General features: G+C 54.0%; 239 protein-coding genes, 1 tRNA gene, 2 pseudogenes and 1 riboswitch (2 of these 243 cut by a window edge). Of the genes and pseudogenes, 155 read left to right on the forward strand and 87 right to left on the reverse strand.

Going from position 1 to position 229,133, the window contains the following annotated elements:
- Window positions 1-2,346, reverse strand: partial view of an MMPL family transporter gene (locus KW808_RS05010; RefSeq protein WP_003859086.1) — the 5' portion only. 30 nt of this gene lie to the left of the window's left edge; the window shows 2,346 of its 2,376 coding nt (coding positions 1-2,346); it begins with the start codon at window positions 2,344-2,346; the stop codon falls past the left edge of the window.
- Between the two features lie 246 nt (window positions 2,347-2,592).
- Here KW808_RS05010 and rraA point away from each other — a divergent pair, with 246 nt between their 5' ends.
- Entirely contained in the window at window positions 2,593-3,099 is a 507-nt protein-coding gene (gene rraA / locus KW808_RS05015; protein ID WP_003858525.1) for a ribonuclease E activity regulator RraA, read from the forward strand.
- Window positions 3,100-3,278: 179 nt separating this feature from the next.
- Window positions 3,279-3,911, forward strand: a complete 633-nt coding sequence (locus KW808_RS05020; protein ID WP_011013979.1) for a hypothetical protein — start codon at window positions 3,279-3,281, stop codon at window positions 3,909-3,911.
- Here the strand turns inward: KW808_RS05020 and KW808_RS05025 are convergent, their stop codons facing one another.
- Window positions 3,912-4,427, reverse strand: coding sequence for a DUF2199 domain-containing protein (locus tag KW808_RS05025; RefSeq protein ID WP_003859079.1), 516 nt, complete (start codon window positions 4,425-4,427; stop codon window positions 3,912-3,914).
- Window positions 4,428-4,717: 290 nt separating this feature from the next.
- Here KW808_RS05025 and KW808_RS05030 point away from each other — a divergent pair, with 290 nt between their 5' ends.
- Together KW808_RS05030 and KW808_RS05035 are read left to right on the forward strand one after the other, a co-directional pair.
- Window positions 4,718-5,485, forward strand: a complete 768-nt coding sequence (locus KW808_RS05030) for a hypothetical protein (RefSeq protein WP_499652761.1) — start codon at window positions 4,718-4,720, stop codon at window positions 5,483-5,485.
- Window positions 5,461-6,276, forward strand: coding sequence for an HNH endonuclease signature motif containing protein (locus tag KW808_RS05035; RefSeq protein WP_499652764.1), 816 nt, complete (start codon window positions 5,461-5,463; stop codon window positions 6,274-6,276). The genes KW808_RS05030 and KW808_RS05035 overlap by 25 nt, the downstream gene beginning before the upstream one ends.
- A 209-nt stretch (window positions 6,277-6,485) precedes the next feature.
- Here the strand turns inward: KW808_RS05035 and KW808_RS05040 are convergent, their stop codons facing one another.
- Entirely contained in the window at window positions 6,486-8,135 is a 1,650-nt protein-coding gene (locus KW808_RS05040; RefSeq protein WP_003860041.1) for a peptide chain release factor 3, read from the reverse strand.
- A gap of 228 nt (window positions 8,136-8,363) precedes the next feature.
- Between KW808_RS05040 and urtA the strand changes: the two genes are divergently transcribed.
- Genes urtA through urtE form a run of 5 tightly spaced genes read left to right on the forward strand, consistent with a single transcriptional unit; the run spans window position 8,364 to window position 13,051 of the window.
- Complete coding sequence (gene urtA / locus KW808_RS05045; protein ID WP_003860043.1) at window positions 8,364-9,635, forward strand: urea ABC transporter substrate-binding protein; 1,272 nt, start codon at window positions 8,364-8,366, stop codon at window positions 9,633-9,635.
- 12 nt (window positions 9,636-9,647) lie between these two features.
- A complete protein-coding gene (urtB, locus tag KW808_RS05050) occupies window positions 9,648-10,532 on the forward strand; it encodes an urea ABC transporter permease subunit UrtB (protein ID WP_003856680.1) in 885 nt (294 codons plus the stop codon).
- A complete protein-coding gene (gene urtC, locus KW808_RS05055; protein ID WP_003856682.1) occupies window positions 10,529-11,617 on the forward strand; it encodes an urea ABC transporter permease subunit UrtC in 1,089 nt (362 codons plus the stop codon). Before urtB ends, urtC begins: the two co-directional genes overlap by 4 nt.
- A complete protein-coding gene (gene urtD, locus KW808_RS05060; protein WP_003860046.1) occupies window positions 11,614-12,342 on the forward strand; it encodes an urea ABC transporter ATP-binding protein UrtD in 729 nt (242 codons plus the stop codon). Before urtC ends, urtD begins: the two co-directional genes overlap by 4 nt.
- A gap of 7 nt (window positions 12,343-12,349) precedes the next feature.
- The gene (gene urtE, locus KW808_RS05065) at window positions 12,350-13,051 is read left to right on the forward strand and encodes an urea ABC transporter ATP-binding subunit UrtE (RefSeq protein WP_003860048.1); all 702 of its coding nucleotides are present in this window, start codon (window positions 12,350-12,352) and stop codon (window positions 13,049-13,051) included.
- Here the strand turns inward: urtE and pth (KW808_RS05070) are convergent.
- Window positions 13,048-13,662, reverse strand: a complete 615-nt coding sequence (pth, locus tag KW808_RS05070; protein WP_034983638.1) for an aminoacyl-tRNA hydrolase — start codon at window positions 13,660-13,662, stop codon at window positions 13,048-13,050. The genes urtE and pth (KW808_RS05070) overlap by 4 nt on opposite strands.
- Before the next feature lie 29 nt (window positions 13,663-13,691).
- Here pth (KW808_RS05070) and KW808_RS05075 point away from each other — a divergent pair, with 29 nt between their 5' ends.
- The 3 genes from KW808_RS05075 to KW808_RS05085 all read left to right on the forward strand — a co-directional run bounded on the left by KW808_RS05075 (window position 13,692) and on the right by KW808_RS05085 (window position 16,475).
- Entirely contained in the window at window positions 13,692-14,717 is a 1,026-nt protein-coding gene (locus KW808_RS05075; protein ID WP_003860051.1) for a nitronate monooxygenase, read from the forward strand.
- A gap of 90 nt (window positions 14,718-14,807) precedes the next feature.
- Window positions 14,808-16,250, forward strand: a complete 1,443-nt coding sequence (locus KW808_RS05080; protein WP_003860052.1) for a glyceraldehyde-3-phosphate dehydrogenase — start codon at window positions 14,808-14,810, stop codon at window positions 16,248-16,250.
- A 33-nt stretch (window positions 16,251-16,283) separates the two neighbouring features.
- Window positions 16,284-16,475, forward strand: coding sequence for a hypothetical protein (locus KW808_RS05085; RefSeq protein WP_011265654.1), 192 nt, complete (start codon window positions 16,284-16,286; stop codon window positions 16,473-16,475).
- Here the strand turns inward: KW808_RS05085 and pth (KW808_RS05090) are convergent, their stop codons facing one another.
- Together pth (KW808_RS05090) and KW808_RS05095 are read right to left on the reverse strand one after the other, a co-directional pair.
- On the reverse strand, window positions 16,476-17,009 hold the full coding sequence (gene pth, locus KW808_RS05090) for an aminoacyl-tRNA hydrolase (RefSeq protein WP_170844359.1): 534 nt from the start codon (window positions 17,007-17,009) through the stop codon (window positions 16,476-16,478).
- Window positions 17,010-17,157: 148 nt separating this feature from the next.
- Complete coding sequence (locus KW808_RS05095; RefSeq protein WP_003860057.1) at window positions 17,158-17,766, reverse strand: 50S ribosomal protein L25/general stress protein Ctc; 609 nt, start codon at window positions 17,764-17,766, stop codon at window positions 17,158-17,160.
- A 327-nt stretch (window positions 17,767-18,093) separates the two neighbouring features.
- Between KW808_RS05095 and KW808_RS05100 the strand changes: the two genes are divergently transcribed.
- Entirely contained in the window at window positions 18,094-18,474 is a 381-nt protein-coding gene (locus KW808_RS05100; RefSeq protein WP_003860058.1) for a VOC family protein, read from the forward strand.
- Here KW808_RS05100 and KW808_RS05105 read toward each other — a convergent pair.
- From KW808_RS05105 to KW808_RS05120, 4 genes are all read right to left on the reverse strand, one after another.
- Window positions 18,471-19,097, reverse strand: coding sequence for a DNA alkylation repair protein (locus KW808_RS05105; protein WP_003856698.1), 627 nt, complete (start codon window positions 19,095-19,097; stop codon window positions 18,471-18,473). The two genes, KW808_RS05100 and KW808_RS05105, sit on opposite strands and share 4 nt — an antisense overlap.
- Before the next feature lie 6 nt (window positions 19,098-19,103).
- Entirely contained in the window at window positions 19,104-20,081 is a 978-nt protein-coding gene (locus KW808_RS05110; protein ID WP_003860060.1) for a ribose-phosphate diphosphokinase, read from the reverse strand.
- 11 nt (window positions 20,082-20,092) lie between these two features.
- Window positions 20,093-21,550: a bifunctional UDP-N-acetylglucosamine diphosphorylase/glucosamine-1-phosphate N-acetyltransferase GlmU gene (gene glmU / locus KW808_RS05115; protein WP_003860062.1), complete on the reverse strand. Its 1,458-nt coding sequence runs from the start codon at window positions 21,548-21,550 to the stop codon at window positions 20,093-20,095.
- A 103-nt stretch (window positions 21,551-21,653) separates the two neighbouring features.
- Window positions 21,654-22,883, reverse strand: coding sequence for an MFS transporter (locus tag KW808_RS05120; RefSeq protein WP_003860063.1), 1,230 nt, complete (start codon window positions 22,881-22,883; stop codon window positions 21,654-21,656).
- Between the two features lie 83 nt (window positions 22,884-22,966).
- Between KW808_RS05120 and KW808_RS05125 the strand changes: the two genes are divergently transcribed.
- From KW808_RS05125 to KW808_RS05145, 5 genes are all read left to right on the forward strand, one after another.
- A complete protein-coding gene (locus KW808_RS05125; RefSeq protein WP_003860065.1) occupies window positions 22,967-24,514 on the forward strand; it encodes a multicopper oxidase family protein in 1,548 nt (515 codons plus the stop codon).
- Window positions 24,515-24,659: 145 nt separating this feature from the next.
- Window positions 24,660-25,580: an ABC transporter ATP-binding protein gene (locus KW808_RS05130; protein WP_003860068.1), complete on the forward strand. Its 921-nt coding sequence runs from the start codon at window positions 24,660-24,662 to the stop codon at window positions 25,578-25,580.
- 19 nt (window positions 25,581-25,599) lie between these two features.
- Window positions 25,600-26,433: an ABC transporter permease gene (locus KW808_RS05135; protein WP_003860070.1), complete on the forward strand. Its 834-nt coding sequence runs from the start codon at window positions 25,600-25,602 to the stop codon at window positions 26,431-26,433.
- 42 nt (window positions 26,434-26,475) lie between these two features.
- Window positions 26,476-27,747 carry a sensor histidine kinase gene (locus KW808_RS05140; RefSeq protein WP_003860072.1) on the forward strand — a complete coding sequence of 424 codons (1,272 nt, stop codon included), beginning with the start codon at window positions 26,476-26,478 and terminating at the stop codon, window positions 27,745-27,747.
- Window positions 27,748-28,359 (forward strand): response regulator transcription factor, encoded by a 612-nt coding sequence (locus KW808_RS05145; RefSeq protein WP_003860075.1) that lies wholly within the window; start codon window positions 27,748-27,750, stop codon window positions 28,357-28,359.
- 30 nt (window positions 28,360-28,389) lie between these two features.
- On the opposite strand, the gene KW808_RS05150 is transcribed toward KW808_RS05145, so the two are convergent.
- Entirely contained in the window at window positions 28,390-28,524 is a 135-nt protein-coding gene (locus tag KW808_RS05150; protein ID WP_003856716.1) for a hypothetical protein, read from the reverse strand.
- Window positions 28,525-28,707: 183 nt separating this feature from the next.
- Here KW808_RS05150 and KW808_RS05155 point away from each other — a divergent pair, with 183 nt between their 5' ends.
- From KW808_RS05155 to KW808_RS05170, 4 genes are all read left to right on the forward strand, one after another.
- Window positions 28,708-29,814, forward strand: coding sequence for a YihY/virulence factor BrkB family protein (locus tag KW808_RS05155; RefSeq protein WP_003860078.1), 1,107 nt, complete (start codon window positions 28,708-28,710; stop codon window positions 29,812-29,814).
- 103 nt (window positions 29,815-29,917) lie between these two features.
- Complete coding sequence (locus KW808_RS05160; protein ID WP_003856720.1) at window positions 29,918-30,193, forward strand: hypothetical protein; 276 nt, start codon at window positions 29,918-29,920, stop codon at window positions 30,191-30,193.
- A 129-nt stretch (window positions 30,194-30,322) separates the two neighbouring features.
- The gene (locus tag KW808_RS05165) at window positions 30,323-31,723 is read left to right on the forward strand and encodes an ABC transporter transmembrane domain-containing protein (protein ID WP_003860080.1); all 1,401 of its coding nucleotides are present in this window, start codon (window positions 30,323-30,325) and stop codon (window positions 31,721-31,723) included.
- Window positions 31,716-33,452 (forward strand): ABC transporter ATP-binding protein, encoded by a 1,737-nt coding sequence (locus KW808_RS05170; protein ID WP_003860081.1) that lies wholly within the window; start codon window positions 31,716-31,718, stop codon window positions 33,450-33,452. Before KW808_RS05165 ends, KW808_RS05170 begins: the two co-directional genes overlap by 8 nt.
- Here KW808_RS05170 and ggt read toward each other — a convergent pair whose 3' ends face one another.
- Complete coding sequence (gene ggt / locus KW808_RS05175) at window positions 33,453-35,423, reverse strand: gamma-glutamyltransferase (protein WP_003860083.1); 1,971 nt, start codon at window positions 35,421-35,423, stop codon at window positions 33,453-33,455. It abuts the gene before it with no gap.
- A 248-nt stretch (window positions 35,424-35,671) separates the two neighbouring features.
- Here ggt and KW808_RS05180 point away from each other — a divergent pair, with 248 nt between their 5' ends.
- Complete coding sequence (locus tag KW808_RS05180; RefSeq protein WP_003860084.1) at window positions 35,672-35,923, forward strand: hypothetical protein; 252 nt, start codon at window positions 35,672-35,674, stop codon at window positions 35,921-35,923.
- A gap of 72 nt (window positions 35,924-35,995) precedes the next feature.
- On the opposite strand, the gene KW808_RS05185 is transcribed toward KW808_RS05180, so the two are convergent.
- From KW808_RS05185 to KW808_RS05220, 8 genes are all read right to left on the reverse strand, one after another.
- A complete protein-coding gene (locus tag KW808_RS05185) occupies window positions 35,996-36,469 on the reverse strand; it encodes an excalibur calcium-binding domain-containing protein (RefSeq protein WP_003860086.1) in 474 nt (157 codons plus the stop codon).
- Window positions 36,470-36,790: 321 nt separating this feature from the next.
- On the reverse strand, window positions 36,791-37,297 hold the full coding sequence (locus tag KW808_RS05190; RefSeq protein WP_003860088.1) for a hypothetical protein: 507 nt from the start codon (window positions 37,295-37,297) through the stop codon (window positions 36,791-36,793).
- Entirely contained in the window at window positions 37,287-38,276 is a 990-nt protein-coding gene (locus tag KW808_RS05195) for a hypothetical protein (protein WP_144290619.1), read from the reverse strand. The genes KW808_RS05190 and KW808_RS05195 overlap by 11 nt, the downstream gene beginning before the upstream one ends.
- 158 nt (window positions 38,277-38,434) lie before the next feature.
- A complete protein-coding gene (locus tag KW808_RS05200) occupies window positions 38,435-38,602 on the reverse strand; it encodes a hypothetical protein (protein WP_003860094.1) in 168 nt (55 codons plus the stop codon).
- Window positions 38,603-38,710: 108 nt separating this feature from the next.
- Window positions 38,711-39,856, reverse strand: a complete 1,146-nt coding sequence (locus tag KW808_RS05205) for a site-specific integrase (protein WP_003860097.1) — start codon at window positions 39,854-39,856, stop codon at window positions 38,711-38,713.
- 101 nt (window positions 39,857-39,957) lie between these two features.
- Window positions 39,958-41,532 (reverse strand): hypothetical protein, encoded by a 1,575-nt coding sequence (locus tag KW808_RS05210; RefSeq protein ID WP_003860098.1) that lies wholly within the window; start codon window positions 41,530-41,532, stop codon window positions 39,958-39,960.
- Window positions 41,533-41,563: 31 nt separating this feature from the next.
- Window positions 41,564-41,962, reverse strand: a complete 399-nt coding sequence (locus KW808_RS05215) for an ImmA/IrrE family metallo-endopeptidase (RefSeq protein ID WP_003860100.1) — start codon at window positions 41,960-41,962, stop codon at window positions 41,564-41,566.
- Window positions 41,952-42,461 carry a helix-turn-helix domain-containing protein gene (locus tag KW808_RS05220; RefSeq protein ID WP_003860102.1) on the reverse strand — a complete coding sequence of 170 codons (510 nt, stop codon included), beginning with the start codon at window positions 42,459-42,461 and terminating at the stop codon, window positions 41,952-41,954. The genes KW808_RS05215 and KW808_RS05220 overlap by 11 nt, the downstream gene beginning before the upstream one ends.
- Before the next feature lie 145 nt (window positions 42,462-42,606).
- Between KW808_RS05220 and KW808_RS05225 the strand changes: the two genes are divergently transcribed.
- The 3 genes from KW808_RS05225 (at window position 42,607) to KW808_RS05235 (ending at window position 43,796) form a co-directional block, all read left to right on the forward strand.
- Window positions 42,607-42,861 (forward strand): hypothetical protein, encoded by a 255-nt coding sequence (locus tag KW808_RS05225; RefSeq protein ID WP_003860104.1) that lies wholly within the window; start codon window positions 42,607-42,609, stop codon window positions 42,859-42,861.
- A gap of 24 nt (window positions 42,862-42,885) precedes the next feature.
- On the forward strand, window positions 42,886-43,053 hold the full coding sequence (locus tag KW808_RS05230; protein ID WP_003860106.1) for a hypothetical protein: 168 nt from the start codon (window positions 42,886-42,888) through the stop codon (window positions 43,051-43,053).
- Window positions 43,054-43,226: 173 nt separating this feature from the next.
- Window positions 43,227-43,796: a hypothetical protein gene (locus KW808_RS05235; RefSeq protein ID WP_003860109.1), complete on the forward strand. Its 570-nt coding sequence runs from the start codon at window positions 43,227-43,229 to the stop codon at window positions 43,794-43,796.
- Between the two features lie 32 nt (window positions 43,797-43,828).
- Here KW808_RS05235 and KW808_RS05240 read toward each other — a convergent pair whose 3' ends face one another.
- Entirely contained in the window at window positions 43,829-44,179 is a 351-nt protein-coding gene (locus KW808_RS05240) for a hypothetical protein (protein ID WP_074495795.1), read from the reverse strand.
- 157 nt (window positions 44,180-44,336) lie between these two features.
- Here KW808_RS05240 and KW808_RS05245 point away from each other — a divergent pair, with 157 nt between their 5' ends.
- The 38 genes from KW808_RS05245 (at window position 44,337) to KW808_RS05430 (ending at window position 74,219) form a co-directional block, all read left to right on the forward strand.
- Window positions 44,337-44,582, forward strand: a complete 246-nt coding sequence (locus tag KW808_RS05245; RefSeq protein WP_003860112.1) for a helix-turn-helix domain-containing protein — start codon at window positions 44,337-44,339, stop codon at window positions 44,580-44,582.
- The gene (locus KW808_RS05250) at window positions 44,582-44,830 is read left to right on the forward strand and encodes a hypothetical protein (RefSeq protein ID WP_003860113.1); all 249 of its coding nucleotides are present in this window, start codon (window positions 44,582-44,584) and stop codon (window positions 44,828-44,830) included. Before KW808_RS05245 ends, KW808_RS05250 begins: the two co-directional genes overlap by 1 nt.
- The gene (locus KW808_RS05255) at window positions 44,830-45,063 is read left to right on the forward strand and encodes a hypothetical protein (RefSeq protein ID WP_003860114.1); all 234 of its coding nucleotides are present in this window, start codon (window positions 44,830-44,832) and stop codon (window positions 45,061-45,063) included. The genes KW808_RS05250 and KW808_RS05255 overlap by 1 nt, the downstream gene beginning before the upstream one ends.
- Window positions 45,060-45,368 carry a hypothetical protein gene (locus tag KW808_RS05260; protein WP_003860115.1) on the forward strand — a complete coding sequence of 103 codons (309 nt, stop codon included), beginning with the start codon at window positions 45,060-45,062 and terminating at the stop codon, window positions 45,366-45,368. Before KW808_RS05255 ends, KW808_RS05260 begins: the two co-directional genes overlap by 4 nt.
- Before the next feature lie 121 nt (window positions 45,369-45,489).
- Complete coding sequence (locus KW808_RS05265; RefSeq protein WP_003860116.1) at window positions 45,490-46,119, forward strand: hypothetical protein; 630 nt, start codon at window positions 45,490-45,492, stop codon at window positions 46,117-46,119.
- 3 nt (window positions 46,120-46,122) lie between these two features.
- Complete coding sequence (locus tag KW808_RS05270; protein WP_003860117.1) at window positions 46,123-46,419, forward strand: hypothetical protein; 297 nt, start codon at window positions 46,123-46,125, stop codon at window positions 46,417-46,419.
- Entirely contained in the window at window positions 46,394-46,621 is a 228-nt protein-coding gene (locus KW808_RS05275; protein ID WP_003860118.1) for a hypothetical protein, read from the forward strand. Before KW808_RS05270 ends, KW808_RS05275 begins: the two co-directional genes overlap by 26 nt.
- A gap of 12 nt (window positions 46,622-46,633) precedes the next feature.
- Window positions 46,634-46,969 (forward strand): hypothetical protein, encoded by a 336-nt coding sequence (locus KW808_RS05280; RefSeq protein WP_003860119.1) that lies wholly within the window; start codon window positions 46,634-46,636, stop codon window positions 46,967-46,969.
- A 157-nt stretch (window positions 46,970-47,126) separates the two neighbouring features.
- Complete coding sequence (locus tag KW808_RS05285) at window positions 47,127-47,981, forward strand: hypothetical protein (protein ID WP_003860121.1); 855 nt, start codon at window positions 47,127-47,129, stop codon at window positions 47,979-47,981.
- Window positions 47,982-48,430: 449 nt separating this feature from the next.
- Complete coding sequence (locus tag KW808_RS05290; protein ID WP_003860125.1) at window positions 48,431-48,772, forward strand: hypothetical protein; 342 nt, start codon at window positions 48,431-48,433, stop codon at window positions 48,770-48,772.
- A 499-nt stretch (window positions 48,773-49,271) separates the two neighbouring features.
- A complete protein-coding gene (locus KW808_RS05295; protein ID WP_003860128.1) occupies window positions 49,272-50,306 on the forward strand; it encodes a hypothetical protein in 1,035 nt (344 codons plus the stop codon).
- A 333-nt stretch (window positions 50,307-50,639) separates the two neighbouring features.
- Complete coding sequence (locus tag KW808_RS05300; RefSeq protein WP_144290617.1) at window positions 50,640-51,251, forward strand: hypothetical protein; 612 nt, start codon at window positions 50,640-50,642, stop codon at window positions 51,249-51,251.
- A gap of 82 nt (window positions 51,252-51,333) precedes the next feature.
- Window positions 51,334-52,563, forward strand: a complete 1,230-nt coding sequence (locus tag KW808_RS05305) for an AAA family ATPase (protein WP_230622914.1) — start codon at window positions 51,334-51,336, stop codon at window positions 52,561-52,563.
- Between the two features lie 127 nt (window positions 52,564-52,690).
- Window positions 52,691-53,110: a hypothetical protein gene (locus tag KW808_RS05310; protein WP_003860134.1), complete on the forward strand. Its 420-nt coding sequence runs from the start codon at window positions 52,691-52,693 to the stop codon at window positions 53,108-53,110.
- Window positions 53,031-54,656 (forward strand): terminase large subunit domain-containing protein, encoded by a 1,626-nt coding sequence (locus tag KW808_RS05315; protein WP_230622915.1) that lies wholly within the window; start codon window positions 53,031-53,033, stop codon window positions 54,654-54,656. The genes KW808_RS05310 and KW808_RS05315 overlap by 80 nt, the downstream gene beginning before the upstream one ends.
- Before the next feature lie 14 nt (window positions 54,657-54,670).
- The gene (locus KW808_RS05320; protein ID WP_003860137.1) at window positions 54,671-55,969 is read left to right on the forward strand and encodes a phage portal protein family protein; all 1,299 of its coding nucleotides are present in this window, start codon (window positions 54,671-54,673) and stop codon (window positions 55,967-55,969) included.
- Window positions 55,962-57,248, forward strand: a complete 1,287-nt coding sequence (locus KW808_RS05325) for a hypothetical protein (protein ID WP_003860139.1) — start codon at window positions 55,962-55,964, stop codon at window positions 57,246-57,248. Before KW808_RS05320 ends, KW808_RS05325 begins: the two co-directional genes overlap by 8 nt.
- A gap of 2 nt (window positions 57,249-57,250) precedes the next feature.
- Complete coding sequence (locus KW808_RS05330) at window positions 57,251-57,643, forward strand: hypothetical protein (RefSeq protein WP_003860140.1); 393 nt, start codon at window positions 57,251-57,253, stop codon at window positions 57,641-57,643.
- 9 nt (window positions 57,644-57,652) lie between these two features.
- Window positions 57,653-58,582: a phage major capsid protein gene (locus tag KW808_RS05335; RefSeq protein ID WP_003860142.1), complete on the forward strand. Its 930-nt coding sequence runs from the start codon at window positions 57,653-57,655 to the stop codon at window positions 58,580-58,582.
- Window positions 58,582-58,992 (forward strand): hypothetical protein, encoded by a 411-nt coding sequence (locus KW808_RS05340; RefSeq protein WP_003860143.1) that lies wholly within the window; start codon window positions 58,582-58,584, stop codon window positions 58,990-58,992. The genes KW808_RS05335 and KW808_RS05340 overlap by 1 nt, the downstream gene beginning before the upstream one ends.
- Before the next feature lie 10 nt (window positions 58,993-59,002).
- Window positions 59,003-59,437, forward strand: a complete 435-nt coding sequence (locus KW808_RS05345) for a Gp19/Gp15/Gp42 family protein (RefSeq protein ID WP_003860145.1) — start codon at window positions 59,003-59,005, stop codon at window positions 59,435-59,437.
- 18 nt (window positions 59,438-59,455) lie between these two features.
- On the forward strand, window positions 59,456-59,683 hold the full coding sequence (locus KW808_RS05350) for a hypothetical protein (RefSeq protein WP_003860147.1): 228 nt from the start codon (window positions 59,456-59,458) through the stop codon (window positions 59,681-59,683).
- Between the two features lie 13 nt (window positions 59,684-59,696).
- Window positions 59,697-60,020 (forward strand): hypothetical protein, encoded by a 324-nt coding sequence (locus KW808_RS05355; RefSeq protein ID WP_003860149.1) that lies wholly within the window; start codon window positions 59,697-59,699, stop codon window positions 60,018-60,020.
- The gene (locus tag KW808_RS05360; protein WP_003860150.1) at window positions 60,017-60,298 is read left to right on the forward strand and encodes a hypothetical protein; all 282 of its coding nucleotides are present in this window, start codon (window positions 60,017-60,019) and stop codon (window positions 60,296-60,298) included. Before KW808_RS05355 ends, KW808_RS05360 begins: the two co-directional genes overlap by 4 nt.
- Complete coding sequence (locus KW808_RS05365) at window positions 60,291-60,704, forward strand: hypothetical protein (protein ID WP_003860153.1); 414 nt, start codon at window positions 60,291-60,293, stop codon at window positions 60,702-60,704. Before KW808_RS05360 ends, KW808_RS05365 begins: the two co-directional genes overlap by 8 nt.
- Window positions 60,697-61,305: a hypothetical protein gene (locus KW808_RS05370; protein WP_003860155.1), complete on the forward strand. Its 609-nt coding sequence runs from the start codon at window positions 60,697-60,699 to the stop codon at window positions 61,303-61,305. Before KW808_RS05365 ends, KW808_RS05370 begins: the two co-directional genes overlap by 8 nt.
- A 76-nt stretch (window positions 61,306-61,381) precedes the next feature.
- Complete coding sequence (locus KW808_RS05375; protein WP_144290615.1) at window positions 61,382-61,654, forward strand: hypothetical protein; 273 nt, start codon at window positions 61,382-61,384, stop codon at window positions 61,652-61,654.
- 10 nt (window positions 61,655-61,664) lie between these two features.
- Window positions 61,665-61,985 (forward strand): hypothetical protein, encoded by a 321-nt coding sequence (locus KW808_RS05380; RefSeq protein ID WP_003860159.1) that lies wholly within the window; start codon window positions 61,665-61,667, stop codon window positions 61,983-61,985.
- Window positions 61,952-62,335 (forward strand): hypothetical protein, encoded by a 384-nt coding sequence (locus KW808_RS05385; RefSeq protein WP_003860162.1) that lies wholly within the window; start codon window positions 61,952-61,954, stop codon window positions 62,333-62,335. Before KW808_RS05380 ends, KW808_RS05385 begins: the two co-directional genes overlap by 34 nt.
- Before the next feature lie 9 nt (window positions 62,336-62,344).
- Entirely contained in the window at window positions 62,345-67,594 is a 5,250-nt protein-coding gene (locus KW808_RS05390) for a hypothetical protein (protein WP_052747657.1), read from the forward strand.
- Window positions 67,595-67,606: 12 nt separating this feature from the next.
- Window positions 67,607-68,407, forward strand: a complete 801-nt coding sequence (locus KW808_RS05395) for a hypothetical protein (protein WP_003863645.1) — start codon at window positions 67,607-67,609, stop codon at window positions 68,405-68,407.
- A gap of 14 nt (window positions 68,408-68,421) precedes the next feature.
- On the forward strand, window positions 68,422-70,026 hold the full coding sequence (locus KW808_RS05400; protein ID WP_003863646.1) for a Gp37-like protein: 1,605 nt from the start codon (window positions 68,422-68,424) through the stop codon (window positions 70,024-70,026).
- Window positions 70,026-70,595, forward strand: a complete 570-nt coding sequence (locus KW808_RS05405) for a hypothetical protein (RefSeq protein ID WP_003863647.1) — start codon at window positions 70,026-70,028, stop codon at window positions 70,593-70,595. The genes KW808_RS05400 and KW808_RS05405 overlap by 1 nt, the downstream gene beginning before the upstream one ends.
- Complete coding sequence (locus KW808_RS05410; protein WP_231107898.1) at window positions 70,592-72,460, forward strand: hypothetical protein; 1,869 nt, start codon at window positions 70,592-70,594, stop codon at window positions 72,458-72,460. The genes KW808_RS05405 and KW808_RS05410 overlap by 4 nt, the downstream gene beginning before the upstream one ends.
- Before the next feature lie 12 nt (window positions 72,461-72,472).
- On the forward strand, window positions 72,473-72,832 hold the full coding sequence (locus KW808_RS05415) for a hypothetical protein (protein WP_034983651.1): 360 nt from the start codon (window positions 72,473-72,475) through the stop codon (window positions 72,830-72,832).
- Entirely contained in the window at window positions 72,825-73,013 is a 189-nt protein-coding gene (locus tag KW808_RS05420; RefSeq protein WP_003863650.1) for a hypothetical protein, read from the forward strand. Before KW808_RS05415 ends, KW808_RS05420 begins: the two co-directional genes overlap by 8 nt.
- 411 nt (window positions 73,014-73,424) lie before the next feature.
- A complete protein-coding gene (locus KW808_RS05425; protein WP_003863651.1) occupies window positions 73,425-73,799 on the forward strand; it encodes a hypothetical protein in 375 nt (124 codons plus the stop codon).
- 21 nt (window positions 73,800-73,820) lie between these two features.
- On the forward strand, window positions 73,821-74,219 hold the full coding sequence (locus KW808_RS05430; RefSeq protein ID WP_003863652.1) for a hypothetical protein: 399 nt from the start codon (window positions 73,821-73,823) through the stop codon (window positions 74,217-74,219).
- Window positions 74,220-74,262: 43 nt separating this feature from the next.
- Here KW808_RS05430 and KW808_RS05435 read toward each other — a convergent pair whose 3' ends face one another.
- The gene (locus KW808_RS05435) at window positions 74,263-74,454 is read right to left on the reverse strand and encodes a hypothetical protein (RefSeq protein ID WP_003863653.1); all 192 of its coding nucleotides are present in this window, start codon (window positions 74,452-74,454) and stop codon (window positions 74,263-74,265) included.
- A gap of 96 nt (window positions 74,455-74,550) precedes the next feature.
- Between KW808_RS05435 and KW808_RS05440 the strand changes: the two genes are divergently transcribed.
- The 6 genes from KW808_RS05440 (at window position 74,551) to mfd (ending at window position 81,296) form a co-directional block, all read left to right on the forward strand.
- Window positions 74,551-74,880, forward strand: a complete 330-nt coding sequence (locus KW808_RS05440) for a hypothetical protein (protein WP_003863654.1) — start codon at window positions 74,551-74,553, stop codon at window positions 74,878-74,880.
- 63 nt (window positions 74,881-74,943) lie between these two features.
- Complete coding sequence (locus tag KW808_RS05445; RefSeq protein WP_003863655.1) at window positions 74,944-75,915, forward strand: hypothetical protein; 972 nt, start codon at window positions 74,944-74,946, stop codon at window positions 75,913-75,915.
- On the forward strand, window positions 75,905-76,135 hold the full coding sequence (locus KW808_RS05450) for a holin (RefSeq protein WP_003863656.1): 231 nt from the start codon (window positions 75,905-75,907) through the stop codon (window positions 76,133-76,135). Before KW808_RS05445 ends, KW808_RS05450 begins: the two co-directional genes overlap by 11 nt.
- Before the next feature lie 3 nt (window positions 76,136-76,138).
- A complete protein-coding gene (locus KW808_RS05455) occupies window positions 76,139-76,633 on the forward strand; it encodes a hypothetical protein (RefSeq protein ID WP_003863657.1) in 495 nt (164 codons plus the stop codon).
- Between the two features lie 359 nt (window positions 76,634-76,992).
- Window positions 76,993-77,646 carry a TetR/AcrR family transcriptional regulator gene (locus KW808_RS05460; RefSeq protein WP_011896982.1) on the forward strand — a complete coding sequence of 218 codons (654 nt, stop codon included), beginning with the start codon at window positions 76,993-76,995 and terminating at the stop codon, window positions 77,644-77,646.
- 5 nt (window positions 77,647-77,651) lie between these two features.
- Window positions 77,652-81,296 (forward strand): transcription-repair coupling factor, encoded by a 3,645-nt coding sequence (gene mfd / locus KW808_RS05465; protein WP_003863658.1) that lies wholly within the window; start codon window positions 77,652-77,654, stop codon window positions 81,294-81,296.
- Here mfd and KW808_RS05470 read toward each other — a convergent pair.
- The 5 genes from KW808_RS05470 to KW808_RS05490 form a co-directional block, all read right to left on the reverse strand.
- Window positions 81,273-83,243, reverse strand: a complete 1,971-nt coding sequence (locus KW808_RS05470; protein WP_003863659.1) for an ABC transporter ATP-binding protein — start codon at window positions 83,241-83,243, stop codon at window positions 81,273-81,275. The genes mfd and KW808_RS05470 overlap by 24 nt on opposite strands.
- Window positions 83,240-84,973 carry an ABC transporter ATP-binding protein gene (locus tag KW808_RS05475; protein WP_003863660.1) on the reverse strand — a complete coding sequence of 578 codons (1,734 nt, stop codon included), beginning with the start codon at window positions 84,971-84,973 and terminating at the stop codon, window positions 83,240-83,242. The genes KW808_RS05470 and KW808_RS05475 overlap by 4 nt, the downstream gene beginning before the upstream one ends.
- Before the next feature lie 105 nt (window positions 84,974-85,078).
- Window positions 85,079-87,577 carry a bifunctional lysylphosphatidylglycerol flippase/synthetase MprF gene (locus KW808_RS05480; protein WP_034983652.1) on the reverse strand — a complete coding sequence of 833 codons (2,499 nt, stop codon included), beginning with the start codon at window positions 87,575-87,577 and terminating at the stop codon, window positions 85,079-85,081.
- A gap of 2 nt (window positions 87,578-87,579) precedes the next feature.
- Window positions 87,580-88,860: an alpha/beta hydrolase gene (locus KW808_RS05485; RefSeq protein WP_003863662.1), complete on the reverse strand. Its 1,281-nt coding sequence runs from the start codon at window positions 88,858-88,860 to the stop codon at window positions 87,580-87,582.
- A 95-nt stretch (window positions 88,861-88,955) separates the two neighbouring features.
- Complete coding sequence (locus KW808_RS05490; RefSeq protein ID WP_003863663.1) at window positions 88,956-90,461, reverse strand: amino acid permease; 1,506 nt, start codon at window positions 90,459-90,461, stop codon at window positions 88,956-88,958.
- 100 nt (window positions 90,462-90,561) lie between these two features.
- Between KW808_RS05490 and KW808_RS05495 the strand changes: the two genes are divergently transcribed.
- From KW808_RS05495 to KW808_RS05505, 3 genes are read left to right on the forward strand one after another with little or no spacing between them, the layout of a single operon-like run.
- Window positions 90,562-90,801 carry an antitoxin gene (locus KW808_RS05495; RefSeq protein ID WP_003863664.1) on the forward strand — a complete coding sequence of 80 codons (240 nt, stop codon included), beginning with the start codon at window positions 90,562-90,564 and terminating at the stop codon, window positions 90,799-90,801.
- A 52-nt stretch (window positions 90,802-90,853) separates the two neighbouring features.
- The gene (locus tag KW808_RS05500) at window positions 90,854-91,888 is read left to right on the forward strand and encodes an IS630 family transposase (protein WP_034983405.1); all 1,035 of its coding nucleotides are present in this window, start codon (window positions 90,854-90,856) and stop codon (window positions 91,886-91,888) included.
- Window positions 91,889-91,936: 48 nt separating this feature from the next.
- Window positions 91,937-92,524 carry a MazG nucleotide pyrophosphohydrolase domain-containing protein gene (locus tag KW808_RS05505; protein WP_004568179.1) on the forward strand — a complete coding sequence of 196 codons (588 nt, stop codon included), beginning with the start codon at window positions 91,937-91,939 and terminating at the stop codon, window positions 92,522-92,524.
- Here the strand turns inward: KW808_RS05505 and KW808_RS05510 are convergent.
- Window positions 92,498-92,869, reverse strand: coding sequence for a hypothetical protein (locus tag KW808_RS05510; protein WP_004568177.1), 372 nt, complete (start codon window positions 92,867-92,869; stop codon window positions 92,498-92,500). The two genes, KW808_RS05505 and KW808_RS05510, sit on opposite strands and share 27 nt — an antisense overlap.
- 137 nt (window positions 92,870-93,006) lie before the next feature.
- Complete coding sequence (locus KW808_RS05515) at window positions 93,007-93,387, reverse strand: porin (RefSeq protein WP_004568176.1); 381 nt, start codon at window positions 93,385-93,387, stop codon at window positions 93,007-93,009.
- 330 nt (window positions 93,388-93,717) lie between these two features.
- Between KW808_RS05515 and KW808_RS05520 the strand changes: the two genes are divergently transcribed.
- The 9 genes from KW808_RS05520 to KW808_RS05560 all read left to right on the forward strand — a co-directional run bounded on the left by KW808_RS05520 (window position 93,718) and on the right by KW808_RS05560 (window position 101,152).
- Window positions 93,718-94,482 (forward strand): lytic transglycosylase domain-containing protein, encoded by a 765-nt coding sequence (locus KW808_RS05520; protein ID WP_004568175.1) that lies wholly within the window; start codon window positions 93,718-93,720, stop codon window positions 94,480-94,482.
- Window positions 94,483-94,688: 206 nt separating this feature from the next.
- Window positions 94,689-95,966 carry a phosphopyruvate hydratase gene (gene eno / locus KW808_RS05525; protein WP_003856756.1) on the forward strand — a complete coding sequence of 426 codons (1,278 nt, stop codon included), beginning with the start codon at window positions 94,689-94,691 and terminating at the stop codon, window positions 95,964-95,966.
- Window positions 95,967-96,055: 89 nt separating this feature from the next.
- Entirely contained in the window at window positions 96,056-96,598 is a 543-nt protein-coding gene (locus tag KW808_RS05530; RefSeq protein ID WP_004568171.1) for an FtsB family cell division protein, read from the forward strand.
- 35 nt (window positions 96,599-96,633) lie between these two features.
- Window positions 96,634-97,188, forward strand: a complete 555-nt coding sequence (locus KW808_RS05535; protein ID WP_034983655.1) for a DUF501 domain-containing protein — start codon at window positions 96,634-96,636, stop codon at window positions 97,186-97,188.
- The gene (gene ppx2, locus KW808_RS05540; protein WP_004568167.1) at window positions 97,188-98,153 is read left to right on the forward strand and encodes an exopolyphosphatase Ppx2; all 966 of its coding nucleotides are present in this window, start codon (window positions 97,188-97,190) and stop codon (window positions 98,151-98,153) included. Before KW808_RS05535 ends, ppx2 begins: the two co-directional genes overlap by 1 nt.
- A 99-nt stretch (window positions 98,154-98,252) precedes the next feature.
- Window positions 98,253-98,326, forward strand: a tRNA-Leu gene (locus KW808_RS05545).
- Window positions 98,327-98,739: 413 nt separating this feature from the next.
- Complete coding sequence (locus KW808_RS05550; RefSeq protein WP_004568164.1) at window positions 98,740-99,072, forward strand: dihydrofolate reductase family protein; 333 nt, start codon at window positions 98,740-98,742, stop codon at window positions 99,070-99,072.
- A 158-nt stretch (window positions 99,073-99,230) separates the two neighbouring features.
- Window positions 99,231-100,226, forward strand: coding sequence for an AraC family transcriptional regulator (locus KW808_RS05555; RefSeq protein ID WP_004568162.1), 996 nt, complete (start codon window positions 99,231-99,233; stop codon window positions 100,224-100,226).
- Window positions 100,227-100,333: 107 nt separating this feature from the next.
- A complete protein-coding gene (locus KW808_RS05560; RefSeq protein WP_004568157.1) occupies window positions 100,334-101,152 on the forward strand; it encodes a Bax inhibitor-1/YccA family protein in 819 nt (272 codons plus the stop codon).
- A 449-nt stretch (window positions 101,153-101,601) separates the two neighbouring features.
- On the opposite strand, the gene KW808_RS05565 is transcribed toward KW808_RS05560, so the two are convergent.
- The 3 genes from KW808_RS05565 to KW808_RS05575 all read right to left on the reverse strand — a co-directional run bounded on the left by KW808_RS05565 (window position 101,602) and on the right by KW808_RS05575 (window position 103,266).
- Window positions 101,602-102,054 (reverse strand): hypothetical protein, encoded by a 453-nt coding sequence (locus KW808_RS05565; RefSeq protein ID WP_004568155.1) that lies wholly within the window; start codon window positions 102,052-102,054, stop codon window positions 101,602-101,604.
- Between the two features lie 23 nt (window positions 102,055-102,077).
- Window positions 102,078-102,602: a transcription elongation factor GreA gene (greA, locus tag KW808_RS05570; RefSeq protein WP_003856772.1), complete on the reverse strand. Its 525-nt coding sequence runs from the start codon at window positions 102,600-102,602 to the stop codon at window positions 102,078-102,080.
- A 178-nt stretch (window positions 102,603-102,780) separates the two neighbouring features.
- Window positions 102,781-103,266, reverse strand: a complete 486-nt coding sequence (locus KW808_RS05575; RefSeq protein WP_003856773.1) for a DUF4307 domain-containing protein — start codon at window positions 103,264-103,266, stop codon at window positions 102,781-102,783.
- A 198-nt stretch (window positions 103,267-103,464) separates the two neighbouring features.
- Between KW808_RS05575 and mca the strand changes: the two genes are divergently transcribed.
- The 9 genes from mca to KW808_RS05620 all read left to right on the forward strand — a co-directional run bounded on the left by mca (window position 103,465) and on the right by KW808_RS05620 (window position 109,626).
- Window positions 103,465-104,340 carry a mycothiol conjugate amidase Mca gene (mca, locus tag KW808_RS05580; RefSeq protein ID WP_034983949.1) on the forward strand — a complete coding sequence of 292 codons (876 nt, stop codon included), beginning with the start codon at window positions 103,465-103,467 and terminating at the stop codon, window positions 104,338-104,340.
- Window positions 104,341-104,379: 39 nt separating this feature from the next.
- Window positions 104,380-104,700, forward strand: coding sequence for a hypothetical protein (locus KW808_RS05585; RefSeq protein ID WP_004568151.1), 321 nt, complete (start codon window positions 104,380-104,382; stop codon window positions 104,698-104,700).
- A gap of 216 nt (window positions 104,701-104,916) precedes the next feature.
- Entirely contained in the window at window positions 104,917-106,017 is a 1,101-nt protein-coding gene (locus tag KW808_RS05590) for a 3-deoxy-7-phosphoheptulonate synthase (protein ID WP_004568150.1), read from the forward strand.
- 23 nt (window positions 106,018-106,040) lie between these two features.
- Window positions 106,041-106,811: an isoprenyl transferase gene (locus KW808_RS05595; protein WP_003856785.1), complete on the forward strand. Its 771-nt coding sequence runs from the start codon at window positions 106,041-106,043 to the stop codon at window positions 106,809-106,811.
- Between the two features lie 20 nt (window positions 106,812-106,831).
- Window positions 106,832-107,350 carry a flavodoxin domain-containing protein gene (locus KW808_RS05600; RefSeq protein WP_004568149.1) on the forward strand — a complete coding sequence of 173 codons (519 nt, stop codon included), beginning with the start codon at window positions 106,832-106,834 and terminating at the stop codon, window positions 107,348-107,350.
- A gap of 284 nt (window positions 107,351-107,634) precedes the next feature.
- Window positions 107,635-108,444 carry a hypothetical protein gene (locus tag KW808_RS05605; RefSeq protein ID WP_034983451.1) on the forward strand — a complete coding sequence of 270 codons (810 nt, stop codon included), beginning with the start codon at window positions 107,635-107,637 and terminating at the stop codon, window positions 108,442-108,444.
- Between the two features lie 2 nt (window positions 108,445-108,446).
- A complete protein-coding gene (locus tag KW808_RS05610) occupies window positions 108,447-108,662 on the forward strand; it encodes a hypothetical protein (protein WP_499651905.1) in 216 nt (71 codons plus the stop codon).
- Window positions 108,629-109,216 carry a DDE-type integrase/transposase/recombinase gene (locus tag KW808_RS05615; RefSeq protein WP_499651892.1) on the forward strand — a complete coding sequence of 196 codons (588 nt, stop codon included), beginning with the start codon at window positions 108,629-108,631 and terminating at the stop codon, window positions 109,214-109,216. The genes KW808_RS05610 and KW808_RS05615 overlap by 34 nt, the downstream gene beginning before the upstream one ends.
- Window positions 109,210-109,626, forward strand: a complete 417-nt coding sequence (locus KW808_RS05620; RefSeq protein WP_499651894.1) for an integrase core domain-containing protein — start codon at window positions 109,210-109,212, stop codon at window positions 109,624-109,626. The genes KW808_RS05615 and KW808_RS05620 overlap by 7 nt, the downstream gene beginning before the upstream one ends.
- Before the next feature lie 214 nt (window positions 109,627-109,840).
- On the opposite strand, the gene coaA is transcribed toward KW808_RS05620, so the two are convergent.
- Entirely contained in the window at window positions 109,841-110,812 is a 972-nt protein-coding gene (gene coaA, locus KW808_RS05625) for a type I pantothenate kinase (RefSeq protein WP_003856789.1), read from the reverse strand.
- Between the two features lie 228 nt (window positions 110,813-111,040).
- On the opposite strand from coaA, the gene glyA reads away from it, so the two are divergent.
- From glyA to KW808_RS05640, 3 genes are all read left to right on the forward strand, one after another.
- Window positions 111,041-112,345 (forward strand): serine hydroxymethyltransferase, encoded by a 1,305-nt coding sequence (gene glyA / locus KW808_RS05630; RefSeq protein ID WP_003856790.1) that lies wholly within the window; start codon window positions 111,041-111,043, stop codon window positions 112,343-112,345.
- Between the two features lie 92 nt (window positions 112,346-112,437).
- Entirely contained in the window at window positions 112,438-114,300 is a 1,863-nt protein-coding gene (gene pabB, locus KW808_RS05635) for an aminodeoxychorismate synthase component I (protein WP_004568147.1), read from the forward strand.
- Window positions 114,297-115,022: an aminotransferase class IV gene (locus KW808_RS05640; protein WP_004568141.1), complete on the forward strand. Its 726-nt coding sequence runs from the start codon at window positions 114,297-114,299 to the stop codon at window positions 115,020-115,022. Before pabB ends, KW808_RS05640 begins: the two co-directional genes overlap by 4 nt.
- Window positions 115,023-115,053: 31 nt before the next feature.
- On the opposite strand, the gene KW808_RS05645 is transcribed toward KW808_RS05640, so the two are convergent.
- Window positions 115,054-115,449, reverse strand: coding sequence for a DUF5997 family protein (locus KW808_RS05645; RefSeq protein ID WP_003856795.1), 396 nt, complete (start codon window positions 115,447-115,449; stop codon window positions 115,054-115,056).
- 18 nt (window positions 115,450-115,467) lie between these two features.
- Between KW808_RS05645 and KW808_RS05650 the strand changes: the two genes are divergently transcribed.
- Complete coding sequence (locus KW808_RS05650) at window positions 115,468-116,142, forward strand: LysR family transcriptional regulator substrate-binding protein (protein WP_004568136.1); 675 nt, start codon at window positions 115,468-115,470, stop codon at window positions 116,140-116,142.
- Window positions 116,143-116,199: 57 nt separating this feature from the next.
- Window positions 116,200-116,739 (forward strand): GNAT family N-acetyltransferase, encoded by a 540-nt coding sequence (locus tag KW808_RS05655; RefSeq protein ID WP_004568125.1) that lies wholly within the window; start codon window positions 116,200-116,202, stop codon window positions 116,737-116,739.
- On the opposite strand, the gene KW808_RS05660 is transcribed toward KW808_RS05655, so the two are convergent.
- The 4 genes and pseudogenes from KW808_RS05660 to KW808_RS05675 all read right to left on the reverse strand — a co-directional run bounded on the left by KW808_RS05660 (window position 116,736) and on the right by KW808_RS05675 (window position 120,348).
- Entirely contained in the window at window positions 116,736-117,617 is an 882-nt protein-coding gene (locus KW808_RS05660) for a 5-oxoprolinase subunit C family protein (protein ID WP_004568119.1), read from the reverse strand. The genes KW808_RS05655 and KW808_RS05660 overlap by 4 nt on opposite strands.
- Window positions 117,614-118,267, reverse strand: a complete 654-nt coding sequence (locus KW808_RS05665; protein ID WP_004568117.1) for a 5-oxoprolinase subunit B family protein — start codon at window positions 118,265-118,267, stop codon at window positions 117,614-117,616. The genes KW808_RS05660 and KW808_RS05665 overlap by 4 nt, the downstream gene beginning before the upstream one ends.
- A complete protein-coding gene (locus KW808_RS05670) occupies window positions 118,257-119,015 on the reverse strand; it encodes a 5-oxoprolinase subunit PxpA (RefSeq protein WP_003856803.1) in 759 nt (252 codons plus the stop codon). Before KW808_RS05670 ends, KW808_RS05665 begins: the two co-directional genes overlap by 11 nt.
- A 22-nt stretch (window positions 119,016-119,037) precedes the next feature.
- Window positions 119,038-120,348 (reverse strand): annotated as a pseudogene (locus KW808_RS05675) (NRAMP family divalent metal transporter).
- A gap of 210 nt (window positions 120,349-120,558) precedes the next feature.
- Here KW808_RS05675 and KW808_RS05680 point away from each other — a divergent pair.
- Together KW808_RS05680 and KW808_RS05685 are read left to right on the forward strand one after the other, a co-directional pair.
- Complete coding sequence (locus KW808_RS05680) at window positions 120,559-121,212, forward strand: GntR family transcriptional regulator (RefSeq protein ID WP_004568114.1); 654 nt, start codon at window positions 120,559-120,561, stop codon at window positions 121,210-121,212.
- Between the two features lie 109 nt (window positions 121,213-121,321).
- Window positions 121,322-122,566 (forward strand): hypothetical protein, encoded by a 1,245-nt coding sequence (locus tag KW808_RS05685; RefSeq protein ID WP_004568112.1) that lies wholly within the window; start codon window positions 121,322-121,324, stop codon window positions 122,564-122,566.
- Between the two features lie 58 nt (window positions 122,567-122,624).
- Here the strand turns inward: KW808_RS05685 and KW808_RS05690 are convergent, their stop codons facing one another.
- Window positions 122,625-124,034, reverse strand: a complete 1,410-nt coding sequence (locus KW808_RS05690; RefSeq protein WP_003856814.1) for a class II fumarate hydratase — start codon at window positions 124,032-124,034, stop codon at window positions 122,625-122,627.
- Between the two features lie 317 nt (window positions 124,035-124,351).
- Here KW808_RS05690 and KW808_RS05695 point away from each other — a divergent pair, with 317 nt between their 5' ends.
- Window positions 124,352-124,843 (forward strand): flavin reductase family protein, encoded by a 492-nt coding sequence (locus tag KW808_RS05695; protein ID WP_004568110.1) that lies wholly within the window; start codon window positions 124,352-124,354, stop codon window positions 124,841-124,843.
- Between the two features lie 46 nt (window positions 124,844-124,889).
- Here the strand turns inward: KW808_RS05695 and KW808_RS05700 are convergent, their stop codons facing one another.
- Together KW808_RS05700 and KW808_RS05705 are read right to left on the reverse strand one after the other, a co-directional pair.
- Window positions 124,890-125,603 carry a hypothetical protein gene (locus KW808_RS05700; RefSeq protein ID WP_230622920.1) on the reverse strand — a complete coding sequence of 238 codons (714 nt, stop codon included), beginning with the start codon at window positions 125,601-125,603 and terminating at the stop codon, window positions 124,890-124,892.
- A 113-nt stretch (window positions 125,604-125,716) separates the two neighbouring features.
- Entirely contained in the window at window positions 125,717-126,283 is a 567-nt protein-coding gene (locus KW808_RS05705) for an NADPH-dependent FMN reductase (protein ID WP_003856821.1), read from the reverse strand.
- Between the two features lie 242 nt (window positions 126,284-126,525).
- Here KW808_RS05705 and KW808_RS05710 point away from each other — a divergent pair, with 242 nt between their 5' ends.
- From KW808_RS05710 to KW808_RS05725, 4 genes are all read left to right on the forward strand, one after another.
- Window positions 126,526-127,989 (forward strand): LLM class flavin-dependent oxidoreductase, encoded by a 1,464-nt coding sequence (locus KW808_RS05710; protein WP_004568109.1) that lies wholly within the window; start codon window positions 126,526-126,528, stop codon window positions 127,987-127,989.
- Window positions 127,986-129,173 (forward strand): acyl-CoA dehydrogenase family protein, encoded by a 1,188-nt coding sequence (locus KW808_RS05715; RefSeq protein WP_004568108.1) that lies wholly within the window; start codon window positions 127,986-127,988, stop codon window positions 129,171-129,173. The genes KW808_RS05710 and KW808_RS05715 overlap by 4 nt, the downstream gene beginning before the upstream one ends.
- The gene (locus KW808_RS05720; RefSeq protein WP_004568107.1) at window positions 129,170-130,369 is read left to right on the forward strand and encodes an acyl-CoA dehydrogenase family protein; all 1,200 of its coding nucleotides are present in this window, start codon (window positions 129,170-129,172) and stop codon (window positions 130,367-130,369) included. Before KW808_RS05715 ends, KW808_RS05720 begins: the two co-directional genes overlap by 4 nt.
- Before the next feature lie 110 nt (window positions 130,370-130,479).
- Complete coding sequence (locus KW808_RS05725; protein WP_004568099.1) at window positions 130,480-131,658, forward strand: LLM class flavin-dependent oxidoreductase; 1,179 nt, start codon at window positions 130,480-130,482, stop codon at window positions 131,656-131,658.
- A gap of 338 nt (window positions 131,659-131,996) precedes the next feature.
- Here the strand turns inward: KW808_RS05725 and glpX are convergent, their stop codons facing one another.
- Window positions 131,997-133,004 carry a class II fructose-bisphosphatase gene (gene glpX / locus KW808_RS05730; protein ID WP_004568098.1) on the reverse strand — a complete coding sequence of 336 codons (1,008 nt, stop codon included), beginning with the start codon at window positions 133,002-133,004 and terminating at the stop codon, window positions 131,997-131,999.
- Window positions 133,005-133,196: 192 nt separating this feature from the next.
- Between glpX and KW808_RS05735 the strand changes: the two genes are divergently transcribed.
- The gene (locus tag KW808_RS05735; RefSeq protein ID WP_011897004.1) at window positions 133,197-133,769 is read left to right on the forward strand and encodes a DUF4245 domain-containing protein; all 573 of its coding nucleotides are present in this window, start codon (window positions 133,197-133,199) and stop codon (window positions 133,767-133,769) included.
- A gap of 85 nt (window positions 133,770-133,854) precedes the next feature.
- On the opposite strand, the gene KW808_RS05740 is transcribed toward KW808_RS05735, so the two are convergent.
- Window positions 133,855-135,081, reverse strand: a complete 1,227-nt coding sequence (locus KW808_RS05740) for an MFS transporter (protein WP_004568097.1) — start codon at window positions 135,079-135,081, stop codon at window positions 133,855-133,857.
- A gap of 75 nt (window positions 135,082-135,156) precedes the next feature.
- On the opposite strand from KW808_RS05740, the gene KW808_RS05745 reads away from it, so the two are divergent.
- Window positions 135,157-135,636 (forward strand): MarR family winged helix-turn-helix transcriptional regulator, encoded by a 480-nt coding sequence (locus KW808_RS05745; protein WP_004568096.1) that lies wholly within the window; start codon window positions 135,157-135,159, stop codon window positions 135,634-135,636.
- A gap of 19 nt (window positions 135,637-135,655) precedes the next feature.
- Here the strand turns inward: KW808_RS05745 and KW808_RS05750 are convergent, their stop codons facing one another.
- Together KW808_RS05750 and xseA are read right to left on the reverse strand one after the other, a co-directional pair.
- Entirely contained in the window at window positions 135,656-135,901 is a 246-nt protein-coding gene (locus KW808_RS05750) for an exodeoxyribonuclease VII small subunit (RefSeq protein ID WP_003856839.1), read from the reverse strand.
- A gap of 20 nt (window positions 135,902-135,921) precedes the next feature.
- Window positions 135,922-137,175 (reverse strand): exodeoxyribonuclease VII large subunit, encoded by a 1,254-nt coding sequence (gene xseA, locus KW808_RS05755; protein WP_004568095.1) that lies wholly within the window; start codon window positions 137,173-137,175, stop codon window positions 135,922-135,924.
- Between the two features lie 113 nt (window positions 137,176-137,288).
- Between xseA and KW808_RS05760 the strand changes: the two genes are divergently transcribed.
- A complete protein-coding gene (locus KW808_RS05760; RefSeq protein WP_004568094.1) occupies window positions 137,289-138,266 on the forward strand; it encodes a 4-hydroxy-3-methylbut-2-enyl diphosphate reductase in 978 nt (325 codons plus the stop codon).
- A 41-nt stretch (window positions 138,267-138,307) separates the two neighbouring features.
- Here KW808_RS05760 and KW808_RS05765 read toward each other — a convergent pair whose 3' ends face one another.
- The 5 genes from KW808_RS05765 to mytD all read right to left on the reverse strand — a co-directional run bounded on the left by KW808_RS05765 (window position 138,308) and on the right by mytD (window position 144,160).
- Window positions 138,308-139,138 carry a DUF6542 domain-containing protein gene (locus tag KW808_RS05765; RefSeq protein WP_329955345.1) on the reverse strand — a complete coding sequence of 277 codons (831 nt, stop codon included), beginning with the start codon at window positions 139,136-139,138 and terminating at the stop codon, window positions 138,308-138,310.
- 71 nt (window positions 139,139-139,209) lie between these two features.
- Entirely contained in the window at window positions 139,210-140,679 is a 1,470-nt protein-coding gene (locus tag KW808_RS05770) for an AI-2E family transporter (RefSeq protein ID WP_004568092.1), read from the reverse strand.
- 92 nt (window positions 140,680-140,771) lie between these two features.
- Window positions 140,772-140,954, reverse strand: a complete 183-nt coding sequence (gene metS / locus KW808_RS05775; protein WP_003856848.1) for a methionine/alanine import NSS transporter subunit MetS — start codon at window positions 140,952-140,954, stop codon at window positions 140,772-140,774.
- A gap of 3 nt (window positions 140,955-140,957) precedes the next feature.
- Entirely contained in the window at window positions 140,958-142,649 is a 1,692-nt protein-coding gene (locus tag KW808_RS05780) for a sodium-dependent transporter (RefSeq protein ID WP_462574509.1), read from the reverse strand.
- 287 nt (window positions 142,650-142,936) lie between these two features.
- Window positions 142,937-144,160, reverse strand: coding sequence for a mycoloyltransferase MytD (mytD, locus tag KW808_RS05785; protein WP_004568082.1), 1,224 nt, complete (start codon window positions 144,158-144,160; stop codon window positions 142,937-142,939).
- A 195-nt stretch (window positions 144,161-144,355) separates the two neighbouring features.
- Here mytD and ychF point away from each other — a divergent pair, with 195 nt between their 5' ends.
- The 6 genes from ychF (at window position 144,356) to KW808_RS05815 (ending at window position 149,378) form a co-directional block, all read left to right on the forward strand.
- On the forward strand, window positions 144,356-145,441 hold the full coding sequence (gene ychF, locus KW808_RS05790; RefSeq protein WP_004568081.1) for a redox-regulated ATPase YchF: 1,086 nt from the start codon (window positions 144,356-144,358) through the stop codon (window positions 145,439-145,441).
- A gap of 601 nt (window positions 145,442-146,042) precedes the next feature.
- Window positions 146,043-146,483: a YtoQ family protein gene (locus KW808_RS05795; RefSeq protein ID WP_004568078.1), complete on the forward strand. Its 441-nt coding sequence runs from the start codon at window positions 146,043-146,045 to the stop codon at window positions 146,481-146,483.
- A 267-nt stretch (window positions 146,484-146,750) separates the two neighbouring features.
- Window positions 146,751-146,825 carry a ribbon-helix-helix domain-containing protein gene (locus KW808_RS05800; RefSeq protein WP_230622924.1) on the forward strand — a complete coding sequence of 25 codons (75 nt, stop codon included), beginning with the start codon at window positions 146,751-146,753 and terminating at the stop codon, window positions 146,823-146,825.
- An 849-nt stretch (window positions 146,826-147,674) separates the two neighbouring features.
- Window positions 147,675-148,175 carry a 2'-5' RNA ligase family protein gene (locus tag KW808_RS05805; RefSeq protein WP_034983959.1) on the forward strand — a complete coding sequence of 167 codons (501 nt, stop codon included), beginning with the start codon at window positions 147,675-147,677 and terminating at the stop codon, window positions 148,173-148,175.
- A 62-nt stretch (window positions 148,176-148,237) separates the two neighbouring features.
- Window positions 148,238-149,041, forward strand: a complete 804-nt coding sequence (locus KW808_RS05810) for an aldo/keto reductase (protein WP_004568074.1) — start codon at window positions 148,238-148,240, stop codon at window positions 149,039-149,041.
- Window positions 149,042-149,054: 13 nt separating this feature from the next.
- Complete coding sequence (locus KW808_RS05815; protein WP_004568072.1) at window positions 149,055-149,378, forward strand: carboxymuconolactone decarboxylase family protein; 324 nt, start codon at window positions 149,055-149,057, stop codon at window positions 149,376-149,378.
- An 80-nt stretch (window positions 149,379-149,458) separates the two neighbouring features.
- On the opposite strand, the gene KW808_RS05820 is transcribed toward KW808_RS05815, so the two are convergent.
- Window positions 149,459-150,214, reverse strand: coding sequence for an SDR family oxidoreductase (locus KW808_RS05820; protein ID WP_004568071.1), 756 nt, complete (start codon window positions 150,212-150,214; stop codon window positions 149,459-149,461).
- Between the two features lie 190 nt (window positions 150,215-150,404).
- Between KW808_RS05820 and KW808_RS05825 the strand changes: the two genes are divergently transcribed.
- The 3 genes from KW808_RS05825 (at window position 150,405) to KW808_RS05835 (ending at window position 153,965) form a co-directional block, all read left to right on the forward strand.
- The gene (locus KW808_RS05825) at window positions 150,405-152,102 is read left to right on the forward strand and encodes a SulP family inorganic anion transporter (protein WP_004568069.1); all 1,698 of its coding nucleotides are present in this window, start codon (window positions 150,405-150,407) and stop codon (window positions 152,100-152,102) included.
- 499 nt (window positions 152,103-152,601) lie between these two features.
- Complete coding sequence (locus tag KW808_RS05830; protein WP_231107899.1) at window positions 152,602-153,633, forward strand: ATP-binding protein; 1,032 nt, start codon at window positions 152,602-152,604, stop codon at window positions 153,631-153,633.
- Window positions 153,630-153,965 (forward strand): hypothetical protein, encoded by a 336-nt coding sequence (locus tag KW808_RS05835; RefSeq protein WP_004568064.1) that lies wholly within the window; start codon window positions 153,630-153,632, stop codon window positions 153,963-153,965. Before KW808_RS05830 ends, KW808_RS05835 begins: the two co-directional genes overlap by 4 nt.
- Window positions 153,966-154,138: 173 nt before the next feature.
- Here the strand turns inward: KW808_RS05835 and KW808_RS05840 are convergent, their stop codons facing one another.
- From KW808_RS05840 to KW808_RS05850, 3 genes are read right to left on the reverse strand one after another with little or no spacing between them, the layout of a single operon-like run.
- On the reverse strand, window positions 154,139-154,495 hold the full coding sequence (locus KW808_RS05840) for a DUF4386 family protein (protein WP_329955346.1): 357 nt from the start codon (window positions 154,493-154,495) through the stop codon (window positions 154,139-154,141).
- A gap of 34 nt (window positions 154,496-154,529) precedes the next feature.
- Window positions 154,530-156,488 (reverse strand): VWA domain-containing protein, encoded by a 1,959-nt coding sequence (locus KW808_RS05845; protein WP_004568061.1) that lies wholly within the window; start codon window positions 156,486-156,488, stop codon window positions 154,530-154,532.
- Between the two features lie 24 nt (window positions 156,489-156,512).
- The gene (locus KW808_RS05850) at window positions 156,513-157,877 is read right to left on the reverse strand and encodes an AAA family ATPase (RefSeq protein ID WP_230622922.1); all 1,365 of its coding nucleotides are present in this window, start codon (window positions 157,875-157,877) and stop codon (window positions 156,513-156,515) included.
- A gap of 55 nt (window positions 157,878-157,932) precedes the next feature.
- Here KW808_RS05850 and KW808_RS05855 point away from each other — a divergent pair, with 55 nt between their 5' ends.
- The 4 genes from KW808_RS05855 to KW808_RS05870 all read left to right on the forward strand — a co-directional run bounded on the left by KW808_RS05855 (window position 157,933) and on the right by KW808_RS05870 (window position 161,865).
- Window positions 157,933-158,634: a histidine phosphatase family protein gene (locus KW808_RS05855; RefSeq protein WP_004568057.1), complete on the forward strand. Its 702-nt coding sequence runs from the start codon at window positions 157,933-157,935 to the stop codon at window positions 158,632-158,634.
- Complete coding sequence (locus KW808_RS05860; protein WP_003856910.1) at window positions 158,631-159,338, forward strand: SCO1664 family protein; 708 nt, start codon at window positions 158,631-158,633, stop codon at window positions 159,336-159,338. The genes KW808_RS05855 and KW808_RS05860 overlap by 4 nt, the downstream gene beginning before the upstream one ends.
- 84 nt (window positions 159,339-159,422) lie before the next feature.
- On the forward strand, window positions 159,423-160,187 hold the full coding sequence (locus KW808_RS05865) for an isocitrate lyase/PEP mutase family protein (RefSeq protein WP_004568056.1): 765 nt from the start codon (window positions 159,423-159,425) through the stop codon (window positions 160,185-160,187).
- 34 nt (window positions 160,188-160,221) lie between these two features.
- Window positions 160,222-161,865, forward strand: a complete 1,644-nt coding sequence (locus tag KW808_RS05870) for an ABC-F family ATP-binding cassette domain-containing protein (RefSeq protein WP_004568055.1) — start codon at window positions 160,222-160,224, stop codon at window positions 161,863-161,865.
- On the opposite strand, the gene KW808_RS05875 is transcribed toward KW808_RS05870, so the two are convergent.
- Complete coding sequence (locus tag KW808_RS05875; RefSeq protein WP_004568054.1) at window positions 161,852-162,250, reverse strand: OsmC family protein; 399 nt, start codon at window positions 162,248-162,250, stop codon at window positions 161,852-161,854. The two genes, KW808_RS05870 and KW808_RS05875, sit on opposite strands and share 14 nt — an antisense overlap.
- Before the next feature lie 68 nt (window positions 162,251-162,318).
- On the opposite strand from KW808_RS05875, the gene KW808_RS05880 reads away from it, so the two are divergent.
- Window positions 162,319-162,663, forward strand: coding sequence for a zinc ribbon domain-containing protein YjdM (locus KW808_RS05880; protein ID WP_003856918.1), 345 nt, complete (start codon window positions 162,319-162,321; stop codon window positions 162,661-162,663).
- A gap of 247 nt (window positions 162,664-162,910) precedes the next feature.
- Here the strand turns inward: KW808_RS05880 and KW808_RS05885 are convergent, their stop codons facing one another.
- Window positions 162,911-163,387 carry a MarR family winged helix-turn-helix transcriptional regulator gene (locus KW808_RS05885; protein WP_004568053.1) on the reverse strand — a complete coding sequence of 159 codons (477 nt, stop codon included), beginning with the start codon at window positions 163,385-163,387 and terminating at the stop codon, window positions 162,911-162,913.
- A 144-nt stretch (window positions 163,388-163,531) separates the two neighbouring features.
- Here KW808_RS05885 and KW808_RS05890 point away from each other — a divergent pair, with 144 nt between their 5' ends.
- Complete coding sequence (locus KW808_RS05890; RefSeq protein ID WP_004568051.1) at window positions 163,532-164,752, forward strand: MFS transporter; 1,221 nt, start codon at window positions 163,532-163,534, stop codon at window positions 164,750-164,752.
- Between the two features lie 45 nt (window positions 164,753-164,797).
- On the opposite strand, the gene KW808_RS05895 is transcribed toward KW808_RS05890, so the two are convergent.
- From KW808_RS05895 to KW808_RS05910, 4 genes are read right to left on the reverse strand one after another with little or no spacing between them, the layout of a single operon-like run.
- A complete protein-coding gene (locus tag KW808_RS05895; protein WP_004568050.1) occupies window positions 164,798-165,874 on the reverse strand; it encodes a cysteine desulfurase family protein in 1,077 nt (358 codons plus the stop codon).
- Window positions 165,874-166,713 (reverse strand): carboxylating nicotinate-nucleotide diphosphorylase, encoded by an 840-nt coding sequence (gene nadC, locus KW808_RS05900; protein WP_004568049.1) that lies wholly within the window; start codon window positions 166,711-166,713, stop codon window positions 165,874-165,876. The genes KW808_RS05895 and nadC overlap by 1 nt, the downstream gene beginning before the upstream one ends.
- 3 nt (window positions 166,714-166,716) lie before the next feature.
- On the reverse strand, window positions 166,717-168,003 hold the full coding sequence (gene nadA / locus KW808_RS05905; RefSeq protein ID WP_004568048.1) for a quinolinate synthase NadA: 1,287 nt from the start codon (window positions 168,001-168,003) through the stop codon (window positions 166,717-166,719).
- 48 nt (window positions 168,004-168,051) lie between these two features.
- Entirely contained in the window at window positions 168,052-168,696 is a 645-nt protein-coding gene (locus KW808_RS05910) for an NUDIX hydrolase (protein WP_004568047.1), read from the reverse strand.
- Window positions 168,697-168,852: 156 nt separating this feature from the next.
- On the opposite strand from KW808_RS05910, the gene KW808_RS05915 reads away from it, so the two are divergent.
- Entirely contained in the window at window positions 168,853-169,776 is a 924-nt protein-coding gene (locus KW808_RS05915; RefSeq protein ID WP_004568046.1) for a DMT family transporter, read from the forward strand.
- A gap of 22 nt (window positions 169,777-169,798) precedes the next feature.
- Here KW808_RS05915 and KW808_RS05920 read toward each other — a convergent pair whose 3' ends face one another.
- Genes KW808_RS05920 through lplB form a run of 3 tightly spaced genes read right to left on the reverse strand, consistent with a single transcriptional unit; the run spans window position 169,799 to window position 171,842 of the window.
- The gene (locus KW808_RS05920; protein WP_004568045.1) at window positions 169,799-170,401 is read right to left on the reverse strand and encodes an MBL fold metallo-hydrolase; all 603 of its coding nucleotides are present in this window, start codon (window positions 170,399-170,401) and stop codon (window positions 169,799-169,801) included.
- Window positions 170,402-170,433: 32 nt separating this feature from the next.
- Window positions 170,434-170,778, reverse strand: a complete 345-nt coding sequence (locus KW808_RS05925) for an MmcQ/YjbR family DNA-binding protein (protein ID WP_004568043.1) — start codon at window positions 170,776-170,778, stop codon at window positions 170,434-170,436.
- Window positions 170,779-170,783: 5 nt separating this feature from the next.
- Window positions 170,784-171,842, reverse strand: a complete 1,059-nt coding sequence (gene lplB, locus KW808_RS05930) for a lipoate-protein ligase small subunit (RefSeq protein WP_004568041.1) — start codon at window positions 171,840-171,842, stop codon at window positions 170,784-170,786.
- A gap of 190 nt (window positions 171,843-172,032) precedes the next feature.
- Between lplB and KW808_RS05935 the strand changes: the two genes are divergently transcribed.
- The gene (locus KW808_RS05935; protein WP_004568039.1) at window positions 172,033-172,446 is read left to right on the forward strand and encodes a VOC family protein; all 414 of its coding nucleotides are present in this window, start codon (window positions 172,033-172,035) and stop codon (window positions 172,444-172,446) included.
- A gap of 69 nt (window positions 172,447-172,515) precedes the next feature.
- Here KW808_RS05935 and KW808_RS05940 read toward each other — a convergent pair whose 3' ends face one another.
- Window positions 172,516-173,811: an MFS transporter gene (locus KW808_RS05940; protein WP_003862126.1), complete on the reverse strand. Its 1,296-nt coding sequence runs from the start codon at window positions 173,809-173,811 to the stop codon at window positions 172,516-172,518.
- A gap of 6 nt (window positions 173,812-173,817) precedes the next feature.
- Window positions 173,818-175,005, reverse strand: coding sequence for a 4-hydroxybenzoate 3-monooxygenase (locus KW808_RS05945; protein WP_003858582.1), 1,188 nt, complete (start codon window positions 175,003-175,005; stop codon window positions 173,818-173,820).
- A gap of 285 nt (window positions 175,006-175,290) precedes the next feature.
- A riboswitch (TPP riboswitch) is annotated at window positions 175,291-175,400 on the forward strand.
- Here KW808_RS05945 and KW808_RS05950 point away from each other — a divergent pair.
- The 6 genes and pseudogenes from KW808_RS05950 (at window position 175,392) to KW808_RS05975 (ending at window position 180,417) form a co-directional block, all read left to right on the forward strand.
- Window positions 175,392-175,997 carry an ECF transporter S component gene (locus KW808_RS05950; protein WP_003858584.1) on the forward strand — a complete coding sequence of 202 codons (606 nt, stop codon included), beginning with the start codon at window positions 175,392-175,394 and terminating at the stop codon, window positions 175,995-175,997. (Overlaps the previous riboswitch by 9 nt.)
- A complete protein-coding gene (locus KW808_RS05955; protein WP_003862124.1) occupies window positions 175,998-177,338 on the forward strand; it encodes an ABC transporter ATP-binding protein in 1,341 nt (446 codons plus the stop codon). It begins immediately after the preceding gene.
- Complete coding sequence (locus KW808_RS05960; RefSeq protein ID WP_003862122.1) at window positions 177,335-178,090, forward strand: energy-coupling factor transporter transmembrane component T family protein; 756 nt, start codon at window positions 177,335-177,337, stop codon at window positions 178,088-178,090. Before KW808_RS05955 ends, KW808_RS05960 begins: the two co-directional genes overlap by 4 nt.
- Complete coding sequence (locus KW808_RS05965; RefSeq protein WP_003862121.1) at window positions 178,087-178,620, forward strand: nucleoside/nucleotide kinase family protein; 534 nt, start codon at window positions 178,087-178,089, stop codon at window positions 178,618-178,620. The genes KW808_RS05960 and KW808_RS05965 overlap by 4 nt, the downstream gene beginning before the upstream one ends.
- Window positions 178,621-178,639: 19 nt before the next feature.
- Window positions 178,640-179,692 (forward strand): calcium:cation antiporter, encoded by a 1,053-nt coding sequence (locus KW808_RS05970; RefSeq protein WP_003862119.1) that lies wholly within the window; start codon window positions 178,640-178,642, stop codon window positions 179,690-179,692.
- 70 nt (window positions 179,693-179,762) lie between these two features.
- Window positions 179,763-180,417: pseudogene (locus tag KW808_RS05975) on the forward strand (PIG-L deacetylase family protein).
- Here the strand turns inward: KW808_RS05975 and KW808_RS05980 are convergent.
- Window positions 180,384-181,109, reverse strand: coding sequence for a YwaF family protein (locus KW808_RS05980; protein ID WP_003862117.1), 726 nt, complete (start codon window positions 181,107-181,109; stop codon window positions 180,384-180,386). The pseudogene KW808_RS05975 and the gene KW808_RS05980 overlap by 34 nt on opposite strands.
- A 6-nt stretch (window positions 181,110-181,115) precedes the next feature.
- Window positions 181,116-183,458 carry an ATP-binding cassette domain-containing protein gene (locus tag KW808_RS05985; RefSeq protein ID WP_003862115.1) on the reverse strand — a complete coding sequence of 781 codons (2,343 nt, stop codon included), beginning with the start codon at window positions 183,456-183,458 and terminating at the stop codon, window positions 181,116-181,118.
- 88 nt (window positions 183,459-183,546) lie between these two features.
- Between KW808_RS05985 and tpx the strand changes: the two genes are divergently transcribed.
- On the forward strand, window positions 183,547-184,044 hold the full coding sequence (tpx, locus tag KW808_RS05990; protein WP_003858595.1) for a thiol peroxidase: 498 nt from the start codon (window positions 183,547-183,549) through the stop codon (window positions 184,042-184,044).
- Here tpx and KW808_RS05995 read toward each other — a convergent pair.
- Both KW808_RS05995 and KW808_RS06000 read right to left on the reverse strand, forming a co-directional pair.
- The gene (locus tag KW808_RS05995) at window positions 184,041-185,819 is read right to left on the reverse strand and encodes a hypothetical protein (protein ID WP_034983665.1); all 1,779 of its coding nucleotides are present in this window, start codon (window positions 185,817-185,819) and stop codon (window positions 184,041-184,043) included. The two genes, tpx and KW808_RS05995, sit on opposite strands and share 4 nt — an antisense overlap.
- Before the next feature lie 101 nt (window positions 185,820-185,920).
- Window positions 185,921-186,877, reverse strand: a complete 957-nt coding sequence (locus KW808_RS06000; RefSeq protein ID WP_003862112.1) for a DUF808 domain-containing protein — start codon at window positions 186,875-186,877, stop codon at window positions 185,921-185,923.
- Between the two features lie 68 nt (window positions 186,878-186,945).
- On the opposite strand from KW808_RS06000, the gene KW808_RS06005 reads away from it, so the two are divergent.
- From KW808_RS06005 to KW808_RS06015, 3 genes are read left to right on the forward strand one after another with little or no spacing between them, the layout of a single operon-like run.
- Window positions 186,946-187,848 carry a 2-dehydropantoate 2-reductase gene (locus KW808_RS06005; protein ID WP_003862110.1) on the forward strand — a complete coding sequence of 301 codons (903 nt, stop codon included), beginning with the start codon at window positions 186,946-186,948 and terminating at the stop codon, window positions 187,846-187,848.
- Between the two features lie 17 nt (window positions 187,849-187,865).
- Window positions 187,866-188,234 (forward strand): DUF2218 domain-containing protein, encoded by a 369-nt coding sequence (locus KW808_RS06010; protein WP_003858604.1) that lies wholly within the window; start codon window positions 187,866-187,868, stop codon window positions 188,232-188,234.
- Window positions 188,221-188,610, forward strand: coding sequence for an NUDIX hydrolase (locus KW808_RS06015; protein WP_231107903.1), 390 nt, complete (start codon window positions 188,221-188,223; stop codon window positions 188,608-188,610). Before KW808_RS06010 ends, KW808_RS06015 begins: the two co-directional genes overlap by 14 nt.
- Before the next feature lie 11 nt (window positions 188,611-188,621).
- Here KW808_RS06015 and KW808_RS06020 read toward each other — a convergent pair whose 3' ends face one another.
- The 3 genes from KW808_RS06020 to arsC are packed head-to-tail and all read right to left on the reverse strand — an operon-like array spanning window position 188,622 to window position 190,235.
- Entirely contained in the window at window positions 188,622-189,011 is a 390-nt protein-coding gene (locus KW808_RS06020; RefSeq protein ID WP_003862106.1) for a DUF3592 domain-containing protein, read from the reverse strand.
- A 3-nt stretch (window positions 189,012-189,014) separates the two neighbouring features.
- The gene (locus KW808_RS06025) at window positions 189,015-189,851 is read right to left on the reverse strand and encodes a S1 family peptidase (RefSeq protein ID WP_003862104.1); all 837 of its coding nucleotides are present in this window, start codon (window positions 189,849-189,851) and stop codon (window positions 189,015-189,017) included.
- A gap of 36 nt (window positions 189,852-189,887) precedes the next feature.
- On the reverse strand, window positions 189,888-190,235 hold the full coding sequence (gene arsC / locus KW808_RS06030; protein WP_003862103.1) for an arsenate reductase (glutaredoxin): 348 nt from the start codon (window positions 190,233-190,235) through the stop codon (window positions 189,888-189,890).
- Between the two features lie 27 nt (window positions 190,236-190,262).
- Between arsC and KW808_RS06035 the strand changes: the two genes are divergently transcribed.
- Window positions 190,263-191,465 carry a YkvI family membrane protein gene (locus KW808_RS06035; RefSeq protein ID WP_003862101.1) on the forward strand — a complete coding sequence of 401 codons (1,203 nt, stop codon included), beginning with the start codon at window positions 190,263-190,265 and terminating at the stop codon, window positions 191,463-191,465.
- Here KW808_RS06035 and KW808_RS06040 read toward each other — a convergent pair whose 3' ends face one another.
- Window positions 191,466-192,005 carry a ribonuclease FAU-1 family protein gene (locus tag KW808_RS06040; RefSeq protein WP_003858618.1) on the reverse strand — a complete coding sequence of 180 codons (540 nt, stop codon included), beginning with the start codon at window positions 192,003-192,005 and terminating at the stop codon, window positions 191,466-191,468.
- 7 nt (window positions 192,006-192,012) lie between these two features.
- The gene (locus KW808_RS06045) at window positions 192,013-192,729 is read right to left on the reverse strand and encodes an Rv1157c family protein (protein ID WP_003858620.1); all 717 of its coding nucleotides are present in this window, start codon (window positions 192,727-192,729) and stop codon (window positions 192,013-192,015) included.
- Between the two features lie 378 nt (window positions 192,730-193,107).
- Between KW808_RS06045 and typA the strand changes: the two genes are divergently transcribed.
- The 8 genes from typA (at window position 193,108) to KW808_RS06085 (ending at window position 201,363) form a co-directional block, all read left to right on the forward strand.
- A complete protein-coding gene (typA, locus tag KW808_RS06050; RefSeq protein ID WP_003858622.1) occupies window positions 193,108-195,021 on the forward strand; it encodes a translational GTPase TypA in 1,914 nt (637 codons plus the stop codon).
- A gap of 122 nt (window positions 195,022-195,143) precedes the next feature.
- Window positions 195,144-196,595: an ABC transporter family substrate-binding protein gene (locus tag KW808_RS06055; protein WP_003862094.1), complete on the forward strand. Its 1,452-nt coding sequence runs from the start codon at window positions 195,144-195,146 to the stop codon at window positions 196,593-196,595.
- Window positions 196,582-197,454, forward strand: a complete 873-nt coding sequence (mshB, locus tag KW808_RS06060; RefSeq protein WP_003858626.1) for an N-acetyl-1-D-myo-inositol-2-amino-2-deoxy-alpha-D-glucopyranoside deacetylase — start codon at window positions 196,582-196,584, stop codon at window positions 197,452-197,454. Before KW808_RS06055 ends, mshB begins: the two co-directional genes overlap by 14 nt.
- Window positions 197,455-197,461: 7 nt before the next feature.
- A complete protein-coding gene (locus tag KW808_RS06065; protein WP_034983670.1) occupies window positions 197,462-197,875 on the forward strand; it encodes a hypothetical protein in 414 nt (137 codons plus the stop codon).
- Between the two features lie 67 nt (window positions 197,876-197,942).
- A complete protein-coding gene (gene fdxA, locus KW808_RS06070) occupies window positions 197,943-198,260 on the forward strand; it encodes a ferredoxin (RefSeq protein ID WP_003858631.1) in 318 nt (105 codons plus the stop codon).
- An 8-nt stretch (window positions 198,261-198,268) separates the two neighbouring features.
- Window positions 198,269-199,372 carry a succinyldiaminopimelate transaminase gene (dapC, locus tag KW808_RS06075; protein WP_003862086.1) on the forward strand — a complete coding sequence of 368 codons (1,104 nt, stop codon included), beginning with the start codon at window positions 198,269-198,271 and terminating at the stop codon, window positions 199,370-199,372.
- A gap of 58 nt (window positions 199,373-199,430) precedes the next feature.
- Window positions 199,431-200,021, forward strand: coding sequence for a GtrA family protein (locus KW808_RS06080; RefSeq protein ID WP_003858634.1), 591 nt, complete (start codon window positions 199,431-199,433; stop codon window positions 200,019-200,021).
- Between the two features lie 175 nt (window positions 200,022-200,196).
- Complete coding sequence (locus tag KW808_RS06085) at window positions 200,197-201,363, forward strand: HNH endonuclease signature motif containing protein (protein WP_499652180.1); 1,167 nt, start codon at window positions 200,197-200,199, stop codon at window positions 201,361-201,363.
- Here KW808_RS06085 and dapD read toward each other — a convergent pair.
- From dapD to KW808_RS06100, 3 genes are read right to left on the reverse strand one after another with little or no spacing between them, the layout of a single operon-like run.
- Window positions 201,360-202,253 (reverse strand): 2,3,4,5-tetrahydropyridine-2,6-dicarboxylate N-succinyltransferase, encoded by an 894-nt coding sequence (gene dapD, locus KW808_RS06090; RefSeq protein WP_003863790.1) that lies wholly within the window; start codon window positions 202,251-202,253, stop codon window positions 201,360-201,362. The two genes, KW808_RS06085 and dapD, sit on opposite strands and share 4 nt — an antisense overlap.
- A 28-nt stretch (window positions 202,254-202,281) precedes the next feature.
- Window positions 202,282-203,673, reverse strand: a complete 1,392-nt coding sequence (aroP, locus tag KW808_RS06095; RefSeq protein WP_003863791.1) for an aromatic amino acid transport protein AroP — start codon at window positions 203,671-203,673, stop codon at window positions 202,282-202,284.
- 42 nt (window positions 203,674-203,715) lie between these two features.
- Window positions 203,716-204,666 carry a DapH/DapD/GlmU-related protein gene (locus tag KW808_RS06100; RefSeq protein WP_003863792.1) on the reverse strand — a complete coding sequence of 317 codons (951 nt, stop codon included), beginning with the start codon at window positions 204,664-204,666 and terminating at the stop codon, window positions 203,716-203,718.
- A gap of 54 nt (window positions 204,667-204,720) precedes the next feature.
- On the opposite strand from KW808_RS06100, the gene dapE reads away from it, so the two are divergent.
- The 7 genes from dapE (at window position 204,721) to KW808_RS06135 (ending at window position 209,721) form a co-directional block, all read left to right on the forward strand.
- Entirely contained in the window at window positions 204,721-205,830 is a 1,110-nt protein-coding gene (gene dapE / locus KW808_RS06105) for a succinyl-diaminopimelate desuccinylase (RefSeq protein WP_003863793.1), read from the forward strand.
- A 61-nt stretch (window positions 205,831-205,891) separates the two neighbouring features.
- Window positions 205,892-206,662 (forward strand): LOG family protein, encoded by a 771-nt coding sequence (locus KW808_RS06110; protein ID WP_003863794.1) that lies wholly within the window; start codon window positions 205,892-205,894, stop codon window positions 206,660-206,662.
- Window positions 206,663-206,683: 21 nt separating this feature from the next.
- Window positions 206,684-207,517: a dihydropteroate synthase gene (gene folP / locus KW808_RS06115; RefSeq protein WP_003855021.1), complete on the forward strand. Its 834-nt coding sequence runs from the start codon at window positions 206,684-206,686 to the stop codon at window positions 207,515-207,517.
- 11 nt (window positions 207,518-207,528) lie between these two features.
- Window positions 207,529-208,245, forward strand: a complete 717-nt coding sequence (locus KW808_RS06120; RefSeq protein ID WP_003863795.1) for a glucosyl-3-phosphoglycerate synthase — start codon at window positions 207,529-207,531, stop codon at window positions 208,243-208,245.
- Between the two features lie 11 nt (window positions 208,246-208,256).
- On the forward strand, window positions 208,257-208,565 hold the full coding sequence (locus KW808_RS06125) for a hypothetical protein (protein WP_003863796.1): 309 nt from the start codon (window positions 208,257-208,259) through the stop codon (window positions 208,563-208,565).
- A 59-nt stretch (window positions 208,566-208,624) separates the two neighbouring features.
- Complete coding sequence (locus tag KW808_RS06130) at window positions 208,625-208,792, forward strand: DUF3117 domain-containing protein (protein ID WP_003855015.1); 168 nt, start codon at window positions 208,625-208,627, stop codon at window positions 208,790-208,792.
- Between the two features lie 62 nt (window positions 208,793-208,854).
- Window positions 208,855-209,721 carry a methyltransferase domain-containing protein gene (locus KW808_RS06135; RefSeq protein ID WP_003855010.1) on the forward strand — a complete coding sequence of 289 codons (867 nt, stop codon included), beginning with the start codon at window positions 208,855-208,857 and terminating at the stop codon, window positions 209,719-209,721.
- 3 nt (window positions 209,722-209,724) lie between these two features.
- On the opposite strand, the gene KW808_RS06140 is transcribed toward KW808_RS06135, so the two are convergent.
- A complete protein-coding gene (locus tag KW808_RS06140; protein WP_003863797.1) occupies window positions 209,725-211,221 on the reverse strand; it encodes a glycoside hydrolase family 32 protein in 1,497 nt (498 codons plus the stop codon).
- A gap of 144 nt (window positions 211,222-211,365) precedes the next feature.
- The gene (gene glgA, locus KW808_RS06145; protein WP_003863798.1) at window positions 211,366-212,538 is read right to left on the reverse strand and encodes a glycogen synthase; all 1,173 of its coding nucleotides are present in this window, start codon (window positions 212,536-212,538) and stop codon (window positions 211,366-211,368) included.
- 142 nt (window positions 212,539-212,680) lie between these two features.
- On the opposite strand from glgA, the gene glgC reads away from it, so the two are divergent.
- Window positions 212,681-213,910, forward strand: coding sequence for a glucose-1-phosphate adenylyltransferase (gene glgC, locus KW808_RS06150; RefSeq protein ID WP_003863799.1), 1,230 nt, complete (start codon window positions 212,681-212,683; stop codon window positions 213,908-213,910).
- A gap of 51 nt (window positions 213,911-213,961) precedes the next feature.
- On the opposite strand, the gene KW808_RS06155 is transcribed toward glgC, so the two are convergent.
- Complete coding sequence (locus tag KW808_RS06155; RefSeq protein WP_003863800.1) at window positions 213,962-214,603, reverse strand: O-methyltransferase; 642 nt, start codon at window positions 214,601-214,603, stop codon at window positions 213,962-213,964.
- Between the two features lie 133 nt (window positions 214,604-214,736).
- Here KW808_RS06155 and sigE point away from each other — a divergent pair, with 133 nt between their 5' ends.
- From sigE to tatB, 3 genes are all read left to right on the forward strand, one after another.
- Window positions 214,737-215,378: an RNA polymerase sigma factor SigE gene (sigE, locus tag KW808_RS06160; RefSeq protein WP_003855001.1), complete on the forward strand. Its 642-nt coding sequence runs from the start codon at window positions 214,737-214,739 to the stop codon at window positions 215,376-215,378.
- 188 nt (window positions 215,379-215,566) lie between these two features.
- Complete coding sequence (locus KW808_RS06165) at window positions 215,567-216,061, forward strand: hypothetical protein (RefSeq protein WP_003863801.1); 495 nt, start codon at window positions 215,567-215,569, stop codon at window positions 216,059-216,061.
- 51 nt (window positions 216,062-216,112) lie between these two features.
- Entirely contained in the window at window positions 216,113-216,583 is a 471-nt protein-coding gene (tatB, locus tag KW808_RS06170) for a Sec-independent protein translocase subunit TatB (RefSeq protein ID WP_003854998.1), read from the forward strand.
- A gap of 3 nt (window positions 216,584-216,586) precedes the next feature.
- On the opposite strand, the gene KW808_RS06175 is transcribed toward tatB, so the two are convergent.
- Genes KW808_RS06175 through KW808_RS06185 form a run of 3 tightly spaced genes read right to left on the reverse strand, consistent with a single transcriptional unit; the run spans window position 216,587 to window position 219,613 of the window.
- Entirely contained in the window at window positions 216,587-217,711 is a 1,125-nt protein-coding gene (locus KW808_RS06175; protein WP_003854996.1) for an Mrp/NBP35 family ATP-binding protein, read from the reverse strand.
- A gap of 35 nt (window positions 217,712-217,746) precedes the next feature.
- Window positions 217,747-218,328, reverse strand: coding sequence for a DUF1003 domain-containing protein (locus KW808_RS06180; RefSeq protein WP_003854995.1), 582 nt, complete (start codon window positions 218,326-218,328; stop codon window positions 217,747-217,749).
- Window positions 218,321-219,613, reverse strand: a complete 1,293-nt coding sequence (locus KW808_RS06185) for a magnesium transporter MgtE N-terminal domain-containing protein (RefSeq protein ID WP_003863802.1) — start codon at window positions 219,611-219,613, stop codon at window positions 218,321-218,323. The genes KW808_RS06180 and KW808_RS06185 overlap by 8 nt, the downstream gene beginning before the upstream one ends.
- Window positions 219,614-219,695: 82 nt before the next feature.
- Here KW808_RS06185 and KW808_RS06190 point away from each other — a divergent pair, with 82 nt between their 5' ends.
- On the forward strand, window positions 219,696-220,193 hold the full coding sequence (locus tag KW808_RS06190; RefSeq protein ID WP_003854990.1) for a YflT domain-containing protein: 498 nt from the start codon (window positions 219,696-219,698) through the stop codon (window positions 220,191-220,193).
- A gap of 15 nt (window positions 220,194-220,208) precedes the next feature.
- Window positions 220,209-220,877, forward strand: a complete 669-nt coding sequence (locus KW808_RS06195; RefSeq protein ID WP_003863803.1) for a type 2 periplasmic-binding domain-containing protein — start codon at window positions 220,209-220,211, stop codon at window positions 220,875-220,877.
- Here the strand turns inward: KW808_RS06195 and KW808_RS06200 are convergent.
- The 4 genes from KW808_RS06200 to KW808_RS06215 form a co-directional block, all read right to left on the reverse strand.
- Window positions 220,869-221,402 (reverse strand): CueP family metal-binding protein, encoded by a 534-nt coding sequence (locus KW808_RS06200; protein ID WP_003863804.1) that lies wholly within the window; start codon window positions 221,400-221,402, stop codon window positions 220,869-220,871. The two genes, KW808_RS06195 and KW808_RS06200, sit on opposite strands and share 9 nt — an antisense overlap.
- A gap of 98 nt (window positions 221,403-221,500) precedes the next feature.
- Complete coding sequence (locus tag KW808_RS06205) at window positions 221,501-225,166, reverse strand: multifunctional oxoglutarate decarboxylase/oxoglutarate dehydrogenase thiamine pyrophosphate-binding subunit/dihydrolipoyllysine-residue succinyltransferase subunit (RefSeq protein WP_003863805.1); 3,666 nt, start codon at window positions 225,164-225,166, stop codon at window positions 221,501-221,503.
- Between the two features lie 141 nt (window positions 225,167-225,307).
- Complete coding sequence (locus KW808_RS06210; RefSeq protein WP_499652862.1) at window positions 225,308-229,051, reverse strand: ABC transporter ATP-binding protein; 3,744 nt, start codon at window positions 229,049-229,051, stop codon at window positions 225,308-225,310.
- Window positions 229,052-229,120: 69 nt separating this feature from the next.
- Window positions 229,121-229,133, reverse strand: the 3' end of a protein-coding gene (locus tag KW808_RS06215) for a hypothetical protein (RefSeq protein ID WP_003854977.1). 707 nt of this gene lie beyond the right edge of the window; 13 of the gene's 720 nt are visible here — the last part of the coding sequence; the start codon falls outside the window, past its right edge — the gene reads right to left on this strand; its stop codon occupies window positions 229,121-229,123.

The following is a 229,133-nucleotide window of genomic DNA, read 5'->3' on the forward strand; positions in this document are numbered from 1 at the left end:
TTCCTCGGTGCGAGCCTCATGTAGTTCACTAAGACCCTCACCTTCAACATCAACGTTGGGAAGAATCTTATCCAACCACTTAGGTAGCCACCAAGCCTTGTCATCAAGCAGGAACATTGTTGCAGGGATAATCATCATGCGAACAACGAAGGCATCGAAGAACACAGCAACGGCCAGAGCAAAGCCCATGGTCTTAATAAACGCCATGTCCTGCGCTATGAATGCCGCGAACACAGACACCATGATCAGCGCCGCAGCAGTGACCACGCGGGCACCGTGCTTGAAACCATTCGACGTTGCGTTGCCCGCAGTCTTGCCCTTGGTGAAGCCCTCACGCATACGAGTAACGAGGAAGATCTGGTAATCCATGGCCAGACCAAATACCAGGCCGATGAGCATGATCGGCAAGAAGGACAGCAGTGGCTGAGGATCGTCGATGATGCCGAAAGCACCTTCTTGGAAGATCGCCACGGTAGCACCAAAGGTAGCCAGAACTGACAAGCCAAAGCCCAGAGCCGCGATCAATGGAACCCAAATGGACCGGAACACGAGCAACAGCACGAGGAACGCTAGAACCAAAACGATCAGAACGTAAGGAACCAGGACGTCGCCGAGGCGAGCAGAGATGTCATCGTAAATTGGGGTGACGCCAGTAATGCCATACGTCGCGCCGGTGTCATCAGCGAAGGTCTCAGCATCTGCACGAAGAGTTGCGAGAGTTTCAGAGGTGCGCTCATCGATCGCATCAAATTCTGGGGTAATCAGGATCTGCGCGGTATCGAAATTCTCCGTGGTCTGAGTGATCTGAGCATTCTTCACACCATCAGTGTTCAAGAATTGCTCCACCGCCTGTCCAAACACCAATGGGCGTTCTTCCTCAGGGACGTCGGTTGCGTCGATAAGCGCAATCATGGGCGCGTTGCGGCCCGGGCCGAACGCATCTGCCGTCATGTCATACGCCGTGCGCGGCGCGGTGCCCAGCGTGGAGGTGCCATCAGTCGGCATGGCCAGGCGCATATTGGTCGCAGGAATTGCGATTGCACCAAGCAAAACGACGCCAACCAGCAGGTAAGCCACCGGCATCTTGCGCACAAGGCGGACCCACTTCAGACCCATCGTTGGCTTCTCGTCCTCAGGATCCGGAACCTTAGGTCCAGGCACGCGTGCTGCGAAGATGCGAGTGCCAAGCAGGCCAAGCAGAGCTGGGAGGAAGGACAGAGCAACCAGAACTGCGATGGCAACGGTGATTGCAGCAGCAATGGCCATCACGGTTAGGAATGGAATATTAATGATCGACAGAGCAACCAGAGCGATCAGCACCGTGGTACCCGCGAATACAACCGCAGAACCCGCAGTGCCCACAGCCATTCCCATCGCATGCGCACGAGCAGCCAACGGCATGGTGCGCAGACGCTCAGCCAATTCCTTTGGCTCGAGATCATTAGCGCCAGTCTGAGAAATCAACTCATTGCGGAAACGGGACACGATGAACAGCGCGTAGTCGATACCGACAGCCAGACCAATCATCGACGCCAGGGTAGGAGTCATGTCATTGACCGAATCAGTAAACGCCGTGGCTAACTGAATGCCCATGATGCCGATTCCGACACCAATGATTGCAGAGATCAGCGGCATACCGGCAGCGATGAACGAACCGAAGGTCACGATAAGAACGACCGCAGCCACCAGCAGGCCGATGAGCTCAGAGGTCATGTCCAAGCTGGTTGCAGCTGCGCCAAACACGTTGCCGTTGTAGACAACAGTCAGATCGCCGTCATCGTATTCATTAAGAATATTGGTGACCTTCTCACGATCCTCTGCGGATACATCCATGGCGGAATCTGCATCAAAAGTCATCGAGATGATGCCGGTAGTCTCATCTGCACTCAGTGGACTAATCGACTCAATATCTGCGGCGATCTTCTCCGCTGGTACACCCTGAGCCTCCAGGGCTGGGGTCATCTGAGCAGCCACACCCTGCGCAGCCAACACAGGATCCACAACGGAATCAGCATCCTTCAGCACACCAGTCGCCCGAACCTCATCAAGCATCTGGTTTATTTCAGCCTCAACCTCAGGATCAGTGAGGGTCTTGCCTTCCGGTGCCTGAATGACGACAGAACCAGTGGGAGCCGATGTTGCATCATCCGAACCAGGGAAACGCTCCTGCATCTTCTCCATGGTCGTGACAGAATCAAGACCAGGGATAGAGAAGCTACTCGACGTTGGCTTGGCATACAGCCCCGCCAGCGCCGTGATACCTATGAGAATCACGAGCCAGACCGCAAGAAACGGCCATTTCTTTTGATAGGCCGTGGAGCCTAACTTATACAGGAATTTCGCCACGATTATCCTTTAATCTAGGAGTTGACTGTTCTTCTGGGCTTTCCAATTATTCGGACGGAGTCCCTTTAGGAATCTTTCAGCCTGAATGTAATTTTGCACAACGAGTGCAAGTTTAGCTTTGGGTGTGGTGTTGATTAAAGTTCGAAGACTAATTTGTGGGCAATCTGGTTTTTTCATAATTATGTGGGATGAATCTCTTAAAAACTCACATTTAGCAGGACAAGCATACTGTTTTAGTTCTATGCTGTGGGCATGACTCAAAGTGCTCCAGAATTCATTGCCACCGCAGACCTCGTAGACATCATCGGCGACAACGCGCAATCATGCGACACTCAGTTTCAAAACCTTGGAGGTGCCACAGAATTCCACGGAACAATAACCACCGTGAAATGCTTCCAAGACAACGCCCTCCTGAAATCCATCCTGAGCGAGGATAATCCTGGGGGAGTGCTGGTTATCGACGGCGACGCATCCGTGCACACCGCGCTAGTTGGCGACATCATTGCAGGACTTGGAAAAGATCATGGTTGGTCCGGAGTAATTGTCAACGGAGCAATTCGAGACTCCGCAGTCATCGGCACCATGACCTTTGGTTGTAAAGCCCTTGGAACCAACCCGCGGAAATCCACTAAAACTGGTTCCGGCGAACGAGACGTAGTGGTATCGATTGGTGGCATTGACTTCATTCCTGGCCATTACGTCTACGCGGACTCTGACGGAATTATCGTCACCGAGGCGCCAATTAAGCAGTAACTTGTTTTGACGGTGTTTGTTTTGACGGCGCAGTAACGCAATCGGGGATTGTGGTCGATTCTTTAAGCAAGGGTAATGTCGAAACATCTAGGCAACCCGACTTTTATGTCCCTGCTTGAGTTGAAAACTGCTGTCGATCAAAGGTGTCCCAATTGTTTCATGCCGTGAGTTTTGCATTAATGGACTCCGTAAATGTCCTGCTCATTGGCATAATCGTCGCTATTGCTGCTTTGCTGCCTCGCAAGGGTAAATATGGGCCAATCGCCACGCTACTGGTTGCCGGCGATTGGCTTGGCGTTTTCCTCCTCAGTATTTTGGTGATGCTCGTTTTTGATGGACTAGAGGATTTAGTTCAGGGCTTTTTGGATTCAATCTGGTTCGGAGTCATCCTTCTTGTAACTGGCATCGTTTCCTTCGTTGCGACACTGGTTTCTAAAACCGACAGCACTAGAAAGCTTGATGGATTCCTAGCGCCAGTAAAAACTCCTAGTTGGAAAACTGTTGGAGCCGGATTGATCCTTGGAATCGTTCAGTCAGCGACATCTGTACCTTTTTATGCAGGGCTTGGATATTTGAGCGTTGGCAATTTCAGTCCAGAAATTAGGTATGGCGGACTTGTGGTCTATGCGACCTTGGCTCTGAGTCTGCCGATTATCGTGGCAATTCTCGTTGGAATGGTTCGCAAATACCCTGAAAGTCCTGTTGGTAGGTTGTTTGAACTGATTGGTCAAAATAAAGAGAGAGTCACCAAATGGTCGGGCTATCTCGTGTCACTGGTTCTGTGCATAATGGGCATTACTTCGATCCTGTAACTAGCGCATGTACTCATGAGTCACTAGTAGCCAACTATTGATTCGAAGGTCAGCTTCCCTCGAGGAAATTCCTTTGTGGAAGTCTTGGTACATGCTCGAGGATTCTTCGAGTGGCTGGAAATGCGGGTAATAGTCTTCATGCTTCACAGTTAAAAGAACTGGCGTCCCATAAGAGTCTTCGAGGCCTGGGAATTTGCTTGCCAAGAATCCTGGGATGCGAACCTTTTTCATCACATTGCGATAATTCAGATATGTCATGAGGTCAGAGTGTTCCACCTCAACCCAACCTCCATAATCGAGCTTCTTCTTACCTCCATCGATGGGGATTTCGATGTTTGATTTGATGAAATGACGCTTCGGTTTCGGGTTCAAAATTTGGCACACCGATGATCCTGTAGAAACTCGATGTCCGCGCGATTGAGCCTCTATAACGGGGTCGGGGAGCTTGAGGTTAAGTGCAGGTGCTCCGAAGTGTGCAACGCCGCAGTGTTCGCAGTAGAAATGGCCAGGTTTCATGATTTCTCCTTAAATTTAGAGTGTGAGACACCCATAGGCTAGGAGGGAATGGGGGAGAGTGGCGCTTTGAGGTGCCTGCCGTTGTGGATAACTATTTTGAGGTACGCGTTACCTGTGGATAACTCTCTTTGACCTGGAAGATTGGAGAGATTTAGGGAAGGATTGGGCGTAACTCTAGTGCGATCAGATTTTGAATAAGTGTTTGAATATCACCCTTGCGTTCGAAAGTGTGAGCGGGTATGGTGGTTGGTATTAGCACGGGGAACTAAACGGGAAAGGGGGAAGACACCATGAGCATCACCACACACGTCCAAGCACTGACCACAGCACTCAACGCCATCGACAACCATTTGGCCAGCATGCTTGACCATGGTGTCACCCCAGACCAATACAAGGCCATTGAGCCCGACCTCATCGCCCTAGAACACACCATCAACCACCACGCCACCATCGCCGCCCAAACCACAGCCCTCGCCGAACGCACCAACGCCGCCCACACCATTGGCTCCACCCACCTCATCGACTACCTCACCACCACCTTCGGCCTATCCAAAGCACGCGCCCACCACCGCATCAATCTCGCCCACTCCCTCTACCCCATACCGAAGCCAAACTCTGGATCTGGCAACGGCGGTAATGGTGGCAATCCCGACGCCGGTCCTGACGGCGGACCGGGTGATGACGACTCCGGCGACGATGACCCCGACCCTGAACCGAACCCTGACGATGGGAAAGGCAAGCCCGATGATGATGGTGATAAGCCTCGTGGGCCACGGATCAGCGCGGAAAAACACGCCATCATCACCGACGAACTCGCCCGCCTCAACCCGAATACCACACCCAGCGCCGAGGAGCTACGCACCCAAGCCCTGAGTCAAGCGATCTGGCGCACCCCAGAAGACCTCCGCACGTGGCTACGCCACCACGTCACCACCGCCAATAAAAACAACCCCAACCCCATCACCGCCATGAAAAGGCGCTACCTCTCGGTAGGTAAACCCGATGCCGACAACATGGTCCGCATCAGCGCCTCGTGCCTGCTGCCACTGCAGCGCTGATCACCGCGAATACCGCACCACTAGCAAAACGCGGCAACCTCGTCGATACCCCAGCAGCAGAAGATATGCGCACCCGCGGGCAACGCCATGCGGATGCGTTGCATCACATCATGGAGATCTACAACCACGGTATTGTCACCCCAGCTCGTGGTGGAACAGCCAGCATCATCATCTCCATGACCACCGATGATCTTGACGAGATCAACCACGGTGATCATGGCGATGGGAGCATATTGAATAAGCTGTACCCCACGAACACAGGCTATTCGTTGAACCTGGCGGAGATCATGAATCTCATCGCCGCGAAATACGACTTTGCCGTGTTGTTGGATGGAGCCACCGGGCAGCCGCTCAATGTCAATAGGATGCAACGCTCAGCCAACCTCACCCAACGCATCGCGTTGTTTGCTTCTGAGTTGGTGTGCTCGGCCCCGAATTGTGATCGCCCGCAGTTAGAGTGCGAGGTTCATCATTTAGATCCCTGGATTCGGGGTGGGTTGACCAACCTCGTCAACCTCACACATCAGTGTTTTAATCACCACCCCCGCAACGATGACACTCGCAGTGGGGTCAATGGTAAAGGGTTTATGGACCGCGATCCCGTTACTGGCAGAGTAGGTCACTACCCAGTGGGTGGTGAGGGGCCGGTGTTTAACCGGTCGGCTGCTGCTGATCGTTCCGGTGGTGCGTGGGCGAGGCGTAAGCATCATGGCCCGCCACCGGAACCGCCGGGCCCGCCGGATCCACCTGGTCCTGAGCCGGATCCTGGTGATGAGGGCCGGTTGTTCTAGCTCTTGTTATTGCTGAGTTGTTGTCATGTTGTTGTGCCTGTTGTCAGTCGCCCCAGTGTGTCTGATACCGGGCACACACCCATGCCCTGCATCAACATACCGACAAGCCAGCACACCCCGAACTGGCCAGCCGGGCCCGGGCCACCTGCAACCTGACGTCGACAAGCAAAAATCCCAAGCAGCCCAAGCCACCAAAGCCGCCCAGTTAATTACTCAGCTACCAGCGACTCCAGCACGAAATCAGGGTGCTCCTTCTCGATGAAGGATAGGCGCCACTTGTCGCTGAACAGGGCGATCAGTTCGCCGTCGGTGCGGGTGAAGATTTCCACGCCGCGCTGCTTCGCCAGTTCCGGTGCGGTTTCGGCGGTGGTGCGGCGGGCGACGGAGTATGGAATCGGATCGGCGACGGTTTCGACGTTGTATTCGACTTCCATGCGGGCTTGCATCACTTCGAACTGCATTGGGCCGACGGCGGCCATGACTGGGTTGGCGTCGCCACGCAGGTCGTTCTTGAGGATCTGGACGACACCTTCGGAGTCCAGCTGCTCGAGGGCTTTGCGGAACTGTTTGTATTTGCCGAGTGATTTGGCGCGCAGGATGCGGAAGTGTTCTGGCGCGAATTTTGGCATTGGTGGGTATTGGATTTTTCGGCCTTCGAAGATGGTGTCGCCTGGTGCGAGGGCGCCGGCGTTGACGAGGCCGACGATGTCGCCGGGGAAGGCGGTTTCGACGGTAGAGCGGGTGCGGCCGAAGACGGTGAGGGCGTATTTGGTGGAGAAGCTGCGGCCGGATTGGGAGTGGGTGACTTGCATGCCGCGGTCGAATTCGCCGGAGACGACGCGCATGAAGGCGAGGGTATCGCGGTGGTTTTTGTCCATGCCGGCTTGGACTTTGAAGACGATGCCGGAGAAGTCGTCGGTGGTGTCGCGGTGGTCGTCCATTGCGGAGGTGGCGGCTTCGAGGGCTTTGGGGTCTGCGTCGCGGCCGGCGGGGGATGGTGCGAGTTGGCAGAGGGTGTCCAGGATTTGGTGGACGCCGAAGTTGAGCATCGCGGAGGCGAAGATCAGTGGGGAGGTGGTGCAGTTGAGGAAGAGTTCCTGGTCGTGGACGGCGCCGTCGGCTGCGAGGAGTTCTGCTTCTTCGGTGGCGTTTTCCCAGACGTCGCCTTCGCGTTCGATGGCTTCTTCTGGGGTGTAGAAGTCTTCGGGGGCAATGGTGGAGCCGCCGGCGGTGCGGGTGAAGTGGATGTATTCTTCGGCTTCGCCGTCGTTGTTGATGCGGGCTAGGCCGCGGAAGTCGCCGGCTTCACCAACTGGCCAGAACAGTGGGGTCGGTTGGAGTTCGATTTCTTTGACGATTTCGTCGACGAGCTCGAGTGGGGTGCGGCCGACGCGGTCCCATTTGTTGATCACGGTGATGATTGGCAGGCCGCGGGCTTTGCAGACGCGGAAGAGCTGGAGGGTTTGGGGTTCGAGGCCTTTGGCGGCGTCGATAAGCATGACTGCTGCGTCGACGGCCATGAGGACGCGGTAGGTGTCTTCGGAGAAGTCGGCGTGGCCTGGGGTGTCCACGAGGTTGATCATGAAGGGCTCGCCTTCGTGGCCTTCTGGTGCGTACTCGAATTGGAGTGCGGAGGAGGCGATGGAGATGCCGCGGTCTTTTTCCATTTCCATCCAGTCGGAAACGGTGGCTTTGCGGCCTGCTTTGCCGTGGGTGGCGCCGGCTTCGGAGATGATGTGTGCATGCAGCGCCAATGCCTCGGTGAGGGTGGATTTACCGGCGTCGGGGTGTGCGATTACGGCGAATGTTCTGCGGCGATGTGCCTCGGCGGCGGTGGTGTCGGGATTGGCGTTGCTCATGGGTATTAAGAATAGCGGGTTGTGGGCGCTGGGCCATAGTCGCCCCAGCTCAGCGAAGTTGTACGCCGGCGTTGCCTGCTTGTCGACGTTTTTTGCCACTTCCCTTAATTCGGGGGTGGCTGAAATGTAAGACACGTCACTACATTTAAGCTCAAAAACCACTACCTATAGGCTGACAGAAACTCTAAAAACTATAGAGCTATAGAAACCTTAACTTCGGAGGTATTCATGTCCCGTCCAATCGTTAAACAAGCATTCACCGTCACCGCAGTCACCGCGATGGCTTTTGCCCTGGCATCATGCACCCGCGCAGTGGATGCAACCTCCGCAGATGGAACCGCGAGCAACACCGCAGCTTCCTGTGTGGATACATCCGGCGACTCCATCAAAATCGGCTTCATCAACTCCCTGTCCGGCACGATGGCTATCTCTGAAACCACGGTGAACCAATCCCTGCACATGGCAGCCGATGAAATCAACGCAGCCGGCGGCGTTTTGGGCAAGCAGTTGGAGATCTCTGAAGAAGACGGCGCCAGCGAACCCGCCACCTTCGCCGAGCGCTCCCAACGCCTCATCCAGCAGGAATGCGTTGCAGCCGTGTTTGGTGGATGGACCTCCGCCTCCCGCAAAGCAATGCTCCCCGTCTTTGAGGGCAACAACTCCCTGCTGTTCTACCCGGTGCAGTACGAGGGCATGGAATCCTCGCCGAATATTTTCTACACCGGCGCCACCACCAACCAGCAGATCATCCCGGCTCTTGATTACCTGCGTGAAAACGGCCTGAACCGCCTTTTCCTTGTCGGTTCCGATTATGTTTTCCCACGCACTGCAAATTCCATCATCAAGGACTACGCCGAAGCCAATGGTATGGAAATCGTCGGCGAAGACTACGCGCCGTTGGGATCCACCGACTTCACCACCATCGCCAACCGCATGCGTGACTCCAACGCAGATGCCGTGTTCAACACTTTGAATGGCGATTCCAACGTGGCGTTCTTCCGCCAGTACAACAGTCTCGGCTTCAATGCAGACACCCTTCCGGTGATGTCAGTATCCATTGCGGAAGAAGAAGTCGGAGGCATCGGCACCGCAAATATTGAGGGCCAGCTGGTGGCGTGGGACTACTACCAAACCATCGACACCCCAGAAAACGAGACCTTCGTGGAGAATTTCAAGGACCTCTACGGCCAGGACAAAGTGACCTCTGACCCGATGGAAGCTGCTTACACTAGCCTCTACCTCTGGAAAGAAATGGTAGAGAAGGCCGATTCCTTTGATGTCGCCGCAATTCAAGCAGCCGCCGACGGAACCACTTTTGATGCACCAGAAGGAACCGTGGTGGTTGACGGCGATAACCACCACATCTCCAAAACACCGCGCATCGGCCGAATCCGCCCGGATGGATTGATCGACACCATTTGGGAAACCGATTCCCCAGTTGATCCGGACCCATACCTGTCTTCCTATGACTGGGCCAAGACCACCGCTGCGACTTCCTAAGAGATAAAAATCATGGACATTTTACTCAATCAGCTCGTAGCCGGGCTTTCAGTTGGATCGGTCCTTCTATTGGTCGCAGTGGGATTGTCACTGACCTTTGGACAGATGGGCGTTATTAATATGGCGCACGGAGAGTTCATCATGGTCGGCGCATACACCGCATATGTGGTGCAGCTGGTCGTCGGTTCTGCCGGTTTATCCCTACTGATCAGCATTCCGCTGGCCTTTATTATCGGTGGGCTTTTCGGAGTTCTCCTCGAACAATTCCTGCTGAAGTATCTTTATCACAGGCCACTAGACACGCTGCTGGCCACATTCGGCGTCGGTTTGATCCTTCAGCAGCTGGCCCGAAACATTTTCGGAGCTCCCGCAGTGGATGTCAGGGCACCGGAATTTCTCCGCGGAAACGTCGAAGTTCTAGGCGTCTTGGTGCCGACCGCGCGACTATTCATCCTGGCGCTGGCCATCGCATCAGTGACTGCACTAGCTGTGTTCCTAAATCGCACTGCCTGGGGCCGACGCATCCGCGCCGTGGTTCTGAACCGCGACCTCGCGGAAACCGCAGGTATTGATACCCGAGCTACTGACCGAATGACGTTCTTTGTGGGCTCCGGTCTTGCCGGAATCGCCGGGGTAGCTATCACATTGATTGGCGCGACCGGCCCCACCATCGGTCAGAACTACATCGTGGATGCCTTCCTTGTTGTTGCCGCCGGTGGCATCGGCCGGGTGAAGGGCGCTGTGATCATGGCTTTTGTGCTGGGAATTACTCAAGCATTCGTGGAATATACGACAGGTGCGAGCATCGCGAAGTTCATCGTGCTCATCGCTGTTGTTGCCTTCCTGCAGTTTAGGCCTCAAGGACTCTTCCAAACCCAAACTAGGAGCCTCGTATGAGCACTCAACTCAAGCTGAAGAAGCCCGCAAAGAAGAAAACTACGCCGAAACTTAGCGTCGTAAATGCTCCCACGCTGCGCACTGCGGCGTTGGGCCTGGCCGCGCTCGCTGCGGTATTGCTGTGCGCCCCGCTCTTTTTATCCACATTCCAGCTGACGTTGATGTCGCGCTTGGTGTGTTATGCGATCGTCGCAGTCGGCATCGGGCTGGCGTGGGGCAGAGGCGGCATGCTCACGCTGGGGCAGGGCGTGTTCTTTGGCATCGGCGCGTACATCATGGCCATGCACATGCTGTACAGCGATTCGCAGATTTTTGGGACCACAGTTCCGCAATGGTGGTCCATTTTTGCCAACCCGGCAGTCGCACTCATCGCAGTTGTGGCGCTTCCCGGCATCGTGGCTTTTGTGCTCGGCTTCTCCATTTTCAAACGACGCATCAAAGGCGCCTACTTTGCCATCGTGAACCAAGCGCTCGCCGCAGCTGTCGTGGTGTTGCTGGTCGGACAACAAGATTCCCTTGGAGGTTCCAATGGTCTTTCCGGATTTCGATCGTTCATGGGTTTTGCCGTCTACGACCCCATTAACCGCATCATGTTTTACTTCACCGCAGTGGGAGTTCTCTTGGCTTTGGTGGCTATCTCATATTGGCTCATGCGCAGCCGCTATGGAGAACTGCTCGTGGCCACCAGAGATGCAGAAGAACGCGTCCGATTCCTAGGATATGATCCCGCATTGATCAAAACCGCCGCATATGTCATTGCTGCGATGATTGCCGGAATCGCCGGAGCGCTGTTCGTGCCGATCGTGGGCATCATTTCACCCGCAGAAATCGGCGTGGTGCCATCAATCGTGTTCGTGATCGCCGTCGCCGCTGGTGGCAGGGCATCCCTATTCGGTCCCGTAGTTGGCGCGCTGGTACTGGGCTGGGTGGAATCCACACTTGCTCAAACTTTCCCCAGCATGTGGTCCTATTTCCAGGGCGCAATCCTGGTTCTCGTGATCGTGTTGCTGCCGGGCGGAATTGCTTCAATTAAACTTTCCGCGCTCAAAAACAAGGCCAGGAAGGCCAGAAAGGCCACCTCATGAGCCTTAAAATCACCAACCTCAAAGTCGCTTTCGGGTCGTTCATCGCCGTGAATGAGATTAGTTTTCAGGTGCTGCCCGGTCACGTCCACTTCCTCATCGGTGCCAACGGTGCAGGTAAAACCACCTGCATTGACGCGATCAGCGGGTTGGCGCCGGGGCAGGGATCAGTGCAGTTGGATGGCACTGAGATTCTAGGAACCCCTGTGCACCGCATTGCTCGGATGGGTGTGGGGCGAACGTTTCAGACCGCCAGCGTGTTTGAAGAATTGTCTGTGTTGCAGAATCTGGATATTGCGTGCGGGATTCATCGTCCGTTGCGGGCGCTTCTCGGGGTGCGTCATCGGGTTGATTCCCGAATTGAACACGCCCTGGAGGTCACGGGTCTTGCGGATCTGGTGAATGCTCAGGCGGGAACCTTGTCGCATGGGCAGAAGCAGTGGCTGGAAATTGCGATGTTGCTGGTGCAGGATGCGCAGGTGCTCATGCTGGATGAGCCGGTGGCGGGCATGAGTGAGGAGGAGCGTGTCGCAACGGGTGAGCTTTTGCAGAGGGTTGCGCGGGGACGGGTGGTGTTGGTGGTGGAGCACGATATGGAGTTCATGCGTCGTTTTGCCACTCGCGTCACTGTGATGAATCGCGGCACGATCTTGTGTGAGGGGTCGGTCGATGAGATTCAGGCGAATCCGGATGTGCAGTCTATTTATTTAGGTACGGCAGGGAAGTGAGTTAGTCATGTTGGAAATCACTAATTTGTGTGCAGGTTATGGCCGCACGCAGGTACTTCATTCTCTTTCAATCTCCACGAGCAGCAACGGCATCCTGTCGATCCTTGGCCACAATGGCGCTGGTAAATCTACATTGCTGCGAACCGCAGTGGGCCTGATTAAGCCGACTTCGGGAACGGTCAAACTTTTTGGACAGGATGTCACCTCGTTGTCCACGCATGAGCGAGTAAAGCGCGGGATGGCTTATGTGCCGCAGGGTCAGCAGTCTTTTACGCAGCTTAGTTGCATGGAAAATTTGCAGGTGGTGGCGGATCTGCAGGGTCGTGTGGGCAAGGCACGCATCGCGGAGGCGCTTGATCGCTTTCCGGCGCTGACCCAGGTGCTGGACCGCCAAGCCGGCCTGTTGTCGGGTGGTCAGCGTCAGCAGCTCGCCATCGCCCGCGCGCTGATCACGGCGCCAAAGCTTTTGCTTCTCGACGAACCCACCGAGGGTATTCAGCCTTCGGTGGTCGCTGAAATTCAGCAGACCATCATCGATTTGGCTAAGGACGGCATGAGCATTGTCCTGGTGGAGCAAAACATTGGTTTTGCATTGGATGCTGCAACAAGCTACGCCATTGTGGCGCGTGGTCAGGTCGTGGAATCGGGACAAGGCGCTGAAACCACCGCAGAGAAGCAGACTAAAGTGCGGGAATCTCTAGCAATCTAGCGGCTGTGGATACCGTTTTGCGCAGCAGATAATCCCTGGGCCAGCAGCAAATCCACTGCCTCGGCGGCCAGCTCAATGCCTGGTTGGTCGTGATCGACTGGTTCCAAAACGTAGTCGGGCACGGCCATTCCTGCTGGTGGTCGTGAAATGCCGATGCGGACGCGCAGGTAGTCTCTGGTGCCGAGTTCTTCCGTGAGGGATTTCAGGCCGTTGTGACCGTTTTCGTTTCCTCCTTTTTTCAGGCGTACTTTTCCAGCGGGCAGATCGAGCTCGTCGTGGATCACGATGATGCGCTCTGCTGGGATACCCAACGCTGCGGCGATGGGTGCGACACCTTGGCCGGAGTGGTTCATAAAAGTGGTGGATCGAACGGCGAGCACCTCTGGCGCGAGCTGCGTTGTTAGGGCCTTGTAGCCCGTGGCGGGGGTGAGGGGCTGCTGCTGGTGGGCGTCGATAAGCATGTCTTGGCACATGTAACCGACGTTGTGCCGGGTGGATTCGTACTTGGCGCCGGGGTTGCCCAGGCCCACGACCAGCCATTTGGCGGCGGGAAGTTCAGGCTTGGGGGCAAACAGTGCTTGGATTTTAGACAAAAAACTCACGGAAGTCATCCTATGGCAGGCGCGCCTAGGATGGTGCCATGAGCATCCTTGACACGTTGAAAACTCCCGTGATTGTCGCCCCGATGGCTGGTGGCCCGTCCACTCCCGCGTTGGTCAATGCAGCAGCAGAGGCAGGTTCCCTCGGGTTCTTGGCTGGTGGCGTCATGCCTCTTGAGCAGCTGAAACAGGAATTGTCAGAGGTAAAAGGCGTCTTTGGTGTCAACCTGTTTCGCCCGCAGACGGATGCGCCTAAGCCTTCAGACATTGATGAGCTGGCGGGATTGTTGTCCTCGGCGTTTCGGCAATTTGGCCTCAATGAGCCGACGGTGCCTACGCCGGATTTGAGCAATGGGTGGGAGGCTAAATTTGAGGCCGTTCTTGCCGCTAAGCCCGCCGTTTTTTCCTGCACCTTTGGTATTTTTAGCGCTGAAGAATTCGCCCGGATCAAAGCCACCGGAATTGAGGCGTGGGTGACGGTGACCAATCCGGAGGACGCGCTGGCTGCGCAGAAAGCTGGCGCCAATGCGCTTGTCGTGCAAGGACCCGAGGCGGGTGGGCACCGTTCCACCTGGTCCATTGGTGTGGAGCCAGACGAGCGCGATCTGAAAACCCTGCTCGCAGCCGTCAAACAAGCAGGCGTGTACCTCCCGCTCATCGCAGCTGGCGGCCTCTCAACCTCCGCCGACGTGGCAGCAATTTTGGAGGCCGGCGCCAGCGCTGCATCCTGTGGTTCCGCCTTTTTGCTTAGCGACGAAGCCGGCACCAGCTCACTTAACCGCGAGATCTTGGACGCCGCCCCAGCGCTTGGTTTGGAATCGGTGTCCTCTCGCGCATTTTCGGGCCGTTATGCAAGGGGAGTGGAAACCAGGTTCACCCGTTCGAACGAGGGGTTACCCCCGTTGTACCCATACCTCAACCCAATGATCACATCTTTACGTAAGGCGGCGGGAAGTGCAGGGAACTGGGATTACGCCTACTGCCTGGTAGGAGTAGGACTGGAATCGATTGCGAAGGGTAGTGCAAAGCAGATACTGGAATCATTAACACCTTCCGCTTTGGGCTAATGTTGGGGGGAGTGCTTTCAACTATCCACGAGAGCTGCCCAGTGATAAACCCCGGGTTAACCCCACGCCTAAGTCAGTGAAGGACTTTTTATGACGCACAACCACAAGGACTGGAACGATCGCATCGCAGTTGCGGAGGACATGGTGCCGTTGATCGGGCGCCTACACCGCAACAACAACGTGGTGGTTTCCGTATTCGGTCGTCTCCTTGTGAATGTCTCAGACATCGATATCATCAAGTCTCACCGCTACGCCCGCCACATCATATCCAAGGAACTTCCACTGGAAAGCTCCTTGGATATTTTGCGCGAACTGGTAGATATGAACCTTGGTACCGCATCGATCGACCTGGGACAGCTGGCCTACAGCTTCGAAGAATCCGAAAGCACCGACCTGTGTGCCTTCCTGGAGGACGCTCTCGCGCCGGTCATTGGTGCGGAAACCGACATCAACCTAACTGATATCGTGCTGTACGGTTTCGGCCGCATCGGTCGCCTGCTGGCCCGCATCCTGGTTTCCCGCGAGGCACTGTATGACGGTGCTCGTCTGCGCGCCATCGTGGTCCGCAAAAACGGTGAAGAAGACCTGGTCAAGCGTGCTTCCTTGCTGCGTCGTGATTCCGTCCACGGCGGATTCGATGGCACCATCACCACCGATTATGACAACAACATCATCTGGGCAAACGGCACCCCAATCAAGGTCATCTACTCCAATGACCCAGCCACCATTGATTACACCGAATACGGCATCAATGACGCCGTCGTGGTAGACAACACCGGCCGCTGGCGTGACCGCGAAGGCCTGTCCCAGCACCTCAAGTCCAAGGGCGTTGCCAAGGTTGTACTCACCGCGCCGGGCAAGGGCGATCTGAAGAACATCGTGTACGGCATCAACCACACCGACATCACCGCAGATGATCAGATCGTTTCCGCAGCATCATGCACCACCAATGCCATTACCCCAGTGCTCAAGGTGATCAATGATCGCTACGGCGTGGAATTCGGCCACGTAGAAACCGTTCACTCCTTCACCAATGACCAGAACCTGATCGACAACTTCCACAAGGGTTCTCGCCGTGGTCGCGCAGCAGGTCTGAATATGGTTCTCACCGAAACCGGCGCTGCAAAGGCTGTATCCAAGGCGCTTCCAGAGCTGGAAGGCAAGCTCACCGGCAATGCCATCCGCGTTCCTACCCCTGACGTGTCCATGGCTGTGCTCAACTTGACCCTGAACACGGAGGTGGACCGCGATGAGGTCAACGAGTTCCTCCGCCGTGTGTCCCTGCACTCTGACTTGCGCCAGCAGATCGACTGGATCTGTTCCCCAGAGGTTGTTTCCACTGACTTCGTGGGCACCACCCACGCGGGCATCGTTGATGGTCTAGCCACCATCGCAACCGGTCGCCACCTGGTGCTTTACGTGTGGTACGACAACGAGTTCGGCTACTCCAACCAGGTCATTCGCATCGTCGAGGAGATCGCCGGCGTGCGTCCTCGCGTGTACCCGGAGCGCAAGCAGCCAGCCGTACTATAGGTTATCCAAGCCTAATACACTACGATTAGGCATATGAGTAAGCGTAAGTCACGGGTTAAAGTTACCCACAATCCGCTGGGCATGAAAGTCAAAGACACGTGCTGTCGCAAAACGCCGCGCTGCACCAACTGCCCAGTGGTGTACACACGCTTACTCAAATCCGGGGTCTTAGAAAACGACGACGCCGACCTGCCGCGCCGCCTCAAAGAGGCGCGGCGCAAGTAGCTAGCCCTGCTGCAAATGCTTTTCGACGAGATCTGCAGCGTCAGCCGCCATGATGGGAATATCCGCCAGTTCTTGCTTGCCAAAAGGCTTCAACACAAAACTTGCCGGATCCATCCGACCCGGTGGCCTACCGATACCCATGCTGAGCTTCCAATAGTCCTTAGTTCCCAAAGATTTGGACGTGGATTTCAGACCATTGTGCCCATGATCCCCGCCACCCTGACGTAGCTTTACCTGGCCAAAATCAAGCTCCAATTCATCATGGATCACGATGACATTGGCTGGGGAAATCTTAAAGAAGTCACACAGTGCCCGAATCGGAGTTCCCGACAGGTTCATAAAGCTGCGTGGCTTAGCCACAATTAGCCCAGGAAGCTGCGCGATATCGGTGTTGGAGCGCTTATGCGCGCTAAATGATCCAAAGCTGCGCGATACTAGTTCTTCTGCAACCTCAAAGCCAATATTGTGTCGGGTACCAACGTATTTCGGCCCCGGATTTCCCAGGCCAACAACTAAAAGGGGAGAGTTATTCACATCCCCCATCCAACCATGAGTCCACCGCAAGCAAAAACGAACCCCGCCACCATGTGAGGAAACTTCCATGATGATCGTGCACTGTCATCACTTTAAATTTCCCCGCACGGCAACGGGGCCCGCGAAAGATAAAGCTATCTAAAAAAGCTTACTCAGCTGCTTCTTCACCCTCAGCTGCAGCCTCATCGTCTTCGGTCTCTTCTGCTTCGACCTCTGGGTAAACGATGTTCACGATGAGGGTCTCAGGATCCTCAACCAAGGTGGTGTCGCCCTCGAGCTTGATGTCAGCTGCGGTGATCTGTGCGCCGAGCTCAAGGCCTTCGATGGAAACGGTGAACTCTTCAGGGATGGACAGAACGTCTGCCTCAACCTTGATGGTGTCAGCATCCTGAACCCACATGGTGCCTGGAGCTGGCTCGCCCTCGACGATAACTGGAACGTCAACCTCAACCTTTTCGCCGCGCTTAATGGCAAGCAGGTCCAAGTGGTCGATGTTGAAGGTCAGAACGTTCTGGTCGATGTGCTTGACCATGGTGAGGTGCTTTTCGCCCTCAACGTCAAGCTCAACAACAGCGTTAACGCCCTCGTTGCGGACAAGTGCTGCGAAGGTGCGGTGGTCAACGGTGACGTGCAGGTTGGACTCAACATCTGCGCCGTAAACAACAGCAGGGATCTGGCCAGCAACGCGTGCACGACGTGCAGAACCCTTGCCGAACTCAGAGCGGACAGCAGCCTCAATGGTTTGGTACTTTGCCATAGTGATTTCTCCTCATGAATGAAGGTGGACACTCGGCCGCGAAAATAAAAAATGCCCGCGACCGACTCGAATGTCTTGGTCGAGTCTTCGCAGGCAGCGCACAAAAGTGCACTTTAGAAGTCTAGATCGCGTCGATAACGGTTGAGCACTAAAAGTACTTGACCCTCGCCGAGACCTAAATATGCTAGCACGATGGACAAACCTAATCCAAAAACCGGCAGTATACTGGTTGGGGTCACATTAGCCAAAAGGCACTTTGAGGAAGTGGAACTCCCATGGCACGACTTCAGCACGACATGATTTTCATCAACCTACCAGTATCTGACCTTGCAGCATCTAAGCGTTTTTTATGCAGGTCTTGGCTTCAAAGAAAACACCGTCTTCAGTGATGAGCACACTGCATCTTTTGAGGTCAGTGACGCCATCGTGGTGATGCTTCTGGAAACCGCGCGCTTCAGTGATTTCACTAAGCGCCCCATCGTGGAGAAGAACGGCTCCCGCGAAGTGCTCAATTGCCTGTCTGTATGTTCCACCGAGGATGCGGATGAGTTCGTGCGTCGCGCCCAGGAATTCGGAGGCACGATCACCCGTGAGCTTGCCGCGGAAGGCCCCATGTACGGCGGAGCTTTTGATGATCCAGATGGACACGGCTGGGAGCTGATGTACTTTGATCCAGAGGCACTTGCTCAAATGATGCCTGAGGGCTAAATATTCTTCAGTGCTTCTCGCCGACTCAGTGGGGAAAGGTCCGTGGCGTCGACAAATGCGCGGACCCAGCTGGGGTCGTGGCGGGCGAAATCCCGCAGCGCCCAGCCGATCGCTTTGTTGATGAAGAACTCGCTGGAGCCGAGGTTCTGCTCGATGATCCAGGCCAGCAGGGCAGCGTCGGTGTTTTTCTTGCGGCCCAGTTGGTGGATGATCGCGATGCGGCGCACCCAGAAGTCCTCATCAAGCGCCCACGTTTTCATCAGATCATCATCGTGGTTGGCGCCGATCGGTTTTGCTAGAGAATCGACGGTGTCCCACCAGGATTTGGTCTGCACTAATGCTTTGGCAAAACCTAGATCGGTGATGCCGACGCGATTGATGTGATCGCAGGCGACATACTGGTATTCCCGTTCAGCTGCGCCAAAGCAGTCTGAGACAAAGTCAGTGTCCAACTCTTTTAGCGCGGACAGCACGGGTTTGCAGGCTTCTTTTCTGGGGGTGGATGGGATGCCGAGAAAAGAAAACTGATCCCGCATGTAGCTTGCCATTCCGGTGGCACGTGCGGGATCAGCTAGAGGTTCCAATGCCAACCGGACGCGGTTGAAGACGTCCGTGGTGGGCATGGGTGTTTAGGCCTCGCCCTCGAAGAGGGTGGTGACGGAACCGTTTTCGAAGATCTCGTTGATGGTGCGAGCCAGCAGCGGTGCGATCGACAAAACGGTCAGGTTGCTCCAGCCCTCGGTGGACTGTGGCAGGGTGTCGGTGGTGATGACTTCTTCAGCACCGCATGCAGACAGGCGCTCGCGGGCTGGGTCAGAGAACACACCGTGGGTGCAGGCGATGACGACTGACTTTGCGCCAGCCTTCTTCAGGACGCCCACAGCGCCGGCGATGGTGCCGCCAGTGTCGATCATGTCGTCGAGAAGCACGCAGTCCTTGCCGTCGACGTCACCGACGACGCGGTTGGCGACAACCTGGTTTGCTACCTCGGTGGAGCGGGTCTTGTGCACGAACGCCATTGGGGCATCGCCCAAGGTGTTAGCCCACTTCTCTGCAACCTTCACGCGACCTGCGTCAGGGGAGACCACGCAGATGTTGTCCAGGTTGTAGTTTTCCTTGATGTGATCGGTGAGGATCGGCATGGCGTGCATGTGATCGACTGGGCCGTCGAAGAAGCCCTGGATCTGATCGGTGTGCAAGTCCACGGACACGATACGGTCCGCGCCAGCGGTGAGCATGAGGTCGGCGATGAGGCGAGCAGAAATTGGCTCGCGGCCGCGGTGCTTCTTGTCCTGGCGGGCGTAAGGGTAGAACGGCAGGATCGCGGTGATGCGCTTTGCGGAACCACGCTTCAAAGCGTCGATCATCAGCAGCTGTTCCATGAGCCACTTGTTGAGAGGCTGGGTGTGGGACTGCAGGACGAAGCAGTCGGAGCCACGAACTGATTCCTCGAAGCGGACGTAGATCTCACCGTTGGCGAAATCGCGTGCCGTCATTGGGGTGACGTTGACGTCGAGCTCTTTAGCTACAGCTTCTGCCAGTTCTGGGTGCGCACGACCCGAAAACAGCATGAGGTTCTTTTGGTTTTGTTTCCAGTGAGCAGTCATGAGGATCCTGCTTAGCCTTCCTGGTTGTGGACGTTTTGGGCGGCTTCTGCGGCGAGTGCTGCAGCGGTTCCAGGGCGCTTCTTTTGCACCCAGCCTTCGATGTTTCGTTGGCGTCCGCCGGACACGGCAAGGGCTCCTGGCGGAACATCGTCTTTAATTACTGTACCGGCTCCGGAATATGCTCCGTCACCCACGGTCACTGGAGCGATAAACATGGTGTCAGATCCAGTGCGAACGTGGCTGCCGATGGTGGTGTGGTGCTTGTTTTCACCGTCGTAGTTCACGAAGACAGAGGAGGCTCCGATGTTGGATTCCTCGCCGATGGTGGCGTCGCCGACATAGGTGAGGTGTGGAACCTTGGAGCCACGGCCGATTGTGGCCTTCTTGGTTTCTACGAAGCCACCGAGCTTGCCTTCTGGTCCCAGTGTGGTTCCTGGGCGGATGTAGGTGAAGGGGCCAACGGTGGCGTTTTCACCGATGGTGGAGTCGAAACCGTGGGTGCGGACTACGGATGCGCCGTCGCCGATGGTCATGTTGGTCAAGGTGGTGTCTGGACCAACTTCAACGCGGTCTCCGATGACAGTTTCGCCCTTGAGCTGGGTGCCAGGGTGGATGATCACGTCGTGGCCGATGGAAACCTCCACATCGATCCAGGTGGTTGCTGGATCAACGATGGTTGCGCCACCACGCATAGCGGCGATGACGGTGCGACGGTTTAGTTCTGCGCCGGCTTCTGCGAGCTGCACACGGTCGTTGACGCCAGCGAGTTCACGGGCATCGGTGGCGGTGTGGGCGCGCACTGGGTGGCCCTCGCCACGAGCAATGCCCAAAACGTCAGTCAGGTACAGCTCGCCTTGCGCGTTGTCGGACTTCAGTTCAGCCAGTGCGGAACGCAAGATGGCGGCGTCGAAAGCAAAGACACCGGAGTTGACCTCATCGATGGCTTGGACTTCTGCTGAAGCATCTTTTTGCTCAACGATGGCGGTAACTTCGCCTTCTTCGTTGCGCACGATGCGGCCGTAGCCGGTGGGGTCATCCAGGCGCATGGTCAACACGGTGACAGCGGTTGGAACTTCCACGTGTGCATCCAGCAGTGCAGACAGAGTGTGGTCGGTGAGCAGGGGAACATCGCCGTTGGTGACAATGATCGTGCCTTCAAAGCCCTCGAGCTGATCCATGGCGCACTGCACAGCGTGCCCGGTGCCGTTTTGTTCCTCTTGGATGGCGATGCGGACTTCACGGCCCAGTTCTTCTGCAACCTGGGAAACTGCTGGACCCACCTGGTCGCGTCCATGTCCAATTACTGCAACAATGTGCTCGGGATTAAGCCCGGCAGCTGCATGCAAGCTATGTGAAATGAGACTGCGTCCACCGATGCTATGCAACGTTTTTTGTAAGTCTGATTTCATTCGGGTTCCGGCACCAGCTGCCAAAACGACAACTGCGCTCGAGAAATCGCTTGCGCTCAAGATTATCTCAAATCCTTAAAAGTTTTTGCGGGGCACTTATACCCAAGCAAGCATAATGCCCCAAGACCTAAAGCCTGCCCATTTGGGCGGAAAAGTTGCAAAACTATCCGGCGGAAACTTCTTTGAGGCCGCGGGCACTAATGGTTCCAAGCAGGCCAATCGCAGCTAGGAAGAGCAGTGCGGCCTCGTTTCCGAAAATTGCAATGAAGCCAGATAATGCGCCAACAGCGAGTAAAACTACACCCATTAGTGTGTTGGCGTCGGCAACATAGCGGGTGCGCTGATCACCTTCAGCCATGTCCATTACATAAGTTTTGCGGGCCACGCGGATGGCGGTGTGGGCCAAGGTGATGAGGAAGAAACTCAACGGGAACACCAGCGTGTTGATCTGCGCGGGTGCAAACGCGGAGCTGAGCACCACGAGGATCAACACGATGGAGCCGAATAGCGCACCGCCTGCCATGACGTTTTTGGAGGAGCGATCAGACCAGATTCCAGAGATCCGGCCGCCCACCATGGACGCCAAGCCGGAGGCGATGAGGAAGAAGCCCAAGGTGTCGATGCTGTTGCCGGATTCAGCGGCGAGCGCGACGATAAATGCGGTGGAGAGTGCTGTCACCAGCATCATTGAGCGAACCAGAACGAAACGTCGAAAAGCTCTATCATCTTTTAATGCGGCGATGCAGCGACGCACCCACGGGTTTGCGGAAGGCGCGTTTTTTGGAGCCGCTGGCTTCGCGTATTCGATGCGCGCGAAAACAATGGAGGCAAACAGCCAGCTAAACGAGCTCGCGATCACCACCGCGGCCAGCACCCACGTCGGGGAATGCGAGCCCAAGAAAATAGCGATCGCCAGGCCTGCAACCAGGCCCATCACACCGCCAATCACCGTCGCGCGGCCCGTTACCAGCCCACGCTTGCCCTTGGAAATCACCTTGCCCTGAACATCCTTCGATGCAATCGAACACATCGATCGAAACAGCGACAGCGCCGCAAGCAGCACAATCACCGTGATGCCCAGCGCCCACCCACGCAAAAACAGCGCAGCCACGCCGATACCCAGCGCCGAGACGAACTGGCCGTTCGAGCCAATCACCCAGACTTTGCTTCTCGACGTCTGCCTCAGCACCCAGCCAGTAATGGCAGCTTGCGGCAGCATCGATCCGGCTTCGCGGATCGGAACCAGAAGTGCCAGCAAGAAGCCCGGCGCGCCAGCGGCTTGCAGCAACCAGGGCAGGACTGTTTTGGCGGCGACGATTTGATCGCCGATGTTTTGCAGGCCGTTGGCCCAAATGAGGCGACGTGCGTTGCGCTCCTCTGTGGGATTTGTCATGGGTGAAAGCTTAGAAGAACTACACCGTTTGGTTGATATGATGTGGGGTGTTTATGAAAATTTGTTTGAGGGAGTGAAGGCGCATGTTGTTGCCAGAGTTGAATCGTCGGACTTTTTTCAAAGGGGCCGGGGTGCTGGCAGCAACGGTGGTGGGAACGCAGGTGCTGGTGGCGTGTTCCTCAGATGATGTGCGTGGTTATGGGGGAGAGCCGCGGGCGTTGCCTATTCCACCAGCAGATTTAGGTACGCGTGAGGGATCTAGCGTGCACTTTGCCCTGGAGGCTCAGACTGGGGAGAGTCAGATTTTGCCGGATGTCACAACGAAGACGTGGGGTTTCAATGGCACTCATTTGGGGCCGACGTTGGTGGTGAAGAAAGGTGATGACGTCCACGTTGATGTGACAAACAATTTGGATGAAATGACCACTGTGCACTGGCATGGAATGAAGTTGCCGGCGATTGCTGATGGTGGTCCGCACTCACCGATCGGGTCTGGGCAGACGTGGTCACCAACGTGGACTGTGGCCAATGATGCAGCCACTTTGTGGTACCACCCGCACACTCATGGCCTGACAGGTTTGCATGCGTACCGTGGTTTGGCGGGGATGATCATTGTGGAAGATGAAGCAACAGACAAGCTTGATCTGCCACACGACTACGGTGTGGACGATATTCCGCTGGTTTTAATGGATCACCGCTTCTTAGAAGACGGTTCCCTTGATGAGGAAGACCTCCCAGATCTTGGGCTGTTGGGCGATACCCCCACTGCCAATGGCATTACCAATGCGCACTTTGATGCCACCACGCGCCGGGTTCGGTTCCGCGTGCTCAACGGCTCCAACATGCGGTTCTATAACTTGGCGTTTTCAGACAAGCGCACCTTCCAAGTCATTGCCAGCGATTCCGGTTTGCTGGATGAACCTCAAGACCGCACCACCTTGGCTATTGGCCCAGGCGAGCGGTGGGAAATCGTTGTAGATCTGGAGCCCGGCGAGGACGTCACCTTGGAATCTGTAGGTTTTGAGGACAACTACGGCGTCCCTGATGATGAGTTCGTGCCCGATTTCGGCATGTCAGATTCCTTCCAGCTGCTCACCATCACCGGCCCTTCCGATGATGCTGCGCAAGCATCTGCTTTGCCGGGCGTGCTGGTGAAATCCACCGAACCTGACGTTATCGATGCCACCGAACGCACCTTCATCATGAACACCTTCTCCATCAACGATCTACAGATGGACATGCAGCGCGTTGACGTGGTGATTGACCATGACCAGCCAGAAGTGTGGATTGTCACCAACGACAACTCCGACTGGCCCCACAACTTCCATGTCCACGACGCCCGGTTTAAGGTGCTGAAATTTGAAGGCACCGACGTAGAGCTCTTCAACGACGGTTGGAAAGACACCGTCGGCCTGCCACCGGGAGCAACCGCAACTTTGGCCGTGGAATTTGGCTACTACCCAGACCCACAGTGGCCCTACATGTATCACTGCCACATGCTCTACCACGAGGATCAAGGAATGATGGGGCAGTTCGTCATCGTGGAGCCAGGCGACGAGCCGGCGGCGGTGCTGGGGTCGGGCACGGGCTCGAGCTCAAGCGGTGCCTCCGCCGGCGGACATGCGCACTAGGGGCGTGGGGCGGCGTCGATAAGCGAGATTTTTTAGCCCTTTAGAAGCCACATGACATATGTCATGAAAATTATGTGCAAAGTGCAGTAATACTCCTGACATATGGCTCTACCAGCGCCGATGCGGAATGGGCAGAATTATGCCTATGACAACGACACCAGCAATCGACGTAACAGACCTCGTTAGAACCTACGGCGACTACACCGCAGTCAAGGGCCTGAATTTCCATGTACAGCGCGGTGAAGTATTTGGTCTGCTCGGCACCAACGGCGCTGGTAAAACCTCCACCCTGGAAGTCATCGAAGGACTCTCCGCACCCAGCTCCGGCACCGTGCGCATCTCCGGGCTTGACCCCGTTGCCGACCGCGCGATCCTGCGCCCCGAGCTCGGCATCATGCTGCAATCAGGCGGCCTGCCGTCGCAGCTCACCGTCGCCGAAACCATGGACATGTGGCACGGCACCTGCACGTATCCGCGCGCCATTAAAGATGTGCTTGCCGACGTCGACCTCCTCCACCGCGAAAACGTCAAGGTCGGCGCCCTTTCCGGAGGCGAACAACGACGCCTTGATCTGGCCTGCGCGCTGCTTGGTGATCCGTCGATCCTCTTCCTCGACGAACCCACCACCGGCCTCGACCCAGAATCTAGGCGCCACACCTGGCAACTCCTGCTGGATCTGAAACAGCGCGGCGTCACCATGATGCTGACCACCCACTACCTGGAGGAAGCCGAATTCCTCTGCGACCGGATTGCCATCATGAACGCCGGTGAGATCGCAGTGGAAGGCACCTTGGATGAACTGGTGGCCCGCGAGAAGTCGATCATCAGCTTTGTGCTTCGCGGAGTGCAGGTGGAGTTGCCACGCCTAGGTGGCGCAGAAATCATCCGCGACAACAACCACGTCCGCATCGCCACCACCACCCTGCAGCAGCACACCCTAGAAATACTTACCTGGGCTGCAGAAACAGGAATCGCACTGGAGAACTTCGCTGCCAAGCCAGCCACCTTGGAATCCGTATTCATGGACATCGCCTCACTCGAGAACACCTCGCTGCAAACCGCCTAGAATCTTTAAGGAGCCCACAATGACCACGTCACACACCGCCCGCGGCCTGCAACATGCAACCCCGGAGCGCCGCAAGACTTCATTTTTCAAAACCTCTCTGTTTAAGGCCGAATGGCTCCAGTTCCGCAGAAATAAAACCCTGTTGTTCATGGCCACCGTCTTCCCAGTCGGAATCCCTTTGTTGCTCTTTCTCATCGGAAATGGTGGGGCAGCAGAGTCCGCGAACTCCTTCGACTACTTCGTCATGTACACCCTGCTATTTGTGCAGTTTTACACGGTGCTGTCCATGGCAACCACCCGCCGCGATGAACGTGTGCTGAAAAGGCTGCGCACGGGAGAAGCCCGCGACATCGATATCATCGGTGCCATCTGTTTCCCCGGCGCGCTCCTCACACTGATCTTCACCGTGGTGATCATTCCATTGCTCATGGTTTTGGGAGCTCCCGCGCCCATCAACCTTGTGCCCATTGTGTTTGCCGTACTGATCGGACTACTTCTTTGTAGTGCTCTTGCCTTGATGACCAGCGGTTTCACCCGAAACGCCGAAGCTGCACAGATGACCTCCATGCCCGTGTTCATGCTTGCGATGGGTGGACTTGGATCAATCCGCTTCGTATTCGGCGACAGCATTGTGGCTGATATCCTGGCCTACACCCCATTCGCCGCGATCAGTGACCTTGTCCAAATCGGCTGGGCTGGCGCGACCTTCGCCGACAGCGTTGGTGGAGTAGAGGCAGCAAACTTCGCTGGAATTTTCCAAGACATGCTCATGCCACTTGGAATTCTGGCAGCGTGGACAGCTGCAGCGGTGTGGGCGGCGAACCGCTACATGCGCTGGGACTCGTACCGCTAAGCCTGCAGCCGACGGGATTAAGGCAGCTAACATTGAGACACGATGAATAAAGATTTCTGGACCGCAGGCTGGACCGCCCGCTGGTTTTCGCGCGGGGTTTCCCTTTTGGCCAGCCCAGTTACCGCCCCACTGAACTCTTGGCGGAGATTGCCTAACTTGGCCAAGTACACCCTCTACACCAGGGTGTCGTTGCAAGCGATCCCCGTGGTGTTGCTGTCGGCGTATTTCCTGGGCATCGTAGCTAATGCAGGCACCCTGAATCCCTCATTTGTGTGGCTGCTGGGTTTCTCGGTCATCCTTTTAATAGTGACGGTGCTGGTTTATGAATATCAACCGTCCCTGAATTCTCATCCCAGGCGCAGCGTACAGCCGTTCTTCTTCACCGGGTTGGTGCTCAACGTTTTAGGCGTTGTGGTGTCTGTGGTGCTTCAACTCCCAGCCCTTAATAGCTCTGAAAGTACCCGAGCAACTGCCCTTATTTTCACTCTTACCTGCGTATTTCTGCTTTCGATCGCCTACATTCCGTGGATGAATTACCGATGGGTTTGGCTGATCGCAATGTCTGCAGTGTTGTGGTGGACCAGCACAACGACTGATTATTTAAGTGCATTGTGGGTGGTTATCCCGCCACTCATGGCAGGAACCGTCCGACTTTCCGTATGGACCGTCGATGTCATGAAAGAGGTTGAGCGTTCCCGCGAATTGGAAGCCTCCCTCCGCGTCACCGAAGAACGCCTTCGTTTCGCCCAGGAACTCCACGACACTTTAGGACAACACCTGGCGGCAATGTCCGTGAAATCAGAACTGGCGCTTGCCCTGGCGAAACGCGGCGACGACCGCCTCGAAAACGAGCTGCGTGAGCTCCAAAAACTCACCCGCACCTCCATGTCGGAAATGCGCGACGTCGTCTCCGGCTACCGCACCGTCAACCTCGCCACGGAAATCGAGGGCGCTAAAAGTTTGCTTGCCGACGCCCACATCCACCTTTCCGTCATCGGCACCACGTCCCAGGTGTCACCCGCTCACCGAGAACTGTGCGCGTGGCTTGTCCGGGAAGCCACCACAAACATTCTGCGCCACTCTGATGCAACGGATGTCACCCTCACGTTGAGCAGCACAGAAGTGCGCATGGACAACAATGGTGTGAACAAGGACATCGGCAGACTCTCTGGTCTCAGCGCCCTGCGCACACGAGCGGAATCAGCCGGAATGACGCTCATTGTGTCCCGCGAAGACGACCAGTTCAGCGTCCGCATGCTCATTAATGCACCTGCAAATACACCTGCAGATACACCTGCAGAAAAGGAAGCTTAAATGATTTCCATTTCCATCGCCGATGACGAAGCCCTGATCGCAAGCTCCCTGGCAACCTTGCTCAGCTTGGAACCCGATTTAGACGTCCGACCTACCGCAGGATCCGGTGAAGAACTCATTGAAACGTGGGCGGATCCAAGCAACCGAACCGATGTATGCGTCCTTGACCTTCAACTCGGAGGCATCGACGGCATCGACACCGCCACCCGGCTCATGGAAACCACCCCAGATTTGGCCGTGCTCATCGTGACCAGCCACGCCAGGCCCCGACAACTCAAACGCGCGCTTGCAGCAGGTGTTTTAGGATTCTTGCCCAAAACATCCACCGCAGATGAATTCGCCACCGCAATCCGCACCGTTCACGCTGGACGACGCTACATCGACCCCGAACTAGCCGCCATGACGATCAGCGCCGGTGAATCCCCATTAACCAACCGTGAAGAAGAAGTCCTCGAACTAGCAGGCCAAGGACTAAGCGCCGAAGAAATTGCGGTGGCAGCGCACCTCGCGCCGGGAACCACCCGCAACTATTTATCCCAAGCTATGACAAAAGTAGGCGCGCAGAATCGCTTTGAAGCGTTCACGCGCGCCAGGGAATTGGGCTGGTTGTAGCTTGTGGCTTAACTCCTATTAAAGCTGGAGCTAGAAGGAGAGAACTGCCAGAACTGTGGAGCCTACGAAAGCTGGTACGAAAGTCTCACGTGGGAGACCAGTCATGTTTACCCAGTTGTTGGTGCTCCACTCAAACCAGTGGTTAACGATAGATACGATGTCCATGAACCAAACTTCCTTTGTGTGAGGTGTATTCAGAGGGCCAGCCCCAAAATACGTTGACCAGTAGTGCTTCACATCACACTATAAAACAGTTAGAAGCACCTAAACAGTTTTTCCGATAACTGTTGTCATTTTGTGACCGCCTGGCTTTGTAGTTTTCCCTCCGGTGTCCAAGATGAATATGACATGATGAATGGCGTGGTACAGCCTCAGGAACATCTCGATGCAACGTTGATTGCTGCAGACTTCCACGGCAACCCCGAAAACTCTGGTGACCGCAAAGAGCGCCTGAATTTTCAAGGTTGGAAGTATGCCTTTAATCGCACGGTCAGGGATGTTTTTCCAGATGGCCTGCTCGATTTGGCGGCCTTGTTGACGTTCTTTTCCATTCTGTCGATCGCCCCTGCAGTGCTGCTGGGCTATTCGGCGATCACGATTTTTCTGGCCAGTGACTCCACCGAAATCCTCAACCTTGTCCGCGATGAGGTAAATCAGTACGTTCCGGAAGATCAATCCCATGTTGTCAACGGCGTGATTGATTCGATCGCAGGCTCGGCAGCCGCAGGTCAGGTCGGTGTCGCGGTCGGTGTGATCACGGCATTGTGGACATCTTCGGCATATGTGCGCGCTTTTTCCAGATGTGCCAACGCTGTTTATGGCCGAAGCGAAGGCCGCACATTGATCAAACGCTGGGCAATGCTGCTTTTCCTCAACCTTGCGTTGCTGCTTGGAATCATCATCATTTTGGTCTCCTGGGTGCTCAACGAGACCTTGGTGATGGGAATTTTCGCCCCCATCGCGGAACCACTTCATCTCACGAATGTGCTCAGCTTCCTCACAGACCGGTTCATGCCGATCTGGATCTGGGTGCGGTTCCCAGTGATTGTGGGGGTGCTCATCATGTTCGTGGCCACGCTGTATTACTGGGCCCCGAACGCCCGCCCGTGGAAGTTTCGCTGGCTCAGCCTCGGATCATTCTTGGCGATCGTTGGCATCCTGCTCGCAGGCGTGGGCTTGAATTTCTACTTCACGCTGTTCGCCGCTTTTAGTTCCTACGGCGCGGTGGGTTCGCTGCTCGCGGTTTTTATTGCGCTGTGGGTGTTCAACATTTGCTTAATCATCGGCCTGAAAATCGACGTGGAGATCAGCCGCGCCAAGCAACTGCAGGCAGGAATGCCGGCGGAGGATTACAGTTTAGTGCCGCCCCGCTCTATCGAGAAGGTGGCGAAAATGAAGCAGCGCCAGCAGCGCTTGATAGATCAGGCTGCGGCGATCCGGGAGGAAAGCAATTAAAAAATTGCTTATCGACGTCCCCCTCCACACACTTTTGCCCCTTTAAATACTTACACCTTTCCTATAGTGTGAAAGCTATCACAGTAATAGGGAAGGATTAACCATGAAGACTCGTCATCGGACCCTCTTTGCGTGTGTCGCGGCGGTTTCATTAGTGGCATCTCCCGGTCTTGCACCTACTGCTAACGCGCAGGATCGAGCACCAACTTCGACCGAAATCGCTGTCAACTCCACATATGGACTGCTTGATAACCCCATCACGGCACCGATTGGATTGTTTATTCTGCTGTCGTCCATGACCTGGCACTTCCTCATTTGGTGTCCCATTGGTCAGAGTTCAGGATTCATTGATCCGTACTCAGGAGAGTGTACGTTCTAGCCTTTGTTGTTCTTATCAAACAATTGTTTTAAGTCAGTGTTACCTAAGTTAGGCTGTTGGGAATTGAACTGACACATAGACAGGGTTTTGATGAGAACAACACACACCGCTTCAAGCATTCTGCGAAGAATGATCAGGCGGCAGCGGGGCAAGGTTGCGTTTGGCGCATTCTTTTTGGGGATGTGGCAGCTGTCGGAAGCGTTGGTGCCGATTGCGATTGGTTTGATCGTTGATCATGCGGTTCTCACAAAAGATCTCCGCCGATTAGTGGTCGGGCTTGTCGCTTTTGTTGTGCTGTTTGTGGTGTTGAGTTTTTCTTATCGTTTCGGTTCGCGCGCGTTGAATAGGGCCGTGAACTTTGAATCCCATGCGCTCCGCGTAGAGGTAGCCGATCATGCGTTGAAGAATCTGGATCCGCGCAATTTGGTGCCTGGCGAGGTGATGTCGCGGTCCACCGCAGATGCGGATTCTTCGACGCGTATTTTCGGGCAGATCGGAACGGGGGTTTCGGCTGCGACGGGATTTTTGGGTGCCGCGACCTACCTGTTGATCAGTGACTGGCTGGTCGGGTTGTTGGTGCTTGTGCTGGTACCGATCATTTCGGGAGTGGTTGCACTGGCTAGCAAGGGCATTTCTAAAAGGAGTGTCACCCAGCAGGAGAAGTTGGCGGAGTCTGGTGCGCAGGCAAGTGACATCATGATGGGGCTGCGCGTGATCAAGGCGATCGGTGGCGAGCGTTGGGCCGTGAAGACTTTTGAAAAGGCGTCGCAGGCATCAGCGAGAGCGGCGGTTGATACTGCAGTTGCTTCGGGCAAAGTCGCTGGTATTGGTGAGTTGTCCATTGCGGTGAATTTGGCTGCGGTGTTGTTGCTTGCTGGTTGGCGGGTCACCACGGGGGAGTTGGGGCCTGGCCAGTTGATCGCAATTGTGGGTGTTGCGGTGTATTTGTCAGAGCCGATTCGCCTGCTGAGCAACTCGATTAATGCCTCAGCTATTGCGCACGGTGCAGCTAAGCGGGTGGCTAATTTCTTAAACCTCGACGAATCTCAGGCACAGTACGAAAGCAGCGAAACAATCAATGACGGCGAATTCCTCGTCATCGTGCCCCCAGCCAGCACGCTTCCACACGGCGACAATATCTTGGCTACACCTCATGCTGCCGACATTTTCGAAGGCACCTTGCGGTCGAATATTTCCATGAATCATGAGGACAACGTGCCAATTGATCCGCAGGTAATTCGCGCTTCTGGTCTGACTGACATCATTGAGGTGGACGGACTTGATGCGCCGGTGCGCGATACGGGAAGCAATTTATCGGGTGGGCAGCGTCAGCGAGTGGCTTTGGCCAGGGCGTTGCATGCAGACGCGGAAGTACTGGTGCTGATGGATCCAACCAGCGCGGTGGATTCGGTGACGGAGGTGTCTATCGCGCAGGGGATTAAGCAGCTGCGAGCAGGCAAAACCACCATTGTGGTGAGTTCTTCGCCCGCGTTTTACAACTTGGCGGATCGGGTGATTTCACATGTCTAATTTGATGGCATCATCGACACCGAAACAGGCGTTCAACGCTGCTTTCACGCAACTGAAACCGCACCGGATCAAGTTATTTGGGGTTGTTCTTTGTGGCGTGTTGGTGGCCGTGGCGGGGTTGGTAGGGCCCTGGGCGGTGGGTGGACTCGTCGATAAGCTCCTTGCAACCCCGAGCATGCGCGACGTTGTAGTGTTCGCGCTGCTTATCGTGGCTGGCGGCGTTGTTTCGAGCCTGGGCACGTGGTGGGGCAGCGCGCTGATGGCGCGCGCGTTGGAGCCGGCGATCGCGGGGCTGCGCGAGGATGTGTTGCGCGCGGCGGTGAGTTTGGATGCGAACACGATTGAAACGGCGGGGCGCGGCGACGTGATTTCGCGTATCGCGGATGATTCGCGGGAGGTGTCCACTGCGGCGAGCACCGTGGTGCCGCTGATGGTGCAGGCGGGCTTTACCGTGGTGATTTCCGCGTGTGGCATGGCGGCGGTTGATTGGCGCCTCGGCCTTGTCGGTTTGGTCGCGATCCCGCTGTATTGGACCACGTTGCGCGTCTATTTACCCCGCTCAGGTCCACTTTATACGCGTGAGCGCGAGGCCTTTGGGGTGCGCACGCAGCGGCTTGTCGGCGCAGTCGAAGGCGCGGAAACCTTGCGCGCTTTCCGCGCAGAAGATACAGAATTAAAGCGTATCGACGCAGCCTCCGGCGAAGCCCGCGACATTTCCATTTCTGTTTTCAGGTTCCTCACCTGGGCATTTTCCCGCAACAACCGCGCGGAATGCATCACCCTCGTGCTCATCTTGGGCACCGGCTTTTACCTGGTCAACATCAATCTGGTCACCGTCGGCGCAGTCTCAACCGCCGCACTGATCTTCCATCGGCTCTTCGGTCCAATCGGCACGCTCGTGGGCATGTTCTCCGACATCCAATCCGCCAGCGCATCGCTGATCCGCATGGTGGGCGTCATTAACGCCGCATCGAACCAGGTCAGCGGCACCTCGCCGGCGTCTGCCAGCACCGCTTTAACGCTTTTCGACGTCTCCCACCACTATCACACTGCACCCGTCATCAAGAATGCATCCGTGCAGCTGGAACCAGGGGAGCACATCGCCATTGTGGGTGCGACCGGCGCTGGTAAAAGCACGCTCGCCCTCATTGCGGCAGGCCTGCTCACCCCAACTTCCGGGCAGGTGGCTCTCGGCGGATTGAGTTTTTCTAACGTCGAACCGGAAGCATTGCGCCAGAAGATCGCGATGGTCAGCCAAGAAATCCACTGCTTCCGAGGATCTGTTTTAGATAATCTTCGTATCGCACGCCCCGAAGCCACCGATGCCGAAGTCCACGCAGTACTTGTCGAAATCGGTGATGCCTGGTTGGAGCGCTTACCGCAAGGCATACACACCATCGTTGGTGATGGCGCTTTCCGGTTAACCTCTGTGGAAAACCAGATCATGGCACTTGTTCGCGTACATTTGGCCGACCCAGCAATCGTGATCCTTGATGAAGCAACGGCTGAATCAGGCTCTGATCATGCAAAACAGCTTGAAGATGCAGCCCTTAAAGTCACTGAAAACAGATCAGCCATCATCGTGGCTCACCGCCTCGACCAAGCGAAAACCGCCGATCGCATCATCGTCATGGACTCCGGAGAAATCATAGAATCTGGAACCCATGAAGAGCTTCGAGCGATCGGCGGCCGATATGAACAACTGTGGACTGCGTGGTCTGCGCGCTAATTAGCCACCCAAGACCACGCCTTCTCTACGTGGATCGGCGCCACCGACAATGGTGTCGCCGTTTTTCACCAACGCCGATAGGCCACTGGATTGCTCGCCCACATTAACTTCGTGGCCTTTGCTTTCCAGTTCAGATACAAGCTCTGCTGAATCATTGGCGATCAGCGGATGCTCGCTTCCCAGTCCAGTCTTAGGCTGGTTCATCGCACCAAAGTTGGGCGCAGACACTGCCTGCTGTGGATCCATATCCCAGTCGATGATGTTGACCAGGGTTTTCACCACATACTGAATAATCAAGGATCCGCCAGGGGAGCCCAGCACCATATTCAGATCCGTGATTTCACCATCGCCACTGGCGTTGAACACTAGCATTGGCGACATGGAAGACCGTGGGCGCTTTGCTGACTCGACACGATTGGCCACGGGCTCGCCGTCCTCATCAAGTGGTTCAGCGGAGAAATCTGTCAGCTGATTATTCAAAATGAAACCACGGGTGAAGTGGAAGGAACCGAAAGCAGCTTCCACACTGGTGGTCAACGATGCTGCGTTGCCATAGGAATCGATGATGGAAATATGGCTGGTGCCACTTTCCGGCAGGGCAGCCATGACTGGTTCCTGGCTCAGACCAGCAGTTGCCTGACCCATTGAATGCTCTGGATCAATAAGTTCTGAGCGTTTACCCGTGTAGACATCGCTGATCAACTCTTCGACACCACCTGCTGGAACTTCCACGAAAGCAGGATCACCGATGTAAGCATCGCGATCAGCATAAGCCAGGCGCTCGGCCTCTGAAATCAGGTGAACAGCTTCCGCATTTGGCAATCCGCCATCCAAACCAACCTCAGTGGGTGGGTATTGGTCGAGATCAAAGTTGTTCAAGATACCCAGGGTTTCCATCACTGTGACGCCACCCGATGATGACGGTGGCATGCCACAAACAATCTTGTCGCGGTAGGGAGCACACAAAGCTTCACGAGTTTCCGGAGTGTAGGCAGCCAAATCTGCCGTGCTCATCAGTGATGGTGTGAAACCGTCAACCTCACGGGTGGCGCGTTCCACGATGTCTGCTGCAATCTCACCCGTGTAGAACGCATCGGGGCCACCTTCAGAGATGAGACGAATCGTTTCTGCATAGTCAGGGTTTTGTAAAAGTGTGCCGGGTGCCTTCGCATCACCGTTTTCATCAAGGAAATATGCGGCAGCTTCCGGATCGTGGGAGAGATCCTCAGCGGAGTTAGCAATTGATGCTGACATGCGAGGGCTGATGGAAAAACCATCAGTTGCGAGCTGCTGCGGAGTTGTCAGCACGTCCTGCCAGGAGGTCTTTCCGAATGAATCATGCAGCTGTCCAAGGGCTGCCACGATTCCTGGCACACCAATTGACCTGCCGGAACGTCGGGCATCAGGAACAGGTGTCGTTTGATCCTCTGCAGAAACATGAATGAGATAGTTTTCATCAGCAGCAACTGGCGCTGTTTCACGGCCATCAATGGCTGTCACCGCATTGGCTTCGGCGTCGTAGTACAGAATGTATCCGCCACCACCAAGGCCAGACGACTGCGGTTCCGTCAGTCCCAAAACAAACTGCGCGGTGACAAGAGCATCAGCGGCAGTGCCGCCTTCTCTTAACACCGCGCAGGCTGCTTCAGAAGCGATGGGGTTTGCAGTTGCCACCGCATAACCTTGGGTTTGAACAGGGGTCATGCCCTCGCGGTAGCCGGTACCGATTTCCGGGGCAACAGAAATATCTTCACCTGTGTGAGTGCCTTCTACTTCCTCTTCAGCAGAAGCGTCGGCGGGAAGTTCACAAGGTGCAAGTGGGGGAGACGCTGCTTGGGTTGAGGAGTTTTCAGTATCCGTGGAGCTTGCGGAGGTGTCTTCACCGCTGGAACACGAAGAGATGGTCAGGGTTAAGGCTGCGACAGTGAACGCAGCTACCGATTTAAGGAATGTGCTTTGGGTCACTTCCATCTCTCGAGCCTATCAAGGAACTTTTATGTGGGGAGATATTTCCTGAAAGAAAATTTAATTGGTAGAAACCCATGATTGGGGACTTGCATTTGTTTCGTTGTTCACCTAAGGTTAAATCTAGGTGAACAAAAAGAGTTCTCAAGGTGAACTCAAGCGATCGGTGGAACATCCACTAACGGGGTTACCAAAAATCCTTCGCGGACACTCCCGAAGGAGCACTTCTTGCGAGAAGGAAAGGAAGAAGCACTGTGAAGAGCATTCATCAGGAAATTAGCCGTATCGAGCGTAGCCACGATTATCTGTGGAGCGTCCGAGAAGACCTGCATGCACGATTCGACAACCAACTGAAGGCACACTTTGTAGACAGTGTCCTGGATAGCATTGCAGAAGGATATGAAGGCCGAATCAACCGATTCCGCAAAATCTTCATTGAAATGAAAGCGGTTGAAGAGCTGCGCACCATCGCCGCTACCCGCCCGAGCCACCTCTTGGCTGCATAAGACACTTAAAAGTTAAATAAAACACCCCGCTACCTTATTAATTGGTAGCGGGGTGTTTTTAACTATTCCTATTTATTCGCAGGCAATTCCGTCGCCCTCGCGATCAAGCTTGGAACTATATCCAGGTGATCCCGCATAAAGGGGAGCTGCACCCGCCGCACGAACTGCCGCGCAGTTGGCGTAATACGTTTGAGCTGGTGCAACCGCCGGTGCAGGTTCCGGGATGGCCGCAAACTGCTGTGGCGTATTTACCTGAGGCTCTGAATGTTCCTCCACGGCCGCTGGTTCCACAATTTCTTGGGCAATATCTTCCGCGGAGGTAGTTTCCGTCACTGTCGAGGTGATCGTGCTGGCTTTAGCTGTGGTTGTCACCGTGGCTGTTACAGTTTCGGTAACTGTTGGTGCAGGGGCTTCGGGTTCTGCAGCGGCCGAACCGCACGCAGTAATAAGTCCCATGGAAATAATGAGCGAGGAGCCGATAAGGGCCATTCGTTTCATGCGGCCTGAACTGCCTTTGGTGGAATGTGGAGGGGTGGGGAGAGTCATGACGCCTCGAGCTGGTAGAGAATTCGATATGTTCAAGTGTGCTATCACTCGGTTCGCGTGGCTGAAGATTTCTGTGTCTGTCGTCTCTAGCTACATACCCTAATCGGGGGCTTTCAAAAACCACGACGATTCCACGACATCTCAAGCCGTTTTAAACAAAAAATCCCCAACTCGCTGAAAGAATCAGCAGGTCAGGGAATGAAAAAGCTTCCCCACCAGGACTCGAACCTAGAGCGTTATTGTTCTGAACAGGCAAAACGTTGATAAAACCTTAGTTTTGGCTCATTTTTGGCTCGAGTCTAAAATCTTCGGAGCAGAAAGCTATTTAGATAATCGCCTGTAGGCAGAGTTAATTCTCTTTAGACACATCATGATTATCAAAACGAGGTGGGTGACAGCGATAACGAGAAATACGCTGAGCCATACCGGTGCACCAGTTTCCTCATCGGTAAGCCAAATTGAGACTATCCCGAGGAAAGTAGTTGCCAAGCCGATTAGAACCGCATAACTCACATTGGCGAAAAGTTGGTCAAGAAGCTTTAAGAGACGGTCCTTATCACTTGTCCGAGGATCATTTCCTGCAGTGATCCTTAATTGAAAAACAAACACGACAAGTGCGAAAAGCAATGCAGCAAAGACCGCGATACCACCTAGGAATGACCCTACATCTTTGGCTTGAAATTCACGCCACCATGAGTACCCACCGAAGATAATTGGAATGCCATACGAGGTTGCATAATCACTGATCATCACCTTATTAGTTTGGGCATCGCGAAGTGTATCTAAGTGAGACTTTATGACCGGTATGGGACTAAGTTTATTCGTCATCCGGTTTCACCGTCCTCACATCTAATTGATCTTGGCTCCAGTCTCCGTGAGCCATTTTCTCATTCCATTCTATGCCCATCATGGGGAAATATTCGGCTGCTTCGTCGATACATCGACCACGGATTAGCGGTTGAGTAAGGGCATCTTCGCCGTGATCTGTGAGAAGAATACTTGCGACCGGCTGATTTTCATGGTGAAGTTCAAAACTCTTGCGTCTGCCATCTTTGGCGAAAGTGACAATCGTTTTTCCTGTTTCAGTGCCTTTTGAGAGCCCGATCAACTGTCCTGGTTTGATATTGCGCCCCATCAATTGATCATAAATTTTCCTCGGCAGCGCCTTTTGATCACTGGATGGTCGAATGTTATATGAGAAGGTTGCTTGTGAAAGTGCCGGAATATCAAAGTCGGCTTCATCTGAAGATGGCTTTGTCACCTCGACTTGAATCTCCATTAGTTCTGCGGCATCGAGCCAAGCTTCAGATTCCAATACGGGAGTTGCTTTGACCATCAGCTTGGGAAAAGTGCTTTGGAATCTTTTTACGAATACTTCATGAAGACGTCCAACTCCGCACCGGCCATTTGATCGTTCTTGAAAGAGGATTGCATATTGTTCGCCTTTAGGGACCACGAGCATTCCATGAGTGCGTACTTGAATCGAATGATCTGCACTGTATGCAAAATCGTTGAGGCCTGTATTGATGTTTACCGCAGTGCCTTCTTCTCCGTACTTTCCAGTTTCAGTTTCAATGAGGACCGTTCGACCTCTGGGGGCAGGAACATCAAGAACATTTGTCCATTGTTCTCTTTGAGAGTTGTGAAGGTGGGAATGTGTGACTTCCATAGCGAACCCATAAAAAAGCGATAGATAATCGTGCTTTTGTTCATCTTTTCCGGGAATCTCATCTAGCTTGATTAGGGTACTTACCTTCCTTCGTGGATGAACCCAAATTTTGGTTGCAGTGAGATTACGTCGTGGCACTTAGATTTCCTCGCTAACTAATTGTGAAAACAGGTAGCAAAAATCGTATTACACAATAGGCAGGATCACGCAGGAATAAACAGGACTACCCCTTTTTGTGGTCGGGGAACCTGAAGTGCGGGAAAAGGGGCTAAGTAGATCTAGCTAGACGAGACTTACTATTCTTCAACAAAGGCAAGGTCATCGATACTGCAATCAAGAGCAGCGGCAGCGAGCCGAAGAAGACCATCAAGCTGTTCAAGGTCAAGGTAAGCGAGCAGGCACTCTGCGAGTTCGCGCCGGGTGCGTGCGAGGATCCAGTCGTCGTCGTTGTCTAGGAAGATCATATTGAGGTTAGACTCCGAAACTGTCCGTTTGGTTCCCGGATAAGTGAAACTTTATTTCGTGGTGATAAAAGCACGTATTGTGCGAATTATCACCACGAAATAAAGAGGTTAGACAACGGCGAGTGCCATCGGGTCGGGTACGTCTAGGTCGTCTTGCTTTGGTGATGTTGCTTCGTCGAGGTTCATGGCGTCGATCGTCTCGGCGATATGGTCAAGGTCGCCGTCGAACAGTGACGCGTAGGTGTCTAGTGTCATGGCTGCGTTCTTGTGGCCAAGCTGTCGTTGGACGGCTTTGACGTGGGCGCCAGCGCTAACGAGTAGGCCGGCAGCGACGTGGCGGAGGCCGTGTGGTGTGATGCGTTCGGGGAGGGTGCCTTCGGCGAGTGCTTCGTTGACCATCTTTTCGAACCAGCCTCCGTGTCCAGGTGTGCGCATGGGTCCTCCTGCTCGTGGGGCGGGGAAGATGAGCGCGTTGGGGTCGTCGATTTCTGCGAGGATTGGCTCCAGGAGGTTGCAGACGAAGCGGGGGACTGCGACGGAGCGGCGTTCGTGGGTTTTAGGTTCGGCGAAGATGAGGCCATGCTTTGTGGTTTTTTGAACGGCTCTGTCGATTTGGAATCGTCCGCGTACAAGGTCAACGTCACGTGGCCGAAGTGCTGCGAATTCTCCCCATCGTAGGCCGACGGTTGCGAGGATCCAGACCATGACACCTTTGGTGCCGGCTAGTTCCGCGAGGCGTCGGATTTGGGTGAAGGTGAGGAAGACTTGTGGGCTTTTAGCTTTACGGGGGAGCTTCAGGCCGCGGGCTGGGTTGTCGAGGAGGAGTCGGTCTCGTGTGGCGATGTCGAGGATTTGGGCGAGGCATGAGTGTGCCTGGCGAACGATCGATGCTGAGCGGTCGATGCCGTAGATCCATTCTTGGACGTAGCTTGGCTTGATGGTGGATATGGCGGTTGTGGCCCATCGTGGTTCGACGTGTGTGTGCCAGATTGATGTTTGGACTTCGGCGGTGCCTTCGCTGAGGTGGTTGAGTGATGCGATCCAAGTGGTGGATAGTTCGCCGATGGTGGTTTTGCCGAGTTCGGGGTTGATCCATGAGCCTTTTTGGAGGGCTGCTGAGTTGTCGATATCCCAGGTTTCGGCTTGTTTTTTGGTGAGGAAGCCGCGTTTTTGGCGGCGTGCTCCGTCTGCGTCGGTGTATTGGACCCGGTATCGGGTGCCTTTGGCTGTTTCGTAGGGCTTGATGCTGCCCATAGTTGATACACTTATCCTGTCTGATTGTCATTAGTGATGGTTGGATGGTTCCCCTCTTCACCTGTTCTGCCGCCAAGCTGTCAGGTGTGGAGGGTCTTTACTTATTCAGTAGATTCAATTGAGCTCTCTGCAGGCATCTCGCTTTCTGTTGGCACAAGTAATCCACCAATGAAGATCGCGATTACAGCTCCAGCAGCAACTACTGGCCAACGCCTAGACTGAAGTTTTGGTTGCTCCGGTGGGGTCATTCCAGCAGCTACTGTAGGGTCAGTTTCTCTCAGGAGGTTTGAGAGCTCATAGTGCTTCTTCAATGATTCGGTATGCAACTCAAGGGTCTTCTTGTCTTGTGAGTTGCAGTAAACCCACCAGGCTCCGGGACCAAGCATCGATAGAGAGATGAAGAATCCGCCTACCGTTTCCATGAGGTCCCCAGAGGTGAGCGAGCTTAAGAGACCAATGATGCCGAAGACAATTCCGACCCAAGCGAGAATTGGCTTCCACTTCGCAACGGGCTTCGGAGAGCCAGTGACCGGGACCTCAAGAGATGGAGTGTTCTGATGGGGTGAAACAAATGACTCGTTGGTGTGCTGTTGCCTTTGCCACTGTGATGGTTGATGATAGACCGGCACTTCAGCAGGCTCAGATGATGGCTCAATTGTAGGTTCTTGGATTTGTTGAGGTTCAGCGGCCTTGATAGGTGGCGAAGGTATTTCAGGATGGGAATATTGATCGATGGTTGCAGCTTTGTCCGCTTCGTTCTGCTGGATGTGTTTGGGTTCAGAAGCAACTGAAGAAACGTCATCCTCCACGATGGTCCCATCAGGCCACACCATCAAGGACCAATCAGGTTCGTCTTCACCCCACACCACCGGTAGCGGGTACCCGTCAGTAGAAAAAGGTTTCAACTCAGGCATCACAGTTTCCGAAGCCTGAAGATCCTCCTGCGTGAATTCATTCGCCCGCGCCACATTCACTGTTAGTTGACAGTCAAGATCATTCCCCGCGATTTTCCCACGTACACCAATGCCCAAGTCGCGCTCCGTAAACCGATCAAACGGTTCCGCCAGCTTCTTCGATGTCACAGCCGTCAACGATCCGACCACATGATCATCAAGCAAAACCTCGTATGCCTCAGACTTTTCAGGCTTCACTAAGGTCAATAACACACGCCCCGATCCACTCGGAGGAACATACGGCGCTAAGAAATCAAGATGATTCTCTTCACCTTGAACCTGCAATGCAGCACCATTTGGCATCAACACAAACGGTTCCGAAGGTGGGCCATTTAACGGAACCGCACTACCCGCCTTCGGCTTCGAAAAATCAAGCCGAAAACGATCCTGTGCAGGAGAACCCCATAACCTTGCCGGAGTCGTCGGAGTATATCCAGAAGAGGCAACTCGAGAGATCTCGGGAAACAAGTCGACGGAGTCACGCGTCGACATATAGCCAAGAGTAAATCCGTTCCACCGTAAGGAGATGGAAAACGGTGACTCAGGATTGTCCCGCTCGGGCACTAGCTCAGCATCGAAGTACACCCCTTCGTCCGGATCCATCGGAAGAGTGTTTACCACCTGGCGCAGGTTAGAGTAGTAAGGCTGAAGCTTTGAAGCCCTGCCTTTGATGAAGCTCTTGGAGACACCCCACAGAGGATAGTCAGGTCCAAAGATTCCCATATTTTCCAGCTTTCTAGTAGGGGCATGCTTATTAAATAACGGCCTTTTCGTGGAGACTTTTCCAAATGTCTACGAATTCCACAGTGACGTCCAGCTCTGCTGCTAACGCACCTGAATGTGATCCTACGATCCTTTCAGCGTGTTCGTACGCAGATTTGCTTATGAGTACGCCCACTGCCCATCGATCCGCTCGCACCTCTTGACGGCTATCTCTGAGGAGGTCTTCGGAGTATTCGTCCCCAAAGGCTGCATGCCCTAGCTCATGTGCGATAGCACAAATGGTCTCAGAAAAAGACATTCCTAGCCGGTAGAGGACGCGCCGGGAGCGGGGGAACCAGCCTGCAATGTCCGTAGCGTTTAGCTCGCCGGAAAGGTCGGGGAGGACTCGCACATTCAGCTCACGTGCGAGTTGATCGAGTTTAAGCTCCATCTCCGAAATCATCATCTCCCAAGCTAGGTTCAGGTTTCTTCCGCTTTGCGACATAGCGCTCTGGCTCGAATGAGTCAGCGTCTTCACCGTAGTTGTCGGTGTCGACATCGGGTGCCCCCGAGTGTTCGACGCGGTTGGGTAGGTAGCTGACGTTGGAGCTTGATTGGCGCTCGTCCGACTCCAGTGCCTTTAGTTGCAGGAGTCGTCGTTCAACCTCAGATGAAATCGTCTCGTGGGGAATTGCTCGGGGATCCGTATTCGCAGACACCTCTTTGAGCTGAGCTTCTTCTTTAGTGATGAATTCAGCTTCCACCAAGGCGTTGAGCACATTTGTGTTGTAGGCGCGAGCAAGTTTCAGAACAAAGGCAGGGTCTGCCACTGCGCCACGCTTCCATCGAGAAAAGGCGCTTTGGTCAAAGCCTGCTTTTCTTGCGGCATCTCGGTAGGTGTCTTGGCCAATTAGGTCTTGAACGAACTTCCACCATCGGGTCTCTTTCATGAAACATAACCATAGTTGCGCACGCGCAAATATGCAATAGTTAGCTACAATCCAACAATCCCTTGCGCACAAACAAACAATCATGTAACTTAAGAATTGTTCACAAACAAACAGTGCTTGTGTAGCTACAAACAGGGAGGGTTCAATGGCCGAACTGGCAACGATCCTGGTCCGAAAGGACTGGATCAAGAATGCGCTCGAGGAATCAGGAGGTCTAGCTGGACTGGCTGAGCGTATCGGATGTCAGCCCTCGACGATCAGTCGACAAGCCAGAGGGCTCGCCGAAGCAGGACCACGATTCATCGCTGCGGTGATTCGAAACCTGCCAGTCGAATTCAATGACGCGTTCGAAGTGGCAGACCGAATTGACCGAGGAACAGTCAAAGACGTTGCGGCATAACCGCGCCGGGAGGAGAAGAGGGAAATGAAGGATTTTCAGGATAGGGATGAGTCCCTCAGTGCAGACACACCAAGGGACACCATCGAAATTCCAATTGAAGAGTATGCGAGTGGGTCATATGCCCAGCGGGCATTGGTGGATCAACTACTTGAGATTGATCCTCAGCTCAAGTCCGTCAATCTGCTTCTTTAGCAACTGCATGCCAAGAGCTAATGAGCGTTGAGACGCGGCCATTGATTGCTTCGTCAGCAGAAATTCCAGAGTAGTCAAAGTCATTTAGGTTCATTCAATTCACCTCCTTATCTAGGTAGCAACCCTACTGAGGAGCATATCCGCTAAAGACATAGAGAGTTGGGAATAGAGAAATGAAAGAACAACGTATCCGCATCGTGCGGGCACCGAAGGTGAAGATGTTCGCGCCGACCTATGAAGTCGATGGTTTTGAGATCGAGTGGGACACGCGTATCCAAGCATGGGAGATGGCTACGCCGAATCCCCGCATCGGTGGCATGTACTCGTTCCGCATCGGCCGCGTGGTTAATGGCCGAATTATCATCACCGAGATGGTGGATCATCAGGAAGCATCCACAGATGAGCTATCTGTTGCAGCAGGTCTTGCGTTGGGCAAGCTTGGATTCCAAGGCGTTGACCTTGGTGAATGGGAAGATTCGTCCGCCATTCTAAAGCCTGCTCCCGATGGTGACGCCCTGGAGCCAGAGGATTCATCTGATCAAGGTGAGGCTTCTGGCGGAGCTCACACCGATGATCAGCTTTGTGAAGTCACAGTAACTGTCGTCGAGGATCCAGTGGAAGAGTATCCGCGACAGTCGTACATCCAGCGTGAGTTGTCGAACCAGGTCATGGGACTCGATCTTCCATTCCGATCTGATGCAGTAGGCCCGCTTCATAATTCAGCAGAGCGGAGGTCCCAGTGATGCTTACTCGGTTGAGGGTGAAAGGTGCACCGCTAGCGGATGTCAGGGTCGTCGAGTTCGATGAAGATAGGCTCCCCGTCATCCTCGTGGATGTCAAGGACACGATGACCGTATTCCGACTTACCGTCAAAAATGTCTTGGTACTCCAGAAACTGCTTCTTCGTAAGGCCTTGTGGGATTTCGGGATCAAAGGGATCAGCGAAGATGAAATCAACATCATGACTGTGATCGATCCACAGCTCCATCGTGCCGGGTCCTATAAGGCGAAGAGGTACACCACCTTCGCGAAGATCTCGAATGGCTTGCTTGACCCAGGGGTACGTCCAGAAGGGCAACTCGTATGTATATCCGTTGACGTCAAGGGTGAAAGTTTTTTCGGTCATATCCGAAGAGTACGACGAAACATCGTCAGGCACAGGCGTTTGAAGCAAATGCGATGCACAGGTCTAGGCGGGCCACAAATAAAAAAAGAACCTGCAGCGGACGCCTAATCCACACTGCAGGAACAAAACCTTTTGAAAAGTTTAAGGAGATTTTAGCATGACGCAGTCAGAACTTGATGAAGCCGTCGAAATCATCAAGGAAGTCCATCCCAGAACGCTTGCTCTCACGGTCAAGCAGATGGCTGAGATTTCAGGTCATCATCCTGAGACGATCCGCCGTTGGTGCGATGACGGGTCGATCAAGACCAGGCGCCGGAAGGCTCCTCGTGAAGCGTGGCGAATTCCAATCCGTGATGCAGCTCGGTTCATGGTGGACGGTCGACGCACCAGGAGGGCGGCGTAATGAATCTATTTTCTCAGTTCCTCGAAGCCCAAATGATGACCAGTGCGTTGAGCGCGGGTCTTCGTAGGTGGAAGAAGATCGCTGGATCCAAGCAGATTGTGCTTTTTGCAGTCAGTGATGCAGGCAGTTGCTTGTTGTCGAAAGATGAGGATATTCCGTCGGAGAGGTTAAGGCGTCTTGCTGAGCAGCTCTTGCAGTTTGCTGATGCCCAGGATCATAGCGAGCGAGAGGCGAGGGCGAACACCTAATGATTACGAAACCTATTCGGGAACGACTTGATCAAGAAAAGCTCATTGGCCTCATCGATGAGGGATTCACTTGGATCACCACCGCGAGAGTGGATACCCCAGCCAGGATCCTTTTCCATACCGAAACCGCCATCACAGTTGAGTACCCAGTTCGTCCAGAGCTGCCCCGCGTGATCGGGTATCCCACCATTCGAGCTGTCCACAAACCAATTGAGGAAGACCAAATCCCATGACCACACCAGCAAACATGCCTAAGAAAACCACTCCGAAAGCACCTCAACCTGAGGAACGAGTAGCGAAACCTGAACAGCCAAAAGTAACGAATTCTTCGCCTGTCAAGCAGACGATGATCAAGGTGGCCACAGCGTCGAACGGGTCACATGGCGATGTTCGGATCAACGGCAATTCTCTGCCGGCCGATTTGGTGCCGCACATCGATATTGAGATGGAAAGCGATGGCTCCGGTGTCGTATGGGTCGGCTTGATCGCAGATCGCATCACTGTTGCCTCAGCGGCCTCTTCAAGGAGGAAGCGATGACCTCTCGTCCAGGACGTCACCGACGCCAACAACCACCAACGTGGGCGGGCATTGCCCCCTTCCGATGGCATATCACCGCACTACTCATTGTTCTTATAATTCTGATCCTTGGAGGTTTACTATGACCGACCTATCACGCAACGATGTCTTGGAAGACGTCGTTGATGCTGCGACCACGATGATGGCGTTCTACGCTGCCGAACGCATCGAGAACAGAGGGGCAATCGAGTACCTCGCCACACGCATGGAAGACCTTGAAAAACGGCCACCTGAACCTCAAAGCCCTAAATCATCGGTGATCAGTGAGCTCGAATCCGCCCAGGCCACGATTCAGACGCTGCAGAAAGCGGTCAAAGATCACACCACTGCAGCTCACATCGCCGATGAGAAGCTTCGTGCATCTGAACAAGACCTTCAGAAGACGAGAGAAACTGCTGAAACCGCACAATCTCGCATGGAAACCGAGAACAGTAACCTTCTCGAGCTAGTCCAGAAGCAGAAGAAGATGATCGAGGACCTCCGGAAACCTCAAGTTGCACCTGCCCAACCAAACCCCATCGATGAGCCAGCAGTCCTCGAAGACCAACTCACCGATATCGAAGCAGAACTGCTCCGCAAGAACGAGGACCTGAAAGACCGGATCCGAAAGATCAGAACGCACCTCAGACGCGGACTCAAGAAATTCGACGAAGAACCCGACGTCACACTCCGAGCGATCGACTACTCACTCAAACTCGCAGAAAAGATCTAAACCATGAGCACCATCGCACTCCTGTACTTCCTGCTCCTGACTGTCACCGTCATCTATGGCATCTGCATCTGGCACCTCGCAGGTTGGATCACAGAATTACGCAAAGCAAACCACGCCATGGATAACGACCTCAATGACCTCGAGGAAGAAATCAGCGACCACAGACAACTCCTCAATGACCTCGAGGAAATGCGAACCAAACTGGAATCAACACCAGCACGAATCGCCGCACTCGAATCCAAAAACCGACTCCTCATCGAAGAGGAGGAAGACGATGTCCTCTACGCCTCACGACGATGAGACAGCAGCATGGCTAGCCATCGATGACGCCACACACGACTTCATCAACAAGATCGCAGCCACCTGGACCGCAATCGGCCTCAACGTCGATGAAGAGCTCCTATACCAAGAGCTCTCGAGTGTCATCACGCAAACCCACAAACGAATCCTCAAACACCGCGAAACAGAACTCGCACGCCTCAAACGAAGATCAAAACGCTAAGAAAGGAAACCAATGGCCGGAACACACTTCTGTAAATTCTGCGGAGAACCAATCTTCTGGATCCACACCGAAGCCGGCCGACTCATCCCACTCGACCCAGGATCAGACACCAAACGCGGCACCTTCGCACTCAGAGTCACCCACCGACCAGACGGCACCGCGCGCCGGGTGGCAGTCGGCCTGACAATCCATGAGCGTGTGGAGGCCATCGCCGACGGTGAGCTGCTTTTCTTGGCACACCAGGCGGTGTGTAGCGGTACTCGCTCTGTTGGTGGAGGTGCCCCGATACCTGCGGGTGTGAAGTCAAAGATGAAGCAAATCATTGATGAAGCAAAGAAGTCGCGATGAGTAACCCCATAACTGCCGAGGATGCAGACCGGCTGTGGAGCCAGCTTCCAGACAAGCGGAAGATCCAATTGGCTGAATGGATCATCCGTAAACCGGAGAAAGCGCCTGCATCTAACCAACTATTTCTCATTGAGGACCTAAAGAAAGGACAAGGAAGATGACCTCACCAGAGCACACCGTGAGCACTGAACAAGAATCAACCATTGTCGTGTACGCATGGTCATGGCTTGCGGCGTTAAAAGCAGCGATCCAGTTCACTGACAAGGATCACCCCACGATCAGAGTAAATCTTGATACTGATTCTGAGCAGGTGATTGTCTCGGCGTTGGTACCAAATCATGCACTTGCGATTGAAGTCCCAGTTCAGTGGATAGACGTGCCACCAGAAAATTATCCTCGTGACCGGGGTTTTGAGTTGACAAAGAAACAAGTTGAAGATGTCCTGCAAGTGTTTAAAACGAAGTCGTATGCAGGTGTTGAACTGGAGGATCAACCGATGTATTCGGTGCATCTCAGCGCTGAAAAAGTGCGATACTCCCGTGCTGACGAACTAGATGTTAAGGGGCTCTCTCCACTGGAGCAATTCCGAAATACGACTGATGAGCTACCAGATAATGTGGCTGACGTAGTTGATCCATCGGCATCATTTCCACTAGATGCAATGGCGCAGGTATCCGTTGATCAAATCAATCGGATCGTAAAAGTAGCCAGCATCTTGAAAGCGGACATCTCTCTTCAAGCCATGGAGATTGAGAGCGATACCCAGCAAGCCAAAACCTCAATTCTTTGCGGCCCTGCGACCTCTATGGCACGAATCCCGAAGCCAGTAGAGCCACACAATGCTGAGCAATCAGAGGCACCGAGTTTCGATGATGAGGATCATGGCGCCGATTATGATGAGCCACTCTTCGATATGCCTTCCGAGGAAGAACCAGAAGCTACAGATGTCGACGTGAATGAAGAAATTCCGAGTCTTCGCATCGTGGGAGCAGATCCCACCTCTGCAACGTAGGTAGCGGTATGCAGTTCAATGGGTTGTGCGCTCAACCCGGCTTTGAGGCCGCAGCTGATTCTCCGTCCTTGTGGGAGTCACGTCGACCGCGTGAATCAGCTGAAGCGATGGCTAACCGGCACAGGAAAGCTCGCGTGGCATGTCAACGCTGTCCATTGATTCGTGAGTGTGAGCGCATGCTGTCTGACCACGAAATACAGGGAATCCCGATCGATGGAGTAGTTGCCGCGAGATACTCCGATGTCGGATATAAGGCACAACCTCGAAGAGAGCTTCAATCAGTCTGCATGGGGTGTGGAGAGAGTCTTCTTCCCCAAAAAATGGTTCACGACAATCGTGAAGATAAAAGACGGAAGCCGCATGTAGGGGAGGGGCTGTGCAGAGATTGTTACCCCATCTTTGCGAGGTTTTCCCCGGACTTAAAGAAAACAAATTGAGTAGGAGAAGTCATGAATATTTCAGAGTGCTCAGCGTTTTCACGGATTTGCGATTGGATCTCCGGAGACGTGGAGAGTGTCCCGGAAAAGGACATCAAATACTTGGCGCTACGCGTCGCGAAAACCTTGATGGTGACGCCGAAGTTGCCAGCTGATCTTGCCTCATTGCAGATCGTGAGCGTGGATTCCGTAGAGGATGAAACACACCGTGCGGTTGCAGAGGAATATCTCAAAGGGATTGACCTGAGCGCAGTGCTGCAAATTTCTGACCGTCTGGGACTGGACTTCAGCGAAGACGACGCCGAAAAGATGTCGAAAGAGTTCGAAAGCGTCAACCTTCGGAGCTATCGATGAACGAGGGACGCATCAAATTTGCGGACCTTGGATACGCGATAGGCCAAGCTCTAGACGATCTTCTTGAAGCTCTCCAACCGTTAGTTGAGGAGTGGAATCGAGCAGTCCGGCAGCTTCAAGAGGCGCTTTCTGAGTTCGCCGAACTCATAGAAGAAAATCGGAACTCCTCCAAAACAGCTGAATATGTGGAGCTCATGCAGCTTGGCAAAACCCACAAAACGATCCGAGTAAACACAAAGCCCCACCACCTCAAGGCCTTGTATCGAAGGAGAACACCATGAACCTGCCCCAAAGCACCAACACACCCGAGCTAAGCCCTGGAGATGTAGAGAGCACATGAAATCTGCATCACCGCCATCACGCTCCCCACCTCTCCACCAACTATTAACCCCTGAAGGAATCCAATGCACCCACAGCTTGTTAGCCAGCCCCGGTCCGGGAGTGATGTCTAATGGCATGGGTCAAATGGTCCGACAGAGCAAACAGTCACCCGTCGTTTATGAAACTCACGGAGATTGCCGCCGATGCAGGAGACCCACGTCTCCAAATCGAGGTCAAAGGAGCACTATTCGCACTCGCACAATGGAGTGCACAAACCGAAAGCGATTACATCGTCCCTTGGGGAGCAGCAATCCGCGAGCTCGGCATGGAACGCGCCCGACCACTCATTGACATCATGATCAACATCGGAGTCCTCACAGACATCACCGAAGACGAATCAAAAGTCTACAAGCTCATAGATGATGAAGAAGGCCTCTTCCACATCATCAAACGCAACAAGAAAATCATGGACGCAAAGCGGAAACGTGACCGAAACAACGGCTCACTAATCGTCCCCGTCCTCTTACGCGATGGAGCAGAATGCCGATACACCGGCGAGCAAATCAACTTCCGAGACACCAAGAACGACAACGGAGGAACCTACGACCATCGAGAACCCGATGAGCCAACAACCCCCGACAACTACGTCGTAGCATCACGCGGCGCCAACAGCGCCCGAGCATTTGCCGACGATTCAGAATCAGATCTACCACTGATGGAGCCACCCGAGAACCCAATCTATGACGACTGGATCCTCGACAAGCTAAAACGCTGGCCAACCATCACAGCCCGAACAGCTAAACAAATGGGAATCCCGAATCCATTAACAGATTCGGTTGAGGCCCATCCGGCCCCTGCCGCCAGCAGGGCAACGGCCCCTAAATCACCGTCCACCCCGCCTTCAGGGACAACTGGCCGCCAGCCAGAGAGTTCCCCGCAGTTCCCTTCGGATTCCCACAAAGTCGAGTCCACGGACTCCCTAAAGGTCGAGTCCACAGGTCGAGCAGCGCAAGAGGCACAACCGCGCCGGGCAGCCAGCTCGGCGACCTCTTCTATATCCACTGCTACTCACCAGCACCAGGAACTATCTGGCCACCAGCCAGAGCGAGATCCGCAGCCTCCATCACGATCGCACGTGCGCGATCAGGAGTCCGCAAATGTGCAGGATCTTCACCCCGCACGGAAACGCCGTCGTCGTGTTCGCCGCCGATAAATGGGCTACTTGTAGACCTGCTCGACAGAACTGAGCCAAAGTAGCCTATTTTTCCAGCTTGAACCGATGTTGCAGGTGGAACAGTTGTACTGAATTTTCAGTGACCTGTTCCACTCGTTTTGAGATTTAATCTTGACGTCGTTTCTTTTGTCATGCCTTAAACCGGATTGGTGCCAGTGAATTCTCGCCTAGGCGAGGTGGAGGTCGTTTCCTAGGAACCGGGACGGGACGGGACGGGACGGGACGGGACGGGACGGGACGGGACGGGACGGGACGGGACGGGCGAGCTTTTAAGAACCACCTACCTTTAACTTTTTAGAAAGGTCTTTAGTGATGAATGATCTTTATTCTTTTAGACAAGCTCTTTATGACATTCGGGAGAGGTTTGGACTCCTTGATGATCTTCTGACTCCAGCTCAGAATGTAGGTGGTGAGAGGATGGGTTCAGGGGTTCCGGGGTCACGCCCTCCGCTTGCAGTAGGCATTGTGGATTTGAAAGTTGACGTCGAGAAGATCGTTGGCAAGTGGTATGCGGAGGCGGTGCGAACATTAAAGGTTTCGGGGCTGGATTCTTGCAGTGTTCTTCTTCGCACAGATTGGCTCCGTGAGATTGGACCATTGCTACTGGATCTTCCGTGGTTTGAGCGGATGACGGAGGAATTGCTTGGTATCGCCGGGTTGTTGATTGATGTGGTTGATGTTCCTGGGATCTCGCCGTGGTCTCGTGATGTTCGAGATCGAAGCGGCACTGCTCGTGAGATTGTGCGATGGGTTCAAGCAGCAGGCATGAAGGTGAGCAGGTGGCAGGTTCAATCGTGGATTGCTGCGGGGGTTATTCCAGCTGAGAAGACTCCGGATGGGCGTTTACTTGTTCGCTTTGAAGATGTGATTGAGCAGGCAAGACAGCAACTTTTACCACTTCAGCCACCAGAGGAGGTAAGCTGACGCTCGATAGATCCAACCCCGAAGCAGTTAATTGTTGCTCGGGGTTTTGTCATGTCTGGAGGTGGTCATCATCCTCACGGTTGTGACAGGTGCTCCAGCGGCGGGGAAGTCCACGTGGGTGGCCACCGTCGCGAAGCCGGGTGATCTACGGTTTGATTCTGATGCGCTGACCAACACCTTGACGGGTAAGCCTCCGGCGAAGCATTCGCATGCGGCTGCGGTGAAGAAGGTGTCGAAGTCAGCTCGTGAGGCGGGTATTGAGGAAGCGTTGAAGTTGGTGGCCACGCGCGATGTGTGGATCATTCACTCGAATCTCTCGGCTGAACTCGAGCGGAAGTACCGGGCATATGGTGCTCGGTTTGTGGTGATTGACCCCGGTGAGGCTGTGGCCTTGGAGCGGTGTGCTGCTGGTCGCCCTGGGTATCGGAAGAATCAGGTGACCTCCTGGTACGCCCGTCGGCATTCGTGGCCACATGATGCGGAGATCATCACCAGCTTCGATCCGGTCGTAGATGGCATCGATGAGGATGACATTGAGGTATCGGGAGGCCGGGCCACGTTACATGTGGTCACGGGCCCACCTGCTGCTGGGAAGTCCACTTTCGTTCGTGAGCATGCCCGCGCTGGTGATGTGGTCCTGGACTACGACCTGCTGGCCAACGCGCTGGCGGGGGAACCTGCTGACAACCATGAGCACACCAGGCAGATCAAGGCGGTGACCAAGGCGGCCAGGCTCGCAGCCCTGGAGGCAGCGATGAAGCAGGACGTCACCGTCTGGCTTATTCACTCGACCCCGGCCGCCTCGACCTTGGCTCGCTACGAGTCGATGGGTGCCACGATCCATGTGGTCGACCCCGGCAAGGACGTGGTGATGAAGCGGGTCAAGCAGATGCGGCCACGGGTGATGCTGCCGGTGGCGGCCGCCTGGTACGACCGGCAACCTGCGGTGGCCACGCCGAAGACGACGACTGAACGCGGTCTTGGCTGGGATCATCAGAAGCAGAGAGCAAGGCTGATAGCTGTTCATATCGATGGCACGCCATGCTGGTGGTGCGGTCAACCTATGTTCTACGATAAGACCCGCAACTTCGATGGGTTGCCCCTCGCAGCTGACCATGGAGAAGCCAGAGCACATGGTGGCCTCATAGCAGACAAGCTCCTTCATTTCTCTTGTAACAGCTCAAGGCAAGCAGGGGATAGGGACGATCAACGACCCGCTCTAAAGCCCTCAGCGACGAAGCCTGATAGCGAAAACAACGACGCTCACGTCGACGCTGCAACGGTCTTCTCGTGGCCAACATCCAGCAAATGAATGTTCGAATGAGGGCCTACCCAAAAATATCCACCGGTATCCGGCCTGACCCGTCCTCGGCGCCCAGTCAGCCCATTTTTGTAGGTCTCGAAACTGAGAGCGATAACAGCATGAAAAGGAGCCAACGATGGAGACTGAACCTCAAACCGCTGATGAATCTCTGGGAGCTGGAGCCGATGTCGGTATGGGAGAAGGACTCCGAGCACCTGGGCGAGCTGTCTACGAGGCACTAGTCCAGCCAGGCATGGACCTTGCCGACATCGCACTGTGTGAAGAAGCCGGCCGACAACGAGACCGCCTCGATCAACTACAAAAGATCATCGCAGGCGACGAGACCACGTGGGCACAAATAGTCAAAAGCACCGGAGAGACACTCACACTCCGGATTGATAGCGCTGTATCCGAAGCCCGTCAAAGTCTGACGGTGTTCCGCCAGCTCATTGGATCCATTAAAGCGAGGTGGCCAGATGCCTACGTCAGCACAGATGCAGATGTTCTCGATGGGCTTGGAGAAATGGCCTACGCTGACGGGCCGCCAGGAACCTGAGAACTTAGTCATGGCTGAAGGCGACGACCGGGAAGGGCGCGAAGTCGTTGAGCTTGGCCGTCGCGCCGGGTCATCGTTGTTGCCATGGCAGTGCGGAAACGTGCTGGGGATTTCGATGAAGACTCCGGCTGGCACGTGGGTGCATCAGACGTGTATCTTGATTGTCCCGAGGCAAAATGGGAAGTCCGAAATTCTGGTAGACATCATCCTCTACCGAGTGTTCATCCTGGATGAGACGATTCTTTACACAGCTCATGAGTGGAAGAGTGCGCAGCCGATTGCAGAGCGTTTGATCAAGATGATCGAGATGCGACCGTCATTGGCCAAACGCGTGAAGAAGATCAACAACTCTCAAGGCGAAGCCAAGATCATTTTGCGCGGCCCCGCGAATGCGAAACGACCACGGCTGGATTCCAAAGGAAACCCAAAGCACGGCCAGGTCGTGTTCCGCACGAGGTCTCCCAAAGCTGGCCGTGGTCTTGATGAAGTGGACACCCTGATTTACGACGAAGCCTTTGACACGACTGATGATGAAGTAGCATCCATTGGCCCAACGCAAGATGTGGCCAAGGATCCTCAGGTTATCTATGCGTCATCAGCCGTCGATAAAGAATCAGCAGCTCACCAAAACGGTGTCCAGCTTTCATCGTTGAGAGCACTGGCGCTTTCTGGCGAAGATCCGGGAATCTACTTAGCAGAATATAGGGCGCCGGACGATAACCCTGGTCGTGAAAATCCACTGACGTGGAAGCTATCGAACCCATCCTTTGGAGTGCTGAAGAATGATCGAAAGATTAAAAACCTCATGCGAAACATGAACTCACCGCGCGGCCAAAAATCTTTCGACGTCGAAGCCCTGGGCATCGGCGACTACTTCGAATTCAACCAACTTGCTGAGGACGACCTCTTAGTCATTGACCTCGACAGGTTTGATGAACTGGTCAACCTCGATGCAGCACCGACAGGCGAGTCATGCCTCGCAGTTGACTTTTCCAATGATCGAATTGACCGCACCGCAGCAATCAGCGTCGCAGTCCGCGCCGGGTCAAAGATTCACGGACAGCTCGGCTATCACGGGCCAGCCAACATTGAAACGCTCGTGAAATTCATCGTGTCAGCAGTAGACCTCAACGATCCACTTGCCGTCGTGATTGATCCGAAGTCTGCAGCCGAAGCCCTGATCAGACCGTTACAGAAGAAAGGTATCGAGCCTGAACTTATGACGCCATCTCGTGTGGCGTCAGGAACTAATGGTCTTCTGCAACACATCGACGACAAAACGTTTTCACACGATGGCGATCAGCGAATCATTGACGCCATCACCGTCGCACGATTGCGTGAAATCGGTGATAGCGGCATCGCATGGGCTCGCAGAAAATCAGACGGTGACATCACCCCGCTCGTCTCAATGACAAATGCAGTGTGGGCGCTCGACAACCTTGATAGTCCTCCGCCACCTCCTGCAGATGTTGGATTCATCGACAGCAATTCGTTTGCAGAAAACACCATCTCACCAACCGACGAACTCAACTCCATTACGTGGTGAAAGGAGAACCAACGATGACTGACCAGATTGCAATCCCAACACCTCAAGAGGTCGGATACGTCAATGGTGGCCAAGAAAATTTTTACGCGTATGGCCGAGAATTTGAGAATATCCCTGAGCTTCAGTGGCCACAGTGCCTCCGTGTATACGACCGAATGCGAACAGACAGCCAGATCGCGGCAGTCCTCTCTGCGATCGCATTACCTATTGAAGGCACCACGTGGCGCCTAGACCAAAACGGTGCATCCGATGAGGTAACAGAATTCATCGCACAACAGCTCGACCTCCCAATCATCGGCAAAGAAGGCGAACACAAGAAAACACGCCGCCGTCGACGATTCTCCTGGGCAGAGCATCTACGCCACGCACTCCTCATGGTGCCGTTCGGCGCAATGTTCTTTGAACAAGTCCTCGAAGTCACCCCAGAAGGACGATGGGGATTACGCAAGATTGCGCCTCGAATGCCCGACTCCCTCCAAGCAATCAACGTCGCTCGCGACGGCGGCTTAATTAGCATCGACCAGAAACCGCCAGGAAGCCTCGGCGTCATACGCGCATCAGATGCAACAAAAACCACAATCCCAGTCAACAGACTCGTCGCGTATTCATATCGCCGTGAAGGAGGCAGCTGGGCAGGCCGATCAATTCTCAGACCTGCATACCCTCACTGGGCGCTAAAACAACCCCTGCTCAAAATCGAAGCTCTTGCTGTCGAACGAAACGGAGTGGGAGTCCCAGACTACGAGAACCCACCAGGCGCAACACCAGACCAAATCGAAAAAGGCCGAAAAATGACCGAGTCGTATCGCGCCGGGTCATCGGCTGGAATGTCGCGGCCACATGGATCGAACTTTGCTCTGCGGGGCACCACTGGCCAATTGATGCTCGCTCGGCCAGTCATTGAGTATCACGACAGTCAGATGGCGCGAGTAGCGCTTGCTCACTTCCTGAATCTCGATGGGAAGGGAGGAAGCTACGCGCTTGCGACCACTCACCAGGATCTTTATACGATCGCGGAGAATTCCCTGGGCACTGAGGTTTGCAGCACAGCGAATCAGCACATCGTTGAGGATCTGGTCGATTGGAACTGGGGACCTGATGAACCTGCACCTCGGATTGTCTTTGATGACTTGAGGGCAGATTCCCTCTCGATTGCTAATGCCTTGCGGACGTTGACTGATGCGGGCTTGATTCGGCCTGATCGATCGATTGAAGAGTGGCTTCGTCGCGATCTGGGAGCACCGGTCAAGGATACGGCTCCTCCTGATCAACAGTGGACGCCTGAAGAGGAAGGAGCGCCTGAGAATGAGTGATCAGATTGTTGTTCCTGATAGGCCAGTGTTGCGCACTATTCCAGATGTTGAGCTCATCAAAGTGGGGCAGTGGCCAGCTTCGACTGGGCCGTGGGATGCGACACCTGAGCTGTTAGCTGCTGCTGTCGTTGCGGCACAGGCCCCGTCGGTCTCGCGACCGGTGATCAAGCTTGGTCATGTCGATCCTCGGTTTGATGGGGAGCCGGCAGTGGGATGGGTTGATGACATTCGGTTGTCTGATGATGGATCCACGCTGGTGGGTGATCTGAAGGGGATTCCTGCATGGCTGGCTGACATCATGCCATCGGCGTATCCCAATCGATCGATTGAGGGGTCGTATGACTTCGTCGACCAGGCCGGTACTCGTCATGACTTTGCAATCACGGCAGTAGCGCTGTTGGGAGTCAGCCCACCAGCTATCAGCTCACTTGAATCAATCCGCGACGTCGCTGCTCTGTATGGCGTCGCAGCATCAGAAACACCGCAGAAAGGATTTTGGATCATGCCAAAAACAATTGCAGCGTCGACGTCAGTTGAAGACGTCCGCATGAATTTTTACGACCAAGGCCCAGGCAAGGACTCGTGGTGGTGGATTGAGGAGCTATTCCTTGATCCATCGGAAGCCATAGCCATGGATGACGAATCTGGTCAGCTTTACCGAATTCCATTGACAATCACGGATGAAGCGATCGCCTGGGGAGATCCCCAGCCGGTGAAGCGGGAATACGTTGCAGCGTCGCAGCGAGTATCGGCCGCCTCCTGGACGAAGGATGAGTCACGTCAAAACATTAGTGCCGCGGAAGCGGAGGAAGTAGGAAACACTATGGAGTTCACCGCAGAGCAAGTTACAGCGCTGATCACTGCCCTCGGATTGTCAGCGGATGCTGATGCCGCATCAATCATCACGGCCGTTGAATCTCTTGTATCTGCCTCAAGCCAGGACACCGAGTCCTCGGCATCGGTGGCCGCGCGTGCAAAGAACCTCGGTATGAAAGTTGTCGATGCCTCGACGTGGGACACCACCCAGAAGCGAATTGGAGAACTGGTGACTCGGGAGAACACTCGCCTTGTCGATGACGCTGTCCGCGCTGGAAAGTTGATGCCGGCATCTCGTGGCCGTGCAATTGACCAGATGGAACGAGGTCTCCTCACCTCTGAGGATCTTGAAGCAATGACTCCAATCGTGACCATGGCAGGTGCAGAAGTCGGGCACAACCACGAATCGTATCAAGCCTCGGATGATGTCCGAGACTCCGAAATCTACAAGAACTGGAAGTAACAATGTCTGCAATTGCAATTAAGTTCGCACAAGGGCCGATCACGTATGAAGCAGAAGAAGCAGTCGTTGGCGGCCAAGTAGTTGAAGCTGGTTCTACACCACGCAGCATCAAGCCTGCAGGTGCAGCATCCGAGACGATCGTCGGTGTCGCGATCATCGACGCTGTGCCAAAGACCGCACCTTATACAGGAAAGCCAACGCACGCATCGGTCGCTATCACCCCAGCGCAAGTACCGGTTACTTCTGACGGCACCGCAGGAGTTGGCGATCTTGTCATTGCTGCGGCTGATGGAGCTGTCACAGCTGCTGCTGGAACTGAGCCACCAGCACAAATCGTTGGCCGTGTCATTGAAGTCCTCGCTGACAACATCGTCAGCGTCCGCCTCTACGTCTAAGGAGAGATCATGGTAAATAAAGTAATTTCGATTGATGACAACCGCCGGGAAGTCAACGTCTCTGACCTGCTCAGCAATCCAGAGATCATCCCAACCCGCGCTCTTGAGCGTTTGCAGAATGAGTTTCCAGCAGAAGATATTCTCACCGATGGTGGAACTTCGACCTCGATGGAATTTCAATTCGAGCGCAATACCCAGTCTTATCTTGACTCCGATCCCGAAGTTGTCGCAGAGTTCGGCAATTTCCCGACTGCATCGCCAACCTCTGGAGAAGTCGTCACTGGCCGTGCGCTGAAGGTCGGCTATAAGATCGAAGTCTCTCGAGAGATGAAGGACTTCAACAAAGTCCAAGAGGTGACAAAGCGAGTTGACAAGGCAGTCAACACCTTCCGTCGCTATAACGAGCGCCAATTGTGGGAAGCGATGATGGCCGTCGGTATCCCGGAAGTCCCAGTTTCCGTCGCATGGAACCAGCAGGGCGCAGATCCTCGCTATGATCTCTCTCTCGCCATGGAAACAGTTGCCTCCGGCAATGCTGTCAGCATTGAAGATCTCGAGGAACCATGGGATCCAAACATGGTGGTTCTCCACAAGGCTCTCGCTCCAGTGCTCGTGGGGTCTGAAAAGTGGAACAACGTCTACACCGGAAATACGTCCAACGAATCAATCCGATACACCGGAAAGCTTCCCACCCAGCCAATGGGCATGGACGCCCTAGGCGTTCGCTATATGAACCGAAATCGAGTGTTGGTCCTGCAAAAGGGCGCTCCAGGATTCTTCAAGGATCCACGACGCCTGGAAGCAACCCCAATGCGTGGTCAAGGTGGGGACCCACTTGGCGGAGATAACGAGTCCTACAACTCTCGGTTGTCTCAGATGCGATTCGTCGGCATTGATGAGCCGTATTCCGCATGCTGGTTGACTGGGGTGATCGTCTAATGCCAATCATTGAAATCACCGCAAAGATGTGGGCACAGCGCCAAGAAGACGGGTCACGAATCCTGCGATACGCAGGCGACGTCCTTAACGCATCAGACGCTGACGCAAAGCGATTGATCGCAGTCAACGCCGCAAAATCTGTTCGGAAGAAAGTCAACGTCGCTGATCAGAAAGTAGAAACACCATCGACAGATGACGTTTCCGCACCTGCAGCGAATCAGAGCACCGACCCAGATGAGTCTTCGGACGAACCCGGAAAGCAGACCACCAATCAGGACAGCGACGAAGTGAAGAAGCCTCGTAAGACTGCCAACGACGATGAATGGCGAGCTTATGCAATCCACCAAGGAATGCCCGAGGAAGAAGCACTGGAAAAGGACCGAGCCGAACTAATCGCGCTCTACGCCTAAGGGAGCCACAATGATCACGATCGGCTTGGAAGACTTCGAGGTGCGGCTCCCAAGAGCCCTTGATCCAGCAGAGAAAGATCGCGCCACAGCACTACTAGCCGATGCAGTTGATGAAATCGAAGACGCCATCATTGATTCCGGCAGGAGCCCCGGAACATGGATCGGGATAAGTCGCAATCGACGCCGAGCTGTAAGAGTTGCCCGCGCAATGGTCGCACAAGCCGTTCTGATTGGCGAAGACATTGGCAAGACCTCATGGGGAACGACCACCGGACCTTACAGCGACAACGTCAGCTATCACGGTGAAATCGCAGTACCGGAGCTCTGGGGAGAAGTCGAACTCACTGACGCCCATCTTGACTACTTGGGCCTAGTTCGTGGAGGACCACGCTGGTCGTTCCCTCCACCACTCAGATACCCAGAAAAACCATGGAACGAACTTTAACCAATGAAGGAGAATCAGATGCCAAAATTGAAACTCATTGCGAATCAACTCGACCGCCGCGCCGGGGCCGGATACGTCCGATACATCAAGGGCGATGTCTTTGACGTCGACGCCAAGACCGCGAAGCGACTGATTGACGCGAAAGCCGCAGTTCTCGCAGAGGAACCGAAAGCAACTGCGACTTTAGAAGGAGAGTCTGACCCAACTGGTCAGACTCCAGCTTCGGATCGTAAGCGAAAGTCCTAGCTGGTAACCCATCATGGATACGATCCGCCACCGCCGGCCGAATGGTGGAAAGACACCAACCGGCACGGTAATCCCTGATACATCGGCAATCCGCACGATCTCTCGATGTGCGGTTGCTCCAACTCTCGTGGAAGGGATCGCTGAGGTAAGCCGTGATGGTGAGATCTTGTCATGGGATGTGTTCACTCATTCAGCTGAAGATATTCAGCGAGGTGACAAGGTAGAAATCAGAGGCCAGTGGTTCGATGTCACCCAAACTCCATTCGTCTGGGCACCTATTCGACGCCAACGGGCCAGGACCGGCACTCGGTTCACGGCGACCCGCAAGGAGGGATGATGGCTCCACGACCCACACTCCGATTAACCCCACCGTCGCCGGAACTGCAAAAAGTTCTATCGGAAACGTCAAAACCCGCACTCAAGGCCGCTGCAGATGCAGTGGCCTCTGACATTTCTGCACCAACAAACGTCTCGGTCTTTACCAACGAGGAAGGCCGAGCTGTCGCAATGGTGACCATTGTTCACCCTAAAGGGCTAGCAATGCAGGCAAAACACGGCGCCCTCACCCGAGCAGCAGCAAAGCAAGGACTCGAGGTGAAACGCTACCGTGTCTGACCTCCACATCCGAACAGCCGGCGACCGAGTCACAGACATCATCACCCTACTCAGTCGAATCATCGAAGACGTCCCAACCACTGACCACCTTCCTCCGAAATGGTCAGCACAAGCCGACGGACCACACATCGTCGTGGAATCAGACGGCACCCCCATCAGCTCCCCAGTACACACAGGGCAAGCAATCCGTGTCATCCTCCACGCCGAATCACGTCCTGAAGCCGTCAGCCTCATGGACATCATTGATGCCCTGCTCCTGGCATACAGCACACTTGGCGTTGGCTTTGCTATCCGACCAGGCCAACGCCTCATCGTCATCAAAGACGGCGACGGAGAAGGAACTCACTACATCGCATCTGCGGGATACACCGTAGAAGCCTCACGAAAGGAATCAACTCATGACTAAGACAGACATTTGGGTAGGCGCAAACGTATACGTCTCCCTCGAAGACGAACCACAAGTCGAAGCAGATGGCACATTCGGAGCAGACTGGGACCTCTCTGGAGTGCTCGATGGATCCGCAGGATTCACTCAAAACCGAGAAATCTCCACCACTGAAGCATCCGGATGGGGCACCGGTGTCATTGACGCCGCGGACTACGGGTTCCGATCCACTGGCGGATTCACCGCACTGGAAGACAACAACATCACCCGATATCTCATCAACCCAGGCTCGACAGCACACGTCATCGTCGTTCCTAAGCCTGCATATGTCCACCTCGCCTACGAAACCACAAACCAACATGGCGACACCGAAATCCTCATCACCCGAAAGAAAGCCCGAGTCTTCGCCCCCGACATCTCCAAGACCCAAGAATTCGCAGGCACCGCATTCGAAGTCACTCACTTCACCGACGGCCTCGGCGCCATCTTCGATCGCCTCCAAATCGACTCAGCCACCGGAGCCGTAACTACCTTCACCCCAATCCGAATCAAGGGCCTCTCCACCGCAGAAGCTCCACTCGATATCAACGGTGAAGCAATCGTTCCACCAACCGGCGGATAACTCACTCACGCCCTCGCGCGCCGGGCGTAAACGGCGCGCCCTTTTTAACTAAGAAATGAAGGACGTATCAATGGCTATGCCCACGTCTACAGAGATTGATGCCGAAGCAGTACGACTTGGCATTGATCGACAAGGAGTCTGTCCTCCTCGCATGCGTGCTCAAGTTGCTGCGTCATTGGCAGAACGAACAAACCCAGCCGTCGGTGAAGTGGAAGATCTTCACATCATCGTTGCGAGGTTCGACAGAAATCTAATTCAGGAAGGCGTTGCCAGCGAGCACGTTCGTGCAGCTGCTGTTGGAGCTCTCGTTGCTGCCATCGTCACCCCATCCAATATCACCAATCAGTAGGAGAGTTCTTATGGCACCATCGAAAAAGACCACACGGCCAGGTGTAGACGCTGCATTGGCAGCGGAAGCGGCCGAGGAAAAATATGTCACGTTTCCTGTCACCATTGGTGGCCAGGAAATTGATGTCACGGTTGTTCGTGATCCGATGAAGCTCCCGCGTAGAGCGACACGGTTTTTGGGGCGGAAAGACCCTGAGGCAGTCTCAATCTTGACGGAGATGATGTTGGGAGCAGAACAGCTAGCCAAGGTCGATGAGCTGGATCCCACTGTTGAGGAATTTATGGAGATCACGACTGCTTGGGCGGAGGCCACTGGCGTCCAGGGAAAATAGGTCTCTACCCGAAGATCATTGAGCACATTGATCTAGTTGAAGCCGATCTACTGGAGGTCTACGGGGTAGACATTCTTGATTGGTATCGAGGTGACATCTCAACGCGGAAAGTCTTAAACCTCGTCTATCAGTTGCGAGAAGGTTCGGCTTTTGTCGCGGTTATCCGTGACCAGCCACGTCACACGTTTGCAGATCAGCGCTTGATGGATATTCCGGAGGCCTTGACTGGTAAAGCTCACCCAATTCGTAAGCAGCTTAGTGACCTGAAAAAGAAGCAGACGATGGCGCCGCATATGGCGCGTGCTCGTGCTGCTAGAGCGCGTCGTCAAGCGAAATTCAACACCACATAGGAGGTAGCTATGGCGGTTGTAGGCTATGCAACTCTTCCCATTATTCCGTCGTTGGACGGCATTGCGAAGAAGTTGTCGGCGAGTTTTGAGGCACCGGCAGCGAAGTCCGCGGCGAAAGCTGCGCAGTCCATTGAAGATGCGATGGCTAAAGCTGCTGATAATGCGTCCTATGCGCTGAAGAAGGCACGTGAGCGTGAGCAAGAAGCGACGCAGAAGGTCCTGGATCTTGAGAAGAAGGTTCAGGCTGAGCGTGATGCAGCTGAACGAAGGCAGCAATCTATTGCTGCTGCTGAGCTAGCACGGGATCGGCAGATCTCAGACAGCAAAGCGAAGGTCACAGATGCACAGCGCAAGCTGGATCAGGCACGTGAATCGGGCAAAGCAACTAGTGAAGAGATCGCAGAGCTCGAGCGCAAGGTTGAATCAGCATCGCTGTCTGCTGCTGAGACGAAGATCAAGGCTGAAAATCGGGTAGAGACTGCGATTGAGGGACATCGTAAAGCTCTCGACAAAGTCGAGTCTGCGACGAAGTCATACCGAGATGCACAGGAAAATGCTGCATCAAAGTCCGAACAGGTACTTACTGCTCAGAAGCGGTTGGATACTCAGACATCTTTGACGACTAAAGAGTTTCAGGCACAGCAGCGTGAAGCACAGCAGCTGGCCGGAGATCTTGACCATATGGAGTCAGGCGTCGGCAGGCTTGGTGATGCGTTTCAAGGTGCAGTCGGAAAGATCGGCGCGCTTGCTGGCATTGCCGGCCTTGGTGGGCTGATTGCCGAAGGCATAGAAGTCACAGCTGAGCTCGGCAAGATGGAACGCCAGATGGGTTTGACTGGCGATTCTGCTGCTCTATTTCGTGGGGAAGTCCATGAAGCGTTGTCTGGCGGAATTGCCTCGAATGCTGAGGAAGCCGCGAGTGCAATTCAGGGTCTCAACCAGCAGTTCGGGTATCTCGGATTTGAAGGTGAGCAGACTGCTGCGGAGCTAAGTGATAACTTTCTGGCGTTCTCGAAGACCTTTGATGTTGATATGCCGGAAGCTGTGCAGACTGCAGGACAGCTTATTCAAAACGGATTAGCTTCCGACGTCGAGAACGCCGCGGACTTGATGACGACGGCATTCCAGCGTGTTCCAGTCGCCATGCGCGATGAGTTGCCTGAGATCCTCAATGAGTACGGAACGAACTTCAGAGCGCTTGGATTTAATGGTGAAGAAGCGTTTAGTCTACTGGTCAGCGCCTCTGAAAAGGGAAAGTTTGCGCTAGATAAAACTGGCGACAGCTTGAAAGAATTCACCATTCGTGGCGCTGATATGTCCACCACATCAGTGGAAGCGTACGAAGCCATTGGCTTGAATGCTGCGGAAATGTCACGCATGGTGGCCACGGGTGGTGAAGAAGCTCAAGAAGCTTTGATGAAAACCGCCGGCGGACTTCAAGACATCGAAGATCCAGCTGAGCGTGCAAACATGGCCATCGCACTATTTGGCACACCATTAGAAGATCTCTCTGTCGATCAGATTCCAGATTTTCTGGATGGGTTGACTGGGTTGGGCGATGGCATGCAGGGCGCAGCAGGTGCATCTCAGGCGATGGCTGACCAGATGGCGAATTCGCTTGAGGGCAGAATGAACACTCTCAAGGGCACGGTCTCCTCTCTTGCAAGCGATGGCTTTATGAAGCTGTGGGATGCAGGGGAGAAGGTCGCGTCCTGGGCGAGAGACAACAGCACATGGTTGACTCCTCTCGCTGTAGGCATTGGTGCAACCGCTGCTGCAGTAACTGCCTGGACTGCGGCGACAAAAGCTTATTCTGCTGCGACAGAGATCGCGACAGTTGTCACAACGATTTTTGATAGGGCCACCAAAGCAACGGTTTTCGGTGCGATCGCTGCAGCTGTCATTGGCGTTGTTGCGGCACTTACCTACTTTTTCACTCAGACCGAAACGGGCCAGAAAGCTTGGGAGGCATTCACTCGAGCTATTGGAACTGCCTGGGACTGGGTGAAAGATAAGCTCTCGGCTGGATTCGAACTGCTGAAATCTGCGTGGGAATCTGTCTCCAATGCCTTCATGTCGGTATGGAACTCAGTTCTTAAGCCTGTCTTTGACGCTGTTTGGCAGGTTGTCCAGACGACGATTGCGGTCATTGGAACTGTTGTTTTTGCCCCATTTCTTATTGCCTGGGAAGCACTGTCGTGGGGTATCTCTACAGCGTGGGAGAATATTATTAAACCCGCTTGGGATGCCCTTAGTGCTGCAGGTCAGTGGATGTGGGATTCTGTCCTTTCACCAGTCTTCAGGTGGATCTCTTCCGGATGGCAGCTTCTCACAGAAAGCATCGCCTGGTATTGGGAGAACGTCATCAAAACTGCGTGGCAGGCATTGCAAGATGCTGCAACGTGGATGTGGACGAATGTTCTCATGCCGGTATTCTCGGCGATTTCCGCAGCCTGGCAGGCACTTGGCGACGCAGTTCGCAAAGTATATGACGCCGTCATTAAACCCACCTGGGATGCGCTGAGCGCGGCACTGAACTGGTTGTACTCATCGGTAGTGCAACCAGTTCTGCAATGGATAAGTGACCGCTGGGATGACATGGGAAGCTCCCTGCATGCAGGCTATGTGTGGATCAAGGAGACCGTTTTTGGTGGTTTATCTTCTGCATTGGACTGGCTCAAGGGCATATTTCAAACCGCAGTTGAGGGCATCGGAACAATCTGGGATGGGTTGAAAGCAGCTGCTGCCAAACCCGTGAAGTTTGTCATCGATACAGTCTGGAACAATGGTATCCTCGCAGCGTGGAATAAGATCGCTGAGTTCCTTCCAGGAATTGATACGAAAGAACCATTCACACCAGCGTGGCTTGGTAACTATGCGTCAGGCACCGCCAGCATCGTTCCAGGAGCGCGGTCAGTTGATCGGGACAATATTAAGTTTGTCTCCACAGATGGTCGTTACGGCATCGGCCTTGCCGGTGGCGAAGGTATTGCTCACCAAAATTTGGTTGATGGTCTTGGCGGAAAGTCCACGTGGGACAAGCTGAATAAGACAGCTCGCGTTGGTGGCGCCTCTGCAGTCCAAGCGGCGCTCATGCCACAGGAGAAGCATGGTGCAGAGTCCGCTCTTACCGGCTGGCTGGGTAACTTCGCAGGCGGTGGCGTCATCGATGCGATGATCAACATCGTGTCGCAGAAGTATCCGATGCTGCAAATGACCTCTGGACAACGACCCGGTGGTGGCATGCACGGAGCAGGGTTGGCCACTGACTGGTCTAACGGATCAGGAAACACACCAGCTCAATTAGCTCTAGCACACGATATTGCGACCACCTATCCTGGATCAGCAGAGCTTATTTACGATGCTCCTGGCTGGGCGGGGAACATCAAAAATGGTGCGAATGTTGGTGCATTTGGCCAGTTTTACACGCTGGCTCAAGCTGGCCGGCATGATCACCATGTGCACTGGGGTATGACGACACCTCCGACAATGCCGTTTGGTGGTGGCGTATTCGAAGGCGGTTCCGGTGGTTCCGGTGGCGGTCTTCTGAATTGGTTCTCGTCAAAAGCCCGTGGAATTTGGGATGATCTAGTTTCACCTATCACAACCAAGATTGATGACGTTGTGGGTGGATTCGGCGATACTCTATTTGCCCAGATACCTGGCGCAATGTTCGAGTCGGTGAAAGATGCAGCATGGTCGAAGATCTCTAGTTTGATTCCCTCAACTGGTGGTAGTGGCCCTCATGCGGATTGGGAGCCATCCGCAGGTGCTGAGCAGTGGCGCCAGATGATGATCGATGCATATAAGAATCAGGGTTACGAACCGACGCAGGCAAAGATTGATGCGTGGGTTCGCCAGATTGATTCGGAATCTAGTGGCGACCCGAATATTGCGCAGCAAATTGTTGACGTTAATGGCACTGGCGAGGCAGCCGGTGTTGGTCTTGGACAGATGATTCCTGGGACGTGGGCTGCGTACCGTGATCCTAGTCTTCCGGATAATCGTCGTGACCCGTGGGCGATGACGAATGCGATGGTCAGGTATGGCGAGCAGAAGTATGGTTCGTCGCTGCTCAGTGTTATTGGTCATGGTCATGGGTATCATGCGGGTGGTCTTGCCCCTGCTGGTGAAGGGCTGCTGCATAAGACGGCTCTTGAGCCTGAAATGGTGCTCAACCCGGACATGACCCGCGCCTTTATCCAGTGGATGAGTGTTTCTCCGGAATCCCTTGGGGTTGTCGTGGATGAGTTTAAAGCAGCGTTTCACAGTGGCGATTGGGGCTATGGCGAGACTGCTGCATACATTGGTGAGCCGAACGCGGAACGCCTCATTGATGAGATGTCGTGGTTGGGTAGCGCAGTAGAAGAAGTCACTGCAGCCTTTGCAGGAAATGATTCCGGATTGGCTGCAATATCACGCTACCTAGGTGGACGTGATGACCTGGCTGCCCAGATCCTTGATCGCGTGGAATCTTTGGGCGTTGTGTCCCAGGAATTTAGTGAAGCGTTCCAAGGACGCGACTGGGGTTACGGTGAAACAGCCTCGTATATCGGTGAACAAAACGCTGAGCGGTTGATCAACGAAGTGTCGTGGTTGGGAGCTGCAGTTGATGAGATTACTGCGGCATGGACCGGCGACGATATGGGTTCTGCCGGGCTAGCTCGCTACCTCGGTGGAAACCAGAAGATTGCAGAACAGCTGCTTGATATTGTCGAGAACATTGGTCGACAGACCGCAGGTGTTCGCGACTTCATCAGCGAGCAGATGAAGTATTCCTGGGATGATCGAATGGGATTCCTTGCAGATCACATGGCGGGAATCACTCTCAATGAGGACGGCGAGCGCGAGCAAACCAGAGGTCGAATTGGTACTCCGGAAGAAATCGCGCAATGGGCGGCCACAGAGATTGGTTTTGGTGTCCTTGGCGAAGCTGCCGGCCTGATCGGGTTGGAGGGACTTGTCCCTGATGCTCCACGATTCCTAGATGATGACCTTCGTGTGGGATTCACTAAAGAGTCCACCACAACAGAAGAAACACCTACGGAAACTGACATCGCTGAAACCGATGACACAGTGGCAGATCAAACAGCAGCGTCCACGAAGAACCCAATCATCCTCAAAGGCACCACCTTTGATGCAGCATCAGTCACAGCTCTACTCGAAGAGCTGGGGCACAAAGTGGAACAGCAAGGTGAAGACATCGCCGACATTAAAGATGACCGTCGATCACCTGGCTCGCTCACACGATCACTCTAGAAGGAGGACAGCATGTCAATAAAACTCGATGGCACGAGGTCCTCTGACTGGTGGTTCATTGACCACACCGGGAAAAAATGGACTCTCTACGGCGGCGCCGACCAAGGGGACCGGGGCGCCACACTCGAATCAATCAGTGGCGTCACATCCTCACTCGACCGAGAAATGGCAGCCACCATCACCCAAATCGGCGAAGACATCGCAGGAGAAGCAATTCCCGCGATCACGCCAACACTTGCTGTTAATATCCACGAACGGCAAGTCCCCGGAGCATGGGCAAACTGGCAGACTGCCATTAGCTCACGCAAGGACGGCTGGCTCTATTACAGCGCTCGCGACGACTACTACCGGAGCCTCCGAATCCGGAGAGCCGGTGGGGCCAGTGACCCAGAGGCCGACCCCCTACAAATCGGCATGATCCAAATCCAAGAACCACTGATAGCACTCGACGGCTGCTGGCTCACCAAACCTAAGGCATACACAGCCGGCACCCACAACATCACCATCGCCGGAGACCTTCCAGCAACCGCAGAGGTCACATACGACCGCGCCGGGGAGTTGATCATTGAGACAGGTGGCCGGACGTGGCAGGGGACATTGCCATCACCAGGAGCTGTGTCAGCGACGACGTTGCTGGAGCCTGAGCACAGGATGAAGACATTGGTGGGCGGTCAGCCTCTTCCTGCATTGTGGTCCACGTTTCGGAATCAGTGGAATCCGATTGCGTTACTCCCGGATATGGAAGTCAAGTTCGTTGTTCCCACAGGAGCAACGGTGACTGTTCAAGAGCGCTATCTCGCTCCGTGGCACTAGGAAGGAGAACTCTTATGACACTGACTATCCAACAGTGGCAAAAATGGCGGGACGATTTTCAAACGGCGGCGAGGTCACAAGGTCGAGCGGCGTGGCTGCTCGACCGCGCTGGTGAACCATATATGGAACTTCGAGGTTGGGTCGATGCGGACGTCGCTGATGCCGCTCACGACGTTGCTCAAGGAACAATCTCAATAAAGTCAGATAACCCAGCTGTTCCATGGCTGCTTCAAATGGAGGATTCACTCACCCCAGATCGTGACGCGGTCCTCCATGAAGCAGTCCATATGTTGGTTCAAACTGATGCAGGTGTTGAATGGGGATACCGCGTCCATGAACTCCAGGTCGATATGGGAAGCCGTTCTGGATCCACCTTGGCGCTGCTGGGATTAAGACCACTCGAGCATCTTAAGCACCTCGTGCTGCGCTCGAATACATCATCACCAGACGCCTTTCAGCTGAAATGGTCAGACATTCGCCAGGGCCAGGCTTTGAAAGTCGTGAAGGAATACATCATCAAAGCGTTGGAGCGAGACTTCCAACCGCTGTCGCTCCTGGGCGCCTGGGATCTCTCAAACCCGAGCGCATTCTCACAGGTCGATGGAAGTCGATGGTCCCTATGGATGAAACCTCAAGTCCCTGAACGCGTAACAGAATGGACCATTATTGAGGCACGATACGACAATGCGTGGGACGCGCTGAATGAAACAGTCAAAGCTGCCGGGCTCATGGTGACCGCAGAATACTGGTTTCCATGCGACCCTCAACCCTCACCCGAATATGTCACGTTGACAAAACCAACGATCGTATTTGACGTCGTAGATCGGTCACACCACAGCGGTGCGACCGGCACAATCGCAGACCCAATCCAAGGAATAAAAAGAGCCTTCGGAATCGCAGGAGAAAACGAACTCTCCGACGTCCTCGAGATGGATTCATCAAGCACAGTAACAGCATCAGGACTTGCACCATGGGTGGTCTGGAAACCAGAAGACTACACAGCAAAGTCCAGGATCGTCATCTCGAAGAGCACCGATGACCGAGTTGCAATCGGTGGCAAATCACCAGCAGCCTTAAACACAGTGCTCGGAACCGGCATTCGTGCCATCGCCGCGGGCCTAGGCTCACTACTCCCCGGAATCGGACCCGCACTAGCAGTCATCGCCGGCGACACCGCCAGCGAAATGATCAAAGACCGAATCCTCGCATTCCAAACATTCGACCACCCACGACGCCGCACCTACCACGGCGACCTGCGCTATCGAGAAGTCTCAATGTCAGGAGAAGCATGGACAATCTCAGCCACCCAACAAGGAGTCGCAGCACTCGAAGAAACAGGCGGCGCACTCTCATTTGAATTCGAAGTAGAAGACGACCGACCATACAAACACGGCCGAGACTTCCACACCGGAGACCAAGCAGGAGTCCAAGCCCTAGGAATGACCATCGCCTCATACATCGACGAAATCCACCTCATCTCAAAACGCGGCAGGAACTCCGTCACCGTCGCCATCGGCGACGCCAGAGCACGACAATCAACCGCAAAAATGCTCGCGCAATCAGTCTCCACATTGTCTGGAATCATCCGCCGAGTCATAACCTACGCAGGGAGCAGCTGATGATCACACGAATCTACCCATACACAATGCCCACCAACACCGACCCATGGGCAGGCCTCCTCATCAACGCAGGAAACCGAATCCGACTCGACGCCGAAGGACTCAACATCCTCGCCCAACACCTCAGAGACGTCGGATTCATCCACAACGGCGACCAAGAAACCCTCCACCCAATCACCCTGGCAGTCGGAATAACAACACCTGACGCCACAATAAACATCTCCCCAGGAGACACCATCAACTGGAAAATACCAGGAGCCGAAACCTCCAGCACCTGGATAGACGGAGACGCACCAACCACCCTCGAAATCAAAGACGGCCACCTCCAAGGACAATGCTCAATCCTCGGAGAATGGCGATTCACCATCGTCGTCGGCCCCAAAATCATGTACCAATCCACCTACGCAGGATCACCACTCGAACCAGGCGAATGGGTACCAATCACCCAACCACGCACCGACACACCAAACACCCACAACCCCACAACCATCAACCTCACAGGACTCACCCCAGACGAACTCGACAACGTCATCGCCGCCGCCCAACAAGCAAAGGCCACCAACCCATGAGTGTCGACCCAACACGCCAAGTCATAGTCGCGCCGGGAGGAACTGGATTTGAGCAGTTTGGTGAGGCAGTTGGTGAAGTCCTCACGAACATCATCCAGGGTGTCGGGTCGGCAATCGCTGGTGGGATCAATGCTATTGGTGGGGTTTTTAGTGCGGTGGTGGATGGTGCCGTCAATCTGATCAAAAGTATTGGTGGCATGATCTCGAGCATCTTTACCAAGAAGCCTCCGCCAGAGCCGCTTCCTGACATTTGGTCTCCAATCAAAGCTGATTTGGAAGCGGAGATGCAGCCGTATTTTGATGAGGTGGATACGGCTCTAGCGAACTCGCAGGCTCTGGGCGAGACGGCTCTGTCACATTCCCAGAATGCGTTGAGTATTGCGGAGGCTGCTGCTCAGGACGCGCAGGCCGCTAACGAAGCTGTTCAGAATCTTGTTCTCGATGGTCAGCAGTATGTTGATCAGGCCAAGCAATATTCCGAAGATGCGCAGGGCTATTCGACTGACGCTCTGGGATATGCTGCTGACGCGTTGGCTGCTGCTGACCAAGCTGATCAACTCAATGAGGACGTAAAAGCCGCGAAGATTCTCGTCGACCAGGCTGTGCTTGATGGCCAGGCTGAGGTCACGAAAGCGCAAACTCACGCCACTGATGCTGCTGCTGCTTTGGCTGCTGCGCAGGGCGTTCAGATTGACGTTGAGGCTGATGCAGGTGAAGTTCAGGCCAAGCTGGTTCAGATTGTGGGCTATCACGGTGAGGTTTTGACTGCTCAGGGGCAGGCGATTACAGCTGCTTCTGGTGCTGCTCAGTCAGCGCTTGACGCTGCTGCTGAGGTGGCTGCTGCGCAAGCTATTCAGATCGATGTGAATGCAGCACTGTCTCGTGGTGTTCGTGCTGCTGGTAGTGCTGCTGCACAGGCCAGCGTCGCCACGATGATGAACGCCCAGGCGATTGAACAAGTAGCGCTTGCTACACAAAAGGCTTTGGACGCGGCTGCTGAAAACGCGGCTGCTTTAGCGTCAGCGGAAACAGCTGCTTTGGAAGCGCAGAAAGCAAACACCGAAGCCGCCAAAGCCCAAGCCGCAAGCGTCGAAGCTCAAGGCGAAGCGATCAAAGCGAACGCTTCTGCACTCAGGGCGGTGCAACAGTACATCACCCGCGTGATGTTTTTACCGGACTCAGCTCAAGTGAACTCAGTGAATAACCCGCATTGGGAAGTCACTTTTGCGTCTGGTAAGCGCAAATTGGTTGCCAAGCCAGGTTGGGTAGGCGAGTGGATTTACCACTGTGCGGTGCACCGTTCGGGCGACTTCGGACCAGTTATTGAGGGCGGCACCGTAAGTGCCGCGAACCGCACATTCAACCTGGACACTGCTACATCATCGGCATCGCTGCAGTACACCATTCGTCCTGGAACACCACGTCTGGCGAATCCGCCATCAGTGTCCGGTTGGGTTCCCACCCGTGATACGTGGCAGAGCATCCCAGTAAGCGACACCGACAATGGGTTCAGTAGTGGTGTGTTCACTGCGAAGATCACCGGCGAGCATGAGGTGTACTTCCGTGTTGGTTGGAATGCTGCATCTCGTGGTGACTCCTACGGAATTCTTGTTACCCGGCAGAGAGGCACTGGAAGCATTAATGATGTGCATCGGGTGACTGATTTTGGTTTGGGGCCACTGTTGCCGGGGCAGGACGGCTACCGTACACAATCGTTTAAAGCGACACTGAATTTGTACGCCAACGAGAAGGTTCGATTTGCGGCGTTTGCTGGTGCGAGTGGGACAGGGGCGCGCACGATGAGGGATTCTGAAATTTCTGTCGGCTGGGTGGATGCGCCCTCTGACACTTCCGACATCACATAAAGGAGAAACAACATGACCGTTTTTGATTTTGATGCGTGGGCTGAGTCCACCAAGAAGATCCCGAAAGAAAACATCGCTGCGGCGTTGAACGCGGTGGTCGACCGCAAGAAAGCGATCGACTTGGAACCGCAAGTGTTCGCGCAACGCAATGAAGCCGCGACGATCTATCACAGTGCTGCACCGCATGAGGAACACGATGGCGTGATCGTGTGGGTGGAACCTATCGCAAACTTTGCGGCATACCCCACTGGTTTTGAGGTGTGGCACCTGGACAAGAAGTGGGTGAACATTTCCCAGGATGTGGCCACGGGTGAGCCGGGCGTCGACGAAGCATGGCAGGAGATCGAGACGGAGGAGGTGCCAAGTGAGTGAGACAATCCATTTCCCAGTGAGTGAGCCGATAATCCGCACCGGGGATATACCCGCGCTTTCTAAAGCCGTGACCAAAACTTGCGAAGCGGTGGGTGAAGTGGCACGACAAAATCTTGTTTTGGCAGAAGCAGTCTCCGCGCTCAGCGAACGCATCGCAGTACTCGAGGGGAGGACACCGTGACTGACTTTGTGGAACCCTATTCGGTGGTGATGCGCCCCCAGTGGAACGATACGGTAGCCATGGTTCTTCCAGACTGGCAAGTAACAGGCGTATCCGACCCAGTGCACCGCGTGTGGCTAAACCGAGGGGTCATGATGGTGCGACTCACTTCTGAATCCCGCTTTTCTGGTGAGGTAGTTTTCCGACGTACTTGGGCATCAGCAGACAAAATAGCGGGCACCCTTCCCCCCTCAGGGCAACTACTTTTCACTATCGGCTCAGAAGGAGGGGCGGAAATGTGGATTAATCTTTCTGGTACACCAAACACGAATGACCAGGCCAACACCCGCATAACCGTAACCGTCATCCCAATGAGCGGGGGGGGGGTAGGCTTCTCGGGCTTACTCTTCTCCTGGTGGTCAGGTGGGCACAGTGACCGATCCGTTGGCCTTCCCGATGCCGGAAACCACGATTGTGAAACCGGAGCAGACCGCGTTGCACGCATTTCCAGTGACAGCCGGGCCGTGGCCGTTCGGACGGACGATAGCGCTTCCTGTGGGTGCGAACATCATAATTATGGACACTCAAGTGCCTGTGGGGTCTATCAACGTTCGTATTCGTGTGGCTCATGGCGATCAAATCTTTTACGCCAACCCGTACGAGGATTTCATGGGCACGAAGTCCACGCTGATCAAGATCGTAGTAGATCAAGAAAACACAGTCATTTCAGTGAATGGAACAGCCACCGCGCCTGCGGTGGGTACAGCCCGAGTAGCGTTGACTATTGTGCAGGCAGGAACAATGTAGCCACTACAAAGGTGGTGGCTCATGTCTGACTTCATTGAGCCATTCGCAGTCCAGTTCTTCAACGATGGTGAAGGATCAACGTTCACCATCCCAGAGGAGCAGCGCTCAGGCAGATACCCGCGATACGCTGTCGAACTAGGACCAGGCCGGTGGACTGTCATAGTCGAATGGCCTGGATTTGAGGGGATCACCCTTTATGGGAATTACCTAAACGTTTCTGGTTGGTACGACATTCCGATCAAAAACATTCCTCAAGGTGAACTACCTAATGGGAGTACGAAGCAGTCGATCGGATACATATCCGTCAGCCCTGGGGATAGTATTGCAATCCGTCTATGGAGGGTAGGAAATATCACCGAGCCGCATGTTACGGGCTCGGTGATGTGCATCCCTACACCAAGCAAAAACGCAGGGCCGTGAGGCGTCGAGTGTGTCAGCACTTGACGCCTGATTTTAGAGATGGCTAGTTTTCGAGCTCTTTGAGTTCCCTCAAGATCTCACGCTGTTGGCGGATTAGCTCTCGGCTTCGTTCACGCTGAGCTTCACTGGGCATTCGCGGATTTCCGTGCTCGTCGTCTTCTAAGACGACGTAGTTGATCTCAGCTAGCTCATCAGTAAGTCGCTCGAGTTCTTCATATTTTTTGCTAATGGTCATTATTTTCACCCCCTTTCTTAGCGTCCTCAAAGACGTTAATTCATCCATGCCTTAAACATATGACGTTTGGGGCAAATACCCCTGAAGGATATATATATGTCTTCTAACTCTGACTTTTCGAAAGCATCCGATGCATTGATCGCCGCCGTGGAATCTGCGCGCGAATCATATGACCGCGCTAATGACGCGCGTAGTAAAGCCGTCGAGGTGCTCTTCGACTGTTATGAAACCTCGGTGCTGACTGCTGAAGCGTTGCACCGAAGCCCTGAAGCTGCATCGCGTCAGCGAGCTCTGGCCAAGTCGAATCTTGTGGCCATGGAAGCCCAGTGCCTGCTCTTAGCCCAGGAGCTGGACTCTCCGTCGCATGAGTACGTGCATCGGCTGCGGGAAATTACTAGTCACCGCAAGAATGCATTGGGCTACTAATCAAACCCCGTACCCGCTTGGTGCGGGGTTTCCGCATGCAACAAACAATAAGGAAGGTATGTAGTGACTAAGGTCATTTCTTATTCTCAAGCCATGGAGATCCTCGGTTGGATCTATTCAAAAAATGGACTGCCATATTCCTACGGCGGTTCAGGAAACCCTGGCGGTGATTGCTCATGGTTCGTCATGGCGGTTGCTGCTGCTCTTCAAGGGAAAGCCCGAAATGTTCGCTATGGCAGCACTGAAACTTTTCGGCTGGCATCGGGGCAGGTGCTCGGGCTCACCCGTGCATCTTCGAAGTCAGCTGTGCCGACCAATGCGATCCTGAAGCTTGGTTTTTATCACAACGGTGGTGGCTACAACAGTCATACATCGGGCACGTTTGCCGGTGTGAACTTTGAATCTCGCGGAATGTACAAGGGAATCGCAGGCCACGTCGTGTCAGGTACTGCGCGCGCCTGGAACGACTCGCTGTATCACGAGTGGTGGTATCTCGATGCAACGATGGGGTATCGAGGAGCCGCAGAATTCCCGCTCCCATCCAACTTCTACTACGGTCCGCTGTCCGGCCCCGATGAATCCATCTCGGGTGAAGCCGGTGGACCTTCGTACTTCGTGGAAGGGCTGAAAGAAATTCAGCGAAAACTCGGCGTCCTAGCCACCGGGCGATGGCGAGACGTCGCGGAACACGTCAAGCCATACCAACAACGAGCAGCCGGCGGACTCGGACCAACAAACGGGCACATCGGCCCTAAAACCTGGGAGGCAATCATGTCTCCCTCAACCTCAAATCAGGAGACCCCAATGGCTTTATCATTCGATTCCATCATCGAAGCCGTCGACAAGACAAAGCACCGAATCGTCGACCTCATTCGTTTCACCAACAACTATGCCTACAGACTGCACGATCACGACGTTCCACGCTTGGAGCGCAAAATCGACCAACTCACCGATCAAATGAACAGCCTGCAAGCTCGATTCGCATCAGGCGATGACAGCCAACAAGAACAGAAGGAACCAAAGCATGCACTCTAAAACATTCTGGAAAGACGCACTTGAACGCGCCATCAAAACTGCGGCTCAAGCCATCCTCGCAGTCTTTGTCGCCGGAGTAACCATCCTCACGATCGACTGGATTGACACTTTGGCCATCGGCGCCACTGCAGCTCTCGTCAGTATTCTCACCTCTATCGCGTCAACCAGCATCGGAAACCGCGATTCCGCATCGCTGATCGCGCCGGGTACTAAGGAGTAGTTCGTGGATGCCGCGGAGTTGGTCGCATTGATCGGCGGTCTCGCTGGGCTCGCGACCGCGCTTGGTGGCTTGATCATCGCTTTTCAGAAGTTTCGAACGCAGAAGGCCGAGACTGATCTGAAGTTTGCAGAGATCCAGCAAGCTGCGCGGCGCTCCGCGATGGAAGAGATTGAGACAGCGATCGGGGGGTTTGCTCAAATCAATGAGGATCTGCGACGCCATATTGCTGATCAACAGCAGCGGCAGGAAGATCAAGGTCACCAACTGGTTGATCTGAATCGACGAGTTACTGATGTGACTGCGTTAAAGACTGCTGCGGTTCTGCACATCGCAGAGCGTGAGCGGTGGGCACAGCAACGATGGACGGATCGTCCAGAGACGCTTCCAACTATCCCTGCTGTGCTTCTCTCTGAGGTTCAGCAAGTTGACCCAACCTTGAGGTCGTCTAAGTACACTCTTCGTGATCCGAAGCCGAAAGCGCGAGACCCAACTACTTAAAACGCCCCACCAACGTCATTCGTTGGTGGGGCGTTTTCGTCGTTTAAGACCGGATGTAGCCACCAAATTTTTGGCTCATTTTTGGCTCACCTAGGGATTGGACGAGCCAGGGAACCGCAGGTCAATGCAGTATCAAAGAAAACGAAAACCCCCGCTCACCAGCGCTGAAAGTGCTGGTGAGCGGGGGTTTCTACTTGCTTCCCCACCAGGACTCGAACCTAGAATGACGGTACCAAAAACCGTAGTGTTGCCGATTACACCATGGGGAACTGCAGTAATTAACTGCACCGCTAGAGTTTACATCATTGTCTTAGAAAACCAATTATTGGGGTCCGCTTAGCTGAGATACTCTGGATGACATGGTTCGACAGCGGATGACCGGCAAGGAACGTCGGGAGCAATTAATCTCTATTGGGCGTGCGGTTTTCGCTGAGCGCGGTTTCGACGGCGCGAGTGTGGAGGAGATTGCGGCGCGCGCGAATGTGTCTAAGCCGGTGGTGTATGAGCATTTCGGTGGCAAAGAGGGCTTGTATGCGGTGGTGATTGATCGTGAGATGGTCAAGCTGGAGGCGATGATCACGGAGTCGTTGCAGCATGGTCGTTCGCGTTATCGCATTGAGCAGGCGGTTCTTGCGTTGTTGACGTATGTCGAAGATGAGACGGATGGCTTTTTGATTTTGGTGCGCGATATGCGGCCCGGCGAGCGCCGGTCGTATGGCACTTTGCTTAACGACGCCACGACGCAGGTGTCGCACATCCTCGGCAATGCCTTCACCCGATCCGGGCTCAACGCTGAGTACGCGAATCTTTATGGTCAGGCGTTGGTGGGCATGGTGTCGATGACGGCGCAATGGTGGTTGGATGAGCGCACTCCGCCGAAGGAAGAAGTTGCCGCACATATTGTTAATCTTTGTTGGAATGGTTTGACGGGGATGGAAGCCGATCCGAAGTTAACTCCCATCAGTTCTGCTGAGGGTGCGATTTTTGGTCAAGAAAAGGAGAGTGAAGCGTGACACCTATGCTCGCGGGGCTGTTGAAGGTCGCTGCAACCGACCCCAAGTTGAAGGGGTTGATGTCGAATGTGGGGCAGCAGCATCTGCATATCACTGGCATTGATCAGGCTCGTCCGTGGGCGATTGGTGCGTTGGCGCATCATGCTCCGGTGTTGGTGGTGACTGCTACTGGCCGTGAGGCTGAGGATCTCACGGCTGAGTTGAAGGCGATGATGGGCGATAAGGTGGCGTGGCTTCCGTCGTGGGAGACTCTGCCACATGAGCGATTGAGTCCGGGTGTGGACATTGTGGGCAAGCGTGCTCAGGTGCTCAATCATCTAGGCGACCTCAAAGTCGTGGTGGCTGCTGCGCGTGCGTTTTGCCAGCCGGTACTCAAAGATGCTGAAGGTCGTGCACCCCTCACTCTTAAAGAAGGCGCGGAGTTTGATTTCTCTGCCCTGACCACTGAGCTGGTTTTCCGTGCGTACAAGCATGTCGATATGGTGGCCAAGCGCGGTGAGTTTGCTACCCGCGGTGGCATTTTGGATATTTTCCCCACCACATTGGATTATCCGGTGCGTGTGGAGTTCTGGGGCGATGAAGTCTCTGACATCAGGCAGTTCTCTGTCGCAGATCAGCGCACCATCCCAGAAATCACCATCAAGAGCATTGAGATTTTCCCGGCGCGTGAATTGCTCATTACTGAAGAAGTGGCATCGCGTGCGGAGTCTCTTATTTCTAAGCACCCGGGCAACCCGACGCTTGTGGAGATGCTGTCGAGGATTGCGGATTCCCAAGATGTTGATGGCATGGAGGCGTTGATTCCGGCGCTGACGGATACGCCGATGGTTCCGATGCTGGAGCTCATGCCGGAAAACACCCATGTATTGGTGATTGCTCCGGAGAAGGTGCGCCGACGCATTGCGGATCTGGAAGCAACCGATGCTGAGTTTTTGATGGCTGGTTGGGAAGCAGCTGCGATGGGTGCTGATGGTCCAGTGGCTGCGGAAGGCCTGGACTTGGAAGCTTCTAGCTATCGCAGTTATGAAAGTTTGGAGGTTTCTGCGTCGAAAAGCGATGTGCGTTGGTGGACTTTCGCGCCGCCGGGCATGTTTGAGGCCTCGGAGGAGGCGACGCTGCCGCTTGATTTTGAAGCCGGGCCGGCGCCGCGCGGTGAGCTGCCGAAGATCGATGCGATGATGGCGCAGCTGCTTGCGCACACAACCGGCGGTGGGCGGGCTGCGTTTATCGCGCCGACCCAAGGCGCGATTAAGCGCATGGTCGATCGTTTCGCGGAAAAGGGCATTCCCACCCATGTGGCGACCCCGGGTTGGGAGCCAACGCCTGGTCAAGTGACCCTTTATCATGCGCTGAGCCATGCTGGCCTGGTGTTTCCGAAGGTGCGTAAACACCGCGATGGCGCTGCAATGCCGTTGGTGGTTATTACAGAAACCGATCTGACTGGTAACCGTGTTGGCGATATTGCAGGGGCGAAACGTCGACCTGCAAAACGCCGCAACAAGGTGGATCCTTTGGCGCTGGAGCCAGGGGATTTGGTGGTTCATGAAACCCACGGCATTGGTCGTTTTGTGAAGATGACTGAACGAACCATTTCTGCGGGTGATGAGACCTCGCGCCGTGAATACATTGTGCTGGAGTACGCGCCATCTAAGCGCGGACAGCCCGGCGATCAGCTGTATGTGCCGATGGATGCGCTGGATATGCTCAGCCGCTACGTCGGTGGCGAGAAGCCGACGCTGTCCAAAATGGGTGGTTCTGACTGGAAGAACGCCAAGAAGAAGGCTCGCGCTGCCGTGCGTGAAATCGCCGGTGAGCTGGTAGAACTCTACGCTAAGCGCCAATCCGCGCCGGGTCACCCGTTTGCGCCGGATACGCCGTGGCAAAAAGAGATGGAAGATAACTTCCCCTACGTTGAGACTGAAGACCAGATGTTGGCGATCGATGCGGTCAAGGAGGATATGGAGAAAAGTGTCCCCATGGACCGCGTCATCATCGGCGATGTGGGTTATGGCAAGACGGAAGTGGCGGTGCGCGCGGCGTTCAAGGCTGTGCAAGACGGCAAGCAGGTAGCCGTTCTGGTGCCTACCACGTTGCTTGCGCAGCAGCACCAGTCCACGTTTGAAGAGCGTATGACTGGTTTCCCTGTCACCATCAAGGGATTGTCACGCTTTACTTCGCCTGCGGAATCGCGGGAGATTCTCTCCGGTTTGGCTGCAGGATCGGTGGATATCGTCATCGGTACTCACCGTTTGCTGCAGACTGGCGTGCAGTGGAAAAACCTAGGGCTTGTCATTGTGGATGAGGAGCAGCGTTTCGGCGTGGAACACAAGGAGCACATCAAGGCTCTGCGTACTCACGTGGATGTGCTGACCATGTCCGCGACCCCGATTCCGCGAACCCTGGAAATGTCCATGGCCGGTATCCGTGAGATGACCACCATGCTCACCCCGCCGGAAGATCGCCACCCAATTCTTACCTATGTGGGACCGTATGAGGATAAGCAGGTCGCGGCATCAATTCGCCGCGAGTTGCTGCGCGATGGCCAGGTCTTTTTCATCCACAACAAGGTGGCAGATATTGAGAAGAAGGCCCGCGAGATCCGCGATCTAGTTCCCGAAGCCCGAGTGGTTGTTGCCCACGGTCAGATGAGTGAAGAGCTGCTGGAACAAACCGTTCAAGGTTTCTGGGACCGCGAATACGATGTGCTGGTGTGTACCACCATCGTGGAAACTGGTCTGGATATTTCCAACGCCAACACGCTTATCGTGGAAAATGCCCACCACATGGGCTTGTCTCAGCTGCACCAGCTGCGTGGCCGCGTGGGTCGTTCCCGTGAGCGCGGTTACGCCTACTTCCTGTATCCAAAGGGTGCGACGCTGACTGAAATGTCCTACGACCGCCTGGCAACGATTGCCCAAAACAATGATTTGGGTGCCGGTATGGCGGTTGCGATGAAGGATTTGGAAATGCGTGGCGCCGGCAACGTACTAGGCGCGGAACAATCAGGCCACATCGCTGGCGTGGGCTTTGACCTGTACGTTCGCCTTGTTGGTGAAGCTGTGGAAGCCTACCGCGCGCTGGCTGATGGCAAAGTTGTTGATGGCACCGTCAAGGGACCAAAGGAAATCCGCGTGGACCTTCCCGTGGATGCCCACATTCCCGAAAAGTACATCAACGCCGAGCGTCTGCGTCTGGAAATCTACCGCAAGCTCGCGCAGTCCGAATCGGAAGTGGATCTGCGCCTTGCGGTGGAAGAAATGGAAGACCGCTACGGTCCCATTCCAGAAGAAGTGGAGCGCCTGCTGGCTGTGTCCAGATTGCGCCACCTCATGCGCGAAGCCCACCTCACCGACATTGCGGTGCAGGGCACTCGCATCAAGGTCCACCCCGTTGACCTCGCCGATTCGCAGCAAGTGCGCCTAAAGCGCCTGTTCCCAGGCGCCACCTACCGCGCAGCCGCTAAAGCAATCCAGCTGTCTTTCCCGAAGGCAGGCAACAAGGTCACAGATCCTTTGCTTCGCGACGTCGACCTCCTCCAGTGGGTAGCGAACTTCATTTCCAACATGTTCAACGTGGAGGAAATCGATGTTCGCGGACCACAACCAGGAAAGCCTAAGAAGAAATCATCAGTGATCTCCGTCAGCCTGTAATTCTTCTTTCGCAGGGGCGTTGAATTGGGAGTTGTACAATTCCCAATATGCGCCCTCCAGGGCCATCAACTCACGGTGATTGCCCTGCTCCACGATCTCGCCGTCTTTCATCATCAAAATCAGGTTGGCATCACGAATCGTGGACAACCGGTGCGCGATGACGAAGGCGGTGCGGTCTTGGCGCAGCTTAGACATGGCGCGCTGAATCAACAATTCGGTACGCGTATCCACCGATGAGGTGGCTTCATCCAGAATCAGCAGTCGGGGATTAGCCAAGAATGCACGCGCGATGGTGATCAGCTGGCGTTCACCCACCGACAGGTTCATGGCTTCATCATCAAGTACGGTGTCGTAGCCTTCTGGCAGGGAACGGACAAACCGATCCACGTAGGCTGCCTTGGATGCAGCAAGCATTTCTTCCTCAGTTGCTTCAGGCCTGCCGTAGAGAATGTTATCCCTGATGGTTCCGGCAAACAGCCACGTATCCTGCAACACCATGACGGTTCGTGATCGCAGATCTTCTCGGGCCATGGTGCGGATATCCACGGCGTCTTGTGCTGTTTCACCAAGAGTGATGGAACCGCTGTTGATGTCGTAGAAACGCATGATCAAATTCACCAATGTGGTCTTGCCCGCACCGGTGGGACCCACGATGGCAATGGTGCTGCCGGAACGAACTTCCAGATCCAAGTTGTTGATCAGTGGGCGATCCTCTGAGTAGCCGAAGGACACATCTTTGAATTCCAGACGGTTCGCACCAGTGGCAACGGTGTTGGGCTGCGCAGGATCATTGTCCTGTTCGTCTTCGTCGAGAAGCTCAAAAACGCGCTCGGCGCTGGCCACGCCGGACTGCAGCAAGTTGGCCATGGAACCCAATTGCGACAGCGGTTGGGTGAATTGGCGCGAGTATTGGATAAAGGATTGCACGCCACCGATGGATAGTGATCCAGAGGCAACCTGTAAGCCGCCAACGACTGCGATGGCCACGTAGCTCAAGTTACCCACAAACATCATGGTGGGCATGATGATGCCAGAGATGAACTGGGCACCAAAGCTGGCCTTATACACAGCCTGATTTTCTTCCTCGAATGCTTCTTGAACATCCTTTTGGTGTCCGAAAACCTTAACCACGGCGTGGCCAGAGTAGGTTTCCTCCACACGCGCATTCAAAATACCGGTCTGCTTCCACTGTTCCGCAAACAGTTTCTGGGAACGGCTCGCAACCACCACAGTGACCACGATGGTGACCGGAATGGATACCAGCGCCACGAGTGCGAGCAGTGGGGAGATGATAAACATCATCACCAACACACCAATGACGGTGAGTAGGGAAGTGATCGCCTGCGACAAGGTTTGCTGCAGGGATTGGCCGATATTATCCACATCGTTGGTTACGCGGCTAAGCAGATCACCGCGTTTGATGGAATCGAAATAGCTCAGCGGCAGGCGGTGGATTTTTTCCTCCACCTCCATGCGCAGCCGGTGCATGGCACTTTGCACGATGCGGTTGAGCATGCGCGCCTGAAACAGCGACAGCAGGCTACCGATCAGATAAGCACCGATCACCAGTCCGAGGATCATGGCTAATTTTTCAAAATCAATGCCTGAGCCTGGAACAAGGTTCATGTCTTCCATCATGGAAGCCTGATTATGTTCACCTGCAGCCTGCAGCTGCGCGATGATATCTTCCTTTGACGCACCAGCCGGCATTCGCTTAGACAGGAATCCTTCAAACACCACGTTGGTGGCTTTACCCAGCAACCATGGGCCCAAAACGGTAAGGCCAACGCTCAGGACGGCAAGGAAAATAACGAAAATTAAGGTGTTGCGGTCATGGCCTAAAATCCCGAAGAGTCTTTTGGCTGATGGTCCGAAATTCTGTGCCTTTTGATTCGGCGCGGTGTCTGCCTGATGGGAACGCCCGCGGGGGCCTGCAGTATTACTCATGATTGCGCCTGCGCAGTTTCTTGGGATTCAACAATTTCACGGTAGGTACCGCACGTGTTCAGCAAATTCGCGTGCGTGCCAATACCGACAACCTCGCCGTTATCAAGCACCACAATCTGATCGGCATCTCGAATCGTGCTGACACGCTGGGCGACAATCAACTTGGTTGCATCCGGCAGGTTGGTGCTCAGCGCTCGGCGAAGAGCGGCGTCTGTGCTCACATCGAGGGCGGAGAAAGAATCGTCGAAAATATAGATCTCAGGCTGCTTCAACAACGCCCGGGCAATGGCCAAACGCTGGCGTTGACCACCAGAAACATTGGTTCCACCCTGAGCAATCTCAGAATCAAGACCCTCTGGCATCTCACGCACAAAGTCCGCCGCCTGAGCAATTGCTAGCGCCTGCCACAGCTGCGTTTCCGTGGCATCTTCATTGCCGTAACGCAGGTTGCTGGCGATCGTTCCAGAAAACAGGAACGACTTCTGCGGAACAAGACCGATCCGATCCCACAGCTTCAGCGGCTCAAATTCACGAACATCGGTGCCATCGACGGTAACGTCGCCTTGGGTGACGTCGAAAAGCCTAGGAACCAGCCCGATCAGCGTCGTTTTACCCGAACCCGTCGAGCCGATGATCGCCGTCGTGCTACCAGGCGCAACGCGGAAGCTCACATTATTTAACACGGGGTCATCCGCGCCGGGGTAGGCAAAAGTTGCGTTGTTGAACACGATTTCGCCAGTGCTTGTCGACGGCTGCGCCGGTGTTTCTGGCGCCTGCACAGACGGTGTGGTTTCCAGAACCTCACCGATGCGATCAGCGGAAACGGCAGCGCGCGGAACCATGACAAACATGAACGCTGCCATCATGACGCCCATGAGGATCTGCATGATGTACTGCAAGAACGCAAAGAGCGTACCGATCTGCGTCTCGCCGGATTCCACCTGGAAAGCACCAAACCAAATCACGGCCACTGCGGACAGGTTCATGATCAGCATCACGGCAGGGAACATCAACGCCATCAGGTTACCGGTGCGCACGCCGATATCAGCGACATCTTTACTAGCAGTGGTGAATCGTTCGCGTTCTTCATCTTCACGCACGAACGCGCGGACCACGCGGATACCGGTGAGCTGCTCGCGCATAATCTGATTGATGCGGTCAATGCGCTTTTGCATGGTTTGGAACAACGGAACCATGCGCACAATGATCAGCGCCACCACGATGATGAGCACCGGAATACTGACCACCATCAGCCAGGACAATCCAAGATCCTGACGCACCGCCATGATGATGCCACCAATGGCCAGCATCGGGGCGGGAATCATCAAAGTGGAGGTCATCTGCACCAGCATCTGAACCTGCTGCACATCGTTGGTGTTTCGGGTGATCAGCGACGGTGCGCCAAACTGACCCATCTCACGCTCAGAGAAGTTCACTACCTTGCCAAAGATCGCCGCACGTAAATTACGGCCCACTCTCATGGAAAGTTTGGAACCGAAATAAACACCGGCGATAGCGCAGGCAACCTGGACTAATGTCAGGGCCAGCATGATTCCACCGGTGCGCCAAATATAGCCGATATCACCTGTGACCACACCATTGTCAATGATGTCTGCGTTTAGCGTGGGGAGTAGGAGGGAGGTGATTGATTGCGCCAATTGGAAAATGATGACGGTTAAAATTAGGGGCCATGCGGGTTTTAAAAACCTCACCAATATCGACCACAGCATGAATGTATTCCTTTTGGGGAGAGTCACCCGGTGGATGTCCGGGTTTTAAGCTGGCCACGAACTGATTTTTCAGTTCATGGTTTCTCACCAAGGTTACGCGTTTTTCTAGCTGTGGCTTGGGGCGGAAGTGGCGGTCTTTTTCAGCCAATTCGGCAGCGGAAACTCGTTGAGGTAGCAGGCAGCAACGGCAAGGCCAATGCTTGGTAACGATAATTCATCGCGGTAACACAAGTACCAACCGTGGTGTTCTGGGTGGAATTTGTTCTTGGACGCAGCGAGAGAACGGAAACCGTAGAACGGTTCCATTGTTCGGCCCAAAAGCTCCAAAATTTGTCCGATGGTGCCGTCGTCGGCCACACCTGGGGGCGTACTCAAAGGAGCGCCGGACATCGACATCCATTCCAGATCGTGATCCCTTGCGATAACAACGGCCTCGGAAATGAGAAACTCGATGACAGATTTAAAGCCTTGCGGATCGCGGCGCATCACATCAAGTGTGTAGCCGACGATGCGCCCTTTTTCATAGACCGGCAACCAACTGGTCACACCGTGCAGGTGTTCCTCCTCATCAATTGCGAGAAGAAGATAGGTATCTGGATCTGAGAGCTCGTTGACAGTTCCAAGCGTAAAGCCCATCTCCGGCAAGGCTTTATCAGAGACCCATTCTTCCGACAGCGTGATGATCTTATGCTGCATTTCGGCACTCAAATCAGCCCAGGTCGTCCAGATGGAACTTACGCCTTCTTTGGCTGCGCGGTTTCGGGCGGTGCGGACATTTTGGAAGTGCTTACCTTTGAAATCCGCATTAGCTGAGCTTAAGACTGCTTCTTCAGCCACACGAAGTGTGTGGTGGCCAGCGTTGATGCGTTCCTTTGAGAATTCTTCACCAACGGAATACCACGCAACAATCCAGCCTTGGTTGCTGGCAAATTCTTCAAACTGTGCGGCCAGCTCTGCTTTAGAGACGGATGAATCCGGACCCAGAATAGGCTCACCCAATGTAATTGCGATGCCCCTTTTCACGCGGTAGGCCACATATCCTGCGTTTTCTGGTGCCCACCAATACGTATTGCCACCCCAAATGGTCATCCAGGACAAGTGATCGCCGCTGCCAGAGCGCAGGAGAGTCGCTGCGTTTTCTTGGTCCTCGTGTGCCTTGTTGCTGGGCACACCCATGAGCAGATGATAAAGAGTTGCTGCTACGACCAGCCAGAATAGCGTTCCAGTCCATTCAAACACTGCCCACCCCACAGGGCTTCTGGGGAAGAGTTGATGGCTCAACACCGTATCGATGGTTGGTGGGAGATAGCGGAAGGGGAGTTCTTTGAAAGCCAGCCCCAATGTTGGATGTGGGTGGAATGCGTGTGGCAGGAACAATGTGGCAAGGATCCACAATGCTGCCGTTGCCAACCATGTAACCATGAGAGCGCCTAAGGATTTAGAAATCCGGGTGGTATCAATCTTCACCTGGAATGCACGGCGGGAAAACACCAAGACGGCGAGCGCCACCAGCCAAGGAACAATCACGCTAAATGCATTGACTGACCACAGAAGATCGGTGGAATCGGCAGAAAGTTTGGTCAGCTGGAACATCAATACTGCGATGGAAATGAGCTGGGCCAAAACCGCCAAAATCCATGCAAGTCGACGTCCACGGCTAAGCCCCATCGCAAGGACCATGGTGAGGATCAGTGGAATCAGGTTGGCAACGGAAGGGCCAACACCATGCTGTTGGAGCTGATCAAGCGCACCTTGGCATGCATCAGAGGTGCTGTCTGTGTGGCAGAGGTGATGCATGTGTTCTTCAGTGACAAGGGGCTGCCAGATCAATTCCGTTGCACTGGAAAACGGGCCGTGGGTGAGTGGATTAAGCGCAGCGAGCACTGGGCCTGCCGCCACAACGGTGATCAAAATGGCCGTCATAATGCGCGCTTCACGCACGGTGAGGGAACCGGGAAGCCAGCGTCCACCTGGAGTTTTCCGATGCCTGTTCAGCTCGCCGGCAACGCTGCCGATGATGGTCGCGGTGAGCATCGTGACGTCGGCAAGCGTGCCCGTATAAAGCAGCAGCGTCAAGGTGATAGTAAAGAGGAACAACCGGGTGCGCCGTCGCCAGAGCAGTGGCATGGAGGCGGATGCGAAAGCGGCGACGCCGAAGACCCAGAAATCTGGGGTGAGCAGCACATCGGCCAACATGTTGTTGCCCCAGGGGTTGAGATCGGCTTCTTCGATGAGGTGGGCGATGCCGATGCCCAGCGGAATGGAAGTGATGTGGATAAGCGCTGCTGTGATCGCGAATTTGAGGCTGCCCAGAATCCGTTCAGAGGGCACCGCAAACACGATGATCCACAACGTGGACATGAGCGCTGCTGTGGTGGTGGAAGCGCTAAACCCTGCGGTGAGAAAATGCGGATCATTAAGAGACCACGGCAGGGTGAGCCCAAGGTTGTCTACCAAAGAGCTATTTGCGGGATCTTCGGCGCCAAACACTTCCCTCAAACCCCACATGACAACGATCATGAGCAGGCTTAACGGTGCTAAACGCAGGGACCTGCCCAGCCATCTCAGACCGAATAATAAGTAGGACTGTGAAGCGTCTTTCATTGTTAAACCTGCAATCCGCCGCGCTTGGCAACCCAATCAAAAGTATTCGCTAAAGCCACGCGCCACACCTGGAAGGAATGTCCACCGGCCACGGTATCAAAGGTGGTGGACATGCCCGCCTGATTGCTCAAATTATCAAGATGAGACAGCGCGCTCACTGCACTTTTATCGTTGCTACCAGCAATAAACTTGCCCGAAATCCCGCTGTAGGTATGCGCTCCTGAGCTGATTGCTTGATTGAGCAGATCTTCCGGATTAACGGCTTTGAATGCGTCTTCATCGCCGCCGAAAAGCTGATCAACAGTTTGCTGGCGTGTGCCAAGTGTTGGTTCTTTCTGGCCCGAGAAGTCAAGGAAAGAACCATACGCTTCGGGGTGATTGGTCATGATCTGCAAAGCACAGGTGCCGCCGTAACTTAAACCACCAATTGTCCAGGTGCGCTGATCCTGATTGACTCGGAATTTCTGTTTGATCAACATGGGGACATCGTGGGATAGATATGTCATCACGCTTTGGGCATCAGAATCCACGCAAGCAGGGTTTCCGCTGAATGATCCTGTGCCATCCACGCTGATGACAATGGGGCTGATGCCATCGTGGGTTGCTTGGAAATTATCTGCTGTTTGATCGGCATTTCCACTGCTAAACCACTGATCTGGCTGGCCGGGGTTTCCGGGCATGAGAACCAAAACTGGCAGTTGTAGGGAAGGATTATCCCAATACGCAGGCGGAATATAGGCGTAGGCATCGCGCGCATCAAAGTCGGAGGTGGAATCATCTGTTGTTCCAGCTAGCGGCACCTGCACAAGGGCACCGACTTCACGGTCATCCATCGTCGGGGCAGTGGTCTGAGATTCAAAATCTGCATACGACATGGACACAGCCGTTGGCACGGGATTGAAAGAACCCAACGTCGGGTATGGCTGGTAGATGACATTGATGACTGCGGCCGTATTAACCAGTGCAATCACGGTGAGTGTAGCCATCAGTATTCTTGTACGACCAGTGCGGAACAAGATGCTCAACAGAGGAAAAACCGCCAAACCAGCGGAAAGATAGATGGTCCACGGATTGGGGTCGGGGAAAGGCTTCCACAGCTTTTCAATAACCACCCATGCGCCACTGGTGAGAACTGCTGAGGAGATGAGAGCTCCGAGAACCCGCCACCGAGAGCGCTTTTTCACAACTCCGAGCAGAGCCACAGCAGAAGTAAACACGGCCACACTGATGATCACGGTCAGCGCCGTGGAATCTACAAGCGAGACTGTTCGCCATTCATTCACACCGCCATTATCCTCCCAAAGCTCTCAAGAAATTGCGGTAAAACTTAAAAATCTTGGTGAACTAGCAGGAAGGTTCCGGTGCTTAAAGCGATTGCTTAAAGCGATAGTGATCCGTTGACCAAACCAATAACGCCCGCGCTGGCAGCAACGACCAGGACAACAACCACGCCGATTTCAAAGCGGTTAAACACCTGTTCGCCACGATAAATCCTTGTCCACACATAGGGGATTAAGCCGGGAAGCATCGCCATGGCTCCGAAGAGGACAAACTGCGGTTCTGCAGCGTAAAACAGCCACACTGAATACACCGTTGCTACTAAACCGACGATGAGGTGTTTGCGGTTTTCTCGGCGGGATATCTCTGGACCGGAATCATCAAAACGTGTGCCGGCATGTGGGTGGGTGATTCCTTTTCCACGTGTTGCCAGCATGACCAGATAAAAGGCAGAGAACAGGTAAGGCACTAAGTATAGGTTGGTAGCCAATTGCACCATGGAGACGTAGGTGGTCTCGTTGAGGAAGAAAATGATGATGAAAATCTGAATCACGATGGTGGAGATCAGCTGAGCCATCCAGGCAGCACCGCGGCTGTTGATGGCCCCGATTTTGCTTGGAATGAGGCCATCCATTGCCATCAACGCCAGTGGTTCTGCGCAGAGCATCTGCCAGGACACATAGGCCCCAAGAACCGAAAGACACAGACCCAACGAAATCAATGCGGCACCCCATGGACCAACAACAGCTTCGAGCACCGACGCCATGGAATTATCTGGCAACGCAGCGAGCTCTTGTTGGGTCAGTACACCGAAGCTCAGCGAAGAAATCGACACCAGCAAAAGAAGAACAGCCACAAAACCAATCACGGTAGCTCGGCTGACATCACTGCGTGAGCGTGCCTGGCGGGAATATACCGATGCACCTTCGATACCGATGAACACCCACACGGTGTACACCATGATGCCGCGCACCTGATCAAAAATGCTGCCCACGCCACCATCACGCGCCCATAAATCAACAGTGAACTTCTCCCAGCTAAAGCCCAAGAATGCAACAAGGATGATGAAGCACAACAGAGGCAGAATTTTGGCCACGGTGGTGACCGTTGTCAAGAAAGCAGCTTGGCTAATTCCTCGGGAAACAACTCCAAACACCAGCCAGGTCAAAGCGCTAACTGCCAACGCTGACACAAATGGATGATCTTGGGAAAACAGCGGTACGTAGTGGCCCAACGTGGAGAAAAATAACGTTGCGTAGCCAACTTGGGCGATGACTGAACCCAGCCAATAACCCCAAGCGGAGGAGAAACCTACATAATCGCCCAATCCAACACGCGCATATGCGTAGACGCCAGAATCGAGGTGAGGTTTACGGCGGGCAAGAACGTGGAACACGAACGCTACGGACAACATGCCCACACCGGCGATCAGCCAGCCGATGAGCATCGCGCTGGGACCTGCGACTGATCCGATGTTTTGAGGGATGGAGAAAATTCCAGCGCCGACGGTCGATCCGATGATCAGCGCGATGAGGGTTCTAATAGATACAGTACGACTTGTGGCCGCTGCACCTTGAGACCTCGCAGAATCTGTTTGAGTATTCACTCATTTAACGTAGTTGACGTACGGCGAAGTCGCTAAACTTCGCGTAATCTTGGTGTCAATTAATCAAGTGCAGATGAATTGTTTAGAAAGGCTGGAGACCATGGGTATTTTTGACGAAGCTAAGAAGAAGGCAACCGAATTCCTCGACTCTGATTCAGGCGAGCAGAAGTCCGATGGACTGCTGGATAAGGCCGCAGACAAAGCTAAGGGTCTCCTCGGTGAAGACAAAGCGGATCAGATTAACAAGGTCCGTGACGCTGTCGATGAGCGCATTGGCAAAAACAACGGCGGCGAAGAGAATCCAGCCAACTATAGCTCTCCCAAAACAAAAGCTTCCTGATTAGCGTGTTTGACCACTGATCCACCTCGCCGGGGTTGTTGACTTTTCAACTATGGTCGCAGCCCCGAAAATTGCCCTCACCGACGAGGAAATCACCATCCTCAAAAGCTACAAACGCTCCCGATTCAGCCTCGTCCAACACAAGGCAGAAGCACTCCTACTGCTCAACGGCAACATCGACATTAACTTCATCGCAGACTTTTTAGACCGCCGACCCTCGACCGTGACAACGTGGGCGAAAGACTACCAACGCATCAGAATGGCCAGCCTCTACACCGGCCACGCAGCCAACACGAATGCATCCAAACTCACCCTCACACAACGCCATGAGATAGCCACAGTGTTATCCACACCGCCCTCTGCACAGGATATCCCCGCCCAGTTCTGGACCGTGCCACACTTAAAAGACTGGATAACCAGCCAGTTTGATGTCATCTACGACTCTGACACCACCTACCACCTGTTACTTCGCCACGCGGGCCTAAGCTTTAAATATCCCCAGGTCTTCGATAAACGCCGCGGCAGTGACGCAGAAATCAACGCCCGGATGTCCCAGATCCGTGACGAGATCGCAGAAGCACTTAATGATCCAGGCCAGGTGGTTTTTGCTGCTGATGAAGTCCGCATCGAACATGAAGCAGAAGTACGCAAAGCTTGGGTACACATAGGCCAGCCCACCACCTTAAGTGTGGATCGTGTGCGTCAGGCCCAGTCCTATATTGGGTTTTTATCCCAGACCACCGGTGAGGTGGATCTATTGCGGTTGGAGTGGCAAAACACTGAAACCATCATCGAGGCACTCACCACCTTAGTGGGCAGGCATCCAGGGAAAAAGATCACCGTGGTGTGGGATAACGCGAGGTGGCATAGGTCGAAGAAACTCCGCGAGCATCTTGGGGAGGGCAATGCGTTGGCCAACGTGCACCTGGTGTGGTTGCCACCGTATGCCCCGGATCATAATCCGATTGAGAAGGTGTGGAATGAGGCGAAAGCAGCGATCAGTAACCGGCAGCGGCTCGTGTTTGAAGACACGGTGGTGGGGTTCGAGACATTTATCGGTTCATCGACTTTTTCCTACCGGATCTGACTTGCTGGGTGAAGCTTTTGTTTTGAGAGAGCTATAGTATTAGGCGTCATGCGCGTCGTAGTTGTTGATCCTAAACACCCCGTCCTTCCAGTCTCTTTCCTCGAGGCTGTTCTTGGGCGGGGTGAACCTGTTTCTATCGATCCCGATTTTCCATTTGATATTGAAAAATGGGGGATCAAGACGTCGACAAGCGCCTCCTGGTTTATCACCGCAAAACCGCAAAGCACGCTGCTTATCGACGCGCCCCTCAACCCTTTGCATGAGGCCGTCGGCGTCATGCGGGCGGCCGTGGGCCGCGGCGAGTGGGAACGCACGCAAACCCATGAGAGTTTGATTCCGTATCTGGAAGAAGAATCGCAGGAGTTTATTGAAGCGATTCATGGTGGCGATGATGAACACATGAGAAGCGAACTGGGGGATGTTTTGCTGCAGGTGCTTTTTCATGCAGAAATCGCCGCCCGTCAGGGTCGATTCGACATTTTTGACGTGGCGGCGAGTTTCGTAGCCAAGATGCAATCTCGTTCGCCGTACCTGTTCGACGGCTCCACCGGAATTGTGGACACCGACGAGCAGCAGCGGCTGTGGGCTCAAGGGAAAGCCCAAGAGAAACTAAGCAGTGAAGAAGGAAGAAGATAGGTTAGAGGACAGAAGCTGCAGCTGGGAGAGGAAGTCCTGTGGATCTTCCTTCACGATTCCGCAGGTCAGTGCGCGGTTAGCGATGCGCTCGGAGTACGCGACTCCAACAATGTTCATTGGTGTTGGAAGCTGGCTGACCGCTGCGGAGTCACGCAGGGTTGCGGCGAGCTCTGAGCGAGTGGAGTTCTCATGAGCCAGACCGGTGGTGTAGATAGTGGTTTGGAGCAGGCCGCAATCAAAGTTATCGATCATTTCGTTGACGCCCTGTGCGGAAGCTGAGGGGGTAAGGCTCGCAGTCAGGGCAACGGTAGCGGCAGCGATGGTGGCGAAACGTAGTTTCTTCATGGGTTTCCTTAAGAGATCACTGAGATGAAAATGAAGTAGATATGGCAAAAGCCACAACAGTCCAAAATCATACGTTACTGAAGTGATTTATGTGACTGTTGTGACTTAAGTGATTTTTGGGGTTACCCCCGAACCTTTTAGGAAGAGAAGTTGGAGGACAGCTCGGAAAGGTAAGTATCAGCCTTAACTAAGCCACAGGTCTGTGCGCGGTCGGCAAGTGCTGCTGCCTGATCTTCGTTCCAATCACCGATTTGTGGGAACTGAGTGGTCCAGAAACCTTCACCCTTTGCAGTGATTGCCTCTGCAAGCTCACGGTTGTACTGGCCTTCTTCAAGGACGCCAGCTGCTTTGAGGCCACCCTCAAGGATGCCGCAAGCAACCCAGTCGTACTGAGTGGACAGATCCTTGTTGGTGGAGGATAGGTTTGCGAAGTCGGATGCGGAAGCAGGTGCTGCGAATGCTGCCACTGCGATGCCTGCGGTTGCTGCTATTGCTGCGATGCGGTGTGAAAGCTTCATGATTTTTAGGGCTCCTTTTAAGGTTTAAGTCCTTGGGTAATATGAATAACTCACCACACATTGTAAATTTGTGATGTAGATCATCAAAGCTTCTACCAGTGGATTTAATGAAGTTTCAATCGGGGAAATGGGTTAGGGCATGGTCTATGTGAATCCTCTACTAATTGCATAGGAGGCTGATTTAGCGTGTCTTTTTGGGTCTTTTGGTTAGAAAGACACAGGATTTTTTACTTAAAGAGGCGTGAAGTAATCAGGTTTTTCTAGCCAATGCGAGAGTTCTAAAACGAGCCGGTAACATCGACCCTCATGAGTTCAGGGGTTAGAAAAGCAATGGGATTTGGATGCGGTTCGGTTTTGGCCGTCATCATGGTTATCTCATTTGTTGGATGGGCGCTTAGCTTCATGGATGGAACGGCACCTATTCGCCAACTCCAGCAAATCCCTGAAGATGTTCCGCCGGCGCGTGGTGTAGAAGTTCCGCAAATTGATACAGGGGCAGATGGACGCACGTCAGATCATTTGCGTTTTTGGGCGGAACCAATTGCTCAAGATACTGGTGTGTCCGCTCAAGCGATTGCGGCTTATGGAAACGCAGAGCTCATTGCGAGTACTGCGTGGCCTGGCTGCAATCTGGGGTGGAATACCTTGGCAGGTATCGGCCAGGTGGAAACCCGTCACGGTACCTACAACGGCAAAATGTTCGGGGGCAGTTCCCTGGATGAAAATGGAGTTGCAACCCCTCCAATCATCGGCGTTCCACTTGATGGTTCACCGGGGTTTGCGGAAATTCCCGACACTGATGGTGGGGAATTAGATGGCGATACTGAATATGATCGCGCGGTAGGTCCCATGCAATTCATTCCGGAAACGTGGCGACTTATGGGATTGGATGCAAACGGTGATGGGGTAGCGGACCCCAACCAAATTGATGACGCAGCATTGAGTGCCGCAAACCTGTTGTGTTCCAACGATCGTGACTTGTCCACTCCTGAAGGATGGACCGCAGCTGTTCATTCTTACAACATGTCTAATCAGTATTTGATGGACGTTCGAGATGCTGCCGCGTCCTACGCTTTACGACAGCCGGCGATCTAAAACTTAACAAGCGCAACCCCCGAAAATGTGAGATTATGTCCGGTCGGACACGTGCGGGCTGGGGATATGGGTAGTTTTCGCCACTAATTTCAACTGATTGCCTCATCGAAACAAGATTCGTGCAACAATTGGGTGTAGACGTGATTGAAGACATTTGATCACGTGAATAATTCTAGTTAGCTCCCAAGTTGGCATAGGAGGCCACAGTGGCTGAAATCATGCACGTATTCGCTCGCGAAATTCTCGACTCCCGCGGTAACCCAACCGTCGAGGCAGAGGTTTTCCTGGATGACGGTTCCCACGGTGTCGCAGGTGTTCCATCCGGCGCATCCACCGGCGTCCACGAGGCTCATGAGCTGCGTGACGGTGGCGATCGCTACCTGGGCAAGGGCGTTTTGAAGGCAGTTGAAAACGTCAACGAAGAAATCGGCGACGAGCTCGCTGGCCTAGAGGCTGACGATCAGCGCCTCATCGACGAAGCAATGATCAAGCTTGATGGCACCGCCAACAAGTCCCGCCTGGGTGCAAACGCAATCCTTGGTGTTTCCATGGCTGTTGCAAAGGCTGCTGCTGATTCCGCAGGCCTCCCACTGTTCCGCTACATCGGTGGACCAAACGCACACGTTCTTCCAGTTCCAATGATGAACATCATCAACGGTGGCGCTCACGCTGACTCCGGTGTTGACGTTCAGGAATTCATGATCGCTCCAATCGGTGCAGAGACCTTCTCTGAGGCTCTCCGCAACGGCGCAGAGGTCTACCACGCACTGAAGTCCGTCATCAAGGAAAAGGGCCTGTCCACCGGACTTGGCGATGAGGGCGGCTTCGCTCCTTCCGTCGGCTCCACCCGTGAGGCTCTTGACCTTATCGTTGAGGCAATCGAGAAGGCTGGCTTCACCCCAGGCAAGGACATCGCTCTTGCTCTGGACGTTGCTTCCTCTGAGTTCTTCAAGGACGGCACCTACCACTTCGAAGGTGGCCAGCACTCCGCAGCTGAGATGGCAAACGTTTACGCTGAGCTCGTTGACGCGTACCCAATCGTCTCCATCGAGGACCCACTGCAAGAAGATGACTGGGAGGGTTACACCAACCTCACCGCAACCATCGGTGACAAGGTTCAGATCGTTGGCGACGACTTCTTCGTCACCAACCCTGAGCGCCTGAAGGAGGGCATCGCTAAGAAGGCTGCCAACTCCATCCTGGTTAAGGTGAACCAGATCGGTACCCTCACCGAGACCTTCGACGCTGTCGACATGGCTCACCGCGCAGGCTACACCTCCATGATGTCCCACCGTTCCGGTGAGACCGAGGACACCACCATTGCTGACCTCGCAGTTGCACTCAACTGTGGCCAGATCAAGACTGGTGCTCCAGCACGTTCCGACCGTGTCGCAAAGTACAACCAGCTTCTCCGCATCGAGCAGCTGCTTGGCGACGCCGGCGTCTACGCAGGTCGCAGCGCATTCCCACGCTTTCAGGGCTAAATAAAAGCGCTTTTCGACGCCCGGTAACCTCAAGGTTGCCGGGCGTCGTTGCCTTACTACTGTTACTGGTGTGACTATGATCGAGGATTATGGCAAAGCAGAAGAAAACTCATAAAGGCCTTGTTCCTGTCTCAAGCAGGGAACGTGCTTCAGAGTCAGTTTCTGCTACCCGCGCCCCATTTAGATTGGGTGCCGTCGGCATCGGTGCAATCGCACTCGTAGTTCTTCTCATCCTGTTTGTCATCGCGATTCCTGTGCGTAACTATTTTCAGCTGCGCTCCGACATCGCCCAAACAGAGGCCTCCATTGAAGCCAAAGAACAACAGATCAAACAACTGGAATCTGACCTCAACAGGTACCAATCAGAGGCGTACATCCGCGAACAAGCACGCCTGCGCCTAGGCGTCATTGAACCTGGAGAAACCGCGTTCAGAATCGTGGACCCAGCACTAGATACCGACACCTCAGTCACCTCTGACGGCAACGAAGAGGAACCACTGGGAGCTTGGTATGAAAACCTCTGGGACTCAGTCACCAAGCCAGAAGCACTCGGCGAAGTGGAAATTGCGCCACCAGCAGTTGAGGGAGAAGTTCCAACACTTGCACCAACTGAGGAAGCACCTGTGCAATAGCGCTTTAGACACAGACTCATGACAGAATAGAAGACATGAGTGTGAATGAAGCAGATCTGAAAGCTGTCGAAGAGCAATTGGGAAGGGCCCCACGAGGTGTCCTCGATATTTCTTACCGCAGCCCTGATGGAGTACCCGGTGTGGTGATGACCGCACCAAAACTGGATGACGGAACCCCATTCCCAACCCTGTACTACTTGACAGATCCACGCCTGACCACCGAGGCATCCCGCCTCGAGGTCGCATTGGTAATGAAGTGGATGACTGATCGCCTTTCCACCGACGAAGAGCTTCGTGCCGACTACCAGCGCGCCCACGAGCACTTCCTGGCAAAGCGCAACGCAATTGAAGATCTCGGCACGGATTTTTCCGGCGGTGGCATGCCTGACCGCGTGAAGTGCCTCCACGTCCTCATCGCCTATGCACTGGCAGAAGGCCCAGACCATTTCCGTCTCGGCACCGAAGCAGTAGCAATGGCTGCCGAACACGGCGACCTCCGCGGTACCGCCATCCCAGAGGACTGGCCAACAGTACAAGACCTGGGCATCAACATGGAGGACTTTGATTTCTCCCGAGCAGGTGGGGCTTAATGACCCGTTACGCGGCCATCGATTGCGGAACAAACTCCATCCGCCTCCTGATCACTGAAGTCACTCCTGAGGGATTCAAAGAGATCACCCGTGAAAACACCATCGTTCGCCTGGGCAAAGGCGTCGACGCCACCGGTCAACTAGACCCCGAGGCAATCGAGCGCACTCGTGTCGCTTTGGAAAACTACGTTGAACTCATGGAAACCCATGGGGTAGAGGCCGTACGAATGGTGGCCACCTCCGCAACCCGCGATGCGTCCAACCGCGATGAATTCTTTTCGATGACCCGCCAGCTTCTGTCCAAGATCCGTCCTGGATACCAAGCTGAAGTAATTTCCGGCGAAGAGGAAGCTCTGCTGTCCTTCCGAGGCGCAATCGTTGACCTGCCTGAAGACCAAGGTCCTTTCTGTGTTATCGACCTTGGCGGTGGATCTACTGAATTCATCGTCGGCACCTACGACGGTGAAATCCTAGGCTCCCACTCAACCCAAATGGGATGCGTGCGCCTGACCGAACGAATCATGCGCAGCGACCCACCGACTGAAACCGAAGTGGAAATCGCCCGCGACTACGTTGCAGAACGCATCCAGGAAGTAAAAGCCATCGTCCCAATTTCAAAGGCAAAAACCTTTGTGGGATGCGCAGGCACCTTCACCACAATCTCCGCCTGGGTGCAAGGCCTAGAAAGCTACGACCGCGACGCGATCCACCTCTCTGCACTCAACTTCGATGCACTGCGAGTTGTCACCGATGAGATCATTTCAGAATCATCATCACAGCGCGCCAGCAACCCAGTTGTTGATCCAGGTCGCGCCGACGTCATCGGTGGCGGATCCGTTGTTGTCCAAGCAGCGATCGACTTAGCCTCCAAAGAAGCCGGCGTAGACTACATCATTATTTCCGAAAAAGACATCCTCGACGGCCTCATCCTTGGCCTGGTAGAAGCCGACTCTTTGAAGAAATAGGACCCTAGTTTTAAACCACTGGGGCATCATGTTCTATGATGTGTAAGCACCAAGTAAATGGCATTGGAAGCATACATATGTATCCTGACAATGCTGCTTGCCCCCATAGCCCAATCGGCAGAGGCGGTTGACTTAAAATCAATACAGTGTGGGTTCGAGTCCCACTGGGGGCACAAATGTTCCAATCATTCTGATCGTTCCAGGTCAGAGTGGTTGGAACTTTTTTCGTTAAGTTCTAGTTTTCCTGGTTTTGAATATTACCTGGACACTTTTAGGACACTTTTAGGACGTCATCGACCACCTCACCGATAGGCACACTAACCCGGTTACGCTCGTAATACACGTCTCGGTAAGACGTGAATCAGCGTGACCTAAAGCATCAGTCGCCTTCGATGGTCCGAGCTCATCGGCAATGAGAGAACCAAGTGTTTTTCTCAAGGTGTGGATGGTCACTCAATCGAAGTTTTTACCGGGCCATTTCCTTAGCCAACGATTGAAGTTGTTTTCCCATAAGTAGGTGCAGGCACCGGAAGGGAAAAGCATTTCAAGTTCGCCAAATTCGAGCTGTCGCCGCTGATCGGTGAGAGTGTCCTACATTATTTCCGGAGAAGAACAGCTGGATATCGCTGAAGCGGTGTGCAAAATTGACGAAATCTTTCACACTAAGGAAATTATCTTCCGTGGTGGAGGAACCCTGAACTGGTCCATGCTCCACGATGATCAATGTGATGAAGTTAACATTATAATGATGCCAGTCGCCGATCGTGAAAAGTACACGCACTCGCTGTTTGAAGCTGATGAGAACTACTCGACACCGTTGTCGATTGGTTTTCCACTAACAAGCGTGGAACCACTTCAAGATGGAAGCGTCTGGATGTGTTACGGGGTCAATGGTCCTGTGGATGCAGCGACCCCGTAATGGAAGGTGAAGGTCGCGTCGAAAAGCAAAATGCTTTCAAAAGGCCTATAGCTGAATTAGTCTCTTGCAATACTTCGCATCTGGAATGTAACATCATTTCGAAGATGTGAGGTTAGCGTAACCTACATTGTGAAATTTGCTTGTAGTGAGGATGAGATATGAGTTCTGCCAGCTTGTTGTGGTGCCATTCCGGTGTGTCAACAGTTCGTTTTGGCGAGAGAATTTTCACTCTCGTCGCAGGTGACCTGCTGTTCGCGCCTGAGGAAGTCCAGGTTGCCGATGATTCTCAAGGACTTGTTCTCAACATCTGCTTTGAGACCCTCAACATCATGGGACCTGCGCGCCGCATCCACTTGGGTCACGTGTGGAATGATCGTCTGACCTTTGAATACAGTCGCTCGCTGTTCGGTAAAGAGACCCTGTCGCCAGACATCGCGCGCCTGTTCACCGACCGCGTGCCCACCCCTCCGCTGCCAGCTTCGCGTAAAGCGCGCGCAGTGGCGCAGGTGCTGGTGTCCAACCCTGCGGATCAGACCAGTTTGGAAGAATTCGCGGAGATCCAAGGCGTTTCGGCGCGTACTTTGCAGCGCCAGTTCCTCAAATCCACGGGCTATTCATTCAGCGAATGGCGTGCTGCGCAGCGCGTCTGCGTCGCCGCGAGCCTGCTGGCCCACGACTTCAGCATTTCAGTGGTTGCGAACCTCGTCGGGTTCGCCGCGACCAGCAGCTTGACCAGAGCTTTTCGACGCCACACCGGTGCAACTCCGTCCACCTTTACTACTGGACAGATCGGCATGGGCTCCGCAGGTCACCCACCACGCATCCCAGCAACCACCACGTTTGCCGAAGCGCATCAGGACCAGCAGCTGTGGATTTACAGCGGAACCGCAACCGTCACCACCCCCGGCTACTGCCGATTCATGGGCCAAGGCGACATGGTGACCATCCCAGCTGGAACCCAGACACGTATTGATGTTGCCTCTGGTTCCATTGCGTTCCCAGTACCCGTTGGTCTTGATGAGTGGGGAATGGACCTTGCTCTCGTTGTAGCTGTTAATAACCAGCAGCAAAAAGCTCTTACCGCGTTGGAACAGTCTGAATGGTCGCAGCTTAGTGAGGAACTACTAAACACCCCGATCCCAGTGAAAATGTAAGGGTAGTAAAGGTTAGAAAAATAGTTTCTCACGTGGGGAACTTTCCTGATCCTTGATGCGTTGACTTCATTGAACGATGAAAATCAACTGAAAGGATCGGGGACTCCGTGCGAAGCAGCAATCCCGTTTTTAGTTCCCTTAAGGAAACCCAGCGTCCACAAGGCCAGAACCCATACGGTGGTTACGACAACTTCGGTGGTGTCTACCAGCAAAACGCAGCTCCGCAAAAAGCTGAACGCCCAATGACCGTTGATGACGTGATCACCAAAACTGGTATCACTCTCGCGGTTATTGTCGTTTTTGCACTCATTAACGTTGGCGTGTGGCTGGCTAGTTCAGGCCTGGGCATGATCTTGACTCTTGTGGGTGCCATTGGTGGTTTCATCACCGTGCTGATCAGTACCTTTGGTAAGAAGTATGGTTCTGCCGCTGTCACCTTGATCTACGCAGCATTCGAAGGCCTCTTCGTCGGTGGAATCTCCCTTCTGCTGTCTGGCTTTACCGTGGGTAATTCCGATGCAGGTGCGCTCATTGGTCAGGCAGTCCTAGGCACCGTCGGTGTATTCATCGGCATGCTGTTTGTGTACAAGACTGGGGCTATCAAGGTCACCCCTAAGTTCAACCGCATCCTCACCGGAATGATGGTCGGCGTCTTGGTGCTTGTTCTGGGCAACGTCGTCTGGGCGTTGTTCACCGGCAGCGCAAGCCCACTGCGTGATGGCGGAATCATTGCGATTATCTTCTCCCTTGTCTGCATCGGCCTGGCAGCGTTTAGCTTCCTCTCTGATTTTGATGCAGCTGACCGCCTCGTCCGCGAAGGCGCACCTTCCAAGATGGCATGGGGCGTTGCTCTTGGTCTTGCAGTGACCTTGGTCTGGCTCTACACCGAAATCCTGCGTCTGCTCAGCTACTTCCAAAACCGCTAGTTTACGCAGCACAAGACCCCTTCTACCTGTTCTTCTTGGGCAGAGAAGGGGTCTTTTGGCTTCTGATGGGGGCTCCGTGAGCATGGGGCGGGGCGAGTTCTTGGATACCTGTCATATCCAAACCAAAGACGTGCGTTGTGGAGGGCTCTTTGGTCTCAAACGCACACTTCAACGCGCGATAAATGTGCGTTTGAGACCAAAGCGAGCTCGATTTTTGACGCTCCTTGGTTCGAATATGCAGTTCGGCGGTGGGACCCAATAAAAACTGCCACGGCGCCCAAAGAAAATGGCCTCTCAGAATCGCCTGTGGCCGTCTCAAACTGTCATTGCCATACGCGAACTCATGGACACAATTTAAACCTCTTAAATAGCCTCCAGGAGAAGACAACAAAAGGCCCCTATTTCCTAAAACAGGAAGTAGGGGCCTTACGCTCTCTAATTATGGAGGATTAGAGGAAGAGGACCTGTCCATCGACGGTGACCTGAGTGAACACTAGGCCTTGGGAAGACTCGGTGGGGAAGGAAAGCTCCACCTCAATATCTTCGGTTTCGGTCTCTTGACCATTTGCAGCGGTTACGATGCGGGTACCGGTTCCAGTTGCGGAATCAGCATCCCATTCGCTCCAAGAAATATCCGTGAGCCGATCAATATCCATTGCACAGTTTAGTGAGATTTCAGCAGGTTGCTGAGTTGGTGCGGCTACGCAATCAATGTAGCCAGGCGCATCCTCATCTGCAGTAACAGTTGAGGTCGCGGAAACGTTCTTCGAAGGTAGAGAAACGCCAGTTGCCGTTGGCACCTTCAGTTCAGAATCAATCTCATTAGGGGAACACGCAACCAGTGCGCCTGCCGCCAGGGCTGTGGTAGCAGAAACGAAGAACTTACGTGAAAGAGTGGTCATTTTGAAGACTTTTAAATCCTTGGTTAGTTTTTGTCGCGGAGTGTCGCGGCTTTTGCTGAGTTGTATGGTTCTGCAGAAACAACAGTTACGGAGATAACGGAACCATTTGGAGCGGTGTACTGACGGGTGTCGCCTTCCTGAGCTCCGAGAATTGCAGCGCCGAGTGGGGACTGCTCAGAGTAGGTCTCAAGATCTGGGTTCTCGGAAGCGCCAGCACGGGTACCGATGAGGAAGGTTTCCTTGTCGTTCTCGTCGCCGTCGTAGTAGACGTGAACAACGGAGCCAACGTTTGCGACACCTTCGATGATGCCTTCGCGCTCAGTGGTGGAGTTGGCCAGCAGCTCAGAGATCTGCTTGATGCGGGCCTCTTCCTGGTCCTGCATTTCACGAGCGGCGTCATAGCCAGCGTTTTCCTTGAGGTCGCCTTCTTCACGGCGCTCATTGATTTCCGCAGCAACTGCAGGGCGGTGTGCGATGAGGGCGTTGAGCTCTTCCTCCAGCTTGGCCTTGGTTTCTGGGGTGATGTATTGCTTATCTACACTTGCCATAATTACTTACCCTCCTGGGGAACAGTAGAGGTGGATCATCGGCTAACTAGCGACTTGAGCCATAAGATTGGCCCCGGTTTTCCGGGGCCAAGATGTATGAGCTTTTGCGTTAACTATTAACCGACAATGTCAACGTACGTTTCTGCTGCAGATTTTAGCACAGCAAAAATTTCTAGTTTTACAGGTTCATATGTGATGGGATCACGGTTGAACAACCGTAAACACCACCGGAAACTGCTGGTTCGCGGGTGGGGATCAGCGTGGAGATACGCACCGTTGAGTGGTCGCTGGGCTCCACAAGCACTTCTCGACGCCCGACTTCTGCGTGCGAGTAGTCCTTTGCGGTCACGATGCAGTAGGCGACTTGGCTTGGGTCATCGCGGGTGACGTCAACTTCAAAGCGGAAGGTGTCGTCGTCGATGCGTTCAAATGAACCCATTTGGCCGGACACTGTTTGTGCATCGCGGTTTTTGAGGAAGTTTGCGCCAACAATCACAATGGCGATCACCAGCAGCACGCCAATGACTGCGATGATTTTTCCGCTGATGTTCCTGCCCGCAGCAGCTTCCGGGCGAGGCGAATTGTATCGGCTAGCCGGACGTTGGGTGTTTGGAATGTTCGAAGCGCCTGATGCGTTGGATGGAGAGTTGGAATTTGTACTCATGATGGAAGTCTGTCTGCATCCTCTTCAAAGCCGAATCGAGTTGGTCACCTATACATCTTAGTCACCTCAGGAAAAACTGTTAACCCAGGTCGTCCAAGGGGTAAATAGGTATGACGGCGGAAACGACTATCATGAATGCAATACACATCAACTAAACCCTGCGGAAGCATATAAAGCTTCAAGGAAAGGATGAAACACGTGAGTGGTCTACGCCTAATGGCGATCCACGCCCACCCTGACGACGAGTCAAGCAAGGGCGCAGCAACCATGGCGCGCTATGCAGCTGAAGGCAATCGAGTAATGGTTGTCACCTGCACCGGTGGTGAGCGTGGAGACATTCTCAACCCTGCTATGGATAAGCCAGGGATCCTGGACAATATTTCCGCAGTTCGCCAGGAAGAAATGGCGAAGGCCATGGACATTCTTGGCACTGAGCATAAATGGCTGGGTTACGAGGACTCTGGGCTGCCCCAAGGTGATCCTTTGCCTCCTCTGCCTGAGGGCTGTTTTGCTTTAGAAGACTCGGATAAAGTCACCCGAGATTTAGTGAAGATTCTGCGCGAGTTCCGCCCACACGCCATCATTACTTATGACGAGAACGGCGGTTATCCACACCCGGATCACCTCAAGGTTCATGAGGTGTCCATGCTGGCATGGGAAAAGTCTGGCGATGCAGCGTATGCACCTGAGTTGGGCGCGCCGTGGGAGCCACTGAAGCTTTATTACACCCACGGCTTTATCCGTCAGCGCATGGAAATGTTCCATGATCTGCTCATTGAACAGGGCAAGCCCAGCCCATACACCCCGATGCTTGAGCGTTGGAAGGCAAATGAGGCTGATGTGATGGCTCGAGTTACCACTCAGGTTCCTTGTGAGCGCTTCTTTGATCAGCGTGATGACGCCCTGCGTGCGCACGCAACTCAGATTGATCCTGCGGGTGCTTTCTTTGGAACTCCCGTTGAGGTGCAGCGTCGCCTGTGGCCGACTGAAGAGTTCGAATTAGCTAAAACTCGTGTGAAGACGTCGATCCCAGAAGATGACCTGTTTGCCGGAATCACACCCGATGCAGAATAATGCAGTTAGACCACATCCTTTAGGAAGGACCTTTTCGGCGTGATTGACCTCAGCCCTGTATTCAATACAGCTGCCGGCGTATACAACGACACCAACGCAATCATCTTGGCTCAGCAGCAGCAAGGTGGACCACTTGGACCTGAGTTTGGAAAGGCCTCGCCGGTTGGTTTGCTACTGATCGTCGCGATGCTCGTTGCCATTCTTGTTCTCGGCTGGGCGTTCCACCGACGCTGGTCACGGATGAATCGTCGTCGTATTTTCGCAGAGCGCAACGGCCTTGATCCCTTCGATATTGAGGGTGTTCGCAAGGCAATGGCTGAGGCCGGCTTGAATGAAAAGTCCAAAAAGAGCTTCCTTTAAAAAGAAAGTGTGTTAAGGTTCCAAACTATGTTCGCAGCACGATTTTATTTTATGTCCGGCTCCGGGGCCTCCCCGCGTCAGCTGGCCATTAGTTGTGCCACCTAAAACGCGAACAGAACCGGAGTCGAGCAGCACCTCCCCGCAAGGGTAGAGGGGCTGCTTTTTTGTTTCCTAAATTCACCCCACCCCATGCACAGCCCTGAAAGGCAAGAAAAAATGAGTTCTCCAGTCTCACTCGAAAACGCGGCGTCAACCAGCAACAAGCGCGTCGTGGCTTTCCACGAGCTGCCTAGCCCTACAGATCTCATCGCCGCAAACCCACTGACACCAAAGCAGGCTTCCAAGGTGGAGCAGGATCGCCAGGACATCGCTGATATCTTCGCTGGCGACGATGACCGCCTCGTTGTCGTTGTGGGACCTTGCTCAGTTCACGATCCTGAAGCAGCCATCGATTACGCAAACCGCCTGGCTCCGCTGGCAAAGCGCCTTGACCAGGACCTCAAGATTGTCATGCGCGTGTACTTCGAGAAGCCTCGCACCACCGTCGGTTGGAAGGGATTGATCAACGATCCTCACCTTAACGAAACCTACGACATCCCAGAGGGCTTGCGCATTGCGCGTAAAGTGCTTATCGACGTTGTGAACCTTGATCTCCCAGTCGGCTGCGAATTCCTCGAACCAAACAGCCCTCAGTACTACGCCGACACTGTCGCATGGGGAGCAATCGGCGCTCGTACCACCGAATCTCAGGTGCACCGCCAGCTGGCTTCTGGGATGTCTATGCCAATTGGTTTCAAGAACGGAACTGACGGAAACATCCAGGTTGCAGTCGACGCGGTACAGGCTGCCCAGAACCCACACTTCTTCTTCGGAACCTCCGACGACGGCGCGCTGAGCGTCGTGGAGACCGCAGGCAACAGCAACTCCCACATCATTTTGCGCGGCGGTACCTCCGGCCCGAATCATGATGCAGCTTCGGTGGAGGCCGTCGTCGAGAAGCTTGGTGAAAATGCTCGTCTCATGATCGATGCGTCCCACGCCAACTCCGGCAAGGATCACATCCGACAGGTTGAGGTTGTTCGTGAAATCGCAGAGCAGATTTCTGGCGGTTCTGAGGCTGTGGCAGGAATCATGATCGAATCCTTCCTCGTTGGTGGCGCACAGAACCTTGATCCTGCGAAATTGCGCATCAACGGCGGTGAAGGCCTGGTGTACGGACAGTCTGTGACCGATAAGTGCATCGATATTGACACCACCATCGATTTGCTCGCTGAGCTGGCCACAGCAGTAAGGGAACGCCGAGCAGCAGCCAAGTAATTAAGGGCGCTAGACTATTAAATGTGTTAAACCTGCCCAGACTGCTGTACCCGGTGTATGAGCGCCGTCTTTTAAGAGAACTAGACGGCGCCAAACAGCCCGGTCACGTTGCCATCATGTGTGATGGCAATCGACGCTGGGCCCGGGAAGCTGGCTTCACTGATGTCAGCCATGGGCACCGAGTGGGTGCCAAAAAGATCGGCGAGATGGTCCGCTGGTGTGATGATGTAGACGTCAATCTCGTGACCGTTTATTTGCTGTCTATGGAAAACCTTGGGCGATCCTCCGAAGAGCTGCAATTGCTGTTCGATATCATCGCCGATGTCGCTGATGAACTCGCGCGTCCTGAAACCAACTGTCGAGTCCGCCTCGTTGGTCATTTAGATCTGCTCCCAGACCCAGTTGCTTGTCGTTTACGCAAAGCTGAAGAAGCTACCGTTAACAACACAGGCATCGCAGTCAACATGGCTGTCGGTTATGGCGGACGCCAGGAAATTGTTGATGCAGTGCAAAAGCTATTGACCATCGGCAAGGACGAGGGCCTAAGCGTTGATGAACTGATCGAATCAGTCAAGGTAGATGCGATCTCCACTCACCTGTACACCTCTGGCCAACCAGACCCAGACCTGGTGATCCGCACCTCTGGTGAGCAGCGACTTTCCGGATTCATGCTGTGGCAATCTGCCTACTCCGAAATCTGGTTCACAGACACCTACTGGCCAGCCTTCCGACGCATCGACTTCCTCCGCGCCATTCGCGACTACTCGCAGCGCAGCAGAAGATTCGGTAAATAACTTATTCTCCAAGGAGAGACATGTCTGACTACATCGTCGCATTTGAATCCGCATACGGCTCCACCAAGCAGTACGCAGAAGCTCTGGCGCAACGCCTCGGCGTAGATGCCTTAAATTTTGAACAAGCGCGTGCGGAACTCGCGGCGAACCCGACCACAGCAATCGTGGTTTTGAGCTTTGTTCACGGCCCATCCCATCCAGGTGCGAAATTCATTACCGATACCGATCTCTCCGGCCACCGCGTCGCACTGTGCACCGTCGGCATGACGCTTGATGATGTCGTGCAAAAGAAGGACGGCGCAGCTCGATCACTGGGAAACAAGGCAGATGATGTCACCCGTTTCTACCTTCCGGGACGCCTTAATTACTCAGAGCTCTCGACCGCGCACCGCACCACCATGTGGACGATCGTCAACATGCTGAAAGCGAAGCCGTTGAAGAATGACAACGACAAAATGATGATCAACACTTTTGATACCGATGTTGACCGCGTCGATGAGTCCCGCCTGGACGCAGTGGAGGAGTGGGCGAGGGGCTAATCACCAGCTTTAGAGTTGGCGTTGTAAAAACTCACTGTGAGGCGTTTTGAGCAGTCGGAATTTTCGAAGGTGTGTGCGTCTGGATATGCTGACGCCAAGCCTTTAGAAGCGAATTTAGGCCTATGTATTTTTGAGCGCATCTGCGCTGGATACAGTGGGTTTTGAGCTCGACTGCATTTTGAGGCCAAAAGCCACAGTGCGGCTCAACCCCTTGGTTTAATATGACACTTAATCTCTCAGTGTCAGGTCAGTGGTGAACCACCATCCTTAGCAAGGAGTTCATCATGTCCATCCCCTTCTCAGTCCTTCAGGACTACCTGGATCTGATCAGTCCCGAAGCCTTACCCCAGATCCCACAGCCCCCGGCCCCTGCCCCCACAGCACCCCAGCTACCACCGGCGCCGGACCCACACAGCATCGAGTGGCCGATCTTCCCACCAGATCGAATCTCCGCCAACGGGCGACGCTACTACGAGCCACAAACACGACTCGAGTTCATGCGGATCTACACCACCCTGCCGCACGGCTACCGCCAGCCCTTCCTCACAGCCAACAACATCGGCCACTGCACCGTTCGAACCTGGCTAGCAGCAATAAGCACCTTCAGCCGGCTTCCCCATGCTTTTGATGATGCCCACCGCTTCGGGATCGAACGCACCACCCCAGTCGACGATGTCACCACACTAACGGCTGATGACAAACGTGACCTGGTCATAGGATACTTAGCTCAACCACACGGTCAGGGCCAGCAATTCCTCACGTTTTACCAACTCCGTAAGCACACCATCATGGCCTGGTGCGCCGCTATGACCGACGGGGACTTAGACGCTGATATCTCACCCCGCAAGATCGGGTTGATGACCACCCGAACCGTGGTCGAAATCGTTCGACTACGCCACATGATTGCCCAACAACTAGAAAGAGCCACGATCATGGAAAACGAGTACCTCAAAGAAATCGCAGCGCTGAAGAAAGAACTCGCGCACTACAAGCAAAAAGACCATCAGAATCAAATGGTGATCGATATCTTGGGAAAAGCTATTGGGACCAGGCCCAATCCTGGCGAGGGCTTAGACGAGGAGGACGCCACCTAAACGTGGATGAGCAACGCGCCTTTGATCAAGGACTCAAGGAAGAAAACACCTTGATCACAGATCTCACCACCTGTGCCAGGCTGAGCCATAACAAGGCATTACGGCTGATCAAGCTGTCGAAATCAACGGCGTATTACCGCAACAAGCGCGTCCCTGTCCTGCACCGAAACCTGTCCTGCAGGCCGTGCCAGCACCAACAGCACCTGGTGTGGAACTAGCAGCACCTGGTGTGGAACCCACACCAGAGCCTTGGCAGGGGAAGGAGCCAGCAGTGTCGTCGGTGCGTCAAGCGTTGGCAGAACACGAACGCCAGTTCATTGTTGATGCGATCACCGCGTACCCACAACTGAGCGTTAGTGGGGTGTTTAACATGTTGTTTAACAAAGGCATCTACCGCGCATCACTACGTACATGGTGGCGTGTTGCCAAGCAGCACAAGTTGTTACACAAAGACCGAGTCAGTGCCCTGTCCCCGGTGAAACGATCACCAACGCCACGGGTTAAGCCGAGGTTGGAAGCAACACAGCCTGGTCAGGTGGTGTGTTGGGATGTGACGTTCTTGCCGTCGCTGGTACGTGGTAAGACCTATGCGTTGCATCTGGCGATTGATTTGTTTTCCCGCAAGATTGTTGGGGCGAAGGTCGCGCCGACGGAAAATACCTCCACCGCGGTGGAGTTGTTAACGCAGGTGTTAGCGGATAATCCGGGTGTGGTGACGGTGCATTCGGATAATGGGTCGGCGATGACATCGACGAGGGTGCATGGTTGTTAGCGGATCATGGTGTGGCGTTGTCGTTGATTCGGCCGCGGGTGAGTGATGATAATGCGTTTGTGGAGTCGGTGTTTCATACGTTGAAGTATCGGCCGTTTTATCCGAAGGTGTTTGCATCGATGGATCAGGCCCGGGTGTGGGTGGAGGAGTTTGTGGTGTATTACAACACGGTTCATCCGCATTCTGGTGTGGCTGGGCATACTCCACAGTCGGTGTTTGATGGTAGTTGGAGGGCGGTGCATCGGTTGCGTGTGCAGGCGTTGGATGCCCATTACCGGCAGTTCCCGCAGCGGTATGTGGGACAGCCGGTGGTTCAGGAAGTTGCTGGTGTGGTGCGTCTTAATGGTGCGCGTGATGATGGGTCTGTACAGGAGAGGGTTGGTGGTGTAGCGTCGCTGTTAAGTGCTTGAGTTAGCACGTGTTCTTATCGCCCCCCTGGTTCACAAACCCCTGGCAGCGAGCGTAATCGTCGGGATAAGTGCAGATTTAGGCCAAAGGAGCCCTCAATCAGCGCGGCTTTGGTCTCAATTTCAACTTGGCGCGGACAAACAGGGCCAAACACGGCCGAACCGTAGAAATCTGCCACTTAGCAAGGGATTCCCTACTCAAAACCAGCAAGAACCCCTAGATCTTGCGCATCCTCACCCGTTCCACCAAGTGATCGCTACCTTTTTTCAGTACCAACGACGCGCGAACTCGGGTGGGAAGAATATTCTCCACCAAGTTGGGCAGGTTGATCGATTGCCACAGTTCTCGAGCGACGGCGATGGACTCTGGATCAGCCATGTCGGCGTAATGGGAGAAGTGGGCACCGGGGCGACGGAATGCAGTGTCGCGGAGTTTGAGGAAGCGGTCGATGTACCATTTTTCGATGTCTTCGGTGCGGGCATCTACGTAGACGCTGAAGTCGAAAAGGTCACTGACCATCAATGTTGGGCCAGTTTGAAGGACGTTTAGGCCTTCGACGATCAAAATGTCGGGTTGGCGGACTGTGGTGAATTCGCCTGGAACTCGGTCGTACGCGGTGTGGGAGTAGACAGGTGCGTTGACTTCGAGTTTTCCGGATTTTACGTCGGTGACAAAGCGGAGGAGTGCACGTTGGTCGTAGCTTTCGGGGAATCCTTTTCGGGACATTAATCCGCGGCGGGTTAGTTCCGCGCCGGGGTAGAGGAATCCGTCGGTGGTGACGAGGTCCACGCGGGGGTGGGAATTCCAGCGCTGAAGCAGAACTTGGAGGAGTCGGGCGGTGGTTGATTTACCGACGGCGACGGATCCCGCGACACCAATGACAAACGGCACAGAGGTGGAGGGGGAAGTTCCGAGGAAGGTTTCGGTGGCTGCGGTAAGTTGCTGTCGGGCCGCTACCTGGAGGTGAATCAGACGGGACAGCGGAAGGTAGACTTCTGCCACTTCAGCGAGGTCAATGTTTTCTCCGATGCCTCGAAGTTCAATGACTTCTTTTTGGGTCAGCACCTGAGGCATTGAGTTTCTCAGCTCGCGCCATTGTGCGCGGTCGAAATCAAGGTAGGGGCTGAAATCTGGTGTGCGTGGGGAAGGTTTCACACCAGTTGTGCTTGCAGCGTTTTGCTCTGCCATGAATCCATTGTGCACCTTAGCTACTCCATTAGTGTGATCGGGGTTATTTTTTCACTTCAATGGGTGGCTAAAAGACGTGGGCACGTGAGTAAATTCATGCGCGCGAAACGATGGGAGTGAACCCATACTTTTATATATGGGTATCGGCGGTCTATGCTTGTGGGCGTACCTGTCCCGCGAGTGAGGTCTTACGCGCGGGATTCGTCTTGTGAAAGGTTAGCTGACCTGATGACCGATGCCCACCAAGCGGACGATGTCCGTTACCAGCCACTGAACGAGCTTGATCCTGAGGTGGCTGCTGCCATCGCTGGGGAACTTGCCCGTCAACGCGATACATTAGAGATGATCGCGTCTGAGAACTTCGTTCCCCGTTCTGTTTTGCAGGCGCAGGGTTCTGTTCTTACCAATAAGTATGCCGAGGGTTACCCTGGCCGCCGTTACTACGGTGGTTGCGAACAAGTTGACATCATTGAGGATCTTGCACGTGATCGTGCGAAGGCTCTCTTCGGTGCAGAGTTCGCCAATGTTCAGCCTCACTCCGGCGCGCAGGCTAATGCTGCTGTGCTGATGACTTTGGCTGAGCCAGGCGACAAGATCATGGGTCTGTCTTTGGCTCATGGTGGTCACTTGACCCACGGAATGAAGTTGAACTTCTCCGGAAAGCTGTACGAGGTTGTTGCGTACGGTGTTGATCCTGAGACCATGCGTGTTGATATGGATCAGGTTCGTGAGATTGCTCTGAAGGAGCAGCCAAAGGTAATTATCGCTGGCTGGTCTGCATACCCTCGCCACCTTGATTTCGAGGCTTTCCAGTCTATTGCTGCGGAAGTTGGCGCGAAGCTGTGGGTCGATATGGCTCACTTCGCTGGTCTTGTTGCTGCTGGTTTGCACCCAAGCCCAGTTCCTTACTCTGATGTTGTTTCTTCCACTGTCCACAAGACTTTGGGTGGACCTCGTTCCGGCATCATTCTGGCTAAGCAGGAGTACGCGAAGAAGCTGAACTCTTCCGTATTCCCAGGTCAGCAGGGTGGTCCTTTGATGCACGCAGTTGCTGCGAAGGCTACTTCTTTGAAGATTGCTGGCACTGAGCAGTTCCGTGACCGTCAGGCTCGCACGTTGGAGGGTGCTCGCATTCTTGCTGAGCGTCTGACTGCTTCTGATGCGAAGGCCGCTGGCGTGGATGTCTTGACCGGTGGCACTGATGTGCACTTGGTTTTGGCTGATCTGCGTAACTCCCAGATGGATGGCCAGCAGGCGGAAGATCTGCTGCACGAGGTTGGTATCACTGTGAACCGTAACGCGGTTCCTTTCGATCCTCGTCCACCAATGGTTACTTCTGGTCTGCGTATTGGTACTCCTGCGCTGGCTACCCGTGGTTTCGATATTCCTGCATTCACTGAGGTTGCAGACATCATCGGTACCGCTTTGGCTAATGGTAAGTCCGCAGACATTGAGTCTCTGCGTGGCCGTGTAGCAAAGCTTGCTGCAGATTACCCACTGTATGAGGGCTTGGAAGACTGGACCATCGTCTAAGTTTTTCTTTGAGTTTTCATATGTAGAAGGCATCGTCGGCTTCGGCCTGACGGTGCTTTTCTCGTTGTTTTGTGGTTTTGTCAGAGGATGTCATGCGCGTTTTAATTATTGATAATTATGATTCTTTCACGTTTAATCTCGCCACCTATGTGGAAGAGGTTACGGGTCAGGCACCTGTGGTGGTGCCTAATGATCAAGAAATAGATGAGACGCTTTTCGACGCCGTCATCCTCTCACCGGGCCCGGGCCACGCCGGCGTTGCGGCTGATTTTGGTATCTGTGCAGGCGTCATTGAGCGTGCACGCGTTCCGATTTTGGGTGTGTGTTTAGGCCACCAGGGCATTGCGTTGGCTCATGGCGGTGATGTTGATTTGGCGCCCAGGCCGGTCCACGGTGAGGTTTCGCAGATCACCCATGATGGTTCAGGTTTATTTGCAGGCATCCCTGAAACGTTTGAGGCGGTGCGTTATCACTCGATGGTGGCAACCCGCTTGCCGGAGTCATTGAAAGCTACAGCTACCAGCGATGATGGTTTGATCATGGCATTGGCACATGAAACGCTTCCGCAGTGGGGTGTGCAATTTCATCCGGAATCTATTGGTGGACAATTCGGCCATCAGATCATTAAGAACTTCCTTAATTTAGCGCGCACATATCGCTGGCAACTCACGGAGAAAACTATTCCGCTCAGCGTTGATTCAGCAGCGGTTTTTGAAACACTCTTTGCCCATTCCTCCCATGCTTTTTGGCTCGATGATGCCCAAGGAACCAGCTATCTTGGTGATGCCAGCGGTCCTCTCGCACGCACAAAAACCCATAATGTCGGCGAGGGGGATTTCTTCACCTGGCTAAAGGAGGATCTCGCCGCCAACTCAGTTGCGCCCGGTCAAGGTTTTCGTCTTGGCTGGGTTGGTTACGTTGGTTATGAGCTTAAAGCGGAAGCTGGCGCACGGGCTGCGCACACTTCGAGTCTTCCGGATGCGCACCTCATTTTTGCCGATCGCGCCATCGCAGTGGAATCGGATCAGGTTCGGTTGCTGGCGTTGGGGGAGCAGGACGAGTGGTTTGAAGAAACCATCAAGAAGCTGCATAATCTTGTCGCCCCGCGGATACCTGCGTCCGGACACCTCGCTTTGCAGGTTCGAGATTCCAAAGATGAGTATCTCGACAAAATTCGCAGAGCCCAGGAGCTGATTACTCGTGGCGAATCGTATGAAATCTGCCTGACCACAAAACTTCAGGGCACCACTGATGTGGCCCCTCTGGCTGCCTATCTAGCACTGCGTGGGGCCAATCCCACCGCATATGGTGCGTATCTTCAGCTGGGGGATACCTCTATTTTGAGTTCCTCGCCGGAGCGGTTCATCACTATTGATTCGGCGGGACACGTGGAATCAAAGCCCATTAAAGGCACCAGGCCGCGTGGGCGAACAGCGCAAGAAGACCAAGAAATCATTGCTGAGCTGCGCAGTAATCCTAAAGATCGTGCAGAAAACTTGATGATCGTAGATTTGGTCCGCAACGACTTAGCCCGCGGCGCTTTGCCCACCACAGTTAAAACATCCAAGCTTTTCGACGTCGAAACCTACGCCACAGTCCACCAACTTGTCAGCACCGTCTCTGCAGAGTTGGGGCCACGCAGTCCGATTGAGTGCGTGCGCGCAGCATTCCCCGGTGGTTCGATGACTGGTGCCCCAAAGCTGCGCACCATGGAGATCATCGATGAGCTGGAGGCAGCTCCTCGCGGTATTTACTCAGGTGGCTTGGGATATTTTTCCCTCGACGGCGCAGTTGATCTCTCCATGGTGATCAGAACTCTCGTCATCCAGAACAATCACGTGGAGTACGGAGTGGGCGGTGCACTTCTTGCTCTGTCTGATCCGGAGGCTGAGTGGGAGGAAATCCGCGTTAAATCACGGCCTCTGCTGAATTTGTTTGGGGTTGAATTCCCATGACGTACCTCGTGTGGGACGGCGCAACACTCGTAGAAGGCGCGCTGGAATCAACACCCACAGTTGTTGATTCCTACCTAGCCAAAGACCACCGCGTGGTGCGCTGGGATCTTCATGAACAGCGCTTCGCCACCAGCGTGGACGTGGACCCGTGGGATTTTCTCCACGCAGTAAGGGAAGCAATTCCACGCCAGGGCTCGTGGTTTCCCAAGATTGAATGGCATGGCGATGATCTTTTCGCAGTCCATATTCGCCCCGCACCGCCGCTGCGAAAGGCCACGTCATTGTGGCTTTCCGAAGACCCAGATCCACGCACACAGCCAACCATCAAAGGCCCAGACCTAGATGTGCTTGCTCACCTTCGCAGTCGCGCCAACGATAACGGCTGCGACGATGCCCTGTTGATCAGCGCGGATGGGTTCATTCTGGAAGCTGCCAACGCCACCGTGGTGTTTTGGGCGGATCCACAGACGGTCATCGTGCCCAGGGGAGATGTGCTCCCATCGGTGACACTCGCCGCAACCATTCCGCTGTGGGAAAAAGCCGGAATCACATTGCGCTATCAAAACATTCGGCACATTGGTTTTCCCGCGTGGTGCGGTAGTTCGCTGCATGGTTGGACACCTGTGGTTAGTTGGGGCAGGGGATTGGGCAAAATTGCAGCAGCGAAAGCTCCATCGGTGAAGCCCTGGAATGAAAAATTGCGCCCAACCATTTTTCCGTGAGGAAAAGGTTGAGCGCAGTCTTTGTGAAGATTTAGTCTTCGGTAGTTTCTTCAGTTTCTTTCTTTGCGGTTTCGCGACCTTCAGCAAGCTGTGTGCGTGCGGTGCGCAACCATTCTGGCTGGTTTTCCAGAAGTGCCTTGATCTCGGCGGTGGTCAGTGGTTTGTCCATGTCGTTCTTTTTCAGAGCCGCGATGGTGATGCCCAATTTTTGGGCGACCACTGGACGAGGGTGTGGGCCCTCGCGACGTAGGGTTTGGAGCCACTCCGGTGGGTTTTCCTGCAGGTTCTTGAACTCTTGGTGAGTCAATGCACCTGTTTGGAACTCCTCTGGCGTGGCGGGCAAAAACAGTCCGAGCTTCTTAGCGGCGGTCTGTGGCTTCATAGCCCTGCCCGATGGCTGGCGTACAGATTCTTCGTTCACGCCCACAACGGTAGCATTGTTTTCATGCTGACCTTAAGTTTCATCACTGGCACGGAGCCAGGAAAGTGGTTTACCCGATTCCGAGATCGGACTCATCACGGTGGACTTGAGACCCTTGATTCGGACGACGCCCTAGGCCTCATGCTCGCTGGCCAGGCACAACTCGCCTTAACCAGGCTTCCAGATGCGCGTATCGACGCCTCCCTCCACGTGGTCAATCTTTATCAGGAACAACCCGGCGTCGCTTTTCCAAAAGACTTTTTCCTCAGTGCCGAAGAAGGCGCGGTGGACCCTGCGGACTTGGAGGGGGAGATTATCAACTGGTCCATGCCCGATAGTGGGGAAGTCGATGCTGCTGCTGTTCGCGATGCTCTGCAAATCGTGGCAGCGAACGTCGGTGTGGTGATCGCCCCGAGGCCTCTTCTCAAGGTGTTGAGCAAGAAATTGGTGGAGCACCGGGACATCAAGGGTGGAACTGAAACATCTATCGCCCTGGTGTGGAAGAAAGATGAGGATTCTGAAGAGATTCAGGACTTCGTCGGTATTGCTCGCGGTCGAACGCGGAATTCCAGCAGGCAGCAAACGGTAAAGCTCAGTGCTCGTGAAAAAACACTGGCAAAACAAGCCCGCAGGCAGGGGGAGAAACCAAAAACTCCGAAGCGTCCGCAGGCAAGAAAACGTCCCGGAAAACGGCGATAGGGGTCACCCGCGCATGTCCGGTTGCCGATCTATTTAAATACCAGGACAATTGCGTGCATGGTTGAAAGAGACTTCACTATCCGACCAATCCGCGAGGGTGATTTCCCTCAGGTGAGGGACATCTACGAATTGGGCCTGGAGACGGGACATGCGTCTTATGAGACTTCTGGTCCCACGTGGGACCAGTTCTCCCAATCTAAAATCATGGATACCGTCATGGTGGCGGTAGAAAACAACGACCCGGACTTCATCCTCGGATGGGTGTCTGCTGCTCCAATTTCAAGCCGACAGGTTTTCCATGGAGTGGTGGAAGATTCCATCTATATCCACCCCCAGGGCCAAGGCCGAGGAATCGGCGGCGCTTTGCTCGACGTCCTTATCACCTACTGCGAAAGCAACGGCATCTGGTCGATCCACTCCTGGATCTTCCCGGAAAACCTCGGTTCTGCGAAACTGCATGAATCGAAGGGCTTCGTGAAGGTGGGCACCATGCACCAAATGGCAAGGATGCCCTACGGCGAGATGGAAGGACAATGGCGCGATTGTGATCTGTGGGAGTGCCTCTTATCCGTTCCAGAGCAAGCTCAAAGTTCCTAAAGCAATTTAAATCTGACTTTATCGCCCGGCAACAGCTGGGCCGAACGATCACACGACCTTGATGTAAGTACTGCTATTACTGGATAGCCACCGGTCACAGGATGATCGGGACCAAACACCACGGGGTTTCCACCAGGCGGAATCTGGATGGACCCCCGGACCATTCCTTCACTTTTCAGCTCGCCTTCCATACGACGTTGGATCGGCTCGCTTGAGTGCATGCGCAAACCAATCCGGTTGGAGTCATTGCTCACCGTAAACACCTGAGTAAAAAAGTTGTTGAGGGATTCTTGCGTGAACCATTTGTCACGTGGACCTCGGATGACGGTAAGCGTTTCTGTTGGCATGCGTTTCCATAAGGTGGGCAGTTGCCGAAGTTTTGGCCACCACTGAGAATCTGCAATGTCTGTTGCTACGTCAATGACATCCCCGGGCTCGATCGGGCGAGGGCCCATGTGGGAGATCAGATCGGTTGAAGCAGATCCCAAAGTTTTTTCTACTGCAAATCCACCGCGAGCAGCAAAGTAGGCACGCATGCCATAGGTGGCGGGCTCGACGCGGATACGTTCACCAGCTGCAACATCGATGATGGTGTTGGTGGTGGCATTTTTAGATTGTCCACCAGCCGTTCGAACCATCACTTCAGCTTCAGTTCCCGTGAACACGATCGAGGTGGTGTGCAACGCCTCCACCTCAAAGCCACCGAGCAGAATCTCTACCACGGTTGCATTGGGATCATTACCTAAAGCGTGATTTGCGCGAGCAGCGGATAAACGATCAAAGGATCCTGAGGTTCCAACACCAGCGCTGGCAAAACCAAAGCGACCTCGGTCTTGGAAGATGGCTTGGGGGCCAGTGGAAATTACTTTGAAGCTCATTTCTTCACCTGCACAAATCGAACTGAATCACCGGGCTTGAGAAGCGATGGTTGCCACCGGTCCACATCCCACATGGGAATCTCAGTGGTGCCCAGCAGTTGCCAACCACCAGGGGACTGCTGCGGGTACACAGCGCTGAATTCACCGGCCACTGCGACAGAACCTGCAGGAATCTTGGTGCGTGGCGATTCCAAGCGAGGAATATCCCACAGAGGAGTCTGGGGGATCAGATAGTAAAAACCTGGTGCAAATCCACCGAAAGCAGCAGTCCACACGGTGCCAGAATGCGTGGCGATAACTTCCTCCACGCTCAAACCTGTGTGTTGAGCTACGGTTTCTAGATCAGGGCCGTCGTAGACCACGGGAATCTCAATGGTGTCGGCAAGCTCTGCTGCGCCCTTTGCGGCTGGGGTCAGCGCAATTGAATCAACGATCTCTGCGAAACGACTCGGGGTGATCTGCTTGGTGTCAAACGTCACTAACAGTGTTTGCGCAGCGGGAACAGTATCGATGATTCCAGGGACCTGCATGCCCACCAAAGAGCGGTTGAGTGCAAGAACAGCATCCAAGATGCTGCCTTGGACGGCTTCGGAATCTTCAGCAAGCAAATCGATGATGACTGCTTGCTCACCACATGGTCTAACGAGCATGGGAAACCTGAACCTCATGAGCTGCAAGGGTGGTCACGATTTTCTCCACCAATGCGAGAGCTTGCGGATTATCCCCATGAACACAGATGGAGTTGGCGTCGACAAGCACGCTCTCCCCGGTGATCGCGGTGATGGGCTGGCCGGTGGCAAACGCCAAGGCCTGCCTGGCTGCGGTTTCGGGGTCGTGCAGTACCGCGCCGGGAAGCTTGCGGGAAACCAGCTGGCCATCGGCGGTGTAGGCGCGGTCGGCGAAAGTTTCCTGCTCAACTTGAAGCCCCGCGGCGCGAGCCTGCTCGACGATTTGGGAGCCAGCCAGGGCCATGAGGGAGAGCTCAGGATTGACCAGCTTGATGCCCTCGATGACTGCTGCGGCCTGGGCTTCGTCAACCGCAATGGTGTTGTACAGCGCGCCGTGTGGTTTTACATATTCCACAACCGCACCGCTGGCTTTAGCCGCAGCTTGAATGGCGCCGATCTGGTAGATCGTTTCGGCGACGAGGTCATCGTGAGCGACGTCGAGGTTGCGGCGACCAAAACCTGCGATGTCGTTGTAACCAATGTGTGCGCCGATGCGGACGTGGCGTGCATGGGCGGCGCGCACAGTTTTGAACAACACAGTGGCGTCGCCGGCATGGAAACCGCAGGCAATATTGGCGCTGGACACCAAGTCAAGAACAGCTACGTCGTTGCCCATGACCCAGCTGCCGTAGCTTTCGCCGAGGTCGCTGTTGAGATCGATGGTGGTCATGAAAAAATCCTTTCAAAAAACGTTAACTGCTAAGAAGATCGAAGACTCCACCGAAGGAGACATAAGCCAAGAACCATGCGATAACCAGGCCGATGACTCCCACTACGATCAGCCACACTGGGTATTTGTAACCCTTGAGAAGATCTTTCTGGCGGAAGATCGCTACGTAGATCATCAGGGTAAAGCCTACGGGGAGGACCAAACCGTTGAATGCTCCGGCGAAGACCAAGAGGATTGCCGGTGCCGTGCCGAGCACGATGAACACGGAGCAAGAAATCAGGATGAAGATGATGGTCACCCAGTTTTGCAGACGCTTCTTCTCTGGCTTGTTTTCCACCAGGAAGGTTGCAGAGGTGTAGCTGGCGCCGATGACTGAGGAAATGGACGCTGCCCACAGCACGGCACCGAAGATGCGTAGTCCGATATCGCCTGCAGCGTGCTGGAATGCTTCCGCGGCTGGGTTGCCCGTGGTGGATAGGGTGACGCCACCTGCAACAACGCCGAGAACCGCGAGGAAGAGCACCACGCGCATGAGGCCAGTGATCAGGATGCCGGTGATAGAGGAATTGGAAACAGCTTTGACGTTGTTGGGGCCGGTTCGTCCGGAGTCCAGCATGCGGTGTGCGCCAGCGTAAGTGATGTATCCACCGACGGTTCCACCCACAAGTGTGGTGATGACAAGCCAGTCGATGGTGTCAGGAAGTACTGCATTCTTCAGCGCCGAGCCAACTGGAGGTTGGGAGACGAAAGCCACGTAGACGGTGAGCAGGATCATCACGACGCCGAGGACCACGAGGAATTTGTCCAGAGCAGCACCAAGTCGCTTGAACAAGAAGATCGCAATCGCGATGGCCGCGGTGATCACGCCACCAACTTTGACGTCTCAGCCCAGCAGCGCGTTAAGCCCAAGGCCACCACCGGCGATGTTGCCGATGTTGAATACTACGCCGCCAATACAGACCAGTACGGCCAGCACCCAACCAAAACCTGGGATAACAGTATTGCCGAGTTCTTGGGCGCGCATTTCAGAGATGCCGATGATGCGCCACACATTCAGCTGCACCGCGATGTCAATGAGGATCGACACCAGGATCGCAAATGCGAAAGCTGCGCCGAGCTGGTTGGTGAAGACAGCGGTTTGGGTGAGGAACCCTGGGCCGATGGCAGAAGTTGCCATGAGGAAGATGGCACCCATCAGAGCGCTTCGGCCAGAGGCGGTTACTGCAGCTTGCTTGAGGGATGGCGCATTGGCTTTTGCAATGTCGCCAGGCCCAGGGGTTCCAGTGCTGGCTGAGACTGGCTGGCTGTCATCGACGTTTTTGTTGTCGGCCATTGTCGCGCTCCTTTCGTGGGGGCTTTCAGGATGATTGGGGTAGCTTGCACACCAATCGCAGATTGTTGAACAATCTTGGTGAGTTGAGAGTGAGTTTAGACCCAATGTGTCCTGTAGCACAATCCCCCGTGGGGATTAATGGTCATCGAATATGGTCAGAGCACCCCCGCAAGTGCCTAGGTGTGTCCCCAGTCCTTTAAGATCAGTCACATGACGCAGGCAATAGCAGCATCCCTTGATTTAGCGGCTCGAATCACCGCCAAAATTGATCAAGGAGAGCTCACTCCAGGTACTCGACTACCCGAGGTTGCTTTGGCAGAAGAACTTGGCGTTTCACGGAACACGCTGCGTGAAGCTTTTCGGGTACTCATGCAAGACGGACTGGTGGATCATATTCCCAACCGTGGGGTTTTCGTGCACACTTTCACCAAGTCGGATGTGGAAGATATCTATGCTTACCGCACATTTATCGAGGTTGCTGCGATTAGGTCGGCGCGGAAAAATCCTCAGTTGCTGGAGCAGTCTTTGGGGGTAATGCGAGAGGCCTACGAAAGGGGTGTTGCAGCCAATGCCGTGGGTGATTGGCAAACTGTCGGTTCTGCCAACAGTGCTTTTCACTTGGCGATTGTGGACCTAGCAGGAGTGGCTAGGTTGTCAGCAGACGCTCGAAAAGTGTTGGCGCTGGCTCGCATCGGATTCATGGCCACCTACAACGTGGAGACATTCCATAGCATTTACGTGGAAAAGAACCATCAAATCTTGAAGTATTTGACTGCCGGTGAATTCGAAGAGGCGGAACAATACCTCCAGAAATACTTCGAAGATTCGCGCGATGATTTGTCTGCGCACCTACCGGAATTTTGAAATTGCGATAGCATAGATGACTTGACACTGTTGCAGCAGGCGGTTTTCACCTGGCCTCTTAGGATTTGGTCAAATGGTTGCAACGACGCCAGGGAAGGAGGCGCACCCCATGGCATTTGGATTTTTTAGTAGACGTAAGAAAAAGAACAAAGACAAAAACCCGAATGAAAATTCAGCAGTGCCCGCACACTCTGAAGATTCACCTCAGGAGGTTTTTGAGGGTAATGGTCGTCAGGTAGGCGACCCCATTGAACAGCAGGTTGATCGAGATGCTAAAGGTCGTCTCACAGCGGCGGATTTCTTGCCGGACGCTGATCTGCCACAGCTGAATCGTTCGCGTGCAAATATGCTGCGCCGTGAATTGGAGTACCGTTTTTCACTCCAGAATGCCCACATTAATATCGATGGAAACACGGCCATGATTCAGCGTTCAGATGGCGGGGCAGCACATGTCTCGTTGCGCACCCTCGCGATGAATGCAGCTGGCCTTGATAACTTTGATCAACTCCCTGAACTGGTGGAAAGCTTCGTTCACGGCACGCTGGCCGATGCAACATTAAACGATCTTTCTACTGCTGACCTGTATAAAGCACTGCGCCTTCGCCTGCTGCCAACACCTGGTGAAGGCGACGATCTAGTTGAGCATGGACTCGACCGGGAAAGCCAGATCCGCGACGATTCAATCCTGCGCACCTTCACCTCTGACATGTCGATCGCGCTGGTGCTCGATACCGAGCATGCCATCCGCATCCAGCCACTCAAAGAGCTCGAGGAGTTCGATGACCTCAGCGCCCTAGAGCGGGCTGCGGACCGCAATACCTGGCAAGAGCTTTACGACGCAAACGTTGACGCTTCCTTCGTCGACGCTGAATCAGACAGCGAAGGGTCATCATTTTGGGCTTTCGAATCTAACTCGTACTACCTGGGTAGTGCACCACTGTTCCTCAACGATCTGTTGGCAAAGTGGGCACCTGACCTGGACCAAAGTGATGGCGTCATCTTTGCTGTCCCTGATCGTGATCTGTTGATTGCGCGTCCTGTGACCACCGGCGAAGATCTGATGAACGGAATCACCGCGATGGTGAGGATCGCGATGCGCTTTGGCCTCGGGAACCCGACGTCGATAAGCCCGCGCCTGCACCTGCTGCGCGACAACCAGGTGACCACCTTCACCGACTTCCGCGTCGTCTCTCCTGAAATGGAAGCTGAATGGGAAGACAGCGCGTTTGACGCGCCACCGGCCGGCGCGATCGGCATTGAGGTGCGCCCAGATCCGTATCTGATGGAGCGCCTCCAACAGGGTGGTTTTGGCGATTTCGGGGATTTCGGCAAGCCCCGCGATCTAGATATGTAGCGAAAAAGGGACCTTCACTTCTTAAGAAGTGAAGGTCCTTATTTATCGGGTTCTAGTTTTAGAACTTGTTCTCGCGCTCGGTGTGAGCCATAGCAAGAACGTCGAGGCGCTTGTCCAGCTCTTCCTCGGTGAGCTTCTCGCCATCAACCAAGCCCAAATCGATGACAGTCTGGCGGATGGTCTTGCCCTCAGCCAAAGCAGTCTTAGCCACCTTTGCAGCAGCTTCGTAGCCGATTGCAGAGTTCAGTGGGGTAACGATGGAAGGTGAAGACTCAGCGAGCTCCTTCATGTGTGCCTCGTTTGGCTCAATGCCATCAACGAGACGGGTCGCGAACACGCGGGAAGTGTTAGCCAGCAGGCGAGCGGACTCAAGCACGTTGCGAGCCATCACTGGGATGAACACGTTGAGCTCGAACTGGCCCTGGGTGCCGGAGAACGCAACAGCTGCGTCATTGCCGATAACCTGAGCGGAAACCTGGGTAGCGGTCTCACAGAGAACTGGGTTGACCTTGCCTGGCATGATGGAGGAACCTGGCTGCAGGTCTGGGAGACGGATCTCGCCAAGACCGGTCAGTGGGCCGGAGCCCATGAGGCGGATATCGTTAGCGATCTTGTACAAGGAGACAGCGATAACGCGCATTGCGCCGGAGAACTCAACAAGAGCGTCGCGTGCAGCCTGAGCCTCGAAGTGGTTCTCAGCTTCCTTGAGCTCCTTGACGTCGGTCAAGTTGATCAGTTCAGCAACAACCTTGCCGCCGAAATCAGCGGAGGTGTTGATACCGGTACCAGCAGCGGTGCCACCAATAGCCAGCTCACCAAGGCGAGGAAGAGTAGCCTCAACGCGCTCGATGCCGAGCTGGATCTGGCGAGCGTAGCCACCGAACTCCTGGCCCAGGGTTACTGGAACAGCGTCCATCAGGTGGGTGCGGCCGGACTTAACAACCTCAGACCACTCGTTAGCCTTCTTCGCCAAAGACTCGTGCAGAACCTTCAGGCCTGGGATGAGGTCATTGACAGCAGCCTCGGTTGCAGCAACGTGAGTTGCAGTAGGGAAGGTGTCATTGGAGGACTGACCCATGTTGACGTGGTCATTTGGGTGAACCTCAACGCCGTTAGCCTTCGCGATGGAAGCGATAACCTCATTGGTGTTCATGTTGGAGGAAGTACCGGAACCAGTCTGGAACACATCAATTGGGAACTCAGCGTCATGCTTACCGGACGCGATCTCCTTACCAGCTGCAATGATGGCATCTGCCTTCTCTGCATCCAGCGCACCGGAGTCTTTGTTTACCTGCGCACAAGCTGCCTTCAGCAGACCCATTGCGCGGATCTGTGCGGATTCCAGACCTCGACCAGAGATAGGGAAGTTCTCAACAGCGCGCTGGGTCTGTGCCTGCCACAGAGCCTTTGCTGGAACCTTCACTTCACCCATGGTGTCGTGCTCAATACGGAATTCCTGCTCGGTCATGAAATCACTCATTTCTTACTGAGAATTAAATACGGCTGTCACAAGCTTACTCATTGTGTTGTCGCGAAACACTGGAGTCCACCCCTAGAGTGAGGTGGGTAATAGAAAGTGTGAGAAATAAGGCACAATCCACTCCTAAATGTGGGGGTGCAGGCTTGTTAAATGTCCAAAATTCGGCGGTAGGTGTACCTAAAAACAGGGGTGGGAAATACTTGGGGATTGCTCTCATCGGTTCGATGTAGACTGAATTGTCTAGGTTAATATCCAATATGGAAGAAAACTAGACAGTTAAGTAGACTGAATGGTCTACTAGGTGCATGACTTCAGCAATCACCACCGCAACTGATCTTCGCTCCGTACTGCGAAACGTACCAACCCCAATTAGCTTCATTGCAACCCACACCGATCAGCCTCTGGGCATGATCGTTGGTTCATTCGTCAGCATTAGCGCCGAACCACCATTGGTAGGCATCTTCTTGCAGAAGAGCTCTTCTTCATGGCCAGCTATCGAGCAGGCATTAGTTACCGGCCAAGAGCTAGGCATTTCTATCCTCGGCGGGGCACACGCAGACCATGTGCGTAAGCTTTCTGGCCCATCCGACCAGCGCTTTGAAAACCTTGAGTGGGCATCCACCGAAAACGGTGCGATTCACCTTGAAGGCGCTGATGCACAACTAACCACGAAACTTCATGATCTCCAGGAAATCGGCGATCACTTCTTTGCAGTTCTAGAAGTTATTGACGCTTCCGCTGACCAAGACTTCAGCTCAGCGCTGGTGTACCACCGCTCGCAGGTGTCCTCGCTGTAGGGCACTAAATTTTAAAAGGGCACGTCGAATCTGCGACGTGCCCTTTTTAGAATTCATGGAACGCTTTATGGTGGGCGCGGAGGCTTTCCTCTTGTTCGGTGTTAAGTGGTTCGCGTCCTCTTTTTTCGCGCATGATTCTCACGTGATTGATAAAGGCAGCGGAGTCAGGGTTTTCGATTGCGGTTTTAAGCTCCATTCCGTACAGTTTTTGCTCTTCTGTTGTGAAATAATCTGTTCTGTTGCGGAAGTCCAGCCCCATAAGTTCAACCAGTGCGTCATCGGATAGGAAACCGTTAAAAGCCCAACTCATGGATTCGTCGGTCCAGGGTCTGTGGGGATCGAGGGTGTCCCATTGCTTCTTTCTTTCCCCGGAAACGTGCCAGATTCCATCCTCAAACCAGGTCACAGATGACGGTGCATCGCCAATAACGGAACCGCGGTAAGGATAGAAATCCTCTAGAGAAACAAGACCCGTCCATTCTGGGGCTGCGGGAGAAATGTGGAGATGTCCTTTTTCTTTGCTTTGAAAAGGGCTGATATCCTCCCAATCTGAACCAATGATCAGCCAGCGTTCACTAGTTGTGCTGCTCGGAAATTTTCGGATAATTACGCCCGAAAATGCCTCATCGTCGTAAGTGAATAAGCCTGGTGTTGTGGGTGTCCATGCAGGGCTTGGAGTAGAGCGATGGGCGTGTTCTGCAAGGAGTTGGATGCGCAAACGGGTGAGGATTTGGTGGAATTCTTCCAAAGGGGTGTGCATGGAAAGCTCCAAGGGGTGGTGGGCAAGGTCTCTCGGGTGATCTTAGTGAGAATGTGAAAAGTGGCGAGCCCCAATCGGGAAGCTCGCCACTTTTGTGAAGGGATTTTTAAGTTTTAAACGTTCGCAGACTCACGAATGGTGGACATTGCCTTGGTCCAGACAACAAGCTGCTCAAGCATAGCGTCCACAGAGGAGATGCCCTGCTCGGAAGGCTTGAAGTTAGGGTATTCGAAGTCGGTGAAGATGCTCAGCAGGCCGGTCTTTTGAACGTGTGCGATCTGAAGCTCGGAAAGGATGCCGCGGAGGTGCTCAGCTGCGCGAACGCCCATTGCGGAGCCGTAGGAGACGATGCCTGCAGCCTTGTTGTTCCACTCTGCGGAGAGGTAGGAAAGGGCGTTGGTTAGTGCTGCTGGGACGGAGTGGTTGTATTCGCCGGTAACAAAGATGAAGCCATCAAATTCTGCGATCTTTGCTGCCCATGCCTTGGTGTGCTCGTTTGCGTACTGGCCATAGCCGGCTGGCATTGCTTCGTCGAGGACGGGGAAGTTGAAATCAGCGATGTCAACGAGCTCGTACTGTGCATCGTTGCGCTCTTGCGCGCGCTCGAGAACCCAGTTGGCTACGTCGATGTTGACGCGGCCTGGACGGGTGGAACCGGTGATGATGGCGATCTTGCTCATGGTGTACTCCTCTAAAAGTTAATTAAGTTGATGTATCAACAACTTGACGTACCTAGCCTATGTTAACTTTCCGCGTCATGCAAGCGCTTTGGGATTCCAGTCTATTTCTCAAGGTCAACAGGGTGGGGGAGTCGTCGAGGTTTTCATTCAGAGTGAATGCTCTCCTTGTTTCAGTCGCTCAGTGCTTCATAAAGTAGACCGCAATCTAGACAAAGATGTCTATTTTAATTAAGGAGCAGAACATGGCCACGGCCGAGAACACAACACAGGAGAATCGGAAAATCCTGTTCAACGCATTTGATATGAACTGCGTTGCGCATCAGTCCCCAGGACTGTGGACACACCCGAAGGATAAGGCGCGAGACTACAACACTCTTGATTACTGGGTGCACCTTGCCAAGACTTTGGAGAAGGGCCTTTTCGACGGCCTTTTCATCGCAGATGTGCTTGGAACTTACGATGTTTATGGTTCTAGTAATGAAGCGGCGTTGAGCAGTGGTGCGCAGGTGCCTGTTAATGATCCGATCCTTCTTGTTTCTGCGATGGCCTATGCCACAAAGAACCTCGGGTTTGGCATTACTGCAGGTACAGCTTACGAGCACCCGTATCCTTTTGCGCGGCGTCTGGCCACACTTGATCACCTGACTAATGGGCGTGTGGGGTGGAATGTGGTTACTGGCTATCTTCCCTCTGCTGCTCAAAACATGGGTGACACCGATCAGCTGCCACATGATGAGCGCTATGACAAAGCAGATGAATACCTGGAAGTGATCTACAAGCTTCTCGAGGGGTCTTGGGAAGACGACGCTGTTCAAAACAATACGGAGACGAGTGTCTTTACGGACTCCTCCAAAGTGCACGCCATTAATCATCATGGCAAGTACTTTGATGTGCCGGGCATCGCCATCACTGAACCCAGCGTGCAGCGCACGCCGGTGATTTACCAGGCGGGTGCATCGTCGCGCGGATTGAAATTCGCTGGTGAGAATGCGGAAGCGGTGTTTATCAACTCCAGCACCGTGGAGGCAATCACCAAGACTGTCGCAAAGATTCGCGCTGCTGCGGTCGCTGCGGGACGTGATCCACATGCGGTGAAGATCTTTGCGATGCAAACCATCATCACTGGTGAAACAGAAGCAGATGCGCAGGCAAAGCTGGAGGAATACAGCCGTTATATCGATCCTGTCGGTGGTCTGACCTTGATGTCTGGATGGACCGGCGCGGATCTGTCGCAGTATGACCTGGATGAACCGATCACCAATATTGAGTCCAACGCTATTCAGTCGACCGCAGCCACCATTAGCAACGGCACCGGTGAAGGTGCGTGGACGGTACGCAAACTGGGTGAGGCAACCGGCATCGGCGGCTTCGGACCAGTGCTTGTGGGATCTGGAGCCAACGTTGCCGCGGAACTCGCACGCATCCAAGATCTCAGCGATGTTGATGGTTTCAACCTTGCCTATGCCATCACCCCGGGAACTTTTGAAGATGTCGTGGACTTTGTGGTTCCTGAACTGCAAAAACTTGGCCGCTATAAAACGGAATACGTGCCGGGTTCCTTGCGCAACAAATTGCTCGGCAATGGTGATCGCCTTGACGATACCCACCGCGGCGCAAGCTACCGCCTAGGCGCTCGGAACTCCACCGCCACCACTGATCTCAGTTCCATCTCTGCTCAGCTAGTTTCCCAGGGAGCCCACTCATGACCTCACCGCAAACAATCATCGACAATCTTGCTCCAGTCCTCGCGGAGATCGCAGCAACGGCTGCGCAGCGTGAACAGGATCGAGAATTCAGAGGTGACTTGGCAAAGCAGCTTAGTGCCGGTGGGTTCACTAAACTCCGCATTCCAGTTGAATTTGGCGGTTTGGGTTTTAGCCTTCCAGAAGCATTTGAGGTGCTGGTGGCAGCGGCCGCTGCAGATTCAAATATCGCGCAGGGATTGCGGCCTCACTTCTTGGCAGTGGAGAGCTTATTGATCGCTCCCGATTCAGAGCACCGTGACAAGTGGCTGCGAAAAATCGCTGAGGAAGGCGTGGTCATTGGCAATGCGTTGACTGAAGTGGGAAACAAGCCAGGTGAGCTGAAAACCAAGATCCGAAAAGACGGCGAGGCCTTTGTTCTCAGCGGAACCAAGTTCTATTCCACGGGCAGTCTTTACGCCGACTGGATTCAAGTACATGCGAAAGATGAGGAAGATCAAGATGTTTTCGCCTTTGTTGATCGCGACGCATCAGGCGTTGTTTTGGTGGATGACTGGGACGGATTTGGGCAACAACTATCTGCCTCCGGAACCAGCTTCTTTGAAAAAGTCGTGGTAGATCCACTGAACATTGTCACCCGTGATTACACCGCACCCAGCGCTTTCCAGGCGCTGGCGCAGTCACATCATTTGTCTACGTTGACTGGTATTTCGCAGGCAATCACCCGTGACATTGTTACCTATGTACAAAACCGCACCCGTATTTTCAGCCACGGAAGTGGTGACCTTCCACGCTTTGATCCGCAGGTGCAACAGGTGGTGGGTGAGGTGAAAGCCAAGTCGTATGCAGTCGAGAAAATCTTTCAGGGTTTCGCGCAAGAACTGGATCTTGTCGTCGATAAGGCAAAAGCCGGCACTGCCACGGAGGTCGAGCTGGCCGCTGTCGACCTGAGCGCCTACCAAGCCCAGTTGGCGGTGGCACCTTTGGTGCTGAGCCAGGCCACCCAGGCCTTTGAGGTTGGCGGGGCGTCGGCGGTGTCGAAGAAATTGTCGCTGGATCGGCATTGGCGCAACGCGCGCGTGCTGGCAAACCACAATCCCATTATTTATCGAGCGCGCCTGCTTGGCGCAGATGCCTTAAACGGCGGCCACGTGGCTGCCCAATACACGATCGGATCCTTGTCATGAGCCAAGAAATTTTGAGCCATTTTGCACCCGCATTAGAGCGCATTCGAAGCGGCGCGTTCGCGCGCGAACAGCAGCGCGCCTTGCCAGTGGAAGAGATTAAAGAGCTGGTAGAGCTAGGATTTACTGGGCTTCGAGTGCCCGAAGAACTAGGCGGCGCGGGCGCTTCCCTGGAAAGCGTGGTTGAGTTACTGATCGAGATCGCGGGCGCCGATTCCAATATCGCCCAAGCCCTGCGCGGACATTTTGCCTTCGTGGAACTACTCCTGGAAGCGCCGGAGAGCGAATTCCGCACCTATTGGCTGCGCGAAGTCGCCACCGGAAGACTTGTGGGCAACGCCGAAAGTGAGAAACGCGGCGTTTACGGCGATCCGCAGACCTTCATCGATGAGGTGGAGACTGAAAACGGCCCGATTTTCGTGCTCAACGGCACTAAGTTTTATACCACCGGCACCTATTTTGCGGACTACACCTGGACCACCGCGCTGCTGCGCAACCTCAACGGCCAAGAAACTTTGGTCAGTTTGCCGGTCGATCTGCACGCGCCGGGCGTGGATGTTGTTGATGATTGGAGCGGGTTTGGGCAAAAGCTCACCGCCTCTGGAACGACCACGTTTAAAGACCTGGAGGTGGATCCGCGGTGGATCATTCCACGCACTGATGCGCCCACGCTGGTGTGGACGTATCTGCAGCTGAACCTGCTGACCGTGCTGGTTGGCAGTGCCGCAGCAGCTGTCGATGAGGTGGTTGCCCGCGCCCAATCCTCCACCAGAAATGCGTGGAATCCTGGCGTCGAGCGCCGCAGCGATCCGGCCGCAACCATAGCGATCGGCGACGCACGTAGCCGAGTCACCGTTATTCGTGGAGCGCTTCTCGACGCCACCCGCCACGTTTCCAACGCCGCCACGATCGCAACCCCCGACACCTTCAACGAGGCGGACGCTATTGTTGCAGCGCTCTGGCCCATCGTCTCCGAACAAGCTTTGGTGGTGACATCCACCGTTTTCGATGCGGTGGGTGCATCTGCAGTGCTTGGTGAGCATTCCATTGATCGCCACTGGCGCAATGTGCGTACCGTGTCCTCAAACAACCCGGTGTTCCTGGCCAAGAATGCAGTGGGGGAGTATGCCCTCAACGGCACTCCCGTGGGTACCAACATTGGTAAAGCACTGAGCCGTCCGGTGAGCCTAAGCAGCTAGACGTGTGATTTCGCTGGTTTTTAGATGGTTTTCAAGCCAGCGAGACCACATTAGTTTCACGCTGGTTAAAACCTTTGAGATCAATATAGACCGTGTGGTCTACTCGAGGAATGAGTGAAAACAATCCCATTACCTTGCACTGGTTCCTACCCACCTATGGCGATTCTCGCGGAATCACAGCCGGCGGGCATGGCTCCGGCTTCCACTTCGGAAGCCGGACAGCAGACCTCGATTACCTCTCCCAAATTGCCCTGGCCGCTGAACGAAACGGTTTTGAATCCGTCCTGACTCCCACTGGATTGTGGTGCGAAGATGCGTGGATCACCACCGCAGCGCTGCTGTCTAGGACATCAAAACTGAAATTCCTCGTTGCTATTCGACCAGGCCAAGTTAGCCCCACCATCATCGCGCAGCAGGGTACTGCCTTCCAGAAATTCTCAAATAACCGCCTGCTCATCAACGTCGTGGTGGGTGGCGAAGACCATGAACAGCGCGCTTTCGCTGATTATTCTTCCAAAGAGGAGCGCTACCACAAGGCTGATGAAACCTTAGAGATCATCGATCACCTGTGGAACAGCGCAGAACCTCTAAATTTCCAGGGTGAATTCCTCAGTGTGGAAAACGCGGTATTGAAGGAACAGCCCGAAGTTTCCCCACCGATTTACTTTGGTGGATCCTCACAACTCGGCATCGAAATCGCAGCCCAACATTCCGATGTTTATCTCACCTGGGGTGAACCTGCGGAAAAGGTAGAGGAGAAGCTTGCCCGGGTGCGCGCCGAAGCAGATAAGCGAAACCGCGAACTAGACTATGGCATCCGCCTGCATGTCATTGCTCGACCAACTGAGGATGAAGCCTGGTCAGTGGCTCAAAATCTTCTTGACCAACTTGATCAGGAAGAGGTTGCCCGCATTCAGGAAGGGCTTGCGCGTTCCCAATCGGAAGGTCAGCGTCGCATGACGGAACTTCATGGACAAGGGGCGGCATTCACAGCAGGAGCAGATGCTCGCTCCCTTGAAATTGCACCGAATCTCTGGGCAGGTGTTGGCCTAGTCCGCGGTGGCGCCGGCACAGCGTTGGTGGGTTCCTATGAGCAAGTCGCGCAAGCAATTTTGCGATACCGCGATATTGGTCTGAGCCACTTCATTTTCTCCGGCTATCCACATTTGGAGGAAACCTATCACGTGGGCGAAGGAGTGGTACCTGAGCTCCTCAAATTGGGTGTTCCGGTGAACAACCATGAAGAACAACGCAACGACGTGGTAGCGACTCCGTTTATTTCCAGATAGATCACGGATCGGCTGCTTTAGCAGAGGCAAAAGCCGGGATTTAGTTGGTGCGGCTTCCAGAGGTTGTCACAAACCGTCTTATATGACCAACGGCCAGGAGATGTGAGGTTTGTCGGTCACCTAGTTTGGTCGGTGCTTGGACGCCAGAAAAACTGGCCGGGCCCCACCAAAAGTGACCTCTCAGATTCGCCTCTAAGCGCCCAAAGCCCTGAACCATACAAATACTCAATCTTGATCTTCGACCTCTTAAATCGCATTTGCACTGGCATCCCTCGTAGGGATCCCCAAGCAAAAAACCGCCGACCACAATGGCCGGCGGTTTTTCGAACTAAGAGCTCTTAGATCGCGGTGGTGTAGTCAACCACGGAGTATTCCTGCAGCTTGGACAGCTGGTGGACAGACTCGATGTGGCGGATGGTGCCTGACTTTGAGCGCATAACCAGGGAACGGGTGGTTGCGCCGTTTGCGCGGTAGGAAACGCCACGGAGCATGTCACCGTTGGTCACACCGGTTGCCACGAAGTAGCAGTTGTCGGAGCTCACCAGATCGTTGGTGTGCAGAACCTGATCAAGAACCAGACCAGCGTCGTGTGCCTTCTGGCGCTCGAAATCGTTCATTGGGGCCAGGATGCCCTGGATTTCGCCACCCATGCACTTCATGGCGCACGCAGTGATGATGCCTTCTGGGGTTCCGCCGGTGCCCATCATGATGTCCACGGAGTTGGAATCCTGAGCTGCTGCAACTGCACCTGCAACGTCGCCGTCGGAGATGAGACGAACCTTTGCGCCTGCACGACGAATGTCTGCGATCAGTTCGATGTGGCGAGGACGGTCAAGCACGACAACGGTGACGTCGGAAGGGTTGATTCCCTTGGACTTTGCCACCGCGTTGATGTTGTGGGCAACTGGAGCTTCGATGTCGATCTTGCCTGCGGCCTCAGGTCCCACAGCAATTTTCTTCATGTAGAAGACGGAGGATGGATCGTACATGGTGCCACGCTCTGCAGCTGCAAGGATGGAAATTGCGTTGGGGCGACCCTCAGCCATCAGGGTGGTGCCGTCAACTGGGTCAACTGCGATATCTACCTCAGGTCCAAAGCCGGTTCCGACTTCTTCGCCGTTGTACAGCATTGGAGCTTCGTCTTTTTCGCCCTCGCCGATAACAACGACACCCTTCATGGTCACTGAGTTGATGAGCTGGCGCATGGCGTCAACAGCAGCACCGTCGCCTTCATTCTTCATGCCACGTCCAACCCAACGTCCAGAAGCCAGTGCAGCTGCTTCCGTAACTCGCACCAGCTCCATAGCAAGGTTACGGTCTGGCGTTTCGGGGTTCTTAAGGTTCATCTGCAGGGCCTCCTGGGGCACTTGATCTGACCTGGTTACGTGGGGTGCACGTATCGAGGCGCATTATAAATGTATCGGCGCTTGGGCTGTATCAACCCGCACGTCATCTATTGTTGCACTTTTGTGCCCGGAATTTTGGATTCTGGACACCCAAAAGGGGGTTTCGTACCAAACTCGTGACATACTAGGCGGGTGGCTGAGAAACGACCGAAAATTTTTGATGGCAGTCGGGACATGATTATCTCGTTGGTAGTCTCCGCGATCATCATGTTGGTAGCGGTGGGATTTACGGGAATGTGTTCTTTCAATACAGGATCCCCAGAAAATGGGCAGGTACCCGAAGTTGATGCTTCCACTTTTATGTCGATGGAAGCGCGTGCAATGACTGATCATGCAACTAGGTTGCCGGAAACTCCTGAAGGCTGGACCACAAATTCAGCTCGACGCACCATGGTGGATGACACTCCTGCATCAGTTGTCGGATACGTCACTGCAGATGAGGGCTATATTCAGCTCACTCAAACTGGTGAAACCGTTGAGGATGCTGTGGCTGGTTACGATACTCGCTGGCGTGATCTTTCTGACTCTTATGATCTGGATGGCCACGACGTTGGAATTTACACCTCACAGGAATCTGACGTGCGTGATCTGCGTGTGATGGATCTAGGTGATGCCCGCGTCATGGTGTCTGGTGCTGCTACAGATGAAGAATTCAACGATCTGCTTCGCGCAGTTGCTGATTCGGAGCCACTTCCTGTCAGTTAGGCTTCTTACATTTTTAAACAGTTAAGGGTTCTGCTCCAGGTTGAGCAGAACCCTTAACTGTTTTAACGCTGAAAGGTGCTGTTTGTTATGCGGCGGGCTGTTGCTCTACGACGCTGATGGTGGTCCGAGTCTCTTGCGCTTTTCGACGCAAAACCACAGCCACGATGGCCAACACTAGTCCGAGGGACGTCATCAAACCGCCAACTAATCCGGCTGATGTGAGTCCAAGGGAAGTGGTGATGGTTGCACCAGCAAGCCAGGCAGCAACAGCATTTCCAAGGTTGAACACTCCGATGTTGATGGAGGAAGCCAGCGTTGGTGCACCCTTGGCGTATTCAAGGACCACTGATTGAAGCGGTGCAACAGTAGCCATGCCGAAGAATCCAATAAAGAAGATTGTGATCAAGGACAAGATCGCGCTGTGTGCTGTGAAATTAAAGGCAAAGAGTGTTGCTGCCAAGAGGAACAGCATGGCGAGCACGGTGGGCATGAGTAAGCGATCGGCAAGTTTGCCGCCAGTCCAGTTACCAGTGAACATGCCAACGCCGACGATGATGAGGATCCAGCTCATGGAGGATTCTGCGTAGCCTGCGATGTCAGTCATGATCGGGGTGAGGTAGGTCAGCGCGGCGAAAACGCCACCGAAACCAAACAGCGTCATGAGTAGCGCGAGGATGACCTGAGGGTGGGTGAGTGCCTTGATTTCACGTCCCACGCGGACATTCTTAGGTGATGGCAGGTTTGGTACGAGGTAGGCAATGGCAACTGCGGTGAGGATGCCCAATGCTGCGATTACTAAGAAAGTGGTGCGCCAGTTAGCCATTGTGCCAATCCACGTTCCGATGGGGACGCCAATCAGGTTTGCCAGGGAAATTCCGCTGAACATGTAGGCGACTGCAGCACCTCGTTGGCCAGGTCCTGCGAGTTCTGCTGCAACAACGGTACCGATTCCGAAGAATGCGCCGTGGGTAAAGGATGTAACGATGCGGCCAATAATCAGCAGTGCAAAGTTGGGTGCTACTGCGGATAGAAGGTTGCCAATGATAAACAGCACCATCAGGATGATGAGCATTTGTTTGCGGGGGCGGCGGATGCTGAGCAGGGTCATGATCGGTGCACCAACCATGACGCCGGCTGCGTAGGAGGAAATGACCCAGCCGGTGGTGGCGATGGAGGTGTCAAAGGTGTTTGCGATTTGGGGGAGGAGACCAACAGGGACAAATTCCGTGACTCCAACGCCAAACACACCTAACGCTAATGCAGTGAGGATGAGTTTCGTTGATTTACTTGCAGACGCGTTATATTCGCTCATGCATGGAGAATTTACTTGCAGACGCGTTATATTGCAAGTGGTGTTATTATGAAAGTGAGTTTTAGGAGGTCAACCATGATTACAGAGTTGAAAACAGGTCAGTTGAAGCGCCCACAGTTGCTCGTTGATGGCGATAGCGGGCTGGCACACAGGTGGAATGCGCTCAAAGTTATTCACGATCGGATTGAGTCTCAGGTAGAAAAAGACCTGCAGAAGCTGCACGGAATAAGCGTGCGGGAGTTCTCTTTACTGACAGTGCTGAATCGTCAGCATGACGGCGAGGGTGGACACCTGACCATGGCGGAGCTGGCCAATACCGTGGTGCTCAGTCAAAGTGCAACGACACGGCTGGTGTCTAGGTTGGAGGATCGCGGACTGCTCACGCGGTATATCTGTGCCACGGATCGTCGTGGAATTTACACAGATATCTCCAGTATCGGAAAAGCACTGCTGGAGGAGGCCATGCCAACTAATGAGGCCTCACTGCAAGCAGTGCTGGATCAATTGCGCAATGAACCGGAGTTAGCGCCGTTCATTGAGGTGATGGAAAACTAGAGGGATGCGTCGAAAAGCATTATTCTGCCTGGTTTAATGCTTGCTCGACGCGCGCTGAGGCGCCGGCCAGGTGCTCTTCGCAGCGCTTTGCTAGGGCTTCGCCGCGCTCCCAGTATTTGAGGGATTCGTCGAGGCCCATTTGGCCGAGCTCCAAAATTTTCACGATTTCCACGAGTTCGTCGCGGGCGCGTTCGTAGGATAATTGGGCGACTGGCTCGAAGGAATCGTTGCCTTGGCCGGAACCGACGATATCTGGATTGGTCATTTCTTCATTCTCCTAAGTTTTTAGTTTGCTTGCTGGGTGCCCATGGATGCCGCAGTGATGGAGCCGTCGGCGACGCGGATGCGCAGCTGGCTGCCGGGCGGGGACTGTTCGATGGTGGTGACAACCTCTGGAGCGCTGCCGTCGCGGGGAATCACCTGCACTACGGAATAGCCACGCGCCAAGGTCGCGGATGGGCCGAGCGCAGAAACCTGCGCGCGCAAGGAAGCCACCAGAGCCTGCTCGGTGCGGACAAGATGGGTAACATCGCGCCTAATCAATCCCACAGCCTGGGCAATTTCATCGCGTCGACGGTTAATCGGGGTCATCGGATCGGCCAGCACAGGCCTGGAACGAATCGCGGCCAATGCCTGCTGTTCACGCTGCACCCAACCACGCAACGCTGCGGCACTGCGCTCACGCAGCTGATTGATTAGCAGACGTTCTTCCGCGACGTCGGGCACCACGCGCTTTGCTGCATCAGTCGGGGTTGCCGCACGAAGGTCGGCGACATTGTCCAACACGGGCGTATCTGGTTCGTGGCCAATCGCGGACACCACGGGCGTCTGCGCTGCCGCGACCGCACGCTGCAAAGCCTCCTCAGAGAAGGGGAGCAGATCCTCCACAGAACCGCCGCCGCGGGCAATGATGATGACATCCACGCGAGGATCCTGATCCAAAACCCGCAACGCCTCGATGATTTCAGGAACAGCTGAAGCGCCCTGAACTGCCGTGTTGATCACCTCAAACTGCACTTCCGGCCAGCGATCCTTAGCCACGCTCAGCACATCGCGCTCAGCCGCTGAACCACGTCCCGTGATCAAACCAACGCGGTTGGGTAGAAATGGCAGTCGCTTCTTCCGAGCTGGATCAAAAAGACCCTCCGCAGCAAGCCTTTTACGCAGCTCCTCAATGCGCGCCAGCAACTCACCAATACCCACGGGACGGATATCAGTCACCCACAGCGAAAAAGTGCCGCGGCCTGCATAAAACGCGGGCTTGCCGTACACAATCACGCGGTCGCCATCCTTGAGCGGTGTGGGGCGATTGCGGATAATGTCCGTCGGGCAGGTCAGCTGCACAGACACTTCTTGCTCCACATCACGAAGCGTCAAATACGACAGCTTCCAATTGGGCTTCACATTAATCTGAGCGAGCTGGCCCTCCACCCACAAATGGCCAAGCCGTTCAATCCACTGCTTGACTTGAGTATTTACTTCCCGGACTGGCCATGGTGCCTCAGGGGTTGATTTTGATGAAGCTTTCTCAGACGACACAGGCGTGTGATTCTCCTTCTTCCACCAGCTAAAAGTGAATTACCCCGCCTTTGTCGGGGTGGTTGCATTCCCAGTCTAGGTGTTTAGCCTCAACGTTGGATACGCTGGGAGGCATGAGCTCACCTGTTATCAGCCCCGAAACCAAAACCGGAAAGAAGATCCTGCTTGCAGCCCCTCGCGGATACTGCGCCGGCGTAGACCGTGCAGTGGAAACCGTCGAGCGCGCGCTCGAGGAATACGGCGCCCCAATTTATGTCCGTAAAGAAATCGTGCACAACCGTTACGTTGTGGACACCCTGGCAGAAAAGGGCGCGATTTTTGTCAACGAAGCATCTGAAGCACCAGAAGGTGCCAACATGGTGTTCTCTGCACACGGCGTGAGCCCAATGGTCCACGAAGAAGCTGCAGCTAAAAACATCAAGGCTATTGACGCGGCCTGCCCGCTGGTCACCAAAGTGCACAAGGAAGTCCAGCGCTTTGATAAGCAGGGATTCCACATTCTCTTCATCGGTCACGAAGGCCATGAAGAAGTAGAGGGCACCATGGGTCATTCCGTTGAGAAAACCCACCTGGTTGACGGCGTTGCTGGCATTGCCACCCTGCCTGAATTCTTAAACGATGAACCAAACCTGATCTGGCTGTCTCAGACCACGCTGTCTGTGGACGAGACCATGGAGATCGTCCGCGAGCTGAAGGTGAAGTTCCCTCAGCTGCAGGATCCACCGTCAGATGATATTTGCTACGCCACGCAGAACCGCCAGGTTGCCGTCAAGGCTATCGCTGAGCGCTGCGAGCTGATGATTGTGGTCGGTTCCCGCAACTCCTCCAACTCGGTTCGTCTGGTTGAGGTCGCTAAGCAAAACGGTGCCGATAACGCCTACCTGGTGGATTACGCCCGCGAAATCGACCCAGCATGGTTCGAAGGCGTAGAGACCATCGGTATCTCCTCCGGCGCTTCCGTGCCTGAGATCCTCGTCCAGGGCGTCATTGAGCGCCTGGCTGAGTTCGGCTACGACGACGTCGAGGAAGTCACCTCCGCCGCTGAGAAGATTGTTTTCGCGCTGCCTCGCGTGCTGCGCCACAAGAATTAATTGCAAGAATGAAAAATCCCCGCCACATGAGCGGGGATTTTTTAGCTGTACAGATCATCGTCGAGCGAGATGCGGCGTTTAGGGGCTGCTTGTCGACGCTCACCCACATCCGTAGGAGCCTGCGCCTCAGGGGTGCTCGGGCGCGGCTTGGGGGCCACCACAGGACCCGGAGTTGGAGTAAACGGCACACCGCGCTCAGTTTGGCGCTGCGCAACAGTTTGCCGGCGCTCCTGGCTACGCCTGATCAACTCATCAACCGTGACTTGTGAACCGGTATCGCCAGTTGGTTGCGCGCGACGGTTACGTGTTTTAGAACTTTGTACCCTCGTGCTCTGTGCGCGAGCACGACGAGCAGCATTCTGATTAGCTTCCTCAGCCTCACGCTGCGCGCGCCGGGTGCGTTCCCCAGAAACCTGACGAGATTCCTGGTTCCTGCGCAGCAGAATAATCCGCACCACAGCGATCAATGCCGCCACCAAAGTGACCATGATCAGGGTGGGGAACAACTGCGCCAAAGGATAAACAGCCGTGAGGATTTCCGTGACGGAAACACCAGGGGACACATTCGCAGCCACGCCTTGTTGGGACACAAACCACGAAGTCAGTGGTGTGAAAATACCAAACAGAATGGGAATGGACGCAACCGTCAAGAATAATCCGCGGGCCTCAACCAGCAACGTCACACCTAGAGTAGCGATGATGAAAATCAGCTGATAGGGCAGCCCGATCACGCCTAACATCAGGCTGACGAGCATTCCCGTAATGAGGGATGCCAAAACAACTGAAGGTCCAGACCACGTTGGCAAACCGACAAAAGCGGTCTGCTGGGGCGGCCTAGAGCTTCTCCTCGACGATGCTGATCCATGTGACACGAGTGATTACTTTACCGATCTAACTGCTATTTACTAATTACACTTGCAGTTTCTGCAGCTTTTATGGAGTCTCAGTTTCTCTTGCGTATTTTATCGAATGCTTGCGAAGTTGCCGTCCTTGCCGAGGTAAACCTTCGTTTCAATTCTTTACGACGAACCTCATTAGGATCTACCGATTCACGATCCTCACCTAAAAACTCAGGAATTTTCAGTTTGTTGGTCTCAGCGTCGCCACCAAGCAAGTCTTGGTAGTAGCGCCTGCGGAAGATTTCGCCATCGGCTTCCATGGCACGGCCAGCGAACTCGCCGTATTCGCTTTCAAACTTCAGATCAGAAGCCACCTTCTCGCCAGCACGTAGTGAAGTCATGTCCTGGAAATAGCGGAAGAATACAGCAATCATCGCAGCCACTGGTACTGCTAAGAATGCACCGACAATGCCGAAGAGCGTGCCACCGACAGTTACCGACAGCAACACGATGACAGGGTGCAAATTCATAGCCTTTGACTGCAACAGCGGTGACAAAATATTGCCCTCCAGCTGCTGCACTGCCACGACGATAACCAGCACGATGACCGCTTCGGTAAAGCCCAGCGAGACTAATGCCACGAGCACTGCCAACGCACCTGCGGTGAACGCACCAATGATGGGAATGAAACCAGCAACAAAGGTAATCACCGACAGCGCCAATGCCATGGGAACGCCCACAATAAGTAGACCGATGCCAATGAACACAGCATCAACCGCAGAGACCAGCGCCTGCGCACGGACAAATCCTGACAAGGTGGTCCACGCACGGGTGAGCAGCTCAGTGACATGCCAGCCAGCTTGCTCTCCACCGATCTTCCTGGCCCACGGGAGGAACCGGTGGCCATCTTTGAGGAAAAAGAATGTGAGAACCAATACCACTCCAAGCGTTACAAGCACACTGGTTGCAGCGCCCAGGCCTGAGAAGATTTCTCCAGCAATGGCACCTGCCTGGTTTTGCAGCCACGCGGCGGCCTCGTTGAAGTAGCGGCTCAAATCACCCGAATCCAAGTTCAACGGTGGACCCTGCAGCCAGAGCTGAATGCTCAAAATGCCCTCAAATGCCTGGAAATACAACACCTGAGATTGTTGGGCGATACTCGGTGCGATCACCCACAAAATAGCACCCGTGACGGCAAAAAACGTGCCGATGGTGATAAACGCCGACAGCACACTGGGAACTCCATGCTTCCGCAACCACGAGTTTGGTGAGGACAGCACAGTACAAATGATGATTGCCAAGGTAACCGGCAAAACGCCCTGCCAGAACCGGCTTGTTACCCACCACAGCACAAAAGCGGCAGCCGCAACGAACACCAAGCGCAAGCTCCACATGGAAACATTTTTGAAGTAGTCGCTGATGACCACAGAACGGTCCACTCGATCAGGTAATTCTCGATGCTTAGTGGGAGCCGATTCCGACGCTGGCTCTGCTGTGGAGTCGGATGCTGAATGCGCAAAGTTATCGGCGTTGTCGCTGGGATCGCCATCAGGGCCCTTTGTAAAATCATCCATTGTTGCCACAGTTCTCTATTTTGCATGGTTCTTGGTTTTAAAGCACGAAACACTCCCAGCGACTGTGGCGGGAGTGTTTCCTGCAGAGATCTTTAGGCCGTTGCAGGTCGTTCAGACTCTTGCTCAATAAGAACAGTGTCGGTGGCATATGGAGAGGTTCCAAACAGTCCAACCTTCTCATCTGGTTCGCGTCGTAGTGCGATGGTGGCAAAAACCAAGCCACCCCAAATGATGACCATGAACAACACCATCATGATGATTGCAGTAGTTCCCATGATTTAGGACTCCTTAGCTTCAGGATTGGTGATTGCCACGGTCGGGAAGCGTGATGCGTCCTCGTTGGCGTCAAAAGGACTGATCGGTTCATTGGATGCCCAGCGACGCGGGCGGTGCAGCGTACGCTTAAACTCCGGCAGAACGCCGAAGTCGGAGCCGGGTGGGCCGTCGACAAGCGTGCCCTTTGGCCAAGAAACCATGGGCAAAAGGAATGCAGCCGCCAGGATGACAGCCAGCACGCCCCAGCCAAACAGGCCGTTTTGCAGCTCGGTGTAGCCGCCGTAAGGCTCATTGATCAGGGAGGTGAGCTCAAGAGCAAGGGTGGAGCCCAGAACCAAGGTGGTGATGTTGACAACGGAGATGCGCCAAGTGGTTTTCACCTTGAATGCGGAGATCGCGTTGAGGTGGGTGGAGAATTCATCGATGCGACGCAGCACCCAGTCGATGGAAACCACTGCGATCAACGCAACGGCAACGATGCCGATGTTGTTGGTGAACTTGTCCATGATGTCCAGCGTTGCCAGACCAGAGGTGGTGGAGAACAGACCCAAGGAAAGCAGAGCCATGACAACGCCCACGCCAATTGCGGTGGCTTTACGATTCAGGCCGAACTTATCCTTCACTGCGGAAACAACCACTTCCAACAGAGAGAACAGGGAAGTAAAGCCCGCGATGGTCAATGAGCTGAAGAAGAGGAATCCGAACAGTCCGCCCAGAGGCATTTCGTTGATGATCGCAGGGAAAGCAACGAAGGCAAGGCCAATGCCGGAGGTCGCGACTTCATCCACACCAACGCCAGCATTTGCAGCCATGAAGCCCAGCGCTGCGAAAACACCGATACCGGCCAGCACTTCGAAAGAGGAGTTGGCAAAACCAGTAACCAAACCAGTGTTGGTGAGGTTGGTTCGTGGCTTCAAGTAGGAGGAGTAGGTAAGCATGATGCCGAATCCCACAGACAGTGAGAAGAAGATCTGGCCGTAAGCAGCGATCCACACGGTCGGGTTCTTCAGAGCTTCCCAGTTAGGAGTAAACAGCGCATCCAAACCAATTTCAGCACCAGGAAGCAGGACCGCTTGGATAACCACGATGAGGAAGATGATCACCAGCAACGGCATGAACACCATGGTCACACGACCAATGCCCTTATCCACACCGATCGCAAGAACCGCAATGGCGGCGATCCACACAATAAACAGTGCAATGGCGATCTGCGGAACAATATCCATTGAAACAACTGCTTCAGAATCGAAATTCAAGAAGTCAGAGAAGAAATAAGTATCTGGATCAGATCCCCACGCCTTATTCAGAGACTTGAAGGCATAAAGACCAGCCCAACCAATAATCGCGGCGTAATAAATGGTGATGAAGAAAGCGATTCCGACCTGAATCCAGCCGATGGTTTCGGTTTGTTTTTTGAAGCGTCGGAAAGCAAGAGGGGCGGAACCCCTGTAGCGGTGGCCGATCGCGAAATCGAGGAACAACAGTGGAATACCCGCAGTAAGCAGCGCAATCGCGTAGGGAATAAGGAAGGCACCGCCACCATTGTCATAAGCGACATACGGGAAGCGCCAAATATTTCCCAGGCCAACGGCGGAACCAATAGCGGCGAGAATAAAGACGGTACGGGATGAGAAAACTTCGCGGCGTTCACCCTTCTGAGGGGACGCCGGGGGCGTTTTTTGTGGAGCTGACATCTAAACGAGTCTCCAGTCATGCACAAAGGACCAATAAGAACTCCCCAAGCAAAGGAACAGTCCTGTGTGTGGTCCGAACCTAATGCTCTCCTCGTTCTAAGCCTGATGTGGCCGCAGTCTGGAAAATGGGGTGACTAAAATACAACTGAAATGATCTTAACAGTGATATAGGGAAGAATTCGCATAGATTTCCATGCTGTGTACGAAATGATGCAAAAACTGCAAAAACGCGCTACCACTGCACAGAGTGATAGCGCGTTTGTTATCAAACGAATAAGACCAGCGTTCTAGTAAAGAGCGTGCTTAATCGCGTCCCAACCAGGCTGCAACTGTGGATTAAAGTTGCGCCAATTGTGCGTGCCGGAATCTTTGTAGTCTACAACTTGATGGGTCATGCCTGCCCTGCTCATCGACTCATCCAATGCCTCTGTGCAGCTCAGCGAACCACGCTCAAGCACTACGCCTGCCAGCAAATTGTAGAAAGGCTCTTCCTCGGAATCCGCCAAATCGATGTCATCTACAACTCCGTTCGCAGCTGACAAATAGACAGCCATGTCGCGCAGCCCCTCAGGATTTGATGTGACATCGTGAGCTTTCCAAGTTTCAGAACCAGTAGGACCCCACATATTTTCCACATTGCCACCGCGAGAATTAACAATTAGTGACACCGTGGTTTGTCCGATGGGATCAAGCGTGGAGTAGCAACCAGAGATTCCAATGACTCCATCAAAGAAATCAGGGTTCGAGTTAGCCAAATGAACTGCACCAGTAGCGCCCATAGATAATCCGCCGATGCCACGGTGACCATTGAAGTTCAGCTCTTCCTCAGCCTCCAGCAGGGGAGCGAGCTCCTCAACGATAAAAGTTTCCCACTTGATGCGCCCCAACGCAGGATCCTCTTCCAACCAATCCGAGTACATGGATGAAGCAGCACCCAACGGCATTACCACAGTCACATTTTCATCTGCGAAAACCTTCGGGCCCTCGCCACCATTGATCCAACCAGAAGAATTCTTATTTCCGCCGATTCCATCAAGCATGTACAGCATCGGAGCAGGGGAGTCCGACTCCGCGGACTTCATGATCTGCACATCTACATTGCGCTGCATCGAAGGCGAAGCAACTGACCATTTTTCCAATCGAAGACCATTTAAATCACGCTTTTCGACGATTCTTGCCTCAGTAATCGAGGGGTCTGTCTCGAGCGGATAGTTGGAATCACTACTCAAGAGCGGGCCGCCAAGAGGCAACTGGGACGAACCAATCAGCGACATCGAACTCAGCAATCCTTCAACAGAACCGCCAGTGAGATCTGGGTTGGCAGTAGAAAGCGCAATGAAATCTTGAGCGGAAGATCCGGATTCGGAGCTTTTCTCAGAATCTTGCTCTGAATCAGTTGCTGAACTGAGTCCTGAACTGAGTCCTGAGCTCTGTGCGGAAGCGAGTGGTGAAGAGAAAAGAGTTAAAGAGACGGTACCGGCGATGAGTGCGCGGGATACGAAGAGCTTCAAGGAAACGATGCCTCCGGCAACAGTATTGATGAATAAAATATGATAGTTAATGTAGCAGTTGTTCGTGTGAGGGTGTAATGACCGCCAATTATCTAAAGTGAAATTTCACCTTTTTGGAGGCAGTCGACAATGCTCTGGGCACTTTTTGTGCCTCCTGATTAGGTTCCTACCCAACGATTGCTAGGATATGTGCCTGTGACCCTTACTCTTGGAATCGTCGGCCTGCCCAACGTTGGCAAGTCCACCCTGTTCAACGCCCTGACCCGCAATGACGTGCTCGCAGCGAACTACCCGTTCGCTACCATCGAGCCAAACGTGGGCCTCGTCGAGCTTCCAGACGCTCGCCTTGGACGCCTTTCTGAAATCTTCGGCTCTGAGCGCATCCTGCCAGCAACCGTGTCCTTCGTTGACATCGCCGGAATCGTTAAGGGAGCTTCCGAAGGCGAAGGAATGGGTAACGCCTTCCTCGCTAACATCCGTGAAGCAGACGCAATCTGCCAGGTTGTTCGAGCATTCGCTGACGAAAACGTCATCCACGTCGACGGCGAAGTCAACCCAGCAACAGACATCTCCGTGATCAACACCGAGCTGATCCTCGCTGACCTGCAGACCGTAGAAAAGGCACTGCCTCGCCTCGAGAAGGATGCCCGAAAGGACAAGGCTCTCGGTGAAGTCCTCGACGAGACCAAGAAGGCTCTCGAGATCCTTAGCGACGACCGCACCTTGTTCTCTGCAGAAAAGGCCGGCGAAATTGACCTGGCACTGCTCCGCGACCTTCACCTGATGACTGCGAAGCCTTTCCTCTACGTCTTCAACTCTGACGAAGAAGTGCTCACCGACGACGCCAAGAAGGACGAGCTGCGCGCACTCGTTGCACCAGCAGACTGCGTATTCCTCGACGCCCAGACCGAAACTGAGCTTCTGGAACTCGAAGCCGACGAAGCAGCAGAACTCCTCGAAGCAGTAGGCCAAACCGAACCAGGCCTACACTCCCTCGCACGTGCAGGATTTGAAACCCTCGGACTGCAGACCTACCTCACCGCAGGTCCTAAGGAATCACGCGCCTGGACCATCCACAAGGGCGACACCGCTCCACAGGCAGCAGGTGTTATCCATTCTGACTTCGAACGTGGCTTCATCAAGGCTGAAATCGTCTCCTTCGAAGACCTCGACGCCGCTGGTTCCATGGCGGAAGCCAAGGCCCAGGGCAAAGTCCGCCAAGAAGGTAAGGACTACGTGATGGTCGATGGAGATATCGTAGACTTTAAATTCAACGTTTAGCGGATTTGCTTTAACGTTTCGCTGAAGCGCCGGAGCCCTCGTGGGCTCCGGCGTCAGTGCTTCGGGTTATGCCACCGACACTGCGTAGACCAAGATAGGTCTTGGATATGCTGTGCGTATGTCGTTCGAATTGAAGCCATACACGTTTGCTGAAATCGTGACAGTATTCCGCGACGGCTCACGCGACGAGGAGCTCGATAGACAGGAGAGCCACTCTGGGAAGCGGAAGGTGAGGAAGTCTGCGAGCTTGTTTCCCGCTTAGGTTTCCATGACGGTTTCCTTGCCCAGCACCTGACGGACACGCTTGGTCTTATTCGAGAACAAGCACCCGAATCCTTGATCGAGCAGATTGCGTGCGCATTCAGCTATTACTTGCATCGTGGCACGTGGCCCGATTGGTTAACTGCAGGGTAGCTGTGAACTTCGTGCTGACGTCCGAGAGGATCGGGTCAACCCTCTCGCGTGCCAAGCTTTGCCCGGCTCAACGACGTGAACACTCCCACCTTGAAATTGCGTGAGCTCACAAACATGTAGTCCAGGCACCTGATACCTTGAGGTTAAGTAGGCTAGGTTCATCGAACGCCACAAGGAGTTTCTAGTCATGAGTTTTAATGTTTATCTTTCCGGCGAGATCCATAGTGACTGGCGCGAAGAAATTCGGCGAGGAGTGGAAGCAGCAGGATTGGATGTGGTGTTTACCGCGCCAGTGACCGATCATCCGGCGAGTGATGCTGCTGGTGATCATTTGGGAGAAAACACTGATTCTTTCTGGCGCGATCATCAGTCCGCAAAGATTAACGCCATTCGTACCCGAACTTTAATTGAGAAGGCAGACTTCGTGGTAGTGCGCTTTGGCGACAAATACAAGCAGTGGAACGCAGCTTTTGATGCTGGCTACTGTGCCGCGTTGGGAAAGCCCTATGTGACGTTGCATGATGAAGCACTGGTACATCCGCTGAAGGAAGTTGATGCGGAAGCCCAAGGATGGTGCAAAACTACCGACCAGGTCGTGGAGACACTGAAGTACGTCCTACATAGCTAGTGAAAGTTAGCGTAAATCTTCCAGAAAAAAGATGAAAAAACGTGGGTGGAGACGTTGAAAAGCATTGGTCTGGAACCTCGGATTCCTAAGCCCACCTACTAACCTAAATTCTTGCTGCGCGCACTCGGTATTTGTATAGCCGTTATAAATGGGACAGCCTTCGCGCGATCTGATCTACGGAAGTACTGGATACCGGGACCAAACTTTTGGTTTTGGGCATGACACGCCTATTGAAAAGTGACAAATTTGGTAAGTCACGTTATGGCCATGAATACTTCCATCAGTCTTGATGATCACTTTGCTACGTTCCTCACTAGGCAGGTTGCATCAGGTCGATACTAGACAGCGAGTGAGTCATTCGTGCAGGTTTGCGCTTATTGGAAGGGCGAGAAGCTCTTCTATTGCTTTACGTGCGGCGCTTGTAAACGGAGAGATGAGTGGTGAGACGGAAAACTAGAACTGTTCTCCAAAAGTGCAGTCATTGTTACTATGCTCATGGCGATTGGGAGCTACTTAGTGTGGAGTGGAGGCAAGCCCTACAATCTTCTGTTTGCGTTTAGCCTGTTACTGATGGTTATTTATCCACTTCCTCGATCTTTGGGAAAGTGGAGGGAGACGTCGAAAGCGCTATGTCGCCCAGTTCGCAGTGACCGTAAGCGTCACCGGTATTGTTGCCGCAGATAGCTGGGTTTGAATAGCTGTAAGGATGGCGATGGAGATTTACGCATCCTCAAGTTTAGTTTCGATCAGGGGTTCATCTTCGTGCGACCAGATGCAGAAAGCATCATCAGGAAGCAAAACAATTAAATCACCGGTTTCATCATTTGCAAGCGCGATCGCATTTTCGGGGAAATTTTCCCATTCACGTGCAGATTCGGTCTCGCGGATGTTTCGTTGGCCGTTCGGGCAAGCCTTTTTCGATCGCTGTCATCACGAACCGGGTGCAAAATCCAATCGTTGCCTTCATCGTCGATTACTTCGCCACCATTATTCTGGAGGAGTCTTTCACTCAAATTGTCTGGGAGCCGCCTGCCAAGGATTTCTTCGGTGCTTGGGTTTTTCTTCTGTCACGGGGAATGCCATGCCGTCAGAGTAGGCGCCAAACGATTTTTGCTTTTCGACGCCACGACCCTCCCATTTTTACATTACGTAGAGTGTAAGCAGCCTCAAGGACAAGGAAGTGATCAGAAGGTGGCGTCGCCAGAAAATATTCTCTTGTATCTTCCCGAAAAGGAAGAGCAGCAGGTGCGGGAGGTTTTTGCTGGTCTGGAGGAACAAGGGTTTCCCGTCCAGAATCAAAAACCACACATCACTATTACTTTTTCTCCCTCGATGCGAGACGACGTTGTGCAGCGAGCCTCGGAGCTGCTTCCACCTGTGATGCCAGCCAGATTCGTGCGCGTTGGAACAGTGGTATTTGGAACCAAGCGAAAACAAACCGTGGCGTGGCTGTTGGAAACATCTGAAGAGCTAGAGGAAGTTGCGAGGAATATTAGCGCACTTAATCCGAACGGGCGTGGGCAACGTTGGGTTCCTCACTTAACTATGGGGTTGCGGCTTCCGAGGGAGATTGTTCCCGATTACATTCGAGCCTTGGATGAGGTGACGTCGCCGCATTTCAAAGAGTTCACCGCAACAACGGCTGCATATTGGCGACCTAAAATTCATCACCTCACCGTTTTTAAGGCTTAGAAAAATAGCAGTGTTGGGATGTGAATATCCATTTATGCTGCTGTAGTCGGCTATGTGGACGCATGGTGGCAACCTCTCAGTTTATCGATGACAGCGAGGCTGCTCAGGCAGTACGCGCAGCTGTTGTTGCAGGATACCGAAACATCGACACTGCTCAAGCGTATGGAAACGAGCGTGGCGTCGGCGAAGGCATTCGCACCGCTGGAGTGCCCCGCGAGGAGCTCTTTATTTCCACCAAGCTAGCTGCAGAAATCAAAGATTACGATGGAGCAGTCGCCGCGATTGATGAGTCTTTGGCGAAAATGGGCTTGGATTATGTCGATCTGATGCTCATTCACTCCCCACAACCATGGAGTGATTTCCGTGGTGGGGACTATTCAGAGGGAAACCGTGAAGCGTGGCGCGCGCTGGAAGATGCCTACAAAGCCGGAAAGATTCGATCCATTGGTGTCTCGAACTTCCTGGAGGCCGATCTGGAGAATATCTTAGACTCCGCGACGGTTGCTCCTCACGTTAATCAGCTTCTTGTGCATGTTGGAAACACCCCAAGCGAGTTAATCAGTTTCTGCGATTCCAAGGGCATTCTGGTCGAAGCATATTCACCCATCGCCCACGGAGAGATGCTGAAGAACCAGCAGGTCAAGGCGATTGCTGACAAGTACAACGTGAGCATTCCGCAGCTATGCATTCGGTACACAATTCAACTGGGAACGGTGTCTTTGCCAAAGACTGCCAACCCAGATCATATGAGCTCCAATGCGCAGATCAACTTTGAAATTTCCGAGGAAGACATGGCGGCACTTCAGGAAGTGACCGCCCGCGATTATGGCGAGCACAGCGGTTTTCCTGTGTATTCCGGCAAGTAGAAAGATTTTTATCATGGGACAAAAAGTAACCGCAGGTCGTGACATCCTAGGAGAGTTTGCACCTAAGTCCGCTGAACTCAACGATGATGTCCTCTTTGGCCAGGTGTGGTCGAGGGAATCAGAGCTTTCCCCACGTGACCGAAGCATCGTGATCGTGACAACGTTGATGGCAAGTGGCGTGCTGGATAGTTCTTTTGAAAGCCACGTTCAGCGAGCCAAAGACAACGGTATCACTGCTGAAGAAATCGCAGAGATCATCACCCACGTGGCCTTTTATGCAGGTTGGCCAAAGTCTTGGGCTGCGTTCCGCATCGCAAAGGACATTTACACCAAGTAATAGCGAGGCAGAAAACACATAAAGGTGGGCGTCGAAAAGCATGCTTCTCGACGCCCACCTTCAGCTGCAGGGCCTAGGCGCTAGGCAGAAACGCTGGCTAGATCTGTTTGGAATAGTGGGGCAGTGGATTCCACAGGAACGATATTGGAATCGAGGATGCCGTCAATATCATCGGTATCGTCAGCCCGAAGAGCTGCAAAAGTTGCGGTCAGGCTTTCCTGGGCAGGTCCATAAGTGGCAGAAAGCTCGAAGGTTTTGTTTCGTGCTTTTGCATCATTCAAACTGCTAACCAAAACTCGCGCGATTTGATCACGCGCAATCACGCCATCGGCTGGGCCACCCGACTGATTGGTGTCGCCTTGAAGCATGACGATCTGACGCTCGTCATCGTTGTTGTAATCAAACCAACCAGGGCGAACAATCGTGTAATCATGTCCACTAGCTCGAACAAGTTGCTCGCCATGTCGCTTCCACTCGGCATAAGCCACACCTGGGCGAGTCGTACCAACGGCGGTCATCAGCACAATTTTTACATCTTTTCCCTTGACTGCCTTCAACGTGTTGGCAACGCCGGTGTAATCAACATCCCGCACATCGCTTTTACGAGTGGAGGTGCCGTGAGTGAAAATGATTCCCTCGACGCCTTTTACAGCTTTCTCAATCGAGGAAGGATCAAGCAGATCTCCTACGATAATCTCTGCCTCAGCTGGAAGCACCCGTGCACGGGACTTGCTACGGACAAATGCCTTAACTTGGTATCCCTGGTTAAGTGCTTCCGAGACAACATGTCGGCCTATGCTTCCTGTTGCTCCTATGACTAAAACTGTCTCACTCATAATGTTCTCCTAGGTTCTTTGGGTTTGGGATGTTCCCTCAATCCATCTAATCCGTGTTTCAATTGCCCTGGGAGTGGCTGTTTACCCTGGTATTAGCAAAACTTCTTAAAGAGCCTTTTTGTGCCTTTATCCGAGTATCTTTAAAAGCATGAGTATTAAGTGGGCGCGCTTTGTACCTGGGATTACCGCGATGCGGGGTTATCAACGATCCTGGTTGAAGGGTGATGTCATCGCGGGCATAACCGTGGCTGCATACTTGGTTCCACAAGTCATGGCTTATGCCGTCATTGCGGGGTTGCCAGCTGTCGTTGGTCTGTGGGGAGTTCTGGCTCCCATGGCGCTGTACTTTTTCTTGGGCACGTCTCGAAATCTCTCGGTTGGTCCTGAATCAACCACCGCTCTGATGACGGCTGCAGGTGTGGGAGCTTTAGTCGGGGCAGCTGGCGGGCCTGAACGATACGCAGAAGTAGCAGCACTATTGGCTATTACAGTGGGCATTGTATGCGCTGTTGGTTTTATTGGCCGATTGGGCTTTCTTACCAGGCTATTATCTCGACCGGTGCTCGTTGGATATTTGATCGGTATTGCAGTCTTGATGATCGTCAGTCAGCTGTCCAAAGTCACCCAGGTGGATGTGGAGAGCGGTCAGACGTGGCAGGAAATAATATCGTTTATCAAAGTAGCCGGCCAGGCACATATTCCTACAGTGATTTTGGCAGTCGTGGTGTTGAGCTTGCTGTATCTGGCAAATTGGTTGACGCCTAAATTTCCCAGCACACTCATGGTTCTTCTGCTTTCAGCAGCCGCGGTGGCGTTTTTTCATCTGGATAGGTTTGGTCTTGAGGTCATTGGTGAGGTGCCCCGTGGCCTGCCTCAACCAAGTATTCCCTCGATTGGCGATCTAGAGATCTGGTCGTTGTTGCCCTATGCCGTCGGTATTGCCATCGTTGGGTTTTCAGACAATGTGTTGACTGCTCGCGCATTCGCGTCTGGAAAAGATGAGGTGATTGATTCCAATCAGGAGCTGCTTGCACTGGGAACCGCGAACCTGGCGAATGGGTTCTTCCAGGGATTTCCTGTGTCATCGAGTGGCTCCCGAACTGTTCTTGGAGACACGGCAGGTGCTCGCACTCAGGTGCATTCACTTGTCGTGGTGGCGCTGGTGATCATGGTGCTGTTGTTTGCTGGTCCTGTGCTCGAGTCTTTCCCAGATGCGGCACTTGGCGCCTTAGTTATTTATGCAGCAACGCAGTTGATTGATATCGCAGAGATCAAAAGGATCGCACGTTTCCGCAAGAGCGAGTTGGTCATCACAGCGGCTACTGCTGCATCCGTTGTGGCTTCTGGCGTGCTCGCGGGGATCGGCGTTGCGGTTGCGTTGTCCATCTTGGACCTCATCAGGCGAATCACTCGCCCTTACGCCGACGTCCTAGGGTATACGCCCGGCATGGCTGGAATGCACAGCTTGGAGGACTATCCTGAATCCACAGCGGTCGAAGGACTCGTGGTGTTTCGATACGATTCGCCACTGTTTTTCGCCAACGCTGACGATTTTTCCAAGCGTGCCATCGAAGCCGTTGATGAAGCAACTCAACCCGTGCATTGGTTTTTACTGAATGCTGAAGCGAATACGGAAGTTGATCTCACCGCAGTCGATGCCATGGAAGCACTTCGCAAAACCCTCGAAGAAAGAGGCATTCGATTTGCGATGGCCCGGGTGAAGCAAGATCTACGCCGAAGCCTCGAGCCTGCAGGTTTCATTGAATCCGTGGGGGAGGAGTACATTTTCGCCACACTCCCCACTGCAGTCAAGGGGTATTCCGTGGAGTTTCGCGATCGTTTTGGAAACTATCCAGAAGGCGTTCCGAAAGAAATTTTGGAACTTTAAGCTGCCTGGTTGGCGGACTTAGTCATGAATCAACTTGTTGGATTTCATCTCTTTAATGAGGATTACAACGTCAATGATCATCTGCGAAATACGGCCTTCAGCCATGTTTAGTTTCCGTTCGAAATAAATCAATAGATTTTCACAGTATTCTGAACTCGAGGTTCAAATAACTCCGTCCCAGCCACCGGAATCTAAAATCTCAAGCATCTTGTCCTTCGAGAGATTCAAGTTCTGCAGTAGCCAACCAGCGGGAGAACTCTTCAATCAGATAACAGAGTCTCGCCAGCTCTGCACACGTTTTATTGATTGTGCAGCAATAAATCGAGGTTCAAAATCTAGGACCGCATTAGCGCGCGCTGAGCTTTAGTTTACAGCTAATATGAGGTGCATAAACAAAACGGTAGATCAGCAAATCGCACTGTTTGGGCAATCGGGAAGCGGAAAAACTGCATTATTGTGCTCTTTTTATGGTACCGCACGGGAATCCTCGCAAGAGGACGTGAAATTATTCGAGATCTCTGCCGAAGATGATCGACACACAGAATTGATGAGACTGTATCTGGGAATGAGAGATGATTCGCTTTTCCCACCTGCGAATCGATTTGAGTCAAAAAATACAGTCTTTTCTCTGAAACAAAAAGGTGTTCCGATTAAAGAAGCACGGAAGGCAGATCAGGTCCGGGTGACCTGGAATAATTATCCTGGCGAGTGGTTCGAGGGAGGGGCCACGACGGAATCAGAAAAACAGGACAAGATCAATACTTTTAGAAACCTGTTGGGTTCAGACGTAGCACTCTTTTTGGTTGATGGGCAAAGGCTTCATGACTATGCCGATGATGAGGAGCGCTATCTTACGTACCTCTTTGATAGCTTCACTGAATCCTTGAGCCAAATCAAAGAGGCGATTTTGGAGGATGGTACACCGCTCCAACAGTTCCCTCGCATCTGGGTGATTGCTTTGTCTAAAGCTGATTTATGGCCGGATCTCACGGTTACAGAATTCGAAAATCTGCTAATTAAAAAGGCAGGCAATGAAATCAATGAACTGCGTTCAAAGCTGCTCGAATTTATCGATAATGATGAAGCCTTCTCATTTGGAAAAGACTTCCTACTTTTATCATCAGCGAAATTCATTCCGGGACATATTGATCTCAGCCAGCGCAAGGGTGTTGATGTGCTCCTACATCTGGCTTGTGTCCTGCCGATCCAACAGCAGCTCTGGTGGCAGGAGCTGAGAGTCCTGCCAATCAACTTGGCGAATAGACTTGTTGGAAATGAACTTATTAAGAATGGCATGAAAGTCATCTTCAAAATGGTTAATAACAAGTTCGTCGACAACAAAAAGGGTCTAGCTATGCTAGATTTTGCCAAACTTGTGATGGAAATGGTTGATCAGCCTGTAGAAAAACTGCAGAATCTGCGTGGAGTGGCTATTGAGAAGCGGGAGTTCCTTAAAGCCCTCACTGCTGATTTCACCAGCAGACTTAAACAAGCTCAAACCGATAAGATTCTTGTTTGGGATTTCGCATGACCATCATGTGGGCGACCCGTGGGAAAAATTGGGGTTTCCGGTTCCTTGCCGATGGTGCCGAAAATGATCCACTTCCTACTTATAGGAAAGCGTTCGAAAATCGGGAGTTGGAAAGAGAATTTATTCGGACGAGTCCAGAATTCACAGCTGCCCGCATTGACGACCCGCTCGATCGCACCGACGACTTCGGTCGGACCATACCGCATGATTTTGTTCTTCGTGGGCAGTTTGCGGAGGGTATCAACACACTAGAGGATGTCCGCGAGATCATTTGGCCACTAGTCGCGCAACAGTATGAAGACATATGGGATCAACCAATTAACTCTGATTAATCCTGACGCCACTAGAGATAAACATTCGGATTTTTAGACACTTTCAACACAGTTGCTGTTGTCATGAACCTCACCACGGAGTCTATTTTGTTCCCGTGTTGCTCGTTTTTTGATTCGCAGATACCTGTGAGCAAAGCGTGAAAATCCAGAGTCGTAGTCCTACATAGTAACGGTTAAAGTCTCGTTAGCATGGCCTTTTCCTCCTTCGGAACGGTAACTCCGGAGTAGATCAGCCAGATAAACAGAACCACTTCGCCCACGAATATGAACTCAGAAATGCCAGGATTTGGGGAGCCTAGGAGCACTGCCACTGCATCGACTAAATATCCTATGCCTGTGATGACCGCTAGGGTGCCGATGATCGTAGGAACCTTAAGGGATAGGCACAGCAGCACGCCTATGAGGATGAGATGGACTCCAAATATTGCCAGGTTTAACCGTTGATTGGGACACTTTGTTATACCCCTAGGATTCTGAGCAGAGTGTTGTTGTGTGGACTGGTAAGCCAGGCAGCAATACCCACAAATCACTCATGGTTCTTGCTGGCCTGGCTAAGGCGAAAACTCAGTACCGGTGTCGTAAATACTCACCCACGACAGCTGCGCCGAGTCCGTCCAGATCGGGAGCCACCACGGTGCCACCAACACGGTCGGCTAGTTGGTTGAGAAGGTGCTCTAATCCTTGATCATGTCCCAGTCGGAAGAGTGTGGTGTGGGTTCCTCGCTTGGTTACTTTATCCAGTTGGGTGACGGTCTTGAACATGGTTTCTGGGTCAGTGGGCCAGTTGAACCAGGCGTGTCCATCGGCTTCGAGGTGAGCTGTGGGTTCGCCATCTGTGACAATGAGCAAGCTTGCTTTCATGGAGGGATGGCGGGCAAAGAACCGTTCTGCCAGCAGTAATGCGTGGTGGAGATTAGTTCCTTGTTCGTGAACCGGTGGCAGTGCAGTCAGTTCCTCGATGTCCATGTTTTGGGCATGTCGACCAAAAGTGATTAGTGCTAGTTCATCTCCTCTAAACCGGGTGGATACCAGGTGGTGGAGGGCAAGCGCTGTTTGCTTCATGGGCACCCAGCGGCCTTCGGCAGCCATGGAATAACTGGTGTCTACTAGCAGTGCCACGGCGTTGAGGGTGCGGGCTTCAGTTTCAATGACTTCCACATCATCTAAGTTGATGCGCAGCGGACCTTCCGTATCTGTTCCGGCTGTTCGCTGCAGAGCATTGGTGATGGTGCGGGTGACATCCCATGGTTGGGTGTCTCCGAAAACATAAGGTCGGGATGCTCCCGTTGCTTCACCGTTTGCTCCTGCCAACCGGGAGTCTCGCGAGCCTGGGCGGGACGATAATTGTTCGCTGGCGGCGTCGAGAAGCGCTTTCCCTAGACGGCGCATGGCCTGGGGGCTGAGCTTCAATGAGCCATCGGGGTTGCGGCGAAGAAGGCCGCTGTCGCGGAGCGCGCGCTCCAGTTTGGCCAAAGTTTCGGCAGAGACAGCGGCGTCGTCGCCGAGTTGGCGGCGAATGGCATCAATGTCGAGGTCGGTGTGGGAGTTGCTCAGTTGTTCAGCAAGGTTGTCGAGTTCGGCGAGGTCCTGCATGGCGCCGGTGCCATCACCAAGTCCCATGCCTTCGTCGCCGGAGAATTGTTCGGAGCCATCCCAGTTGAGGTCGGGGCGCAGACCTTGGAGGTTTCCAGCCAGGTCACCGAGCAATTCCTGCAGCTCTGGGGATCCGAAAGCTTGGGCGGATAGTTCCATGAGTTCGCGGCGTTGTTCCTCTGACATGGAGTTGAACATGCGACTGGCTGCGGCGGAACGGGCTGCGAGGGCATCGATGAGCTCATTGATGTCGCGGGGCTGCTCGGGGAAGTGCTCGCCGTGTTTGGCCATAAAATTGGCGAAATCGGTGGGAGTGTCCGTTCCCTCGCGGTGTTTGGAGAGCAGGTCGTTGAGGTCGCGCAGCATTTCGGCGATGGCTGCTTTGTCCTCGTCGGAGGCACCTTCCATGGCTTGTTTCATGCCGGAGAATTGCTGATCCAACATTTCACGGCCAAGCAGGTCACGGATTTGTTCAAACTTTTGGCGTGCTTCTTGGGATTGCCAATCGTAGGAATTTAGCTCGGAAACGGCAGCGGCGGTGGATTCAGGGAGGTTGCTGATCTGCATTTCGCGGAATGCTCGATCGGTGTCATCCATATCGATATCGCGGGCCAGTTGAGCGCGTTCCAGCTTGAGGCCTTCATCGAGAAGGTTGCGAACCTCAGCGAGTGTGCCACCGAGGTTGTTTCGGCTAAGTAGTTCTCGGCGTCGTTCGGCTGCGCGCCAGGCTAGATCATCGAGGCCTTCTTGGCCACGGGCACCCCTGCGCAAGTACTCACGTAGTGCCTGCTCAGGGGAGTAACCAGCCATGACATCATCAGCAATATCGCGCAAGGCATCACTGAGATCCACTGGAGGTGCCAGCGGATCTGGGCCTCCGGTGTATCGTCCGTAACGGTTGCGGCGGGGTCGTGAATGTGAAGTGGCCATGGCTGTGGTGCTCCTTAAAACCTGTTAACCGTAGATGGTTTCACCTTCGCCGGAATCCTTGGCAATTTTTCGGGAGAGATAGAGACCTTCCAAAGCGAGCTCGATGGCCATCGCACGGGTGCTTGGTGTGGTGGCACCAAAAGCTTGCGCGATGTCGTCATATAGCGTGCTCTCGCCGAGCTTGGGGAGTGAAGCCAAAAATTCTGATGCGGTGATATTCGTGCCAGTGGAAACGGTGATGCTTCCGTCTAATGCTGCGATAAGTGGGGTGAGATCCAGCGAGCGCAGAGTGGAACGCAGCGCTTCTGCAGTTGCGGTGCGCAGGAGATAATCAAGGATTTCCCATTCGCGTCCTTCTTCGCCGGATTCAAATTCAATCTTGCCACCGAGGACTTCCACGGCTGCTTCCAAATCAACCAGGCGTGCAACGGCCTCATCTTCGCCGAAGACTGCAGAGCGTCGAAGAGCTGCTGCGGCCACAGTTTCTGCACCTGCGATGGAGAAACGAGCAGACACGCCAGAACGCTGATTCACAGACGAGGATTCACGAAGCGCGCGGGTGTAGCGGGCAAGAATCTCGATCAAAATATCAGGGACCTCGGCAACGAGCTCTGCTTCCTGGCGGATAATTGCTACTTCATCATCCAGCTCAAGTGGGTAGTGGGTGCGGATTTCTGCACCGAAACGGTCTTTCAGTGGGGTGATTATTCGACCACGGTTGGTGTAATCCTCAGGGTTGGCTGAGGCAACAACCAGCACATCCAAGTCCAAACGCACGTTGTAACCACGAATCTGCACATCACGTTCTTCCATGACGTTGAGCATGGCAACCTGGATGCGTTCAGCGAGGTCAGGAAGCTCGTTGATCGCCACGATGCCACGGTTGGCGCGAGGAATCAGACCGTAGTGAATGGTTTCTAGATCACCGAGGCTGCGGCCTTCAGCAACACGCATTGGGTCAACATCACCGATAAGATCAGCCACGGAAGTATCTGGGGTGGCAAGTTTCTCGGTGTAGCGCGCATCGCGGTGTACCCATTCAATGGGCTGATCATCGGAGATCTCTACGTTTGGCGCAAGAGGGTGTTCTGGAACGTCGCGCCCGGGAATGATCGGGGACCACTCGTCGAGAAGCGTAATTAACGTGCGGAGCAGGCGCGTTTTACCCTGGCCACGCTCGCCGAGCAGCACGATGTCGTGGCCTGCGATCAGCGCGCGTTCAAGCTGCGGGATGACCGTGTTGTTCAGGCCGTGCAGGCCTGGCCACGGATCTTCACCGCTGCGAAGTTTGGCTAGGAGGTTGTCGCGGATTTCTACGCGCAAAGGTCGGTAGATGTGGCCGGCGGCCTTCAGCTCACCGACAGTTTGTACATTTGGTGGAAGACTCACACCCCACACCCTAGACCTTTTTTTAAGTGGGCGGTCAGGAATTTTTCGCACAGGTATGCTGCATGTCATGAAGCCGGGTTCACACGCAGCTGCCGAAAAGATTCCATCCACTGTGGTTTTACTCATTCGGCATGGGCAAACCCCCACAACTGGTCAGGTTCTTCCTGGTCAGGCGCCGAGTTTACACCTGTCGGATAAGGGTGAAGAGCAGGCGCGGGAGGTGGCACAGCGTCTGGCGGAGGTGCCGATTTCAGCTATTTATTCATCGCCGATGGAGCGTGCACAGGAAACAGCTGCGCCAACAGTCAGCGTGCATGGCCTTGAATTGAAAGTGGAACCTGGGCTTATTGAATGCGATTTTGGCGAATGGACTGGCCGGAAATTGTCCGAGCTCAATACTCTGGAAGAGTGGAAGGCCGTGCAGAAAACGCCGTCTACCTTCAGGTTTCCAGGTGGCGAGAGTTTTGTAGAAATGCAGGACCGGATGGTGGCGGCTATTGGAAACATTGCGCAGCAGCATCCGGGAGAAATCGTTGCTGCGTTTAGCCATGCCGACACGATCAAGGCTGCAGTGGCTCATTTTGTGGGCACTCCACTGGATTCTTTTCAGCGCATTTTCATCGACACGGCGTCAATTTCCGCAGTGGAATTTACCGGGAAATCTTCAGGCGTCTCCTCCCATATGCTGCTGACAAATTCCAGAACAGGATCGTTGGGATACCTTCGAGACAAACTTCCGAAAGCTCCGCAATCATGATCACCTCACCGTTTGAGCGCGAGCTGAAACTGCTCAACGAGGGGGAATTGGGCATTGTCCAGCAGTTGGTGGAATCAAGCAACATCGGATTCATCGTCGATCTTGAATTAGATGGCGATTATGGGTGGGCGGTCTACAAACCGGAATTGGGGGAGCAACCCCTGTGGGATTTCCCTCCTGGCCTGTACAAACGTGAACGCGCAGCCTTTGTGATCAGTGAGTTTTTGGGTTGGAACATCGTGCCTCCAACGGTGATCATGCACGATGCCCCGGCTGGTGTGGGCTCGGTGCAGTGGTTTATTGAAAACAATGGCGAACACTATTTTCCACTGTTTGACACCCGCGCTGACCTGCATCCGCAGTTTGTCCGCATGGCTGTGTTTGATCTGTTGTGCAACAACACTGACCGGAAATCGGGCCATGTGTTGCTAGACGGCGATCATATTTGGGGCATCGATCACGGGTTGTGTTTTTCCGTCGAACCGAAGCTGCGCACGGTGATTTGGGATTTCGCAGGCTGCACCATTCCAGATGACTTGGTGACAGATGTTGAGCAGCTTTTGGAGGACGTCCCGGAAGAACTTCATCAGCTTCTTCATCCCGCAGAAATTGATGCGCTGCAGCGCCGTGCCTCAAGAATCAGCAGGTTACCGTTCCTTCCGCAGGCGAAATCGCATCGTCAATTCCCTTGGCCACTTGTTTGAGTAGGCTGGCGGGCAGGTGCTTGAAATACTCCGATTAGTTCCAAGCAAATTAGCACAACTTCACACTTTATTTAGGAGCATGTTATGTCTGACCTGAAGTCACTTGCCACGAAATTTGCTAGCGATCATGAATCCCGAAAGCTGCTGGTCCTGCCTACCGTCTGGGATACCTGGAGCGCGGGGCTCGTAGAAGAAGCAGGATTTAGTGGCCTGACCATTGGTAGCCACCCAGTCGCGGATGCGACGGGAAGCTCCGATGGTGAAAACATGAATTTTGCAGATTATATGGCGGTGGTCAAGAAGATCACCTCGGCGGTATCCATCCCCGTAAGCGTTGATGTGGAATCCGGTTATGGCCTCTCACCTGCGGATTTGATCGCACAGATTTTGGAAGCTGGCGCAGTGGGCATCAATGTGGAAGATGTTGTGCACAGCGAGGGTAAGCGTGTTCGTGAGGCGCAGGAGCACGCTGATTACATCGCTGCGGCACGTCAAGCTGCCGATGTGGCAGGTGTAGATGTGGTGATCAACGGTCGCACGGATGCCGTCAAACTTGGTGCAGACGTTTTTGAAGATCCGATGGTGGAGGCCATCAAGCGCATCAAGCTCATGGAACAGGCAGGCGCGCGTTCGGTGTACCCCGTGGGTCTGAGCACCGCCGAGCAGGTTGAGCGCCTGGTGGACGCTGTGTCAGTGCCGGTCAACGTCACCGCGCACCCGGTTGATGGGCACGGCGCAGGCGATCTGGCCACCCTCGCAGGCCTTGGCGTGCGCCGCGTGACCTTCGGTCCGCTCTGGCAAAAATGGCTGGCTGCCACCTCGGCGCAGCAACTTAAGGGCTGGGCTTAAATTGCTTGTCGACGCCTAGTGCCACAATGGAGACATGACCGAAACACTTGTGGTGAATGGCCTTGCAGGCGGCTATGGGCACCGCACATTATTTAACGATGTGAATCTCACCGTAGCTGCCGGCGATGTCGTGGGCGTTGTCGGCGTCAATGGCGCTGGTAAATCCACATTTCTAAAAATTCTGGCGGGCGTGGAAAAGCCACTGGCTGGAACTATCGCGCTTTCGCCAGCCGATGCTTTTGTGGGCTACTTGCCACAGGAACACACCCGCACGCCTGGAGAGACGATCGCAGCTTACATTGCTCGTCGAACCGGCTGCCAAGCTGCAACAACTGCCATGGATGACACCGCCGAAGCGTTTGGTGCGGATCCAGACAACGCTGCCTTGGCCGATGCATACGCCGAGGCGCTGGATCGGTGGATGGCCAGTGGCGCAGCCGATTTGGATGAACGCATCCCCATCGTGCTCGCTGATTTGGGCTTTGAGCTTCCCACCTCGACGCTGATGGAAGGACTTTCAGGCGGGCAGGCAGCCCGGGTCGGGCTGGCGGCGTTACTGTTGTCACGCTTTGACATTGTGCTTCTCGACGAGCCCACCAACGATTTGGATCTCGACGGTCTTGAGCAACTGGAGAATTTTGTTCAGGGGCTTCGCGGGGGAGTCGTACTGGTCAGCCATGATCGTGAGTTTCTTTCCAGGTGTGTGACCACTGTGCTGGAACTCGATCTGCACCAAAATTCCCACCATGTTTATGGCGGTGGATATGATTCCTACCTTGAGGAACGCGCAGTGCTACGCCAGCACGCCCGTGACCAATATGAGGAATTTGCGGAAAAGAAGAAGGACCTTGTGGCACGTGCTCGAACGCAGCGTGAATGGTCTAGTCACGGTGTCCGCAATGCTATTAAACGTGCACCTGACAACGACAAACTTCGGAAGAAAGCCGCTGCGGAATCCAGTGAAAAGCAGGCTCAAAAAGTCCGCCAGATGGAAAGCCGCATCGCTCGGTTAGAAGAAGTTGAAGAGCCACGTAAAGAATGGAAACTGCAGTTCAGCGTCGGTAAGGCGTCGCGGTCAAGTTCTGTTGTTTCCACGTTGAATGATGCAAGTTTCACCCAAGGCGATTTCACCTTGGGACCAGTATCCATCCAAGTAAATGCTGGCGATCGCATTGGCATCACAGGACCCAACGGTGCTGGTAAATCCACATTGCTGCGCGGACTATTGGGAAACCAAGAACCCACCAGCGGTACTGCCACGATGGGCACGAGCGTGGCGATCGGAGAAATCGATCAGGCACGAGCGTTACTTGATCCACAGTTGCCACTGATTTCTGCGTTTGAAAAGCATGTTCCAGACTTACCGATCAGTGAGGTGCGCACACTGCTCGCGAAATTTGGGCTGAATGATAATCATGTGGAACGGGACGTCGAAAAGCTATCTCCTGGCGAGCGCACGCGCGCCGGACTTGCGCTGCTACAGGTGCGGGGCGTCAACGTGCTTGTTCTTGATGAGCCCACCAACCACCTTGACCTGGAGGCCATCGAGCAATTGGAGCAAGCGTTGGCCTCGTATGATGGTGTGTTGCTGCTGGTCACGCACGATCGCCGCATGTTGGACGCTGTGCAGACCAATCGTCGTTGGCATGTCGAGGCTGGCGAAGTTAGGGAGCTATAACCGTTTCCGTATTGATGCCATGGTGAATTGATCGCTTCACAGAACACAGGCGATGAATTTTCTTCGCGGCGCTGGCAATAAGTTTGTCCTGCGCCTGCTGATCGAGGCCTGCCATATCAACTTGCAACGTGTACAGCAGATTAGTGATCAGCCCTGTGGTCTCCGTGGATTCGACAGTCGCGCTCGCAGTGAAATCCTGGCCCAACTGGTGCGCGAGCTGAGCCTCTGCCGACAAAGAAGCGCAGCCAACAACAGCGGCCTGCAATAATTCACCCGGGGAAAACGTCCCAGGAACTCCCGGCGCGCTGACTTTAAGTTCGGCTCCGAAATCATTAACCACAGTGTAAGTGTTTGGGCTGGTGCGGGTTGCTTTAATGGAGGTCATGCTCGCAGGCTAACAGAACTGGTGGTTTTGGTGCTGTTACCAGGGACATCGGCTAGAATCTGCTGAATATGTCTGATCAATTAGCTCCCTGCCCTGAGTGCAGCAGTGAATATACCTACGAAAACGGCGGCGTTCTGGTCTGCCCAATGTGTGCCCACGAATGGGTCGAAGGTGAAGTAGCGGAAGAAACCGCGACTGTCATCAAAGACTCTGTGGGAAATATCCTCAATGATGGCGATTCCGTATCGATTGTGAAGAGCCTCAAAGTCAAGGGTGGCGGTGCCATCAAGATTGGCACCAAAGTCAGCGGAATTCGTCTTCTTGAAGAGCCAGTTGACGGCCACGACATCGACGCTAAGGTCCCTGGATTTGGTCAAATGCGACTCAAGTCCAGTGTTGTAAAGAAGGCCTAAACCCTTTTAAGGAGCTTTAGGGCAACTTGCGCCAGCGGCGGCGATGGTTAAAGCTGAAAGGGCTAAAATCGCTGCAAGAGTCGTTGGTACAGCAGTCATCACAATCCCCTTTGCTTAAAATTTATTAAGGCCTCTTGTATTGGGGCCTTTAATGCTAGATCTTTTATATCATTAGGCTGTGAAGTGGGGAAGTGATCCACAGAAATAAATTCTGTGGATATGGTTTTAGAGGTGCGTTTATGGGCACTTAGGGGCGGGGCCACTTCATATCGAGGTATTCTTCCAAGCTTTCATTGTGCTTCCGCAATAGCTTGGCATGCGTTTTAATGTCTTCCTCATCCCAATCATGAAGAATGCGGGTGAGATCCTGCTGGCGGGCAAGAAGCTCCTGCTGCAGTTTTTCTTTACCCAACTCAGTTGGACGATGAAGTTTAGCGGGGCATGCTTGATCATCGATGACTTCAATTAAGCCATTGGCAATGGCTGCTTTGAGTTGGCGGTGCACGGTAGAAACGTTAAGTCCAAAGCTTTCAGCTAGCTCATTAACTGTCATAGGTCCTTGAGCGTCAAGGCGGGTGAGCAAGATGAGGGCGCTGCGATCCATGATGGCTTCGCGCTTGATGATCGGTGTGTTTTGGACACCATACCGGGTGAGCAGGATGATCTCATACGCGAGTTGATCGAGGGTTTCAGCTTGGTCGAACTCTTCTGGATCTGTAGACACTATGGTAATTCGCTCCCTTTAAAAACGTTTGGACTCATAGAGTATTTTATATCCTAGCAGGGGTGTTGCATCATGCAATAAACATGGTAGTTTGTGTTCACAACAAAATTGCATGATGCAATAATTTCGATTTAAAGGAGAACAGTGCCCGTAACTGAAGAAGGGAAACTTTTTACACCAACGTTTATCATGGGATGGTTTGCCAACCTGTTCCAATTCTTGGTGTTCTACTTCCTCATCACCACCATGGCTTTGTATGCCATCAAGGAATTTCAGGCCTCTGAAGTAGAAGCAGGATTTGCATCCAGCTCAATTGTTATCGGCGCAGTCTTTTCCAGGTTTTTCTCCGGCTATATTATTGACCGTTTTGGTCGACGCAAGATTGTGCTCATCTCAGTCCTCGTCACTACCATTGCGTGTGCCTTGTACCTTCCCATCGAATCATTGCCATTGCTATACGCAAACAGGTTCCTCCACGGTGTTGGATACGCTTTTGCTGCCACCGCGATCATGGCAATGGTCCAGGAGCTCATTCCAGCGTCACGACGTTCCGAAGGTACTGGTTACCTGGCATTGGGCACCACCGTTTCTGCAGCACTTGGACCAGCCCTAGCACTTTTTGTCCTAGGAACATTTGATTACGACATGCTGTTTATCGTGGTCTTGGCAACCTCCATCATCTCTTTGATTGCCGTCGTATTCATGTACTTTAAGACCAGCGACCCTGAGCCTTCTGGGGAACCAGCCAAGTTCAGCTTCAAATCTATTATGAACCCAAAGATCATCCCCATCGGCATCTTTATCTTGCTTATTTGCTTTGCTTACTCTGGCGTCATTGCCTACATCAACGCATTTGCTGAAGAACGCGATCTGATTACGGGTGCTGGATTGTTCTTCATTGCCTACGCAGTATCAATGTTTGTGATGCGCAGCTTCCTTGGCAAACTGCAGGACCGTCGCGGAGACAACGTCGTTATTTACTTTGGATTGTTCTTCTTCGTTATTTCCTTGGTGATTTTGTCCTTTGCCACTTCCAACTGGCACGTTGTGTTGTCCGGGGTCATTGCAGGTCTGGGATACGGCACTTTGATGCCAGCAGTGCAGTCCATCGCTGTTGGTGTAGTAGACAAAACCGAATTCGGTACGGCCTTCTCCACTTTGTTCCTGTTTGTGGACTTAGGTTTTGGCTTTGGACCTATTATCCTGGGAGCGGTTTCTGCGGCAATTGGTTTCGGACCTATGTATGCAGCACTGGCAGGTGTGGGTGTGATTGCCGGAATCTTCTACCTGTTCACACACGCTCGCACCGATCGAGCTAAGAATGGCTTTGTTAAACACCCAGAGCCTGTCGCTTTAGTTAGCTAGTTCTTTCAGCTTTCCCTCCCGATCAGCGTAAACCTCTGACTAGCGTCACCCTCTGATTAAGGCGACCGCGGATTTAAGAGCAGAGGCTGCCACGAGCGCATCTTCACGGCTGTGTGTTGTACTAAAAGTACAGCGCACAGCCGTTCGTGCTTGATCCTCCTCAAGCCCCAACGCCAGCAACACATGGGATACCTCACCGGAACCACAGGCAGATCCAGGGGAGCAGACAATGCCTTGGCGTTCCAATTCCAGAAGAACAGTTTCAGATCCTATGCTGTCGAAGAGAAAAGATGCGTGTCCATCAATGCGCATCCTAGGATGTCCAGTCAGGTGTGCTCCCGGGATAGTGAGAACTTCCTCGATGAATTCGCCAAGATCTGGATAGGATTCCGCCCTGGCCAATTCCAAGGCAGTGGCAAAGGCGACAGCCCCCGCAACGTTTTCCGTGCCACTACGCCGCCCTTTTTCCTGGCCGCCGCCATGGATTACCGGCTCCAGGGGAAGCTTTGACCACAACACTCCAATCCCTTTAGGCGCACCGAATTTATGACCCGACAAACTTAACGCGTCAACTCCCAAGTCAAAGGTTAAATGTGCAGCTTGCACTGCATCGGTGTGAAAAGGCGTACTGCTTACCGCCGCTAACTCAGCTATCGGCTGAATGGTTCCCACCTCATTGTTGGCATAACCAATGCTGATCAATGTGGTGTCCGGCCTGACTGCTTTGCGGAGATCCTCCGGGGAGATCAGCCCAGTGTGATCGGGGGATAGGTAGGTGATCTCGAAATCATGAAACCTTTCAAGATAAGCAGCAGTTTCTAGGACACTGTCATGCTCGATCGGGGTAGTGATGAGGTGCCGGCCACGAGGATTAGCTAAGCACGCTCCTTTGATAGCGAGGTTGTTGGCTTCTGATCCACCCGACGTAAACGTCATCTGTGTGGGGCGTCCTCCGATAATGCGGGCCACCCGAGCTCGAGCATCTTCTAGACCCGCAGAGGCGAGTCTTCCCACCTCATGAGGGCTTGACGGATTGCCAAACGCTCCGGTGAGATAAGGCCACATGGCCTCAAGTGCTTCTTTGCGCACACTGGTGGTGGCTGCATTATCAAGGTAGAGCATTAGAAAATATCGAGTCCTAGGTCAAGCGCACGTACAGAATGGGTAAGCGCTCCAACGGAAATGACATCGACACCGGTTGATGCAATCTTTCCCACGGTGTTGAGGTTGACTCCGCCAGATGCTTCCACCAGTGCACGTCCACCAATGAGATCAACGCCTTCGATGAGCTGATCAATGGTGAAATTATCCAACATGATGGTGTCCACACCAGCAGCAAGAACTGGTTCGATCTGCTCTATATGATCAACTTCGACTTCCACATGGGTGGTGTGGGGGAGTTTAGCTTTCATATTCAACAGCGCTTCAGTGATGCTGAGCCCCTGGGATGCGATGGCTGCGAGATGGTTATCTTTCACCATGACAGCATCGGACAAGGTGGCTCGGTGATTAAATCCGCCACCGTCACGGACAGCTTGGCGTTCAATGATGCGCAGGCCGGGTGTGGTTTTCCGGGTATCAACAATGCGGGCTTTGGTGCCTTTAACCTCTGCAACATAGCACGATGTCAATGTAGCGATGCCGGACGTCCTCTGAATGAAGTTGAGAGCAATACGCTCTGAACGGAGGATGCTTCTAGCACTGCCGGTAATTGTTCCTAGGATGTCCCCGGTCTCAAAGCTGTCACCATCAGCCACCTTAAGGGATGCGTTTATCCTAGGATCAACGAGCCGGAAGGAGGCGTCGAAAAGCGCCTGCCCGCTGAACACACCTGGCTCCCGGGCAACAACCTTGGCGCTCAGCTGCGCCGATCCTGGGATAAAAGTGTCGGAGGTAATGTCGCCCCATGGCGCATCCTCGGATAACGCTGCGCCAACGATGCGGTCAATATGGGTAGTCATAAATTACGCATCCTTCGAGGAGCTAGGAGTAACAGGAGCTGCTGGAACAACAGATAGCATCCTTTCCAAAGCGACTCGCGCCGGTGCCGCCACGGACTCAGAGACAGAAATCTGGTTAATCACGTTTCCAGACACCAGTTCTTCAAGCGCCCAGGCCAGGTAACCAGGGTGAATGCGATACATGGTGGAGCATGGGCAGATGACAGGGTCGAGGCAGAAGATGGTGTGCTGCGGGTACTGTGCTGCCAGGCGCTGAACCAAGTTGATTTCGGTGCCGATCGCAAAGGTGGATCCTGCGGGTGCTGCTTGAATGGCTTTCACAATGAAGTCAGTGGATCCGGAGGAGTCGGCGGCGTCAACAACTGGCATGGGGGATTCAGGGTGCACGATGACGTGAACGTCGGGGTACTCGGCGCGGGCTTTGTTGATTTGCTCGACTGTAAAGCGCTTGTGTACAGAGCAGAAACCGTGCCAGAGCAGTACTTTTGCGTTTTCTAGCTCGGAAACGGTGTTGCCACCCAGTGGTTTGTTGGGATTCCACAGGGGCATTTGATCGATCCCAATGCCCATGGCTTTCGCGGTGTTTCGACCCAAATGCTGATCGGGGAAGAACAGGACTCGTTGGCCGCGCTCAAACGCCCACTCAAGTACAGCACGTGCGTTGGAGGAGGTGCACACAATTCCGCCGTGCTCACCCACGAAACCTTTGAGCGCTGCAGAGGAATTCATGTAGGTCACAGGGATCAGGGTGTCATCGCCATAAATTGAGGTGAGTTGCTCCCAGCAGTCTTCGACGGAATCAAGGTCAGCCATGTCTGCCATGGAGCAACCTGCGGCCAGGTTGGGGAGGATCACTGATTGTTCATCCGTGGACAACAGGTCAGCGGTTTCAGCCATGAAGTGCACACCGCAGAACACAATCGCTTCCGCTTCGGGGCGGGTTTTGGCAGCGCGGGCAAGTTGGAAAGAGTCACCAACAAAATCTGCGTGTTGGATAACTTCATCGCGCTGGTAGAAGTGTCCTAGGATAACCACCTTGTCACCCAGGGTGTCTTTCGCTTCCCGGATCCTACGATGCAGTTCGTCATCACTTGCGCGCTGGTACTCCTCGGGGAGAACCTGCTGGCGCGGAGCATGCGCAGGGATCGGATCGTTTTGTGACGCGCCGGGGCCGTAGACATCCGGCATTCCCGGCTGGTCGAGGAACCAGGGTCCGTCTTTGAGTTCACTGTTGCAGCTATTGGCATTTTTCAGTGCAAGGTTGACAGATGGGGTGATTGAGGTGGTCATGATTGGGGTCTTTTCTTCTAAACGGTGGGCTGGAATGAGCGTCAGAATTTATCTTTGGAATCTGAACAGTTTGGGTGGGCGGTGCGGTGTTCCCGCAAGCACTTCGCCGGTGTCGATCAGATCGGGCGAGGTGGCCACGGATCTTCGGAAGTTGGCGGCATCGAGTTTGTGTCCAAGGACTGCCTCATGCACGGATCGAAGCTGGGCGATGGTGAAGGTTTCTCCGAGGAAGGAGTGGGCGATTTCGGAGTATTCCACCTTGGTGCGAAGTCGTTCTAGTGCATATTTGACGATGTCATTGTGGTCAAATGCCAGCTCAGGGAGATGATCGGCGGGAAACCACTGGACGTTTTCTCCTGGGATGGCTTTCAACGCTTCATCGGCTCGGACAAGTGCCCAATACACCACAGAGATCACGCGTCCGGTTGGGGAGCGGTCGACTTTTCCGAAAGTGTAGAGCTGTTCTAGATAGCTGGGGTGCAGGCCGGTGGTTTCTGCGAGTGTGCGGGCAGCAGCATCTTCAAGTTCTTCATGTGGTGGCAGCCAACCGCCGGGCAGTGCCCATTTATTTAAATGTGGTTCGCGGGTGCGCGGAACGAAGGGGGTCCACAGGCTGGGGAGATCCTGGGGGCCGGGGCGCAGCGCGAAGATGATCGTGGATACGGCCATCTGGATTTCAGGTGAAGCGGGCAAGAAACCACCTTAGGGTCAATCTGACTTTAACTGTTGAGCTATCTTACAGTCACTTTGACTCTAAGGGAAGTGTTTCGCTTCAACCCGTACAGGTCTAATATGTCGGGAGTCTTGTTTTAAGCTCTTATATAACCTGTATAGGAAAGCGAAAACCTCATGCTTGCAGTGCTATTCGGGGTGTTGGCCGGTGCCATCATGCCTTTCCAAACTTCGGTGAATAATAGATTGCGTCAGTCCGTGGGAGCACCACTGCTGGCGTCTTTTATTTCCTTTTTGGTAGGAACTTTTTCACTCCTGGTTGCAACGTGGATCACCAGTGGGCACCCGTATCCTGCTCTAGGAAATACAACTGGCCAACCGTGGTGGATTTTCACCGGTGGCATGTTGGGGGTTGTGCTGCTGACGGGAAACATTTTGCTGTTTCCCCGAGTCGGCAGCGTGCAGACCGTTATTTTGCCCATCTCCGGACAGATCATCATGGGCCTAATTATCGATACAACTGGCCTGGCACATTCGCCTCAAGCACCGTTAACCCTGGTCAGGGTGTTGGGTGCTGCTGCGGTACTTGTTGGATCGCTGGCCGCAGTGGGAGTGTTCTCTAAGAAAAACATCGGACAGACCCAATCCCAAGGTGCCTCCATTTGGTTGTGGCGCCTCTTCGGAGTGGTGATGGGTATGTGCCAAGCAACCCAGGTTGCAGTCAATGGTTACTTGGGAACTGTCCTAGGATCCCCCATTGAGTCAGCACTGGTGTCTTTCGCTGTTGGCACCACCGCGCTGTTTATTCTGCTGTTGGTCACCCGAACCAAGTGGCGTGGAATCAACGGCGCTGGGCAGAAAAACCCATGGTGGATGTGGATCGGTGGCGTCATCGGCGCGACTGTTATTTTCAGTACTGCTTACCTGGGACCGATCATTGGCACTGGTGTTACCGTGGTGGTTATGTTGCTGGGCATGATGTTGGCCAGCCTGATGATCGACGCTTTTGGAATCCTTGGCAGCCCGCGCCGCCACATTCACATCGCGCAGCTTCTCGGGCTCGTGGTGATCATCCTCGGCGTAACAATGATCAGAATCTAAACCAAGAATCTAAACCAAGAATCTAAATTTCCAACGACTCTCCCTTTTCAAGCGGCGAGTATTCCGAGCCATAGGTTTCACCAAGATGCGTTAAGAACTTCTTGTTGATCGCCAAACCGCGATCATTAACAATGCCATCGTGAATGCCGATGAAACGCTTTGGTGGAAATTTCTTCAAATAGCCTTCCACATCCAGCATTTTCACCCAGGGGCCGTTGACAGGAACCAGGGCGAGTTCGACATCTTTAATGGGCTGGAAGGTATCGCCGGGGTGGAGCACTCGGCCGTTGATTAAGTATCCAACGTTTTCCGCGATCGGAATGGAATGGGTGAGCATCGCATGTTCAGAACCAAGAACCTCAACGGATAGGGACCCAACGGTAAAGTTTCGGCCGTGTTCCACGATGTGGCATTCTACTGGAATTGAATGTGCTACTGATCGAGGCGCGTAAATCGTCATGCCGGGCTTGAGCAACTCGGGATCAACGTGATCGGCATGATTGTGGGTGATCAGGATGGTCGCGCCATCTAGATCTGGGGCACCAAAAGTACCGGGATCAATAATGATTCGATCGTTTCCCTGTGAGATCTCAACGCATGCATGGATGTGGCGGGTGATTTTCATATCACCCATCTTGCCACCCGCGAGCAACCAAGTTAAGGCCTTTTAGACTTCGGCAAGGTGGAAATTACCAGTTCATAGGACTCTTCCACGAGACCTTCGATGAAGTCTTTCGTGATCCGTTCACCATCGCTAATGCTCAGCCAGTGCACTTTGTTCATGTGATATCCAGCCTGGATGGTGGGGAAGCCACTGCGTAGTGAAGCGCCAATCTCGGGGTCTGATTTCAGCGTGATAATCGGCTCATCATTTAGTATCGTGAGCAACAAAAATACCTTGCCCCGCACTTTGTACACTTCGTGCTCGGGTCCGAAAGGAAACTCTTTGGTGCTCAGGGGAAGAGTCGCCGCGTGCGCTGCAGCTACCTTGTGCAGATCCATAGAAACTATTGAACTCGCTTAGTCCACTCCTCGGTGGCGTATTTGGTTTTTACTAGGTCGTGGCCTGCCGCGAAATCTTCATCGCTGAGCTCTACTTCTAGCGCGCCGTACCTAGCACTGAATGTGGACTTGAGGGTGTCGATAATCTGCTCACGTGATGCACCTGTTTGGCGGCGCAGGGGATCAACTCGCTTCTTTGCGCTGCGAAGACCCTTGTCGGAAATCTTCACCTTTCCAATGCGCAACACCTGGGTCATCATGTCCGCATCGATGTCATAGGACATGGTCACGTGGTGGAGGACTGCGCCACTGCGACGTTTCTGGGCAGCGCCACCGATTTTTCCGCCGGTGGAGGTGATGTCATTGATAGGCACGTACCAAGCGTCAACACCGTGTGTCTTCAGCGCAGCAATCACCCAACGATCCAAATATTCATAGGACTGCTCATAGCTCAAACCAGCAACGAGAGATTCCGGTGCATACAGGGAATAGGTGATGCAGTTGCCGCCCTCCATAAACATTGCACCGCCACCAGACATGCGTCGTACCACGGTCACACCATGTTCATCAACGCCTTCTTGGTTGATTTCATTGACATATGACTGGAAACTACCGATCACCGTGGCGCGATCATCCCAATCCCAAATACGCATGGTCGGGCCACGCTGACCGCTAGCGACTTGGTCCAAAAGGAGTTCATCTAACGCAACGTTAAGGGGAGTGGGCAGGACTCCGGGGTGCAGAATCTCCCATTCATAATCGGTGAAATCTTGCGCGCCGGTGACAGCTCGACGTACAGCTAAAGCAATATCCGCAGTGCTAAAGCCGTGTAGTTCAACGTCATCATATTCCGCCAACGCTGCATCCAACTTTGCCTGCAAACGATCAGTGTTATCACCCACCGACGCCCCCTGCAGCGCCCGGCCAAGGGCGAAGAATGCCTCATCGGGTTCGAGGAAGAAATCGCCGGAAATCTTCACGTCAGCAATGGAATCCAGATCGGTGGTCACATCAACGACGACAAGCTTTCCACCAGGTACTTTGAGCTCAAAATGGTTATTCATGCGCCCCACAGTAACCGAATTTGCTAAAGAGATTTTGCTTGTCGACGCGCCCCTCCATCACAGTCATCCCGCCGCAGGCGGGCGTCGAAAAGCGGCGACCTGCGGATCTGTGACCCGCGCCATAAAAAGGTAGGATGGTGGGTGGAAAAATTCCGCAGCTTCTCAGCAACTTTTTTAAAGGGAGAAACCCATGGTCGGCACGATTTCCACCTACATCACATTCAAAGAAAACACCGCAGAAGCTCTAAAGCACTGGCAAGAAGTTTTTGGCGGAGAACTCAATCTCTTGTCCTACGGCCAGGCCACTTTGGAAGCTTTGCCGTTTGATCCTCCAGCGGATGCATTGGCACACGGCGTACTCACCTTGGACAATGGTGGTTTGATCTCAGGTGGTGATTCGATTGAGGGGCAACTTCCAATTCGGGACACAGCGTACTCCATGTTGTACAACGCAGAGTCGGTTGAAGACGGCCGCGCGAGAATCGATAAGATTGTCGCCGCTGGAGGCGAGGAAACCATGAAATTTGAGCAGGCTCCGTGGGGCGGCTCGTATGGTCAGGTTTTCGATAAATTTGGCGTGATGTGGAGTATTTCCGCAGACTAAAAGCCCAAAAAGATCGTGCATTTTCAATTTAAAGAAAATGCACGATCTTTGTCGATTCCGCAGTAAAACCTAAGCGTTCTCGCGATGCCTCAGAGTCTTCGATGCGGAGAAAATCAGCGCGCCCAGCAGACCGACGCCAGCGAAAGCGAAGAAGCCCCATGGGTAAGCAAGGTTGGCACTGACAAGCAGACCACCAAGCAACGGGCCAGAGATGGCGCCGAGGCGACCAATTCCTGCGGAGAATCCCATGGCGGTTGCGCGCATCTTGGCAGGGTGATTCTCACCAACGAAGGCGTAGATGAGTACCTGGGAGCTGAACACAAAGATGCCGGTGAGCAGCACGATGCCATACAGACCGATCAGTGGCATCCGGACAGCAAGCAACGCGAGGGAAAATGCAGAGAACACGAACCATACGAGTGCTGTTTTGCGAGGGGAGTTCTTATCGGCAATTCGCCCTGCAATATAAAGGCCGATCACTGCGCCGATGTTGAGCACCATGAGGAATCCAAGCGAGTTACCCATGTCGTAGTCTGCTTGGCGCATGATTTGTGGCAGCCATGTGTTCAGGCCGTAGACCAGGAGGAGCCCCATGAATGAGGTTCCCCAAATCGCCAGGGTGTTGCGGCGGAACGAGGGCTTGAACAGGGAGGAAAGTGAGGAGGACTCGCCAAGTTCTTCTTCGTGTTCGCGATCAAGATCATCATCCAGGGAAAGTCCATAAGATGCTGCAACTGCCTGCGCCTCATTCAACTTGCCGGTGATTTTGAGGTACTGCGGGGATTCTGGGAGGAAGAAATACAGCAGTGGCAGCAGGATCAGTCCTGGCACAGCACCTGCGATGAACATGGAGTGCCAGCCAAAGCCGTCGATAAGGAAGAGACCAAGGAAAGCGGTTGCTACTGCGCCGACGTGGTAGCCGGTCATCAAGGTGGTGGATGCAGAGCCCGCTTTGGTGCCGGGGCGGAACTCGGTCACCATGGCAATTGCGGTGGGGAGTGCTCCACCAAGGCCAACACCTGCGAGGAAACGCCACAGGCTGAAGAGCTGGACGTTGGTGGTGAATGCCAGCAGGAGGGTGAATACAGAAAACACTGCCACAGAGAACAGCATGACGCGGCGTCGACCCAGACGGTCAGTTAAGAAACCAATGGTCAGTGCGCCAATGGTCATGCCGACGAGGCCGATGGTGGAAATCTGTGTGGCCTGTCCAGCAGTGAGATCCCACGCGGGATCCTCCAGCATGGACGGGATTGTTGCGCCCAGGACGACTAGGTCAAAGCCGTCGAGGACAATTGCGAACCACAGGAGTGCGAGAACTGTTCCGACACTTTTGGTTGCGCGGGTTGGGGTGGTCGTTGACACGAGCGTTTATACCTCGAAGCGTGGTAGGTCGCGCCCAACGTACTGCTCTGCGAGGTAGCGTTGGCCGGATTGGGATTCTAGGACGGAGCGCAATTCAGCGAATCGGCGCTGGGTGGCAAAGTGGTCTTCGCCGGGTACTGCGTGGAGCATGGAGCTCATCCAGTAGGAGAAGTGCTGTGCTTTCCAGATGCGGGGGACTGCCAGGGAGGTGTAGCTATCGAGCAAGCCGGTGTCCTTCTTCTTCAGGGCACGAACCAGTGCTGGCGCGAGTACTGCGACATCGGCAACAGCCAAGTTGAGGCCCTTAGCTCCGGTTGGCGGCACGGTGTGTGCAGCATCGCCAGCAAGGAAGAGGCGTCCCTTTTGCATTGGTTCGGTGACCGCGGAGCGGAAACGCAGCACGGCCTTGTCAAAGATGCGCCCTTCAGACACGGTGATGCCAGGGGAGTCCGCACGCAGGTGCAGCTGTTCCCAAATGCGGTCATCGGACCACATGTCTGGGGTGTCGTCAGGGTTGCACTGCAGGTAGTAGCGCTGGATTTCATCGGTACGGGTGGAGATCAGCGCAAAGCCCTCAGGGTGGGTTGCGTAGATGAGTTCCTTTTGGGTTTTTGGTGCTTCCACCAAAATGCCGAACCATGCGTAAGGGTATTCATGGCGGGCGCGCACGCCACCGTCTTCGGTGATCAACTTGCGGTAAGGGGAGTTGGAGCCGTCAGCTGCGATGACGTAGTCGGCGGTGATGGTGGTGGAGGAACCATCGGCTTCGGTGTAGGTCACTTTGGCGAGGTCGCCTTCGTAGTTTTCTACGGAATCAACAGTGGTGGTGAAAAGGAGTTCGCCGCCGTCTTCGATGCGCTTGGCAATGAAATCCTTGAGGTATTCGTGCTGCGGGTAGATCGCAACCTTGTGGCCGGTGAGTTCGGTCAGCGGAATGCGGGTGCGCTCATTGTTGATGGAGATGTCGATTGCTTCATCGTGATCGGCTTCTGCTTCCATGCGTGCGCCGACTCCGGTTTCGCGCATCAGATTCAGGGTGCCTTGTTCCAGGATGCCTGCTCGGACGGTTTCTTCGACGTCCTTGCGGGTGCGGGATTCAAAGACGATTGATTCCACACCTTGAAGGTGGAGGAGGTGGGCGAGGGTTAGTCCTGCTGGTCCTGCGCCAATAATTGCCACTGGTACGTGGTTCATGGGGAACTCCTTTCATTGACCCACTGGAGGTGAAGTCCATTAAATGGTGCACCTCACAGTGATTTGGGACTCAATGTAAGTGAAAGTGCATTCCGTGACAACCTGTTCGCCTTGCGAACCAGGCATTTTCTGAGGTTGAAGTCACAGCCAGCGGAAAAGCGTTTCAGCTCACGCTGCCAGGGTGTAATTAGGGGTGTGTGTCAGGGGTTGGGGTGGTTATGTATTAATCTAGGTCAGTTTCTAGGATTTCCAATTGGTTTAAGCTATTGTGAACGCGTACTTAAATTTCATAGACACGGGTGCTCGGTGAAAATCCGGGCTGAGATCTGGCATAGCCACGACCGTCGAACCTGATCCGGATAATGCCGGCGATAGGGAGGAAAAATATGGCTAGTCCTGCCATGCAAAAAACTAATCAACCAAAGTCTTCTTGGCGTGTTATTGACATCGTCATCGCATCCGTTTTGGGTGTCGCCTGCGGATTGATTTTCATCGTGTGGAATTCCATCGGCTACGCCTGGACCACCGCATTTCACGCACTCACACCAGGCCTTGGCGGCATCGCCATTGGTATTTGGCTGCTCGGTGGTGTGCTCGGTGGGTTGGTTATCCGCAAGCCGGGTGCCGCAATTTTCGTTGAAGTAGTGGCCGCATGTGTCTCTGCAGCGCTTGCTTCACAGTTTGGTATCTCCACCATTTACTCCGGCTTGGCGCAGGGAATCGGCGCTGAAATCATCTTCGCGCTGTTCCTCTACCGTCGCTACAGCCTGCCCACCACCATGCTTGCAGGTATGGGCGCAGGTGGCGGCGCAATTTTCCTGGAAATGTTCTTCTACGGAAACCTCGCAAAGACGATGTCCTTCAACATCATCTATTCCACCACTGTCCTTATTTCCGGTGCGATCCTTGCCGGCCTGCTCAGCTGGTACCTGGTCCGCGCGTTGGCGAGGACTGGTGCACTTGATCGTTTCGCCGCTGGCCGCGAGGTATAAATGACCACCGCACTTGGAACGCGCGTTGTTGCGCGCAACTTTGGCTACCGCCATGCTTCCCGGGAAAACCCCGCGCTCAAAGACATCAACTTCGAGATCGCACCTGGTGAACGCATCCTGCTCACCGGCGCTTCCGGCGCCGGAAAATCCACGCTACTCGCCGCGCTCGCTGGCGTTTTAGGCGGTTCTGATGAGGGCGTTTCTACGGGCGAATTGCTTGTCGACGCCCCCTCCATCGGTTTGGTTCTCCAAGACCCAGATTCCCAAGTCATCGCCTCCCGCATCGGCGATGATGTGGCGTTTGGCTGTGAAAATCTCCAAATTCCGCGCGAGGAAATCTGGCCACGGGTGGAACGAGCACTTGAATTGGTGGGCTTGGATCTACCACTGAGCCACCCCACGAAATATCTTTCCGGTGGCCAAAAACAACGCCTCGCTCTTGCCGGTGTGATCGCCATGGGTGCTCGTCTGATTCTGCTTGATGAACCTACCGCAAACCTTGATCCTCAAGGCCAAAAAGATGTGGTCGCAGCAGTGGATCGCGTTGTTCAGGAAACTGGAGCAACACTCATCGTGGTGGAACATCGCCATGAGCTGTGGGTCAACATCATTGACCGGATCATCAGTATTACTGACGGCGAAGATGTCCAACCTGCAGAGTTGATCAAGGTGGGCCAGTTGCCTGGGGCGCAGCCGTCGACAAGCAAACCGATCTTGTGGGCGAATGATTTGCTGTGCACCTGGGGCGGCCTGCGTAGTTTTGAGGTGCCGGAAGGCGCCTCGACGGTGATCACCGGGCCGAATGGCGCTGGAAAATCCACACTTGCGCTGACCATGGGTGGATTGCTTCCGCCGAAAAGTGGGCAGCTGGAACTCTCTGACACGGTGCGCGGCGGCCTTAACACGCCCCCGCACAAGTGGCGTTCAGCTGATCTAGCTGCACGTATTGGCACTGTCTTTCAGGATCCAGAGCACCAATTTGTGGCGCGCACTGTGCGTGATGAGCTAGAAATTGGGCCGAAAATCATGAAAGTCGATGCAAGCGAGCGCATCGAGGAGCTGCTTGATCGTTTGCGCCTCCGCCACTTGGAAAACGCCAATCCGTTTACCTTGAGTGGTGGAGAAAAGCGCCGCCTATCTGTGGCGACAGCCTTGGTGGCAGCACCGAAACTTCTCATTTTGGATGAGCCTACGTTTGGCCAAGATCCCGAGACCTTCACAGAGCTGGTGACGATGTTGCGTGAATTAACAGACAACGGAATCAGCATTGTGTCAGTAACCCATGATCCTGATTTCATCGCAGCGCTGGGCGATCACCACATTGAGGTGAGCGCGAAATGAACCTGCTGAGCAAAATTAATCCCGTCACCCGCATCATCGCGTTGATGGTACTGACCACGCCGTTGCTGCTGAGTTTGGATGTGATGTCGGCAGCGATCGCGCTGGTGGCAACCATTATTCTGGCGCCATTTGCCGGCGTGACCTGGAAGATGCTGCTGAAACGTGGCTGGATGCTGTTCCTCATGGCACCGGTGGCTGCATTATCCATGGCGCTTTATGGCAGGCCGGATGGAAAAGAGTACTTTAGCTTCCTGCTCATTCACGTCACTGATAATTCACTGGCTTTGGCAGCTGCCATTGGGCTGCGTGTTCTGGCGATTGGTCTGCCCGTTGTGGTGCTGATTGCTCGCATTGATCCCACCGACCTGGGCGATGGTTTGGCGCAGCTGCTGAAACTGCCTGAAAGGTTTGTCATCGGTGCTGTGGCAGGAAGCCGACTGATGACGCTTTTTCGGGAAGATTGGTACTCCATGTCCAGGGCAAGGCGTGCCCGCGGAATTGCTGATCAGGGCAAGATCAAGCACTTTTTCACCATGACTTTTGGTTTGTTGGTGCTCTCGCTTCGCCGTGGATCCAAGCTTGCAACGGCGATGGAAGCACGCGGTTTTGGTCGCACGACTGGCCGCACCTGGGCAAGGGAATCCACCGTCGGCGCGCGCGATCTGGTGCTCATCTTGGTGTGTGCTGCCATTTCCGCGATCGCCCTCACGGTGTCCATTCAGACTGGTTTCTTTAAGTTCTTGGGCACATGATCACAGTTTTAATTGATGGACAATCCGGTGCGGGCAAAACCACCTTGGCGGGTGAGTTAGCTGCCCGCACCGGGTTTCAGTTGGTTCATTTGGATGACTTTTATCCTGGTTGGACTGGCCTTGAAGCTGCATCGAAGATTGTCGCATGCCATGTTTTGGACGCGGACAACCCCGGTTTCTTCACGTGGGATTGGCACAACAATTGCCAAAGCGATTGGGTTTCGTTGGAGCCTGGCCGCAGTCTCATCATTGAGGGTTGTGGATCAATAACTGCTGCAACAAAACGCAAGGCATCGCTGTTGGGCGAGGTGGTGACCGTTCGTATCACTGGTCCTGAGGCTTTAAGAAAACAGCGCGCCCTCAACCGCGATCCTGATTACGCACCATTTTGGAAAGTGTGGGCGCAGCAGGAGCAACGCCATTTCTCTTTAGGCGTTGAGGTGGATCATGAGATTGTGCTAGGTTCTGATGAGGCTTCGGGACGACCCGAAGAAATCTATGACAGCCTGGGAACGGCCCAGAGTTCTTAAGAAAGTTTGACTAGAGAACATGCCGTTTTCTTGGCTAAAACCAATTGATTATGCCCGCATCTTTGTCGGCTGGGTATCGATTTTTATCATCCCCCTCATCACACTGCCATCAATTATTGAGTTGGCGCTGATCGTGGCAGTCATCCTATTCTGCGCATTTGGCGTCGTGAAGATGGCGGAGCGTTTGGCTCATATTTTGGGTGATCCTTTTGGATCGTTGATCCTTACCTTGTCGATCGTGATCATTGAAGTGATTTTGATCTGTGCGGTGATGCTGGGGCCTGCTGATTCAACCACTGCTGGTCGGGATTCCGTGATGGCAGTGTCCATGATCATCATGGGTTTGGTCGTGGGATTGTGCCTACTCATTGGTGGTTTAAGGCATGGAAGCATGCCACACAATGGGGTGGGAACTCCGACCTACTTGGTGCTGATCGCAACTTTTTCCGTAATCGCTTTTGCGGTTCCAGCTTTCATGGGAGAATACTCCACTGGGCAGGCACTTGTAATCGCGGTGCTCACAGCAGTGGTGTACGGGTTCTTCCTGTTTCGCCAAATGGGCGCCCAAGCTGGTGAATTTCAAGAGGTGGAGGTCGCCGAAAAGGCAGACGACGCAGCAAAATGGGAAGTCCCCTTTAGAAGTTTGATCTTGATTGTTACTGTGCTCCCCATCGTGTTGCTGTCCCATGACATGGCCACGGTGATGGATGAAGTCCTGGCAAACCTCGGAGCACCAGTGGCTATGGCCGGATTGATCATTGCCACCATCGTCTTCTTGCCAGAAACCATCACCTCCTTAAAAGCCGCGTGGACAGGGGAGATTCAACGAGTAAGCAACCTCGCGCACGGAGCCCAAGTATCAACGGTGGGGCTGACGATCCCATCTGTTCTAGTGATCGGCGTGATCACAGGTCAGGACGTGATTTTGGGGGAGAGCCCAATTAACTTGTTGCTATTGGGCACCACTATTGCGGTGACATCCATTGCGTTTAGTGCCAAGAAAGTTAGTGCTGTTCATGGCTCAGTGCTGCTCATGCTGTTTGGTGTTTACATGATGAGCATGTTCGCCTGATTTAGGTAGCCTGGTGGCCATGAGTGCACTAGAAACTTTGCAATGGTAGGACTGGTGAAGCGTTTTAGTTGTGGTAGCTCACCCGGATGATCCGGAGTATGGGCTGTCCGCAGCTGTAAAAGAATGGACCGATGCTGGGGTGGAGGTGTCTTACCTGCTGCTCACCCACGGGGAGGCAGGTATCCAAGGTTTAGACCCTAAAGAAACCGGGTCATTGCGCGCTGCGGAAACAACGTGCCGCGTGTGATCAGGTGGGAGATAGAAATCTCACCATTTTGAATCACCCAGATTCCATGTTGGTGTACAACCTGGTACTGCGCAAAGATATTGCTCGGGAAATCCGGATCCGTAAACCAAATGCTGTGGTGATATCCAATTTTGATGTAGAGGCCCACGGTGGTTTGAACCAGGCGGATCACCGCGTGGCGGGATTAGCCGCAATTGATGCCACCCGTGATGCCGTTAATCCGTGGGCGCAGCCAGAGCTGTTGCAGGAGGATCTGCAGCCGTGGGGAGCTGAAGTCATCATCATTGCCGGACACCCAGAGCCCACCCACACCATGGATCTGGCTAAAGATTCTGTTGATGCCGGAGTTGCATCCCTTCAAGCTCACAAGGAATACTTGGCCGCTCTTCCAGATCACCCGAAGCCTGAAGAGTTCATCCCAGCGTTTTTACAGGTGGAAGGTGGCTACGCAGCGGCCTTCCGAGTTTTCGGACGGTAAGCAGGGCGATACGTGATAGGCAGCTTATCAATCAGATAAGACCACAAAGCCCACACTGCACACAGGAGTAATACTTCCGCGACGATGTAGAATGGCCATCCTCCCAACAAATCCAGAATTGACGCTGATTCTGGTTCTGTGGAGAGGTACCCGTAGTTGGTTCCCAAAAATGCGTTGACGATGAGGCACATGATGCCCCAGCTAATCGCCACTGCAACGGACATAACCACTCCGGACAGCCCTGGTTTTTCTCCAAAAGCGAAAATGAGAATTATAGCTGCTAGGAACACAGAAATGTGCATAAACCAGTACATTAAAAACTCCAGCCAGGGAACCTGTAAATACTGAACATCTGGAGTGAGCAGTGACATCAGGTTGATCGTGGTGCCCCACAAAATAGTCACTGAAACTGCCCACCGCGCGCGATTAATCAATGCGATGGCAGCAATAATGCGCAATGCATCTGAGAAGTGGAATGGCCAAGATTGGTCCAGCGTGTAATAGCCGGGCATAAAATTCCACAGGTTCCCCAGAAGTGTTGCGATGAGTAGCACCCAGCCAAATGCCGGTGCGAAGTTGAATCGACGAGCAATGGGGACGACAAGAATCGACAAAACCACAGTCGTGATGAGCATTGAAATATGCTCGGTTCCGTACTGTGGCATTGCACCAAGAGCGCCTGAGTTTTCCATAAGAAACTAATCTACATAAGCTTTAAGGTGGCGTCCTGTTGGAGTATCAGTTTTGATGAGTTCCGCGGGGCTGCCCTCGAATACAATCGAGCCACCATCAGAACCTGCACCAGGGCCGACATCAATGATGTGGTCAGCGTGAGCGAGCACGCCGAGGTGGTGTTCGATGACGATGACAGATTTGCCGTCATCAACCAGTTGATCAAAAAGATCCAGCAAGGTTTTCACATCAGCGAGGTGCAGGCCTGTGGTGGGCTCATCCAAAATAAAGGTGGTGGCCTTGTCTGCCATGTGGGTGGCGAGCTTCAAACGCTGGCGTTCACCGCCGGACAACGTGGTGAGCGGCTGGCCGAGGGTGATGTAGCCGAGGCCGACGTCGACAAGCCTCTTTGCGATCTTTGCCGCAGGCAAAATCTTTGAATCTTTCGCCGCGAAAAACTCATACGCATTGGCAGCCGACAGCCCCAACACGTCCGCGATGTCCTTGCCACCAAAGTGGTAGTCCAACACGGACTCATCAAAACGCTTGCCCTCGCACACCTCACACGGCGAAGATACCCCAGCCATCATGCCCAAATCGACATAGACCGAGCCGGCGCCCTTACAGTTTGGGCACGCGCCTTCAGAATTGGGGGAGAACAGCGCCGGTTTCACATCATTGGCCTTGGCAAAAGCCTTGCGAATCGAATCCAGCATGCCTGTATAGGTCGCAGGATTGGAACGATTAGAACCGTGGATTGCGGTTTGATCGACAAACACAACCGACTCATCACGCGGAATCTCATGAATCAACGAGGACTTACCCGAACCTGCAACGCCGGAAATCGCCGTGAACACGCCGAGCGGAATATCGACATCCACATTGTTCAAATTATTTCGATCGGCCCCGCGGATCTCCAGGGCGCCATGCGGCGCACGCACGGATTCCTTCAACGACGCGCGATCATTAAAATGGCGGCCAGTCACGGTGTCGCTGTCTTTAAGCTTGTCGACGCTCCCCTCAAACCGAATTTCACCTCCACCCGCGCCTGCACGTGGCCCAAGGTCCACCACATGATCTGCAATGGCGATGGTTTCCGGCTTGTGCTCCACGACTAAAACGGTATTGCCTTTATCGCGAAGATCGAGCAGCAACTTGTTCATGCGTTCAATGTCGTAGGCGTGCAAACCGGCGGTGGGTTCATCAAAAACATAGGTGACGTCAGTCAATGCAGAGCCCAAATGGCGGATCATCTTGGTGCGCTGTGCCTCACCACCAGACAACGTGCCAGCGGGGCGATCGAGTTGGATATAGCCCAAACCGATCTCCACGAAGTTATCTAGGGTTTCAGTCAGTGCGGTGAGCAGGGGAGCAACCGAGGGGGCTTCCACCGTTTTGATCCACTTGGCCAAATCACGGACCTCCATCGCGCACAACTCAGCGATGTTTTTGCCATTGATCTTGGACTCCAAGGCATGTGGAGCTAATCGAGTTCCCCCACACGCAGGGCAAGGAATGAAGGTAACCGCTCGATCCACGAACGCACGAATATGCTTCTGCATGCCTTCGCGATCCTTAGACAACATGGATTTCTGAATGCGGGGGATAATCCCCTCATAGGTCATGTTGATGCCAGCGATCTTCATCTTGGTGGGCTCAAGATAAAGGAAGTTGTGGCGTTCTTCCTCGGTGAAATCCTTAATAGGCTTGGCAGCATCAAAAAGGCCCGATTCCGAATACATCCGATAACTCCATCCACCTGGGGTGTAACCGGGAATGGTCAGGGCGCCGTCGTTGAGGGAGAGGGAGGCGTCGAAAAGCTCTTTGAGGTCGATGTCTGAGGCCCTGCCCATGCCCTCGCACGCTGGGCACATGCCACCCGTGCGTTTGAAGGTAGCTTTCTCCCGCTTGGTGTTTCCGCCCTTTTCCACCGTGATGGCGCCGGATGCGGAAACAGAGGGGACGTTGAAGGAATAAGCTCCCGGGCCACCCGCGTTAGGTTCCGCGATTCGAGAAAACAAAATGCGCAACATCGCGGTGGCATCAGTTGCGGTACCCACCGTAGACCGTGGGTTTGCGCCCATCTGCTCCTGATCGACGATGATCGCCGTGGTGATGCCTTCCAAATGGTCAACATCGGGCCTTGCCATCGACGGCATGAAACCTTGCACAAAAGTGCTATAGGTTTCGTTGATCAACCGGCGTGATTCCGCAGCAATTGTGCCGAACACCAGCGAGGACTTGCCAGATCCCGACACACCCGTGAACACGGTGAGACGCCTTTTAGGGATGCGCACCGACACATTTTTGAGGTTGTTTTCATTCGCACCGTGGACCGAAATCCAATCATGGGAATCAGCTTTTTGCATGTGTCATATCGTACCGTTTGCATAGGCCTGTTCGCGCTTGGTGAACCTTTTCTAGCACCAAAACAAAACTCTCCCTAGTATGGGGTCCATGGCTAAAACACATTTTCAAGGCAACGAAACTGCGACCTCCGGCGAACTGCCACAGGTCGGCGACAACCTCGCAGAGTTCAACCTCGTCAACACCGAACTGGGCGAGGTCTCCTCAAAGGACTTCCAGGGCCGCAAGCTTGTCCTGAACATCTTCCCATCCGTTGACACCGGCGTTTGTGCAACATCAGTCCGCAAGTTCAACGAGGCAGCAGCAAGCCTGGAAAACACCACCGTGCTGTGCATCTCCAAGGATCTTCCATTCGCACTGGGCCGTTTCTGCTCCGCAGAAGGCATCGAGAACGTCACCCCAGTATCCGCATTCCGTTCCACCTTCGGTGAAGACAACGGCATCGTGCTCGAAGGCTCACCACTTAAGGGTCTTCTTGCACGCAGCGTCATCGTCGTCGATGAAAACGGCAAGGTTGCTTACACCCAGTTGGTTGACGAGATCTCCACTGAACCTGATTACGACGCTGCACTTGCTGCGCTGAACTAATTTACTTCGCTCACGGTAATTTCTGATGAAGCTTCGGTGGTCTCCACCGGAGCTTCAGTTGTTTCGGGTTCAGTTTCGGGGGTGGTCGACGGAGCTAAGAGAGGTGAAGTTTGTTCAGAGGTCTCTGAGGGTTCGTCGGTTGCTACAGGTTCGCTTGGCTCGGTGGGCTCGGTTGGTGCTGTGGGGTCGGTGGATTCTGGATCTTCCGGCCCGATAATCCACGTTGGGGGAAGAGCAATGATCGGCGAGTTAGTAGTGGGAGCTGGTCTTCCCGTTGAGGTTTTACTGTCGTCACCATCGTCAATTGCGTGGCGACTCTGCGACGTTTGAGCTGGAGTTGTAATCGATTCAGATGCAGGCTGCACTATCGACGGTCCAAGAGCTGTCACTGCGCTTTCTGAAGCGGAATTTTCTCGTGTGAGTGGCAGAATGGATCGATCTAGCCATGAGCGGAACGTCGAAACCGGTGACTGCCCAGAGGCGATCGGTGGTGAGGCGAACATTTCAGAGTTTTGCAGCATTGATGAGCTCGGGGAATTCGGCGAACTTGGTGAATTCAGTGCGCCTAGTGAGTCCAGTGAGGTAGGTGAACTTGGCGGCCTGTTAGCTAACGTTGTTACCTGTACGTCGGGTTGAGCATGGTTTTCCAGGCTGCCCTGAGGAATCAAGGTATCAGCAACCAGGAATATGATAATCGGAAGTGTCGCGAGTAATCCGACTGACGAGGCCAAGTTCCAACGCTGAGTATTAGTTGACTGAATTCTCTTGAAAAGAATTACTACTGCCAGCACAAAAAGCATCAAGCTAATGACTGCGAGCAGCATCGCACTATGATCACTCAACTTGTCAAAGGGAATAACGGCGAAAAGACTAAACATCCCCACGCCACAAGCAACATGAGGGCTGTACTTAACTGCGGTGTCCGACAAAGACAGTGCCTTTTTGGACAGCGTTTGTGGTCGCAGAATCTCGTCTGAAAGGAGCGCTGTCGCCTTCACATAATTTTGGGAATCTGCCTCTTTAGGTATCAACCGAGGGATTTTTAAAACCTCAAGGCGATGCTGCTTCTTCGACCACAACTCCAGTGGGAGAACGTCAATCTCGAAGGATGTTTCACCGTTCTCCCGGACTACGTGGCCGAGCACCGTGGGGGTGAGACCATTTGCATTTGAGAATTTCACAGCAGAGCTTAGTGCTGAGGCGTCATCAAAGTTTAAGATGCCACATTCTATTCCGTTATAGGAGACAATTAGGGCTTCTAAATCAAGCCTCAGCCCAAAAAGAATCGTGGAGCCAAGTGAGAAATCCTCAAACAGGGCATTAACGGTGGGCTCAACGCGCCACATTCTGCCTAGCGGTAAGAGGTGGGAATCAGCTCGTGGAGGATCATTGCTGATGAGCCCGAATTTTAGGTTTGGAAGAAGAACTGAAGCGAGAGATCCTTTACTCGGTGTGAGAAGTAGTTGGCTGGAAATCAGGTGGCCAGAGGCAAAAATTCGAGACAATTGAGAATTCAACAGGAACTGGGACTCTGCAATCACCCCGAGAAATTCATCTTGAACCCAAACACCGATTTTTGTTGCGGATTCTATTGGTGCGAGAAGCGCTTCGACGATGAGTTCGCCTTGCTCAGGTTTCACAATAGCGCGTAAGACATGCCAATTGACGCGCTCGAGAGCGAAATGTTGGGCAGTCTGTGCAGAGAAGAAGAGGTGAAGGGGATAGATGTCACCGTCGAAATCAAGCTGAGGAGTGCCTGTTGAATGGGTATACATTGGGCACTCCTTTCCTTAAATTTCGTGCAAACTTGTGAACTGATTGAGACAGTAAAAAGTCATATTAACTGTACAGCGAAATTACAGCGAACAACTCTCCACTAATGAGACGAGTTTTGCGCACGCTGTGGAATGAACTTCTTGATCACACTGACCACAACGGTGATAATCGCGCCCCAAATGAGGCCGAAAACAAGTGACCCGAAAGTATTGCCAACCCATCCCAGAGCACTGCCTCCGATACCGTTAGCCCAGGACTCTAGTCCGTGAACAAGGTGGTAGGGAAGTTCCCATCCTAACTCTTCAGTTCCAATGACCATGATGTGGCCACCAACCCACAGCATGGCAAAAACGCCGACAACAGAAATAACTTGAAGAACGATGGGCATCGCTTTGACCAAGCCGCGGCCAAATTTCTGGATACCTGCGGAGTCACGCTTTGAAAGTGTAAGTCCGACGTCATCCATTTTCACAAGAACACCGACTACGCCGTACACGAGCGCGGTGACGCCGATGCCCACGACAAATAGCACTGCTGCCTGCATCCAGACAGTTTGATCTGCAATCTCATTGAGTGAAATAACCATGATCTCTGCGGAAAGGATGAGGTCAGTTGTGATGGCACTTTTGACCAGCTGATCCTCTGACTTTGGGCTTTCCTGCGACTTGGGTTCGGTGCTGTGCTGTTCACCTTTGATGCGCCTGTGGAGGGAGTGCCAGATCTTTTCTGCACCTTCGAAGCACAGGTAGGAGCCGCCCAGCATCAAAATTGGTGTGAGAGCCCACGGAGCAAACGCGGAAAGAAGCAACGCGATGGGCAAAATGATGATGATCTTGTTTACCAAAGAGCCCTTAGCGATCCGCCAAATCATGGGCAATTCGCGTGCAGGTTTGACACCTTGAACATATTGCGGGGTAACTGCCGTGTCATCTACAACCACGCCTGCGGCTTTAACGCTGGTTTTTCCAGCCATCGCCGTGACATCATCGAGGCTGGCTGCAGCCGCTCGAGTAATTGCTGCGACATCGTCTAATAGTGCTGCTAATCCACCGGCCATTGATGACTCCTTTGTAGAGAAGGGGTAGTGCTTACAAATCTTATCTGTGCTCAGGCAAGATAGCAGGTATGAAAATTGCGATCGTTGGCGCTGGTGCAGTGGGTGGATATTTCGGAGCGTTGTTACAAGAATCTGGTGCAGATATCACGATGGTTGCACGTGGACGAACATTAGAAGCCTTGAAGTCTAAAGGACTCCACATCAACGATGCAAGAGGCGAACGCTACGTACCAATTCCTGCAGTTGCGAGCGTGCAAGAACTAAAAGATGCAGATGTAGTGATGATTGCTACTAAAGCATTATCGCGGTCTTTAGATCTCGCTGAACTTTTGGGTGGGATACCTGCGAATTCGGTGGTCGCGATTACTCAGAATTCGATTGAAACTGCTGATCTAGCAGCGAAGAGTATCGGTGCTGATCGTGTGTGGCCTGGTGTGGTTCGTGGGTTCTTTGTTCATGAGGGGCCAGCCTCAGTGTCATACAAGGGAGGCCCACTGTCCTACACGTTTGGTGATTCTGGTGAACTTTCTAGGCAATTCGCAAGCACTCTTGAACAGGCCGGTATTGACGGAGTTCTGCATCCCGATATTTTGGTGGATGTGTGGGAGAAAGCCATGTTCGTAGAGGTTTTCGGCGGGTTGGGGGCTTTCGTCGAAAAGCAATTAGGTACCTTGCGTACGCATTTTAGGGCTTCCCTGGAAGCCTTGATGGAAGAGGTGGCTGAGGTGGCTCGCGCGGCAGGTGTTGCGTTGCCGAGCGATGCGGTGGAGCGCACCATGAATTTTGCGGATCGGATGCCTGAGAATTCGACGAGTTCGATGCAGCGTGATTTGGCCGCGGGAGTGGCTAGTGAGCTTGAGGCTCAGACAGGTGCAATTGTGCGGGCAGCACACAAAGTGGGTGTGAAAACTCCGCTTCATGACCTTATTTATGCTGGTCTTAAGCTGAAAGAAGAGGAAAATTCACTTTAGGGATAGAATCAAGATCCATGATCGTTACATCCACCGCGCGCGTTTCTATAGATCGTCCCTCGCGCTATGCCAAACAGTTAACTAGCCATTTGGGTGAAAAACTGAGCACAAGCTGGGACCCGGAGGCAGAACGGGGGTCTGTTGTCTTGGTGGGAAAGGGCCCAGACCACGAAGACCAGCGGTTTGCTTTTGATGGATCTGCTACCTGTGATCTGGTTGCCGGCGATGGCGTGCTGTTGCTCCACATCGAATCGCCCGCCAGCCTGGTTGAGCGTTTTGAAAATGTCATCGGCGGCCATCTGGTCGGCTTCGCTCGGCGCGACGAGATGAAGATTGCTTTTCGACGTGGTGATGGATCAGAAGGGCTGTCTTTTGAGTCCGTCTAACATAATCCGCATCGCAGCTGTTCTAATCCCCAATGAGCAGGATCAGATTCTCTGCGTCCGCAAAGAGGGAACTGAAATGTTCATGTTTCCCGGAGGCAAGCAGGAGTTGTGGGAGACTCCTGCACAGGCAGCCATCCGCGAACTCGAGGAAGAAGACCTCGATCTTTATGGGCGTTTTCAGGCACCGGCAGCAAACGAACCTGGCTTCTATGTGGACTGCCATGTGTCTAGCACATTTGATGTGTTCTTGAACTACACACCGGATGTGTACGAAGAACTCGCTGAGGCGAAGTACTTCTCGCCTAAACCACGATCGAAGAAGCTCGCGCCACTAACTCGTGACGTATTTGAGGCTATCTCAAGTGAAGTGCGTTAAGCACTATCGTTTTAGGCAACGAAAAATAGCAGTGGCACAGCAGTACAGACCATGAGGCCCCCGATCAAAATGAGGAAGAACCTCAAGGTGACGTCCCTGCGTGCAGTGAGGCGCCGAACCTGAGTGGAATCGTCTCTGTTCACCAGCAAGGGAATCACGGCGCCTTTGGTGGTGATGGGTCGGGGAGTGGACTTCGGTAGAACTCCGAACACCTCGTGGTGGTCAAGCTCGAAGCGGTACTGCGTCAGATAGCGTTCGTCTTCGAGCTCAACAAATCCAGTTACTTCTGCCTCGACTTCGACCGCATTAGATTGAAAATGCCGATCTTTTCCGATGAAGTGAATTCCTATACCGATGCAGACTACTCCCAGGATAAGGACTATCAGCAGGGAGATCAGCATATTCTAGGAGCTGCCCAGCGCCCAACCACCGATGGATGGACCGGTGAAAGGCTGTGGAGCAGGGATGAAGGTGGGGTTGGCGGTGGCGTCAACAAGTTCTGCGGGCGCACCAGCAATGGGGGCAATGTGCTTGCCGGTGTAGTAGGAGATCCACTCGGCGTGTTCAGCAACGGGGATGTACCAGCCGACGGTGCCGTCTAGTGCATCGTTTTCTACGTCAGTGGACATGCTGAGCACACCAGCCAGCTGACCATTGATGTACAAAGGTCCGCCGGAATCGCCTGGTACGAGACGACCGTTAGAAACAGTGCCTTCAAGCAGCACAGCGGTGCGGTCGGGGCTTGGCACGTTGACTACCCTGCGTTGAATTTGCACATCGGCTTGCTGTGCAACATTTTGGCCAAAGGCAGAGTACCCACCCCAGCCGGCTGCTTGACCATTTTCACCAGGCTGCACGTGTGCACCGTAGAGATCAACCGTGTTGGAACTTGCCTGATTGGGAAGCTCAACGAGAGCTAAGTCCGCAGTAGGGTGCAAGATCGCTTGGGGCACCTGCTGAAATTGGCTCAAAGTGCTTGAACCAATAGCTGCACCGGCAATACCGTCCTCAGGGATACAGTGGCGGGCGGTGATCGCCCACGTTGGGGTGATCATGGTTCCTGTACATGCAGTGTTACCGATGTGCAGACGAACAATTGAATCTGAAGTGGTGCTTGAACCCGTAACGTTGCGAGCATTTGCCAAAGCATGTGCAGGTGACGCCGCCACTAAGGGGGCAGACGCAGCCGTTAAAGCTGCGAGTACGGACAGTGCTTTGGTGGTAAATGACGCAGAAGACATAAAGAACAGTCTAGATGGTCGCTCTACAAAATGTTGTCACAAGATGCTGTCAATGACGTCGATTTTGGGGCGCGCAATGCGCGCGCCTTTGGCCGTCACCACGATCGGACGCTGAAGGAGCCTGGGATGGGCAACGATGGCGTCGATAAGCTCAGTTTCAGGTGTTTCTGGTGACAGGCCCAGTTCTGTGTACTCAGCTTCGCGGGTTCTGATGCCGTCGTGGACTGGAATTCCCAGCGTATTGAATAGTTCTTTGAGCTCGGAAGCGGTGGGCGTGTCTTTGAGATACTGAACAATTTCAGGCTCAATGTCCTTGTCGCGGAGGTAAGCGAGGGTATTTCTGGATGTGGAACAACGCGGATTATGGAAAATCGTGACTTTCATAACGTTGAGCCTACTAAGGTTTGTTCCATGATTATTCAAATCCTAAGAGTGGCATTTGCCTTCGTCGGCGTCATTGTTGGCGCCGGTTTCGCATCAGGGCAAGAGGTCATGCAATATTTTGTGGCCTTCGGCATAGACGGAATTTGGGGAGTCATTGTTTCTGCAGTGATCATGTCGGTGATGGCGTTGATCATTTTGCAGCTCGGAAGCTATTTCAATGCAGGTGAACACGGTGAAGTGTTCCGCCGAGTAAGTCACCCCGTTTTCTCCAAAATTTTGGACATCGGCGTTGTGGTGACGTTGTTCTCCACCGGTTTCGTCATGTTTGCAGGCGCGGGATCAAATCTGAATCAGCAGTGGGGGCTTCCGCTCTGGATCGGTTCTGTGATCATGGTTCTTCTGGTGCTGGCTGCGGGCATGTTGGACGTGGATAAAGTAACCACAGTCATTGGTGCAATTACTCCGTTCATCATCATTTTCATCACTGCCGCCTCGATCTACACGCTGGTAGGTAATTTCAGCTCAGTGGAGCAGCTTGATTCTGCTGCTTTAGAAGTCGGCACGACGTTGCCTCACTGGGCTGTTGCAGCGGTGAACTATGTGGGATTCAACCTGATGGTTGCGGTGTCCATGGCTGTGGTCATTGGTGGATCAATGTTTAACCCGCGGGTCGCAGGTCGGGGCGGTTTGCTGGGCGGATTGATCCTGGGATTCTTGATCATCATCAGTGCGCTGACACTGTTCGCCACCGTGGAAGAAGTTGGCCAAGATGATATGCCTATGCTGACGATCATCAACAATTTGAACCCGCTGGCTGGCCAAGTAATGGCAGTGGTTATCTACGGAATGATCTTCAACACGGCACTGGGTATGTTCTACGCATTGGGCCGTCGTCTCACTGCGAAAAACCCACAGCGATTCCGCCCGGTTTATGTGGTCACAGTGCTGATTGGTTTTGTGTTGAGCTTTGTGGGATTCAAGAACTTGGTGGGCTATGTGTACCCAGTCTTGGGATACATTGGCCTGCTGCTGATTGCAGTGATGATGGTGGCGTGGGTGAGGGGACGCGTACGCATCTACAAGGAATCCGAACGCCGCATGCGGATCGCAGACTTGTTGCAGATCGGCCATGACGGAGCGTTGAGTGGAGCAGAGCTGGCGGTGCTCAACCAGGAAATCCAAGATTCAAACTTGGATGAGGAACAAATTAAAGCAGCGGTTAGGAAGTAGTTACTCTGCAGGGACGAGCTCTACCTGGCTGGCGTCAGCCCAGGTGAGTTCGATTCCCTTGGAGCGCAGCCACTGCATAGGATCGTCGCCGTGGCGGGTGATTCCTTCAACAGCATTCAAGGTGGCATCAATTGCGCGCTCAGCGTCATCTGCAGTGATAAGCCCTGCTGAGGTTGCTGCAGCTAGTTCGTCGATGTCCATGACTGTTACTGGTTCTCCGCAGACAGAGATGAGATCCACGTAGAGGTCGCGGGTGGTCCAGATGTTGTCTTCGACGCGAATTTCAGCGACATCAATGTAGTAATCCTGACGTTCATCCACGCCTTTGCGGAAGTGGAAAATGTTGGCACGCAATCCAAGTTCTGGGAGGAGCCAGCTTTCCAAGTATCCGAACTTGGGGTGGTTTGCGCCACGAGCCATGTACAGGCCGAAGTCGGTTACTTTGAAGGTGTCTACCTCGCGGAGAAACCCCTTGGGATCTGTGTTTATGGATTCAGCAGTGTTGAAAATTTCCTGCTTTACGGGATGAAGATCAGTCATTGTTTTCTTACCTCACATCGAATACGACGGCAGTCGGGATGAAATTACAGTTCGCTGAACCGTTTTCGGTGGATGTGGTGAGGCCGCCTGACATGGAGGCGACGATGATGCCGCGTCCTGTGTCTGCCACACCGGAAATCGTTGAGGGGCCATCGGGGTTGATTCCGGTGTTGCTCAACGTCGTGGTGCCATGGGTGAAGTTGCTTAAGTTTGCCCATTGAACAGTCATTGCGGTGCTTTGCTGTTCTGCGAGGGGGCCAGTTCCCAGTGCGGTGAACACGAAGGAGGTTTGGCCGACACCTGCGCCGGGGAGGGGGAGATCTGCTGGTCCTGGAACTGCGAAGGCAGATCCTACGGCTGCAGAATTTCCGTTGATGCAGTTTTCTGATCGGGTGGGCCAGAAGAACTGCGCGATGCGTGGTGCGTTGTCGGGGATTTCAATGTCCCCACCTTCGCTGCCGTCACCGGTGATAAAACCCATGGCCTGAGAAACGATGTTCTTGATTTCCTGCGGGACCCACGGTTGGTTTACTGCCTGTTCGATTTGTTGGCGTAACTGCTCGTTGGGGCGTCCCCATTGGTCTACGGGGAGACCGCTGGAGAGATTCGATGAGGCGTTGAAAGCTTGTTCAACTGGTGTGACAGCCGATGCTACCGGGGTTGCCGGGAGTGCAATGGCTAGAGCTGCAGCGACTGTAAGCAGTCGGGGGAGTGTCTTTGTCACTTGAGTTTTACTTACCTTTCAACGAGACAATGCGGAGGGAACAACTTTAGTCACATTAGTAACTCCAGTTAACTTCTTTTCCTCCTGTCACATTAATCGCAGAATATTTACTGTCAATAAGGATCAAAGTGAATTTCTGGATTTCCCTAAAGATTCACCAAAGATCCGAGACACATTAGAACAACGTTTTCTTGTTTTGCTTGTCGTACACCGATGCAGTTCCGTTACAAAATTCTGAAAAAACCAGCAAAATCTTTAGAGATTTGCCTCACAATGTGCGGAACGGGCGATAATGCGAGTACAGTGATACCGTTCTAAAACAATGGACTCGTTTTACAAGTCCTCCATATTTCTTTATCCGGCAGGAGAATGCCCCCAGTGACCCACCCAGAGTTTCGTAACGTAGCGATTGTCGCGCACGTTGACCACGGAAAGACCACACTCGTTAATGCCATGCTTGAACAGTCTGGCGTATTCAGTGACCACGGTGAAGTAGCCGACCGTGTGATGGACTCCGGTGACCTGGAAAAGGAAAAGGGCATCACCATCCTTGCCAAGAACACCGCGATTCGTCGTAAAGGTGCTGGCAAGGACGGCAATGACCTGATCATCAACGTCATTGACACCCCAGGCCACGCTGACTTCGGTGGCGAAGTTGAGCGCGCACTGTCCATGGTTGACGGCGTTGTCCTTCTGGTTGACGCATCTGAAGGCCCACTGCCTCAGACCCGATTCGTGCTTGGCAAGGCTCTTGCTGCGAAGATGCCAGTCATCATTGCTGTGAACAAGACTGACCGCCCTGACGCTCGTATTGACGAGGTTGTTGAAGAGGCACAGGATCTGCTTCTTGAGCTCGCATCTGCACTTGATGATGAAGAAGCAGCACAGGCAGCTGAGCAGCTTCTTGATCTGCCAGTTCTGTACACCTCCGGTCGTGAGGGCAAGGCTTCCACTGAGAACCCAGGCAACGGTAACGTTCCTAATTCCCCAGATCTGATGCCTTTGTTTGAGACCCTCTACGAGGTTCTCCCAGAGCCAACCGCTGACATTGATGGCCCTCTGCAGGCTCACGTCACCAACCTTGACTCTTCCTCCTTCCTTGGTCGTATCGGCCTGGTTCGCGTTCACGCAGGTACCTTGCGTAAGGGCCAGCAGGTTGCATGGATTCACTACGATGAAGAAGGTAACCAGCACACCAAGACCGCTAAGATCGCAGAGCTTCTGGCTACCGTTGGCGTTGCCCGCGTTCCTGCTACCGAAGTTGTTGCAGGTGACATCGCTGCGATCTCCGGCATCGAAGACATCATGATTGGCGATACCCTCGCGGATCCTGAGAACCCAGTTGCACTGCCTCGCATCACCGTTGATGAGCCAGCACTGTCCATGACCATCGGTGTGAACACCTCACCAATGGCTGGTCGTGGCGGCGGAGACAAGCTGACCGCACGTTTGGTCAAGGCTCGTCTTGAGAACGAACTGATCGGTAACGTGTCCCTGAAGGTCAACCCAACTGAACGCCCAGATACCTGGGAAGTTCAGGGTCGTGGCGAAATGGCTCTGTCCATCCTCGTTGAGACCATGCGTCGCGAAGGCTTCGAGCTCACCGTTGGTAAGCCACAGGTTGTTACCCAGACCATCGACGGCAAGCTGCACGAGCCTTACGAGATCATCGTCATTGACGTTCCTTCCGAGTACCAGGGCAACGTGACCCAGCTGCTGGCTACCCGCAAGGGCCTCATGCAGTCCATGTCCACCACCCCAGGTTCCGACTGGATCCGCATGGAATTCCGTATTCCTGCTCGTGGCCTGATTGGTTTCCGTACCCAGTTCATGACTGAAACCCGTGGTACCGGTATCGCTAACTCCTACTCTGACGGCATGGATGTTTGGGCTGGCGAAATCAAGGGCCGCGCACACGGTTCCTTGGTTGCTGACCGTTCCGGCCAGATCACCGCTTACGCTCTGACCCAGCTGGCAGACCGTGGTAGCTTCTTCGTTGAGCCAGGCACTGAGACCTACGAAGGTGTCGTTGTTGGTCTGAACAACCGTGAAGAAGACATGGACATCAACCCAACCAAGGAAAAGAAGCTCACCAACATGCGTGCAGCTTCCGCAGACACCACTGTCACCTTGGCTAAGGCTCGGTCCCTCTCCTTGGATGAGGCACTGGAGTTCTGTGGCGTCGACGAGTGCGTCGAGGTTACCCCTGATGTTCTGCGCATCCGCAAGGTCATCCTGAACGCTACTGAGCGTGGCCGTGCACGTTCCCGTGCGAAGAGCCTGAACAAGTAATTCTCTTTTAGTTAAGAGTTGCTCTGGCCCGCTGTGTCCTCTGGACGCAGCGGGCCAGTAGTATTTTGGGGGTGAGAATAAGGTTTGGAATTCTAAGTGTTGTCGCCTGCACGGTTTCGTTGGTGGCATGTCAGGCTAATCCGGGTCCTGCGCCCGTTGAGGAGCCAACTACAGCCACTGCAACGACCACGGCAACTGAGACGACGACCGTAGAGACTGAAGCCCCCAAACAGGATCGGGAAACCATCAGTATCGGTATCGATCCGATCCGCAACGGTTTCAATCCACATTTGTTGTCTGATGATTCTCCACTGGTGCGCGATATTGCATCGTTGGTGTTGCCGAGTGCTTTTGAGGGCAATCAGCTGAACACTGACTTGTTGGACAATGTTGAGCAGGTGGATGAAACCACGGTGAGGTACACGATTGCTCAGGAAGCGCAGTGGAGTGATGGCACTCCGATTACTGGGTCTGATTTTGAGTACTTGCGCAGGTCCATTGTGGCGGGGACAGGAACGCTGAACGATTCTGCATATTCGGCGATTTCAGAGATTAGGACCTCAGGCGGTGGAAAAACTGTCGACGTTATTTTTGAACATCCTGTCGCTGATTGGCATTTGCTGTTTAACAATTTGTTGCCGAGTCATTTGATCACTGGCAATTCCACATTCCAGACAGCGTTTTATGATTCCATCCCGGCCTCTGCGGGGCGCTACATGGTGCGTTCCATTGATCGTCAGCGTGGCGTGATTACGTTGTCGCGCAATGATCGTTTCTGGGGTGCAAATCCGGCACACGTGGAAGTACTCCAATTCAACACCGTTGCCTCTGCATCTCGGGCGGGGGAGTACCTGCGCACCGGGCAGAGTTCGTTTATGAATCTGTCACCGCAGGAAACCCTGGTGGACACGTTGAATTTGGTGCCGGACACGGAAGTGCGGGTGTCTGACACGACGCGCACGCTGGAGCTGGTATTTAACGCCGAAGCGCTGGCACCGGCGCAGCGCGCCTACCTGACATCGCTTATCGACGTCCCCCTCACCGCCAAGTTAGCTGGCGGTCGCAGTGCAAACCTGGGTGTGCCCCAAACGGTGGAGGTGAGCGTCGATAAGCAAGAAATTCCTGCGTTGCGCCTGGCGGCGGACCCCGCCGACGATGCTGGTTTGGCAGCTGCGCGGGGCATCGTCGATATGCTGGCTGCGGATGGAATCAAGGCTCAGGTCGTGACAACCGATTTGAATTCGGCGATTGCGGGTAATTTTGATGCGATCGTGGCGTGGACCAGAACTGCCACGGATTCGATTGCGTTGGCGGACCGAGTGGGTTGTGGCGTGAACTTGGCAAAGTGGTGCGCTGAGGGAACCACGGAATATATCAACGGTGTTTTGGCGGGTGAGATTGATTTCGATCCTGCGTGGGAGCAGCAGTTTAACACCGAGAATCACTTGCGGGTTCCGATCCTGCGGGAGACTCGGGTAGAGGCGAAAAATAACGGTATCCTCGGGGCTGCGGATGGCTGGCCTGGGGGAATTTCAAGTGCTGCAAGTTGGAGGAAAAACGATGTTGAAGAATGATCTGTCTGGTGCTCGAGTTGTAGCTGTGCATGCGCACCCTGACGATGAGGCGATTACCACCGGTGGTGTGCTTGCGGATCTTGCTGCTCGTGGCGCCGATGTCACGGTAATTACCTGCACGTTGGGCGAGCAGGGTGAGGTTATCGGTGAGACATTCGCGCAGCTAGTCAACGGTGATGCGGATCAGCTTGGCGGGTTTAGGATCCATGAGCTTTACGCCTCGCTGGAGATTCTGGGCGTGCGTGGCATTCATCTGGGTGGCGCTGGCTGCTGGAGGGATTCCGGTATGGTTGGTGATCCTGCGAATGAGCATCCGCGTGCGTTTATTCACTCTGGTGACCGTGCAGTGGAGCAATTGAAAGAACTTCTTGCGGAATTGAAGCCACATCTTTTGATCACCTATGGCCCTGACGGCGGCTATGGGCACCCCGATCACATTCGTGCGCATGAAATCACCCACGCAGCAGCCGGCGAGCAACGCATTCTGTGGGCTGTGAGCGACCGTGAGGAGCTCGAGGACGGTCTAAAGGCAATCACTGGGCTTCCTGAAGGTTGGGGCAGGGGAGAGCTCTCTGCGGTCGATTCCGTGGACCTCTCTGTTGAGCTGAACGATGAAGTGTATGCCACCAAGGTGGAATCCATGCGCGCGCATGCGACACAATTGTGGATCGCTGACGGTTCCGTATCCCGCACCAACCCGGTTGCCGCACACGCAGTGACACAGCAGGACAATGTGAAGGTGTGGGCGCTATCTAATTTGATTGCACAACCCATCATGCGCCACGAGCACTACCAACTCGGCGCCGGAACACCACTGCCTGAAGGTGCAACTGGAGTGCTTGACGGACTGGAGTTCTGACACGGTTATGGCAGAATCTAAGCAGATTCGGAATAAGAGTTTCATTCACCGAAACCTCGGCAAAGGGGAGGTGTTTGGAGGCCTATTTTGGCTCAGTCTAGGGGCACTTATTTCGGTGCTTTTGGAGGTCATTTACCTGGGCACCCGGATCACTTTGCCTGGTGGAACATCGCTGGCGTTTCCCTACACAATCGCCATTGCATTCTTGTTCAATATGGTTTTGACCAGGACTTCCATGCTGTGGACCGATCATTGGCTTGCAAAATTCACGCCACTGACAGTGTGGATTTTAGGGTTCATGGCGCTGCTGGTGTGGACCGTGGTTGCAGGGGATCAATTAATTCCGAATAATATTCGCACAGTGCTGCTACTTTTTGCTGGTTTTTCCGGTGGAATTTGGCCTGCGGTCAAGGGGAAGTAGCATAATAAGCCTAAAGCTTTCCCATATTTATTAGCCTCTTAGAGTTCTCAGGAGAAAACGAAATCCCATGACATACACAATCGCACAGCCCTGCGTTGACGTCTTGGATCGTGCCTGCGTTGAAGAATGCCCAGTAGATTGCATCTACGAAGGTAAGCGCATGCTGTACATCCACCCGGATGAGTGCGTTGACTGTGGTGCATGTGAGCCTGCTTGCCCAGTTGAGGCAATCTTCTACGAGGACGATGTCCCAGACGAATGGCTTGACTACAACGATGCCAACGCTGCATTCTTCGATGATCTGGGCTCCCCAGGTGGTGCGGCTAAGCTTGGACCACAAGATTTTGATCACCCAATGATCGCTGCGCTGCCGCCTCAGGCATAATCTAACGCATGACCTCTCGCACCCCGCTTGTTTCTGTTCTTCCTGATTTTCCGTGGGATTCGCTCGCTTCCGCAAAAGCCAAAGCTGCGTCTCACCCGGATGGGATCGTGAATCTTTCTGTTGGCACTCCGGTTGATCCGGTCGCGCCCAGCATTCAGATCGCGTTGGCAGAAGCAGCGGGGTTTTCGGGTTACCCTCAAACCATCGGCACCCCGGAACTCCGCGCAGCCATCAGGGGCGCGCTTGAGCGGCGCTACAACATGACAAAGCTTGTCGACGCCTCCCTCCTCCCCGTCGTGGGTACCAAGGAGGCAATTGCCCTTCTTCCATTCGCGTTGGGTATTTCCGGCACCGTTGTCATCCCAGAGATTGCGTACCCAACCTACGAAGTCGCTGTCGTGGCCGCAGGATGCACCGTGATGCGTTCTGATTCGCTGTTTAAGCTCGGCCCGCAGATCCCGTCGATGATGTTTATCAACTCACCATCCAACCCCACAGGCAAGGTTCTGGGCATCCCACACTTGCGCAAGGTTGTGAAGTGGGCGCAGGAAAACAACGTGATCCTCGCAGCTGATGAATGCTACTTGGGTCTTGGCTGGGACGATGAAAACCCACCGATCTCAATTTTGGATCCACGTGTCTGCGATGGCGACCACACCAACTTGATCGCCATTCACTCGCTGTCTAAAACCTCAAACCTCGCTTCTTACCGCGCAGGTTACCTCGTTGGCGATCCAGCGCTGATTGGTGAACTCACGGAAGTCCGTAAGAACTTGGGTCTTATGGTTCCTTTCCCAATCCAGCAGGCCATGATCGCAGCCCTCAACGACGATGACCAAGAGGCAGGGCAGAAGCTCACCTACGCGATTCGTCGAGCAAAACTCATGCGCGCCCTGTTGGAATCCGGCTTCCAGGTAGATAATTCTGAAGCGGGTCTGTACCTCTGGGCGACGCGTGAAGAACCTTGCCGTGACACTGTCGATTGGTTCGCTGAGCGTGGCATTCTCGTTGCCCCAGGAGACTTCTATGGCCCTCGCGGAGCGCAGCATGTGCGTGTGGCGATGACCGAAACCGACGAGCGCGTCGACGCCTTTGTTTCTCGCCTGAGCTAAACACGACTAAGCTTATTTTGTTTAATTGAGTTTGAAGTTCTCCGTCGAAAGAGGCCATTTGAGTTCCGAGTCCAGTCCTGAGTCGAGTACCGAGCAAAAAACCTGGGGTAGTCGATTTCTTCGCGCTTCCCGGCAGTTCATCAAGTTCGGAATCGTTGGAGGCTCTGGCACTTTGGTTAACTTGGCGGTGGCAGCACTGTCCAAGAAGATCGCGGGATGGACGGCAGGGATTCATGAAAGCGATGCGTTCATGAATTTGCTTGGATCGGCTTTCCATATCCGTTGGTACCACGTGTTCATGACCATCGCATTCCTCGTGGCCAATACCTGGAACTATCAGCTCAACCGCATGTGGACCTTCAAGACAGCGACAATCGTGTCCTGGTGGAGGGGCTTCTTCCCATTCCTGGCTACAGGTCTTGTCGCGTTTATTGCGAGCCAGGTGGTCGCAACCTTGCTGATGAACGAGACATCTCCGATTGCCTTGTCCTCTGAAATTTTCGACGACTCCACCGGCTTCCGCACAAAGTTCTATTGGGCACTGGTGATTTCCATTCTGGTTTCCATGCCGGTGAACTTCATTGTGAACAAGTACTGGACATTCAAGAAGCCGAAGTCCAAGGTTGTTGTGGAAACGGACCCTGTCTAAACTTCGTTCGAAACTCTAGGCCCGCATTAGAACAAGGATTTGTGCGCTTTTTCCTGTTCTGGTGTGGGTTTTATTCAAATCTAACAATCGAATAACTGTTCGAATAAAAGGTTGAAGGTGTCCCACCTCCACGGCACAATGGATGGCAAGAACACATGAATCCAGGGGGATACTCATGACCACTGACATCTACTTCAGCCACAACAACCCACACGACCCATACGCCCACCACACCACCGAACTCAACCGCGACACCCATCACCTCTGGGTCGTCTTAACCACCGACTCCGACGACTTCGACGCAGACTCCTTTACCACCGAAGTCATCCGGATTACCGGCTACTCCCGCCACGAAGTCAACAACGGCCTTAACGCCATGGCCGCGATGACCAACCTCCCACACCTACGCGCCATCCAAGAACGCTACTACTTCCTGAGCATCCGCTACCTCGCCTCCATCATGGTCGCCGTGGCCAAAGCAGACCCCACCCTGTGGGAAGAACTCGACCTGCGCATCACCGACGCCTTAACCCCAGTCACCGACGGGGAAGTGATGATCCAATCCTCCACCCTGGCTAAACGCATCGCCGCCTGGATCAAAGAACTCGACCCCGAACCCACGCCAGAGCCCACACCGAAAGAGGACTATGTTCACGTCCACACCACCGATGAGGCGACCTATGTCCGCATCAAAATCAGCGGCCCCAACCGCCTGCTCCTCAATGACATCATCACCCAACTCAAAGACACAGACACCGAGGACAGCCTGCCTGAAGCGCTCATGGCGTTCCTGATGGAGAAAATCCAGTTAAAGATCACCAAATACCTCTTCACCCCACACAATCACCCTGAGCAGGTGTGGTCACCGGACTACGGTGACATTGATCCCGAAGCCTACGACAATGCCACCCTCGTGTGCGCCAAGGATCTCGATGAGGTCGCTGGAGCCACGGAGAAGAGCTACACCCCGAGTGAGAAGATGAAAGCACTGATCAGAGCTCGGGATGGGCATTGCCGCTTCCCAGGGTGTTGCGTCCCGGCCAGTAAATGCCAGGTCGATCACATTATCCCGTGGGCGGAGGGCGGCCCGACAGCGGCGTGGAACCTGCAGTTGTTGTGCCAGCGGCATCACAATATGAAAACCGATGGTCGCTTTACTGCTGATGCTAATGGATTGGCGGAGATTAGATGGATTGGGCCGATGGATGTACCAGCGGTGACCAGGCCGACGGGGCCGTTGGTGAAAGCGATGCCGCGGGGGATTTGGGGTCAGGTGTTGAGGGATCGGATCCAGGCTAGGTTTGAGCGGATCCGCGACCGCGCCCTCAACAAAGAAGACTAGTTGGAGTGCAAAGCTGTGTTGAGTTCGACAACTTTGGTGTTGGGCACTGCGACAACTTGTCCGCTGACGGAGTCACGCCTAAAAATGAGGCCGTTTGAGCCCGCGAGGGTGGAGGCTTTGTGGAGGGAGCCGTCGAAAAGCACTTTGGTGCCTGCAGTGATGTAGAGGCCGGCCTCGATGATGCAGTCGTCGCCCAGCGGGATGCCGCAGCCGGAATTGGCGCCGAGCAGGCAGCGCTTGCCCAGCGAGATGACGTGCTGGCCGCCACCGGACAGGGTGCCCATGATAGATGCGCCGCCACCGACATCGGTGCCGTCATCAACGGTGACGCCAGCGGAAATGCGACCCTCAACCATGGAAGCGCCGAGCGTGCCAGCGTTGAAGTTCACGAAGCCCTCATGCATCACGGTGGTGCCATCTGCCAGGTACGCGCCAAGTCGGACGCGGTCGGCGTCACCGATGCGCACGCCCGAGGGAACCACGTAGTCGACCATGCGTGGGAACTTGTCGACGCTATAAACCGTAACTTGGCCTCGGCGTGACAGGCGCGCGCGGGTGAGTGCGAAACCGTCAACTGCGCACGGTCCGAAGTTGGTCCACACGACATTGTTGAGGAGGCCGAAAATGCCGTCCAGGTTGATGGTGTGAGGGCGGAAAACGCGGTGGGAGAGGAGGTGAAGGCGCAGCCATGCATCGTAGGTGTCGGTGGGGGCTGCGTCGGTGTCGATAGTTGTCGTCACGATTTTGCGGGTGACGTTTCGATCTTCATCGACGCCTTCTAGAGGTGTGAGCGCGGACTGGTCGGTGGACCCGATTTCTGGATACCACACGTCCAGGACGTCGCCGGTGGAGGTCAGTGTTGCAATTCCGGTTGCGGAAGCAGTAGTCATGACGTCCAGAATAATTTCTATCGGCCTATCAGTTCAAGTCGGAAGGGGTGCGACCTCCGCGCAATGGGCTGTTAACTGTGACGAAGGACAAAAGAACCAAGAATCCGTACACAATTGCCACTGAGTAAACCTGGCTGCGGGAGGCTGCGTCGCCGAGCATGAGAGCAACGAGTCCTGCCAACAAAACCAAGGTGAGGATGCCTAACCATGGGTGCGCCCACATGCGAACCGTGGAGATTTCACCGTTTGCTTGCAGTTCTTTGCGGAGTTTCAACTGTGACAAAGTGATCATTGCCCACACCACAATCAAACAACCGCCAACAGCGTTGAGGAGGAAATCAAGCAGACCGGCTGGATTCCAGTACTGCAAACCAACTGAAACGAAGGCGAAGAACATGGACAACAGCACCGCATTGGTGGGGACGTGGCTGGTGCTGAGCTTACTGAAAACTCGTGGAGCGTCTTGTCGATTCGCCATGGAAAATACCAAACGAGAAGTGGCATAGATTTGGGCGTTGAAAGCGGAAAGCAGTGCTAGAACGATGATCGCTTCCATGAAACCAACCGTGCCAGGGATGTTTGCCATCGCCAGGATTTGGGTGAAGGGGGATTCCGCAGCGGTGTCGGCACCATTGATCGACTCATAAGGCATGAGGAAAGTGATGACCAAAACAGAGCCCAAGTAAAAGACTGAAATACGCCAAATCACGGCACGCACCGCCAGGGAAATAGCTTCACGTGGCTTATCGGACTCTGCAGCTGCAATGGTGACAATTTCAATGCCACCAAAGGCAAAAGCCACCGCGAGCAAACCAGCAGCAACACCAGAAATACCATTGGGCATGAATCCGTGATCACCGATGAAGTTTGAGGTTCCCACAAAGGTGGATCCGGGAAGCCATCCGAAAATAAGAGCAATACCAATGATGAGGAAAGCGATGATCACCGCGACCTTAATGAATGCGAACCAGTACTCGAATTCACCGAAACCGCGAACCGCGACGAGGTTCACCACAGCGAAGAAGACCACGCAGACAAGCGAAGGAATCCACGGTTCGACGCCGAACCATGCACCCATGATGGCAGCAGCGCCAGTCATTTCGGCGCCCATCACCATAATCAGCATGAACCAGTACAACCAACCGAGGGAGAAACCAGCCCAGTGGCCGAAAGCATCCTCGCCGTAACGTGAAAACGATCCGGAGGCGGGACGGGCAGCAGCCATCTCGCCGAGCATTTGCATAACAAGCACAACGATGGCTCCGGCGATGATGTACGCCAGGAGCACTGCGGGGCCAGCTGCGCGGATACCAACGCCGGTGCCGAGGAACAGTCCGGCACCAATTGCGGAGCCGAGTCCCATCATTGTGAGGTGGCGGGTCCGAAGTCCGGTTCCCAGCCCTTCATTAGATTTAGCCATGTATCAACCGTAAACCCACATGGCACTGGTTATGAAAATGGGTCAAGCTTTGAGGCGGGCAACTGGCTCATGGAAGCCGGATTCACGCTTGATTGACCAATTTGCTTGGCCTTCGATGGAGTCGATAGTGCGCAACTCCTCATCGTCTGCGAACCAAATGGGGGTATCTCCATCCAAGACAATGTTATTTCCGATGTCGCAATTGTCTCCCAGACTGACTCCGATGATTCCGGAGCTGACACCAAAGTTGCAGTTTTGGCCGATGCTCAACGGCAAACGGCGGCGCTGTTCATCTCTCGGGGACTGAATAGTAGAAGACAGTCCAATCTCGGAACCTTCACCGATGACCACACCGGAACTCAGGCGGCCTTCCACCTTTGCGGCACCCAAGGTGCCGGAGTTGAAAGACACGAAACCTTCACGCAGGACAGAGGTACCCGGAGCAAGGTATGCACCTAGGCGCACGCGTTCTGCTTCGGAGATGCGGACTCCAGGGGGAACCACATAGTCGACCATGCGGGGAAGACGGTCCACACAGTAGACGTGGATGAGTCCGCGGGACCGCAGAGCACCACGCACCCACTCAAAGTTTTCAGGAAGGCAAGGGCCTTTGTTTGTCCACACCACGTCGGACAGCAGCTCCAAGGTGTTTTGCATGTGCATTTCGTGGGGGCGGACCAGGCGGTGGGAAAGCAGGTGGAGGCGCAGGTAAACATCGTGCGCGTCTACTGGAGGTTGAGACAGATCGGGGATAACGGTGCGGACTGCTACCTGTTCGACGAGGCGATCTTGGTCCAGTTTTACCAGCTGCAGCATCCGTGGGGTGAGTTCGTTTGCTCCGAGGCGTGTGGTGCCCACTTTCAATGGGTAGCGTTCAGCCCACTGATCTGGGTTGAAAATTTGGGGTTCTGGGTACCACGTGTCCAGGATGGTCCCGTCCATGGCGATATTTGCGATTCCAACTGCTTGGGCTCCGCGAATGTTTTCACTCATTTTTTAATCGACCGCTTCCATCATGTTTTAACTAAGGTTTGTAGGCTTAAACCTGTGAACTCTGAACTCAAACCAGGATTAGATCTCCTCTGCGACCCAATTGTCCTTACTCAACGTTTGGTAGATATACCGAGTCCGTCGGGTCAGGAAAAGCAGATTGCTGATGAAATTGAAGATGCCCTTCGGAACCTTAATCTACCTGGTGTAGAGGTCTTCCGCTTCAACAACAACGTTCTTGCTCGCACGAACAGGGGATTGGCCTCGAGGGTCATGCTTGCTGGTCATATCGATACAGTGCCGATCGCGGACAATCTGCCAAGCCGTGTGGAAGACGGCATCATGTATGGCTGTGGCACCGTCGATATGAAATCTGGGTTGGCGGTGTATTTGCATACTTTTGCCACCTTGGCCACGTCGACTGAGCTTAAGCATGATCTGACGCTGATTGCGTATGAGTGCGAGGAAGTTGCTGATCACCTCAATGGTTTGGGCCACATTCGCGATGAGCATCCGGAGTGGTTGGCGGCTGATTTGGCGTTGTTGGGTGAGCCTACTGGCGGCTGGATTGAGGCGGGCTGCCAGGGCAATCTGCGCATCAAGGTGACGGCGCATGGTGTGCGTGCCCATTCGGCGAGAAGCTGGTTGGGTGATAATGCGATGCATAAGTTGTCGCCGATCATTTCGAAGGTTGCTGCGTATAAGGCCGCAGAAGTCAACATTGATGGCTTGACCTACCGTGAAGGCCTCAACATCGTTTTCTGCGAATCGGGCGTGGCAAACAACGTCATTCCAGACCTCGCGTGGATGAACCTCAACTTCCGTTTCGCGCCGAATCGCGATCTCAACGAGGCGATCGAGCATGTCGTCGAAACGCTTGAGCTTGACGGTCAAGACGGCATCGAATGGGCCGTAGAAGACGGGGCAGGCGGTGCCCTTCCAGGCTTGGGGCAGCAGGTTACAAGCGGGCTTATCGACGCCGTCGGCCGCGAAAAAATCCGCGCAAAATTCGGCTGGACCGATGTCTCACGTTTTTCAGCCATGGGAATTCCAGCGCTGAACTTTGGTGCTGGCGATCCAAGCTTCGCGCACAAACGCGACGAGCAGTGCCCAGTGGAGCAAATCACGGATGTGGCAGCAATTTTGAAGCAGTACCTGAGCGAGTAACCGCATTCGGGGCTATCGTGGGACTTCCGAAATGTAACTAGAGACTTGAGGAGGAAACACGATGGCTCCTAAACAAACTCCCAGCCCAGAGAAGAATCGAAACCTGGTGGGACCAGTTCTGCAACGTCGGCAGACAGAGGGTACTTTTGATCAACGCTTGCTAGAAATGCGCGCTGATCACAATTGGAAGCACGCCGATCCATGGCGTGTACTGCGTATTCAGTCTGAATTTGTGGCGGGTTTTGATGCCCTCCACGAGATGCCAAAGGCCGTAACAGTCTTTGGTTCTGCACGCATTAAAGAGGATCACCCGTACTACAAGGCGGGTGTAGAACTTGGTGAAAAGCTCGTTGCTGCTGACTACGCAGTTGTCACCGGTGGCGGTCCAGGTCTGATGGAAGCCCCCAATAAGGGGGCAAGCGAGGCCAATGGTTTATCAGTTGGTCTGGGCATTGAGTTGCCACATGAACAGCATCTGAACCCTTATGTGGATTTGGGTCTGAACTTCCGGTACTTCTTCGCACGCAAGACCATGTTCCTGAAATACTCCCAGGCTTTTGTGTGTCTGCCTGGTGGTTTCGGCACGCTCGATGAGCTTTTCGAGGTCCTCTGCATGGTACAAACCGGCAAGGTAACCAACTTTCCCATCGTGCTGATCGGCACTGAGTTCTGGGCAGGTTTGGTGGATTGGATCCGTCACCGCCTGGTAGAGGAAGGCATGATCGATGAGAAGGATGTTGACCGGATGTTGGTCACTGATGACCTGGATCAGGCCGTCAAATTCATCGTCGATGCACACGCTGGATTGGACGTAGCGCGTCGCCACAATTAAGCAGTGGCTACATTAGGTGTTATGAGTTCTTTGCCGGTCATCATGGCCATCGTCAATCGCACCCCGGATTCTTTCTATGACAAGGGTGCGACATTTGAGGACACCGCTGCGCTAAACAGGGCAGCGGAGGTCATTGAACAAGGCGCTGGCATTGTCGATATCGGTGGGGTGAAAGCCGGCCCGGGGGATTTCGTGTCGGCGGAGGAAGAGATCGACCGCGTGGTGCCAATCATCGCTGCGGTGCGAGAACGTTTTCCTGACATTGATATTTCTGTTGATACCTGGCGGGCGTCGGTGGCTGATGTCGCAGTGGCGCATGGAGCAACGCTGATCAATGACACTTGGGCCGGCCATGATCATGAGTTGGTGCAGGTAGCAGGGCAGCACAAGGTGGGTTATGTCTGCTCGCATACCGGCGGGGTGATTCCAAGAACGCGACCATATCGGGTGCATTTCGATGACATCGTGGCCGATGTAATTACGGAGACCACCAAATTGGCAGAGCAAGCTGTTCGTGCCGGGGTGCCAGAGGAACGGGTGTTTATTGATCCCACCCATGATTTCGGGAAAAACACCTTCCACGGACTGGAGCTTTTACGACGGATCGATGAGGTGGTTGCCACGGGCTGGCCGGTGCTGATGGCCTTGAGTAATAAGGATTTCATTGGGGAAACTTTGGAAAGGGGCGTCGATAAGCGTGTTGCTGGCACGCTTGCGGCCACTGCCTGGGCGGCGGCGCGCGGCGTTGCGGCTTTTCGCGTGCATGAAGTTGCGGAAACCTTTGACGTTTTGCAGATGACGGCGGCGATTATGGGCGATGTGGCGCCACTTAACACCATTCGGGGGCTTGCGTGAGCAGCGTAAGCGTGGTGATTCCTGCGCTCAACGAAGCTCCAACCGTAGCCAAAGTCGTGGAGGCGGTCCTCGCCGACAACCCACTGGAAGTGCTGGTCATCGACGCCGATTCCACCGACGCAACCGCCGCCGAAGCCCGATCCGCCGGTGCGACGGTGCTGAATTGGCGCGAAATCCTTGATACCGAACCGATTCCAGGCAAGGGCGAATCACTCTGGCGAGGTGTCGCAGCAGCGCGCGGAGACATCGTCGTATTTGTCGATGCCGACCTCACCAGCTTCCGCCCCGGCATGGTGAACAGCCTTGTTGCCCCCTTCCTAAACGATGACATTCACCTGGTCAAAGCCGATTATGTGCGTACATTCGGTGATCATACAACAGGGGGTGGACGCGTCACGGAACTCACCGCAAAACCCCTCCTCCGCGCGCTTTTCCCCGAGCTAAGCCACATCCGCCAGCCGCTCGGAGGCGAGTACGCGATCCGCCGCAGCACCGCGCTTGCCATGCCTTTTGTGTCCGGCTACGGCGTCGAAGTGGGCTTGCTTATCGACGTCGCCACTCAATTTGGCACCTCGTCTATCGCCCAAGTAGACCTCGGAAGCAGGAGCCACAACCATCAATCTTTGGAAGCGCTTGGCTCGATGGCTGACGTGGTGGCAACAACTATTTTGCAGCGTTTCGGACATGATCTCCCGGTCGTGCAGCGTGAACCCTTGGGTATCCACTAAACTGGGCAACCATGCTGACCTGGATAATCATGATCATTGTGTTGATCGCGCTCATCGTGATTTTCACCTGGGTGTTCGCCAAACTTTTTGGTCGGGGAGAACAAACCCAACCATTGCCGGAAAACAATGAGATCGTTGAGCACAACCGGCAGGCGGTGGGCGAGGGGAATATCGATAACATCATGTTCGATACCGTGATCAGAGGCTACCGCCAAGACCAAGTCGATGATGTGATCGAGCATTTAAAATGGCAGGTAGATTCTTTAAATGCTCAGCTTGAGCAGGCTCACCTTCGGGCAAAAACTTTCGAAACGGGCTAAAATAGGAAGTTAGCCGCGTTGAATCGCGGATTTTATCGTTGTGAGGAGATGGAATCAATATGGCAGCTATGAAGCCTAGGACCGGAAGCGGACCAATGGAAGCGGTTGAGGAAAGTCGCAAGATTGTCATGAGGATTCCATCAGACGGCGGCGGACGTCTCGTTGTGGAATTGAATAAGGAAGAAGCAGCCGAACTTGGAGCTTTGCTGTTGGAGGCAGCCAAATAGTCCCTAGGTAAACGCACTGGGTAGTATTTGTTTAACCATCCACCTCAAGGAGTAAAACGCACGTGCTTTCCCACATCATTGATGTCCTCGCCGACCCGATCGATGGCACCCCACTTGTAGGCGCCGAAGATTTCTCACGGTTGGTGTCTGAATCTGGGCATTCCTACGATGTTGCTCGTCAAGGGTATGTCACCCTGGCTGGTGGCGCAGGTCTGCGCTATTCAGGCGATGATGCACAGATGATCGCGGATCGGGAAACCTTCCTTTCTGGCGGTCACTTCGCGCCCTTCGTGGAAGCTGTCACCGAGCATGTTCAAGATGTCGTTGACCAGGCAGGCCTTAGCGATGACGCACAGCCAGTGGTCTGCGAAATCGGCGCGGGAACCGGCTACTACTTGTCCCATACCCTTGATTCTGTTGCAGGATCTCGCGGAATTGGCATTGACGTTTCCGTGCACGCCGCAAAGCGTTTGGCAAAGTGTCACCCTCGCGTCGGCGCAGTCATTGCCGATGCCTGGGCACGCCTGCCGATTGCAGATAACTCTGTCGATGCCATCACGGTGATTTTCGCACCACGCAACGCTGCGGAATTTGCCCGCATTTTGAAGCCAAAGGGACAGGTCATCGTGCTTACCGCAGATACCGGCCACTTGGCTGAGCTTCGTGAACCACTGGGCATCATTGATGTGGAGGCCGGCAAAGTTGATCGCATGATCGAACAAGCGGCAGGCCACCTCAAGCCAGTTGGCGAAAGCGACTTGGTGGAATTTGAAATGCTGCTGGATCAAAAATCCATTGCATCTCAGATCGGTATGAGCCCTTCTGCACGCCACATTAAGCCTGAGGCTTTGGCGGAACGCATCGCCGCTCTACCAGAACAAATGAAGGTTACAGCCCGGGCCAAGATCACCAGGCTGGAACGCATCTAACTCTTATCTCACTGGGCCTTCATGCGGTTCGTTTTCATCGAACTGCATGAGCGCAGTGAGATCATCTATATCTAGGGACACCGAACTGAAATCAACAGGGAAGTGACTTTCCTGGCGAATAATGCTTGCGTCACCGGTGGTGGTGACCTCAAATTCGCTGAATGGGCCGTTGTTGAAGTACACACGGCTTGCCATGGACACATAGCCGCCGTCAGCAAAAACCTCCACGGTGGAACCATCCACGACAATGAACAGTGAATCTGTTTCATCATCAGTTAATGGTGCAATCGCGTGTGGATCACCCGCGTGGTTGGGGTTCATAGACCGATCAACGACTAGCTGATTGTGGCGGTGAGTGATTGTTGCAGCGATTTCGCCGTTCTGATCTTTCAACGCCACTTCAACTGAGCTATTCGATGGGATTTCGCACAGTCCGGTCCAACCTGCCGCTGCCTCGGATTCATGAATGGCATCAAGCAATCCTTCTGGTGGGGTCTGGAAGACCGTACCGTCCTGGAGCGTGACAACACGTGGGAAAGAAATAGCGTTTGCCCAGCCTTCTTCCTTCCAACTGAGATGCTCAGTGGGGGAGTCCAAACGACCTACGCCATTCATGAGACCAAAGATGTGGGCGAAGTCGTAGCCGATGGTGGTTTCGGCGTAGTTGGTGTTGCGGGGGCGGGAGAAATCATGGCCAAAATCGATGCGGGTAAATGGAGTCTTCACATCGAATTCTGAGCCGTTGAGCTGCCCCACCAGGTAGCCGGAAATATCGATTCCCTGTTGTTCAATGGTGACAATGAGGACATCGTAGATTTCATGGTCCACTTCATCGCGCAGGCGAATCATGCGGGGAGCAACCAGGACTTCATCTGATTCCAAGCCAGAAAGGCCGTTGATAGACAATGGGCCTGTGATGGTCCATTCCCGGCCGTCTGCGGAGTCCAGGATCACTACCGTCGGAGCCTCCACTGGGCCCGTGACTGCGAGCATCAACCATCCTGAGTGGCCTTCATCGCGGTTTCCTTGGTCTTCCCAACCTGGGATAACGCACGGTGAGCGGAACTTTACATAACCATCAGTGTTGCCAACCACTTCGCCGATTCGGGAGACATCTGGATCGAGCCCCAGCTCGTCCTCATTGATCAGTTCAGTGGTGCCACGGATGTTGTTGATGTGTGCCAACTGGATAGTGGAAGTGGGGCCAACAACCGAGGTGAAGTACAGATCAACGCCACCGTTGTTGGACACCACTGAGCCAGCGCGAACCTGGGTTTCATCGCCTTCAGGGGCTAGCACGTCATCGCAGATATCCCACACAAATGGAGTGTGCTCTGCGAATTGGTGCGCCCACCTGGGGCCGTGATCTGGTGAGGGACGGTACTGGTGGAAGAAATGCCACGTGTCGTCATCCAACAGAACGCCTGCAGGTGCAAACAAAACACCACTTTCAGCGGTGATGTGCAGCTCTGGTCGGTGATACCCGGAAACGTTCGCCATCTCTTTATTGTCCTGCCTTCACTCAATTACGCCAGTGTCTTTGATTCAGGGTAGCGATTTCATCACACATGGGTGGATAATCCCAGGTGAAGGCAGGTTAACCCCGATGAGAAAAGCCGGGGAGAGGTTCCCTGGCTTTCGGTTTTACATCAAGGATTTGTACACATCAATGGTCTGCTGAGCAATTGTTGCCCAGGAGAAATCATTGATAGCACGTTCGCGCCCTGCGAGACCAAATTTGGCTGCGGTCTCTCGATCAGCGACCATTTTATTCACCGCTTCGGCGATATCGCGCTCGAAGGTTTCGACATCGTTTTCGTCGTAGTGAACGAGGGTGCCGGTGGTGCCGTCGACAACAACCTCAGGGATGCCTCCAACGTCGGATGCGACAACTGCGGTGTTGCAGGCCATTGCTTCCAAGTTCACGATGCCCAGTGGCTCGTAAATGGATGGGCACACGAAGGTGTCAGCAGCGGTGAGAATCTCTTGGATTTTGTCCTTGCCCAGCATGTCCTGAACCCAGAAAATGCCTTCGCGCTTTGCCTGGAGTTCTTCTACCAGGGCGGTGGTGCGAGCTGCGATTTCGGGGGTGTCTGGCGCGCCGGCACAGAGCACAAGCTGCACGGACTCGTCGAAAAGCGCTGCTGCCTTGATGAGGTGCTCGACGCCTTTTTGGCGGGTGATGCGGCCGACAAATGCGACGATGGGCCGCTGTGGGTCCACGCCTAGGGAGCGGAGTACGGAATCTTCCGCGTCATCGAAGGTGGGGCGAGGCTGCCACAGCTCAGTGTCGATGCCGTTGAGGACAACACGCACGTTGTCCGGCTCGATGCGAGGGTACGCAGCGAGGATGGAATCTTTCATGCGAGCCGACACAGCGATGACCGCGTCAGCGTATTCCATGGCATTTTTTTCAGACCAGGAGGACACGTCGTATCCACCGCCAAGCTGCTCACGCTTCCATGGGCGATCCGGCTCCAAAGAGTGCGCGGTAGCCACGTGAGGAATGCCGTGGAGACGAGCTGCAAGGTGGCCGCCAAGACCTGCATACCAAGTGTGTGAGTGCACGACATCCACGTTGTTTGCAGCTTCTGCCATGCGTAAACCGGTGGACAGTGTCTTAATCGCAGGGTTCGCGCTTTCCAAGGCAGGATCGACGCCGTGGACGAAAACTCCCTCCATATCGCGAGGTGCACCCATGCAGTGAACATCAACTTCAGCGATCTCACGCATGAATCGGGTCAATTCGGTGACGTGCACGCCAGCGCCGCCGTAAACCTCTGGTGGATACTCTCTTGTCATCATTCCGACTCTCATAATTTCTAAAGATTAGCCATCTAAAAACAGTTGCGCAGCGATACCGAAATGGGGGCACTAAAAGGGGCTATCATTCGGACCCCGAAACGATGTTTAGACAATTTGTTACCCAGCTTTCATGCGGGATAGTTATTTTGCCTTTATGGTTAAGGGTGTGAAGGGTAGACCAAATGTTTTAGCAATCGTTCTCGCAGGTGGCGAGGGCAAACGACTTTTTCCGTTGACGGAGGACCGAGCTAAGCCTGCGGTCCCATTCGGCGGAACTTACAGATTGATCGACTTTGTTTTGTCGAACCTGGTGAACTCCGGATTCCTCAAGATCGCGGTACTGACTCAGTACAAGTCGCATTCATTGGATAGGCATATTTCATTGTCGTGGAACGTGTCTGGTCCAACGGGGCAGTACATTGCTTCTGTTCCTGCGCAGCAGCGCCTGGGCAAGCGATGGTTCACTGGTTCCGCGGATGCAATTTTGCAGTCTCTGAACTTGATCTCTGATGAGAAACCGGATTATGTCATCGTTTTCGGCGCGGACCACGTGTATCGCATGGACCCAAGCCAGATGCTAGATGAGCACATTGCATCTGGTCGCGCGGTTTCTGTGGCAGGTATTCGCGTTCCACGTGAGGAAGCAACTGCGTTTGGTTGCATCCAGTCCGATGACGACGGCAACATAGCCGAGTTCTTGGAAAAGCCAGCTGACCCTCCGGGAACCCCTGATGATCCTGACATGACTTACGCGTCGATGGGTAACTACATTTTCACCACTGAAGCCCTGATCCAGGCGCTGAAAGATGATGAAAATAACGAGAACAGTGATCATGACATGGGCGGAGACATCATTCCGTACTTCGTCTCCCGCAATGATGCGCATGTTTATGATTTCTCCGGAAACATTGTTCCTGGCGCAACTGAGCGTGACAAGGGCTACTGGCGCGACGTCGGTACCATTGATGCGTTCTACGAGTGCCACATGGACCTGATTTCCGTGCACCCAATCTTCAATCTGTATAACTCTGAGTGGCCAATCCACACGACCTCTGAAGGTAACTTGCCTCCGGCTAAGTTCGTTCGGGGCGGTATCGCGCAGTCGTCGATGGTGTCTTCAGGTTCCATCATTTCTGCTGGGACTGTTCGCAACTCCGTTCTGTCCAACAACGTTGTTGTCGAAGAGGGCGCAACGGTGGAAGGTGCAGTGCTGATGCCGGGCGTGCGCATCGGTAAGGGTGCTGTTGTCCGCCATGCGATTCTGGACAAGAACGTGGTTGTCCGCGACGGAGAGCTCATCGGTGTCGACCAAGTGCGCGATGCGCAGCGCTTCAAGGTGAGCGCCGGCGGCGTCGTGGTTGTCGGTAAGAACCAGGTAGTCTAAACGGGAAAGGGACCTTAAAAGGTCCCTTTTTTCGCTTCTCGACGTCCCCCTCTAGGCTTTAGTCACCACGGTTAAGCCTGCACCAAGGGGCAGGCGAGCAACGTGTGCGCCTTCAATGGAACGAATATATTCATCGGCGTCACGTGCTGCTTGGGTGTCACGATCCTTGCGGGTTTGATCCGCAATGGTGCCGTCAAGGAGCGCATCGGCGAGCACCAGCGCACCGCCTCGTCGAAGAAGCGGCCAGGCGGCGTCGACAAGCGCCTTTAAATCCATGGGGGAGACTTGGCCGAAGACAAGCTGATAGCTGTCGTTGGCAAGGCGGCTCATCACGTCGAGCGGACGCGAGAGCAAGAAGCGTACGCGGCTGGGGGAATAGCCGGCCTCGCGGAAGAGTGCTTTGGCCTGACGCTGATGCTCTGATTCAGGATCAATGCAGGTCAGTGTGGTGTTATCGGCCAGTCCGTTCAGGATATACAGACCCACCAACCCGGCAGCCGGGGTAATCGCGATGGCACCAGTGGAGCCGTTGCCATTGGTGGTGGCAGCCAAAGTGGTTAGCAGCTGGCCAGTCATTTCATCCGGGGCGGGGAGACCGAACTCGGCGGCGTCTTCACGAGCGCGCGCTACAGCAGCGTCGGTTTCAGTAGTGGACTCGACATAAGTGCGAAGATACTCGAAGGCGTTACTCACGCGTTATAGTCTAGAGCGAGCAGGCGAGATGTGAAGTACCTACACGCATTAAGTGCAAATGAATTCACAATTGCCAGAAGATGCACAGGATGTAATCTAGATTTCCCAAGTTCAGTGGGGCAAAATGACTTATATGAAAAAGAAGTCCCGAGATGACGCACCCGTCGTAATCGAAACCGTTCAAGCAGAACATGCTGAAGAACTCACGGGCACTGCAGCATTCGATGCTGGACAGGCAGACATGCCAACATGGGGCGAACTAGTCGCAGAACATGCAGATAGCGTTTACCGCCTCGCGTACCGTCTTTCCGGCAACCAGCACGATGCTGAAGACCTGACCCAAGAAACATTCATGCGTGTCTTCCGCTCGTTGAAGAGCTACCAGCCAGGTACCTTTGAGGGCTGGCTGCACCGCATCACCACCAACTTGTTCCTTGATATGGTTCGCCACCGCGGCAAGATCCGCATGGAGGCGCTGCCTGAAGATTATGAGCGCGTGCCGGGCAATGACATCACCCCAGAGCAGGCATACACCGAAGCTAACCTTGACCCAGCTCTGCAGGCAGCCCTCGATGAGTTGAGCCCAGACTTCCGCGTGGCCGTGATCCTGTGTGACGTTGTTGGTATGAGCTATGACGAAATCGCAGAGACCCTCGGAGTGAAGATGGGTACCGTGCGTTCCCGTATTCACCGTGGACGCAGCCAGCTTCGTGCAAGTTTGGAAGCTGCAGCAATGACCAGCGAGGAAGTTTCTTTGTTGGTTCCAACCCACTAAAGCTGGTGTGTTTTCTGACACGACAAACGCAAATGTCGTGTCATTTTTGCAGTTCAGCGCAATATTTTGGGGTTCGTGGTGCGGACAGGGAACTTATCGCAGGCGACATCCGTTTTGAGTAGTAGGTATCTTGGATAAGAAGTTACCCACATCCTTGAAAGTCGAGACACAGGAGGTCATCGGAAGATATGTTCAATTCCGACACCACCGCGAATCTCCAAGCTAAAAGTCGAGATCGTGCAGGATCTAAAGCAAAGCGCAGCAGGCCAAGTTTTGATTCAGTAACGCGGGATGTTTTGGATGTTCGAACAAAAACAGCACAAGTTAAAAACAAGGCTAAAGAGTTTTCCTCTGTTGATCACCTTTCAGCAGACGCCGCAGCCATGTTTGTAGACAATGAACTGTCCCGTGGCGCCATGCATCGCGCCAGGCTGCACATTGTGCACTGCGCTGAATGTAGGGAAGAGATTAACCGTCAGCGGGAAACCGTTGATTATCTCCGCTCAGAGTGCAAAAACGAAGAAGTGTCCGCCCCAATGGACCTCAAAGCACGGCTTGCCAGCCTCGCCACTGAGTGCATGCCTGGCCCTGGCGCAGAGAATTTAGCAATGCAGCGCCCAGAGTCTTTTGTGGCTAAAGTTGAGTCCGTAGTGCGCGCAGTTCGTAAGAACCAAGGCCGCTAATTTTTAATCCTTATTTACATTTTCTGTGACATTCTCTGAAAGACCGGTCTGATGTTTTCTAGCGTGGGTTGGGGAGAGATCTTCCTCTTAGTCGTTGTGGGCCTTGTTGTCATCGGCCCGGAACGGTTGCCTCGTTTGATCCAGGACGCACGCGCTGCGCTGCTCGCTGCACGTACCGCTATCGACAATGCAAAGCAGTCGTTGGACAGTGATTTTGGTTCGGAATTTGATGAAATCCGAAAGCCACTAACCCAGGTTGCACAGTACAGCCGGATGAGCCCCAAGACGGCCATCACTAAGGCGTTGTTTGATAATGATTCCTCGTTCCTGGATGACTTTGATCCAAAGAAGATCATGGCCGAAGGAACAGAAGGCGAAGCTCAGCGCAACAAGCAGGCAGCTGACAACAATGCGAATGTGGTGGAACGTCCAGCTGATGGTTCCACCGCACGCCCAACGCAAAACGATCCAAAAGACGGCCCGAATTACTCAGGCGGCGTCTCTTGGACCGATATTATTTAGCTTTTATTTAACGCCAAGCCCAAGCGTTTTACCCACCAGCGATACCTTGCGGTGAGCTAGGTGTTCAGCGATCTCATTGATCGCTGCAGCGGTTGGGGAGTGTGGTTCAGAAATCGCAATAGGATTTCCCACATCGCCACCGATACGCAGGTTCGGATCCAATGGAACAGATCCGATGACCTTGACCTCTTCACCTGTCACAGCGGTAAGACGATCAGCAATCTTTTGACCGCCGCCGGTGCCGAAAACATCCATGGTGGTGCCATCAGGAAGCACCATGGCAGACATGTTTTCAATCACGCCAGCAACCTTCTGGTTGGTCTGCACAGAGATCGTTCCTGCTCGCTCGGCAACCTCAGCTGCGGCAGCCTGAGGAGTGGTCACAATGAGCAACTCAGCATTCGGGATCAATTGGGCAACAGTGATGGCGATGTCACCAGTTCCTGGAGGAAGATCCAGCAGCAAAATATCCAGGTCGCCCCAGAACACGTCAGTGAGGAATTGCTGGATGGCACGGTGCAGCATTGGTCCACGCCACACCACAGGAGCATTTCCTTCGGTGAAGTGAGCAATGGATATCATCTTCACGCCGTGTGCCTGGGGAGGCATGATCATGTCATCGACCTGGTGTGGGCGTTGGTCTGAGCCAAGCATTCCGGGCACTGAGTGTCCGTAAATATCGGCATCCAAAATTCCCACAGACAGTCCGCGCTTGGCTAGGGCTGCAGCCAAGTTCACCGTCATGGAGGATTTTCCTACGCCACCTTTGCCGGAAGCAACAGCGTAAACGCGGGTAGTGGAACCAGGCTGAGCGAATGGAATCACTGGCTCAGAAGTTTCACCGCGCAGGGAGACGCGGAGCGCACGGCGCTGTTCATCACTCATGACATCGGTGGTGACCTGAACTTGGCCAACCCCGTCGATGTCTTTGAGAGCTGCTTCAGTGTTGGTGACAATAGTGGTTTTCATCGGGCAAGCCGCGATCGTCAGGTAGACCTCCACCTGGACATCAGAGCCGTCGATGGACACTGATTTGACCATGCCGAGCTCTGTGATGGGCTTACCGATCTCTGGATCCTCTACGCGGGATAGCGCGCTGCGGACAGCGGATTCGGTTACTTGAGTCATCACGTATCGATAGTAGTCCCAAGTTTTGATACTCCCTAAAATTCGTCTGCAACATCACCCTGAGTGGGGTCAGACAAATCTTGAGGTCCTGATCCGTGCTGTTCGTGGCGGTCTGCAATACGGGACGCTGCCTCGTCGTCGAGCTTGGCTTCAATGCGGTCAAGAAGTCCGCGGAGATCTTCTAACTCATGGCGCAAATAGTCACGTGTGACAGTATCTCCCAAGGCTAAGCGAACGCCTGCGAGTTCCCGTGCGAGGAATTCAGTATCGGCTTTTGTCTCTTCAGCACGCCGACGATCCGCCAAAATGGTGTGCTTATCGCGGTCTTCTTGACGGTTTTGCGCCAACAGGATCAGCGGAGCAGCATAAGCAGCCTGCGTGGAGAATGCCAGGTTGAGCAGGATGAAAGGGTAGGGGTCCCAACTCCAGGCCCAGCCACCGATGTTGAGGAAAATCCACACCACCACGAAAATGGTTTGCCAAAACAGGTACTGTCCCGTGCCAAAGAACCGGGCTACTTTTTCGGCGTAGGCACCAATGGTGTCATCGTCGAATTTAAATCGTTTGCGGGATCCAAAAAGTGGGCTGTCTAATTCGGAGCGGTTGAAATCAGCCATGGGTGTGCTCCTTTCCTGGTCGGATTCCGGCGTCGCGCCAGTCTTCTGGCAGCATGTGGTCGAGCAAGTCATCGACAGCTACGGCACCAAGCAGATGGCGGTTTTCATCCAAGACGGGGCCGCACACCAAGTTGTAGGTGGCAAAGAATCGGGCTGCGGTTTCTTGAGAATCATCAGCGTAGAGCGGTGGCAGATCGGGGTCGAGGATGCCACCAATCAAACTTGATGGAGGCTCCCGAAGCAGTTTCTGCAGATGCACGCAGCCGAGGTATTTTCCAGTAGGCGTGGCCGTGGGTGGGCGCACCACAAAGATCAACGATGCCAAAGAAGTAGGAAGGTCGGGGTTTCTGGCCATCGCCAACGCTTCAGCGACTGTGGTGGAAGGATCCATAATTAATGGCTCAGGAGTCATCAGCGCACCAACGGTGTCCGGGGAGAAATCCATCAAACGACGCACCGGCGCAGATTCCTCAGGGTCCATCAGATCCAACAACACATCAGCTTTGTCATCAGGCAGCTCACCCAACAAGTCTGCAGCATCATCTGGATCCATTTCCTCCAGAATGTCCGCGGCACGTTCGATGTCTAATTCTTCAATCAACTCGGCTTGGCGGTCCTCGGACAATTCCTGCAGGATATCCGCCAGCTTTTCGTCGTCAAGCTCTTCCGTCACTTCGGTACGCTGAGCCGTAGGCAGCTGATAAAGCTGCTTTGCGACGTCCGCAGGCCTCATATCCTCAAACCCTGCGATGAGTTCGGCGGTGTGATTGGACTCGCCGACACCACCTGCGGTGATGCCGTGGATATGACTCCACGGCACTGTGTGCAGCATTGGGCGCCGGCCAAATTTAGGGCGCTCACCCAGCACCGCCACGCGCGTGATGATCCAATCGCGAGTGCGCGATAACTCCAGCTCCACATCGGCGATTTCTACCGCGCGACCGTGGAATTGTTGCAGCTCTGGATCATCGGTATGTACTTTTGCACCCACAATATCGCCCATGACCTGCAATTCACCGGTGCGCACGCGAAAGGTTCGAAGTGATACAGAACCGGTAACCAAAGTAATGTCTTTCGGTTCAATGGCAGCGATACGCAACATGGGGACAAAAATACGGCGTTTATTATTAACTAGCTCAACCACTAATCCCAATGCGCGGGAATCATGCCCATAAGGGCGAATATTCACCACGACATCGCGGACGCGACCAATAGCATCCGTATCGGGGCCTCGGACCACCATCCCAGCGAGGCGGCCCACGTAAAGTCGGGAAATTCCACTCATGAACGCCTAGTCTACGGGAACCATTTCACCAGCGTGTACGTTGTAAATGTGAACTGAAAAAGTGAAAAGGAAGATGATAAAGATGACTCAACCACGGCCCGATGCCGCATCTGTGTCGCTGGAAAAGAAGCGCCCAGAAGGATGGCCAGTGGGAAGCTTTGAAACATACCCAGAAGCCCAAGCAGCAGTGGATTTGCTCAGTGATAATGCATTCCCCGTCACCGAATTGACCATTGTTGGTGTGGACCTGATTGAAGTGGAACGCGTTACAGGTCGTCTCACGTGGGGTCGTGTGATTGCCGGAGGAATGGCATCTGGCGCATGGTTGGGTCTGTTCTTTGGCATTGTCATGGCCTTGATGTCTGGATTCTGGTTCTCTTCCATCGCAGCGGGAATAGGTATGGGTTTGGTGTTTGGCATTGTCGGTGCAGCAGTTCCTTATGCTGCTTCCAAAGGCAAGCGGGACTTTACCTCTTCAACTCAAATTGTGGCGGGGCGCTATGATGTGATTTGTTCCCCAGAACGTGCTCGGGAAGCTCGAGACATGATTGCCCTGAAAGCTCGAGATCTCCGCCAATAAGTTAAACTAACGCCTATGAAAAATGTGGGGAAGCGGATTTTAGTCCTTGCGCTTGGTGCCTCGGTAGCGGGATGCTCAACGCTTTCCCAAGAACCTTCACCACCTGTTCCGTTGGGATACGTTGATACTGTGCAGATTGTCTCTCCCAATGGGGATATTGAGTCTTTTGTGCTGGGGAAGCTGTATGAGACCGCATTAGTGGAACGTGGCAGATCTGCATCAGTTCAGCTGATTGACGGCGACTTGGATGAGCAACTATCTATGCTGCGAGATGACAGCACTGATTTGGTGATTGCCTGCTCAGGACAATTACTGGAATATTACAACCCAGATTTAGCCTCCGAGCTTGCCGTCGAATACGCTAATCAGACAGCCTTTGATAAAAACTCTGGTGAATGGCGCGAAAAAGTCTACGATGCTCTCCAAGGATCGCTGCCGTATTCCATCGTGGCCACCGATCCTTCCAATGCTATTGGTTGTAAGGACGATACGTCGCTGCCTCAAAACATCGTGCCAATTTATAGAAAGCCCAATCTGGATAGGGGCAATCGGGACACCCTGAACTTTGTGAGCGGATCTTTGGGCACAAGCGATCTGGAGGGATTGGTCAAGGACGCCCAAACAACAGGCACAACCTCTGAAACTGCGCTGGATTTCTTATTGTCTAAAGGATTTTCACGCTAGTTCAGCCGTGGTGATGCACGTGGGGGCGTCATCACCCGTAGAGATCGGCTGGGTGGATTTCAGGCCGTCATGTTCGATGGTGAGTGTGGCATCAATGTTGCGGGGGAGCCACATCCCAACAAATCCATTATCGTAGGTGATGGTGTCCTCTTCGAGGATGGTTTCTCCATTATCTGCCACCACCGTTACTTTCACTGGGGTGTTGGCGAGTTCACCAGTACATGTGGTGAGGCTGTGATAGAAGCACTCGTGGGTTGTGGTGGTGTACGGGGCTGCGGAGATATAGAACTCATCTGCAGGCATGTCAATGCTGAGCTGTCCGCTTTGATCCGACAGAATTAACTCATCTGCCCGAATGGAGGCCATGAGGTTAGTTGCTCTGTCTGCGACTGGGGTTTGATCAAGTTCTGTGATGATCTCCTGCGCTGAGCGTCCATCGAATCCCTCGAGCTGCGTGGTGGAAGTGGAGGAGCAGCCACTTAGCAAAAGTACTGAAGAGATCGTGACCGCACAGATTCGTTTCATGCCTTCCACCTTAGGCAACCACGGCAGCAAAAAAGGGCCTTATGCTGTGTGATTCACACTGCATAAGGCCCTCTAGGCTAGTGCAGGACTATAAAGACTTAAGCCTCGAAAGCCTCGTCGATAAGCTGCTTCTCCTCCAGCTGGTGCACCTTAGCAACACCAGTTGCGGTGGAGGACTGAGCGCGGCGGGAAACGCGGCGCATCTTTGGCATGTTCGGGATCAGCTCTGGGAGGTGCTCCTGGTAGAACGGCCATGGGCCCTGGTTTGCTGGCTCATCCTGAACGAAGAGGACTTCCTCAGCGTTAGGGTAGCCGGCAAGAGCCTCGGAGATGCGGTTGAACGGAATTGGGTGGAGCATTTCGATACGAACGATCGCGATGTCGTCGCGTCCGTCCTTCTCCTTGCGCTTTGCCAATTCGTAGTACAGCTTGCCGGAGACCAGCATGACCTTCTTCACCTTGGCTGCATCTGCAACGTTTGGATCGTCGATCACGGATTGGAACTTGGTGACCTCAGTGAAGTCTTCTGGTGCGGAGGCAGCAGCCTTGTTACGCAGCATGGACTTCGGGGTGAAGATAACCAGTGGACGCTTCAGGTCGGACAGAGCGTGACGACGCAGCAGGTGGAAGTGGTTTGCTGGGGTGGATGGCTGAGCAACAGTCATGGAACCCTCAGCGCACAGCTGCAGGAAGCGCTCGATACGTGCGGAAGAGTGGTCTGGGCCCTGGCCTTCGTAGCCGTGAGGCAGCAGAAGGATCAGCTTGGAGGTCTGGCCCCACTTAGCTTCGCCTGAGGAGACGTACTCATCGATGATGGTCTGAGCGCCGTTGGCGAAGTCGCCGAACTGTGCTTCCCATGCAACGACGGAGTCTTCGTTTCCTACGGAGTAGCCGTACTCGAAGCCCATGCCTGCGTACTCGGTCAGTGCGGAGTTGTAGACCAGGAACTTACCGTTGTTGCCCTTGGACTGTGCAAGCTCGTGGAGTGGGTTGAACTCTTCAGCGGTCGCTGGGTCGATGGCAACTGCGTGGCGCTGGGTGAAGGTACCGCGGCGGGAATCCTCACCTGCAAGGCGAACCAAGCGGCCGGAGTTAGCTAGGGAACCGAAGGCGAGGAGCTCGCCCCATGCCCAGTCGATGCCACCTTCGGTGACAGAGGAGACGCGCTTCTTAGCAACGGGAGCCACACGTGGGTGGTAGTTGAAGCCTTCTGGGGTGTTGGCGAAAGCCTGTCCCAGTTCCAGGAGCTCTTCACGGGAGATGTTGGTCTCAAGGCCGTGTGGAAGCTTCTGGGAGCCGGTGATGCCGGTCTGTGCCTCAGCCTGCTTCTTGCCGCCTTCCTTGACTTCGTTGAACACAGATTCCATCTGGTCGTGGAAGTCGCGGACGACTGCTTCTGCATCTTCGTTGGAGAGGTCTCCACGTCCGAGCAGGTCTTCGGTGTACTGAGCACGAACGGTCTCGCGGCCGGTGATGAGCTCATACATCTTTGGCTGGGTCATGGAAGGATCATCAGCTTCGTTGTGGCCGCGGAGGCGGTAGCAAACGAGGTCGATGAAGACGTCCTTGCCGAAGCGACGACGGTACTCGGTGGCCAGCTGGCCAACCCAGACAACTGCCTCTGGGTCATCACCATTGACGTGGAAGACTGGGCAGCCGAATGCCTTGGCGTAGTCGGTTGCGTAGTGCATGGAGCGGCTGGAGTCTGGGGTGGTGGTGAAGCCGATCTGGTTGTTCACCACGATGTGGATGGTGCCGCCGACGTCGTAGCCACGCAGCTTAGCCAGGTTGATGGTTTCTGGCACGATGCCCAGGCCTGCGAATGCAGCGTCACCGTGGAGCAGCAGTGGCACAACAGTCTTGCCGTCTACGCCCTTGTCCAGGTAGTCCTGCTTTGCGCGGACGATACCTTCCATCACTGGGTTAACAGCTTCCAGGTGGGACGGGTTAGCAGTCAGGGAGACCTTGATCTCGCCGTCGCCGAACATCTGCAGGTGCTGGCCTTCGGAACCGAGGTGGTACTTCACGTCACCGGAGCCACCGATCTGGCCCTGCTCCATTTGGCCTTCAAACTCGTTGAAGATGGATGCCAGTGGCTTGCCCACGATGTTGAACAGCACGTTGAGGCGTCCACGGTGTGGCATACCGATGACAACTTCGTCGAGGCCCTGGCCTGCGGCGGTGTCGATGGCGGAGTCCATCAGTGGGATAAGTGCTTCTGCACCTTCGAGGGAGAAGCGCTTCTGGCCGACGTACTTGGTCTGCAGGAAGTTCTCGAAAGCCTCCGCGGCGTTCAGCTTCTGCAGGATGTACTTCTGCTCTGCCTGGGTTGGCTTTGGCATACCTGCTTCGAGGCGGTCCTGCAGCCAGGTGCGCTCGTCGCGGTCCAGGATGTGGGTGTATTCGGAGCCGACCTTGAGGGTGTACGCAGCGCGGAGGCGGGACAGTACCTCGCGCAGGGTCATGGTCTCCTTGCCGCCGAAGCCACCGACGCTGAAGGTACGGTCCAGATCCCAGATGGTCAGGCCGTGGGTCTCGATGTCGAGGTCGCGGTGGTCTGGAACTGGCATGCCAGGCTGAACCCATGAAAGTGGGTTGGTGTCAGCGATGAGGTGTCCACGGGAGCGGTATGCCTCAATGAGCTGCATGACGCGGGTGTTCTTATCAACACCGGTGTTTGGAACGTCCTGTGCCCAACGCATTGGGGTGTAAGGAACGTTCATTGCGTCGAAGATCTCATCCCAGAAGGAATCATCGGTGAGCAGGCGAGACATGGTGCGCAGGAATTCACCGGACACAGCACCCTGGATCACGCGGTGATCGTAGGTGGAGGTGATGGTTACTAGCTTGCCAACGCCGAGCTCTGCAAGGCGGTCTTCGGAAGCGCCCTGGAACTCTGCTGGGTAATCCATGGAACCGACACCGATGATGGTGCCCTGGCCCTTGGTCAGACGTGGGACAGAGTGGCGGGTACCGATGCCACCTGGGTTGGTCAAGGAAACGGTAACGCCCTGGTAGTCATCCATGGTGAGCTTGCCCTTGCGGGAGCGTGTCACGATGTCTTCGTATGCTGCGAGGAACTCGGAGAAGTTCATCTTCTCGGTTTCCTTGATGGCTGCTACGACAAGTGCGCGGGAGCCGTCCTTCTGAGGAAGGTCGATAGCAAGGCCCAGGTTGATGTGCTCAGGCACGATCAGGGTTGGCTTGCCGTCGATGACGTCGTAGGAGTTGTTCATGTCCGGGTGAGCCATGACTGCCTTCACCATGGCGTAGCCAATGATGTGGGTGAAGGAGATCTTGCCACCGCGGGTGCGCTTGAGCTGATCGTTGACCATCGCGCGGTTTTCGAACATGAGGCGAGCTGGCATATCGCGAACCGAGGTTGCGGTTGGGATTTCCAGGGAGATATCCATGTTCTTCGCGATGGACTTGAAAATACCCCTGATTGGGGTTTGTCCTGGCTCCGGAAGCTTAGGTTGCTGTGGCACTGAGGACTCCTTGGCCTTTGGGGCGGCCTTGGCGGCCGGCTTGGTTTCTACGCGCGGTGCTGCCTTGGCTGCAGGGGCAGCCTTTGGTGCTGGTTTCGCAGACTCCTTGGGCGCTGAAGGCTGTGCTTCTGTTGTAGCGGGGGTAGTATTTGGTCCCCCCTGCGCCTCAAAGAGTTCTCTCCATTCCTTGTCCACGGACTTGGGGTCCTTCTGGAACTGCTGGAACATCTCGTCTACCAGCCACGCATTCTGGCCGAAAGTACTAGCGCTGCTCACGGCAGGTACTCGCCTCTTTTCCTTGCTTCTTGAGGGTTTATTGAGCTTTGTTTTATCCACTGTAACGTTGGTCGTTGGCTGATTATGCCTAAGCCCCAGTTGTAGCATTAATTTGTTGACAGTTCTCCTAAAAATAACGTGTCAGGCCATTAAATGCCACATGCGGGCGTAGGTGCCGTTAGCAGACAACAACGCGTCGTGAGATCCGTCCTCAATGATACGTCCTTGTTCAACAACAAGAATACGGTCGGCCCTTTTAGCGGTTGCCAAGCGGTGCGCGACGATGATGCTGGTGCGTCCCTTAGTGACTCGATCGGAGGCGTTGAGGATAACGGCTTCGGTGGCGGGGTCGAGGGTGGAGGTGGCTTCGTCGAGAAGCATGATGGAAGGCTCGATGAGTTCGGCGCGCGCCAGCGCGATCAGTTGGCGCTGTCCGGATGACAGGTTGCGCCCGCGTTCACCGACTTGATGGTTGAAACCATCAGGGATGGCGGCGATGGCGTTTAAGGCTCCGACGCGGCGTGCTGCCGCTTCGATTTTGCTTGTCGACGCCTCCCTGCATCCGTAGCCAATGTTGTCGGCGATGCTTCCACTAAACAAGTGTGCTTCTTGTGGCACGGTACCGATTGTGCGGCGCCAATCAGCGGTGGGGAAGTCCTTGATATCGATCTCGCCAGCTTTCACGGCACCTTCATTGGGGTCGTAGAGACGGGAAAGGAGTTTCACCACGGTGGATTTTCCAGCGCCGGTTGGTCCCACCACAGCGACAGTGGTTCCTGGCTCGATCTGCACGGTGACGTTTTCTAGGATCGGATCGTCTGAATAGCCGAAGGTGACGTCGTCAAGCAATAAAGGCTGCGTGGCAGCCTGCCTAGCGTGCCTGTTGGTGCCCAGATCTGGGACGCTGGGCTGCGTTGCGAGCAGTTCGGTGATGCGACGGAAGCCGACGGCGGCTTGTTGGTAGGAGTCGAAGATTTGGCTTAGTTGTTGGATGGGGCCGAACATCAGGCCCATGTACAGCACGAATGCCACGAGTACGCCAGTGGAGATATCGCCACGCGTTACCTGCAGTGCACCGAAACCGAGCACGAGTGCCTGGGCAATTTCAGAGAGCGCGCCAAGGCCGGGGAAGTAGATGGCGATGGCCGTCTGGGATTTCACACGCAGGCGTCGGAATTCCTCTGCTTCGCCCGCATAATTGTCAAAGACTTGATCTTCCATGCGGTGCATCTGCGCGGTGCGTAAACCGGCGATGGACTCGTGGAACACCGCGTTGACCTGGCTAGCTTGCTCGCGTGAGGCGGTGTACAGCCTGGAGCTGATGCGTCGGAAAATGAGAGTGAGCACGATGATGATCGGCACCACGGACAGCGCAACGAGTGCTAGTTGTGCGTCGGTGATGGCGAGCATGGTGACCACACCGATGAGCGTGCCCACAGAGACAACTGTTTGCGCCAGACCTGTTTGGAGGAAGGACGAGAGGTTGTCGATGTCAGTGGTCATGCGCGTCATGATGCGGCCGGACATGGTGCGTTCGAAATAGCTCATGGACAGGCGCAATAGATGCACAAATGAGCGCAGACGCAAGCCGTAAAGCAGTCGTTCACCGGTGCGTGCCGTGATGATCGTGTTGATCGCGGCGGCTGCCCAGGATAGGAGGACTACTACGCTGCCTGCGATGGCGATCCACCACAACGTGGAGGCGCTTTGTGCTTGCACACCGTTGTCGATGGCTGCCCGCATCAGTGTCGGAAATGCTAGATCGGCCGCAACGCCTACCAGCAACAACGCGACGACTGCGGCGATGAGCCAACGGACCTGCTTGAACAAACTGAGCAATTTGAAACCGGAGGTACTGGTCCGCAGCCTCTCGGCATCAACTCGTGTTTCTTCCGTTGCTGCTGGCAGCGCCTCAATCTGCGCGAGCAGCTCAGGGGTTGCCGGCATGGACATGCCACGGCCTCGACCAGGGGCAGGTGCAAGAATCTTGTACTGCTTTTCTGTGGAGACCTCCGGCCACAATTGCTCTTGGCTGGGTAGTGAACCGTTGTCGAGGGTGAATTCCGGATCGTGAGAATCCTGGAAATCAAGAGCCATCAGATGCGAGAAACGAGCGTGATCACGCATCTCACTCAACGGTCCCAGTGCTGTTACCCGTCCATCTTCGACCAGACCAACCCGATCGCCGAGCTCCAAAGTGGAGTGGCGGTGCGCGATGATCAAAATGGTGACATCGTGCAGTTCTTCGCGCAAGGCCTGGAAAATGCGGTCCTCAGTGGAGGCATCAATCGCAGAGGTGGCATCATCAAGCACCAACACTTTGGGATGCGCCAGGAAAGCCCGTGCGAGGGCGATGCGTTGGCGTTGACCACCAGAAAGCGTCAGGCCGCGTTCGCCAATGACTTCCTCGTATCTGTTTGGAAGCCGATCGATAAAATCATGAGCCTGGGCAAGCCTGGCTGCGTGTTCGATCTGCTCATCACTGACATCCAAACCCATCGAGATGTTCTCGCGGATGGAGGAGGAGTACAAGAACGGCTCATCAAAAACCGCGATGAGATTCTTGCGGATATCGCTGTGGGTGAGGTCGTCAAAGCGAGTGCGATGGCCGTTGCTATCAAAGGCGATGTGGCCACCATCTGGTTGATAAAAGTTTCCCGCAAGCTGCACAGCCATGGTCTTGCCTGAACCTGGAGGGCCCACCAACACAACGGTTTCACCGGCCTGAACACTCAGCTCAAAACCGTTGAGAATCCCACGGAAATCTACGTTGTTGAACGACAGACCCAGGGGAGTGTCGGGAAGTGACAGGGGGTGTGCAGGATCGGTGTGTTCAGGTTGAAGATCAATGACTTCAAAGATGCGCTCCACAGAAGACAGCGCCAATTGCACGCGCATGAGCATGCCCGACAGTGACCTAGCCACCGCCGACAAGCTAGTGAGATAGGAAGAAAACGCCACAAACGTGCCCACCGTGATGTGACCAGTCATGGCCAAATAGCCACCGCCAACAATGTTGACCACCAAAGCAAGCTGCGGAAGCTGCTCAACCATGGGGATGAACTTTGCCGTCAGACGTGCAGTGCGCATGCGCTGGGCAAATAACTCACGTGCGGTGAGATCCAATTTATCGGTCTCGCGGTCTTCCTGCGCAAATGCCTTGACCACGCGGATACCCGTGACAGTTTCTTCCACATGAGTGGTCAGATCCGCAGCCTTTTGCTGGGCCGACCACGTGGACGCAAAAAGCGCCTTTCGGGAATAGGCCACAGCCCACAACAGCAGCGGAACCAATACGGCAGCGATGATGGTCAGCGGCGGGGAAATAGCCAGCATGATCACCAAAGTGAGCACAAGCTTGACCACATTTCCGATCAACATCGGCAACATCGCCACAAGGCTTTGCACCATGTTGATATCCGAAATGGACCGACTGACTACTTGGCCTGTGCGAATAGAGTCCTGACCTGGCCCATCGAGGTTCTGCAATGAGCGCATCGTTTTAAGCCGGACATCATGCTGTACCCCCATGCTGAGCTTGCCTGCGGTGTATCGCCGTCCAAATTGACTGGCATAGCGAAGCAACGCGAGAAGCACGATGAGGGCAATGACGCTGGTCAACACGCTTACTCCACTCGGAGTGAAACGGTCCAGCAGGTCAGTGGTTAAAGTATCTCCGGCATTTCCCAGCGCAATATCGATAGCGCCGCCGGTCAAAAGGGGAAGTGTAAGTTCAAACAACGTTGCAGCTAAAGCGCTGATTACGGTGAATGAGGTGAGCCAAGGTCGCTGCCACGCCACGGAAATAAGTTGGCGGATGCGTTGTGGCTTTTCAGGTGCTTTCTTAGGGGCTAATTGTGCTTTTTGAGATTGCTCAGTTTTCATGCGTGAGCCTTTCAGTATTTTTGAGCCTGTTGGGGGAGTAATCCTTTCTGTTGGAAGGGTCTTGAGTACTTAAAAATGGGTG

The sequence above is a fragment of the [Brevibacterium] flavum genome, assembly GCF_019317305.1.
Taxonomy (GTDB): Bacteria; Actinomycetota; Actinomycetes; order Mycobacteriales; family Mycobacteriaceae; genus Corynebacterium; species Corynebacterium glutamicum.

Coding starts and splice junctions, on each gene's coding strand:
- KW808_RS05515 (WP_004568176.1), bottom strand. CDS start 93,387: ATGAAGCTTTCACACCGCATCGCAGCAATAGCAGCAACCGCAGGCATC.
- KW808_RS05780 (WP_462574509.1), bottom strand. CDS start 142,649: ATGTCAGCTCCACAAAAAACGCCCCCGGCGTCCCCTCAGAAGGGTGAA.
- lplB (WP_004568041.1), bottom strand. CDS start 171,842: ATGAATAACCATTTTGAGCTCAAAGTACCTGGTGGAAAGCTTGTCGTC.
- KW808_RS05770 (WP_004568092.1), bottom strand. CDS start 140,679: ATGGATGATTTTACAAAGGGCCCTGATGGCGATCCCAGCGACAACGCC.
- KW808_RS05565 (WP_004568155.1), bottom strand. CDS start 102,054: ATGACCACTCTTTCACGTAAGTTCTTCGTTTCTGCTACCACAGCCCTG.
- KW808_RS06165 (WP_003863801.1), top strand. CDS start 215,567: ATGTTCAATTCCGACACCACCGCGAATCTCCAAGCTAAAAGTCGAGAT.
- nadA (WP_004568048.1), bottom strand. CDS start 168,003: ATGACCACCTCAATCACCCCATCTGTCAACCTTGCACTGAAAAATGCC.
- KW808_RS05080 (WP_003860052.1), top strand. CDS start 14,808: ATGACGCACAACCACAAGGACTGGAACGATCGCATCGCAGTTGCGGAG.
- KW808_RS05255 (WP_003860114.1), top strand. CDS start 44,830: ATGATTACGAAACCTATTCGGGAACGACTTGATCAAGAAAAGCTCATT.
- folP (WP_003855021.1), top strand. CDS start 206,684: ATGAGTTCTTTGCCGGTCATCATGGCCATCGTCAATCGCACCCCGGAT.
- KW808_RS05825 (WP_004568069.1), top strand. CDS start 150,405: ATGCGGGGTTATCAACGATCCTGGTTGAAGGGTGATGTCATCGCGGGC.
- KW808_RS06085 (WP_499652180.1), top strand. CDS start 200,197: ATGACCACTGACATCTACTTCAGCCACAACAACCCACACGACCCATAC.
- KW808_RS05265 (WP_003860116.1), top strand. CDS start 45,490: ATGACCGACCTATCACGCAACGATGTCTTGGAAGACGTCGTTGATGCT.
- KW808_RS06010 (WP_003858604.1), top strand. CDS start 187,866: ATGATCGTTACATCCACCGCGCGCGTTTCTATAGATCGTCCCTCGCGC.
- coaA (WP_003856789.1), bottom strand. CDS start 110,812: ATGGCAGAGCAAAACGCTGCAAGCACAACTGGTGTGAAACCTTCCCCA.
- KW808_RS06000 (WP_003862112.1), bottom strand. CDS start 186,877: ATGGCCGGTGGATTAGCAGCACTATTAGACGATGTCGCAGCAATTACT.
- KW808_RS05260 (WP_003860115.1), top strand. CDS start 45,060: ATGACCACACCAGCAAACATGCCTAAGAAAACCACTCCGAAAGCACCT.
- KW808_RS05160 (WP_003856720.1), top strand. CDS start 29,918: ATGAAGACTCGTCATCGGACCCTCTTTGCGTGTGTCGCGGCGGTTTCA.
- glyA (WP_003856790.1), top strand. CDS start 111,041: ATGACCGATGCCCACCAAGCGGACGATGTCCGTTACCAGCCACTGAAC.
- urtB (WP_003856680.1), top strand. CDS start 9,648: ATGGACATTTTACTCAATCAGCTCGTAGCCGGGCTTTCAGTTGGATCG.
- tpx (WP_003858595.1), top strand. CDS start 183,547: ATGGCTAAAACACATTTTCAAGGCAACGAAACTGCGACCTCCGGCGAA.
- KW808_RS05650 (WP_004568136.1), top strand. CDS start 115,468: ATGCTGACCTTAAGTTTCATCACTGGCACGGAGCCAGGAAAGTGGTTT.
- KW808_RS05925 (WP_004568043.1), bottom strand. CDS start 170,778: ATGGATCTGCACAAGGTAGCTGCAGCGCACGCGGCGACTCTTCCCCTG.
- KW808_RS05945 (WP_003858582.1), bottom strand. CDS start 175,005: ATGAACCACGTACCAGTGGCAATTATTGGCGCAGGACCAGCAGGACTA.
- KW808_RS05430 (WP_003863652.1), top strand. CDS start 73,821: ATGTCTGACTTCATTGAGCCATTCGCAGTCCAGTTCTTCAACGATGGT.
- KW808_RS05245 (WP_003860112.1), top strand. CDS start 44,337: ATGACGCAGTCAGAACTTGATGAAGCCGTCGAAATCATCAAGGAAGTC.
- KW808_RS05355 (WP_003860149.1), top strand. CDS start 59,697: ATGGATACGATCCGCCACCGCCGGCCGAATGGTGGAAAGACACCAACC.
- KW808_RS05165 (WP_003860080.1), top strand. CDS start 30,323: ATGATCAGGCGGCAGCGGGGCAAGGTTGCGTTTGGCGCATTCTTTTTG.
- KW808_RS05220 (WP_003860102.1), bottom strand. CDS start 42,461: ATGAAAGAGACCCGATGGTGGAAGTTCGTTCAAGACCTAATTGGCCAA.
- KW808_RS05605 (WP_034983451.1), top strand. CDS start 107,635: ATGTCCATCCCCTTCTCAGTCCTTCAGGACTACCTGGATCTGATCAGT.
- KW808_RS05270 (WP_003860117.1), top strand. CDS start 46,123: ATGAGCACCATCGCACTCCTGTACTTCCTGCTCCTGACTGTCACCGTC.
- urtE (WP_003860048.1), top strand. CDS start 12,350: ATGTTGGAAATCACTAATTTGTGTGCAGGTTATGGCCGCACGCAGGTA.
- KW808_RS06020 (WP_003862106.1), bottom strand. CDS start 189,011: ATGCTGATCTCCCTGCTGATAGTCCTTATCCTGGGAGTAGTCTGCATC.
- KW808_RS05950 (WP_003858584.1), top strand. CDS start 175,392: ATGGCTAGTCCTGCCATGCAAAAAACTAATCAACCAAAGTCTTCTTGG.
- KW808_RS05135 (WP_003860070.1), top strand. CDS start 25,600: ATGACCACGTCACACACCGCCCGCGGCCTGCAACATGCAACCCCGGAG.
- KW808_RS05845 (WP_004568061.1), bottom strand. CDS start 156,488: ATGGCCACTTCACATTCACGACCCCGCCGCAACCGTTACGGACGATAC.
- KW808_RS05200 (WP_003860094.1), bottom strand. CDS start 38,602: ATGATCTTCCTAGACAACGACGACGACTGGATCCTCGCACGCACCCGG.
- KW808_RS05375 (WP_144290615.1), top strand. CDS start 61,382: ATGCCCACGTCTACAGAGATTGATGCCGAAGCAGTACGACTTGGCATT.
- KW808_RS05020 (WP_011013979.1), top strand. CDS start 3,279: ATGGACTCCGTAAATGTCCTGCTCATTGGCATAATCGTCGCTATTGCT.
- glgC (WP_003863799.1), top strand. CDS start 212,681: ATGGTTAAGGGTGTGAAGGGTAGACCAAATGTTTTAGCAATCGTTCTC.
- KW808_RS05450 (WP_003863656.1), top strand. CDS start 75,905: ATGCACTCTAAAACATTCTGGAAAGACGCACTTGAACGCGCCATCAAA.
- KW808_RS05510 (WP_004568177.1), bottom strand. CDS start 92,869: ATGAAGAAACTACGTTTCGCCACCATCGCTGCCGCTACCGTTGCCCTG.
- KW808_RS05715 (WP_004568108.1), top strand. CDS start 127,986: ATGACCTCACCGCAAACAATCATCGACAATCTTGCTCCAGTCCTCGCG.
- KW808_RS05150 (WP_003856716.1), bottom strand. CDS start 28,524: ATGGACATCGTATCTATCGTTAACCACTGGTTTGAGTGGAGCACCAAC.
- KW808_RS05225 (WP_003860104.1), top strand. CDS start 42,607: ATGGCCGAACTGGCAACGATCCTGGTCCGAAAGGACTGGATCAAGAAT.
- KW808_RS05185 (WP_003860086.1), bottom strand. CDS start 36,469: ATGACTCTCCCCACCCCTCCACATTCCACCAAAGGCAGTTCAGGCCGC.
- KW808_RS05965 (WP_003862121.1), top strand. CDS start 178,087: ATGATCACAGTTTTAATTGATGGACAATCCGGTGCGGGCAAAACCACC.
- greA (WP_003856772.1), bottom strand. CDS start 102,602: ATGGCAAGTGTAGATAAGCAATACATCACCCCAGAAACCAAGGCCAAG.
- KW808_RS05210 (WP_003860098.1), bottom strand. CDS start 41,532: ATGGGAATCTTTGGACCTGACTATCCTCTGTGGGGTGTCTCCAAGAGC.
- KW808_RS05980 (WP_003862117.1), bottom strand. CDS start 181,109: ATGGAAAACTCAGGCGCTCTTGGTGCAATGCCACAGTACGGAACCGAG.
- KW808_RS05030 (WP_499652761.1), top strand. CDS start 4,718: ATGAGCATCACCACACACGTCCAAGCACTGACCACAGCACTCAACGCC.
- KW808_RS05475 (WP_003863660.1), bottom strand. CDS start 84,973: ATGCTGTGGTCGATATTGGTGAGGTTTTTAAAACCCGCATGGCCCCTA.
- urtC (WP_003856682.1), top strand. CDS start 10,529: ATGAGCACTCAACTCAAGCTGAAGAAGCCCGCAAAGAAGAAAACTACG.
- KW808_RS05670 (WP_003856803.1), bottom strand. CDS start 119,015: ATGACCACCATCGATCTCAACAGCGACCTCGGCGAAAGCTACGGCAGC.
- KW808_RS05480 (WP_034983652.1), bottom strand. CDS start 87,577: ATGAAAGACGCTTCACAGTCCTACTTATTATTCGGTCTGAGATGGCTG.
- sigE (WP_003855001.1), top strand. CDS start 214,737: ATGAAAAAGAAGTCCCGAGATGACGCACCCGTCGTAATCGAAACCGTT.
- KW808_RS05720 (WP_004568107.1), top strand. CDS start 129,170: ATGAGCCAAGAAATTTTGAGCCATTTTGCACCCGCATTAGAGCGCATT.
- ggt (WP_003860083.1), bottom strand. CDS start 35,423: ATGGAAGTGACCCAAAGCACATTCCTTAAATCGGTAGCTGCGTTCACT.
- pth (WP_034983638.1), bottom strand. CDS start 13,662: ATGACTTCCGTGAGTTTTTTGTCTAAAATCCAAGCACTGTTTGCCCCC.
- pabB (WP_004568147.1), top strand. CDS start 112,438: ATGCGCGTTTTAATTATTGATAATTATGATTCTTTCACGTTTAATCTC.
- KW808_RS05395 (WP_003863645.1), top strand. CDS start 67,607: ATGTCAATAAAACTCGATGGCACGAGGTCCTCTGACTGGTGGTTCATT.
- KW808_RS05410 (WP_231107898.1), top strand. CDS start 70,592: ATGAGTGTCGACCCAACACGCCAAGTCATAGTCGCGCCGGGAGGAACT.
- KW808_RS05920 (WP_004568045.1), bottom strand. CDS start 170,401: ATGAAAATCACCCGCCACATCCATGCATGCGTTGAGATCTCACAGGGA.
- KW808_RS05725 (WP_004568099.1), top strand. CDS start 130,480: ATGAGTGAAAACAATCCCATTACCTTGCACTGGTTCCTACCCACCTAT.
- KW808_RS05640 (WP_004568141.1), top strand. CDS start 114,297: ATGACGTACCTCGTGTGGGACGGCGCAACACTCGTAGAAGGCGCGCTG.
- KW808_RS05300 (WP_144290617.1), top strand. CDS start 50,640: ATGAATGATCTTTATTCTTTTAGACAAGCTCTTTATGACATTCGGGAG.
- KW808_RS05400 (WP_003863646.1), top strand. CDS start 68,422: ATGACACTGACTATCCAACAGTGGCAAAAATGGCGGGACGATTTTCAA.
- KW808_RS06195 (WP_003863803.1), top strand. CDS start 220,209: ATGAAAAATGTGGGGAAGCGGATTTTAGTCCTTGCGCTTGGTGCCTCG.
- KW808_RS05120 (WP_003860063.1), bottom strand. CDS start 22,883: ATGACAAATCCCACAGAGGAGCGCAACGCACGTCGCCTCATTTGGGCC.
- KW808_RS05345 (WP_003860145.1), top strand. CDS start 59,003: ATGATCACGATCGGCTTGGAAGACTTCGAGGTGCGGCTCCCAAGAGCC.
- arsC (WP_003862103.1), bottom strand. CDS start 190,235: ATGAAAGTCACGATTTTCCATAATCCGCGTTGTTCCACATCCAGAAAT.
- KW808_RS06110 (WP_003863794.1), top strand. CDS start 205,892: ATGGCTCCTAAACAAACTCCCAGCCCAGAGAAGAATCGAAACCTGGTG.
- KW808_RS05875 (WP_004568054.1), bottom strand. CDS start 162,250: ATGACCTCCATTAAAGCAACCCGCACCAGCCCAAACACTTACACTGTG.
- KW808_RS05530 (WP_004568171.1), top strand. CDS start 96,056: ATGGCAAAGCAGAAGAAAACTCATAAAGGCCTTGTTCCTGTCTCAAGC.
- KW808_RS05140 (WP_003860072.1), top strand. CDS start 26,476: ATGAATAAAGATTTCTGGACCGCAGGCTGGACCGCCCGCTGGTTTTCG.
- KW808_RS05835 (WP_004568064.1), top strand. CDS start 153,630: ATGACCATCATGTGGGCGACCCGTGGGAAAAATTGGGGTTTCCGGTTC.
- KW808_RS05435 (WP_003863653.1), bottom strand. CDS start 74,454: ATGACCATTAGCAAAAAATATGAAGAACTCGAGCGACTTACTGATGAG.
- KW808_RS05705 (WP_003856821.1), bottom strand. CDS start 126,283: ATGAGCAAGATCGCCATCATCACCGGTTCCACCCGTCCAGGCCGCGTC.
- KW808_RS06125 (WP_003863796.1), top strand. CDS start 208,257: ATGCTGACCTGGATAATCATGATCATTGTGTTGATCGCGCTCATCGTG.
- KW808_RS05110 (WP_003860060.1), bottom strand. CDS start 20,081: ATGACTGCTCACTGGAAACAAAACCAAAAGAACCTCATGCTGTTTTCG.
- KW808_RS05505 (WP_004568179.1), top strand. CDS start 91,937: ATGCGCGTCGTAGTTGTTGATCCTAAACACCCCGTCCTTCCAGTCTCT.
- KW808_RS05415 (WP_034983651.1), top strand. CDS start 72,473: ATGACCGTTTTTGATTTTGATGCGTGGGCTGAGTCCACCAAGAAGATC.
- KW808_RS05335 (WP_003860142.1), top strand. CDS start 57,653: ATGGTAAATAAAGTAATTTCGATTGATGACAACCGCCGGGAAGTCAAC.
- KW808_RS05750 (WP_003856839.1), bottom strand. CDS start 135,901: ATGACCAATCCAGATATCGTCGGTTCCGGCCAAGGCAACGATTCCTTC.
- KW808_RS05955 (WP_003862124.1), top strand. CDS start 175,998: ATGACCACCGCACTTGGAACGCGCGTTGTTGCGCGCAACTTTGGCTAC.
- KW808_RS05690 (WP_003856814.1), bottom strand. CDS start 124,034: ATGACCGAGCAGGAATTCCGTATTGAGCACGACACCATGGGTGAAGTG.
- KW808_RS05865 (WP_004568056.1), top strand. CDS start 159,423: ATGTCTGACCTGAAGTCACTTGCCACGAAATTTGCTAGCGATCATGAA.
- KW808_RS05685 (WP_004568112.1), top strand. CDS start 121,322: ATGGCATTTGGATTTTTTAGTAGACGTAAGAAAAAGAACAAAGACAAA.
- KW808_RS05205 (WP_003860097.1), bottom strand. CDS start 39,856: ATGGGCAGCATCAAGCCCTACGAAACAGCCAAAGGCACCCGATACCGG.
- KW808_RS06040 (WP_003858618.1), bottom strand. CDS start 192,005: ATGACTGATCTTCATCCCGTAAAGCAGGAAATTTTCAACACTGCTGAA.
- KW808_RS05025 (WP_003859079.1), bottom strand. CDS start 4,427: ATGAAACCTGGCCATTTCTACTGCGAACACTGCGGCGTTGCACACTTC.
- KW808_RS06190 (WP_003854990.1), top strand. CDS start 219,696: ATGACTCAACCACGGCCCGATGCCGCATCTGTGTCGCTGGAAAAGAAG.
- KW808_RS05320 (WP_003860137.1), top strand. CDS start 54,671: ATGACTGACCAGATTGCAATCCCAACACCTCAAGAGGTCGGATACGTC.
- dapC (WP_003862086.1), top strand. CDS start 198,269: ATGACCTCTCGCACCCCGCTTGTTTCTGTTCTTCCTGATTTTCCGTGG.
- KW808_RS05085 (WP_011265654.1), top strand. CDS start 16,284: ATGAGTAAGCGTAAGTCACGGGTTAAAGTTACCCACAATCCGCTGGGC.
- KW808_RS05340 (WP_003860143.1), top strand. CDS start 58,582: ATGCCAATCATTGAAATCACCGCAAAGATGTGGGCACAGCGCCAAGAA.
- KW808_RS05145 (WP_003860075.1), top strand. CDS start 27,748: ATGATTTCCATTTCCATCGCCGATGACGAAGCCCTGATCGCAAGCTCC.
- KW808_RS06130 (WP_003855015.1), top strand. CDS start 208,625: ATGGCAGCTATGAAGCCTAGGACCGGAAGCGGACCAATGGAAGCGGTT.
- KW808_RS05590 (WP_004568150.1), top strand. CDS start 104,917: ATGAGTTCTCCAGTCTCACTCGAAAACGCGGCGTCAACCAGCAACAAG.
- KW808_RS05105 (WP_003856698.1), bottom strand. CDS start 19,097: ATGCCCACCACGGACGTCTTCAACCGCGTCCGGTTGGCATTGGAACCT.
- KW808_RS06065 (WP_034983670.1), top strand. CDS start 197,462: ATGGCAGAATCTAAGCAGATTCGGAATAAGAGTTTCATTCACCGAAAC.
- KW808_RS05760 (WP_004568094.1), top strand. CDS start 137,289: ATGAGCTCACCTGTTATCAGCCCCGAAACCAAAACCGGAAAGAAGATC.
- KW808_RS05960 (WP_003862122.1), top strand. CDS start 177,335: ATGAACCTGCTGAGCAAAATTAATCCCGTCACCCGCATCATCGCGTTG.
- KW808_RS06175 (WP_003854996.1), bottom strand. CDS start 217,711: ATGACTCAAGTAACCGAATCCGCTGTCCGCAGCGCGCTATCCCGCGTA.
- KW808_RS05125 (WP_003860065.1), top strand. CDS start 22,967: ATGTTGTTGCCAGAGTTGAATCGTCGGACTTTTTTCAAAGGGGCCGGG.
- KW808_RS05970 (WP_003862119.1), top strand. CDS start 178,640: ATGCCGTTTTCTTGGCTAAAACCAATTGATTATGCCCGCATCTTTGTC.
- aroP (WP_003863791.1), bottom strand. CDS start 203,673: ATGGCTAAATCTAATGAAGGGCTGGGAACCGGACTTCGGACCCGCCAC.
- KW808_RS05660 (WP_004568119.1), bottom strand. CDS start 117,617: ATGAGCTTCAAAGTAATTTCCACTGGCCCCCAAGCCATCTTCCAAGAC.
- KW808_RS06210 (WP_499652862.1), bottom strand. CDS start 229,051: ATGAAAACTGAGCAATCTCAAAAAGCACAATTAGCCCCTAAGAAAGCA.
- KW808_RS05290 (WP_003860125.1), top strand. CDS start 48,431: ATGAATATTTCAGAGTGCTCAGCGTTTTCACGGATTTGCGATTGGATC.
- KW808_RS05915 (WP_004568046.1), top strand. CDS start 168,853: ATGCTTGCAGTGCTATTCGGGGTGTTGGCCGGTGCCATCATGCCTTTC.
- KW808_RS05130 (WP_003860068.1), top strand. CDS start 24,660: ATGACAACGACACCAGCAATCGACGTAACAGACCTCGTTAGAACCTAC.
- KW808_RS05330 (WP_003860140.1), top strand. CDS start 57,251: ATGTCTGCAATTGCAATTAAGTTCGCACAAGGGCCGATCACGTATGAA.
- urtD (WP_003860046.1), top strand. CDS start 11,614: ATGAGCCTTAAAATCACCAACCTCAAAGTCGCTTTCGGGTCGTTCATC.
- KW808_RS05535 (WP_034983655.1), top strand. CDS start 96,634: ATGAGTGTGAATGAAGCAGATCTGAAAGCTGTCGAAGAGCAATTGGGA.
- KW808_RS05555 (WP_004568162.1), top strand. CDS start 99,231: ATGAGTTCTGCCAGCTTGTTGTGGTGCCATTCCGGTGTGTCAACAGTT.
- KW808_RS06100 (WP_003863792.1), bottom strand. CDS start 204,666: ATGAGTGAAAACATTCGCGGAGCCCAAGCAGTTGGAATCGCAAATATC.
- KW808_RS05820 (WP_004568071.1), bottom strand. CDS start 150,214: ATGAGTGAGACAGTTTTAGTCATAGGAGCAACAGGAAGCATAGGCCGA.
- mshB (WP_003858626.1), top strand. CDS start 196,582: ATGTTGAAGAATGATCTGTCTGGTGCTCGAGTTGTAGCTGTGCATGCG.
- KW808_RS05285 (WP_003860121.1), top strand. CDS start 47,127: ATGACCTCACCAGAGCACACCGTGAGCACTGAACAAGAATCAACCATT.
- tatB (WP_003854998.1), top strand. CDS start 216,113: ATGTTTTCTAGCGTGGGTTGGGGAGAGATCTTCCTCTTAGTCGTTGTG.
- metS (WP_003856848.1), bottom strand. CDS start 140,954: ATGGGAACTACTGCAATCATCATGATGGTGTTGTTCATGGTCATCATT.
- KW808_RS05370 (WP_003860155.1), top strand. CDS start 60,697: ATGACTAAGACAGACATTTGGGTAGGCGCAAACGTATACGTCTCCCTC.
- dapD (WP_003863790.1), bottom strand. CDS start 202,253: ATGACTACTGCTTCCGCAACCGGAATTGCAACACTGACCTCCACCGGC.
- KW808_RS05895 (WP_004568050.1), bottom strand. CDS start 165,874: ATGCTCTACCTTGATAATGCAGCCACCACCAGTGTGCGCAAAGAAGCA.
- KW808_RS05040 (WP_003860041.1), bottom strand. CDS start 8,135: ATGAGCAACGCCAATCCCGACACCACCGCCGCCGAGGCACATCGCCGC.
- KW808_RS05935 (WP_004568039.1), top strand. CDS start 172,033: ATGGTCGGCACGATTTCCACCTACATCACATTCAAAGAAAACACCGCA.
- KW808_RS05665 (WP_004568117.1), bottom strand. CDS start 118,267: ATGCTCGTTAGACCATGTGGTGAGCAAGCAGTCATCATCGATTTGCTT.
- KW808_RS05985 (WP_003862115.1), bottom strand. CDS start 183,458: ATGCAAAAAGCTGATTCCCATGATTGGATTTCGGTCCACGGTGCGAAT.
- KW808_RS05740 (WP_004568097.1), bottom strand. CDS start 135,081: ATGAGCGAATATAACGCGTCTGCAAGTAAATCAACGAAACTCATCCTC.
- KW808_RS06035 (WP_003862101.1), top strand. CDS start 190,263: ATGATTATTCAAATCCTAAGAGTGGCATTTGCCTTCGTCGGCGTCATT.
- KW808_RS05815 (WP_004568072.1), top strand. CDS start 149,055: ATGGGACAAAAAGTAACCGCAGGTCGTGACATCCTAGGAGAGTTTGCA.
- KW808_RS05470 (WP_003863659.1), bottom strand. CDS start 83,243: ATGAGTAATACTGCAGGCCCCCGCGGGCGTTCCCATCAGGCAGACACC.
- KW808_RS05075 (WP_003860051.1), top strand. CDS start 13,692: ATGAGCATCCTTGACACGTTGAAAACTCCCGTGATTGTCGCCCCGATG.
- KW808_RS05240 (WP_074495795.1), bottom strand. CDS start 44,179: ATGACCGAAAAAACTTTCACCCTTGACGTCAACGGATATACATACGAG.
- KW808_RS05095 (WP_003860057.1), bottom strand. CDS start 17,766: ATGGCAAAGTACCAAACCATTGAGGCTGCTGTCCGCTCTGAGTTCGGC.
- KW808_RS05155 (WP_003860078.1), top strand. CDS start 28,708: ATGATGAATGGCGTGGTACAGCCTCAGGAACATCTCGATGCAACGTTG.
- KW808_RS05655 (WP_004568125.1), top strand. CDS start 116,200: ATGGTTGAAAGAGACTTCACTATCCGACCAATCCGCGAGGGTGATTTC.
- KW808_RS05440 (WP_003863654.1), top strand. CDS start 74,551: ATGTCTTCTAACTCTGACTTTTCGAAAGCATCCGATGCATTGATCGCC.
- KW808_RS05250 (WP_003860113.1), top strand. CDS start 44,582: ATGAATCTATTTTCTCAGTTCCTCGAAGCCCAAATGATGACCAGTGCG.
- nadC (WP_004568049.1), bottom strand. CDS start 166,713: ATGACTACCCATATTGACCGCATCGTTGGCGCAGCGTTATCCGAGGAT.
- KW808_RS05315 (WP_230622915.1), top strand. CDS start 53,031: ATGCCTACGTCAGCACAGATGCAGATGTTCTCGATGGGCTTGGAGAAA.
- KW808_RS05995 (WP_034983665.1), bottom strand. CDS start 185,819: ATGTATACCCATTCAACAGGCACTCCTCAGCTTGATTTCGACGGTGAC.
- KW808_RS05575 (WP_003856773.1), bottom strand. CDS start 103,266: ATGAGTACAAATTCCAACTCTCCATCCAACGCATCAGGCGCTTCGAAC.
- fdxA (WP_003858631.1), top strand. CDS start 197,943: ATGACATACACAATCGCACAGCCCTGCGTTGACGTCTTGGATCGTGCC.
- ppx2 (WP_004568167.1), top strand. CDS start 97,188: ATGACCCGTTACGCGGCCATCGATTGCGGAACAAACTCCATCCGCCTC.
- KW808_RS05695 (WP_004568110.1), top strand. CDS start 124,352: ATGACTTCAGCAATCACCACCGCAACTGATCTTCGCTCCGTACTGCGA.
- KW808_RS06185 (WP_003863802.1), bottom strand. CDS start 219,613: ATGAGTGGAATTTCCCGACTTTACGTGGGCCGCCTCGCTGGGATGGTG.
- KW808_RS06140 (WP_003863797.1), bottom strand. CDS start 211,221: ATGGCGAACGTTTCCGGGTATCACCGACCAGAGCTGCACATCACCGCT.
- KW808_RS05495 (WP_003863664.1), top strand. CDS start 90,562: ATGGGTATTTTTGACGAAGCTAAGAAGAAGGCAACCGAATTCCTCGAC.
- KW808_RS06025 (WP_003862104.1), bottom strand. CDS start 189,851: ATGTCTTCTGCGTCATTTACCACCAAAGCACTGTCCGTACTCGCAGCT.
- urtA (WP_003860043.1), top strand. CDS start 8,364: ATGTCCCGTCCAATCGTTAAACAAGCATTCACCGTCACCGCAGTCACC.
- KW808_RS05190 (WP_003860088.1), bottom strand. CDS start 37,297: ATGACGAATAAACTTAGTCCCATACCGGTCATAAAGTCTCACTTAGAT.
- KW808_RS06200 (WP_003863804.1), bottom strand. CDS start 221,402: ATGAAACGAATCTGTGCGGTCACGATCTCTTCAGTACTTTTGCTAAGT.
- KW808_RS05215 (WP_003860100.1), bottom strand. CDS start 41,962: ATGGAGCTTAAACTCGATCAACTCGCACGTGAGCTGAATGTGCGAGTC.
- KW808_RS05460 (WP_011896982.1), top strand. CDS start 76,993: ATGGTTCGACAGCGGATGACCGGCAAGGAACGTCGGGAGCAATTAATC.
- KW808_RS05295 (WP_003860128.1), top strand. CDS start 49,272: ATGAAACTCACGGAGATTGCCGCCGATGCAGGAGACCCACGTCTCCAA.
- KW808_RS05710 (WP_004568109.1), top strand. CDS start 126,526: ATGGCCACGGCCGAGAACACAACACAGGAGAATCGGAAAATCCTGTTC.
- KW808_RS06180 (WP_003854995.1), bottom strand. CDS start 218,328: ATGGCTGATTTCAACCGCTCCGAATTAGACAGCCCACTTTTTGGATCC.
- KW808_RS05745 (WP_004568096.1), top strand. CDS start 135,157: ATGATTACAGAGTTGAAAACAGGTCAGTTGAAGCGCCCACAGTTGCTC.
- glpX (WP_004568098.1), bottom strand. CDS start 133,004: ATGAACCTTAAGAACCCCGAAACGCCAGACCGTAACCTTGCTATGGAG.
- KW808_RS05855 (WP_004568057.1), top strand. CDS start 157,933: ATGCTGCATGTCATGAAGCCGGGTTCACACGCAGCTGCCGAAAAGATT.
- KW808_RS05350 (WP_003860147.1), top strand. CDS start 59,456: ATGCCAAAATTGAAACTCATTGCGAATCAACTCGACCGCCGCGCCGGG.
- KW808_RS05880 (WP_003856918.1), top strand. CDS start 162,319: ATGTCTGATCAATTAGCTCCCTGCCCTGAGTGCAGCAGTGAATATACC.
- KW808_RS05680 (WP_004568114.1), top strand. CDS start 120,559: ATGACGCAGGCAATAGCAGCATCCCTTGATTTAGCGGCTCGAATCACC.
- KW808_RS05795 (WP_004568078.1), top strand. CDS start 146,043: ATGAGTTTTAATGTTTATCTTTCCGGCGAGATCCATAGTGACTGGCGC.
- KW808_RS05360 (WP_003860150.1), top strand. CDS start 60,017: ATGATGGCTCCACGACCCACACTCCGATTAACCCCACCGTCGCCGGAA.
- KW808_RS05600 (WP_004568149.1), top strand. CDS start 106,832: ATGTCTGACTACATCGTCGCATTTGAATCCGCATACGGCTCCACCAAG.
- KW808_RS05235 (WP_003860109.1), top strand. CDS start 43,227: ATGAAAGAACAACGTATCCGCATCGTGCGGGCACCGAAGGTGAAGATG.
- KW808_RS05390 (WP_052747657.1), top strand. CDS start 62,345: ATGGCGGTTGTAGGCTATGCAACTCTTCCCATTATTCCGTCGTTGGAC.
- KW808_RS05810 (WP_004568074.1), top strand. CDS start 148,238: ATGGTGGCAACCTCTCAGTTTATCGATGACAGCGAGGCTGCTCAGGCA.
- KW808_RS05870 (WP_004568055.1), top strand. CDS start 160,222: ATGACCGAAACACTTGTGGTGAATGGCCTTGCAGGCGGCTATGGGCAC.
- KW808_RS06005 (WP_003862110.1), top strand. CDS start 186,946: ATGAAAATTGCGATCGTTGGCGCTGGTGCAGTGGGTGGATATTTCGGA.
- KW808_RS05325 (WP_003860139.1), top strand. CDS start 55,962: ATGAGTGATCAGATTGTTGTTCCTGATAGGCCAGTGTTGCGCACTATT.
- KW808_RS05170 (WP_003860081.1), top strand. CDS start 31,716: ATGTCTAATTTGATGGCATCATCGACACCGAAACAGGCGTTCAACGCT.
- KW808_RS05280 (WP_003860119.1), top strand. CDS start 46,634: ATGGCCGGAACACACTTCTGTAAATTCTGCGGAGAACCAATCTTCTGG.
- glgA (WP_003863798.1), bottom strand. CDS start 212,538: ATGAGAGTCGGAATGATGACAAGAGAGTATCCACCAGAGGTTTACGGC.
- KW808_RS05700 (WP_230622920.1), bottom strand. CDS start 125,603: ATGCACACCCCTTTGGAAGAATTCCACCAAATCCTCACCCGTTTGCGC.
- KW808_RS05275 (WP_003860118.1), top strand. CDS start 46,394: ATGTCCTCTACGCCTCACGACGATGAGACAGCAGCATGGCTAGCCATC.
- mfd (WP_003863658.1), top strand. CDS start 77,652: ATGCTCGCGGGGCTGTTGAAGGTCGCTGCAACCGACCCCAAGTTGAAG.
- KW808_RS05380 (WP_003860159.1), top strand. CDS start 61,665: ATGGCACCATCGAAAAAGACCACACGGCCAGGTGTAGACGCTGCATTG.
- KW808_RS05405 (WP_003863647.1), top strand. CDS start 70,026: ATGATCACACGAATCTACCCATACACAATGCCCACCAACACCGACCCA.
- KW808_RS05310 (WP_003860134.1), top strand. CDS start 52,691: ATGGAGACTGAACCTCAAACCGCTGATGAATCTCTGGGAGCTGGAGCC.
- KW808_RS05230 (WP_003860106.1), top strand. CDS start 42,886: ATGAAGGATTTTCAGGATAGGGATGAGTCCCTCAGTGCAGACACACCA.
- KW808_RS05860 (WP_003856910.1), top strand. CDS start 158,631: ATGATCACCTCACCGTTTGAGCGCGAGCTGAAACTGCTCAACGAGGGG.
- KW808_RS05520 (WP_004568175.1), top strand. CDS start 93,718: ATGGGATTTGGATGCGGTTCGGTTTTGGCCGTCATCATGGTTATCTCA.
- KW808_RS05500 (WP_034983405.1), top strand. CDS start 90,854: ATGGTCGCAGCCCCGAAAATTGCCCTCACCGACGAGGAAATCACCATC.